The sequence below is a fragment of the Allokutzneria sp. A3M-2-11 16 genome (assembly GCF_024213555.1).
Lineage (GTDB): Bacteria > Actinomycetota > Actinomycetes > Mycobacteriales > Pseudonocardiaceae > Allokutzneria.
This window is the reverse complement of record NZ_JANAVO010000001.1, coordinates 1809268-2039317: the sequence shown is the minus strand read 5'-3', so window position 1 is coordinate 2039317 and position 230050 is coordinate 1809268. Positions and strand designations below refer to the sequence as shown.

Sequence of the window (230050 nt, the reverse complement as noted above, 5' to 3'; positions counted from 1 at the left end):
ATCAAACAGGGCGTCTACCTGGCGGCGCCGATGCACGACTGGCGCTTCTACATCCCCGGTCACACGATCTCGTTCATGCCCGCGGACTACGAGCAGGGCGCGGGCGTGCCGCCGGGCGATCGACCGGTGTTCCGCAACACCGCCGCGCACCCCGAGGGTTTCTGGCTCCAGCCGCGGCTGCCGAGGGACCGGGCCGATCCGCTGTACAACGGCGGCGACAGCGGCCTGCGCTTCTACTACCTGCGGGTCGAGGAGTACTCCTCGGGCGCGATCTCGATCTACGGGGACTCCGAGCGCGACATCAGCGACGAGAGCCACAACCCGCCGATCCGCGTGCGCGGCAGCCAGGGGCTGAACGGGAACCTGCTGTTCGGGATGGTGCTGCGCAACCTCGGCAGCAAGCACGCGCCCGGCGCCGAGTTCGGCTACGGCGCGGTGGTGCTCACCAACTCCTCCGGCAACCGGATCGAGAACAACTCGGTCGAACACGTGGAGAACGCCGAACCGAACGGCGGGTACATCCACGGCATGTACGTGACGAATTTCAGTTCGTCGAACGTGATCGTCCGGAACAAGTTCGAGTGGATCACCGGGGACCCGATCAAGGTCCGCAACGTGAGCAGCTACAACGTTATCGAGCACAACAACTTCGACCGCACCGGCCGCGCCGCGCACTACGAGGACGAATTCTGCGACCTTGGTTGTGCACGCAATAACAAGATCAACCGAGAGTGCGCCTCGTTCCACAACCGGTTCTTCCACAACAAGCTCGGCCGCACCTACGCCGGTGACGCCGCGCTGCCCACGTGGCTGCTGACCCCGGCCGGGCTGACCAACGCCGGTGGTGCGCCGTGCTCGATCCCGGCGGGCGACGTGCGGCTGCGGACGGGGTCCAACACCAGCTGAAGTAGCGTGCGCTGGTGACCAACCGCCTGCGCTCCTGGCTGACACCGGCCCGGCCGGACGGCATCGAGACGATCACCGATCCGGCTCGGCGGCGAGCCGTCGGCATCGAGGTCCTGCTGGTCTTCTCGATCACCTTCGGGCTCTCCGGCGCGCGCAGCCTGCTGTCCCTGCTGAACTCGCTGATGCAGCCGGTGCCGCTGAGCCAGCAGTCGGTCGCGCTCAACGTCTCGCGCTCCCAGCTGGGCCTGATCGACCTGCTCTACCAGCTGCTCGGGGTGGTGCAGTTGCTGGCGTGGGGCGCGCTCGGGGTGTACCTGCTCTACCGCGCCGGTGTTCGACTGAGCAGCATCGGACTCGATCGCACGCGCCGTGGCCGCGACCTCGCCTCCGGGGTTGGCCTCGCCGCGCTGATCGGCGTACCGGGGCTGGTGTTCTACCTGGTGGTGCGGGCGATCGGGCTGAACCTCACGGTCATGCCGAGCACGCTGAACGACGTGTGGTGGCGGGCCCCGGTGCTCATCCTGTCCGCGATCGCGAACTCGTGGGCCGAGGAGGTGCTGGTCGTCGGCTACCTGATCACCCGGCTGCGCCAGCTCGGCTGGAGCGAGAACCGATCGTTGCTGCTGTCCTCGGTGCTGCGCGGCTCCTACCACCTCTACCAGGGCTTCGGCGGGTTCGTCGGCAACATCGTGATGGGCCTGGTCTACGGCCGGTTCTGGCAGCGCTCGCAGCGGCTGTGGGCGCTGGTGGCGGCGCACGCGCTGATCGACACGGTGGCGTTCGTCGGCTACGCGCTGCTCAAAGGGGTCGTTCCCTGGCTGCCGTAGGTATACGGCGGGCGGAGCGGTCTCTTGGGTGGGGGGCAAGGAGTAACCGCTCCGCCCGCCGGAAGCCGAAGGGGCAGGCAGCTAGCCCGATCGGCTTTGAGTGATCTGACTGGGCGGAGCCAGACCACTTGGCGAGGGAAGTCCCAATACGTCGTAGTAACGCATTCTTTCCGACCGGTATTCAGCTCCGGGCTGAATACCGGTCGCAAAAAACAGTTCATCAATTCGCCCGACGAGTTCGTCAGCGCTCCACCGCAGGGAGCCCGCGGTGATTTCTGCGGCCGCGACACAGGACTGGTAGATCTCGACATTGCTTTCCTGGACGCCGAACACCTTTCCGCTGATGTAAGCGGAAGCTTCCGACACCAAGAATGCCACCAGTGCGGCGCAGTTGTCGAGGGTAAAAAGTTCGAAGTCACGGGCGGCAGCGGCGGGCCCGCCCGCCCCATCACCGGAACGGGGCAACGCGGCAAAATTTCGTGTTCTGCGCACCGGGGCGATGACATTACTGGTGACGCCGAACGGCGCCATTTCCATGGACACGATGGCCGAGAGCGAACTCAGCGCGAGTTTGGCCGCGCCGTAGCCCAGGTAGCCGTCCCGCCCGCCGAAGCCCAGCGCCGAGGTGGTGTGCGCCATCCGGCCCGGCCTGCGGGCGTCCTTCCAGTACCGGCAGACCGCCCGCGACGGCTCGCAGCCGCCGTTGACGTAGCCGCGGACCACCTCGTCCCACTCGGTGTCCGCGGCGCGCGGACCGTTGCCCGCCCGCAGGTTGTCCGCGTTGTTGACCAGCGCGTCGAGCCCGCCGAAGCGGTCGGTGGCCACCCGCACCAGGCGTTCGGCCACCCGGGAGTCGGTGACGTCGCCGTAGACGGGGGCCGACTGGCCGCCCTCGGCGCAGATCTGCTCGGCGACCGACGTCGCGGACTCGCGCGTCATGTCGGCGACCACGACCGCGGCGCCTTCCCTGGCGCATTCCAGCGCGATCGCCCTGCCGAGGCCCTGACCGGCTCCGGTCACGACCACGACGTTGCGCTCGAGAACGCCCCTGCCGGTCATGTGTCGAAGAGTAGCGGCGAAAGAGCCCTCGTTCACCCGTCAGTGGGTTACTTTCACGCTCTGGTCGGAGAGTAGTCAAACCCTGGGTTGACCAGGAGTACATCTGGCGTGGGTAGCCAAAGGCGCAGGCGGAAATGCCGCGGGGCCGTCGTCAGGGCTTCTCGGCCACCTGGGGTGGTTCAGGAATCTTGTATCCGGATTTGCCGACGCTGTCCGAGACGATGCGATTCCAGCTGCCATCGGAGATCATCTTCCGCAAAGCCGCGGTGATCTTCTGCAGACGCTCGTCACCCTTGCGGACGCCCACTCCGTAGCGTTCGGTGGAGAAGGGCTTGCCGACCAGCTTGAACTTGTCCGGCTGCTGCGCGGCGTACCCGGCCAGGATCACGTCGTCGGTGGTCAGCGCGTCGATGTCGCCGCGCTCCAGCGCGCTGACGCACTCGCTGTAGGAGGAGAACTCCTGGAGGGTGACGCTGCGCGCGTAGGACTCCTTGACCTTCTGCGCCGGGGTGGACCCGGTCACCGAGCACAGCTTCCAGTCGCTGTAGTCCAGCGACTCCGGCCCGGTGATGTCGCTGTTGGCCCTGCGCACCAGCAGCGACTGCCCGGCGACGAAGTACGGCCCGGCGAAGTCGACCTTCTGCTTGCGGGCGTCGGTGATCGAGTAGCTGGCCGCGATCAGGTCGACCTTGCCCTGCTCCAGCATGGCCTCGCGGTCCCCGGAGCGGGCCTCGACGAAGGTGATGTTGCCGGGGTGCACGCCCAGCTCGCGGGCGAGGTAGCGGGCCACCTCGACGTCGAGTCCCTCGAACGTCCCGGAGGGCGTGCGCAGGCCGACGCCGGGCTGGTCGAACTTGATGCCCACGGTCAGCTTGGGCCCGTCGGCGGGCGGGGGATCTTCCGCGGGGGCCGAGGAGCCGAACATGCCGCAGCCGGCAACCGCCAACATCGTCACCGCGACCGACAGCGCACGGAACTGACGCATCTGTGCAGACCCCTCCGCATGGTTGCGCGGGCGGCCCTGCCCACACCGGTCGGAGGCTACCCGAACGAATGAATGTTGCACTTCGCGGCCGCCGCGCCGGGCGTTGGTTAGTCTCCGCCACGTGACAGCTCCTTCCAGCGCGACGGCGCTCGGCGTCGACAGCGAGGTCGGTCCGCTGCGGACCGTCCTGCTGCACCGGCCGGGTGACGAGCTCAAGCGCCTCACCCCGCGCAACAACGACCAGCTGCTCTTCGACGGCATCCCGTGGGTGGACCGGGCCCAGGCCGAGCACGACGCCTTCGCCGAGACCCTCGCGGGCCGGGGCGTCGAGGTGCTGCTGCTGGCCGACCTGCTCGGCGAGGCACTCGCCGACGGCCGGGCCCGCGCGGCGGGCGTGCACTCCGCCGTCGACGAGCGGCGCCTCGGCCTCGACCTGGCCGACGCGCTGCGCTCGCACCTCTCCGGGGTCGACGCGCGCACCCTGGCCTCGGTGCTGATGTCCGGGATGACCTTCGAGGAGCTGCCTTCCGCCGAGGGCTCCTCGCTGGTGCGCCGGATGCACCACCCGAACGACTTCGCCGTGGACCCGCTGCCGAACCTGTTGTTCACCAGGGACTCGTCGGTGTGGGTCGGCGACCGGGTGGCGATCACCTCGCTGGCGCTGCCCGCGCGGCGGCGGGAGACGGCGCTGACCGACCTGATCTACGCCTACCACCCGAGGTTCAGCCACAGCGGCCGCGCGTACGGGGCGCACTCCGCTCCCCTTGAGGGCGGCGACGTGCTGCTGCTGTCCCCCGGCGTGCTGGCGGTCGGGGTCGGCGAGCGCACGACGCCTGCGGGCGCGGAGTCCTTCGCGCGGTCGGTGTTCGCGGACGGGCTGGTGCACACGGTGCTGGCGGTGCCGATCGCGCAGGAGCGGGCGACCATGCACCTGGACACGGTGTGCACGATGGTCGACCGGGACGCGGTGGTGATGTACCCGGCGGTGCGGGACACGTTGTCGGCGTACTCGATCCGGCCGGACGGATCGGACGGGGTCAAGGTGACCGGTCCGGAGCCGTTCCTGGAGGCGGCGGCCGAGGCGATGGGCATCTCGCGGCTGCGGGTGATCGACACCGGTCTGGACCCGGTCACCGCGGAGCGCGAGCAGTGGGACGACGGCAACAACACGCTGGCCGTCGCGCCGGGCGTGGTGGTCGCCTACGAACGCAACGTCGAGACCAACGAACGCCTTGAGCACGCGGGCATCGAGGTGCTGCGGATCTCCGGTTCTGAGCTGGGTTCCGGACGGGGCGGACCGCGCTGCATGTCCTGCCCGATGCTGCGAGCGCCTTTGAAGTAGTTGCCGCACAACGCAAAGCGGGCCCGGAACGTCTGTGACGTTCCGGGCCCGCCCGGTGTGCAAGTGCCCGTCTGAGGAGGAAAACCGGATTAGGAGCGCCCGCCCCTGGTTGCACCCACAGTGGGGCGGGCGTCCCGATTGGAGTTGGTCAGCCTCAGCCCTTGAACATGCGCAGCATGTCGATCATGCCGAGCGCCGGGGCGCCCCCGACCTCGGGCAGCTTGGGCAGCGCGGGCAGCTTGGGCAGCTGCACCAGGTCCGCCGGCAGCGGGAGGGCGTTGGCGGTGCGCGGCTGCGGCATGGTGGGCAGCTCGGTGGCGGCCAGCAGCTTCGGGTCGGTGACCGGGATCAGAGCCTGAGCGGGCTCCTCGCCGACGACCACGGAGGTCGCGTGGGCACCGGTGGCCAGCGCCTGGCCCAGCACCCGCACCGGGATGTCGAAGACCTGGACGCCCGCGCCGACCGGCACGACCGCGTCGACACCGGAGAGGCCGTGGCCGCTCGTGGTGGTGGCGCCGCCGACGACCGAGTCCAGCGTGCTGTCCGCGACACCGGTGGCGTTGCCCGCCGGGGCACCGACCGCGTTGCCGAAGACCTGGCCCACCGGGCCCAGCGGCAGGTGGACGATGTTGCCGGCCACCGCGCCGTTGTCACCGGCCGAGGTGCTCTCGCCACCGGCGCTGACCGCGGTGACGTTCGAGCCGAGGCCGTCGTTGACCGCGGCGGCCGCGACGGCGTTGCCGAAGACCTGGCCCACCGGGCCCAGCGCCGGGTTCACCACGTTGCCCGCGAGGGCGCCGCCGGTGCCGTCGGTGGCGGTGGCGGAGCCGGTCTCGGAGACCACGTCGTTGGTGGCGGCGGCGGAGTTGTTGGTGGCGGCGCCGACGGCGTTGCCGAACAGCTGCACCGCACCGGCCAGCGGCACCCACGCCACGTTGCCGGAGACGGCCGCGTTGCTGCCGTCAGTGGTGTTGGTGCCACCGGACATCGAGGTGATCGCGTTCGCGGCCTCGGCGTCCAGCTTCGACGCCACGCCAGCGGCGGTGCCGAAGACCTGGACCGGCGGGGCCAGCGACGGGTCGACGATGTTGCCGGCGAGGGCGCCGTCCGAGCCGGAGGTGGTGTGGTCGCCACCGGCCTTGGTGTCGGTCAGGTTGCTGGCCGTGGTGCCCGCGTTGCTGGCGACACCGGGGGCGATGCCGAACAGCTGGGTCGCGCCGGACAGCGAAGGCGCGACGGTGTTGCCCGTCAGCGCGCCTTCCTCGCCACCGGTGATGGTGTCGCCACCGGAGGTGGAGACGACCTCGTTGGAGGACAGCGAGTCGGCGTGGGTCAGAACGCCACCCGCCAGGCCGAAGACCTGGGTCGGGCGAGCCACGGCCGGGTGCACGACGGTGCCGGCCAGCAGGCCGTCCTTGCCGTACGCCTTGACCTCGCCACCGGCCTTCACGTCGGCCGAGTTCTCCACCGTGGCGTCGGTGTGCGAGGCCACGCCGCCCGAGATGGCGAACACGTCGAACGGACCGGCCACGGTCGGGGCGACCGCGTTGCCGGAGACGACACCGGCGTCGTCGTCGGCGTTGGTGTTGCCACCGCTGTTGCTGGTGCGGTCGTTGGTCACGTGGGTCTCGACGTTGGTGAGCACGCCACCGGCGTTGCCGAAGACCTGGGGCAGCGCGGCGACCGACGGCTGCAGCACGTTGCCGCTGACGAGGGCCTCGTTGCCGGTGCTGCCGGTGTAGCCACCCGCCTGCACGTCGACCGTGTTGTTCTGCTGGGCGTCACCGTTGAGCAGCACACCCGCGACGTTGCCGAGCGCGCCGGCCGGGCCGGTCACGTTCGGGGCGGCCACGGTGCCGGAGACAACACCGTTGTCACCGTTGGAGAAGCGGTCGCCACCGGCGACCGAGGAGATGACCTGCTCGTCCGCGGCGTCCACGTTGGACACGGCGCCGAGGGCGTTGCCCGCGAGCTCGACGGGCAGCGCGGCGGCCGGGGAGACCAGCGTGCCGGCGATGACGCCCTCTTCACCGCTGGTGCGGGTGGTGCCGGTGGCCGAGACGTCGGTCGAGGACGAGTTGTCCGCGTCCGCGTTGACGAGCACGCCGCCGCCGTTGCCGGAGGCCACGACCGGGCCCGCGACGAACGGAGCGATCAGGTTGCCCGCGAGGATGGCGTCCTCACCGGTGGTGGTGCGGTCGCCACCGGCCTCGGCGCACAGCTCGGTCTTGGAGTTCGAGTCGGGCAGGCTCAGCACCGCGCCCAGCGCGTTGCCGTTGACCTCGATGGGCAGCGCGGCGGTGGGGGCCACGATGTTGCCAGCGCCCGCGCCGTCCTCACCGGTGGTGGTGATGTCGCCGCCGGAGGCCGCGCCGACCTTCGACTCGGAGTTGGTCTCCGCGCCGGAGAGCACCGCGGCGATCGCGTTGCCGGTCACCTGCACGGGGATGGCCGCCTGCGGCGAGATGACGTTGCCCGCGAGCGGGGACTCCTCGCCCGAGGTGGAGATCGGGCCACCGGTGCTGGCGTTGACCTCGGAGGAGCTGTGGGTCTCGGCGCGGCCGGCGATCGCGGCGATCGCGTTGCCGGAGATGTCGACCGGCAGGGCGATCTGCGGGGCGACGACGTTGCCCGCGACCGGGTGCTCGGAGCCGTCGGTCTCCACGCCGCCGCCGCTGCTGGCGGAGGTGACGGAGCTGCTCTGGGCCTCAGCCTTGCCGCCCAGGATGGCGACCGCGTTGCCGGTCACGTTGACCGGGACGACGACCTCGGGCTGCACGGTGTTGCCGCGGAGGAGCTTGGCGCCCTCCTTGCCGACCAGGCCCTCGACCACGGCGGTCGGGTTGATCGAGATGTCGCGCTGGACCTTGGGCAGGTCGATCTTGGTCAGACCGAGCGGAGCGCCGATCTGGTTGCCGTCGATGTTCACCTTCACGGTGATCGTGCCGTCGACGGTGTTGATGGGGCGATCGGGGTTGTCGGCCTCGTGGGCCTGAGCAACACCGGCACCTAGCATGAACATCCCACCGGTAACAATCGCGGCGCGGATTCCACGCTTCGCCCAGGTGTTCATTATTGTTCCTTTCGTAGTCCCTTGCGGGAAGAAAACAGGCGCCATCGCATGGCAGTGCGGAAAGTGGTCGCCTGGACCTGAGGAGTGGTTCTTCAACGCGACACGGCGAGCGGTCTGGTGCGCTGTTGGCAGACAGCGTCAGACGGCTCGCCGTGCGGGGTTTCAGTCAGGAGTGGTGCCGGGCTGCCGGTGGTCGTCGCCAGCCATCCGCGCCAGCGCATCGGCGCTGATGGACAGCTCGCTCACCACACGCACACCGGGGGCGTCGAAGCCCACCGCGTGGCTCGGCAGCTGGTCCGCCCGTGCGTCCTCGTCAGAGGAGGCACTCGTGCTCGAAGGCGCGATGATCGCGAGCTTCGGCAGGGGCGAACCGGGGAGCCGGACCGGGTCGGCAGGACGCGGTCCGGACTGCGCGGCGTTGGCCGCGGAGGACGTCGCAGCGGGCTGCTGGACGCCGACCGGCGTGCGCTTGAGCGCGGACGCCGGAATCTGAGAGGTGTCCACCGGCGCGTTCTCGTCGGTGGAACCATCGCCGACCAGGGAGTCTCCTGATACGGCTGGGAAGGAACGGGCGGAACCCTCCGCCGTCGGCGCGCCGAGCCCGACCAGTCCGGCGAGGCCGGAGACCAGGGGCGCGCTCTGCCGGGGCCGCTCCAGCTCGCGGCCGGTGACGACGCCGAAGACGTGGCGCACGACCCCGTGCACGGTGCCTTCGACGGCCTTGCCTGCCTCGACCACCGGGGCGGTGACCTGCTCGACGACGGGGGTGGCGACGTCCTCGACGGTGTGCACGATCTGCAGCACCGGCTCGAAGGCGGCGGCGACGGGCTCGGCCTGGGCACTCGCGGTGCCCGAGGAGAGCAGCACGCCGGCCGCGATCCCGCCCAGGACCAGCGCGGAGCGGGTGAGCGCCCGGCGGACAACGCCGCCCTGGCCCACTCGTCGCGTCTGGTTCCCGAACAAGGATTTCACCCTTCGAAAGAAGATTGTGGTTGTCGGGCCAAGTTCTCCAAGGAACTTCCGTCCGACATGAGAGAAGGTGCCACAGAAATGGATCTAGGTAAACCTCGGAGAGTCAAGGTCGCCTCATCGAGTTAACCCCAAGCCTTCCCTATACGGGGAGTGAGCACAACCCCAAGTTACCGACGGTAATATGAAAGCCCTCCGGTTATCACTATCGAACCTGCTCAGCGCCGGTGGATAGCCGGATCGCGGGGTAGCGTCTGCGGTCATGGCCCCGAACACCACCACCACGAAGTTCCACGAGTTGCTGCGGGCGCAGGTACGCAACGAGTTCACCGCCTCGCAGCAGTACATCGCCGTCGCGGTCTGGCTGGACGCGCAGGACCTGCCCCGGATGGCCGCGCACTTCTACCGGCAGGCGCTCGAAGAGCGCAACCACGCCATGATGGTCGTCCAGTTCCTGCTGGACAACGGCCTGCACGTGGCGATCCCCGGCGTCGACGAGGTCCGCAACGACTTCACCACCGTGCGCGAGCCGGTCGAACTGGCGCTGCAGCAGGAGCGCAAGGTCACCGAGGACATCACCGCGCTGGCGCGGGCCGCCCGCGACGAGGGCGACTACCTCGGCGAGCAGTTCATGCAGTGGTTCCTCAAGGAGCAGGTCGAGGAGGTCTCCTCGATGACGACGCTGCTCACCATCGTCGACCGCGCCGGGGACAACCTCTTCCACATCGAGGACTTCCTGGTGCGGGAGAAGGTCGGCGCCGAGGGCGACGACCCGACCGCTCCCCCGGCGGCCGGCGGCGCCGTCTAGTCCCGAGCACCACGGCGCCCGGTCAGTCCACTGTGGACTGACCGGGCGTCGTCGTTCCGGCTCAGCCCGAACAGTCGCCGTCGCTGTCGTTGAAGCGCAGGCTGATCGCGGTGACCTTGGAGTTGTTGAAGTCCACGGTGTAGACCGCCCTGCTGTTGCCGGGCACCGCCGTCTGGGCGCTGCCGGACCCGGACCGCAGCACGACCCGGCCGACGTCGGGGTAGATGCTCCCGGCCTGCTCGACCGTGGTCCCCGCGCGCAGGCCCTCGGGAGTGCGGGGCGCGTTGCGCGGCAGGATCTCGGCGAGCCCGTTCGTGCGCGAGAAGACCACCGTCCCGTAGCTGGCGCCCGAGGAGTCCAGCAGTTCGTGCACCGTGCACCTGTGCTCGGTGGCCTGCTGCTGGTCCACCACGTCCTGCTCCACCATGCCGGTGTCGTACACCTGCTTGCGCGTCATGCCCAGCCGAAGCGCGCCGAACCCGTTGGGCCCCAGCACGGTCGGCAGCGGCTGCTTCGCCGCGGTCGTCGACGTGGACACGGCCGGGGGCAGGTGGTCGACGCCGAACCCCGACGCGGTCATGCCACCGACGACGCCCAGCACCGCCACCAAGACCCCACTGCCGACGGCGAGGCCGCGGCGGTTGCGGCGGCGCCTGCGCGCTCCCGCGACGATGGTTCGTTCGGCGGCGGGCGCGGGGTCCAGGTCTATCCGCTGGTCGCGGAACATCCGCCGGAGCTCGTCGTCGAGGTTCACCGGTCACCTCCGTCCTCGACCAGGTTGCCCAGCCGCAACCGCAGCGACGCCATCGCCTTGCTGGTCTGGCTCTTCACCGTCCCCTTGGTCACCCCGAGCGACTCGGCGATCTCGGCCTCGGACAGCCCGTCGTAGTACCGGAGCACGATCACCGCGCGCTGCTTCGGCGGCAGCGCCCGCAGCGCCTGCCACAGCGGCTCGTCCTCCAGCCGGTCGTGGTCGTGGTGGATCGAGACGTCGGGCAGGTCGGCGACCAGGTTCTCCCTGCGCGTCCGCCGCCAGCGGCTGACGTGCGCGTTGGCCATCGACCTGCGCACGTACGCCCGCGGCTCCTGGCCCTTGCGCAGCAGCGCCGACCAGCGCGAGCCCACCTTCTCCAGCACCGACTGCACGAGGTCGGCGGCATCGTGCGGGTTCCCTGTCAGCGCGTGGCCGTACCGCAAAAGGCCGGGTAGCGCCGCCCGCACGAACTCGCCGAAGTCCTCTTCCATCGTCCCGTCCCCATGAAACTCCACCCCGTTGTCAGCGAGTACACGCTCGACACCCCCTCCGGGTTGCCCCGAGTCCGAGAACTCGTCAGCGGTAGCAGTCCTGTTCCTTCAGCTCCAGCCGAACCTCGGTGAGGACGTCGTCGCGCACGATCAGCCAGTAGTTGGCGTCCGGGTTGCCCGGGACGTCGGTGATTCTCTCGCCGACTGCGCCGTGCCACATCTTGCTCGCGGTGTAGACCCGCTCCACGTCACGGACGGACGAGCCGATCCGGATGCCCTCCGGGGTCTTCGTCCCGCGCCTGGCCTCCAGCCGCACCAGGCCGTGCTTGTCGGAGAACAGCAGGGAGTAGTAGCCGTGCCGGACGGTCTCGTCGGCGTAGTTGTAGCCGCGGCACCCGTCCTCGGACTTCTCCTTGGAGTTGGCCTTGATCAGCCCGGTGGCGACGGCGTCGGCCTCCGTCATGCCCAGGCTCAGCCTGCCGAGGCCGTGCGGGCCGATGACGTCGTGCGGGACGGTGTCGATCCGGCCGGGAGCGGGGGTGGGCACGGGATCGCTCCGGTCGGTGGCGGGCGGCGCGGACGCGGTCCGCCCGAGGTCGGTGAGCACGATCCCGCCCGCCAGCGCGGCGACCACGGCGACGGCGGCACCCCCGGCGGCGAGGGCGCGCCTGCGCGTGCGCCGCCGTTTCGCGCCGCGCAGCACGGCGTGCTCCGCGTCGGGACGGACCGGCAGCTCCAAGCGCTCGTCGTCGAACAACCGGCGCAGTTCCTGGTCGAGGCTCATCCCTCACCGCCCTCCATCCATCCCGCCATGCGCGCCGTCAGGGGGAACACGCGGCGAAGTCCGCGAAGGTTGCCTCCGGATACCAAAAAGATGCCGGGCGCGCTCCGCGAGCGCGCCCGGCATCGGTTGCCGCGCGGTCAGCGCAGGGTGACCTGCCTGCCCCGCAGACCGTCCCGGGAACGGCGCTCCGCCTCGGTGAGCGGCTCGCTGTCGACCGTGGCCAGCGCGGCGTCCAGCCGCTTGCCCAGCTCGACGACGGGCTGCTCCCACTCCTTGGCGTGCATCTCCCTGTCGATGTCCCACACCGGGACGAGCAGCCCGTGCGCGCGGAAACAGCCCGCGTAGCGGGTGTTCTCGCCCAGGTCCAGCTCGCCCTTGGCGGAGAGCCGGGCCATGGCGGCGAGCAGCTTCTCCTCCGGCTCCGGGCGCACCCAGCGGATGTGCGCCTTGTCGCCCGCGTCCACCCAGTAGGCGGCGGTCACGCCGGTGACCCGCTCGGTCGGCATGATCGCCTCGTTGGCCCGCTGGAGGGACAGCGCGACCTCGCCGGTCGGCTCGTCCTCACCCGGGATCCACCAGGCGAAGTCGGCGTGCACGGTGACGTCCAGGCCCGCGTCGGCGGTCAGCACGTCCTGCAGCCGGGCCTCCTCGCCCGAGTCGGCCGCCACGGTGAGCACGTCGCCGGGCTTCGCGGTCAGCGCCCAGCGGATCGAGCGGCCCAGGTCGGCGCTGATGTCGCCGGACCGGGTCTGCACCTGCATGCCGACGAACGCCTCGCCGTCGCTGCGCACCAGCGCGGCCGCCGCCATCGGCAGCACGGTGGCCAGCGTGACCTTGCGCTCGCCCTCCTTCAGCGTCAGCGGCGCGGTCGCGGACGGCACGAACTCGCGCAGCGCGATCAGCTCGCACTCGGCCGCGAGGCCGTCGAACGGGCGGGTGACGATCACGTCGGCCGGCCCGTAGGACGAGCCGTGACAGGCCTTGTAGCGCTTGCCGGAGCCACAGGGGCACGGTTGACGGGCGTTGACCGCACCCTCGACGGCGTCGCTTCCGCGACCCTTGCGCTTGGCCGCTGCGCGCTTTGCCACCGGTCCTCCTCGACCTCGACTCACTTCGGTTTCGCGACCGTAGTCGACCCCGGCCCGGCCAGGAGCGACCGGGTGGTCGAGGGCGAATCCGTGGCCAGGTACCGAACCCCGAGCTCGGCGCACAGCCGCACGTCCTCGGGTTCGTTCACCGTCCAGCAGTAGGTCGGGCGGCCCCGCGCGGCGGCCCGCGCGACGAAGCCGGGATCGGCGCGCAGCTTGCGGATACCGGGGCCGAGGATGTCCGCCCACGGCGGCAGCTTCCTCGGCGGGCCCGCGGTCAGCAGCACCGTCGGCACCGCGGGCGCCAACCGCTTCACCCGGCGCATCGCCGCCGAGGAGAACGACATCACCACCACCCCGGCGGTGTCGAGGCTGAGCGGGCTCGCCTTGCCGTAGCGGCCCAGCAGCCGGACCAGCTCGCGCTCCACCTGCCCGCCGTAGCGGATCGGGTGCTTGGTCTCGACGAACAGCCGCACCGGCCGGTCGTGGTCGGCGAGCAGGGCGAGCAACGCGTCCAGGCTCAGCACGCCGATCTCCGGCTCCGCCCCGGACCAGCTCGCGAAGTCCAGCTCGGCCAGTTCGTCGAGGGTGCGCGCGCTGACCGGGCCGGTGCCGTCCGACGTGCGGTCCAGCAGGCGGTCGTGCACGCAGACCAGGTGCCCGTCCTTGGTCAGCCGGACATCGCACTCCAGCCCGTCCGCGCCGTCCGCGATGGCCAGTTCGTACGCGGCGAGGGTGTGCTCGGCGCGGTGGGCTGACGCTCCCCTGTGGGCTACGACTTCGAGGTGCACACGGTCGATGGTGCCAGTGCTCCGAGCGGTCGCGAGGCGGTCGGCAGCAGGGGAAACGGCGAGCGGGGTGAGGGCGCTCACCCATAGGTACCGCACCGTTGGACTATCGCAACCTTTGCGTCTTACCGTCGGTAATCATGAGCCAGGCCTACTCACGCGACTGGTCGACCGGATCGAGTGAACCGCCCTTCGACCCGAGGGAGGAGCGGTTCATCCTCAACCCGTACCCGGCGTTCGCGGATCTTCGCGCTCGCGGTGAGCTGCACTGGCACGGCGGACTCGGCATGACGGTCGCGGTCTCGCACGCGGCCTGCTCCGCGGTGCTGCGGCACCGTTCCCTCGGCCGGATCTGGGCGGACGCGCTGCCAGCGGACCGGTTCACCGCGTTCAACCTGCTGCACCGGAACTCCCTGCTGGAGAACGAGCCGCCGACGCACGGCAGGCTGCGCAAGCTGATCTCCGCCGCGTTCGGCCGCGGGCACGTGGAACGGCTCCGGCCGTGGGTCCGGCGGCTGGCCGACGACCTGGTCGCGGACCTGGCGGGGAGCATCTCCGCCGATGGCGCCGGTGACCTGCTCGCGCACGTGGCCGCGCCGCTGCCGATCCAGGTGATCGCCGAGCTGCTCGGGGTGCCCGACGCCGACCGCGGGCTGCTCCAGCCCTGGTCGAACTCGATCGTGAAGATGTACGAGTACGGCCTGCCCGACGATCAGCGCGATATCGCCGAGCACGCCGCGGCCGAGTTCGTCGCCTACCTCCGCGAGCTGATCGCGCTGCGCCGCCGCCGTGCCGGGGACGACCTGGTCAGCGACCTCGTCGCGGTGACCGACTCCGACGGCGCGCGGCTGACCGAGGACGAGCTCGTCGCCACCGCGGTGCTGCTGTTGATGGCGGGGCACGAGGCGACCGTGAACGTGGTCGGCAACGGCGTGCTCGCACTGATGCGGCACCGCGACCAGTGGGACCGCCTGGTCGCCGATCCCGGGTTGCTGGACACCGCCGCCGAGGAGCTGATCCGCTTCGACTCGCCGCTGCAGCTGTTCGAGCGGACCGCCATCGAGGAGGTCGAGGTCGCCGGGCACGTGCTGCGACCGGGCGAGAAGATCGCCGCGCTGCTCGGCGCCGCCGCCAGGGACCCGCTGGTCTTCGCCGAACCGGACCGCCTCGACATCGGCCGATCGCCCAACCCGCACCTGGGCTTCGGCATGGGCATCCACTACTGCCTCGGCGCCCCGCTGGCCCGGATCGAGATCGTCGCCGCCCTGGAAGCCCTCACCACCCGCCTGCCCGACCTGGAGCTGGCGGGCGAACCCCTCCGCCGCGCCGAGTTCGTCATCCGCGGCCTCCGCGCCCTCCCCGTCACCACCTGACCCCCCGGTAGTTACGCAGTCTTCAAGTCCTACGAACCCCACCCCCAGCGGTCTTTAACCGCACCCAACCTGCGGCCGCGCGCGGGAGGTTGGGTGCGGTTAAAGACGTCTGGGGTGGGGGTAGGGCGTACTTGAAGACCGGCGAACCCGGCTGGGAGTCAGCGGCGGTGGGTCGCGGCGCGGGGGCGGCGCTCGGGGGTGGGCGCGCCGTCGACGCGGACCACGAGCATGCGGTGCGCCGCGGCGTTCTCCAGCGGTGAGAGGAGCGCGGTGATGCTCGCGATCACCCTCAGGCTGAGCACGGCGACGGCCACCGCGACGGAGTCGGTGAGGATGCGCAGCACCACACCGTCCGCCTGGGCCTGGACACCGGAGCGCAGGCCCCAGAGCAGCGTGACCGCGCCGAGCACCAGACCGGCCACCCAGGTGACCCACCAGATCCGCAGCAGCTTCGACGGGTACGGCCTGCGGTCCGCGGGCTCACCGGCCGCGGCGTGTTCGAGCTCGGTCAGCGTGGAGCCGAGAACGCTCAGGTTGGGCCCGGGGAGCAGGCCGAGCAGCACCTGCCAGTCCGGCCGCGCCGGGGCCCGGTCGGTCGCCACCGTCGCCGCCTGCCTCGCGCGCAGCAGCCACAGCACGGCGGCGGTGCCCGCGACGAGCGCGGTGACCGGCGCGAGCACGCCCGCCGTGATCACCAGGGCGTCGGAGGCCTTGAGCCAGCCGTAGGACAGCACGGCGGAGCGGCTGATCAGCAGCATCACGTAACGCCACAGCTCGGCGACGGCGGCGAGGCCGCACGCGAAGGCGGTCACCCACAGCAGCGTGATCGCGGTTCCGGAGAGCACGCGCATCCGCTCGGCGGGGCTGACCCGCGGCACGGTCCCGGGGACGGACATCTGCCAGCGCCACGGCAGCGCGGGAAGGCCCCACCTCGGCGGCGCCGGGTAGGACGGCGGCCCGGTGTAGCGGGGCTGCCGCTGGCGGCGCTGCCGGTACGGGCGCACGGGAACGGGTGGACTGGCCACCCAGTCCACCGCCATCGGACGGCCCGGCCGCATGGTGCTCAGATCACCTCGGGTTCGGTGCCGGCGTCGGCCGCGACGAGCGGTTTGCCCACCGCCTGCCAGCTCTGCATCCCACCGGCCACGTTGATCGCGTCCCAGCCGTTCTGGTTGAGGAAGGCGACGGCCCGCGCGGACCGGCCACCCATGCGGCACACCACGTGCAGTTCGCCGTCCTCCGGCAGCTCGGCCAGGCGCTCGGCCAGCTCGCCGAGCGGGATGTGCAGCGCGCCGGGGGCGTGGCCCGCGTTCCACTCGTCGTGCTCCCGGACGTCGAGCAGCTTCACGTCCGCGCCGAGCTCGGTGACGTCCACGGTGGGCACCTGCATGGGGTTCACACCGGAGATGCTGCCATGCCCCCGCGTATCGCCGCAGTGAACCGCGGTGAACCGCCTATCCGAGGGCCGCGAGCCTGGTGAGGAGGTCGACGATGACGTTCTCCGGCAGCGCCGCCGGGCCGGACTTGCCGTCGTCCTTCGGGCCGCCCCGGTAGGCGAGCGGCACCTCGTAGCCGGTGATCTGGTACCACCGGCCGGACCGGGTGAACGCGCGGATGCCGTCCGGGGTGGCCTGGAGGATCGCGCCGCCGGGCAGGTTCAGCCAGTGCATCTTCTGCGCGCAGCCGCCTGAGTTGACCGACGCGTAGTACTCGGCGGCCTGTTCCAGTGGTCCGCCGTACCGCCCCGCCATCATCGAGAAGGTGCGCTGGACCTGCTTGTCCTTGCTGTACACGGCGACGTCGGCGAGACCGCGGTTGACGTTGACCCACGTCTTGTTCTGGATGTGCACCGCATCGCCCGGGTAGTGCTTGGCGAGCTCGTCGAGCAGCACCGGGAGGTACTTCTCCTCCGGCAGCACCTCGCGCCCGCTCGCCGGGGGCAGGGTGATCGGCGCGCACATGCCGGGGCCGCGCACCCCGGGCTCTTCCGGGGAAGGCGGAGCGGGCACGTAGGTCGGCTCGTGCGTCACCCAGCCCGGGCGCGGCGACTCGGGCAGCGGCACCGGCGGGGTGCTGACGGCCGGGCCCGCGGGGGGCAGCCGGTCCGCGCCGACGCCGAGGTTGCCCAGCGCCGACGCGCCGACGCCGATGCCGACCACCGCGACGATCGCTCCGGCGACCGTGCCGATCCTGGTGATCAGCACGCGCCTGCGGCCCCTGCGGATCACGTCCTCCACCCGGGTGGTGCCCGGCGGCGGTACGTCCACGTCCACGACGCGCTGCAGCGCCGCACGCAGGTCCTGTTCGTCATCCCACATGTCGATCACCTCCTCAGCAGCCCGCCCGCGTCGCCGGGTGCAACGCAGGTGTGTTTCCGTCGCCGGGACCGTACGCCTGGCGAAGGGCTTGCAGCCCTCGTGATGTCTGGCTCTTGACGGTGCCCGTCGTACAGCCGAGCACGTCCGCAACCTGCTCAACGGACAGATCCTGGATGAATCGGAGCACGATGACCGCACGTTGGCGTGGCGGCACCTTCTGCAACGCGGCGAGCAGCGCGGGCCGGTCCTCGATCGCGCCGGTGTCCTGGACCACCGGGCGGTCCGGTGGTGACTCGGTGGGCTCTTCGCGCGCCCGGCCCCTCCGCTTGGTGTCGAGGAAGGTCCTGGTCAGCACGGTTCGCAGGTAGGCGTCGGCTGTCTCGGACCGAACCCGGCGCCAGTGCGCGTAGATCTTGACGAAGGCGTTCTGGGCCAGCTCCTCGGCCTCGTTCCAGTTACCGCACAGCGCGAACGCGATGCGTCTGGCGAAGTCGAACCTCGCCGAGAAGTACTCGGCGAACTCGTCGTCGCGCCGCGTCAACCCGCTCCTCCTCCGACGTCCCTCACGGGGTAATACGCGGTGGGCGCGCACGAGGTTGCACAACGCGAGGACGGCCCCGCCAGCGAGTGCTGGCGGGGCCGCTGCCGTTGAGCCGAACTCAGTGGTCGATGGCCTTCTCGGCGCCCGCTCCGGTCAGCGCGCGCACCTCCATCTCCGCGTACTTGGCCTCGTTCGCCTTCTCCTTGCTCAGCACCGTGCCGAGGTAGCCGAGCAGGAAGGACAGCGGGATCGAGACCAGGCCGGGGTTGTCCAGCGGGAACCAGTGGAAGTCGACGCCGTTGAGCATCGAGTCGCTCTTGCCGGTGGCCGGGTTGACCGGCTTGCCGGAGACCACCGGCGAGAACACGATCAGCACCACGGTGATCGTCAGACCGCCGTAGATGCTCCACAGCGCGCCGCTGGTGTTGAAGCGCTTCCAGAACAGCGAGTACAGGATCGTCGGCAGGTTGGCCGAGGCCGCGACCGCGAAGGCCAGCGCGACCAGGAAGGCGATGTTCTGCCCGTTGGCCAGGATGCCGCCGAGGATGGACAGGATGCCGATGACCACCGCGGTCCTCCGGGCGACCCTGACCTCGGCGTCCTTGTCCTCGACCTCGCCCTTCTTGATCACGTTGGCGTAGATGTCGTGCGCGAAGGAGGCCGCCGCCGTGATCGTCAGGCCCGCGACGACCGCGAGGATCGTGGCGAAGGCGACCGCGGCGATCAGGCCGAGCAGCAGCGTTCCGCCCAGCTCGAAGGCCAGCAGCGGTGCGGCCGAGTTCGCCTTGCCCGGCGCGGCCAGGATCTTGTCGGGGCCGACGAGGGCCGCCGCGCCGTAGCCGAGGACCAGGGTGAACAGGTAGAAGATGCCGATCAGCCAGATCGCCCAGACCACCGAGCGGCGGGCCTCCTTGGCCGTGGGCACGGTGTAGAAGCGCATCAGGATGTGCGGCAGGCCCGCGGTGCCGAGCACCAGCGCGAGGCCGAGCGAGAGGAAGTCCAGCTGGGTCAGCCCGGTCTTGCCGTACTGCAGGCCCGGGTTGAGCAGCTTCTCCCCCACCTTCGGGCTGTTCTCCACCGCGGCGCCCAGCAGCGAGGACAGGTTCACCCCGTACTGCGCGAGCACCCACAGCGTCATCACGGCCGCGCCGGTGATCAGCAGGACCGCCTTGATGATCTGCACCCACGTGGTGCCCTTCATCCCGCCGATCAGCACGTAGACGATCATCAGAACGCCCACGATCGCGATCACGCCCGCCTGCGCCCAGCTGTCGGTGACGCCGAGCAGCAGCGCGATCAGGCCGCCCGCCCCCGCCATCTGCGCGAGCAGGTAGAAGAAGGACACCGCGAGGGTGGAGATCGCCGCGGCGGTGCGCACCGGGCGCTGGCGCATCCGGAAGCTGAGCACGTCGGCCATCGTGTACTTGCCGGTGTTCCGCAGCAGCTCCGCGACCAGCAGCAGGGCCACCAGCCAGGCCACCAGGAAGCCGATGGAGTACATGAAGCCGTCGTAGCCGTTGATCGCGATGGCGCCCGCGATGCCGAGGAACGACGCCGCCGAGAGGTAGTCACCGGCGATGGCGATGCCGTTCTGCGGCCCGGTGAACGCGCGCCCCGCCGCGTAGTAGTCGGCGGCGGACTTCGTGTTCTTGCTCGCCCGGAACACCACGACCAGCGTGATCACCACGAACGCGGCGAAGATGCCGATGTTCAGCAGCGGCGAGCCCGCCACCGTCTGAGTCTGGGCCAGGTTCACGCGTCCTCCTTCTCGACCCTGCGCCGCAGGTCCTCGGCCAGCGGGTCGAGGTTCTTGTTCGCGTGCCGCACGTACAGCGTGGTGATCAGGAACGTGGAGACGAACTGGAGCAGGCCGAGCACCAGGCCGACGTTGATGTTGCCGACCACCTTGATGCTCATGAAGCCGTGCGCGTAGTCCGCCAGGATCACGTAGAGCAGGTACCAACCCAGGAACAGCACGGTCATCGGGAAGACGAACCGACGCAGCCGGCGACGCAGGTCGCCGAACTCGGGGCTGGCCTGCATGGTGGCCCAGACCTCCTGGTCGGGCGCACCGCCGCTCACAGGCCGCTCGGTGGAACTCACGGAACCTCCCTGTTCGGGTGGGATGTTCATGTTCCGGGGGACGGTAGCCGAGACCAAGGTCACCCATAAACGGGACGTGCCCAATCGTTGGGACAGATGAATCGATCCATCGCCGAATGACGCCGTGATTAGCCCGAACGGACCACGATGGGCGCGCTGAACAGCATGAACGCGCTCTACTTGCGCTGCCGCCGATTGGCCCAGCCGCTCAGCGTCGTCGAGGTCCGCTTGGAGACGTCGACCGGGGGCTGGGACTGGTTGCCGAACCGCTGGACATCGCGGTCCTTGGTGAACCCCAGCCGATCGGGGGCGTGCATCCGGAGCATCACCTGGGCGACGTCCCTCGGCACGCTCCTCGGCGTGAGCTTGCTGAAGAACCACATCGCCAGGAACGAGAGCGGCACGCTGATCATGCCGGGCTGCGCCACCAGCGAGTTGACCCAGCCGCTGGTCGAGGTGGTCAGCAGGACGTAGGCGGTCGAGCCGAGCACCACGCCGCCGCCGGTGAGGATGCCCATCGTGGCGCCGAACGGGGTGAGCCGGCGGTACCAGATGCCCAGGATCAGCAGCGGGCAGAAGGTGGACGCGGCCAGGCACAGCGCGAGGCCGACCGCCTGCGCCGCGCCGAGGTTGGGGAACAGCAGCGCGCACACGATCGGCACGGTCGAGGCGAAGATCGTGGCCAGCCGGAAGTCCCGCACCCGGCCGGGCAGCACGTCGGTGGAGAGCACGCCCGCCACGCTGACCACCAGGCCGGAGGAGGTGGACAGGAACGCCGCGAACGCCCCGGCCGCGGTCAGCGCCGCCAGCAGCTGGCCGAACCAGTTGTTCAGCATCGCGGTCGGCAACAGCAGCACCGCGGCGTTGTCCTGGCCGGTGACCAGCAGCTCCGGCACGTACAACCGGGACAGCCCGGCGAAGATCAGCGAGAACAGGTAGAAGCCGCCGACCAGGACCAGCACGTACAGCGTGGTCGTGCGCGCGGAGGAGCCGTCCGGGTTGGTGTAGAAGCGGACCAGGACGTGCGGCAGCCCCATCGTGCCGAAGAACGTCGCGAACATCAGCGACCAGATCTCCATCGCCTGCGGCCAGCCGCCGGACATCGGCCGCAGCCAGCTGGCGTTGTCGGCGGCGGCGGTGGTGACCGAGGGGACCGGGGCCCCGGCGGGGAAGATCAGCTTGGTGCCCTTGTCGACCGACTTGACCGTGCCCGTCGCCCAGAACGCGCCGCCGTCGACCGGGGCCCCGTCGATCGTGCCCTTCGCCCGCAGCGACACCGCCTGCGACACCTGGAGCCGCACCGCGGTCTTCACGTCGATCGTGGTCTCGCGGGCGAACGCGGGGGGCAGCGGCTCGGACAGCGACCGGTACTCGGCCCTGTCGTCGTTGAGGAAGACGAAGAACAGCAGGAACGCCGGGAACGCCAGCGCGAACAGCTTCAGGTAGTACTGGAACGCCTGGACCAGGGTGATCGCCCGCATGCCGCCGCCGACCACGTTGATGGTGACGGTGATCGCGACCGCGAGCCCGCCCAGCCACGGGGGCACTCCGGTGAACGTGGCCAGGGTCAGCCCGGCGCCCTGGAACTGCGGCACCAGGTACCACCAGCCGAGCAGCACCACGACCGCCGTGCACAGCCTCCGCAGCCCGACCGAGCCGAGCCGGGCCTCCGCGAAGTCCGGCACCGTGTACGCACCCGAGCGGCGCAGCGGGGCGGCGACGAACAGCAGCAGCATCAGGTACCCGCCCGCGTACCCGATGGGGTACCAGAGCCCGGTGGCGCCCTTGGTGAACACGAGCCCGGCGACGCCGAGGAACGACGCCGCGGACAGGTACTCGCCCGCGATGGCCGCCGCGTTGGCGTGCGGTTTGATCGTCCTGGAGGCGACGAGGAAGTCCGGCGTGGTCTTGGACCGGCGACCGCCGTAGACACCGACGCCGATGGTGAGCGCCATCGCGAGGATGACCCCGCCGAGCGCCCAGTTGTTCTGCACCATCGCGTCTACCCGGTCCTCAGTCCTCGACCATGCCGGTGTACTGGTTGGCGAACTTCGCCTCGTTGCGGTCGACCGCGCGGTTGTAGATCGCGCCGATGCCGACCATGAACGGGTAGGCCAGGCCGCCGACCAGCAGCCACGGCAGCCGGATGCCGAAGACCACGTACTCGCCGATCTCCGGGACCAGCACGAACAGCACGGGCAGGCCCGCGTACAGCGCCAGCACCAGCGCCGCCAGCGCCAGCGCGATCTTGAGCTGCCTGCGGACCAGCTCCTTGACCACGTTCTCGGCGATCCCGGTGTCCTGGCCCTCCAGCTGGGCCATCGGCCGCAGGATGCGCCGCGCCCCGCGCCGTTCGGCGAGCACGACCTTCACCCGGCGCTTGCCGCGCAGCGGGTAGGTCGGCTCCTCCTCGGCGGAGTGGCCGGGCCCGCCGTGCCCGTTGCGCGTGTGTTCCTGCCCGCCAGGCCCGGTTCCCTCCAGGGGGTCCTGGCCGTGCGGGAAACTCACCGCTGACCCCAGTTGTTCTTGGGCGCGCGCACCAGGCGGTCCTTCAGCTCCCTGGTGTGCCTGCGGCTGACCGGCAGCTCGGGGGCGTTCGCCTCGTTGCCCAGCCGCACCGTGTAGCCGGAGGAGACCATCTTCAGCTCGGTGATCAACGGCAGCGCCACCAGGTACGAGCGGTGGATGCGGACGAAGCCCGCGTCCGCCCACTTCTCCTCCAGCTGCGCCAACGGGATGCGCACCAGGTGGCTGCTGCCGTCCGAGGTGTGCAGCCGCGCGTAGTCGCCCTGCGCCTCCACCCACCGCACGGAGGAGCGCGGGATGAGCTTGGTCGTTCCGGCCAGCTCGACCGGGATGACCTCCTCCTCGACCGGCTCCGCGACGGCGGCGGCCGCGCTCTCCAGCTGGGCGGTCAGCTGCGTGCGCTCGACCAGGCCGAGCACCCGCTCGATCCGGTCCTCGCGCGGCGGCTTCACGATGTAGTCCAGCGCGCCGAGCTCGTAGGCGCCCAGCGCGTACTCCTCGAAGCCGGTGATGAACACCAGCGCGGGAGCGGGCTGCACGCCGACCATCAGCCTGGCCAGCTCCATCCCGGACAGGCCGGGCATCTGGATGTCCGCGAAGACGGCGTCGACCGGCGCGATGTTGTTGCGCAGCCGGTGGTGCACCTCGGGATCGGCGCCGCGGAGGATGCTCAGCGCCTCGGTGGCGTCGCCGGCCAACAGCACCCGTCGCACCCGCGGGTTGGAGTCCAGCAGGTAGCCGATTTCGTCCAGGTTGTTGGGCTCATCGTCGATGGCCAAGACGATGAGTCCCGCTGGCTTTCCGTTCGTACTCACAGTGACGCCATATCCTGCCGATCGCCCAGGCCCGCTGTCCACGACCAGTGTCGGGTCAACAGGGTGACAGATCGCAGACGTTAGCCCAACACACGGTCATCCCGCGCCACCCGCTACAGCCCCAGGCGGGACCACCAGACGCGGTGCTCCACGGCCTCCACGGCGGCCAGGACCTTGTCCGCGGGCGAGCCGAACAGCGCGCTCGCACCGATGCCGAGCTTGGCGAGCAGCGGTTTCTTCGGTTCGGTCACCGTGATCTCCGCGCCCTTCCAGCGCTTGGTGACCACCTGGCGCAGGGTGCCGACCCCGTCGGTCAGCCCGAGCTCCGCCGCCTTCGCGCCGAGCCAGACCTCGCCGTTGAACAGCTCCTCGTCCGTACCGCGCAGCCGGTCCCCGCGCCGCTGCTTCACCCAGTCGGTGAACTGCACGTGCAGCTGGTCGAGGATGCCGCGCACCCACTCGACGTCCTCGGGCTTCTCCGGGCTGAACGGGTCGAGCCGGGACTTGTTGGTGCCCGCGGTGTGCAACCGCCGCTGCACGCCGAACCGCTCGATCACCTTGTCCAGGCCGAAACCGGAGTTGATCACGCCGATCGAGCCGACCATCGAGGTGCCGTGCGCGTAGATCTCGTCGGCGGCGCAGGCCAGCCAGTACCCACCGGAGGCGGCCGCGTCCTCGCAGAAGGCCAGCACCGGGACCTTCTTCCGGTCGGCCAGCTCGCGGATGCGCGTGGCGATCAGCGCGGACTGCGTCGGCGAACCGCCGGGCGAGTTGATCAGCAGCGCCACCGCGGCCAGCCGGTCGTGCTCGAACGCCTTGGTCAGCGCCGATTCCAGGCTCTGCAGGTTGAGCGCTCCCCTGGCGACCGGTGACGGGTTGGGGGTGATCACCCCGTGCAGCCGGACGACGGCGACGACGGGGGCGCGCTCGGCCTGGTTGCCGAGGATGGGCAGACGGGCGGCCAGCTTCTCGGTCACGCTCATGCCACCGACCCTACGGAAGGATCACCCGACGGGCGCGGGCGGCGGCGCGTGCACGCCGACGGCGAACTTCGGCACCCGGAGCACGACCTTGGTGCCCGCGTTGAGGTTGGTCTCCACGACGAGGCCGTAGTCGTTGCCGAAAGCCCTGCGCAGCCGGTCGTCGACGTTGCCGAGACCGACGTGGGCGCCGGTCATGTGCGCGTTGTCGGTGGCCTCGCGCAGCCGCTGCGGGTCCATGCCGACGCCGTCGTCCTCGACGCTGATCACGGCCTCCGCGCCGTCGTCGATCGCGGCCACGGTGACCGTGCCACCGCCCGGCTTGCTGGCCAGGCCGTGCCGGACCGCGTTCTCCACCAGCGGTTGCAGCGTCAGGAAGGGCACGACGACGGGCAGCACCTCGGGCGCGATCTGCAGCTTCACGTTGAGCCGGTCGTTGCCGTAGCGGGCGCGCTCCAGCGTCAGGTAGCGGTCGATGTTGCGCAGCTCGTCGGCGAGCGTCACGTACGGCCCGGCGTTGCGGAAGGAGTAGCGGGTGAACTCGGCGAACTCCTGCAACAGGTCGCGTGCCTGCGAGGGATCGGTGCGCACCAGCGAGGAGATCGTGGTCAGCGCGTTGTAGATGAAGTGCGGCGAGATCTGCGCCCGCAGCGCGCGCACCTCGGCGATGGCCAGCCGCTCGCGGGACTCCTGCAGTTCGGAGAGTTCGAGCTGGGTGACGACGTAGCGCGCGCCCTCCTCGGCCGCGCGCAGCAGACGTTTGCCACCGATGCCCGCGACCACGACCATCGCGCCGACGATGGAGCCGTCGACCTCCAGCGGGTAGGCGACCGCGTGCCGCATCGGGCACTTGTTGATCTCGCAGTCCATCGTGCCGTGGTTGGCCAGCGCGGGCTTCCGGTCGTTGACCGCGATGGCGACGATGTCGCGCAGGTCCTCGAAGTGGTAGTTCGCCTCGCCCGCCCAGGACAGCGGCTCGCCGTCGGGGTCGACCAGCGCGACCGCGACGCACGCCAACAGCTCGCGCAGGTGCGGGGTGGCCTGGTCGGCCGAGCGCACCGAGAGCCCTTCGCGGAGCGCGGGCGCGGCCTGGGTGACGCGGTGCAGCGCGGTCAGCGTCGCGTCCTCGACGGAGGTGCTGACGCGGCGGGCGCGGCAGAGCATGACGAAGAGCGCGAGCACGGCTATGCCCGCGATACTCCCCATGATTGCTCTGTCGGTGAGCAGCTCACTCACTCGCTCATGCTCCGCTGTGACGGCCCCGCGAGGCAACTGTCCCGGCACAGGAAAATGTGCCGAATGGATGAACCCGGCCCGTGCGCGATGTAGTCGGTGCTTCCTGTTGAACATTACGGTACCGCCGGGGGAGGGTGTCCGGTGTGCGAACACTCGATGGAACAGCCGTTCGAGTCGCGCTCTTCGCGACCTGCCTCGCCGACACGCTTTTCCCGGAGACAGCCAAGGCCACGGTTCGCCTGCTGGAGCGGCTCGGCTGCGTCGTCGAGTTCCCCGAGGCCCAGACCTGTTGCGGCCAGATGCACTTCAACACCGGCTACCGCGACCAGGCGCGGCCGCTTGCGGACAACTTCACCCGGATCTTCGCTGGTTACGACGCGATCGTCATACCATCCGGTTCATGTACGGGAATGGTTCGCGAGGTCTATCCCGACCTGACGGGCTCCGGAGATTCCCCAGTCTCCCCGGCGATCGCCCGCACCTACGAGCTGTCGGAGTTCCTGGTCGACGTGCTGGGGATCACCGATGTCGGCGCGTATTTCCCGCACCGCGTGACCTACCACCCGACGTGCCACTCGCTGCGCATGCTCGGGGTCGGTGAGAAACCGTTGCGCCTGTTGAAGAACGTGCGCGGGCTGGATCTGGTCGAACTCCCCGACGCCGATTCCTGTTGCGGTTTCGGCGGTACGTTCGCGATGAAGAACGCCGAAACCTCCACGGCGATGCTCGGCGACAAGATGAGCTGCGTGCTGACCACGCGCGCGGAGGTCGTGACGGCGGGCGACAGTTCCTGTCTGATGCACATCGGCGGCGGGTTGTCCCGGCTGCGCACCGGAGTGCGGCCCGTCCACCTCGCCGAGATCCTGGCCAGCACGGAGGAGGACCCGTGGCGCGCAACCCGGTGACCTGGCTCGGCACCCCGGCTTTCCCGGTGGCGGCCAAGAAAGCGCTCACGGACACGCAGCTGCGCCGCAACCTCCGCAAGGCCACCACGACGATCCGCGGCAAGCGCAGCCTCGCGGTCGGCGAACTCCCGGACTGGGAGGACCTGCGCCGCGCGGGCGAGGCGGTCAAGAACGAGGTTCTGTCCAATTTGGACAGTTACCTGGAACGCCTCGAACGCTCGGTGACCGCGCGCGGCGGGATCGTGCACTGGGCGCGGGACGCCGCCGAGGCCAACGAGATCGTGCTGCGGCTGACGAAGGCCGCGGGCGCCGACGAGGTCGTGAAGGTCAAGTCCATGGCCACCGCGGAGATCGGCCTCAACGAGGCTCTGGAAGCCGGTGGGGTCACGGCGATCGAGACCGACCTCGCCGAGCTGATCGTCCAGCTCGGCAAGGACCGGCCGTCGCACATCCTGGTCCCGGCGATCCACCGGAACCGCTCGGAGATCAAGGAGATCTTCCGCAGGGAGATGCCCGACGCCCCGGCGACGCTGTCCGACGAGCCCCGCGAACTGGCCGAGGCCGCCCGCGCGCACCTGCGGCGCAAGTTCCTCACCGCCAAGGTCGCGGTGTCCGGGGCGAACTTCGCGGTCGCCGACACCGGCTCCGTCGTCGTGGTGGAGTCCGAGGGCAACGGCCGCATGTGCCTGACGCTCCCGCAGACGCTGATCACCGTGATGGGCATCGAGAAGCTCGTCCCGTCGTGGCGCGACCTGGAGGTCTTCTTCCAGCTGCTCCCCCGGTCCTCGACGGCGGAGCGGATGAACCCGTACACCTCGGTGTGGACCGGCGTCACGCCCGGCGACGGCCCGCAGGAGTTCCACCTGGTGCTGCTGGACAACGGCAGGACCGCGACGCTCGCCGACGAGGTCGGTCGCGCGGCGCTGCGCTGCATCCGGTGCTCCGCGTGCCTCAACGTGTGCCCGGTCTACGAGCGCACGGGCGGCGGCGCCTACGGTTCGGTCTACCCCGGCCCGATCGGCGCGATCCTCACGCCGCAGCTCATGGGGAACTTGCAGGACAAGCAAACCGCGTCGCTGCCGTTCGCGTCGTCCTTGTGCGGAGCGTGTTTCGACGCGTGTCCGGTGCGCATCGACATCCCGAAGATCCTCGTGCACCTGCGCGGGAAAGTGGTGTCGGCGAAGGGAAAACGCGGTCCGGAGGCGATCGCGATGTCGGCGCTGGCATGGGTGATGCGCGATCCGAAGCGCTTCGCTGCCGCCCAGCGCGCCGGCTCGCTCGGCCGTTTCGTCGCGAAGGGCGGGCGCATCGGCAGGCTGCCGTGGCCGGGCTCGAAGTGGACGGACTCGCGCGATCTCCCTGTCCCGCCTGCTGAATCCTTCCGCGCGTGGTGGAGGCGAACCCGTGGCTAGTTCCGCTTCTCGCGCAGAGGTGTTGCGCCGCATCAGGATCGCGCTGCGCGACAACCCGCAACCCGCGCCGATCCCCCGCGACTACGACGTTTCGCGGGACCTCGGCGACCTCATCGACGTGTTCGCCGAGCGGGTCGCCGACTACCGGGCGATCGTGCACCGCGTCCGCGCGGAACGACTGACCGTGTGGATCGACGGCCTGCTCGAAGCCCGTGGCGCGCAACGGATGATCGCGCCGACCGACCTGCCGGAGGACTGGCTCAGCCCCGACGTGGAGTGGCAGCGGGACTCGCCGCCGCTGTCGATCGATGCGATGGACTCCAGTGATGGCGTGCTGACGGCGTGCGCGGTGGGTATCGCGGAGACGGGCACGATCGTGCTCGACGCCGGGGTCGGCCAGGGCAGGCGCGCGCTGACCCTGCTGCCGGACTACCACCTGTGCGTGGTGCGGGCGGAGCAGGTCGTCGGCACGGTGCCCGAGGCGCTGGCGAGGCTGGACCCGGTCCGCCCGCTGACGTTCATCAGCGGCCCGTCCGCGACCAGCGACATCGAGCTGGACCGTGTTGAAGGCGTGCACGGCCCGCGCACCCTCGAAGTGATCATCGTGCAGGACTGAGCTACTTCAGCAGCCGGTCCATCCGCCGGTCGGACAGCGGCTTGCCGCCGGTCTGGCAGGTCGGGCAGTACTGGAAGGACTTGGTGGCGAAGGAGACCTCGCGGACGGTGTCGGAGCACACCGGGCACGGCATCCCCGCCCGCCCGTGCACCCGCAGCCCCGAGCGCTTCTCGCCCTTGAGCCGCGCCGCGGACTGCCCGACCGACCGCTCGACGGCGTCGGTCAGCACCTGCCGCATCACCGAGAACAGCTCGTCGATCGCGTCGTCCTTGAGCTTCCCGCTGGTCGCGTAGGGCGAGAGCCGCGCGGTGTGCAGGATCTCGTCGGAGTACGCGTTGCCGACGCCCGCCAGCGTGGACTGCTCGACCAGGAGGGTCTTCAACCGCTCGGACCGGTTCTTCAGCAGCTCGGCGAACTCGTCCCTGGTGATCGCGAGCGCGTCCGGCCCGAGCCGCGCGATGCCGGGCACCTCGGTCGCCGGGTCCTCGACGATGTAGACCGCCAGCCGCTTCTGCGTCCCGGCCTCGGTGAGGTCGAACCCGGGCCCTTCGCCGGGCGGGCCGAGGTGCACGCGCAGCGCGAGCGGCCCCTTGCCCGGGCGGGGCGGCGCCGCGGCGAGCGTGTCCGCCCACCTCAGCCAACCGGCCCGGGACAGGTGCGTGACCAGGTGCAGCCCGTCGCAGTCCAGGTCCAGGAACTTGCCGTGCCGCCCGGCGCCCGTGACGGTGCGCCCGTGCAGCGCCGTCCACGGCGGGCTGACGGTCTTGAGCACGGTCAACGACGCGACGTCGACCCTGCCCACGGTGCGTCCGGTGGCGTGCTCGCGCAGGTGGTGCGCGAGTGCCTCGACCTCGGGAAGTTCAGGCACCCACCCAGTCTGACCCAGGCACTCCGCCCGCGCACCCAGTCCGTGTAACCGGTCCGTGGAACCACCAACCGCCCGACACCGGCGCAGTTGTGTACCCAATGTGGCATTTGTTTCGCTGAGCGAAACCAACGTCACATTGGGTACGAAGAACGCGGAGGGCTAGTCGATGGGTTGGAGGGGGCCGTCCACGGCGGGGGTCGAGTAGACCTCGATGTCCCTGGCGATCTTGGTGGTCTCCTGGTGGGCGGCCATCATGCCGCGCACGGCGCCGACCCATCGCTCGGGACCGTGTTCCTCCAGGTCACCGGGGGTCTCAGCGACCACGGTCCACTGCCTGCGCAGCGCCCACCGGGCCGGGAAGAAGAGCACGAGCATGGCCAGCGCCAGCAGCAGCCAGAACGGGACGACCACGTCGCTCGGGGTCCACGCCACCAGCACCGCGACCAGGCCGAGCACGATCACGCCCATGACGATCCCGGAGGTGCGCCCGGCGTTGACGTCGTGCTCGAACTCGTCGACCCCGGCGGGGTTCGACCACTCGATATGGGTGCGCACGGTCCACATCCGACCGTCCGCTCCTCGAACCAACCGCGTCATCAGCGCCTCCTCAGCCGTCGGCACCGGTCACGCTGGTGCCACGATTCACCGAGCGCTCTGTGTCTGTAACGGTACCGCGACGCGGGTAGGCCCCGCGGGTGAAACTGGCGAGCACCGAACCTCCGGGCAAACGGCTGCGAGCGGTGAGCATCACCCGGGGATTGTGCCGCGAGTAGCACCCGGTTGGCACGTGCGGGTGAGGCAAAAACCCAATGACGATCACTGACCAGCAACATCCCCGCGCCGCAACTCGCCGCCGCTCCCGCCCCACCCCCGGGTGGAATCTCGCTTCCGGCATCGGTTAGAGTTCTCGACATGCGGATGTAGCGCAGCTGGTAGCGCATCACCTTGCCAAGGTGAGGGTCGCGGGTTCGAATCCCGTCATCCGCTCGCAGGCCGAGGGGCTCCGGTGAACTTCACCGGAGCCCCTCGGCTTTTATCATCGCGTCATGGACCTCGAAATGGCCTTGGGCGTTGTCCGGGAGCAGCACCGGGCGGTGCTGGCGACGTTGCGGCGGGACGGAACGCCGCAGATGTCCCCGGTTCTCGCCGGTGTGGACTCGGACGGGCGCGTGGTGGTGAGCACCCGCACCGCGGCGGCGAAGACCCAGAACCTGCGACGTGATCCGCGGGCTTGGCTGTGCGTGCTGCCGGACGGGTTCTTCGGGCGCTGGGTCCAGGTCAGCGGCACCGTCGAGATCGTCGAGCTGCCCGAGGCCATGGACGGGCTCGTCGACTACTACCGCTCCGTGAACGGCGAGCACTCCGACTGGGACGAGTACCGGGCCGCGATGGCCGCCGAAGAGCGCGTGCTGCTGCGGATCGCGCTGGAGAAGGCGGGCCCCTCGCTCAGCGGCCGGTGAAGTCGGCCTTGCGGCGCTCGACGAAGGAGAGCACACCCTCCTTGGCGTCTTCCGTGCCCATGAGCTTCATCAGTCCTGGCACCAGGTTCGCCACCGCGGCCGCTTCGCCCTCGGTGACGGCGGTGCGGGCCGAGCTGATGGTCGCCCGCACGCCGAGCGGGGCCTGTTCGCAGATGCGCTCGGCCAGGTCGATCGCGCGGTCGAGCTGCTCGCCCGGCGGGACCACCTCCTGGACCAGGCCGATGCGCAGGGCCTCGGCCGCGTCGAACTCGTCGCCGGTCAGCAGCCAGCGCATGGCGTTGCCCCAGCCCGCCACCTGCGGGAAGCGGATCGTCGCGCCGCCGAACGGGTAGATGCCGCGCTTGATCTCGATCTGCGCGAAGCGCGAGTTGTCGGCGGCCACCCGGATGTCGGATGCCAGCAGCAGCTCGATGCCCAGCGTCAGCACCCAGCCCTGCACGGCGACCACGATCGGCTTGGTCCGCGGCCGCCCCTGCGTCCCCCACGGGTCGATCGAGCCCTCGGGCAGCGGGAACCCGGCATCGACGATCTTGGGCGCCACCTCGGCCAGGTCGAGACCGGCCGTGAAGTGCTCGCCGTGCGCGAAGACGACACCCGCCCACAGTTCGGGGTCGCGCTCCAGCTCGGTGTAGGCGGTGGCGAGTTCGGCGAGCATCGCCGAGGTGAAGGCGTTGCGCTTGTCCGCGCGGTTGAAGCCGATGAGCAGGATTCGGCCCCTGCGCTCGGTGGTGACCAGTGCCGTCCCGGACATCCCTACCTCCAAGCTACCCGTGAGTAACTCACGTTATCCGGCTCAGTCCAGTAGAGCAACTGACGCCCGCCGAATTAATCCGGGTGACCTTCGTCGAGGTCGCCGTCATCCTGATCTCGACGCTTCCGGTCAAACGACTGGTACGAAACGGAAAGGTTGTGTTCGCGATGACGAGTCGCACGCGCCGTGGATCGGCGCTCGGTGCCGTTTCGGTGCTGTTCGGCTGGTACGCCTCGGTTGTTTTCGCTTTCCTCGCATGGGCTTTGAGCCTTCCCGCGATGCCGAAGGACAGCGCGCTGTTCACCGCGGCGATGTACGGACCGCCGATAGCGGTGGTCGCGCTGTTCATCGGCGCGCTGGTCGCCAAGGTGCTGACCGACCGGCGCGGGTCGGACTCGCTCAAGCACGGTTCGCTCGCGGCGTTCGTCGGTTTGCTGAGCGCGAGTGCGGCGGGACTGGTGTGGGCGGTCTGATCGAGAACACGGCCTGATCAAAGGGAACCCCCGTCGGATTCGGCGGGGGTTTCCTTGTGCTCGGGTGTCAGCGGTTGAGGTACGCGTAGTGCTGCTTCGAGAACTCGCCGCCGTTGAACCGGTCCCAGTTGATCGACCAGCTCATCAGCCCGCGTAGGCCGGGATAGGTGCCACGAGGCTTGTACGACTCGCAGTTCTGGCCCTTCATCAGGCAGTCGAGGACCTTGTGCACCGCGGCGACCGGCGTGTGCCCGTTGCCCGCGTTGACGCTCGCGGGCAGGCCGAGCGCGACCTGGTCCTGGCGCAGCCCTTGGAAGACGTTGTTCGCGTCGCCGCGCACCGGGAACCCGCCGAGCACCATGTCCCCCATGGCCACGTGGAAGTCCACGCTCGGCATCTGCTTGTACTGGTTGTCCGGGGCCATGATCGGGCCGGAGTTGTACTGCTGGACGTGCAACAGCGTCAGGTCGGCGCGGAGCGCGTGGATCACCGGCAGGTAGGAGCCCGCGCGGTTGTCCGCTCCGCCCTGGCCGCCGTAGTGCTGGTAGCCGAGCTGCACGAAGAAGGTCTCCGGGGCCATGGTGAGCGTGAAACCGCTGCCGTACTTGGCTTTCAGCGTCTTCAGCGCGGAGATCAGGTTGACGATCACCGGCGTCTTCGGGTTCTTGAAGTCGGTGTCGCCCGCGTCAAGGTAGAGCGAGTGCCCTTCGAAGTCGATGTCCAGCCCGTTCAGGCCGTACCTGTCGATGATCGCGCTGACCGAGCGCACGAACGCGTCGCGCCCGGCCGTCGTGGTCAGCTGGACCTGGCCGTTCTGACCGCCGATGGAGATGAGCACCTTCTTGCCCTGCGCCTGCTTCTCCTTGATACCGGCGATGAACTCCGCCTCGCTCTCCACGTTCGGGCACTCGGCGGCCGGGCACAACGAGAAGCGCAGCTCGCCGGAGGTGACCGAGGTGGGCTCGGCGAAGGCGAGCTGGATGACGCCCCACTCGTTGGGCACGTCCTTCATCCGCACGTAGCCGGACCCGTTGGCGAAGCTCGTGTGCAGGTAGCCGACCAGCAGCTTGTCGCCCGCGGGCGGCTGCACGACCGAAGTCGTGGTCGTGGTCGTCGTGGTCGGCGTTGTGCTGCCCTCACAGGAGTTGCCGTTGATCCGGCAGTTGGCGGGCGTGCCGGTTCCGGTGGCGTTGAAGCCAAAGGTGACGCTGCCGCCGACCGGCACGGCGCCGTTGTACTCGCGGTTGGTGAACGTGTAGCGCCCGTCCTGGTTGGTCTGCAAGGCATCCCAGTACGCGCCGACGCTGCCCTGCGGCAGGTCGAACTCGACCTTCCAGCCGTTCACCGCGCCGCCGGAGTCGTTGCGCACGGTGATCTGCGCGGTGTAGCCGCCGTCCCAGCTGCTCTGCTTGGCGAAGGTCGCGGTCACCGATCCCGCGTACGCCGGGACCACGGCGAGGAACGCCGCGCCCAGCAGCAGGGTTGCCAGCGCGGCAACCCGAGCGAACAGGACTCTCCGAGCCACTTTTCCTCCCACCGACGCACGGGTGCGCACCCTCTGCGGCGGCGGAGTGTTCACATGAGTGGACTAGACCACACCGGGACCTGTCAAGGTCTAGACCACACCAGTCCCTCGGCCAGCATCCGGTCCAGGATCAGGCCGTCTGCCACGGAGAGCTGGTCGCGCTGCGCCGGGCCGATCCAGCGAAGCTCCGCGATCTCCCCGCACGGCGACGGCTCACCGGTGAATCCGGCCGTGTAGCAAGCGGTTCGCACGAGCACCCCTGCCGGGAAGCCGTGCGCCTGCGCCTCGAACACCCCGAAGCACTCCGCGCCCTCGGCCAGCACCGTGACCCCCAGCTCCTCGCGCACCTCGCGCCGCAGAGTGTCCACATCGGACTCTCCGGGCTCGCGCTTGCCGCCGGGGAGGTAGAACACGTCGTTGCCGGAGGAGCGCGCGCCGAGCACCTTCCCTGCGCGGACGTTCAGCCAGGCCACCCGGTCGATGAATCGCACGCGGACCACTGTGCCAGGCTGCGGCATGCCTTTCGCGGAGATCAACGGGCAGCGGGTGCACTACGAGGACAGCGGTGGTGAGGGCCTCGCGCTGGTGTTCTCGCACGGAATCCTCATGGACCACGAGATGTTCGCCGCCCAGCAGGAGTTGGCCCGCGAGTACCGGGTGATCACGTGGGACGCGCGCGGGCACGGGCTGACCGAGTCGGACCGTCTCCCCTTCACCTACTGGGACCTGGCGCGGGACTGCCTCGGTCTGCTCGACCACCTGGAGATCGAGCAGGCGGCGCTGGTCGGCGTCGCGGAGGGCGGGTTCGCGGCGATGCGCACGGCGCTGCTCGCCCCGGACCGGATCGTCGCGCTCGCACTGATCAGCACGCTCGCCGGTGAGGAATCCCCGCGGGCACAGGACTTCTACGGCCGGATGTTCGGCAGGTGGCTCGCCGAGGGCCCGGTCGACGAGCTGACCACGGTCTTCGCCGCGTTGACCATCAACTCCCCCGCCGAGAACGCCCGGTGGGCCGCGAAGTGGCGCGAGCGCGATCGCGAGTTGATCGCCGAGCCCGCCACCTGCCTGTTGGAACGCGACGACATCAGCGAGCGGCTGCGCCAGATCCGTTGTCCCGCAGTCGTCATGTACGGCACCGCCGATCCGCTGTTCGGCGCGCAGGAGGCCGAGGAGCTGAGCGAAGCCCTGCGGTACTGCGTCGGCGTCGTGCCGATCGAGGGCGGCGCGCACGCCTCCCCGCTGACGTGCCCGGACCAGGTCAACGCGGCACTGAGCTACTTCCTCGGCGAGATCTAGGCGAGCGCGGGTTCTCCCGGTCCGATCGGACTGGGCCAGCCGGCCCGAGGTCTAGACCAAAGTGGGCCCCGGACGGCGGACCAGGTTCCCCCGCCCGGCGCTGTCCGCCCCGTCCGGCCGAATGTAACCATCGAATTGCTCCGCCGCCGGAGAGGGGCAGAAATGCTCAGCAAACACTTCAAGCGGGCAGTCGGGGTCGCCCTGTTCGGCCTTATCCCGGTCTCCCTCAGCCTGGTCACCGCAGGCACGGCAAATGCGCACGGATACACCCAGAGCCCGGCGAGCCGCAGTTACAACTGCAAGCTCGGCGTGGTCCAGAACTGCGGCCCGATCCAATGGGAGCCGCAGAGCGTCGAAGGCCCGAAGGGATTCCCGGGCGCTGGTCCCGCGAACGGGAGCCTGTGCAGCGCGGGCAACGCGAGCTTCAAGCAGCTCGACGACCCGCGCGGCGGGAGCTGGCCGGCCCCGACGCTGTCCGGCGGCTCGAACTACCAGTTCACCTGGACGTTCACCGCTCCGCACCGCACGACCAAGTTCCACTACTACATCACCAAGAACGGCTACAACCCGTCGCAGCCGCTGACGAGGGACCAGCTCGAACTGACCCCGTTCGCGACCGTCGACTACGGCGGAAAGCAACCGCCGACGACGTACTCGCACACCGCGCAACTGCCTTCCGGCAAGACCGGCAAGCATTTGATCTACGCGGTGTGGGACGTCCACGACACGGCGAATGCGTTCTACTCCTGCGCCGATGTCAATTTCGGCTGACGGTAATTCGCTTGGCCGGGGTGACGGGCGTGCCGCAGACTTCGCGGCGTGACTGAAACCCGTATGCCTCGCGCGCAGACCTCCGCTCCGGCGGAAGGTGTGCGGCGACAGCAGGCGTCCGCGGGCCTCGGTCACGACCATCCGCGAAGGTCGTGACCGAGGTCCTGGTCGCGGGCCTGCTCGCCGGGTACGGCATCGCCGTCCCGGTGGGCGCCATCGCGGCCTTGATCATGAGTCTGAGCGCCCGGACCTCGTTCCGCGTCGGCGCCGCCGCAGCCCTCGGCGTCGCGGCGGCCGACGGCCTGTTCGCCCTGGTGGCGGTGTTGGGCGGGGCCGCGCTCGCCGGAGTCATCCACCCCGTCGCCGTCCCACTCCGCTGGCTGGCCGTCACTGTCCTCATTGGACTCGCGGTGCGCACGGCGGTGGTGGCGCTGCGCCACTACCGGGCACCGCCCGGCCAGGTCGACGCGCGGCCGACGACGTCCCTGCGGACGTTCTTCGGCTTTCTCGGGCTGACGCTGCTCAACCCGTTGACGATCGTCTACTTCGGGGCACTGGTGCTCGGTCGCCAGGGTGCGGCGGGCCTGGGAGCCTTGGGGGACATGGTGTTCGTGCTGGCGGCGTTCGCCGCGTCCGCCAGCTGGCAGCTGGTCCTCGCCGGGGGCGGAACCGTGCTCGGCCGCCTGCTCACCGGTCAACGCGGCAGGCTGGTCACGGCGCTGGTGTCCAGTGCGGTGATCGCGGGCCTGGCCGTGGACCTGCTGCTCTCCGGCTGACTCAGACAGGAAGGTCGTCCGCCCGGACCTGGGCGAGGCCGATCAGGAACGAGCGCTGGCGCGGAACGTGCCACTCGGAACTGTCGGCCATCGCCCAGGTCCCGAACTCCCACAGCATGTAGTCGATCGCGTCCGGCCACGCCGCCACCTCGGCACCGGTCAGCTCCACGTGTGCCAGGTAGGCGTCGCGGAAGGTGATCCACTCCTCGCTGGTGAAGGGCCTGCCCGGGATGTCCTCCATGTGGAACATCAACGCGGCCAGTGCGAGATCCAGCACGCGCGGCAGGCACTCACCGTTGTCCGGGTCGATGAGCACCGGCCCGTCATCGGTGAAGACGAGGTTGTTGGCCTTGTAGTCCATCGTCGCGTCGACCACCGGCAGCCCGGCGTCGCGGATCGCGGGCAGCGTCGTCCGCTCGAAGCCCTCCCCCAGCGGCCCAAGACGCGCCATGATCGCGTCCAGGTGCTCCGGCGCGTGCTCACCGAACTTCTCGCGCAGTCCGGGCAGGTCCTTCGCCGGCTCGCCGGGCTTGTAGACCGGCCACATGAACGGCCTGAGCTCCGTCCCTCCGACCGCGTGAATGCGTCCGAGCAGATCTCCCGCCGCGGCGATGTCGGCAAGACTTCCGTCGTACCGGCGTCCGTCGATCCACGGGTAGATCACCCAGTTCTTACCGCCCACCACGGCCGCGTCCACCGGCACGACCACCGGAATGCCTTGTGCGTCAAGGCGATGGCACCAGTCGGCAATGCGGTCCGCCGTGCGCTTGAGCACCACCGCCTCGCCATCGCGCTCCGCCCGGAAGACCGGCGACCACTGGTAGCAGGAGTGGGTGCCTTTCGGCCGCACTCCAAGGCGCTCGAACACCTCAGCGACATCGGCAACGGCCGCGAACTCGGTCACCCGGCGAATCCTCAGCGGCCCCGGCGGCGGTCGCAACCCGATTTGCGCTCACCGCGAACCCGGCGCTTTCTGTGATCCGAACGTGCGACGTTGGCCGCATGAGACTGGTTTTCGTGCACGGCGCGTTGGTGACGGACGGCCCATGGTGGTGGAGCCGCATGACGCCACTGCTTTCGCGCCACGGCATCACCAGCGAGGCGGTCGACCTCCCGAGCTGTTCGGCCGCGCTCGGCGACCTCCACGCCGATGTCGCCGCGGTGCGCGCCGTGCTCGCTTCCACCGATGAGCCCGTGCTCCTGTGCGGACATTCCTACGGCGGCATGGTGATCACTTCGGCTGCCGCTGGCCTGCCCCACGTGCGGCACCTGATCTACATCGACTCCTTCCTCCCCGAGGCACACGAGGCGCTGAGCGATTTCGGCAGCTCTCCACATGTGCAGCCCAACGGTGACGGGACCGTGAGCCTTCGGACCTCGTCGCTGCGCGAACTGTTCGCGCACGACTGCGACGACGCCGCTTTCGAGGGCGCGCGGGCGCGGCTGACCCCGCAGTCCGCTGTCGTCTTCGGCCAGACACCCACCGCCGTCGCCTGGCATGACGTGCCGTCGACCTACGTCGTGTGCGCCGAGGACCGCGCCACTTCTCCCGACCTCCAACGCTCGGCAGCTCGCCGCGCCGGGCATGTCGTGGAGCTGCCCGCCGGACACCACCCGTTCCTCTCCCACCCCGAGCTGCTGACCGAGGTGATCGTGTCAATCGCCGAAAAAGTTCAGAACTAGCTGTGTGGGAGCCTCGATGACTTCGGGCCAGCGCGGAGTCCTGGTTACTGAGGGAGCAGTAGGCGGGCGCGGCGGTGGCGCCAGGCGACGCGGGCGTCCAGTTCTCGCAGGAGCGTTGCGTCGGAAACAGCGTGGCGGAGGTTGAAAGCCGCGTCGATGAGGTTCTTGTTCCTGTAGGTCAGCTCGGCGGTGTAGCTGCGAGGCAGCGCGTTCAGGCAATCCGCGACGAGGGATTCGGCGGAGGGCAGTAGGTCGCGAAGTTCGTCGTAGCGCTCGGGTCTCCAGTCGTCGAGCAGGTGCACCACGTCGGCCTTTTCGATTGCGGCAAGAGCGGGATCGACGGTGCCGGTCCGCACACCGTGCTCCCACGCCCACAACGCGAACCGGACCCATTCCCGCCGATCGGGCAGATCCTGCTCGCGAAAAGCGTGGGTGTTCGCCATCAGGCAACGGGACAACCACCAGTCCGGATCGTCGCTGACACGGCTGGCCCGGTCGTCGTCGGAGAGCGGCAACAGCTCCTCCAGCGATCGCATGACCGATTCCCGGCTGTACTTCGCATTGCACCGGTGCCGCTCGGCGGAATGGCGCCAGTACGGCGAGGCGATCTTCTGGACACTGCCGACCACGTCGAACCCGTCTTCGGCGATCAGAACCATGACCTCGACGCCGGACTCGGGCTGGACGTAGGTCTGGTACTCGAACTCCGGCTCGCCGACCGGAACGAGCGTGACACCGCGACGGTCCAGTTCGGCCTTGAGATCGACGAAGAGCAGCGGATGCTTGAACGGGGTCAGCCCGTGGCGGGCCCAAATGGTCCTGCTGACCACACGTGCTGGGACGAAGCCGAGTCGGTGCGTCTGGAAGGTGAAGTGGTGGCCCGAATAGCCACGGCCGTGTGGGCGCTTCGTCCAGAAGATCTCCAGGAAGCCGTAATCGCGCCAGAAGTTCGGATCGAAGAAATTCTCGCCGCAGTTCGAACCGAACACCTCGGAGGCGAGGTCGGGGCCGAGGTGCTCGTCAACGCCGAGCACGGTGCGCGTCTCGACGATGTCGGCGAAGAAGTCAACCTTGGCCATGCGAACGATTCTCATGCGTGCCGGTCAGACAGCCAACTCACTTCCAGGGATGGCGAAGCGGCAGCCCAGTCACTACCGGGGGTTGCTGATGAACGCCGTCCAGAGATCCACCGCTTGTTCGAGGCTGAGCGCAGCGACTTTCTCCGGAGGTACGCCTGCGGTGTGGACCAGGCGCTGAGCAAGCCAGTCCGGCACGGGCTCACCTTGCGGCTCAGGTGCGACAACCACGTCTCCGGCCAGTCGGCCGAGCTTGGCGATCACATCGGCGAGCCGTTGCAGGGCGGGGCTTCGCTCGGCCACGCGGGCAACTCGCGAGGTGGCTTCGGCGTACACCTCGGAATCCGACCTGGCACCGATGCACCAGATCTCACAGATCTCGATCGAGCCGTCATCAGCGAGGCGGTACACGATGCGCCAATGGTTGCGGCCGACCACCAGCTTGCGAAAACCCGTGAGCTTTCCACCGAGGGGATGACCTGCTTCGGGATCGTCCAGCAGGATCAGGATCTTCTTGAGGACCTTGGGCACCACATCCGGACCCAGCCGACGCAGATCGTCAATGGCGGCATCAGTGAAGGCGACTTCGACCATCTACTGCTCGTCGTCCTCCACCGCAGCGAGCGATTCCCGGGTGTGCCCGAAGGCGGCCAGCACGTCGTCCAGCGAAGTGCGGCGTCCTGAGTCGGTCGCGGAGCGGGCGAGGACGAGCGCCAGATCTCGAAGATCAGCCGCAGCTTCCTCCAGTTCAGCCAAGCGCCGAACGCTGACCACGGCGGCCACTGGACGATGGCGGCGCGTCACCACGAGGGCATCGCCGTGCTCGGCATCGGCAACCAGACCGGCTACGCCACGCTTGGTCGCCTCGGTGACCGTGAGCTCATGAGCGTCCTTCAAAGCACCCATGCCCCATCTATACAGAAACCTGTACAGGTTGTCTACCGGCTTGCGCCAAGAGGTTGCCGCGCCACCGACCAGGAGCCGGTCCGAGGTCGCGCTGGAACTCATTGCGGCCTGTCGGCGAGACGAAGCGCTCGTGCCCGAGCTGACCGCGCGCGTCTCGACGATGTCGGCGAAGAAGTCGACCTGGCCATGCGAACGATTCTCACGCGCGCCCGTCAGACAGCCAACTCACTTCCACGGATGCCCACAGGCCATGTCCGATGTACAGCATTCTGTACGTCGAAGGGAGAATGCTGGTGAAGGCTATGAGCTACGCCGAGTCTCACGCGAAGTACGCCGAGACGCTCGACGCCGTGGTCAACGATCGCGAAGAGGTCGTGATCACCCGTGCTGGGCACGAACCAGTCGTGATTGTGTCCCTTGACGACTACCAGTCGCTCAAAGAAGCCGCCTACCTGCTGCGCAGCCTGGAGAACGCGCGTCGTTTGATCACTGCCATCGAGCGCCTGGAGTCCGGTGGCGGAACACGGCACGAGCTTGCGGAATGAAGCTGATTGGGACGATCAATACGGCAGGTGACAGTTGCAGGTCCTACTCGCTGACGCCGAGGCCGACCGGGCAGGAGACGCCGGTGCCGCCGAGGCCGCAGTAGCCGTTCGGGTTCTTGGCCTCGGAGAGGTACTGCTGGTGGTAGCCCTCCGCGTAGTGGAACTCCCGCAGCGGCGCGATCTCGGTGGTGATCGGGCCGTAGCCCGCGGAGGTCAACGACTTCTGGTACTCGTCGCGGCTGGCCTCGACGAGAGCGCGCTGGTCGTCAGACGCGTAGTAGACGGCGGAGCGGTACTGAGAGCCGATGTCGTTGCCCTGGCGCATGCCCTGGGTGGGGTCGTGGCCCTCCCAGAAGACGCGGAGCAGCGCCTCGTAAGAGACCTTGGCGGGGTCGAACACGACGAGCACGACCTCGGCGTGGCCGGTGATACCTGCGCAGACCTGCTCGTAGGTCGGTGAGTCGGTGCGACCGCCCGCGTAACCGACGGCGGTGGACCAGACACCGGGGGTCTGCCAGAACAGCCGCTCGGCGCCCCAGAAACAGCCCATCCCGAAGACGGCGGTGTGCAGCCCTGCGGGGAAGGGCGGCTGGATGGTCCGGTCCGGCCAGACAGCATGAGTCGCAGTCACCCTTCCAGGGTACGCGCGCCGGGACTGCGGTTAACGTGCAGAATCCTCCGCGTGCCGACCCTGTCCGTCCTCGTCCCCGCCAAGGATGAACAGGACACCATCACCGAACTCGTCCGCCAGCTGCACGAGAGCCTCGATCCCCGGTTCGACTGGGAGGTCGTGTTCGTCGACGACGGCAGCGCGGACCGGAGCTGGCAGGTCATGTCGGAGCTGGCCGCGGCGGACGACCGGGTCCGTGCGCTGCGCCTGCGCTGCAACATGGGCAAGGCGGCGGCGCTCGCGGTCGCGATCCGGGAAGCCCGGGGCGATCTGCTGGTGACGATGGACGCGGACCTCCAGGACGACCCGGCGGAGGTGCCGCGGCTCCTCGCGCGCCTTGAGGACGGGACGGACCTGGTCAGCGGGCACAAGAAGGACCGGAAGGACCCGTTGTCGAAGCGGCTGCCGTCCAAGTTCTTCAACACGGTCACGGGGTGGGTGACGGGGCTGCGGCTGCGGGACCACAACTGCGGGCTGAAGGCCGGGCGCCGCGAGGTGTTCACGACGATCCCGATCCACGGTGAGCTGCACCGGTACGTGCCCGCGCTGGCGCACGCGATGGGGTTCCGGGTCGGTGAGGAGCCGGTGCACCACCGGGCGCGCGAGCACGGGCGCTCCAAGTACGGCTTCGAGCGCTACCTGCGCGGTGCGCTGGACCTGCTCACGGTGGTGGCGCTGACCAGGTACGGCCGCAGGCCGGGCCACCTGTTCGGTGGGCTGGGCGCGCTGTCCGGGCTGGTGGGGACCATGATCCTGCTGTACCTGACCGGGGTCTGGGCCTTCACCGACCAGTCGATCGGGACCCGTCCGCTGCTCACCCTCGGCGTGCTGCTGGAGATCCTGGCCGTTCAGCTGGTCGGGCTCGGGCTGATCGCGGAGCTGGTGCTGGCGCGGACCCTGCAGAGCGAGGAAGTAGAGCGATATGTCGTCGATCGCACCACCCCGGGGCCGGACCGCTAGCGCGCTGCTGTTGGTCCTGGCCGCGGTCCCGATCGCGGCGATGCTCTTCGAAGTGCTCCGCGCGCCCCGGCTGCACTTCCTGGACTACTGGTCGGTGTTCGGGCGGATCACCGAGCCGGACGGCGACCTGAACCCGCGCGGCGTGCTGACCTACCAGAACGAGCACCCGATGTTCCTGCCCGGACTCCTGTTCTGGGCGGAGGCGAAGCTCCTCGGCGGCTTCAACCAGGTCCTCGGGTTCATCGATGTCGTGGTGGCCGGGGCGACGGTGTTCCTGATGCGCCGACTGCTGCCTCCGGAGCTCGGCGACACCCGGCGCGCAGCCCTCACTGCCGCGTTCTCGTTCCTGCTGTTCAGCACCAGCGGACTGCACAACTTCGCGTTCGGGTTCAGCGGCACTGGGTGGTTGTCGGCGAACCTCGCGGCCGTGGGGGCGATCCTGCTGACCTTGCGCGGCAAGCACGTCTGGGCGCTCGTCGTCGGGCTTGTCGGTTGTGCCTGTTACGGCACCGCCTTCGCGTTGTGGCCCGCCCTCGCGGTGATCAACTGGCTGCGGCGGCAGCGCGTGCGGTGGGTGGTCACACCGCTCGTCGCGTGCCTGGCGATCGTGGTCGTGTGGGCGTTCACATACGGGCCGAAACCGAGTCTGAACAGGGGAAATCCGCTCGGCCTCGACAGCTACCTGGCCACCGTGGCGGCGACGCTGGGGCAGCTGTGGTCCACCAACATCGACATCGCGACGGGCACGGGAACGGTCACTGCGCTCCTGGTGGCCGGATTCGCGTGGCTGGCGGTGCGGCGACGGCTGGCCACCTCCGAGAACCACCCGCAGACACCGTGGGTCGGAGTCGCCGTCTACGCGGCCGGAGCCGCGACGATGATCAGCGTGGCGCGCGCCGGAGCTGGCCTGACGCCCACGGACACCGGTCGCTACGCGTCCATTCCTGCGCTGGCGTTGTGCGCGGTGCTCGCACTCGTGGTGATCAGCTGGCCGGTGCTGTCGACGGTGCGCGTGGTCGCGCTCGCGATGACGATCGGTTTGACCACCTACGCAATCGGTAGCGCGCAGGCCGCCAACGTGCGGAGCCAGTTCGGCTCGCAACCCCTCTTGGCGGTCGCCATGCGCACGGGAGCCGACGCGGTCGTCACCGAGTTCCGCGCCAAGCCCGACACGGTGCCCGCCGTCAAAGGCATCGGCGCCTATCCCTTCAACGGCGGCTTCACGCTCGGCTGCAAGGGGTTGGAGCTGGGCGGGCGCGTGGACCTCGCCTCCATTCCTGACCTGCCGGAACGCCCAGATGACGCGGGCAACGCGGGCTTTGTCGAGACCCCGGTGCGCGGCGACGCGGTGATCGGCGGGTGGGCGTTCGCCGGGGACAAGCGCGCGGACTGCGTGCTCGTCACCGACCGCCACGGGATGATCAAGGGCGGTGGCCTCGTCGGCATTCCGCGCCCGGAGCTGATGACGGTGCTCGGCGTGGCCGAGTCCCGAGGTGGTTGGCGCGCGGTCGCATCACCGGACCTGGACGGCGGCGTGATCATTGTGTCCACAAAGGACGGTCTGCGGCGGGTGTCGGCCGGAGTGCCCCGCTGATGCGCAAGGCCCTGCCGCAGATCCTGTTCGTGGTGCTCGCCGTGGTTGTCGCGGCGGTCGGTTTCCGTGACCGGATTCCCGAAGTCCTCGCGGGTTTCGAGCGGATCGGCTGGGCGCGCGGGCTGATCGCGACGGTGCTCGCCGGGCTCGGGTTGCTGGCGACCTCGCGGATGTGGGCGGCGGGGCTGACCTCGTTCGGCCATCGACTGACCACTGTGGACACTTGCCGGGTGTTCTTCCCGGCGCAGGTCGGCAAGTACCTGCCGGGCCTGGTGTGGCCGTACGTCGCCCAGGTCCGCTTCGCCGCACGGCACGGGGTCCCCGCGGCGGTCACGCTCGGCGTCGGAGCGCGGTTCCTCGCCGTGCACCTGGTGAGCGGTGTGGTGGTCGGCGCGGCACTGCTGCCCCGCTACAGCGACCTGAGCCTGCTGATCGCGGTGCCTGCGGTGGCGCTGCTGCACCCCAAGGTCCTGACGAGGCTCGTCGCCGCCATGCCCGCCAAGCTCGGGGCCCCGGAGCGGCTGCCGATGACGTGGTCGAGCGTGGGGGCTGCGCTGGCGTGGATGGCGCCCGCGTGGGCCGCCTACGGGCTGAGCGCGTTCGTGCTGGTAACGCCGTTGGCACCGGCGAACGACATGCTCGGCGTGGCGGTGACCTGCACGGGCGCCTTCGCGATCGCGTGGGTCGTCGGGCTCGTGGTGATCATCGCTCCGGCCGGGCTCGGCGCCAGGGAAGCGGTGCTGGTCGCGGCCCTGGCTCCGGTGATCGGTGGGCCCGGAGCCGCCTCGGTGGCGTTGCTGCTGCGGCTGTGCCATACGGTCGCCGATGTCGCGCTGGCCGTGGGATTCACGAGGGGGAACCGAGGTGGGTGACAAGCGTGTCGCGCGCGTGCTGACCGCGGTCGCCGCACTGCCCGTGCTGGTGACGATCTTCGAGGTGCTGCGGTCACCTCGGCTGAACTTCGCTGACTACTGGTGGTTCGTCGAGGGTGCGACGCATCCCGACGGCAGTTTTGACCCGGCGGGCCTGCTGAAGCAGCACAACGGGCATCCGACCTTCATCCCGCGCCTGTTGTTCTGGGCGGAGGCGCGGTACCTGGGCGGCAACAACCACACGCTTGGCCTGCTCACCGTGGTGTTGTCGCTGGTCGTGCTCGTTGTGCTGCACCGAATGCTGCCGAAGGACCTCTCCACCACAAGCCGTTTCGCGCTGACGGCGGCGTTCTCGTTCCTGCTCTTCGGTTCGCGTGAACTGGAGCTGTACGGCGTCGGAGTCACCGGAGCCACCTGGCTGCTGATGGCGGTGCCCGGAGTCCTGGCGCTGCTCTACGCACAACGCGGCCGCACAGTGCTGGCGATGATCGCGGTCGCGGTCGCCTGCGCGTGCTTCGGAGCCGGGTTCGCGTTGTGGCCGGTGATCGCGCTCATCGCGTGGCTGCGCCGGGACGCGCTGTGGCAGATCGTCGCGCCCTTGGTGGTGTTGGTGATCACGGGCGGCGCGTGGGCGCTGACCTTCGAGACCGATTCGTTGCAATCGCCGTATCCGCTCGGCCCGGAGAACTACCTGTCGGTGCTCGCGGGGACGCTCGGGCAGCAGTGGGCGTATCGGTACGCCGACTTCGCGGTCCTGGCCGGAGCGGTGATCGGGGTGCTGCTGTTCTGGCTGATCGCGGTGGTGCTCAAGCGCCGTGACGCCGAGAACGCGGCGTGGGTCGGGCTCGGCCTCTGGGGCGTGCTGATCGGCGCGATGATCGCGATCACCCGCGTCGGGTCCGGTGTGGACGTGGCGCTGGCCGGGCGGTTCGCCCTCGCGCCGATGCTGGCCACGGCGGCGCTCCTCGTGCTCCTCGCGGTGCACCGGCCGGGTCTGCCCGTGCTCGCGGGCTCGCTCGTGGTGTGCGTGGCGACCTACGCGCTCGGCACCCACCTGGCGACGGCGGTCCGCAACCTGTACTTCGACCAGCGCGTCCTTGAGGTCGCCATGCGTGTCGGCGCCGACAGGACGATCGCGGAGCTCCAGTCCACTCCGGACGTGGTGAGCCGCCTCAAGGGCATGCGCAGCTACCCGTTCACCGACGCGTTCGGCATCGGTTGCGGCACGGAGCTCGGCGCGAAGGTCGGTGCGCTGCGCGAACTCACCACGGGGGCGGTCGATTCGGGGCCGATCACCGGGGATGCCAAGATCTCTGGCTGGGCCATGGTGGACGGCAAGCCGGTCGACTGTGTTCTTGTGGTGGACGGAGCCGGAATCGTGCAGGGTGGTGGCGCCGTCGGCATGCCGCGCCCCGACCTGCAGGGCGCGCTCCAGACCAGACAGGCCCGGCTCGGCTGGCGGGCGGTGGCGATCCCGGGGATCGCGGGCGCCTCGGTCGTCGTCGGATCGGGTGGCGTGCTGTACCGGTTGCCCACGGTGCGGGACGCCTGACGGAGCCGGATGAGGGATCCAGTCCCCTTTCGGCAGAATTAGCCCAACTTAGGGACGACACCACTAGGGGGTGCCTGTGAGCTGGCAGGAAGAGCTGCGCAGCCTTGACGCCGAACTGGCGGCCGGCAACATCTCGGCCGACCAGTACCGCCAGCGCCGGGACCACCTGCTCGCCCAGGCATCTGCGGCGGGTCCGACGCCGAAGCAGCCGGAGCCGAGCAGCGGCGACGGCCCGTTCCCTCCCCCGTTCCGGTGGGAGAACTCCGCTCCGGCGGAGACCGAGACGACGCAGATCATCCAGCCGGTCAAGGATGAACCCGCCGCGGAGCCCAAGGCCGAAGAGGCTCCGGCGGCGGAGGAGGCCCCCAAGGCCGAGGAGCCGCCCGCGGACGCGACCCAGGTCGTGGCCCCGAGCAGCGACGCCACCCAGGTCGTGTCGCCGGTCGGGGACAACGCCGACCGCACTCAGGTGGTGTCCACCCAGCACAACGCGGGCGACGCGGACCGGACCCAGGTCGTTCCCGGCGCCGGTCAGCCGCTCTACCAGCCGCAGCAGCAGCCCTTCCCCGGGCAACAGCAGCAGCAGATGGGCAGCCCGTGGCCCGCTCACCCGCAGCACCAGCCCTACCCGCAGCAGCAGCCGCACGGCTCCACCCCGCCGTGGGCGAGCAACGACCTGCCGCCGGACTTCGGCTCCACCTCGGCCTGGCCGCGGCAGGGCCCCGAGGTCTTCGAGAGCAACAGCGGCTCCAAGGTCGGCAAGATCGTGGCGATCGTGGCCGTGGTGCTGCTGCTGGTCGGTGGTGGCCTCGCGATCTGGTACTTCACCAGCAACAACGGCGGCGAGACCCCGCCCGTCGCGTCGTCCTCCGCACCCCCGCCCGCGCCGACCACGACGACTCCCCCGCCCAAGCCGAAGCCGAAGGGCGGCCAGTTCGTCGACCTCGACGGCACGCTGCGGGCGAACATGGCGCACGGGATCGACTCCGCCGTGGCCGCGAACGTGCCGACCCCCGACGAGGTCAAGGTCCTCAAGGAGGCGGGCGCGACCGAGGTGCTGGGCTACGGCACCGAGGACAAGAACGTGAAGCTCGGCCTCTGGGAGTTCAAGGCGTCCGGTGACGCGCTCCAGAAGGTCTTCGACGAGATCGACAAGATGTACGCGAACGCCGGGTTCCAGCCCTACACCGGCGCGGGCACCCCGGAGTCGGTCAAGGCGCGGGTCAAGACCGACGCGAGTGGCGGGGCCACCTACCGCGCGCACTACAAGACCGCCACCTCGGTCGTCCGCGTCGAGGCGTTCGGCCCGGACGGCCCGGCCGCGGAGACCGCGTTCAAGGCGCTGATGGAGCGCCAGCTCAAGCAGTACCCGCCGGCGTAATGGCGGAGCGCGACGACGAGGTTCGCTACGCCGACGGCGCCGAGGACTCGGTGCTGTCGGCGTTGCGCGCCGCCAAGGACGTCTCCTCCGGCTCCGACGAACTGGCCGCGCAGGCCGTCGGGTGGGAGCTGAGCTACCACTTCTCCCCGCAGCGCCAGGGGTTGCTGGCCCCGTTGCGGCTGCGCGAGGGCATGCGCGCGGCGGACCTCGGGTGCGGCAGCGGTGTGCTGGCCAGGGGGCTGGCGGAGGCCGGGGCGGACGTGCTCGGCGTCGAGGGCGTGCCGAGCCGGGCCGAGGCGGCGCGGGTGCGCTGCCGCGACCTGGCCAACGTGGAGATCGTCACCGGCCGGGTCGAGCAGGGCCTCGCCGGGCGCGACCCGTTCGACCTGGTGCTGCTGTGCGGGCTGCTCGAACACACCGCGGGCGATCCGGACGGCCCGGCGAACACCCTGCGCAGCGCGGTCGGCGCGCTCGCCGACGACGGCGTGCTGGTGCTGGCGATCGAGAACCAGCTGGGGCTGGGCTACCTCGCCGGGCGGCACGAGGACCACCACAGCACCCCGTGGGTGGGTCTGGCGGACTACCCCAGTCCCCGGCGCAGCCCGCGCACGTGGGGCGCCAAGAAGCTGGCCGAGATGCTCGCCGAACACGGCTTGAGCGCTCAGCGCTGGCTGGTCCCCTACCCCGACTACAAGCTTCCCAAGGTCGTGCTGGACGGCCGGATCTTCAACCGCCCGGACGCGCCGGAGCTGATCGACAAGCTCGTGCGCGATCCCCTCCATGGGGCGTTCGGTGGCAACGACGCGGTGGTCTCCGGCCGTGCGCTGCAACGGGTTCTCGTCGGTGAGGGGCTCGGTCTGAGCACCGCGCCGTGTTTCCTGATCGTCGCCGCGCGGTCGGGGGACGCGATCCGCGCGCACACGCAGGACCAGATCGGCTGGATGGTCAACAACTCGCGGCGCACGGCCTTCCGGCGTTCGCGAGTGCTCTCCCCGCAGTTCCGGCTGGAAACCCTTGGTGGCGCGAGGGAAGCGGCTGACGGCTGGCTCCGCCACCAGGTCGTGGCCGAGGAGCCGCTGGTTCCCGGGCGCCCGTTGGACGCGCACCTGCTGGACGCGCTGCACGCCGGTGACCGGCAAGAACTTGAGCGGCTCCTGCGGTTGTGGCGCGAGGTCTGCCACGCGGGCGCGCGTCCGCTGGCCGAGGACGACCTGCTGCACCCGTTCCTCCCCGGGCGACCCGGTGTTCCGGTGCTGCCGCCCGACCACCTGGACATCCACCCGGGCAACGTCGTGGTGCTGCCGGACGGTTCGACCGTGCGGGTGGACCGCGAGTGGCTGGCGGGTTCCGGTGTCGACGCCGAGCTGGCGGAGCTGCGCGCGCTGCTGGAGTTCTGCCGCGAGGTGGTCACCAGCCGCGCCGCGCACCCCTGGCAGGACGCGATCACGCTGCGCGGCCTGTTGTTGCGGCTCTGCGAGCCGATCGGGCTGCGCGCGGCGGCGGAGAGCCGCTGGGACGAGCTGGTCGAGGCGGAGTCGGGCTTCCAGGAGCTGGTGACCGGCAAGGCCGCTTCCGCCACCGCGGACGCGATCCGCAGCGAGGCCGAGGCCCTGGTGCTGCCGCCGCTCTGGGACGCGCTCGGCGGGCTCACCGCGCTGCGCGAGCGGGCCGCCTGGCTGGAGAACCAGATCGGCGCGCACCTGGCCGCGATCGAGGCGGAGCGCGGCGAGTTCGAGCAGCTGCTGCACAACACCCGCGTCGAGGCGCAGCGCGCCCAGGAGGACCTCGCGGTGCGGACCGAGGAGGTCGAGCAGCTGCGGCACGGCCTCGAAGTCGCGAAGGCCGAGGTCGTCAAGCTCGACCGCCGGATGGGGATGGCCATGCGCGAGCTGGCCGCCTCCGCGCAGCAGGAGACCCGCGCGCGGGCCGAGGCGCAGCAGGCGCGCCAGGCGGAGGCCGTGCTGCGGGCGGAGCTCGACGGTATGGCCGCGCGGCTCAACCGGACGCGCGCCCGGCTGGACCGCCTTGAGGCTTCGAGGCTGGTCAAGCTCGGGCACCGGCGGTTCTGGCCGACCGCGCGAGCCCTGCGCGGCGCCCGCGACCTCGTGCTGGGCCGGGCGGGCGAGGAGCCGGACGCGGTGCTCCGCAAGGTCGCCAAGCACGCTCCCGGCCTGGCCGCGGTGGTCGGCGCGGTCGCGAGGCACCGCTCCGGCGCGGCCCGCGAGGGAGCGCTCCGGTTCCACGTGGAACTACCCGACAAGCCCGTGCACGTCGGCCTCGGCCAGGTCGTGGAGTTCACCGGCTGGGTGTTCCACGCCGACCTGCCGCTGCGCGCCGCGTGGATGATCTCGCAGGGCCGCGAGCACCCGGTGAGCCTCGGCTACCCGCGCCCCGACGTGGTGGCCGCCTTGTCCCCCTTGGGTTTGCGCGTACCGGACGGCAGTGGCATGCGGGTGCGCGTCCCGGTCCGCGCGGTCGCGGCGGAGCAGCGCGTCGACCTCGCGCTCCGGGTGGAACTGGTCGACGGCACGATCCTGGAGCGCCAGCTGCCCGAGTTCACCGTGCTGCCCGGCACCGGTGCGAAGCCGCTGGGCGTGACGTGGCCGGGCTCCGGCCCGAAGGTCGCGATCTGCATGGCGACCTACGCGCCCAGCCGGGAGTACCTGGAGCAGCAGCTCGAGTCGATCCGCGCGCAGACGCACAAGAACTGGGTGTGCGTGCTGTGCGACGACGCCTCTCCGGAACCCGCCCGCAAGCTCATCCGCCAGCTGGTCGGCGGCGACAAGCGCTTCGTGTTCGTGGAGAACGAGGACAACGTCGGCTTCTACCGCAACTTCGAGCGGGCGCTGCGGCTCGTGCCCGCCGACGCGGACGCGGTGGCGCTGAGCGACCAGGACGACGTGTGGGACCGCGACAAGATCGCCACCCTGCTCGCCGAGCTGGCCGATCCGCAGGTGCGGCTCGCGTACTCCGACATGCGCCTGGTCGACCAGGACGGCAGGCACCTCGCGGACTCGTTCTGGCACCGCAGGCGCAACCAGTGCGAGGACCTGCTCGCGCTCACCCAGCTGAACACGGTGACCGGGGGCGCGTGCCTGGCGCGCGGGGACTTCGTGCGGGAGCAGGTGCTGCCGTTCCCGCCGGGGACGATCTCGGTGTTCCACGACCACTGGATGGCCGTGATGGCGCTCGGCACCGGGCGGATCGCGTTCGTGGACCGGCCGCTGTACTCCTACCGCCAGCACGGCGACGCGATCACCGGCCACCGCGAGGACGATCTCGACGAGGGCCTGCCGCCGTTGTCGAAGCTGGCGATGTCCGCCGTGGGACTGGGCGATCCGCTCACCGACGAGCAGCGCGCGCGGCTGGACGCGGTCGCCGAGTACGAGCTGACCCGGCTCGCGCAGTTCGCGACGGTGTTGCTGCTGCGCGACTCCGGCCGGATCACCGGTGAGGTGCGGGCACGCCTGCTGGACCTGGCGATGGCCGACCGCAGGGTGAAGCCGCTGTTCGAGCTGACCCGGCTGCCGGAGTCCACCCGTGCGGTGACCGCGGGCGCGGAGAACCTGTTCCTGGCCGCCGCGCTCCGCCACCGCGCCGAGACCACGCGCCGCCTCGACCTGCCCCCCCCCCCCCCCCGCGCCCCGACCCCCCGCTGGAGTGATCCCCCTGGCTGAGGCGGTTGACCGGTCTTCAAGTACCCCCAACCCCACCCCCAGCGGTCTTTAACTACAGCGCACCCTCCGAAGGTGTGCCGCAGTTAAAGACCGCTGGGAGGTAGGTGCGCGGGACTTGAAGACTGCCCAACCCACGCTGGGAGTGGAGTGATCAGCCGCCGTTGACCGGGCGGTAGGCACGCATGCGGTAGCTGCGCGCGGAACCGCTGTGCAGCTTGGAGACCGCGTCGAGCATGGCGCGGCCCAGGCGGGCGCGGGCTTCGAGCGCCGGGTGCGTGCCGCCGAAGTTCGCGTCGTTGGTCGCCGCGTCGCCGGTGAACGCGCCGCCCGCGAACACCGCGTAGGTCAGCATCGGCTTGGCGGCGCTGTCGAAGATCACGCCCGCCTCGTGCCGGTCGGAGTTGTACCAACCGGCCTTGGTGGCGATGCTCTCGCGCTCGGCGGTGGACATGTTCCTGCGGATGCCGTCGATGTAGCCGTCCTTGGACCGCAGCACGTCCAGGATGAACGTGGTGGAGGACGCCGACACGAGCTTCCCGGCGACGAGCTGGTCCAGCAGCGAGTGCGTCTCCCGCGCGGTGGTCTTGCCGAGGAAGAACCGGTTCGGGTTGGCCACCGGGGTGACCTGGGTGTGCACGAAACCCTTGGCGCGCAGGATCTCGTTGAGCTCCAGGGCCAGGCAGACCAGCCCGCACAGCCGGACCGCGGTGTCGTCGGAGACCAGCAGCAGCGCGCTGAGGACCGCGCCGACGGTGATCTGGTCGCCGTAGACCTTGTGCAGCCGGAAGATCCCGTCGCCGTCCTTGATGATGATCTCCGGCGTGAGCGTGACCTTCTGGTCCAGCTTGATCAGCCCGCGGTCGACCTTGTCCAGCACGGCCACCGCGACGGCGATCTTGTTGACGCTCTGCGCCTCGACGACGGCGTCCGGGTTGTCCTCGACGGCGGAGATCACCCGGCCGTCCGGGTCGACGATGCTGACGAACGCCGACCAGGTGCCGCGCGCCCGGCGCGTCTCCCTGCGGTAGACCGAGGCGATCCTGGCGCGGGCCCGGATCGCGGTCGGCGGAGTCACGTCCTCGGGCGCCTCAACGGGTTCGGCCGGTTCGGCCGAGGCCGAAGCGACGGTGGGGCCGAGCATGGCGGCAGCGGCGAGCCCGAAGGCGGCTCGACGGCGGATGGTGGCCATTCGCGGAGTTACCTTCCAGGACGACTCCGTCCACACGGAGCATGCGGACGCATACATCTACCATTTCCGCAGGTGGTTCGCCTACCACCTCGGCCTGACCCGAATCCTGAAATACGCGAACAGGGCGACTCAGACGCCCGGGGTGAGCATGCGGTTGGGTTGTTTTCGAGAATTCATCAAATAGGCTTTCGCGAGCCTAACCAGCGCATATGCCGGGTAGAACCGAGAGGGAGACATTCGCCGCCAGCACGAGGAGAGATTCGGCATGAATCGCAACACCGTTGTCCGTGGAATCACCGCAGCCGCTGTCGCTTTCGGTGGCCTCGCCGTCGCCACCACCGGTGTCGCCCACGCCGGAGGCGTCACGCCGTGCACCGCGTCCGAGCTGAACGTGACCACGGGGGACGGCCAGCAGGGCCAGGACCCGCTCTTCCGGCAGCTGGTCGTCGAGTTCGAGGCCAAGGACGGGGCGCACTGCCTCCTCAAGGGCCTTCCCGGCGAGCTGACCTTCTACAAGGACGGGAAGCCGATCCCGGTGACCCCCAAGGTCAAGGACGCCGACCGGGCGAAGGACATCGAGGTCAGGGGCACCGAGACCGCGACGCTCATCCTGGACATCCCGAAGAACGGCGCGCCGGTCACGCCGACCGACGAGGTGTCCTTCACGCTGCCGTCGGAGAACATCGACGTGATCCGCCTGCCCTACACCGCGGGGCTCGCCGAGCCCCCGACGATCTCGCCGGTCATCGGCCCGACCGGCTGAGTTCCGAGGTTCGCGGTCCCGCCCGCACCGCGCGGGCGGGGCCGCCTCAGGCGATTCCGCAATCGAGAAGAACTTTCGCCATACTGCGGCGGAATCCGTCGGCGGAAAAGTGTTCCCGGCAGATCCGCAGCATTTCCTGCTGCACATCCGACCACAACGCGTCGTCGCGGAGCATGCGGTCGCACAGCTCCACCATTTCCGCGGGTGATTCGCCAACCAGATGGCGCGCGTACGCACCGAGGTGCAGGCCCTCCGCCCCCACCGGCGTGGTGACGAACGGCAGCCCCGCAGACATCGAGTCGACGAACTTGATCTTCACTCCGGCGCCGAACCGCATCGGCACCACGTGCAGCCGCGCGGCGCTGAGCCACGGCCGCGGATCGGGCACCCGGCCGACGACCTCGTTCAGCCCACCGTGCAGGGCCAGCACGTTCGGCGAGGGGTCCGCGCCGACCACGCGCAGCGTCAGCCCGGGGTGCCGCTCGCGCAGGCCCGGCAGCACCTCGTTGGCCAACTCCAGCACCGCGAACTCGTTGGGCGTGCGCGGGGTGTTGTCGAAGCCGCCGAAGAACACGATCCCTTCGCGCCCCTCGACCCCGGGCACCTCGTCGGGCGTGACGATCGGGTAGCAGGCGACGTGCGCGGGCGTCTCCGGAGCGACCCGGCGCGCCCACTCCGCCTCCTCCTCGCTCACGCACACCGCGACGTCGGCCCAGCGGAAGGCGCTCTGCTCCTCCTCGCGCAGCCGCGCCGCCTCGATGGCGTGGTGGCGGCGCTCGGCCGAGTCGACCGAGTGCTCGAAGTGCTGCTCGGGGCGGCGGTGGAACAGGGCCTCGGAGTCGTAGACGCGGATCGCCTGCGGCTGACTGCGCGCGATCGGCACGCCGTAGTTCGCGTAGTTGTGCGGGCGGAACGCCACGATCACGTCGTAGAGCCCCGCGCGGGACCGCGACCAGGCTTCGAGGTCGGTGACGCCGTGCACGACCTCGACGCCCTTGGCCTGCCAACGCGGCGCGTACTCCTCGAGCCGCTCCGCCGAGACCGCGAAGAACGTGACGCGGGCGTTGGGGTGCGCCTCGATCCACGAGTCCACCACCGCGGCCGTGCGCGGGTCCCCGCGACCACGGTCCGCTTGCGGGACACGGTCGTCGATGAGCAGCACGCGGTAGGGCGCATTGCGGTCGCGGAGCCAGAGCGCGCGGTGCGGCCACTCGTCCAGCGAGGTGACGGCCGGGCGTTTGGCCAGCTCATCGGCCCAACGGCGCTGGAAAACCCCGTGGTTGAGCCGCATCAGCTCGGTGGCGCGCTCCGAGGAGCTGCTGCCGTGCCGCGCGTGCTCCACTGTGGACTGGGGGATGACCCAGGTCTGCCACCCGCGCTGACGCAGCGCCAACTGGAGGTCGACGTCCTCGAAGTACGCGATCTCGTATTCCGGGGAGAAGCCGCCTGCCTGGTGGAAAGCCTTGCGGCGCACGATGAGGCAGGCCGCCGACGCGTAGTCCACCTCGCGCGGGAACGAGGCGTCCTCCCAGGCGCGGCACCAGCCGTCGCCGCCGATGAGGCTGCCGGACTCCTGGACCGAGCCGTCCGAGTTGAGCATGACCGGAGCGACCGCGCCCACCTCAGAATGATCGTCCAAAAAGGACAGAAGAGGGTCCAGCCAGCCGTCGCGCACCTCGACGTCGGCGTTGAGGAAACAGACCAGCTCGGTGCGCGCGTGCTGCACGCCGAGGTTGCACCCTGCCCCGAAGCCCAGGTTTTTCTCCATGCGAAGGACCGTGGCGTCGGACAGATTCTGCTCCAGCCATTCCCCCGTGCCATCAGGAGAAGCGCTGTCCACCACGATCACGTCGTAGGGCGCGGGCGTGTGCTCGGCGAGCGTCTTGAGGCACGTGACGACCAGATCGCGCCTGCCGTAGGAGACGAGGACGAAGGTGAGCCGGGGGGTCACGAGCCTTTGATCTTTCCGTAGACCTCGCGCACCGGCTGCGACCAGCGCAGCAGCTTGGTGTTGCGCAACGCGTCCAGCTCCCGGCTGTCCAGCGCGAGCCGGTCGATCTCGTTGCGCAGCTCGCGGAACTGGGTCTGTGCCATGGCGAGTTCGTTGCGGGCGCGTTCGGCGTCGGCCTTCGCGGCGGCGACCTCGCGCCACGCCTCTCCGAGCGTGTCGGCCAGCTTCTGGCGCTCCACGAGCATCCGGTCCCGCAGCCGCCACTGGGCGTGCCGCAGCGCGTTGTTCTCCTCGGCGAGGTCGGCGAGGCGTCGGGTCAGATCACCGCCGCGCGCGGCGAACGCCTGCTCGATGGCGGCGGCGACGCGGTCGAAGTGCGTGGCGACCGCGCGCTTGGCGTGCTCGGAAGACGCGGAGAAGCGCAGGCCCGCGCTGATCGCGTCGGTGATCCGATCCGCCCGCTCGACGATCTGCTTCGGCGAACCGAACTCCAGTGCGGGCCAGCGCTCTTCGCCGGTCGGGTCGTACAGCGCCCACGGCGTGCCGAGCGCGGCGCAGGCGGCGGCCACGTGCTCGTCGGTGGCGATCACGGCGCTCGCGGCCTGGAGGACGGCGAGGCGGTCCTCCAGCACGAGCCCGCCCGGCATCTCGACGACGTGGTCCGCGGCGAGGAAGTCCCGCACGGCGTCCAGCGGCAGCTCCGTGCTCTGCACGACGACGACGCTGCCGTCCTCGGGCAGCACGCCGAGCTGGCGCAGGTGCTGGGTGCGCGTCCGCAGGGCCTCCGCGTCGACCAGGCCGTCGAGCAGCAGCGCCGGGTGCGGCACCACCGGGATGTCGCCGGAGAGCCCGGCCGCGGCGAGGCGGTCGCAGGAGCGGCGGTCGCGCACCGTGAGGTACGGCTGCCGGGCGAGGGCGGTGACCAGCTCCACCGGCGGTTCGTCGGCGATCCGCACGCAGCTGCTGATCAGCGGGTGGGTCCGCTCCGCCTCCGGGTCCAGGCCCTCGGCGAAGTAGGAGTGGGCCGCCCCGTCCGGGTAGAGCCAGTCCGCGCGGGCCGCGCCGAGCGGGAAGGTCGGGGTGAGCACCGAGGCGTCGGCGGACGCGGCGATCTGCTCGATCCGCTCCGAGCCGTGGTCGCCGAGCGGGGCCGCGACGTAGCCCCCGTCCTCGGGGATCGGCCGGGTCCAGCCGAGCGGCGCGTACCAGGTGGCCCGCCAGCCGGGCAGCCTGCGCAGCAGTTCGCGTTCGGTGAGCCGACTGATGAGCTGGTCGCCGAACCCCGGCAGGTCGGAACTGGTCCAGAGGGCGAAGGCCCCGATGGTTCTCGACGTGGGTTCCCGCACCCGCCGAGCCTAGCGCTCCGCCCTCCGGTGGGGTTCCGCTCCGCGGCTATCCCGGTGCGGCAGGACCCGCAACCGGAGGTGGGGAAGATCAACGATCTCGGTCACCGACCGCCCGTCGAGGCGTGGATATCTGGGGAACTTATCAACAGGCTGTCGCCGAACGGCCCCTCAGCGGCGACGAGCGGCACCCCGAGCCGGGTCACGCCGACGCATCCCGGCGAACAAATCTCACTCTCCGACATAACCCCAGTTCAGAGCCCCGCAGTCCCGCCCGGCCCGACATGCGAACACCGGGGTCCCCTTCGCGCCGGGGACCCCCTAACACTCATTTTCTCACTTCGTGCCCACAGGTGCGCGGAGTTATCCACAGGAATGCGGAGTTGTCCACAGGTCGTTGAAGCCCGGTCAGTCGACCAGGTCGTGGGCCGCCGCGCGGATCGCGGAGGCGTCGATCCCGTGCAGCCGGTGGGCGTCGCCGAGCGAGGACGACTGCCCGAAATCGGTGACGCCGAGCGTGGTCGTCGGGACCCCGCGCACCGTGCCGAGGAAGGCGAGCGTGTGCGGGTGCCCGTCGAGCACCGTCACCAGGGGCACGTCCTCCGCGAACAGCGCATCCAGGATCGACTCGTCGACCAGCGAGGAAGGCCCACCGGTCGACAGACCCGAACGGGACCGCGTGGCCCGGAACAACAGGTCAGCGCTCGTGACAACGACGACCGCCGCCGAGACGCCCTCCGAAGACAAAGCCGAAGCGGCCGCGAGCGCCTCCGGCACCATCGCGCCCATCGCCGCGATCACCACGTCCGGCGAAGCCGGGGACACCAGGCGGTAGCCGCCAGCGACCGCGTGCAGGCGGCGCTGTTCCCGCTCCGAGGCCGACGTGGGCACCGCGGCGAGCGACTGGTCGACCGGGCGCGTGGACAGCCGGAAGTACGCCGAGCACCCGCCGGGCCTGCCGACGAAGCTCATCGCGTGCAGCAGCGTCCACTCCAGGTCGGCGGCGAACGCGGGCTCGTAAGCGATCACACCCGGGTGCTCCAACCCGACCGACGGCGTGGTGATGCTCTGGTGCGCGCCGCCCTCCGGGGCCAGGGTCACGCCGGACGGGGTGCCGAGCAGGATCGACTGACCGCCCGCGTAGATGCCGAAGGTCCACGGCTCCAGGGCGCGGTTGACGAACGGGTCGTAGATCGTGCCGATCGGGATCAGCGACTCGCCCCACCGACTCCACGTCGCGCCGAACTCGCCGAGCGCGCCGACCAGGTTCACCTCGGCGATGCCCAGCTCCACGTGCTGGCCGACCGCGGCCTCGTCCCAGTGGATGCGGGTCTCCGGATCGTCGGAGAACCAGTTCTTCGGCACGCCGGCAGTGCCATTGATGGCGAACACGCCGACCTTGTTCAGCCAAGCCGCGAGGTTGGTCGAGGAGGCCACGTCCGGGGAGATCGTCACGACCCGCCCGGCCACCTCGGGGGCCTTGCGCCGCAGGTCCATCAGCACGCGGCCGAACGCGGCCTGGCTGGACGAGGTGCCCTTGTGCGCCGGGGAGACCTCGGCGGGCACGGAGAGCGGGCTGACCGCGCGGACCTCCGGGCGCTTCAGCCGGGAAGCCACGGCGGACAGCAGTCCGGCCTCAGGGCTGCCCACGTCGAACAGGCGCCACGGGTCGTCGACCGACGTGCCCAGCGAAGAAGCGAGCGAGGCGTACTGGTCCGGCTTGAGCAGCGCGGAGTGGTTGGCCGGGTGCCCCTCGACGGGCAGGCCGCGGCCCTTCACCGTGTAGGCGAAGACGACGGTCGGCCGGGTCGTGTCGGCTCCGGCGAAGGTGTTCATCAGGCCGCCGAGGTCGTGCCCGCCGAGATCGCGCAGCGCGGCGGTCAGCCCCGCATCGTCCACAGTGGACAGAAGACGGGTGAAGGCGGGATCGGGGCGCTCACCGACGAGGCGGGCGCGCAGCTCGCCGCCGCTGGTGCGCAGCATCCGCTGGTACTCGGCGTTGGGCATGCCGTCGATCCGGGCGCGCAGCAGCTCGCCGCCGTCCGACTCGAACAGCGACGTCAGCAGCGGACCGTACTTGCAGGTCAGGACCTCCCACCCGGCCGCTGCGAACATCCCGGACATCCGGTCGTAGGCGATGCCGGGGATGACGCGGTCCAGCGACTGGCGGTTCAGGTCGACCACCCACAGCAGCTCGCCGAGCTGGGCGACCTGCGGGTCGTGCACGGCCTCCCAGACCGCGCCCTCGTCCAGCTCCGCGTCGCCGACCAGGGCGATCATCCGGCCGCGCGGGCTGGTCGAACGGCCGCCGCCGAAGTGCGCGTCGCAGTACCGGCGGGCCAGCGCCGCCCAGATGGTCGCGGTCGCGCCGATGCCCACTGAGCCGGTGGAGAAGTCGACGGTGTCCGGGTCCTTGGTGCGCGACGGGTAGGACTGCAAGCCGCCCAGCTCGCGCAGGCGCGGCAGGTACGAGGCGTCCAGGTCGCCGAGCAGGTAGTTGACGGCGTGCAGCACCGGCGAGGCGTGCGGCTTCACGCTGACGCGGTCCTCGCTGGTCAGCGAGCCGAACCAGAGCGCGGTCATCAGCGAGACCATCGACGCCGACGACGCCTGGTGACCACCGACCTTGAGGCCGGAGGCGTCCCCGCGGACGTGGTTGGCGTGGTGCACGATCGAGGTGGCCAGCCACAACACCCGCCGCTCCACCGAGCGCAGGACGTCGAGGTCAGGGCGGGGTTCCGTGGCGACGCTGCTCACAGGCGGGACGGTAACCCACCGCACCGGCGTTCGGGCAGCGACGAAACTCACCCGGCGCAGATGAGGAGATCCTCATCCGGGACTCACGGAGGCTTCGAAGTCGGAGCCCAGAGTGGTCGCCATGACCTCAGGAAGCCGAACCGGCATCGTGTCCTTGATCGCCGCCGGAGTGATCGGCGTCACCGCCGGGGTGTACGCCTTCGCCGGGCAGGCCGCCCCGCCGCAGATCTCCGGCGACGCGCCGTTGATGACCATCCCCGGCCTCGTGAACCACGTCCAGCAGCCCGGCGCGCCGATCGCCCCGGTGCTCTGCGCCGACGATGATGACCCGGACGACCTCGACGACCTGCACGACGATGACGACGACAGCAACGACCCGGACGACGACCTCTATGACGACGACTGCGACTGATGAGTAGACCGGGCCGCATCCCCGCGCGGGTCCGGATCATGGGCTGGCTGCTCGGCCTGATGGTCCTGGTGCTGGCCGCCGTGGTGCTGATGGTCTGGCGGCTCTCGCTCACCGACGTGGACAACCGGGTCAACCGCGGCCTGGAGCAGGAGGTCCGCGAGTTCGCCGACTTCGTCTCGGCGGGCCGGGACCCGCGCACCGGGGAGCCGATCACCGATCCGACCAGGCTGCTCGCCGCGCACCTGTCCACGCAGTACCCGGAGAACAACGAGGTGCACGCCGGGGTCGTGGTGCAGCCGGACCGGATGACCATCCGGGTCGAGGGCAATCCCGCCTACGACATGCGCTCCGACGAGGCGCTGTTCCGCCGGATCATCGACGCGCCCGCGGGCTACGGCGACATCGACACCGCGGGCGGGACGATCCGCTGGGCGAAGTCCCGCCTCACCGGCGAGGGGATCGCGCCGTCCTACTTCGTCACCGCGTACTTCGTCGGCGGGATGCGCGCCGCCGCGCTGTCCACCGTGCGCATCCTGTTGCTGGTCAGCGGTTTCGGCCTGGTGCTGGCGGCCGGGGTGGCGTGGGTGGTCGCCGGTCGCGTCCTGGCGCCGGTGCGGACCGTGCGGCAGGCCGCCGCGGAGATCACCGAGCACGACCTCTCCCGCCGCATCCCGGTGCACGGCAAGGACGACATCGCCGCGCTGGCCGAGCAGTTCAACGCGATGCTGGACCGCCTCGACCAGGCTTTCGCCACGCAGCGCAGCTTCCTCGACGACGCCGGGCACGAGCTGCGGACGCCGATCACGATCGTCCAGGGACACCTGGAGCTGATGGGCGACGATCCGGCGGAGCGCGCCGAGGTGGTGCGGCTGTGCACCGACGAGCTGGACCGGATGAACCGCATCGTCGGCGACCTGCTGCTGCTGGCCAAGGCGGAGCGGCCGGACTTCGTGAACCGGCACGAGGTGTCGCTGCACGAGCTGACCAGCGACATCGACGCCAAGGTCCGCGCGCTCGGCGACCGCAGGTGGGTGTTGGAGGCGATGGGCGAGGGCACCGTGCGGCTGGACGAACAGCGCGTCACGCAGGCCGTCGTGCAGCTCGCGCAGAACGCCGTGCAGCACACCGAGCCGGGCTCGGAGATCCGCATCGGCTCGGCGCTGATCGACGGGCGGGTGTCCTTCTGGGTGGCCGATTCCGGGCCCGGGGTGCGGCCGGAGGAGCACGAGAAGATCTTCCAGCGCTTCGGCAGGGCGGACACCGGCAGGCGCGACCGCACCGGCGCGGGCCTCGGGCTGGCGATCGTGCTGGCCATCGCCGAGGCGCACCACGGCGTGGCGAAGGTGGTCTCCGAACCCGGGCGGGGCGCGACCTTCGGCATCGACCTGCCCGCGACGGAGGAAGAACAGTGAGCCGCATCCTGATCGTCGAGGACGAGCAGCGCATCGCGTCGTTCGTGGAGAAGGGCCTGCGCGCCAACGGGTTCAGCACCACCGTGGTCGGTGACGGGGAGACCGCGGTCGACTACGCGGTGACCGGCGGCTTCGACCTGGTGGTGCTCGACCTCGGCCTGCCGGACCGGGACGGGTTCTCCGTGCTGCGCTCGCTGCGCGAGGCGAAGGTGACCGTGCCGGTGATCATCCTGACCGCGCGGGACTCGGTGCACGACACGGTGGCGGGCCTTGAGGGCGGCGCGGACGACTACATGACCAAGCCGTTCCGCTTCGAGGAGCTGCTGGCGCGGGTCCGGCTGCGGCTGCGCGGTCCGGAGCGGGCGCCGGAGGTGACGGTGCTGCGGCACGAGGACCTGTCGCTGGACCTGCGGACCCGGCGCGCCCAGCTGCCCGGCCAGGTGGTCGACCTGACCGCGCGGGAGTTCGCGCTGCTGGAGCTGTTCCTCCGGCACCCTGGCCAGGTGCTGGCGCGCGAGCAGATCCTGTCGCACGTGTGGGGTTACGACTTCGACCCGGGATCGAACGTGGTGGACGTGTACGTGCGGGCGCTGCGGAAGAAGGTCGGGGCCGAACGGATCGACACGGTGCGCGGGATGGGCTACCGCATGGGCCGCTAATCATTGAAAATATTTGCGGACCCTGTCCTGGAGTCGCCAACCCCTGCATGATCGAGCGCATCGCCCCCTCCCAGTGCTGCGAGGTCCCGATGCGAAAGCTCGTTCTGGCCGCTTCTTCCCTGCTTGTGGCCACCCTGTTAGCGCCGGTCACGGCATCGGCCGCCCCGCCCGGCGGCAAGGACGTGATAGTCCGGCTGTTCCAGTGGAACTGGCCGTCCGTGGCCAAGGAGTGCAAAGAATTTCTGGGTCCGCGCGGTGTCGGCGGGGTGCACGTGTCCCCGCCGCAGGAGCACATCGTGCGCAAGGACCTGGGCAGCCCGTGGTGGCAGGACTACCAGCCGGTCAGCTACAAGATCGACAGCCGCCGGGGTGACCGGGCCGCGTTCGCCGCGATGGTCACCGCCTGCAAGTCGGCGGGCGTGAAGGTCTACGTCGACACGGTGATCAACCACATGGCGGGGCAGGACGTGCCCGGCACCGGGTGGGCGGGCAGCCGCTACGACCACTACTCCTACCCCGGCATCTACGCCGACCAGGACTTCCACCACTGCGGCCGCAACGGCAACGACGACATCAAGAACTACTTCGACCGCTTCGAGGTGCAGAACTGCGAGCTGGTGAACCTCGCGGACCTGAAGACCGAGAGCGAGCCGGTGCGCAACCGCATCGCGGGCTACCTCAACGACCTGCTGTCCCTCGGGGTCGACGGGTTCCGCATCGACGCGGCCAAGCACATGCCGACCGCCGACATCGGCGCGATCAGGGCGAAGCTCTCCCGCCCGGCCTACCTCTTCCAGGAGACCACCTTCGCCGCCGGTGAGCCGATCGTGCCGGACGAGTACCTGCCCAACGGCGACGTGAAGGTCTTCGCGTACGGCTACGACATCGCGCGGATCTTCAACCACGAGAAGCTCTCCTACCTGCGCACCTTCGGCGCCTCGCTGCCGAGCGACAAGGCCGTGGTGTTCACCGACAACCACGACACGCAGCGCGGACACCCGGTGCTGACGCACAAGGACGGCGGTCGCTACGCGCTGGCCAACGCCTTCCTGCTGGCCTGGCCGTACGGCACCCCGCAGGTGATGAGCTCCTACGAGTTCGGCAACACCGACCAGGGTCCGCCGAGCGACGCCGAGGGCCGCACCAAGAACTCGACGTGCTTCGCCGACGGCTGGCGCTGCGAGCACCGGTGGCAGGTGATCGGCAACATGATCGGCTTCCGCAACGCGGTGCGCGGCACCAACGTGAACAGCTGGTGGGACAACGGGAACGACCTGATCAGCTTCGGTCGCGGCGACAAGGGCTACCTCGTGCTCAACGACGAGGGCTCCGCCGTCACCGGCCGGTCCTTCCGCACCCCGCTGCCCGCTGGCAAGTACTGCGACGTGATCCACGGTGACTTCTCCGGCGGCAAGTGCTCCGGGCCTGTGTACACAGTGGACGGTGGCGGCTGGTTCCGCGCCGACGTCGCCGCGCACGACGCGATCGCGTTGCACGCCAACGCCCGCGTGGGCTGATTCCCCCGACCGGCTCGTTCAACGTCCCTGGGGGTGCGTTGAACGAGCCGGTTACGTGAAAGCAGTTTCATCAAGTCGTCACGGATGCCTCACCACCGGGCACGACCGTGGTCCCCATGCACACCACGGTGACGAAAGCTCCGGTGTTGCGCCTGCTGACGGGCGTGCTCTGCCTCGGCACCGTGGCCTTCCTGCTCGTCGAGCACGCCCCGGGCCTGTCCGTTCCCGGCCGCGTCACCCTCGGGGTCTTCGCGGTCGCGATCGCGGGCTGGACCCTGACGAAGATCGACGACACCTACATCGGACTCGCTGCAGCCGTCGCCCTCGTCGCGATCGGCGTGGTGAGCCAACAGGAGTTGTTCGCCACCCTCGGCGACGACACGATCTGGCTGCTGGTCGCGGCGTTCGTGCTGGCGGCGGGTGTCGCGGCGACCGGATTGCCGACGCGGGTGGCGACCGCCATGGCCTCCCGGGCGCGCAGCGTCCGCGGTCTGGCGCACCTGACCACCGCCGCCCTTCTGGCCAGCGCGTTCGTCATCCCGTCGACCTCCGGCCGGGCCGCGTTGGCACTGCCGGTATTCCTCGCGCTCGCCAGCGCCCTCGCCGATCGACCGCGTGTGGTGCGTGCCCTCGCGATCCTCTTCCCCACGGTGATCCTGTTGTCAGCGATCGCCTCGCTCCCCGGCGCGGGCGCGCACCTGATCACCAGCCAGCTCCTCGCGAACACCAGCGGGCACGAGATCGGCTTCGCGCACTGGATGCTGCTCGGCCTGCCCTTCGCCCTGGTCAGTTCGCACTCCGCGACCGAGCTCGTGTTGTTCCTGTTCACCAGCCGAGCGGATCGGCGACAGGGCTTGGCGTTGGAGCTGCCCACCTCGAAGTTCTCCTCCGCGGAGCGCCGGTGCGCCGTGTTGATGCTGGCGGTCGGCGTCGCCTGGGCGGCCGGGGCCCCGGCCACGATCGTCGCGGTGCTCGCCGCCCTCATCGTGACCGCGCCGAAGTTCGGCACTGTCTCGCTGAACAAGGCGCTGACCGAAGTTCCGTGGCCGTTGCTGGTTTTCATGGCGTCGGTGACCGCGCTCGGCACCGGGCTGAGCAACTCCGGCGCCGCGAAGTGGCTGGCCGAACGCCTGCTCACCGGCGTCTCCCCCAACGCGCTGCTCGTCGTCGCCGTCGCGGTCAGCACCGCGGCACACCTGCTCGTGCAGTCGAGGTCTGCGCGGTCCTCCGTGCTGATCCCGCTGCTCATCCCCGCCGCAACTGCGGTGGGCCTCAACCCCGCCGCGGTGGCTTTCGCCTCGACGGCTGCCGCGGGCTTCTGCCACACCCTGCCGTCCTCGGCCAAGGCGACCGCGATGTTCGAGGGCTACCGCACTGCCGACCTCGTGCGGCTCGCGGTGTTCCTCGGCCCGCTCACCGCCCTGCTCGTGCTCGCCTTCGCCACCGGAGTCTGGCCGCACCTCGGCCTCCCGCTCCGCTGACCGTCCACTGTGGAGGAACAATGCCCGTCCCGAACCGATTCGTGGTCGCCCCCAGCGGGTTCAAGGAGTGCCTGGAGGCGGACGCCGTCGCCGCCGCGATCACCGCGGGCATCCGCCGGGTCGTCCCCGGCGCCGTGGTCGACCAGGTTCCGCTGGTCGACGGCGGGGAGGGCTCGGCCCGCGCCCTGGCCGCGGCGACGGGTGGCAGCCTGATCCCGGCGCGCGTGACGGGCCCGGTCGGCGAGCCGGTCGACGCGCACTTCGCGCTGCTCGGCGGCCCGGGTCCGCGAACTGCGGTCGTCGAGATGGCCGCTGCGGCAGGATTACGCCTGGTACCAAGCGATCTGCGTGATCCAGGAGCGACGACGACGCGCGGGGTCGGCGAGCTGATCATCGCCGCGCTGGACCACGGCTGTGAGCGGATCATCGTCGGCTGCGGCGACTCCGGCACCTGCGACGGCGGCGCCGGAGCGCTCCAGGCCCTCGGCGTGCGACTGCTCGACGCCAGCGGTGACGAACTGGGGCCGGGCGGGGCGAAGCTGGAGAAGCTGGCCGAGATCGATCCGTCCGAAGTGGACGGACGTCTGCGCGAAGCCGAGGTCGTCCTCGCGTGCAACCCGCACAACGTGCTCACCGGACCGCGCGGGGTCGCGCGGGTGTTCGGCCCGCAGAAGGGCGCGACCGGCGAGCAGGTCGAAGCGCTGGCGTGGGCGATGGAGCGCTGGGGTGCCGCGTTGCTGGAGACCTTCGGCGTCGACCTGCGCACGGTCGCGGGCGGCGGGGCCTCCGGCGGGCTCGGCGCGGGCCTGGCGGCACTGGGCGCGAAGCTGCTCCCGCGCTTCGAGGTGGTGCTCGCGCACTCCGACCTCGACGCCCGGTTGGCCACCGCGGACCTGGTGATCACCGCCGAGGGCGCCATCGACTCGCAGACCGTGCGCGGCAAGGTCCCCGCCGAGGTGGCCCGCCGGGCGAAGCGCCACGGCAAGCCCGTGATCGCCCTCGCGGGCACCATCGGCGCGGGCGCGCGGACGAACTACGACATCGGCATCGACGCGTTCACCGGCATCCTCGACGCGCCGGTGCTCCTGCCGGAGGCGATGGACCGCGCGGCCGAGCTGATCACCGACGCGACCGAGCGGACGCTCCGGCTGGTGCTGGTCGGAGCGGCGCTCGGCGCTTCGGCGGCGTGAGCTGGATCAGCAGCGCTCAAGACGGTCGACGCGCGAGCTGATGCTGTAGTGGTCGTGGCGCTGGCCGGGCGCGTAGACCTTGCAGTCCCCGTCCCCCGCGAACTTGATCACCAGCTTGACGCGCTGGGTGGTGCTGCAGTTGTTGGTCACCTCGATGCGCGACTTCCAGTAGTCGGTCTTCCAGGTGACACAGGTCGGCGCGTAGTCGGTCGCCGACGCGGTGGTCGCGCACAGCAGCGGGGCGACGACGGCCAGTCCGGCTCCGAGCAGCGCGATCCGCATTCCCCGACGAGACTTCTTCACGAATGCTCCAAGGTGAGAGAGGTAAGCCATAGGAGTGACGCGCGGCACGCCCGTGGGTTCCCGTCCACAATGGATTTCGCGATCAGCGACCGGCCGCGTAGCCCTGGGCACCACGTGGATTGGCCGCGCCGTAAAGCAATCCCGTCTCCGGATCACGTGCGACGGCGGACATCCTGCCCAACGACCACGCCCCGCCGTCCACGACGCGGTGCCCTCGCCGCTCAAGCGAGGCGATGGTCGAAGCTCCCAGCCGGGACTCCACGACCAGCTCGCCGGGCGTCCAGTTGCGCGGGTAGAACGAGCTGGGCACGGCGTTCGAGTGCCAGGTCGGTGAGTCGATCGCGGCCTGCAGGTTGAGCCCGCCGACCGTGTGCGCCAGCCAGAAGCACAGCTGCCACTGGTCCTGCTGGTCCCCGCCGGGCGTGCCGAACGCGAGCACCGGACGGCCGTTCCGGCTGGCCATGGACGGGCTGAGGGTGATGCGCGGGCGCTTGCCGGGAGCCAGGGAGTTCGGCAGTCCCTCGTCCAGCCAGAACATCTGCGCGCGGGTGCCGAGGCAGAACCCGAGCGCGGGGATCGTCGGCGAGGACTGGAGCCAGCCACCGGACGGCGTCGCGGACACGATGTTGCCCCAGCGGTCCACCACGTCGATGTGCACGGTGTCGCCGCGCGTGGTGCCGGTGCGGGACACCGTCGGCTCGCCGACACCCGCGGCAGCGCTGACCGGAGCCGCCGCGCGACCGGAGTCCACATAGGATGGAAGCGCGGCGGTTCGCCCGTCCGGCGTTCCCGGGCGCAGCTCCGAGGACGCGTCGGAGCCGATCAGTGCCGCGCGGGACGCGGCGTACGACCGCGACACCAACGCGTCGATCGGCACGTCCGGATCGTCGCCGTACCAAGCCTCCCGGTCGGCGAAGGCGAGCTTCGTCGCCTCGACCGCCTGGTGCACGGTGTCCGCAGTGGCCACTCCGTCCACATAGGACAGATCGCGGTCTTCGAGCAACCGCAGCTGTTGGACCAGCGTCGGTCCCTGGCTCCACCGCCCGATCTTGTGCAGCGCCCACCCGTCCGCGAGGTCGACCGTCAGCGGCGCCTCGTAGGACGCCTGCCAGGTCGCGATGTCCTGCGCCGTCAGCACTCCGGCGTGATCACGGCCGGAGTCGTCGCGCACGGGAGTCCGGCAGAACGCCGCGATCTCCTCCGCCACGAAGCCCTGCGACCACGCCCGCCGCGCGGCGTCGATCTGCGCTTCCCGGCCGCTGACCGCCTCCGCCTCGGCGAGCAGGCGCTCCCACGTGTCGGCCAGCACCGGGTTGGTGAAGCGACTGCCCGCCGCCGGGGCCCTGCCCTCGCGCAGCCACATCGCCGCCGAAGTGGGCCAGTGCTCGGTGAACAGCCCGGCGACGGTGTTGATCGTCATCGGGATGCGGTCGACCAGGGGGAAGCCGTCGCGCGCGTAGCCGATCGCGTACCCGAGGACCTGGCGCAGCGACCGCGTGCCGTGATCCCGCAACAGCGTCAGCCAGCCGTCCCACGCGCCGGGAACCGTGGCCGCGAGCAGCCCGGTCCCCGGGATGAGGTCGAGCCCCTGGTCGCGGTAGTGGCCGATGCTCGCGCCCGCGGGGGCGACGCCCTGGCCGCACAGGACCTCGACGCGGTCGGAGCCCGCGGTGGCGAACAGCGCGGGCACCTCGCCGCCGGGGCCGTTGAGGTGCGGCTCCACGACCTGGAGCACGAAGCCCGCCGCCACCGCGGCGTCGAACGCGTTGCCGCCGTCCTCCAGCACCGCCATGCCCGTTGCCGAGGCCAGCCAGTGCGTGGAGGCCACCATGCCGTACGTCCCGACGAGCTCGGGCCTGGTCGTGAACACGCTCCCAACCTAGGCGAACTCGTTAACTTCGCTAAATACCGTATCGGTTCAGAGCGCGGCCCCGACGCAGGCGGCCAGGAAAACCACCTGCTCGACGGTCCGCGGGACGAGCGGCGTCGCGGGTCGCCCGCCGAAGCTGAGCCGCCGCACCGCCGCGTAGACGTTCGCCGGGAACATCGCCAGCAGCAGCAGTCCCAGGCAGATCGCGGCGGCGCGGGCGGTGGCCGGGACGAGCAGCCCGACCGCGCCGACGATCTCCAGCACTCCGGTCACGGTGACCAGCAGCGCGGGGTTCGGCAGCCGGGGCGGCACCATCGCGATCATGTCCGCCCGCAGCCTCGACCAGTGCGCGAAACCGGTGAGCAGGAACATCAGCGCGAGTCCGACCCGCAACGCGGGCTGCCACCCGTCCAGGACGTCGACGCCGAGCAACCCGGCGACCCGAGCAAGACCCCAACCAGCGAAAAGTGCGATGAACGGTGCCATGCCGCAAAGCATAACACTGTTTTAGAACGGCGTTACGGTTAGTCCACGGGCTGTATGCCGACCCCGCGCCAGCTCAGCCCCGCGCGCCGGAGCACGTCCGGGTCCAGGTGGTTGCGGGTGTCCACGACGACCCGGCCCTCCAGCAGCGAGGCCACCCGCGCCCAGTCCAGCGTGCGGAACTCCGGCCACTCGGTCAGCAGCACCAGGCCCGCGGCCCCCTTGGCCACCTCGTACGCGTCGTCGACCACGCGCACGGTGTCGGTCGTGCCCGGAACCGCACCGGCGACACCGGGGTCGTAGGCGGTCAGCTCGGCACCTTCCTCGCGCAGCAGCTCAGCGACGGCCAGAGCGGGCGAGTCCCGCAGATCGTCCGTGCCCGCCTTGAACGTCAGGCCGAGCAGCCCGAGCCGCACCCCGGTGAGCGAGCCGCCGCAGGCTTCGCGGATCTTGGTCACGATGCGCTGCCGCTGGCGGGTGTTTGTGTCGATCGTGGCGCGCAGCAGCATGAAGTCGAAGTCGACCGCGTCGGCGGCCTGGATCAGCGCGTGCGTGTCCTTCGGCAGGCAGGAACCGCCCCAGCCCGGCCCCGGCTGGAGGAACGCCTGGCCGATCCGGCGGTCGTAGCCGATGCCCTCGGTGACGTCGGCGACGTTCGCGCCCAGCCGCTCGGACAGCTCGGCGATCGCGTTGACGTAGGACAGCTTCATCGCCAGGAAGCAGTTCGCCGCGTACTTGACCAGCTCCGCGCTGGGCGCGTCGGTCAGCACCGTCGGCGCCCCGAGGCGGGCGTAGAGGGCCGCGACCCGCTCGGCCGCGTCCTGGGCGCTGGAGCCGACCACGATCCGGTCCGGGTTGAGGAAGTCATGCACCGCGCTGCCCTCGCGGAGGAACTCCGGGTTGCTCACCACGGCGATGTCCGGCCGGTTCAGCAGCTGGTGCATGCGCTCGGCCGTGCCGACCGGAACGGTCGACTTGTTGACCACGACGCAGCCCGCCGGCAGCAGGTCGCGCACCTCGGAGATCACCGACTCGACGGCCATCAGGTCGGCGGCGCCGCCGACGCCCATCGGGGTCGGCACGCACATGAACACGACCTCGGCGTCCAGCACGGCCTTGCTCGCGCCGAGCACGAACTCCAGCCGCCCCGCGGCCAGGCCCTCGGCGACCAGTTCGCTCAGCCCCGGTTCCAGGATGGAGACCCGGCCCGCGGACAGCCGATCCACCTTCTCCGGGTCGACGTCCGCGCAGATCACGCGATGCCCGAGCGAGGCAAGGCACGCGCCCGTGGTCAGTCCGACATAGCCGGACCCGACCACGGCGATACGACGGGCGAACACGACACCACCCCCGATGGCGGCCAGGGAAGAGGGAACCTTCAGCCAAGGCATCCTGGCATCGCGCCCGGGCGCATCGCCAACCGGCCAATTCTCGGCAACTGGGAGTGACTGGGCGGTAACGGGGGCATTAGTGTCTTCGGCTTGTGGAGCAGCGTCGTCTAGGTAAGTCGGGCCTCGTCGTGAGCGCCGTCGGCCTCGGGTGCAACAACCTGGGCCGGCCCGGCACGGCAACCGAGTCCCTCGCGGGCACCCGTGAGGTGGTCAACGCCGCACTGGAGTCCGGCGTGACCTTCTTCGACGTCGCCGATGTCTACGGAGCCCCGCGCGGGCGCAGCGAGGACCTGCTCGGCCAGGCGCTGACCGGGGTCCGCGAGCACGCGGTGATCGCCACCAAGTTCGGCATGGACATGCAGGGCACCAACGGCCCCGACTTCGGCGCACGGGCCTCCCGGCGCTACATCACCAGGGCGGTGGAGTCCTCGCTGCGCAGGCTCAACACCGACTGGATCGACCTCTACCAGCTGCACCGGCCGGACCCCGCCACCCCGCTCGAGGAGACGCTGGCCGCGGCCGACGACCTGGTCAGCTCCGGCAAGGTGCGTTACGTCGGTCACTGCAACCTGGCGGGCTGGCAGATCGCCGACGCCGCGTGGACGGCGAAGACCGCCAACCACGTCGCGCCGATCTCCGCGCAGAACCACTACTCGCTGTTGGAGCGGGAGGCCGAGCGCGACGTGATCCCCGCCTGCACCCGGTTCGGCCTCGGCCTGCTGCCGTACTTCCCGCTGGCCAACGGCCTGCTCACGGGCAAGTACCAGCGGGAGACCGAGCCCCCGGTCGGCAGCCGCCTCGTCGGCAGGGACCGGCTGCTCGCGGACGCGCCGTGGGACCGCATCGACGCGCTGCGCGAGTTCGCCGGGGAGCACGGGATCTCCATGATCGACCTCGCCGTCGGCTGGCTGGCGCACCAGCCGGGGGTCGCCTCGGTGATGGCCGGCGCGACCAGTGCCGAGCAGATCAAGGGCAACGCCGAAGCCTCGCGGTGGCGGCCGACCGTCGACGACCTCCAGGAGATCGACCGGATCTGCCCGCCCGGCCGCCGCTGAGGTCACGAGCCGGGCTCACCGACGGTAGCGGCGCGGGTCGCCCGATCGCTGATCACGACTGGCCACATGGCCGATGCTCACGGAGGGTGCGGCCGCCAGGCTTCTTCCATGGAGCTTCTCGGAATCCTCGCCCTCCTCGGCGGGCTCGCGCTGCTGGCGGCCGTGCCCCTGGTCGCCGTGCTGCACACCGTGGAAGCCCGCAGACGGTAAGCCATCTCACCTCCCAAGCGCTCGCTTGGACCCCGTAGCCTCACAGCGCGGGCGGCAGCTCGGGCCGCCTTCTCAACGCTGAGAGGACAGGCATGCAGATCACCGACACCGCTGCGATCGTCACCGGTGGTGCTTCCGGCCTCGGTGCGGCCACGAGCCGCGCCCTCGCCGCCAAGGGAGCGCGCGTGTTCGCGCTTGACCTGGAGAACTCCATCAAGACCGCGGACGCCGTGGACCGCGTGACCTACGTCGAGGCCGACGTCACCAACCCCGAGCAGGTCCAGGCCGCCATCGAGCAGGCCACCGCCGCGGGCCCGCTGCGCGTCGTGGTCAACTGCGCGGGCGTGGGCTGGGCCGGTCGCATCCTCAACAAGGCGGGCGAGGCCCACGACTACGACCTGTTCCGCAAGGTCGTGGAGATCAACCTGGTCGGCACGTTCAACGTGATGCGCCTGACCGCCGCCGCGATCGCCACCACCGAGGAGCTGGACGGCGGCCACCGCGGAGTGATCATCAACACCGCCTCGGTCGCGGCCTTCGAGGGCCAGATCGGCCAGATCGCGTACTCCGCGTCCAAGGGCGGCGTCGTCGGCATGACCGTGCCCGCCGCGCGCGACCTGTCGAACAAGGGCATCCGGGTCATGACGATCGCCCCCGGCCTGGTCAACACCCCCATGCTGGCCGGTGTCGACGAGAAGTTCCGCGAGGGCCTCGCCGCGGGCGTCCCCTTCCCCAAGCGCCTCGCGGAGCCGCAGGAGTACGCCCAGCTGGCCACCATGATCGTCGAGCACGACTACCTCAACGGCGAGGTCATCCGAATGGACGGCGCCCTCCGCATGGCCCCGCGCTAACCCCGACTCCCAGCCGGGTACGGGCGTCTTCAAGTACAGCGCACCCCGCAAACGATCACCTTTAACCGCCCCCAACCCCGCGGAGGGTTGGGGGCGGTTAAAGACTGCTGGGGCGGGGGTCGGTGGTACTTGAAGACGCCACAACCGCGCTGGGGCTAGAGATCGCCGGAGAACGGGAGTTCGTGGGCGCCCTCGGAGCTCATCCAGCGGCGCAGCGTCCACGTGGCCATGACGTCGTCCTCGTTGTATTCGAGGAGGCGGCGGCGTTGGTCGGGCTGGGGCGTCTCGCCGTCCATCCCGACCGCGTCCCGGTACCAGCGCATCGAGTTCTCGCCGCCCGCCTCGGGGTCCCGCCAGTGGAAGCCCGCTGCGGGCGCGATCGTCTTGAGGCCCTTGCCGTTGGCGCACAGGAACTGGTCCCGCACGATGCCGAACAGGTCGACCCACTGGCCGGAGTGGATGAACGCCTTGACCTCGGCGACCGTCGGCACGCCCGACTGCCCGGCGAAGCGCTCCGCGCTGGAGAGCATCCACCGGTTCTCCGCCAGCTCGTTGTAGCAGTACGCGCGGAAGCTCAGCCCGCGCGCCCGCGCCCGCACCCGGACGCCGGTCAGCCACGTCCAGAACTCGCCGAACGAACGGCCCTCGTCCTCGGTGGGCAACGGCTCCCAGGTCGCGAAGGCGCGGTAGCCCTGCTCCTCGTCGACGTCGGCGCCCGAGAGCCAGCAGCCCCACAGGTACGCGCCCGCGTCACCGAAGCTCTCCATGTCCACGTCGACCTCGATGTCGGCGCGCGGCACCTCGATCCGCTCGACGCGCCGCACCAGGTTCATCCCCCGCAGCCACGCGCGGGCGAGCAGCACGGAGTCCTCGAACGGCATGCCGACCAACGGCACCGGCGGCTCCGCCGCGCGCGGGTCGAGCTCGGCCAGTTTGTCCACAGTGGACACTCCGACCGCGCGCAGCGCCGTCGCGTCCTCGCCGCGCACCACCAGGCTCACGTCGCGGCTGTCGCGCAGCTCCGACTCGCAGGTCGGCCACCACGGGCAGGTCCGGCACTCCACGATCCGCGAGGGCCGGGCCAGCGGGTCCACCTCCGCCCGCGCGGCCCTGGCCACGGCGAGCCGGTCGGCGAAGCGCGCGTCGTACTCCGACAGCGCGGTGCGGCCGTTGGGCCAGGTCGGCGCTTCGAGGTCGTGCCAGAGCACCACGTCGGCGTCCATGCCGATCACGCCGCCGGTCGCCCTTCCGGCCGCGGCGAACCCGCTGGCCTGCAACAACCGCGTGGCGTGCGCCAACCTCAGCTGATCACGCGGCTGCGGGCGGACCTTGCGCAGCGGATCGGAGCGCGCACCACCCGGGTACGGCAGGCTCAGCGGAGAGGTCCGCGCGCCCGAACCGGGGTCGGAGACCTTGTGCCGCACCACGATCAGCGGCACGTACCCGCCGTAGGGACTGCGCACCAGCAGCTCGACGCCGCCGCGACGGCCGCCCAGCGGATCGGCGGGCAGCAGCCCACCCCACACGTACGGCACCCCGGCGGTGAGCAGCGCCAGCGTGACGCGCTCCCGATTGGCGGCGGACTCCGTCGTCGGAACCTCGGCCCACTGCGCGCCGAGGCCGCGGGCCAGCCGGTCCGCGACGGTCCTGCGGTGCGCCTGGGCGTCGGCCATCCGTTGTGCGCCCGCCGGGTCCGGTGGCGCCTTCGGCACGTCCGCCATGTTCGGGTCGTGTTCCAGGTGCACGCGACGCCGGCAGCGGTTCACCACCCCCGCGTCCAGCAACACCTGAGAACTCACAAGGTCCAGCGTAAGTGCCCTGCCAAAGATCAGTGGCAGGTACTCCGCGATCGATCGCCAAACCTTGACCAGCGCGCCGCACTGCCCCGCGCGGCGCTGCGCCATAGTGTTGCTCCCAGACCCGCGGAGGTGACGGCAGGATGGCGCGCAAGCGGCGAGTTCCCAAGCTCACGGCCAGCAACACGAAGAACCTGATCGGCGTAGGCAAGGTGCTGATCCCGGTGCTCGCGCCGATCGCGCTGAAGGCCGCCTCGGTGGCCCGCGACCGCTACGACCAGATGCGGGCGCGCAGGCTCGGCGTCCCGGTGGACAGCCTCGCGCAGTTCTCCGGCAGGGGCGGCGCCCTGCACGCCCGGCTCGTCGGCGTCGGCAACGCCATCGGCGATCTCCGCACCAGCGGCCGGTCCACCCCCGAGGCGGACCAGTTCGCCGCCGACAGCGAGCAGCGGCTGGTCCAGCTCGCCGCCGCGGTGCGGGCCGCCGAGCGCATGCCGTCGACCCGGCGCAAGGCGGCCCACCGCAGCGTGGCCGCGGCGCTGGACCAGATGGAGGCGGAGCTGCTCCGCCGCTTCGACGTCGGCTAGCCGCGCGTCACCACGGGGCCGGTCAGGGTCACGAACCCCTGCTCGACCAGCCAGTTCCGCGCCACGTCCGCCGGGTCCTTGCCGTTGACGTCCACCTGGGCGTTGAGCTTGATCATCACCTCGTTGGTGAGCCGGTCCGCGATCGGCTTGAGCACGTCGGCGATCTCGGGGTGCCGCTCGTACAGCTCCTTGCGGAGGTTCAGCGCGGCGTTGTAGCGCGGGAAGAACTTCTTGTCGTCCTCGGCAAGCACCAGGTCCTGCGCCAGGATGCGCCCGTCGGTGGTGAACACCTCGCCGAAGTTGCAGATCTTGCTGTCGGTCATCGCCGGGTAGATCGCCCCGGTGGCCAGCGTCCGGACGTTCCCCTTCGGCGCGGTGAAGCCGTAGGTCTTCTGCACGCCGGGGAAGCCGTCGTTGCGGTTGGCGTACTCGGTCTCAACGCAGAACGTGGCCTCTGCCGGGTTCTCCCTGGCCAGCCTGCCGATGTCGGACATCGTCCTGATGCCGAGGCGTTGCGCGGTCTTCTTGGTCATCGCGAACGCGTAGGTGTTGTCCAGCGGCGCCATGTTCACCCAGATGACCTTGTTCTTGGCCAGGTCGGCCTTGCGCACGGCCTCGAACTGCTCAGCCGCGTCCGGGATCGGGTCGGTGTTGCCCAGGTAGCTGATCCACGAGGTGCCGGTGTACTCCCAGACCAGGTCGATCTGCCCGCTGGTCAACGCGTCCCGCTGCGAGTTGGAGCCGGAGATGTTGGTCAGGTCGCGAACCTTGGCCCCCGCGGCGGTCAACGCGAACTCGGCGAGGTAGCCCAGCACGATCTGCTCGCTGAAGTCCTTGGAGCCCACCGTGATCTCCACGTTCCGCAACTGCGGGACGGGCCGGATGCTGCCGGGCTTCACGTCCAACGGCACCGAAGATCCCGCCGACAGACCACAACCGGCCAGGAGAGCGGCAGTCGTCATCACGGCAGCGATCTTGTTCAGGGAAGCCTTCTTCATCGCAGCCCCTTCGGTCCGAGCAGTTGTTCGGCCAACGCGCCGAGCCAGTCGACCAGCAGCGCCAACGCGACCGCGAGCACCGCGCCGACGACCAGGACCGACGTGCGGCGCAGCTTGTAGCCGGTGTCGATCATCACGCCGAGCCCGCCGCCGTCGACGAGCATCGCCAGCGTCGCCACGCCCACCGCGAGCACGAGCGCGGTGCGCAGACCGGCCAGCACGAACGGCACGGCGAGCGGGAACTCGATGCGCCGCAACACGGAGAAGCCCGACATGCCGATCCCCCTGCCCGCCTCGACGAGCGCGGGGTCGACCTGCTGCAGGCCGACCATCGTGTTGCGCAGCACGGGCAACAGCGCGTAGAGCGCGGTCGGCAGCACCACCACCCAGAACCCCGTCCAGCCGGTGGCCAGGAAGAACAGCACCAGCAGACCGACCGCCGGAGCCGCCTGCCCGATGTTGGCCAGGCCGAGCACCAGGGGCGCGAGCGGCTTCGCCCACCGCCGGGTCAGCACGACCCCGAGCGGCACCGCCACCACCAGCACGAGCGCGGTCACCACGGCGGTGATCTCCACGTGCTGCCAGGTGAGCGTGAGGATCGTGGAGGCGTTGATGCTGCGCTGCTCGATCGCGTCGAGGTCGCTGCCGAACGCCCACGCGAGCACGATCGCGACGATGCCGAACACGATCAACGGCTGGGCGTAGAGCCTGATCCGCTCGGCCCGGCGCGACCCGCGCTCCGCGGTCGGTGTCGTCATGATGTCGCCTCCGCGTGGAAGATCGCGTCGCCGGTCACGCCCGTGCCTCTTCGCGGAGCTGCCGGATCGTGGTCATCACCGTGTCGATGTCCACGACGCCGATGTACTCGCCGCGAGTGCCGACCACGACGGCGAAACCCTCGTCGTCGGTGAGGATCGCTTCGAGCGCGTCCTGCAAGGTCGAGGCTTCGGACACGCTGTCCTCGACCACCCGCCCCGCGGTGCGCAACGACTTCCCCGGAGCCAGGTCGCGGGCGGAGACCCACCGCAGCGGCCTGCGGCGCGCGTCGAGCACGAGCCCGCTGCCCTTGCCGACGCGCTCCCGCAACTGCTCCGGCGAGTCGTCCTCGGTCGCCGTCGGCACGTCACCGTGCTCGACATCGCGCACCCGCAACAGCGTGAGCTGCTTGAGCGAGGCGCCCGCGCCGACGAACCCGGCCACCGTGTCATCGGCCGGGTTGGCCAGGATCGCGTCGGGGGTGTCGTACTGGAGGATCTTCGAACGGTCCCCCAGCACGGCGATCCGGTCGCCGAGCTTCACCGCCTCGTCGAAGTCGTGGGTGACGAACACGATCGTCTTGCCCAGCTCCGACTGCAGCCGCAGCAGCTGGTCCTGGAGGTTGCCGCGGGTGATCGGGTCGACCGCGCCGAACGGCTCGTCCATCAGCAGCACCGGCGGGTCGGCCGCGAGCGCGCGGGCCACGCCGACCCGCTGCTGCTGACCGCCGGAGAGCTGGCGCGGGTAGCGGTCCCGGAACTCGCTCGGTTCCAGTCCCACCAGGTCCAGCATCTCCTCCACCCGGTCGGTGATCTTGTTCTTGTCCCAGCCGACCAGGCCCGGCACCACGCCGACGTTCTGCCCGACGGTCATGTGCGGGAACAGGCCCGCCTGCTGGATCGCGTAGCCGATCCGCCTGCGCAGCTGGTCCGGGTCCAGCTTCAGCGCGTCCTCGCCGCCGATGGTGATCCGCCCGGCGCTCGGCTCGATCAGCCGGTTGATCATCTTCATCGTGGTGGTCTTGCCGCACCCGGAGGGGCCGACGAAGACCACCGTCTCCCCCGCCGGGATGGTCATGGTGACCTCGTCCACCGCCGCGGCCTTCTGGCCGGGGTAGCGCTTGCTGACGTTGTCGAGGTGGATCTCCACACCGGTCTTGCCGTTCACCGAATCCCCCTCGGGGTGGTCAGTCGGCCGACGAGCACCCACAGCCCGTCGACCACCAGGGCCAGCACGATCACACCGAGGGTCCCGGCGACCGCCATGTTCACCGCGTTCGCGCCGCCGACCCGTTGCAGGCCGGAGAAGATGAGGTTGCCGAGCCCGGGGCCCTTGGCGTACGCGGCGATCGCCGCGATCCCCATCAGCATCTGCGTGCTCACCCGCATGCCCGCGAGGATCGACGGCCAGGCCAGCCGCAGCTCGATCCGGGTCAGCACGCCGGTGCGGCTCATCCCGATGCCCCGCGCGGCATCCGTCACCGATTTGTCCACAGTGGACAGACCGACGATGGTGTTGCGCACGATCGGCAGCAGCGCGTAGAGCACGAGCGCGGTCACCGTCGGCGCCACCCCGAGCCCGAGCACCGGGATCAGCAAGCCCAGCAACGCGAACGACGGAATGGTCAGCACCGCGCTGGCCAGCGCCGTCGCGACAGCCGAGCCGCCGGGACTGCGGTACACCCCGATGCCGACGAAGATCCCGATCACCGCCGCGATCACCGTGCACTGGAGCACGGCACTGGCGTGCAGGTAGGAGTCCACGAGCACCTGCTCCCACCGGGAAGCCAGGAACTCCCAGAAGCTCACCGCAGCGCCTCGGGCTCGGACACGACGACCTTGCCGTTGGAGCCGTTGCCGTCGCAGACCTCCAGCGCGAACTCCTCGCCGTACTGCTGGGTGCCCTGGATGACCGCGGCCTCGACCACCTCGAGGCCCTTGTTCTCCCGGCGCACCAACGGATCGCTGCGCAGGTCCTTGGCAAGCGAGATGCACATGGCGACCATCACGGCGGCGAAGGGCACCGCGGCGATGATGGTCAGCTTCTGCAGGCCGTCCAGCGCCGTCGCCCCGCCGACCATCAGCATCACCGCGGCGACCGCGCCGGTCAGCGCGCCCCAGAACACGACGATGGACTTCTTCGGCTCGATCGACCCGCGCTGCGACAGCGTCCCCATCACGATCGACGCCGCGTCCGCCCCGGACACGAAGAAGATCGCCACCAGGACCATCACCACGACGCTGGCGATGCCCGTCCAGCCGGGGAACTGCTGGAGCACGCCGAACAGCTTGGCCTCGGCGCCGGAAGCACCCGCCAGGTCGACGCCGTCGCGCTGGAAGTTCAGCGCGGTACCGCCGAGGATCGCGAACCAGAGCAGGCTGACCAGGCTGGGCACCAGGATCACGCCGCTGACGAACTGGCGGATGGTGCGGCCGCGGCTGATCCGCGCGACGAACATGCCGACGAACGGCGTCCAGGAGATCCACCACGCCCAGTAGAAGATCGTCCAGTCGCCGAGCCAGCTGGCCATCGCGTCCCCACCGCTGGCGGCGGTGCGGGCGGCCATCTCCGCCGCGTCGGCGAAGTAGTGGCCGATCGAGGCGGGCAGCAGGTTGAGGATCAGCACCGTCGGGCCGATCACGAACAGGAAGAGCGCGAGCAGCCCGGCCAGCACCATGTTGATGTTGGAGAGCCACTGGATGCCCTTGGCGACGCCGGAGACCGCGGAGGCGATGAAGGCGATGGTCAGCACCACGATGATCAGCACGAGCACGGTGGTGCCCGCCGACTCCATCCAGCCGACCTCCTTCAGCCCGCGCCCGATCTGCAGGGCGCCGAGGCCCAGCGAGGCGGCCGAGCCGAAGAGCGTCGCGAAGATCGCCATCACGTCGATGGCCTTGCCGATCGGGCCGTTGGCCTGCTTCTTGCCGATCAGCGGCTCGAACACGGCGCTGATCAGCTGGCGCCTGCCGCGGCGGAAGCTGCCGTAGGCGATGGCCAGCCCGACGACGGCGTAGATCGCCCAGGGGTGCAGCGTCCAGTGGAAGAGCGTGGTGGCCATCGCCGTTTCCAGCGCCTCGTCCGTCATCGGCGGGACGGTGCCGGGCGGCGGGTTGGTGAAGTGCGAGAGCGGTTCGCTGACGCCGTAGAACATCAGCCCGATGCCCATGCCCGCGCTGAACATCATCGCCACCCAGGACACGGTGCGGAACTCCGGTTCCTCCCCGTCCTGGCCGAGCGGGATCTTGCCGTAGCGGCTCATCGCCAGCCACAGCGCGAAGACCACGAAACCCGAGGCGGCGAGCACGAAGGCCCAGCCCGCGTTGGCGATGATCCAGGACAGCACCGCCCCGGACACCGTGCTCAGGCTCTGGGTGCCGAAGACACCCCAGGCGATGAAGGCGAGCGCCACGACGCCCGCGACGCCGAAGACCACGGGGTCCAGCCGGGCCGGGCGCTCGGCCAGCGAAGAGTCCGCCTGCGGCTCGCCGGGCAGTGTCGTGGCCCCCTCAGGCTCCAGGGGACGGTGCTTTTCCGGTCGCTGGTGTTCTGGGTTCTCGGTAGCCACGGTGCAGTGCGCCGCTAGGCGCGTCCTCCTTCACAAAAGCGAACAGAAGCGCCACGCGGCCGGTATCCCAAGCCCCAGGCGAACCCGTCTCGCAGACCGGCCCCGACCGCCTTTCAGCGACCCAACCTGACCCATTCGGCGTAGCGAGGTCAACCGGGCGCACCGACGGCGTGGCCTAACCGACACCCTCTCTGCTCCATCAGTCGCATCCAGTTCCGCAGTGCGCAACAACTGCGGCGCGTACCGCCGAGCCGCTTAGCCCGTCCGTGTGACGCCGCAGAGAACGGCGCAGGGATTACCCGATCCGCTTCCGCCCAAACCAGCGATCAACTCTGTCGATCACGTGAGGTGAGCCCGCTGGTCACCCGCGCGATGGGTAGAGGACTTACCCTCACTGTTCGTGGCGGTACGGCTGGATCCGGTCCGCGGCGCGCTGCGGGCGCTCCGCGGTTGCCTGCTCGCCACCACCTCGGCCGCGCTGGCCACCCTGGGCCACGCCCTCGCGGGTGGTTCCGTCCCGGACACGGCGCTGACCGTCCTGCTCACCGTGCTGATCGCGACCGTGGCGATCTCCTTCGCCGACCGGCGGCGCGGCCCGCTGGCGATCCTCGCCACGCTCGGCACCGCCCAGCTCACGACGCACCTGCTGCTCAGCGCGCTGACGCTGCACGACCACGGAGCCGTGACCGACACCTGGGCGATGTTCGCGGCGCACGCCGCGGCCACCCTCGCCACCGCGCTCCTCCTCGGCGGGGCCGAATCGGCGATCTTCGGCATGGCCGCCGCGCTCGGTGCCGTGCTGCCCCGCCGCTGCCCGCGGCCGCCGGTCTTCGCGCCGCTGCTCGCGGTGCTCCCGGCCAGGTCCGGCCTGATCACCTCGCTCGACGTGCTGCTGCGCCGCGCCCACGCCCGCCGCGGCCCACCGCTGACCTCCTGAACAGCGCTTACACCTCACCCCATCGCATCAGGAGTGCACAGAGCCATGTCTCCCACCATGTCATCGAACCGACGCGTCCTCGGCGTGCTCGCCGCCACCGGTGTGGCCACACTGCTCACCGCGGCCCCGGCCCTCGCCCACGTCACCGCGCAGCCCGGCACCGCCGAGCAGGGCGGCTACACCAAGGTCGCCTTCCGCGTGCCGAACGAGTCGTCCACCGCGGGCACCGTGAAGATCGAGGTCACCCTGCCCGCCGAGCACCCGCTCACCTCCGTGCGCACCAAGGCCGTGCCCGGCTGGAAGGCCGAGGCCACCTTGGCGCCGCTGGCCACGCCGGTGGAATCGCACGGCACCAAGATCACCGAGGCGGTCCGCACCATCACGTGGACCGCCGACACCGGCGTCAAGATCGGCAACAACGAGTTCGCCGAGTTCGAGGTCTCCCTCGGCAAGCTGCCGGAGAACACCGACAAGCTGGTCATGCCCACCACCCAGACCTACGACGACGGCAAGGTCGTGAAGTGGGAGCAGCAGCCGGCGAACGGCACCGAGCCCGAGCGCCCCGCCCCGGTGCTCAAGCTGACCCCGAAGGCCGCGGCGGGCTCCGGCTCGCACTCGCACGGCGGTGAGTCCTCCGCCGCGGTCGAGACCGCTGACAACACCGCGCGGATGCTCGGCGGCGCGGGCCTGGTGGTCGGCGCGCTCGGCGTCGGCTTCGGCATCGGCGCGATCGCGCGCAGCCGCAAGGCGACCTCGGCATGAGGCGCGCGCTGGGCGTACTGCTGGCCACCGGGCTGGCGCTGGTCGTCAGCGCCGGCCCCGCCCTGGCCCACAACGTCCTCGTGGACAGCAGCCCGAAGAAGGACTCCCAGGTCGAGAACAGCCCGACCGAGCTGAAGCTGGTGTTCGACCAGCCGGTCCAGGCGGCCGAGCTGGTCAACTCGGTGACCCTGACCGGCCCCGGATCGACCCGGTGGCCGGTCGGGAAGCCGGCCGTGGAGAACACCGCGGTGACCGTCCCGGTGCAGGGCCCGCTCGGCGCGGCGGGCGAGTACACGGTCGCCTTCCGCATCCTCTCCGCCGACGGGCACCCGGTCGGCGACAAGCTGTCCTTCCACCTCACCAAGGACGGCTCCGGCACCGCGGCCACCACCGGCGCCGCCAGCCCGGCCCCGGCCGCGCCGACGATGACCCAGGTCAGCGAGCGGCCGGGCCAGGACGAGGGCACGCCGGTGTGGCCGTGGTTCGCCGGAGCCGCCGTCCTGCTCGGCGCGGGCGTGGTGATCGCACTCCGGTTCGCCCGGACGCCGACCCGGGACTAGCGGCATGCGGGACCGAGCGGGACGGGCGGCCCTGCTGCTGCCCGGCATGGTGGTGGCGGCGATCGCGAGCGTGCTCGTCGCCACCCCGCCCGCCGCGTTGCCCGGCCTGCCCGACAGCGACGCCGTCCGGATCGGGCTACCCGTGGTGCGCGTGCTGCTGGACGCGGTGGGCATCGGCGCCGTGGGCATCGGGGTCCTCGGCTGGCTCCTCCGCGGCGAGCGCCGGGCGGCGGCGATCACGGCGACCGCCCAGCGCGCCGGGGTGGTCCTCGGTGCCGCCTGGGTGCTCACCGCGCTCGCACTGATCTGGTGGCAGGCCGCCGAGCTCTCGCCGAACGGGCTCGGCCTGCGGATCGACGAGCTGGCGGAGTACTCCGCGCAGGTCAGCAGTGGTCGGGCACTCCTGGTGACCGCGGCCTGCGGGCTGGCCTTCGCGGTGCTCAGCCTGGTCACCACGCGTAGCCGGACCGTGCCGGTGGAACTGCCCGCCGTTGTCGGCCTGCTCGGCGTGGTCGCGCTGCCGCTGACCGGCCACGCCGCGGCTTCGGCGGGCCACACCCCGGCGATGCTGGCCACGGCGGTGCACGTGCTCGCCGCGACGGCCTGGGTCGGCGGTCTGCTGTCGGTGTTCGTGCTGGTGGCGCCGCACCGCGCGCTGCTGGCGAGCGTGCTGCCGAAGTTCTCCCGGCTGGCCGCGTGCTGCCTGGCCGCGGTCGCGGTGAGCGGTGTGGTGAGCGCGGTCGTCCAGCTCGCGGTGCGGGTCGACCGGCCGCTGCTCGACGCGCTGACCGGTACCGGCTACGGCTGGCTGGTGATCGTGAAGGCGGTGCTGCTCACCGGGCTCGGCGGCATCGGCGCCTGGCTTCGCTTCCGGTTGCTGCCCGGGCTCTCGCCCGGCGCGTCGGCGCGCTCACGGCTGGTCCTCGCGGGCTGGATCACGGCAGAACTGCTGGTCATGGCCCTGGCGGTGGGCCTGGGCGCGGCGCTCGGCCGGGTGGCACCCGGATAACGAGGGGTGGGGCGTCGCGGAGGTCCCCACCCGGTCGAAGTCGACGACGGCTGTTCGTCAGCGCCCCCACGTCGGACGAACAGCGGTTGCGGTCTCAGTCCTGCTCGGTCAACCGGGCAGGGAGGCGGTGCTTGCTGAGCACTTCGAGCCGCGCAACGGTGGCGTTGCCGCGCCGCTCCAGCTCAGCCTGGTCGATCCACCCGGCGGCGAAGTGCCGGTAGTCCTGCGCGAGCATGACCAGTTCGGACAGGTACTCGGCGGAGCGCCGCCTGCTCTCCTCCGACAACTCGGTCACCAGCGGCAGCTGGCTGTCAACGACCTCGTCCAGCATTTCCGCTGCCTGCAGCGCGCGGCGACTGTGCCACTTCCTGCCTGTGAGCCCACCGATGCCCAACACCATCTCCACCCCTCCGCTGTGCACACACCGTGACTCGCCGAGAGAAACCACCCATTACGGACGGTAACCAGAGCGCGGGTCTTGACATTCCCTTGACGTCCGCTATGTCGTCCTACAGAAGGATTGCGTTACGGACAAACTCATTCTGGGGAACGATTGTCATGCTTGGCATCGTCCACAAGGTGGTGAGCATAGCCGCCGGGCAGCTCACTGGTAGGGCGTCCATTTGGCGGACATGTCACCCGAACGAAAGGTTTTCAACCTACGCGCCAACTCGGTGCGTACGTCCGGGTTACTCCGCAGGATGGGCAGCACCCCTGTGGTCAGCTTCAGCTCCCGGACCTGCCGCAACACCCGGAAACCGGGCCAGCGCGTCACGTCGAAGCCGTACCCGCGGGCCAGCGCCCGGTACCGCTCGGTGCCGTGCCCGAACCGCAGCATGCCGACCGCCAGCGGCGTCAGGTCCCACTCCCGGGGGCCAACGCAGACCGAGTCCAGATCGCACAGCAGCATCCCGGCGCTGCCGGAGATCAGGTTGCCCAGGTGCGCGTCCCCGTGGATCGCGCCCTGGCGCAGCGGGAAGCGCAGCGAGGCGAGCCGGGCCTCCACCTCGTCCACCCGCGATTCCAGGAAGTCCCGGTCGCCGCAGTCCAGTTCCTCGGCGTCGGCGATCCGGCGCCGGACGTCCAGCAGCGGCTCCCACCGGTCGAAGGAGAACGGGGCGTGCGGCAGCTCGTGCATCCGGCGGAGCAGCCGCGCCAGGTCGAAGCCGGTGGGCCGGGGACCGTTCTCCGGGACCGACTGCCAGAGCGTGGCGAGGTGCCCGTCGGCCTCGACCGGCTGGGCCACGCCGGGCAGCAGCCGGACCGCGGGCACATCGTGCTCGGCGAGCCAGGTCGCGGCCTTGACAACGTTGTCAGCTCTATGCCGAAGGGACGGTGAGAGGACGATGCGAACCACCACGGGCTGTGCCGACAGCTGGAACACCGCGTTGTTGACGAACCGCAGCAGCCGCGCGCCTCTCGGGTCCAGCCCCACCGCGTCGCAGATCGCCCGCAGCGCCGTGGCGAGCTTCGCGCGGGTGTAGCGCCCGCTCGTTCCCGCCTGCACGTTGACCGTCACGTACTGGGGTTCCCGGGCGCGAGCTTGCCCCGGAAGTGCGGGGAGCCGGTGCGCAGCCGGAACTGCTGGACGTCGTCGGCGAGCTCCTTGGCGTCCCCGATGTGGTGGTACTTGACCGCCTCTTCCTGCATGTGGTTCATCCGGTCGGCGACCCGCACCGAGTTGACGCCCTCGCCCATGTCGAAGGCCACCCGGCCCACGCGCAGGCCCTGGTCCACATCGCCGGCGCGGATGTGGTCGGCGGCGAGCATGCTCAGGCCGAACACGTGGGTCCGCTTCATATCGGACTCGTAGCCCTGCGTGCACTTGATCAGCTCGGCGACGGCCAGCGGCGCGTGCTTGGCGCGGAACTCCTCGATGCCCGCCAGCGAGTGGTGCACCGAGCCGATCATCCCGTGCAGGTCGTTGACGGTGAAGAACTTGACCCAGTCCGGCGCGGTGGCGAAGTCGGCGCGGGCGAACTCGTCCTTGGTCCGGCCGACCATCTTCATGGCCTGGTCCCGCTTGCCCATCATCGCGTAGGCCCACGCCTCGTTGGCGCAGAGCACGGCCACCGTCAGCGCGGAACCGGAGTCCTGCGCGGCGAGCTGGCCGAGCTGGAAGAGCTTGAGCGCGTCGTTGGGGGCCTCGTAGTGCAGGTACACCCGGCCCATCCGGTAGAGGATGTTCGCGACCAGCTCGTTGTGCTCACTGTGCTTGGCGAACTGCAGCGCCTTGCCGAAGTGGTTGCGGGCCGGGTCGAGCATGCCGGTGTCGAACGAGGTCCAGCCCGCGAGGCTGTGCAGGTCGGCGAGGGCCAGCTGGAGCCTGCGCCGCACCGAGTCCGCCGCGTCGGCGCGCAGCAGCTGCTCCGCCCAGGAGAGCTGGGCGACCACGGCGTCGCGGCAGGTGCCGCCGCCGTACTGGTAGTCCAGCGCGCGCAGCGCCTTGGTCGCGGCCTCGACCTGCTGGACGTCGGTCTTGCCGATCCGCTCGCGGGCGGGGGTCTGCGTCGGGTTGGTCACCCAGTGGCCCTGCTTGTCGCCGAACACCGACGCGCCCATGGTGATCGCGGCGGCGTGGGCGAGGAACATGCGCCGTTTCACCGACTCTTCCTCCTCGGCCTGGGGGTCGTCGGGAGGACCGACCACCCTCATGGCCGTGCCCCCGTCGTACGCGAGGCCCATGTAGCCCCTCGGCACGTCGAGGCCGTCGGCGATCCTGGCCAGCACGTCATAGGCCATGACCTGGCGACCCTTGAGGATCTCCGAGACCTCGGACTGCGACTGACCCGTCAGTGCCGCGATCTGGCGCTGGGAAACCCCATGCCTGCGCAGCAGCCGGTACACCGAGGAGATGTCCCGTGCTGCCAGCGCGTCCCGCATCTCCTGCTGCTCCCAGACTTCGGGGGTAACAGGAGAGCCTTGGGAACCGATGGTGTTCATTAAGCGCCCCCTTTTACGGTCCGACGGGCGTCATTCGAAGAGTAAGGGCATCCTCGCGCGCCGGTGAAGTGCCGATCGCCCGGGTTGATCGGTCCGACCGCTCTCCTGATCGGTCCGACCGAAGTTGAGATGCCGCTCACCGTGGAACTGACGCCGATCGGCGCTGAAAGTCCCCGTTCAGGTTCGACTCCCCCCAACCTTAGTTCCTGTAAGTGAACGAACACGGAGGGACACCGGAACCGTGGAACTGGCCGAGCAGACGGGAACCGCCACCGGCGGCAGCAAGCCCGTCACGCCCGCCTCGGCCGGCCAGAGCGGATCCCGTCGCGAGTGGCTGATCGGCTGCCGCGACGTGGCCAACCGGCACCGGAGCCTCACCGTGGTCGTCGAGCAGAACCGAGTTCTCCTCGTCGGACCTCCCGGCGAGACCGCGGTGCTGTGCCAGGGCGAGGTTTCCCAGCTCAGGTCAGCTCTGCGCGAGGCCGCCGAGCAGGCGGAAAGGTGACGGTGGAGCTGTGGACGAGATTCTGGGTCAGGTGCTGCGCAACGCGGTTTGGGAGCGGCTCGACATGCTCACCGAGCTGGCCGACCGCGCGGACGCCCCGTCCCTGTTGTCCGTAGCCCGCTCCGAACTGCCAAGGCTCACCGAGGGATGGCGCGCCATGCTCGCCGCCCACGAGCCCGACGAGCGGGGCAACTGCCCCGAGTGCTCGACCCGTTGGCGCCAGCAGAAGGCACCGTGTTCGGTGTGGCGCGCGGCATACGAGCACCTCGTCGCCGGCGGCCTCGCGCCACGTCCTGCCAGGCACCTGCGCACGGCTCAGCCCGTCGCGAAGGTCTCCTAGGCGAGGACAACCGGCGGTCCTCGCGCCGCGCCCCCCGAGCGCAGGCGCAAGGAGACCGCCCCGTGGCTGGTGGTCCGGGTCCGGGCGAACCCCCGACCGCTTTCGGACCTGGACCGCCGGGCCACGCAGCAGGACACAACTGAACACAACTACACAGACTTCCGCGGGCCGGTGCCGAATAGCACTCCCCTCCCCCCGACCGGCACCGGTTCGCGGAATTCCAACTCCCGTCCCCCGCAGTAAGGGAAGAAACCCGGCGCTCACCTCCCGCGAGCGCCGGGTTTTTCTCTGTCACGACTGTTGGTCAGATGACCAGTTGAATTCTGTACCCCGTTCGACTGGAGTTCCCCGGAGTTCGCCAAAGGTCGCCGGAGCCGGATGGTCGTCAATTCGCGCCGAACAACGCCTTGCCACCCCCGCAACCGCTCACCGAGAGCACTCGGCCGGAGACGCGGCGTTGCACGTTTCGGGTGGGGCCGGAGGGGCGCATCCGTGCCAGGTCCGCCACCCATTCGGCCCCACCGGCGACCCCTCTGTCCTCCGTTCGAGTGAACCTTGCCGCTTTTACGGGGGATAATCGTCATCCGGTCATCTTGTACGACCGTTTAGTTGCGCCACGCCGTGTAACCGATTCACGAGTTGGACCGGCCCCGAACGGCCACCCCGCAGCCGACCGGTCGGTCAGGTAGTTCGGCGGGTACCGGAAAGTAACAGCGGGTATAGCAGCCCGTATCTGAAACTCGTTGCGATCTTGATCGTAAAAGTCGAGGCAGCGGACCTTAAGGAAACCCTGTTTCCCTTCGAACGCCGTCGATCAGAAGATGGACTCTGGGTAACCGGCGGAGGTCTTGACATGCTTAGGAAAGATGACATCCAGGTAACGGTGTTGGTGATCACAGGGGCTGTCCCTGTGGTTTCCTCGTGCGTCTGACCCCTTGTGAGAACAGAGGTTCCCCCAACCCGTACCGCTCGGACCGGTTCCTCCGCCTGATCGGCGGGAGGACCGAGCTCGGAGAAGGAAGACGCCGGGAAACTAGTGGGACGACTGGACCGGCCACCGCACACATATCCATACGGTGGCGTGCCCGGAGCAGACGAGCAGAGATCATGTTCGCCGCTCGCTCCGGCCGCCCGAGCCCCCAAGTGAGGAGTAGCCGTGCCCGCCGACGTCACACCGCTGCGTCGCCGTCCAGTGCAGCAGCGCAGTGCGCGCAGGGTGGAACGAATGCTGGATGCCTGCGCCGACCTGATCGCCGAGGTCGGTTACGACGGGGTCACCACGACCCTGATCGCGGAACGCGCAGGCGTCGCGGTCGGCTCGCTGTACCAGTTCTTCCCGGACAAGCGCGCGGTCGTGCAGGCGCTCACCCTGCGCAACCTGGACCGCTTCATGAACGAGGTCGGTCAGCGTTTCGCCGAGCAGCAGCTCAACGACTGGTGGCAGGTTGTCGACTCGGTCTTCGACATCTACGTGTCGATGCACCGGGATCTGCCGGCCTTCCGCAAGGTGCACTTCGGTGACGTCATCGACCCGCACCTGATGGACGAGCAGCGGGACAGCAACACCGTGATCGCCGAACGGTTGTCCACGCTCATCACCGAGCGCTTCGGCTTCCCGGAGAGCCAGGTGGCCACGCCGATGGCCGTGGCGATCGAGGCGGCCGACAGCGTGCTGAAGCTGGCCTTCCGCCGGGATCCGGACGGCGACGCCGTGCTGATCTCCGAGGCCAAGGAACTGATCAGGGACTACCTCTCCAAGCGCATCGGCTGAACCGCCACCTCAGCCGAAGCAGCGTTGCTCACCGCGGTACGTGGGGACCGTGGTGAGCCCGCCGGAGTCGAGTAGATGGAACTGGGCGAACCGCTCGGCGAGCTCCCCCGCCTTGGCGTGCCGGAACCACACCCGGTCGCCGACAGCGAGCTCGTCCGCCACCGCGCCCAGCAACGGGGTCTGCACCTCACCGGCCGCTTCCGCGCCGGTGAGTCGCAGGCCCTGCGGCAGATAAGGGGTCGGCAACCGGTCGCTGCCGACCGGCCCGGACGCGAGGTACCCGCCGCCGAAGACGGTGGCGACGCCCTCCGCGGGCCTGCGCACCACCGGCAGCGCGAACAGCGCGGCCGGGCGCAGCCGGAACGCCTGGTAGGTGTCGAACAGCGTCGGTGCCAGCAGCCCGGACCCCGCGGCCAGCTCGGTCACCGCCTCCTCGGTGGAGGTCCGCTCCAGGCTGCCGGTGCCACCACCGTTGACGAACTCCAGCGGGGCGAGCGCACGGATCGCGGCGACCGCGGCCGCGCGGCGCTCGGCCAGCTCGGCGAAGGAGCGTCGTTGCATCATCCGGACCGCGGTGGCCCGCACCGGCCTGCCCCGCGGGGCGTCCCCGAGACCGGCGATCTGCGCCTCGTAGGCCATCACGCCGACGAGCGAGAAACCCGGGCGCCGCAACACTTCCCTGGCCAGTGCGGCCGCCTCCAGCGGGGTGTGCACCGGCGAGCGGCGGACGCCGACGTGCAACCAGTCCTGCCGGAACCTGGCCAGCGGGCGCCAGGACGCGTCCAGCTCGATGCAGACCCGGATCTCCGGGTGCCCGGCGCCGAGCGCGTCGCTGACGAAGTCCAGCTGCGCCACGTCGTCGACCATGATCGTGACCGCCGCCCGCGCGGCGTCGTCCTTGGCGAGGGCGCGCAGCGCGCCCCGGTCCGCGGTCGGGTAGCCCACCAGCACGTCGTCGGTCAGTCCGGTCTCGACCTGCCAGAGCGCCTCGGCCAGCGAGTACGCCATCACGCCCGCGAAGCCGGGCAACGCCAGCACCTGGCCGAGCAGCTCGCGGCAGCGGACCGACTTGCTGGCCACCCGGATCGGCCTGCCGTTGGCCCGCCGGAGCAGCTCCTGGGCGTTCGAGCGGAACGCTTCGAGGTCAACCAGCGCGAACGGCGGGTCGAGCTCGACGGTTGCCGAGTCATAACGCGCACGCAGTCCGTTGGTAAGCACGTTATGCACGGTAGGGCCAGGACCTTGATAAGCGAAAGTCATTCACGTAATTTCGGCCTCACCCGAGATCTGCGCGACGGAGGGTAGTGATGCAGGCACGCTCCGCCTCTACTACGTGGACGAACTGGGCGGGCACCGCCACGGCTCGGCCCCGGCACACCGCCCACCCCCGCGACGCCGAGGAGATCGCCGACGCCATCCGGACCGCGGAGCGCGAAGGTCTGCCCGTGCGGGCGATCGGCAGCGGGCACTCCTTCAGCGCCATCGCGGCCACCGACGGCATGGCCATCGACCTGACCGGGTGCTCGGGCGTGATCTCCGCGGACCCGGCGACCGGCCTGGTGACCGTGCACGCCGGGACGACGCTGAACCGGCTCAACGCGGAGCTCGACCGGCTCGGGCTCGCCATGACCAACCTCGGCGACATCGACAAGCAGACCGTCGCGGGCGCGATCTCCACGGGCACCCACGGCACCGGGGCGCGCTTCGGCGGACTGGCCACCCAGGTCGAGGCGCTGGAACTGGTGCTGGCGGACGGCTCGCTGCTGCGCTGCTCGACCGAGGAGAACCCGGAGGAGTTCGCGGCGGCACGGCTCGGGCTCGGCGCGCTCGGCGTGCTGAGTTCGGTGACCCTGCGCTGCGAACCGGCCTACGCGTTGGAGGCCAACGAGTACCCGGCTCCGCTGGAGGAGGTGCTGGAGCGCTTCGACGAGTTCGCCGAGGGCAACGACCACTTCGAGTTCTACTGGTTCCCCTACGGCAGCAAGGCGCTCGTCAAACGGAACAACCGGCTGCCCGCGGGGAGCGAGTGCTCGCCGCTGAGCCCGGCGCGGAAGTTCTGGGAGTACCAGGTGATGGAGAACCTGGCCTTCGGCACGGTCTGCAGGCTGGGCCGGGCGGTGCCGAGCCTGGTGCGCCCGTTGAACTGGCTGTCCTCGGAGCTGCTGTCCCCGCGGTCCTACAGCGACCGGTCGCACCGGGTCTTCGTCACCGACCGCCAGGTGCGCTTCGTGGAGTCCGAGTACGCGATCCCGCGCGACGCCGTCTGCGACGTGCTGCGGGAACTGCGTGCGGCGCTACCAGACCTGGAGCACCCGGTGATGTTCCCGGTCGAGGTCCGGGTGGCCGCCGCCGACGACGTGTGGCTGTCCACCGCGTACGGCAGGGACAGCGCCTACATCGCGGCCCACCAGTTCGTCGGCATGCCGCACCGGCATTGGTTCGACGTGTTCGAGTCCGTTGTCGGGGCGGTCGGGGGCCGCCCGCACTGGGGCAAAATGCACCGGTGCAACTTTGAAATACTTACCGGTCGGTATCCGAAGCTCGCGGAGTTCCGCTGCGTGCGGGCGAAGCTCGACCCCACGGGCCGATTCCGCAACGCGTACCTCGATCGGGTTCTCGGGGAAATCTGAGCGGGACGTGGGGAGAAAGAATTCAGGCGGGCACGGTGGCGAGCAGCTGCTCGTAGACCATTTCGTGCATCCAGCGGATCATGGATTCCTGCAGGTCCATTGTGGGCTGCTCGGCGCGGGCGGGCATGGCCAGCTCGACCCCGTCGCGCTCCTCGGCGGTGGCGACGGCGACGCCGTACTGCCGGGCCCGCATCAGGCAGTTGAGCAGGAAGTCGTCCGCACCCGCGACGGTGGAGGGGACCACGACCGCGGCGTTGGTGAACCTGGCGAACGGCACCACGGAGGTCAACGCGCTGCGCCAGTGCCTGGAGACCGCGAGCACGCCGACGATGCGGACGGCGGTGGGCGGCACCCGACCGGCCATCTCCGGCCAGACCCAGGTGGAGACGGTGGTGCGGTCGGTGACCGGCGGCGCGCCGAGGCACACGCGCTCGGCGTGCTCCGCGGTCAGCAGCTCGGCGACGACGATGACCTTGCGACCGAGCAGCGTCATCGGCGGCAGCATGGTGCCGCGCCAGCCGAGCAGCTCGGCGGCCTGCGCCGCGAGGTGCTCGGACGGAGCTGGTAATTCGACCGGGGGGACCGCCCGGGTGGGCAGGACGTGAAAACCTCCATCGACCGCCGTCTGCCCAGTAGTGCGGCTCACGCGCTTCGCCTCCCCTCGGCTTTCCACCGCTGGATTCCGCATTCTCACCCTGCGCCGGAATCAGCGGCGGCATTTGTTTGCAGTAACTGGAGTACCAGGACCGCGGGTGTGACGTATCTACGAAACCGGGGGTGCTGCGACCGGCGGCCCGACGCGAGCGGTGACCGGTCGGTGAACGGCATTTCGACTTCGGCCCGGCTGTGCGGCCGTTCGTGTGAGCAGCGGGAGCGCTCGTCCGCCCGCCGCCGAAAAGTCAGGTCAGGGCAACCACTGCGCATTCATGCGGTGATTGGTCCACGCGGAGCAAGGCGTGCTCCAGTGCCGCCGGAGGTCGGTACCACCGTTGATGGCCGTTCAACCGCTCACCGGCCGTGACGAACCGGTCGTCGTGGCCCGGGTCACCTGGGCAGCGGAATCCCCTGGTGGATGTCGGTAGGAGCGCCCAGCACGGGCAGCCCCGCCGCGTCGAAGGACATCGGCTGGATGCGAACGCTGCGGCCCGGCCAGCCCGTCCCCGGGTCCATGTTCGCGTGGTAGACGAGCCACGGGCTGCCGTTGATCGTCACGAACCCGTTGTGCCCCGGCGAGGTCGCGGTGTGCCGCCCGGCGAAGACGGGGCCGCTGGACTTGGTCCAGGCGGCGGGGTTCATCGGGTCCCCGTCGAGGGTGAGCCTGCCGAGGCAGTAGTCGTTGGTGAAGCTGCCGTTGGCCGAGTAGACCACCGACAGCCTGCCGTTCGGCGCGACGATCGGCTGCGGCCCCTCGTTGATCAGGATGTTGAGCCCGTTGGGCACCGTCTCCCACGGCTGCGTCGGCGAGGAGATCCGCACCCGGTCACCGATCGGCGTCATCGGGTCGGCCATCCGCGCGATGTAGAGGTGCTGGACCCGGTTCGCGCTCTGGCTCTCCCAGCCGGACCAGAGGTAGTAGTTCTGCCCCTGGTGGGTCAGGTAGACGCCGTCGATGGCCCAGGTGTCGCCGGGCAGCCGCTGTTCGCCGAGGAACTCGTAGCGGCTGGTGATCGCCGGCCCGGTCGAGCGCAGCGCGTACATCCGGTGCGTGTGCCCGCCCGTCCCGTTCTGCCCGGTGAAGAAGATCCACCAGCGGTCACCGATCCGCTGCACCTCCGGCGCCCAGATCTCCGTGCACGCGACCGCGTTGCACTCGGGGTTGGTCCACACCACGTGCGGCTGCGCCGTCCGCAGGCCCTCCACAGTGGACGCACTGCGGATGACGATGTCGTAGTTGTTGTAGGTATCGCCCTGCACCAGGTGGTACTGGCCGTTGTCGATCACCATGCTCGGGTCGGCGCCCGCGTTGAGGATCGGGTTGTAGAACCGCCCGGTGATCCACGGCGCCGCGGTGTGGAAGGTCGCGTCCTGCCGGAAGAGCTCACCGCCGTCGTAGTCGTTGAGCTTCAGCAGCCCGAAGGCGTGCCGCAGGTAGGCGTTGGGGAACTGGAGGGCGCGCAACGAGAACCCGCTGGAGCTGGCCAGGCCCGGGACCTTGCAGAAGGTGGCGTCCTGCCGGAAGCCGAAGTCCTCGGAGTACCGCTCCAGCACCACCTCGCCGTTGCGGTGCCGCAGGTAGTGGTTCTTGTAGTTGCGGGCCTCCAGCGACAGGCAGCTGCCCGCCAGGCCGGGCCGCAGCTCCCAGGTCGAGTCCTCCTTGAGGAGGTCGTCGCTGGTCGGGAAGACATCGGCGATGCGGCCGAGCCAGTGCGAATGCCTGAAGTGGGCATTCGGAAAGTTGTGCGACCGGATCGACACGACCTCACCGGCGGCCGCCTGGGCGGGCGGAGCGGCGGGAGCGCCCGCGACGCTGAGCGCCAGGGCGGAAACCAGGACGGCGAGACGAGATCCCCAACCACGCATCGTTCCCCCAGGTGCGCGCAGTGACCCAACCCCTCCAGGGTAGTGACCTGCCTCACCCGCCGACCACATTGAAAAGTCACGATTGCCCCGCGTGTCTCCCGCCGCCAGCCGAACTCTCGAACGGCATCCCCGAATCCCCAGGTGGCCCAAAGCAACCCAACGCGACCACGACAGATGGGGGTCCGGGGGCGCAGCCCTCCGGCCGGGGTCTGGGGGTTGGACCCCCAGGAGGAAAAACGACGAAGGCGACGCCGCCTGCGTTCTCCGCAGGCACACGTCGCCTTCGTCTTCTCGGGTGGGCAAGGGGGGAGTTGAACCCCCACGTCCTTTCGGACACACGGACCTGAACCGTGCGCGTCTGCCATTCCGCCACTTGCCCCGGAAGTGCTGTTCATTTGTGGTGTTCTGTGGTGCGGCGGAAGCCTAGCACGGGGCCCCGGTCGGGTTGCAAAACGCCCCCTGTGCCCTCGCGGGGACCCGGATACGATCGAAGGGAAGAAGCGCTCGGCCGAGGAACGGAGGACCATGGTCAGACGTCCTAGGACCGATGCTTCGAGGAACACATCACGTGGAGGGTTGCCGTGGGCCTGCAGCGCTTCGAGCGCCGCTTGGAAGGTGTGATCGGCAATACGTTCGCGCGTGTGTTCGGAGGCAAAGTCGTACCGCAGGAGGTGGCGCAGGCCCTAGAGCGACAGGCCGACGACAACATCAAGGAACTCGCCGGAGGGCGTCTCCTCGCTCCCAACCACTACGTCGTCAGACTGGGCCCAGCCGACTTCGACCGCCTTGCCGCTGATGAACAGCGAGTGAGCCAACTGCTCGCGGACTGCATCAACGAGCATCTGGCCGAGCACGGGTGGGATACATACGGTGACGTCGTAGTCTCCATGGAGCGTTCTGAGACGCTGCACACCGGACAGTTCCGTACCAGCTCGTCAGTCGACCCAGACGCAGCGCCGACCCGACGGCCGGCACCACCTCGTACCGCAGGAGACCGACCCATGAGCCAGCCACCCGGCCAGTACCCCGAGGGCGACCGGTACGCCCAGCAGCCCCCGCCGCAGCAGGGTCAGTACGGCTACGACCAGGGCTACGGCCAGCAGCAGCAGGGCCAGTACGGACAGGACCCCAACTACGGTCAGCAGCAGCCCCAGCAGGGCGGCTACGACCCGAACTACGGCGGCCAGTACGGCTACGACCAGCAGCAGGGCTATGGCCAGCAGCCGCAGCCCGGCTACGACCAGCAGCCCCAGCAGGGCGGCTACGACCAGGGCTATGGCCAGCAGCCCCAGCAGGGCTATGACCAGGGCTACGGTCAGCAGCCCCAGCAAGGCGGGTATGACCAGGGCTATGGCCAGCAGCCCCAGCAGGGCGGCTACGGTCAGCCGGGCTACGACCAGGGTTACGGCCAGCAGCAGGGCGGCTATGACCAGGGCTACGGTCAGCAGCCCCAGCAGGGCGGCTACGACCAGGGTTACGGCCAGCAGCAGGGCGGGTACGACCAGGGCTACGGCGGCCAGCAGGGTTATGCCCCGCCCGCCGTCGGTGGCGCCCCGCGCCAGCTGACCGCGACGCTGCAGCTGGACGACGGGTCGAACCGCAACTACACGCTGAAGCAGGGCTCCAACGTGATCGGTCGCGGCCAGGACGCGGATTTCCGCCTTCCGGACACCGGCGTGTCGCGCCGTCATTTGGAAATCACCTGGGACGGTCAGAACGCCATGCTGGCGGACCTCGGTTCCACCAACGGCTCCACGGTGAACTCCAACCCGGCCCAGGCGTGGCAGCTGGCCGACGGCGACGTGATCCGCATCGGCCACTCCTCCCTGGTGTTCCGCGCCCAGGGCTGATCCCCACTCAACGACGACGCGGTCGCACGAGGCAGGAGCGAACACAACAGGTGCCAGATCTGGTGATGCAGCTGACCAGAGCAGGGTTCCTTGCCCTGCTCTGGTTGTTCGTGTTGGCTGCGCTGCGTGTCGTCCGCTCCGACCTGTACGCCGCATCCGGCATCCGGGTCTCCATGCCAGGGTTCCGCCGCTCCTCCGGGAAGCAGCAGGCCCGTGGCAAACAACCACGTCAGCTCGTCGTCACGCACGGAGCGCTGGCGGGGACCAGGATCTCCCTCGACGGGCGGCCGATCTTGATCGGCCGCGCGGACGACTCCACCGTCGTGCTCGACGACGACTACGCCTCGACGCGGCACGCCCGGTTGTCCCTCCGGGGAACGGACTGGTACGTCGAGGATCTAGGCTCCACCAACGGCACATATCTAGACCGGGCGAAGGTCACGGCACCCGTCCGGGTCCCGCTCGGCGTACCGATCCGTATCGGTAAGACGGTGATCGAGCTGCGTTCATGACCCTCGTCCTTCGTTATGCGGCCCGGAGCGACCGGGGCTTGGTGCGTTCCAACAACCAAGACTCCGTGTACGCGGGCCCCCGTGTGCTCGCACTCGCCGACGGCATGGGTGGCCATGCCGCCGGTGAAGTCGCGAGCAAGGTCGTCATCGCCGCGATGGCCCCCCTCGACGACGACGAGCCGGGCGACGACCTGATCAGCCAACTCCGGGATGCGGTGATCGCGGGAAACGCGGCCATCTCGGAACTCGTGCAGACCGACCCCGAACTGGAGGGCATGGGCACAACGCTCACCGCCGTCCTGTTCGCCGGGAACAAACTCGGCCTGGTGCACGTCGGTGACTCGCGCGCGTACCTGTTGCGCGACGGCGTCTTCTCCCAGATCACCCACGACGACACCTTCGTCCAGTCGTTGATCGACGAGGGCCGGATCACCGAGGAGGAGGCGACCACCCATCCGCAGCGCTCACTGCTGCTGCGGGCCCTGACCGGGCACGAGGTGGAGCCGAGCTTCGCGATCCGGGAGGCGCGCGCGGGTGACCGGTTCCTGCTCTGCTCGGACGGCCTGTCCGGGCCGGTGAGCCAGGAGACCCTCGACGACGCGATGCGCATCCCCGATCCGCAGGCGTGCGCCGACCGGCTCATCGAGCTGGCGCTGCGCAGCGGCGGACCGGACAACGTCACGTGCATCGTCGCGGACGTGGTCGACGTCGACTACGGCGAGAACGACCCGATCGTCGGCGGTGCCGCGGGAGACGGCAGCGAGGACCCGCCGCCGCCGGACACCCCGGCCGCGCGGGCCAGCGCCATCAACCCGCAGCGCAACAACGCGCCGCAGCGGGTGGCCATGGAGACTCCCCCGCCGCCGAAGCGCAGGAGCAAGCTGCGCGGTTTCCTGATCACGCTGCTGGTGCTCGCGCTGCTCGCGGGCGGTGGCTTCGTGCTCAGGTGGTGGGTGCTCCAGCAGTACTACGTCGGGGTGAACGAGCAGGAGAAGGTCGCGATCTTCCAGGGCCTCCGCGGCGACGTGCTCGGCTTCAAGCTGCAGCGCGAGGTCGAGGGCTCCTGCGCTCCGGACGCGGCCCAGCCGTGCGAGGAGGTCTCGCTCAAGGACCTCAAGAACCTCGGCAAGGACCTGGTGCGCAACGGCATCACCAACGACAACGTCGACGGCATCGAGGGCGCCAGGATGGCGGTCCGCAGGCTGCGGTTGGACTGGCTGCTGCCCGTGTGCCCGGCAGGCGGCCTCGGCCAGCTGCCGAATCCGACGAACCCGACGAACCCGAGCGGATCGCAGCCCCCGCCGACCACCACGACGACGCCGGTCGACCCGAACAACCCCGACCCGAACAATCCGCAGCCGTCGCTGACGCCCAAGCCGACGCCGGGTGTGGACTGCCGGACGGTGGGCTGATGGGGCGTCCGGCAGCCGGGACCAACCCCAGCCTGGGGCCGGTCAGCACGCCCCAGGCACCGCAGGTGCAGACGCGGCGCGGTACCGAGCTGGCCATGCTCGGCTTCGCCGCCGGGCTGGTGACCCTCGCGCTGGCGATCGCCGACGGCAACCAGGAGCAGGAGCTCACCCGCCAGATCCTGTACTACGGCGTGGCGTTCATGGCCCTGTTCGGCCTGGCCCACCTCGCGGTGCGCAAGTGGGCGCCGTACGCGGACCCGCTGATCCTGCCGTGCGTCGCGCTGGTCAACGGGCTCGGGCTCGTCATGATCAACCGGCTCGACCCGGCGGTGATCCAGCGGGCCAAGGACCTGCAGCGGTTCGTCCCGAGCGAGTCCGCGCCGAAGCAGGTGGTGTGGACCGCGGCGGGCCTCGTGGTCTTCGCCGTGGTGATGTGGCTGGTCAAGGACCACCGGATGCTGGCGAAGTACGGCTACACCGCCGGGCTCGTCGGCCTGATCGCGCTCGCGCTGCCCGGTCTGCTGCCGTCCAGCCTCTCCGAGGTCAACGGCGCGAAGATCTGGCTGCGGCTGCCCGGCCTCGGGTCGATCCAGCCCGGTGAGTTCGCCAAGATCCTGTTGCTGATCTTCTTCGCGGCGTTCCTGGTGTCCAAGCGCGACCTGTTCATGGCCGCCGGGCGCCGCTTCGCCGGGATGGAGCTGCCGAGGGCCCGCGACCTCGCCCCGCTGCTCGTGGCCTGGGCGCTCTCAGTCGGCGTGCTGGTGCTGGAGAAGGACCTGGGCACCTCGCTGCTGTTCTTCGGCATCGTGCTGGTGATGCTCTACATCGCCACCGAGCGGGTCGCCTGGCTGGTCATCGGTCTGACCTTCTTCATCGGCGGCTGCCTGATCGCCTACCAGCTCTTCGGCCACGTGCAGGTCCGCGTGCAGACCTGGCTCGACCCGTTCGCCGACTACTTCGGCAAGGGCAACCAGATCAGCCAGTCCCTGTTCAGCCTCGGCACCGGCGGGCTCGGCGGCACCGGCCTCGGCGCCGGGCGGCCGGAGCTGGTCACCTTCTCGCAGAGCGACTTCATCATCGCCGCGATCGGCGAGGAGTTCGGCTTCATCGGCCTGGCCGCGCTGCTGATCATCTACCTGTTGCTGGTGATGCGCGGCCTGCGCAGCGCGCTCGCGGTACGCGACACCTTCGGCAAGCTCCTCGCGGGCGGCCTGGCATTCGCGGTGTGCTGGCAGGTGTTCATCGTCGTCGGCGGTGTCACCAAGCTGATCCCGCTGACCGGTCTGACCGCCCCGTTCCTCTCCCACGGCGGCTCCTCGCTGATCGCCAACTACGCGGCGATCGCGTTGCTGCTGCGGATCTCCGACGCCGCCCGGCGTCCCGCACCGCAAACCCCGAAGGGGCCCAAGCCCCAGCAGGCACCGATCGCGGAGGCCAGCACCGTGCTCGTGGAGCGTCCGACATGAACACTCCCCTGCGCCGGGTCGCGCTCGCGATGATGGGCATGATCGTCCTGCTGCTGGCCAACACCACCTACGTGCAGGTGATCAAGAGCGACGACTACCGCAACGACCCGCGCAACCAGCGGGTGCTCTACGAGGAGTACTCCAGGGAGCGCGGGAAGATCATCGTCGCCGGTGGCGGGGTGATCGCCACCTCCGAGGAAACCAACAACACCAAGCTGCGCTTCCTCCGCAAGTACCCGAACGGCCCGGCCTACGCGCCGGTCACCGGCTTCTACTCGGTGAGCTACTCGCCCACCCAGCTGGAGAAGGCGGAGAACCCGATCCTCAACGGCACGGACAGCGCGCTGTTCGTGCGCAGGCTCTCCGACCTGATCACCGGCCGAGACCCCAAGGGCGCCAACGTCGAGACGACGGTCAACCCGAAGGTCCAGGAAGCCGCGTACAAGCAGATGACGGACAAGGGCTTCACCGGCTCCGTCGTGGCGCTGCGGCCGGACACCGGCGAGATCCTCGGCATGGTCAGCACGCCGTCCTACGACCCGAACCGGATCGCGACGCACGACTCCAGCGCCCGGCAGAAGGCCTGGGTCGAGCTCAACGACGACAAAGACAAGCCGATGCTGAACCGGACGATCTCGGAGAACTACCCGCCGGGGTCGACGTTCAAGCTGGTGCTCGCCGCCGCGGCGCTGGAGAACGGGATGGGCAAGGACCACCAGCTCACCGCCGCGCCGAACATCCAGCTGCCGGGCACCAGGACGCGGCTGGAGAACTTCGACGGCAACAAGTGCGGGTCCGCCGCCACCGCCTCGCTGGAGGAGGCGCTGGCCCGCTCCTGCAACACCGCCTTCGCCGAGCTGGCGGGTCAGCTGGGCGAGACCAAGCTGCGCAACCAGGCCAAGAAGTTCGGCATCGGCGAGCAGGACCTGAAGATCCCGATGAGCGTGGTGCCGTCCTCGCTCGGGGACATCCCGGACGACGCCGCGCTGTTCCAGACCGGCATCGGCCAGCGCGACGTGAAGCTGACCCCGCTGCAGGACGTCATGATCGCCGCGACCATCGCCAACGGCGGCATGCGGATGGAACCGCAGCTGAAGAAGCGGATCGTCACCCACGACGTGAGCGTGCTCGACGAGATCGAGCCCAAGCAGGCCGAGCGCGCGATGTCGGCGAGCTCCGCCGAGACGCTCAAGCAGATGATGATCAAGTCCGAGGAGCGCACCACCGGCCCCGGCAAGATCTCCGGCGTCACCATCGCCTCCAAGACCGGGACGGCGGAGCACGGGGCCAACCCGAAGCTGACCAAGCCGCATGCCTGGTACGTGGCCTTCGCCCCGGCCGACAAGCCGAAGATCGCGGTCGTGGTGATGGTCGAGGACGGCGGCGACCGCGGCCTGGAGGCGACCGGCGGTTCCGTCGCGGCACCGATCGGCCGCGCGGTCATCCGCGCCGGGCTGGAAGGTGGCTGAGTCGTGCTCACCTCCGGCCAGTTGCTCGCCGACCGCTACCGGCTCGGCAGGCGCATCGCCGTGGGCGGGATGGGCGAGGTCTGGGAGGCGGCGGACACGCGGCTGGACCGCAGGGTCGCGGTGAAGGTGCTCAAGGCGGAGCTCTGCGGGGACGCGGAGTTCCTGCACCGCTTCCGCAGCGAGGCCCGGATGACGGCCTCGCTGAACCACCCCGGCATCGCCTCGGTGCACGACTACGGCGAGACGGCCGCGGTGCCGGACGGCCCCGAGGACACCGCCTACCTGGTGATGGAGCTGGTCGAGGGCGAGCCGTTGGCCACCATCCTGGCCAGGGAGGGCAGGCTGGCCGCCGACCGCGCGCTGGACGTGCTGGAGCAGGCGGGCGAGGCGCTGCAGGCCGCGCACGAGCGCGGGTTCGTGCACCGCGACGTGAAGCCGGGCAACATCCTGGTGACCCCGTCCGGGAAGGTGAAGCTGACCGACTTCGGCATCGCCAAGGCCGCCGACGCCGCGCCGGTGACCCGCTCCGGCATGGTCATGGGCACCGCCCACTACATCGCCCCGGAGCAGGCGCTCGGCAGCGAGGCCGAGCCGGCGAGCGACGTGTACTCGCTGGCCGTGGTCGGCTACGAGTGCCTCGCCGGGCACCGGCCGTTCCTGTCCGACAACGCGGTGACCGTCGCGATGATGCACATCCGGGACGTGCCGCCGCCGCTGCCGCCGGACGTACCGCACCACGCCCGCGCGCTGGTCGAGGCGACCCTGGTGAAGGACCCGTGGCAGCGCTACCGCAGCGGCGGGGAGTTCGCGAGCGCGGTCGCCGCGATCCGGGCCGGGCTGCCGCTGCCGCCGCCGTCCGGACTGAGCATGTCCAGCGCGGCGGTGACCCCGGTGACGGGCGTTCCGCTGATGGCGGCACCGGTGATCCCGCCGCAGCTCCCCCAGCCGTCGCCGCAGCACGGGCTCCAGCAGCCGCCGCACCACGGCGGCACCCCGATGGGCGGCCAGGCGATGATCTCGCTCGGCCCGGCGCCCGGCGGCTACCCGCCGCACGGTATGCCCTTGCCGCCTGGCGGGAAACCCCGTCGGATCGGGCTCTGGGTGGTGATCATCCTGCTCGTGGTCGTGCTGATCGGGTTGAGCGTGTGGTTGCTGCGCGAACCGTCCTACCCGCGCATGACGCTGGACAGCGCTGCCCAGGGCGGTCATCCGTCACCCACCGCCCACCCCACGCGCGACAACGGATCGCGACCGGGCACTCTGGTACCGATCGACGACAACGAGTTCGTGAACCGGCCGGCAAGTGAGGCAGTTGCCAAGCTGACCCGGTTGGGCATTGACTCTGTCACCCGAAACGAGTCCGGTAACCAGCCAACCGATCTGAGCCGGTGCACCGTCACTGAGATGGTGCCATCCGGACAGGTGCGGGTCGGTGACCGAATCACACTCCGTTGTGAATCTGAACCGGGTGGCTAACGCGTGTCGGGTCGAGGACAGACAGTAAGCATGATGAGAAGTTTCTTGACGAGGAGTGGGACGACGCACCGATGAGCACTCCGCGACTGCTCTCCAACCGCTACGAGCTGGGTGAGACGCTCGGCTACGGCGGCATGTCGGAAGTCCACAAGGGCAAGGACGTCCGCCTCGGCCGCGACGTCGCGATCAAGGTGCTGCGCGCCGACCTCGCCCGCGATCCGCAGTTCCAGATCCGCTTCCGGCGTGAGGCCCAGAACGCCGCGTCCTTGAACCACCCGGCGATCGTGGCCGTGTACGACACCGGCGAGACACAGACCGAGCACGGGCCGCTGCCGTACATCGTCATGGAGTTCGTCGACGGCAAGACGCTCCGCGACATCGTGAAGACCGAGGGGCCGCTGCACGGCAGGCGGGCCATGGAGGTCATGGCCGACGTCTGCGCGGCCCTGGACTTCAGCCACCGGCACGGCATCGTGCACCGCGACGTCAAGCCCGCCAACGTGATGATCACCCGTGGCGGCGCGGTCAAGGTGATGGACTTCGGCATCGCTCGGGCCGTCGCGGACGGCCAGGCGGCGGTGACCCAGACCGCGGCGGTGATAGGTACGGCGCAGTACCTCTCGCCGGAGCAGGCCCGTGGTGAGGCCGTGGACGCCCGCAGCGATGTCTACGCAGCGGGGTGCGTGCTCTTCGAGTTGCTCACCGGGGAGCCGCCGTTCACCGGTGACTCGCCCGTCGCCGTGGCCTACCAGCACGTGCGCGAGGAGCCCAAGCCGCCGTCCTCGCTGAACCCGCAGGTGCCGCAGGTGCTCGACGCCATCGTGCTGAAGGCGATGAGCAAGAACCCGGCCAACCGCTACCAGTCCTCCGGCGAGATGCGCGGCGACCTGGTGCGCGTGCTCTCCGGCCAGCGGCCGATGGCGCCCATGGTGATGAGCGAGGACGAGCGCACCGCCATGATGGGCAGGGGCTCGTCGGCCACCGAGGTGCTCAGCAGCGGACGGCACCGGCCCAGCTCCCTCGCGGACGACGATGACGACGACCGCGACGCCAAGCGGAAGCGGGCGACCAGGATCGCGCTGCTCGTCGGTCTGTTCGTCGCGGTGCTCGCGCTCACCGTGTGGATCTCCAGCCTGATGTTCGGCCCGCAGAGCGCCGACGAGGTCACCATTCCCAGTGACCTCAAGGCCATGGCGCAGGGGCCCGCCGAGACGAAGCTGCGGGATCTCGGGCTGAAACCGATCATCGAGCAGACCTCGTCCTCGGCGAACGAGCTCGGCAAGGTCGTCGACAGCTCGCCCACTCCTGGCTCGAAGGTCAAGAAGGGCTCCGAGGTCCGCCTGAAGATCGGCAGCGGGCCGGACCGGATCACCGTTCCCTCGCTGCTCGGCAAGTCCAGCGCGGATGCGGAGAAGCTCCTCAAGGAGGCCGGGCTCGTCCTCAACCCGACCCAGGACTCCCAGGCGACCGAGGACAGCTCCCAGATCGACAAGGTGGTCAAGCAGACGCCGGAGCCGGGCACGTTCGCGGCCAAGGGCGACTCGGTGAAGATCACCCTCGGCAAGGTCCAGGAGAAGTCGTCGGTCGTCGACGTGCGCGGACAGGACATCGCGACCGCGCGCAAGACCCTCGAAGACCTGAAGTTCGTCGTCGACGTGAAGAACGAGAGCTCGGCCGAGGACAAGGACAAGGTCATCGACCAGTCCCCGCGCAGCGGCAAGCTCGCGCAGGGCACGAAGATCACGCTCACCGTGTCCAAGGGCGACCAGTTCAAGATGCCGAACCTGGAGGGCAAGAAGCCCAGCGACGCGGAGAGCCTGCTGCGCACGACCTACGGCTGGACCGGGACGTTCAAGCAGACCCCGGTCTCCCCGGACAACCCCTGGGACCTCGGCAAGATCCAGGACCAGACTCCGGCGAGCGGTCAGTCGGTCAGCAAGACCGCCACGATCGACGTCCAGGTCGGCACGATAGGCACGTCCAGCTCACGCTGACCCCCGACAGGAGAGGGCCCGGTCCACATCGTGGATCGGGCCCTCTTTTCGTGCCGGATTGCTCGTAGTCTCTGGGGCCATGACCGACCATGCCGTGCTGCGCGCCAGGGCGACCGTGGAGCGCTACCTGGAACTGCTCGCCGCCGCGGACGTCGACGGGGTGATCGCCCTGTTCACCGGCAACGGCACCGTGGTCTCCCCGCTGTACGGCACGCTGCCCGCCACGCGGTTCTACCCGAAGCTGGTCGCCGACACCCAGCGCTCGGAGATCGTGCAGGAGGACCTGTTCGTCTCCGTGCACGACCCGCGCCGCGTCGCCGTGCAGTTCCGCTACGGCTGGACGATGAGCGACGGCACGAAGACGAGCTTCGACTGCATCGACACGATCGAGCTCGACGACGTCGGCCGGATCGTGCAGCTGCGGATCATCTACGACACGCACCCGCTGCGGTCGGCGTGGGCGGCGATCCGCAGCACGACGTGAACCGCGCTGGGTTCACGTGAAACATGATCAGACCGGCGCCGCCGACGCGGCGAGCGCGCGCATGCCCGCCTCCAGCTCACGAACCCTGGTCTCCTCGACGGGGTGACCGCCGACGGCCATCCAGTTCGCCAGCATCCGGTGGCCGCCCTCGGTGAGCACCGACTCCGGGTGGAACTGCACGCCGTGCAGCGGCAGCTCGCGGTGGCGCATGGACATCACGATGCCGGACTCCGTGCGGCCGGTGACCTCGAACTCGTCCGGGATGGTGTCCTCGCGCACAGTCAGCGAGTGGTACCGGGTCGCGGTGAACGGGCTGGGCAGCCCTTCGAGCACGCCCACGTTGCCGTGCAGCACCTGGCTGGTCTTGCCGTGCAGCAGTTCCGGGGCGCGCTCCACCGTGGCGCCCCACGCCGCGCCGAGCGCCTGGTGGCCGAGGCAGACGCCGAGCATCGGCAGCCGCTCGTCGGCGCAGCGCCGGATCACGTCCATGCTGGAGCCCGCCCGCTCCGGGGTGCCCGGGCCGGGGCTGACCAGGACCCCGTCGAAGTCGGTGATCCGGTCCAGCTCGACCGCGTCATTGCGTTGCACGACGCAGTCGGCGCCGAGCTGGGCCAGGTACTGCACCAGGTTGTAGACGAAGCTGTCGTAGTTGTCGACGACGAGAACGCGCACAGGGAACCACCCTCATCCAGTGGTGACTTGGTTGAACGGAAGCCTCGGTTCGATCCACGGGAACACCACGAACAGCAGCAGCGCGACCACTCCGGAGATCAGCAACAGCGCCTCGAAGACCCGCACCGGGAGCGGTCCGGGCAGGTGGCGCCAGATCCAGCCGTACATCAGCTCTCCTGCAACTCGGCCGGCAGCTCACCGGGCTTGGCGGAGTCCTTCTTGTACTGGTGGGTCAGCACGCCGTGCACGATCAGCCGCTGCCGCGCGGAGAACCGCGGGTGGCAGGTGGTGAGGGTGATCAGCGAGGCCTGCTGGCCCGCGGGAACCTGGGCGTCCGGGCGGTTCGGCACGGCCGCGATGACGGCGCTCTGGCTGGGCAGCACGATCTCCTGGCCCACCGTCTTGCCGTAGCCGCCACCGTCGGCGGCGTTGGTGCGCAACGTCCCGACCCGCTGGCACTTCGGGTCGGCCGCCTTGGTCTTGTCCCAGTCCTTGACCTGGCTGGACTTCGGCAGCATCCGGTAGACGAACCAGCTGTCCGAGGTCTCCACCACGATGGCGTCGCACGGGTCGAGCAGGTCGAGGTCGTTGAACGGGGCGCCCTTGCCGACCCGGTGCCCGGCGACCGCGAAGTTGCCCGGCTGCCCGGGGAAGGCCGTGTTCTTGTAGTGGCCGGGACCGACCTCGAGGATCTTGTCGGTGGTGCCCTCGAGCACGGTGTAAACGTAGTCCGAGCCGAACTTGGGAATCCGGATCTTGGCGAAGCCCTCGCCGTCGCCGACCTGGAACTGGGTCTTCCGCTGCGGGTCCTCCTGCCCCTTCCACCGGTCGTCCAGCGCGACGGTGGCATCGGACTGCTTGCCCGCGGAGAGCCAGTCGGTCACGTAGACCTCGTAGAAGACGAACAGCAGCACCACCAGGCCCGCGGTGATCAACAGTTCGCCGATGGACCGGACGACGACGCGGCCGGTCTCCTTCGGCGGGTCCTCGGACGCCTTGGCCGGGGGCTCGTCGGCCTCCGCGGCCGCGATGACGTCCTCCGGGGGCTGTTCGACCTCAGCGGTCTCCTCGTCGACCACGCGCGGGATGTGCTGCGTCGGCAGGTCGTCCGGACGCGGGCGCGCGGGACGTGGCGGGGGTGGCGGCGGTGTCGCGCGCACGCGCGGAATCGGCTGGGTCGGCGGATCGTCCGGCTGCGGGGCGCGCACCGGCTGGGGCGGGCGCGGCGGGTTCTGCCGCGGTGGCGGGCCCGGCGGCCTGCCAACCGGCGGTGGGCCCTGCGGCCGCGCGGGCGGCGGACCCTGGGGAATGGGCGTGCCCGGCGGCGGGGTCGGGGGCTGGCCCGGGTCGCGCTGGTAGCGCGGGACCGGTCGCTGCCCCGGGGGCGGGTTCGAACTCACCGCGGCACCTCCTGCGCCTTGTCCAGTCGCAACGGCCCGCTGTATCCGGGCATCCTGATCGCCTCACTCGCCGATACGCGGTAGCCAAGGCCGTAGACCTGGGCGTACTGCCGGAAGAGTCGCACCCCCGGTTCGGCGTCCAGTGCCGCGCTCATCCGTTCCGTGTCCCCGATCGCTTGTATGACGTAAGGCGGAGAGTACGTGCGTCCGTGCAGGAGCAGTGTGTTGCCGATGCACCTCACAGCGGACGTGCTGACCAATCGCTGGTCGGCGACGGAGATCGCCTCGGCTCCGCCCGCCCACAGCGCGTTGAGCACGCTCTGCACGTCCACCTGGTGCACGACGAGCGAGTCCGGGTCGACGTCCTTCGGGTAGCGCCCGTCCGGTCCGCGCGGGGCATCGGTCAGCCGCACCGCGACACCGGGGCCGGTCACCGGGGTGAGGCCGACCCGGGCGCCGAGCCGGTCCGCTCGCCTGCGGGCCTCGGAGACGCGTTGGTCCGAGCCCTCCTGGGCGATGCCGAGGCGATCCAGTTCCGCCCTCAGCCCGGCCAGCCGTTGCTGCGCCTCGCCCACCTGGGACTCGGCCTCCCGGACCACACCGGAAAGTTCCGTCGTTCGGCCGCCGCGCAGGTCGTAGCCATCGGCCGAGTTCCGGCTGACCGCGAACAACAGGCCGGTGACCAGGCACACCGCGGGCACGGCGAACCGCCAGCCGTCGAGCCTGCGCACCCGGCCCTCCCGTTCCTTCGGCTGCGGTGACCACAGAGGTAGTTCGCGAACCCAGGCGGTTACGTTAACGTGTTCACCGGGTCGGGGCCGGATTTTGCGGACCCCGGAAACGCCCGGTAACCGGCCGGTCCAGGAGCACGCGAGGACGAGCATGCCTAAGTCCAAGGTCCGCAAGAAGGACGTCTACACCGCACCACCGGACCGGCGCACGCCGGTCAAGGTGCGGGGCGCAGGCCCGTCACACCCGATCTACATCGTGGTGATGCTGGGCATGATGCTGCTCGGCCTTGCCTGGCTGGTGGTGAACTACCTCGCCGGGCAGGAGATCCCGGTGATGCAGGACCTCGGCCCGTGGAACTTCGCCATCGGGTTCGCCCTGATGATCACCGGCCTGCTGATGACGATGCGCTGGCGCTGACCACCCGGCCCGCAGGCCGAGAAGTGGCTGTCGAACGGCCCGGACGCCCTGGTGTCCGGGCCGTTCGCGTGCCCGCCGCAGAACGACACAGCTGTAAGTTCATCCCCACTGGGGACAACTGCTGTGGATAACTCGCCGGGCTGTCCACTGGATAGCCGGTCTCGGTCGGCCCCGAGGCACTAGATGATGTGGTTGCCAGGGCCGCAACACGAACTCTGGGAGACGGTCGGATGAACGACGGAAGCCCCGCCGGAGCCCGGTGCTGGTCCCCACCGGCCGCCGTGGTCGGCGGCGGGTGGCTACTCGCCGCAGGCGCGCTGACCTGGGTTTTCCTCGCGCGCGATACCCCGACGCAGGTCTTCGCGACGGTCGCGGCGGTCCTGCTCGGCTTCGCCGCCCTGTACGGCACGGTGGCCCGGCCGAGGCTGACCGCGGACGCCGGGGGCATCACCGTGCGCGGCCTGACCGGCACCCGTTCCTGGAGCTGGGCCGAGCTCACCCCGCGGCTGCACAGCGCGCGGAGGTTCGGCCGGACCAACGCGGTCCTGGAGATCGACGTCCTGGCGCGGGACGGCGCCGAGACCCTGCTGGTGTTCACCAGGCTGGACCTCGGCGCCGATCCGGTCGACGTCGCGGCGGTTCTGACCGGGCTAGCCGCCCAGTAGCAGCGCCTGCAGTTCGTTGTAGCGGTAGAACGTGAGCCCGGCGAGGACCACGGCGCTCGCCACGAACGCCCCGGCCTGCCACGAGCCCCGCTGCTTCGCGGGCGCGTAGAGCATCGCCGCCATCAGCGCGGCCCCGACCACGAAGCCGCCCGCGTGGGCCAGGAAGGAAATGTTCGGCACGCTGAAGGTGATCACCACGTTCAGCGCGATGACGCCGAGCACCGGCCCGATGTTGAGCTTGAGCTTGAGCACGGCCACCAGCAGCCCGCCGAGCAGGCCGTAGATCGCCCCGGACGCACCGACCGCGGCGGTCATCGGGTCGTCGAAGAGCATGATCGCCACCGAACCGCCCAGCAGCGACAGCACGTAGCTCGCGATGAAGCGGCCCCGGCCGAGCAGCAGTTCGAGGTCCCGGCCGAGGAACCACAGCGCGAGCATGTTCACGCCGAGGTGGGCGATGCCGTCGTGCAGGAACCCGTTCGTGACCAGCCGCCACCACTCACCGGTGGCGACCAGGATCGGCCGCATGAACCAGTCGGTGAACAGGTCGGAGCCGTCGTAGTTGGTCATGACGCTGCGCGACTGCACCGCGGTGATCACGAAGACCAGCACGTTCAGCGCGATCAGCACGGGGGCCACGATCGGCTTGCTGACCAGTTCGGCTCCGGCGACCGTCACCGCACGGCGCACGCCCCGGTTGCCTTCGCGGACGCAGTCCACGCACTGGTAGCCGACCGCGGCCTCGCGCAGGCACTCCGGGCAGGCGGGTCGCTCGCACCGGGTGCAGCGGAGACCGGTCGGCCGGTCGGGGTGTCGCGCGCAGCCGGGCAGCACCGGCTGGCCGGCGTCCGGTGGTGGGGACGGCGGGAGCGTCATGCCGGTCCGCTCAGCCCTCGGTGATCTCGACGGTGACGCTGTCGAGGGTCACGTCGGTCAGCGGCTTGTCACCCTGGTCGGTCGGCACCTTGGCGATCGCGTCGACCACGGCGCGCGAGTCGCCGTCGGCCACCTCGCCGAAGATGGTGTGCTTGAAGTTCAACCAGGTGGTCGGGCCGACGGTGATGAAGAACTGCGAGCCGTTGGTGTTCGGCCCGGCGTTCGCCATCGCCAGCAGGTAGGGCTTGCTGAACGCCAGCTCCGGGTGGAACTCGTCGGCGAAGCGGTAGCCGGGTCCGCCGCGGCCGGTGCCGGTCGGGTCGCCCGCCTGCAGCATGAAACCGTCGATCACGCGGTGGAAGATCGAGCCGTCGTAGAACGGTCCGGTCCGCTCACCCTTGGCGTTGTTCTCCTTGTAGTCCTTCGTGCCCTGCGCGAGCCCGACGAAGTTGCTGACCGTCTTCGGCGCGTGGTTCGAGAAGAGGTTCAGCCGGATCTCGCCGTGCGAGGTGTGCAGGGTGACCTTCACGGTCTTCCCCACGAGGGATTCGTTGCTCTCAGCCACCACGCCATCGTGCCATCCACGGCGGGTTCGCGTGAGAAGGGGCAGGATTGGGTATGGCTGTCCACAGGCGTGTCTTGGAGGAGTGCCATGGACGAGGTGAAGACCATGTCCCAGGCCGGCGAGAAGGTCGGCAGGGCGATGGGGACCGGCCTGAAGGCGGCGCGCGTGCGCACGGAGAAGGCCGCTGAGCAGGGAATAAAGGCATCGAAACGTGCGTTGGCGAAGGCGGAGAAGAAGTTGGCTAAGCGCGGACTGACCCCCGAGAAGATCCAGGCCGGCGTTACGGACACCGCGGAGGAGCTGGGCAAGCGCGGCCGCAAGGCCCGCAAGCTGCTCGCCAAACGGGGTAAGGCGGCGCGCAAGGAGTTCAAGCAGGCCCGCAGGGAGCTGCACAAGAACACCAAGGCGGCCTACAAGGACCTCGCGGCCACGTTCGCGAAGGAACAGCCGAAGAAGCGCCGCCGGTGGCCGGTGGTGCTGATCCTGCTCGGCGGGATCGGCGCGGCGGTGGCGACGGTGTTGTCGAAGCGCCCGGAGCAGGTCTCCCTCCAGGAGGTCGACGAGCAGCCCCAGACGCCGCAGCAGCGCACGTCCAGCGACAACGGCAAGCACACGGCTCAGCCGACCCGCAGCAAGACCTCCGCGAACAACACCAGCAACAAGAGCTGACCGATCGCCAGCCCACCACACACCGATACACCAGCAGCCCAGGAGTCACCGCGTCACGCGCCCGGCGACTCCTGGGCTGCTGCTATTTCACCGCTTCGATGGCCTTCTCAACGGCCCGCTTGGGCGCGATGGTCCGCTTCTGGTTGGACACCGCCGCAACGGCAGTCCCCCCCTTGGCGACCGCGAACACCGCCCCCTTCTCCGTGGGCTGGGCCCCGCCCTTCCACCCGCCGTCCAGCGTCACCGGCGAGGAGGTCGCCACCGGCGCCACCGAGTCCACCAGTGCCTTCGCCTCGGCCTCGGTCCCCGTGAAGATCCGCACCCGCAACTGCTCTTCCCCGTTGGGCCTGAAGAAGAAGCAGGCCGGTCGCTCCCCTTCGCCCCCGAGCTTGACCTTCCCCACCTGCTGCCCGTTGAACTGAGCCACATCCGCACTCCCCAGGTACGGACATTTCCCTTCCCCACCCACCCCCGGCCACCCCGGCGCCCCCACCCCAACCGAAGAAGGAGAAGCAGCAGAAGAAGCCGCTGCCGCAGAGGTGCTCGGGTCACCAGCAGGCCCCTGTTCACCCCCACATCCAGCAACAACCGTCACCAAGAGGGCCACACCCAAGATCCGCCTCATGCCCCGCAGTCAACCAGACCAGAAATCCAGCAAAGCGAAGGCGAAGCCAAGCGAAACCAGGCTGGTTCAGAAGAGCCCGCACCGTGGGGGGCGTGGGGGGCTCGGCCCCCCAACATGATGACGAGCGCCCCGGCGAACGTGCGCAGCACGTGAGCAGGGTTGCCCAAAGCGAGTGGAGACAAGGGGAATCGAACCCCTAACCCCCGCCTTGCAAAGGCGGTGCTCTGCCAATTGAGCTATGTCCCCGAGCGGACATGTGCCCCGGTGGCCAGAAGGCCACCGGGGCTACAGGTCCTCAGCGAGCGGCTGGCGCTCGCTTCGAGATCAGTTCTCGGTCGGCGCGGTGGCCTCGCGCCACAGGTCCGCCTCGGCCTTCGCCGAGCGGTTGCGCTTCACGAAGAACAGCACGGCGCCTGCCACGGCAGCAAGTGCGAGCAGCTTCTTCACGTTCGTTCGCCTCCTTAGCGGCGCAATGATCCCGGGTGCCCCCAAGACAGGAACTTGCAGTGGGCCTAGGAGGACTTGAACCTCCGACCTCTTCATTATCAGTGAAGCGCTCTAACCGAGCTGAGCTATAGGCCCTTGCGATGAAACAGACACTACCCGATGTGCTGGCCCCGGCCCAAACCGGGGCCAGCCTCGGAGCGAAGTCCCTAGTCACGCTCGGAAAGCGTGACCTCGACGCCGCCGGCGAGCTCGGCGGAGACGTTGTAGACGAACGCGCTGACCGTGGCCATCGCGGTGAACAGGATGATGTTGATGGCGCCCACGATCGCCGAGACGCCGAACACGCGGCCGACGCTGATCAACGGTTCCGCGTTGGCCCCGTCGGCGGTCTGCACCAGGTCCTTGTAGGTGCCGTTGAGCTTGTCCCACACGCTCATGCCGTGCAGCACGCCGTAGAGCACGCCCACGGCGACCATCCAGACGAAGAACAGCGCGACGGACAGCACCAGGGCCAGCTTCAGCACCGACCACGGGTCGATCCGCTTGACCTGGAGGCTCGCCCGTCGCGGGCCACGGCCGGTGCGGCGCGCACTGGGCGCGGCCGCCGTGGCAGCGGAGGCCGCCGCGGACGCGGCCGGGCGACCACCCGCTGTGGGGAAGGTCACCGTGGTGCGGCCGCCGATCGAGTCGTCGCTCAGTCCGGCGAACATCGGCTGCTCGGTGTGCTGGGTGGGCTCGTCCTGGAGCTCCTGCGCGCCGCCGAACTCCCTCGGCTGCTCCGGCGGCCGCCCGAGACCCGGGGGCTGCTGGGTCGGCGGGGTCGGCTGCGCCGGAGTCGGTGGCGGCGGGGCCGTGCCCTGTCCGGACACGGTGACCCGCTGCCACGGCGGCGGGGCCGATCCGAGCGCGATGTGCTCGGTCTTGGCGTCGATCTGGGGACCACCACCGTCGCCCTTGGCGGGCTTGGCCACCTTCTGGGTGGCCTCGACGGCCCCGCTGTCCTCAGCCCGTGCGGTCTCCTGCGGAGCCTGCTGCTCGCCGTCGCCCGCTTCGGCCTGCTCGCCGCGCTCCGCGGGTTCGGCGCCCCCGTCCGCTCCAGGCTTGGTGATCAGCGAGGTCCGGTCCTCGGACTTCGCTGCCTGGTCGTCGGAGCGGTCGGGGTTCTCGGGTGAAGTCATCACGGTCCTTTGCCGATGGTGCGGTCCATCCAGCTAGACGCGTACTGCCGCCTAGTTGTTGCCTTCCTCGGTGTGATCGCTCACGTCGGTGTCGACGACGGCCTCAGCCTCGGTGCCGACGACGGGATCGACCACGGCCTCGACGCCGGGACCGTCAGCGGCCTCGGTGCCGGGCTCGGGTTCATTGTCATCAGCATTGCGCGCGACCGCGACCAGAGTGGTCTTCTCGCCCAGGTTCATCAGGCGCACCCCCTTGGTCTGCCTGCCCGCCTTGCGGACCTCGGCCGCGCTCGTCCGGATGACCCCGCCGCTGGAGGTGATCGCGTAGAGCTCGTCGTCGACGTCAACGATCAACGCACCGACCAGCCTGCCACGCCGCCGGTCGTGCTGGATGGTCAGCACGCCCTTCCCGCCGCGTCCCTGGATCGGGTAGTCCCCGAGCGGCGTCCGCTTCGCGTAGCCGCCGTCGGTAGCGACGAGCACGAACTTGTCGTCGGCCACCACGCCCATCGCCAGCAGTTCGTCGCCGTCGTTGAAGCGCATGCCGAGCACGCCGGAGGTGGCCCGGCCCATCGGCCGCAGCGCCTCGTCGCTGGCGTGGAAGCGGATGGACTGGCCGTCCGCGGAGACCAGGAGCAGGTCGTCGTCGGAGGAGCACAGCACCGCGCCGACCAGCTCGTCGCCCTCGCGCAGGTTGATGCCGATGAGGCCGCCGCTGCGGTTGGAGTCGAAATCGGCCAGCTTGGACTTCTTGACCAGGCCGCCCTTCGTGGCGAGCACGAGGTACGGAGCGGCGTTGTAGTCCTTGATGTGGATGACCTGGGCGATGTGCTCGTCCGGTTGGAAGGCCAGCAGGTTGGCCACGTGCTGGCCGCGGGCGGTGCGGTTGGCCTCCGGCAGCTCGTAGGCCTTCGCCCGGTAGACCCGGCCCTGGTTGGTGAAGAACAGGATCCAGTCGTGGGTGGAGCACACGAAGAAGTGCGCCACGATGTCGTCCTGCTTGAGCTGCGCGCCCTGGACGCCCTTGCCGCCGCGCTTCTGGGCGCGGTACAGGTCGGTCTTGGTGCGCTTGGCGTAGCCGGTCCTGGTGATCGTGGTGACGACGTCCTCCTCCGCGATCAGGTCCTCCATCGACATGTCACCGTCGAAGGGGATGATCTTGGTGCGGCGGTCGTCGCCGTGCTTGTCCACGATCGCCATCAGCTCGTCGCGGACGATCTGCCGCTGCCGCTCCGGCTTGGCGAGGATGTCCTTGAGGTCGGCGATCTCGATCTCGATCTCGGCCAGCTGGTCGACGATCTTCTGCCGCTCCAGGGCCGCGAGTCGGCGCAGCTGCATCTCCAGGATCGCGTTGGCCTGGACCTCGTCGACGCCGAGCAGGTCGATCAGGCCGGAACGCGCGGTGTCCGGGGTGTCGGAGCGGCGGATCAGCGCGATGACCTCGTCGAGCATGTCCAGCGCCTTGACCAGGCCGCGCCAGATGTGCGCGCGCTCCTCGGCCTTGCGCAGGCGGTACTGGGTCCGCCGGTTGATGACCTCGACCTGGTGCTTCACGTAGTGCCGGATCATCTGGTCCAGCCGCAGCGTGCGCGGCACGCCGTCGACCAGAGCCAGCATGTTCACGCCGAACGAGTACTGCAGCTGGGTGTGCTTGTAGAGGTTGTTCAGCACCACCTTGGCGACGGCGTCGCGCTTGATGGTGATGACGATCCTCATGCCCCGGCGGCTGTTGGACTCGTCGGCGATGTTGGCGATGCCGGTGAGCTTGCCGTCGCGCACCAGGTTGGCGATGTTCTCGACCAGGTTGTCCGGGTTGACCTGGTACGGCAGCTCGGTGACGACGAGGATCGTGCGGCCCTTGGCGTCCTCGTCGACGTCGACGACGGAGCGCATCCGGACCGAGCCGCGTCCGGTGCGGTAGGCCTCCTCGATGCCGGAGGTGCCCAGGATCTGCGCGTGCGTCGGGAAGTCCGGCCCCTTGATCCGCATCATCATCGCGGCCAGCGTCTCGTCCTCGCCGGCTTCCCAGTTCTCCAGCGCCCAGACCACGCCCTCGGCGACCTCGCGCAGGTTGTGCGGGGGGATGTTGGTCGCCATGCCGACCGCGATGCCCGCGGAACCGTTGATCAGCAGGTTCGGGATGCGGGAGGGCAGGACGTCGGGTTCCTGGGTGCGACCGTCGTAGTTCGGCCGGAAGTCGACGGTGTCCTCGTCGATGTCGGCGAGCATGTGCATCGCCAGCGGCGCGAGCCGGGACTCGGTGTACCGCATGGCGGCCGCGGGGTCATTGCCCGAGGAGCCGAAGTTGCCCTGGCCGTCGACCAGCGGGTAGCGCAGCGCCCACGGCTGGGCCAGCCGCACCAGGGTGTCGTAGATCGAGGAGTCACCGTGCGGGTGGTAGTTGCCCATGACGTCGCCGACGACGCGCGAGCACTTGTTGTAGCCGCGGTCCGGGCGGAAACCCGAGTCGAACATCGAGTAGAGCACGCGGCGGTGCACCGGCTTGAGGCCGTCCCGCACGTCCGGCAGCGCCCGGCCGACGATGACGCTCATCGCGTAGTTGATGTAGGAGTTCTGCATCTCCTGCTGGATGTCGACCGGCTCGGTCCGGTCGTGCTCCGGCGGCAGAGTTTCAGTCATTGCAGTCCTTCTCGTGCGTCAGCGTTCGGGCCGGGCGGGTCGGGCGGAGCCGATCAGACGTCGAGGAACCGGACGTCCTTGGCGTTGCGGGTGATGAAGGACCGCCGGGCCTCGACGTCCTCCCCCATCAGCACGCTGAACAGCTCGTCGGCCGTCGCGGCGTCGTCCATCGTCACCTGGAGCAGCACCCGCTGCGCCGGATCCATGGTGGTCTCCCACAGCTCGTCGGCGTTCATCTCGCCGAGACCCTTGTAGCGCTGGATGTTGTCGTCCTTGCCGAGCTTCTTGCCCGCGGCCAGGCCCTGCTCGATCAGCCCGTCGCGCTCGCGGTCGGAGTAGGCGAACTCGGGCTCGGTGCGCAGCCACTTGATCTTGTAGAGCGGCGGCTGCGCCAGGTAGACGTAACCGTGCTCGATCAGCGGGCGCATGAAGCGGAACAGCAGCGTCAACAGCAGCGTGCGGATGTGCTGGCCGTCGACGTCGGCGTCGGCCATCAGCACGATCTTGTGATACCGCAGCTTCTCTAGGTCGAACTCCTCGTGGATGCCGGTGCCGAGCGCGGTGATCATGCTCTGCACCTCGTTGTTCTTCAGCACGCGGTCGATGCGCGCCTTCTCAACGTTGATGATCTTGCCGCGGATCGGCAGGATCGCCTGGTACATCGAGTCCCGGCCTTCCTTGGCCGAGCCGCCCGCCGAGTCGCCCTCGACGACGTAGATCTCGCACTCCTCCGGATTGGTGGAGCGGCAGTCCTTGAGCTTGCCGGGCAGGCCGCCGATGTCCAGCGCGCCCTTGCGGCGGACCAGTTCGCGGGCCTTGCGCGCGGCCATCCGGGCCTGCGACGAGGAGATCGCCTTGGTGATGATCGTCTTCGCGTCGGCGGGGTTGCGGTCCATCCAGTCGGCCAGGTGCTCGTTGCACGCCTTCTGCACGAAGGACTTCGCCTCGGTGTTGCCGAGCTTGGTCTTGGTCTGCCCCTCGAACTGGGGCTCCTTGAGCTTCACCGAGATGATCGCGGCGAGGCCCTCGCGGACGTCGTCGCCGGAGAGGTTGGTGTCCTTCTCCTTGAGGAACTTCTTGTCGCGCGCGTACTCGTTGATGACGCGGGTCAGCGCGGCGCGGAAGCCCTCCTCGTGGGTACCGCCCTCGTGGGTGTTGATCGTGTTCGCGAAGGTGTAGACCGACTCGGAGTAGCCGGTGTTCCACTGCATCGCGATCTCGACCTCAAGGGTGTCGCCCTTGGCCTCGAAGCCGATGACGCTCTTGTGGATCTCGTCGCGGGTGGCGTTGATGTGCCGGACGAAGTCCTCGAGGCCACCGGGGTAGTGGAAGGTGCGCTCGCGGAGCTTGCCGACCTCCGCGTCCTCCTCGCCCTCGGCCAGCCGCTCGTCGCGCAGGATGATCGTCAGGCCCTTGTTGAGGAAGGCCATCTCCTGCAGCCTGCGGGCGATCGTCTCGATGTTGTAGACGGTGGTCTCGAAGATCCCCGGGTCGGCCCAGTAGGTGATCGAGGTCCCGGTGCGGTCGGTGTCCTCTTCCCGGCGCAGGTCGTGCACGGGCTTGGAGCCCTCGTAGCGCTGCCGGTAGACCGAGCCGTTCTGGTGGATCTCCACGTCGACCGCGGTGGCCAGCGCGTTCACCACCGAGATGCCGACGCCGTGCAGACCGCCGGAGACCGCGTAGCTCTCACCGTCGAACTTGCCGCCCGCGTGCAGCTTGGTCATGACGACCTCGACGGCGGGCCGTCCCTCGCCCGCCATGATGCCGGTGGGGATGCCGCGGCCGTCGTCGATGACGCGCACGCCGCCGTCGGCGAGCAGGGTCACGTCGACCTTGGTGGCGAAACCCGCCATCGCCTCGTCGACCGCGTTGTCGACCACCTCCCAGATGAGGTGGTGCAGTCCCCGCTCACCGGTCGAGCCGATGTACATACCCGGCCGCTTGCGGACGGCTTCCAGGCCCTCGAGGACGGTGATCGATGACGCGTCGTACTCGTTCTTGTTCTCAGCCACGGGCCTGGTGTCTCCTCGCAGACAAGGTGCACGCGATGTTGGCGGGACCACCCCGCAGGGAGAGCGGGCCCAACCTTCTCAATCTTACCGGGCGGCGCCGACAGAACGGGCACTAGGACACCCCTGAGAACGTCACAGGGCGATTTGCGCGAACTTCACCACGTCCTGAGTGCTGCGACACTGGTTCGACACGCCTGCGGCGCTCTCCTTGGCGGCTGATTTCAACCGTACGTGTCGCGCGGGCCGCGGCCGGGTGCATGGCGCGGGCCGTACCGCCAGCTCGGCGCAGCCGGTCCCTGGACCTTCAGCCTGCGCACGACGTTGTTTCCGACGCCTGCGGCGATCTTCGTGAGCAACTGGCGCTGCAGCAACCGCAACTGTGTCGCCCATGCGGTCGAACTGGCCTGGACGGTGAGCTCACCGTCCTGCAGCGTGATCGGTTTGGCGTGCTCGGCGACCTCGTCCCCGACCAGGGCGGCCCAGCGGCTGAACACGTGTCCCCCGGCGAGCTGCCCCTGCCAGCCGCGGTCGGCGACGATCCGCGACGCGAGCCTGCCGAGCGGCTGTGGATCGCGGTCGTCGGCCCCGGGCCCGGACCAGCGGCGGCGCCTGCGCGAGCCGCCCGACCGGGCCGTGCTCTTCGAGCCCGACCGGCCCTTGGGGACACCTCGCGCCTTCGCCTGGGCCTTCGCGGCCTCCAGGGCGGCCTTGGCGAGGTCGGATCCTCGCAGTGCGTGCTCGGTTCCGGCCGTGTCACCACCCTGCCGGGTAGAACCACCCGGGTTTATCCCTGGGTCCGGTGCCGTCCCGCCTCGACGCGTGACCGAGTTGTCCACACTGTCCACAGGGTTATCCCCAGATGTGCGACGGCCGTCCCCCTGCTCATCGGACACGGTGGATCTCTCCTTCCCCCACGTCGTAGCGGACCGCGTCGAGCTCGGCCGGCACGTCCTCGGCGACCGCGGCGGTCACCAGCACCTGCTCCGCCGCCGCCGCGACCGTAGCCAGCCGCTGCCGTCGCCGCCGGTCCAGCTCGGCGAAGACGTCGTCCAGCACGAGCACCGGCTCGACCCCGTCCCCGCGCAGCACCTCGTAGGCGCCCAGCCGCAGGGCCAGCGCGAACGACCACGACTCGCCGTGACTGGCGTAGCCCTTCGCAGGCGCGTCACCGAGGATCAGCTCGACGTCGTCGCGGTGCGGCCCGACCAGGCACACCCCGCGGTCCAGCTCCTGGGAGCGGACCTTGGCCATCGACTCCAGCAGCAGCGTCTCCAGCTGCTCGGCGTCGGCCCTCGGCCCGCCGGGCACACCGTAGCCCTCCGGCAGGTCCGCGCCCAGGGTGCTGCGGTAGCGGATCTGCGCGGGCCGCGATTCCGGCGCCACCCCCGCGTAGGCGGCCGCGACCAGCGGTTCCAGGTCGGCGACCAGGTTCAGCCGGTAGGCCAGCAGCTGGGCGCCGTGCCGGGCCAGGTGCCCGTCCCAGACCTCCAGCGTGCTGATGTCGCCGCCCCGCCCGGCCCGGCGCGCGGCACCCGAGCTCTTCAGCAGCGCGCCGCGCTGCTTGAGCACCCGCTCGTAGTCGGAGCGCAACCCCGCCAGCCGAGGTGTGCGCGCCACCAGCAGGTCATCGGCGAAGCGCCTGCGCTCCCCGGGATCGCCCCGGACGAGCGCCAGGTCCTCCGGCGCGAAGAGCACCGTCCGGAGGATGCCCAGCACATCGCGCGGTTTGCCCGCGGGGGCGCGGTTGATCCGGGCGCGGTTGGCCTTGCCCGGCGTGATCTCCAGCTCGACCAGCAGTTCCCGCCCGCTGTGCACGACGGCGGTGCGGACGACGGCGCGCGGTGCGCCGATCCGGACGAGCGGGGCATCGGTGGCCACCCGGTGCGAGGACAGGGTGGCCACGTAGCCGATGGCCTCGACCAGGTTGGTCTTGCCCTGGCCGTTCGCCCCGATCAGCACGCTGGGGCCCGGTTCGAGGGGCACGTCGGCGTGCGCCCAGGAGCGGAAGTCGGTGACCTGGAGGTGTCTGACGTACACGCGGGTCGGGGGTCAGCTTCCGGCCTTGTGCACGGCGTGCCCGCCGAACTGGTTGCGCAGCGCGGCCACCGCGCGCATCGCGGGCGAGTCGTCCTGCCGGGAGGCGAACCGCGCGAACAGCGCCGCGGAGATCACCGGGGCGGGCACCGCGAGGTTGATCGCCTCCTCGATGGTCCACCGGCCCTCGCCGGAGTCCTCGACGTAGCCGCGCAGGTCGTCCAGCTCCGGGTCCGAGTCCAGCGCCCGCACCAGCAGGTCGAGCAGCCAGGACCGGACGACCGTTCCGCGCTGCCACGCCTTGATCACCGAGGGCACGTCGGTGACGACCTTCGAGGCGTCCAGCAGCTCGAAGCCCTCGGCGTAGGCCTGCATCAGGCCGTACTCGATGCCGTTGTGCACCATCTTCGAGAAGTGCCCGGCACCGACGGCACCCGCGTGCGCGAAGCCCTCCTCGCGGGGCCCGTCCGGACGGAGCGCGTCGAAGATCGGCATCGCTTTGTCCACATTGGACTTGTCGCCGCCGACCATCAGGCCGTAGCCGTTGTCCAGTCCCCACACGCCACCGGAGACCCCGCAGTCGAGGTAACCGATCCCCTTGTCCGCCAGGAACTTCGCGTGCTCCTGGTCATCGGTGAAGCGGGAGTTGCCGCCCTCGACGACCAGGTCGCCCTCGCTGAGCAGCTCGCCGAGCTCCTCCACGGTCTGCCGGGTCGGCCCCCCGGCCGGAACCATGATCCAGACGACCCGCGGGCCGTCCAGCCTCGCGACCAGATCGGCGAGCGAGGAGGCGTCGCTGACGTCCGGGTTGCGGTCGTAGCCGACCACGTCGTGCCCGGCGCGGCGCAGCCGCTCGCGCATGTTGAAGCCCATCTTGCCGAGACCGACGAGTCCGAGCTGCACCGATGCCATCCTTTTCGAACGGGGGCTGAAAGCGTTGCGGGTAAGGGGTATCCGTCAGTCCGGCAGCCGAACCGGCATCAGCAGGTACACGTAGCCGGGCAGCAGGTTGCCGTCCTCGCCGACCGGCTTGATCAGCGCGGGGCGCTTGGAGCTGGTGAACTCCAGCTGGGCGCGGTCGGTGTGCAGCGCGCCGAGGCCGTCCAGCAGGTAGCCGGGGTTGAACGCGATGGTCAGCGGCTCGCCGGTGAGCTCGACGGCGAGCTCCTCCTCCGCGCTGCCCTCGTCGTCGCCGCCCGCGGTCAACCGCAGGCCGGACTCGCTGAACTCCAGCCGCACCTGGGTGCCGCGCTCGGCGACCAGCGAGACGCGCTTGATCGCCTCGACCAGCTTCGCCACCTCGATGACGGCCGCGGCGCTGTGCTCGCTCGGCAGCAGCTGGCGGTACTTCGGGAACTCCGCGTCCAGCAGCCGGGTGGTGGTGCGGCGGCCGGAACCGGCGAGGCCGAGCAGTCCGTCGGTCGAGCCGAGGGACAGCTCGATCTTGTTGCCGGACCCGCCGAGGGTCTTGGCCGCGTCGGCCATGGTGCGCGCCGGGACCAGCACCGCGGTCTCCACCGCGCCCGACGGCTCCCACTCGAACTCGCGCATGGCCAGCCGGAAGCGGTCGGTGGCGACGAGGGTGAGCTTGGAGTCGGCGATCTCCAGGCGGACGCCGGTCAGCATCGGCAGCGTGTCGTCCTTGCCCGCGGCGACCGCGACCTGGCTGACCGCCCCGGCGAACACCTCGGCCTGGAGCAGACCGGCCAGCTGCGGCATGTTCGGCAGCGACGGGTAGTCCTCGACCGGCATGGTCGGCAGGCTGAACTTCGAGCTGCCGCAGGTGATGCTCACCCGGCTGCCGTCGACGGCGATCTCGACGGGCTGGTTCGGCAACGATTTGGTGATGTCGGCCAGCAACCGCCCGGAGACCAGCGTCTTGCCGCCGGTCGCGACCATCGCGGGGACGCCGACCTGGGCGGAGACCTCGTAGTCGAAGCCGGAGATGGTCAGGGTCTCGCTGGAGTCCTCGCCCGAGCCCGCGTCCAGCAGCACACCGCCGAGGACCGGCACCGGCGGCCGCGAGGGCAGGCTGCGAGCGACCCAGGCGACGGCGTCGGCAAGGCCGTCGCGCTCGACGCGGATCTTCATGGGGCTTCCTTTCGGGTTCGGCACGCGCCGCCGACGCGGCGACGGGGCAACCACGCGTTTTCCGCGCACCTGACCGGCTTCGACGCTCCACATCGCCAATAAACCTCTGGTGGCGAGCGAGCGGCCGATGCCGGCTGAGGACCGGGACCGACCGGCGGCTGGTGTGCGGTGGCACCACGGTAGAGCGTCGACGGCGGATGCGTCATCTCGGCCTGGACGTCCCCGACCCCCTCGGTGGGCGAGCCATCCCCAGATCCCCAGCCCCCTGCTTTTTCTTTGTTCTTCTTCTTCAAGGGAAAACCAACAGCAGTAATAGGGGCTGTGGATTGTGTGGACAGCCGTCGTCTTCGCAGGTCCGAGTCGGTTCTCCAGTGTGGATTGATCGTGGCGTGGACCGGTGGATAACTCGGGCCGGGTGTGGATGGATTTTCTTGCCACCCCCGCAATCCACATCTGTCCCCAGCTGTCCACAGAACGCTCCCCAGATGTGGGTGGGGTTGCCCCCAGGTTCCACACAGCCCGAGCGTGGCCCGGATCTCCCTGGATGGGGGACAAAATCGGCGACTTTTCTGGGGCCGCTGGTCCGTTCGGCAGCCCACAGGGCCAATAAAGAACGCCGCCCCTGACCGTGGGACGGCTGTCGCCGAGGCGCGTCGGCGGAGGGTTTCTCCGGGTGTGGGTTACGGGACGAGGGCGCGCGTCGGCCCGGCTTCAACCGCCAGGGGACAGGGGATCACACCCCCGGAGAACGCCGGGAGGCCGGTCTCGGCCACCCCCGGCGCCGCGCTCCCCATCCTGAATAAAGAAGGTGGGCCGAGCGCGAGGACGAGCTGGGGCGACCCCGGCACGCGCGCGTGCGTCAGCGAGCCCGTACGGGCGGTGCGGGGGTGGGAGTGCGCGCCGGGGTCAGCCCTTGGCGCGCATCTTGATGCGCGAGGTCAGCTCCTGCACCTGGTCGTAGGTGCGCCGCCGCTCCGCCATCTCCTTGCGGATCTTCTTGTCCGCGTGCATCACGGTGGTGTGGTCGCGGCCGCCGAAGGTCTGCCCGATCTTCGGCAGCGACAGGTCGGTGAGCTCGCGGCACAGGTACATCGCGATCTGCCGGGCACCGGCGAGCGCCTTGGTCTTCCCGGGGCCGCAGAGGTCGTCGATGGTCAGCGTGAAGAATTCCGCGGTGACCGCCATGATCGTCGGCGCGGTGATCTCCGGCGCGTGCGAGTCGGGGATCAGGTCGCGCAGCACGATCTCGGCGAGCTGGGTGTCCACCTGCTGCCGGTTGAGCGAGGCGAAGGCCGTCACCCGGATCAGCGCGCCCTCCAGCTCGCGGATGTTGCGCTCGACCCGGGCCGCGATGAACTCCAGCACCTCGGCGGGCACGTTCAGCCGGTCCTGGGCGGCCTTCTTGCGGAGGATCGCGATCCGCGTCTCCAGCTCGGGCGGCTGGACGTCGGTGATCAGGCCCCACTCGAAGCGCGTGCGCAGCCGGTCCTCCAGCGTCTCCAGCCGCTTGGGCGGCCGGTCCGAGGAGACCACGATCTGCTTGTTCGCGTTGTGCAGCGTGTTGAAGGTGTGGAAGAACTCCTCCTGCGTGCCTTCCTTGCCCTCCAGGAACTGGATGTCGTCGACGAGCAGGATGTCGACGTCCCGGTAGCGGCGCTGGAAGGCGACCTTGCGGTCGTCGCGCAGGGAGTTGATGAAGTCGTTGGTGAACTCCTCCGTGGACACGTAGCGCACGCGCATCCCGGGGAACAGCCGCTGCGCGTAGTGCCCGACCGCGTGCAGCAGGTGGGTCTTGCCCAGCCCGGACTCCCCCCAGACGAACAGGGGGTTGTAGGCGCGCGCGGGTGCCTCGGCCACCGCGACCGCCGCCGCGTGGGCGAAGCGGTTGGAGGCGCCGATGACGAACGTGTCGAAGGTGTACTTCTCGTTGAGCTTGGTCTGCGAGGTCGGCGGGCCGTGCCGGGGCGCGGTGAACGGCTGGCCCGCGAGCCCGCCCTCGGGTGCCTGGCCGTTGAACGTCGGCCAAATCTCGTTGACCGTGGCCAGCGCCTCGCGCTCCTCGTCGACCTCCTCCTCGCCGTCCTCGGTGATGACCGGGAGCGGGCGGGTGATCTCGGAGGCGGTCTCCGGCGGCACCGCGATGCCGGGCGGCGGGCTGACCACCGGCGCGGTCGGCTGGGCGGTGTCCACCTTCACCGCGAGCGAGACGGTCCCGCCGAGGTGGCGGGACAGCGCCGCGGTGATCGGGCCGCGCAGGCTGCGCTCGATGGCGTCCTTGGCGAAATCGCTCGGGGCGGCGAGCAGGGCGGTGCCGTCCAGCAGGCCGATCGGCCTGGTGATCTGCATCCACGCGCGCTGCTGCCGGGTCAGGGTTCCCGCGGACAGTTCCTGGACGACCCGGTCCCAGATCAGAGCCAGATCATGGTTGTCGGACACTGCTGCGCTCCCCTCCCCTCGCTCGCACACGACCCGTCGGGCCGGCGGGATCCACCCGCCTGCCCGTACCCGAGTCGCGACGCGGAGTCGGTGAGGATAAGGGCGTCCACAGGATTATCCACAACTGTGCATGAAGGTACGGCGGGATGCCCCGCTACCTCGAACGGCCCCCGGCCCATGTGTGGTGCCCGAATGCCTGTACAGGGTGTTCGGCGAACTCCGTGGAGCCTGGCTCCCCGAGCGCGGACAGGCACGCTAGCAACGCCCGGGACGAGCCACAAGGGCACGCCCGCGATCGGTTGCGGCGAAGTCAACCGACCGTGTGCAGTCCGTAGCTCGGTGGTGGTGGACGCCCCCGGATTTGATGTGCGGATGTCCGGTGCGTACCCTCGAACGGTCTCCCGCGCGCAGCGGGAGCGTTGCGCTGCGCCCCGACATTTGGCTTCACGAGTCAACGGCGTCGCGGGGCAGCACCTTCCTTACCTCGGTAGGCGTGGGACGACCACAGACCTGCCAGTAATGAGCAACCGGGAGATCCGTCCGTGAGCAAGCGCACCTTCCAGCCCAACAACCGTCGTCGCGCCAAGACCCACGGGTTCCGGCTGCGCATGCGCACCCGCGCCGGCCGCGCCATCCTGGCTGCTCGCCGCCGCAAGGGACGCGCTGAGCTGTCGGCCTGACCGCCGCCTACGCCGTGCTCCCCGCGGTCTCCCGGCTCAGGCGTCGCCAGGACTTCGGTCTGGTGATGCGCCGGGGACGGCGCAGTGGACGTTCCCGGCTCGTGGTGCACGCTCTGCTGCCCGAGCGGGAGGTAGGCATGGCCGAAGCGGTTGACGCGACGCAGCCCACTCCAGACGGGGGTCTCCCGTCGCGAGTGGGCTTTGTCGTGAGCAAGGCGGTCGGCAACTCCGTCGTGCGGCACCGCGTCAGCCGCAGGCTCCGGCACCTGCTGGGGCCGCGGCTGGCCGAGCTGCCGACCGGTTCCCAGCTCGTCGTCCGCGCGCTCGCGCCCGCGGCCACGGCCACGAGCACCGAGCTGGCCGCCGATCTCGACGCGGCGCTGCGCAAGCTGCGCCGGATGTCACGCGGACCGTCGTCATGACCGAGCACCAGCCACCCGAGGCCGACTCGGGCCGACCTGGTCTCGCCGGACGCGTGCTGCTGCTCCCCGTCCGCGGGTACCGCAGATGGATCTCCCCCCTGCTCCCCCCGTCCTGTCGCTTCTACCCAAGCTGCAGCACGTACGCCGTCGAGGCGATCACCGTGCACGGCGCGCTCCGGGGCTCCTGGCTCGCCGCGCGCCGACTGCTCCGCTGCGGCCCCTGGCACCCTGGAGGCATGGACCCCGTTCCACCGCGCCGAGGGTCACGTGGCGAGTCCACTGACCAGGAGCGGGTTCACCACATCCCCGCCGAGGAGTAGCTTCGTGCTGGATTTCATCAACTACCCGGTGTCAGGCATCATGTGGGTCTGGCACAAGGTCTTCGGGGCTTTGTTCGGAGCCTCCAGCGGCATCGCCTGGGCGCTGTCCATCATGTTCCTGGTCTTCACCCTGCGGGCCATCCTCTTCAAGCCGTTCGTCAAGTACGTGCGCTCCATGAAGCAGATGCAGGAGTTCGCTCCGCAGATGCAGAAGCTGCGGGAGAAGTACGGCAACGACCGGCAGCGCCTCGCGGCGGAGATGCAGAAGCTCCAGTCCGAGCACGGCTTCAACCCGCTCGGCGGCTGCCTGCCGATGCTGGTGCAGATCCCGGTCTTCTTCGGTCTGACCAACGTGCTCCAGGGCTTCCAGGCCAACGCGACGAAGAACTTCTTCTTCGGTGCCGAGGAGGTCAAGTCCTACCTCGCCGCCAAGCTGTTCGGCGCGAACTTCTCGTCCTCGCTGACCGCGGCCGCCGAGACGCTGGGCCAGTACGGCACGGTCCGCGCGGACCAGGTCGCCGTGACGATCCCGATCATGATCGTGGCGAGCGCGCTGACCCACCTCACCTCGCGGCACTCGGTCGCCCGGCAGAACCCCGCCGCGGCCAACCAGCAGACCGCGATCATGAACAAGCTGGCGCTCTACGTCTTCCCGCTGGGCGTGCTCGTCGCCGGTCTCTTCCTGCCCATGGGCATGCTGCTCTACTGGCTGAGCAACAACCTCTGGACGCTGATGCAGCAGTACGTGGTCTACCACCGCATCGACCGCGAGGAAGAGCAGAAGAAGCAGGACGCGATCTCGAAGCGGCAGAACCTCGCCCCGAAGCCGGGCCAGAAGCCGAGCCGCAAGCGCCCCGCCGCGGACACCACCGCGGACACCACCGCGAAGGCCGAGGGCGACGACACCGACGCCGAGACGGAGAAGCCCGCCGCGAACGGCTCTGCTCCCAAGAAGGACTCCACCCGGCCGAAGCCGGGCACGGTCCCTGGGATCATCGACGACCGTTCCCGCGGCAAGAAGCAGAGTCGCAAGCGCCGCTGAGGCGGCTGCCAGTTGAGAGGAGAAACCGTGTCGGAGACCTTGCAGGCCGCGGATGCGGACGTGCGAACCGACGCCACCGGTTCAGCCGCTGAGGCCGAGGGCGGCGAGTCGCTGCTCGTGCGCGAGGGCGACGTCGCCGGGGACTACCTGGAGCGGTTGCTCGACCTGCTCGACTACGACGGGGACATCGACCTCGACGTCGAGGCCGGTCGCGCCGTGGTGAGCATCGACGGTGGTGAGGATCTGGAGAAGCTGGTCGGTCGCCGCGGCGAGGGACTGGAATCCCTCCAGGAGCTGACCCGCCTCGCGGTGCAGCAGGCCACCGGGGTGCGCAGCCGGCTGATGCTCGACGTCGCGGGCTGGCGGGCCAAGCGCCGGGAGGAGCTGAGCGAGCTCGGCCGGTCCACCGCGGAGAAGGTCCTGGAGACCGAGAAGTCCATCCGCATGCGCCCGATGACCCCGTTCGAGCGCAAGGTCGTGCACGACGCGGTCGCGAGCGTGACCGGCGTGCACAGCGAGAGCGAGGGCGAGGAGCCCAACCGCCGCGTGGTCGTGTTCCGCACTTCCTGACGCAGCACCCCGAAGGGCCCCGTGGTCGCCGACCGCGGGGCCCTTTCGTATGCCAGGCTGCCCCGGACGAAGGAACTGGCGAGCGAATCTCCGCCCAAGCCCCCGCTCAGCTTGACCGCCTCACCCGCCGCAGAGGACCCTTGTTTTCGGGGGAACCCGCACCGGGCGAAAGCCACCCTCGCTACGCGGCGCGTAACGAGGTTCACCTCGCCCGCCATCCGCTTCCCTTCTCGCTTCGGACCCGTGATGCTTGGCCGGTGGCGCGTTCGCCGCGCCCGTTGGCGCATGAGCGGCGAGCCGGAGCGGGTGGCCCCGGGCGGACCCCCGATACTCGTTTCACGTGAAACACGGCGATGCGTTCGCCACGCGGAGCGCCATGTTTCACGTGAAACGCAACCGCGAGCTGGAGAGAGATGAACGAAACCGAACAGCGTCCGTCCGCGCCGACACCCACAGGCCCCCCGTCCGGAGCGGATCAGGTGTTCGGGTCGCGCCTGGAGCTCGCGGTACGGTTCCACGACCTGCTGGCGCAGCGCGGCGTCGAGCTCGGACTCATCGGTCCCCGCGAGGTGGACCGGCTGTGGGATCGGCACCTGATGAACTCGGCGGTGATCAGCGATCTCTTCCCGGAGGGCGCGCGCGTGGTTGACGTCGGCTCCGGAGCCGGACTGCCGGGCATCCCGCTGGCGATCGTCCGGCCGGATCTGCGGCTGACGCTGCTGGAGCCGATGGCTCGCCGGGTGGGCTGGCTGGAGGACGTGACGGACGACCTGGGACTGTCCTCGGTCACCGTCGTCCGTGGCCGCGCCGAGGAGAAGGCGGTGCGGACGGCCCACGGGGGCGCCGATGTGGTGACTGCCCGGGCGGTCGCACCGCTGGCCAAGCTCGCGGCGTGGTGCCTGCCGCTGGCGCGGACCGGTGGTCTGCTGGTGGCACTCAAGGGCGCCAGCGCGGCCGAGGAGATCGAGCGGGACGCCCGCGAGGTGAAGGCGGCCGGTGGTGGCGACCCGGAGGTTGTCACCCGGGGCGACGGGGTGTTGGAGGTGCCGACCACGGTGGTGCTCGTACCGCGGGTCGAGGTCGACCGCGGCCGTGATGCCCGGCGGCGCAGGAGGAAGGATCGGTGAGCGTGAGTCGCAGAACGGAGCGGTGGATGTTCCACGTGAAACAGTGGGTTCGTACGGGGCGCACAGCGCGCCGAATGCCGGAGAGGGGCAACACGCGGTGACGACCTCCGACCAGTTCTCCGGGTGGACCCCGATCGCCGAGGAGGCCGCCAGGGCCACCAAGGTGCTCCACCCCGACGCGCAGCAACTCCCCCAGCCCGCCCGGCGCCGGATCCTCACCGTCGCCAACCAGAAGGGCGGCGTCGGTAAGACCACGAGCACCGTCAACCTGGCCGCGGCCTTGGCCATACACGGCCTGAAGGTCCTCGTGATCGACCTCGACCCGCAGGGCAACGCCAGCACCGCCCTGGGCGTCGAGCACCGCTCCGGCACCCCGTCCATCTACGAGGTGTTGATCGGCGAGATCTCGGTGTCCGACGCGGCCGCGGTCAGCAGCCAGTCCGACAACCTCTACTGCGTCCCGGCCACCATCGACCTGGCCGGCGCGGAGATCGAACTGGTCTCCATGCCGAACCGGGAGGGGCGGCTCAAGGAGGCCCTCTCCCCCGAGGCGCTGGACGAGCTCCGCCCGGACTACGTCTTCATCGACTGCCCGCCGTCGCTCGGCCTGCTCACGGTGAACGCGCTCGTGGCGGCCCGCGAGGTGCTCATCCCGATCCAGTGCGAGTACTACGCCCTGGAGGGACTCGGCCAGCTGCTGCGCAACATCGAGCTGGTGCAGGCGCACCTGAACCCGACGCTGGACGTCTCCACGATCCTGCTGACGATGTACGACGGGCGCACCAAGCTGGCCGACCAGGTCACCGCCGAGGTCCGGTCGCACTTCGGGGACCACGTGCTGAAGACGGTCATCCCCAGAAGCGTGAAGGTCTCGGAGGCGCCGGGCTTCGGACAGACGGTGCTCGCTTACGATCCGGGTTCACGTGGAGCGATGAGCTACCTCGACGCCGGTCGCGAGCTGGCCATCCGGGGCACGCAGATGGAGCGGACATGAGCGAACGGAAAGGCGGCCTCGGACGGGGGCTCGCCGCCCTGATCCCCCAGGGCCCCCCGGGCGGTGCCGGAGCGGCGGCGGGCGGCGGACTCGCCGTGGCCAACCGCGAGGGCGGGAAGCCGGAGGAGTTCACCGGGAAGGTCGCGGGCGCGGTCTACCGCGAGGTGCCGATCCCGGAGATCAAGACCAACGCGAAGCAGCCGCGCCAGGTCTTCGACGACGAGGCGCTGGCCGAGCTGGAGCACTCGATCCGCGAGTTCGGCCTCATGCAGCCGATCGTCGTGCGCGAGCTCTCCCGCAACTCCTACGAGCTCGTCATGGGCGAGCGGCGGCTGCGTGCGTCCAAGCAGGCCGGGCTGACCAAGATCCCGGCCATCGTCCGGCAGACCGCCGACGACGCGATGCTCCGGGACGCGCTGCTGGAGAACATCCACCGCGTCCAGCTGAACCCGCTCGAAGAGGCGGCGGCCTACCAGCAGCTGCTGGAGGAGTTCGAGGTCACCCACGAGGAACTGGCCTCGCGGATCGGCCGCAGCCGCCCGGTCATCACCAACATGATCCGGTTGCTGAAGCTCCCCCTCCCCGTGCAGCGGCGGGTGGCGGCCGGGGTGCTCTCCGCCGGGCACGCCCGCGCCCTGCTCGGCCTGGAGGATTCCGGCGGCCAGGAGGAGCTGGCGGCGCGCATCGTCGCCGAGGGCATGTCGGTGCGGGCCACCGAGGAGGCGGTCACCCTCGCGAAGAGCGAGCTGCCCGCCAAGCCGAAGCCCGCTGCCCGCAAGCCGATGCACGCGCCCGGTCTCCAGGATCTGGCCGAGCGACTGTCGGACAGTTTCGAGACCCGGGTGAAGGTCGAACTCGGCAAGCGCAAGGGCCGGATCGTGGTCGAGTTCGGCTCGGTGGACGACCTCGAACGCATCGTGGCGATGATGCAGCCGAATGGGGCAAATCGGACACAAAACGGGGCCTAGCCGTCACACTGGGTCGTTTTGTCACGGTGACGAAATGAAAATGGGGCCTCCGAGACGCGATGAGCGTCCGGAGGCCCCTTTGCCGTGTCAGCCGCGAGCGATGGCCTTCTCGACGAGTCCGGCGAAGACCTCGCCGAGCGAACGCCCGGACGCCTCGACCGCCATTGGCAGCAGCGAGGTCTCGGTCAGTCCGGGCGAGACATTCACTTCGAGGAAGTGCACGGTGCCGTCCGCGGCCACGATCGCGTCCGTCCGCGACACGTCCCGCAGACCGAGCAGCCGGTGCGCCGCGACGGCCAGCTCCCCCACCGACTTCGCCTCGGCCTCGGCGAGCCGCGCGGGCGCGTGGTAGTGGGTGAGCCCGGCGGTGTAGCGCGCCGCGTAGTCGTAGAGGCCGCTCTCCGGGACGATCTCCACCGCGGGCAGGGCCACCGGTCCGTCCAGGCTGTCGACGACGCTCACCGCGACCTCGACGCCCTCGATGTAGCGCTCGGCCATGACGGTGTCGCCGTAGGCCAGGCAGCCGACCATCGCCGCGGGCAGTTCCGTCGCGTCGCGCACCACGCGGGCCCCCAGGGCCGAGCCGCCCTGGTCCGGCTTGAGGATCAGCGGCAGGCCGAGCCGGTCGACCAGCGAGTCGAGCACCGACTGTGCCCCGAGCACCCGGAAGGTGCTGTGCGGCAGCACCACCCAGTCCGGCGTTGCCAGCCCGGAGCGGGCGAGCTCGGCCTTGGCGGTCGGCTTGTCCCAGGCCCGGCGGCACGCCTTCGAGTCGGTTCCGACGAACGGGACGCCGGTCAGCTCCAGCACCGACTGCACGGCGCCGTTCTCGCCCTCGCCGCCGTGCAGCGCGACCACCACCGCGTCGGGCCGAGAGCCCCGCAGACGGCTCAGCAGCGTGCCGTCGGCGTCCCACTCCTCGACGACCAGACCGGTGCCGCGTAGGGCCGCTGAGAGCCTCCGTCCCGACCGCAGGGAGACCTCGCGCTCGTGCGAGAGCCCGCCGGACAACACGGCGATCCAGCGATCCGACACCCTTACTCCTCGTGATGACCTGGCAGTGGACAACCCTGTGGACAACTCGGCCCCATTCTGGGGACAACTAGCCACTATCGGTGGACAGCTGTGGACAACTCCGTGTCAGGCAGTATCCGGCGCGGGCGACTGCGGGCCGCTGAGCTGCCGCGTCGTCACCGTTCCGAACGTGCGCAGCAGTTCGAGCTCGCCTTCGAGCACCGTCGCCAGCCGCCGCACCCCCTCCCGGATCCGCTCCGGGGTCGGGTAGCAGAACGACAACCGCATCTTCCTGCTGCCGAACCCGTCGCCGTAGAACGCCGTGCCCGGCACGTAGGCCACGCGCTGGGTCACCGCCCTCGGCAGCATCGCCTTCGTGTCGATGCCTTCCGGCACGGTCAGCCACACGTAGAAGCCGCCGTCCGGCCTGGTCCAGGTGCAGCCAGCGGGCAGGTGCTGTTCGAGCGCGGTGAGCATCGCGTCCCGGCGCTCGCGGTAGGCCTGCTGGTAGACCTTGATCTGGCCCTTCCAGTCGTGCTTGGCCAGGTACTTCGCCACCACGGCCTGGGTGATCGTCGGCGGGCACAGCGTCGCGGACTCGGCGGCCAGCACCAGCTTCTCCCGCACGGCGTGCGGCGCGAGCGCCCAGCCCACCCGGAGCCCGGGCGCGAACGTCTTGGAGAACGAGCCGAGGTACACCACGTTGTCCGGCTCGCTCGCGCGCAGCGCCGGGTAGGTCTGCCCGTCGAACCCGAGCAGCCCGTACGGGTTGTCCTCGATGATCAGCACGTTGTGCTCGGCGCAGATGCGCAGGATCTCCGGGCGGCGCTCCACCGAGAGGGTCACGCCGCCGGGGTTGTGGAAGTTGGGGATCGTGTAGAGGAACTTCACCCGCCTGCCGCCGGCCCGCACGGCGTCCAGCGCGGCGCTGAGCGCGGACGGGATCAGGCCGTTGTCGTCGATCTCGACGTGCACGACCTCGGCCTGGTAGGCGGTGAAGGTGCCGAGCGCGCCGACGTAGGACGGGGCCTCGGCGAGCACCACGTCGCCCGGATCGCAGAAGATCCTGGTCACCATGTCCAGCGCGCTCTGCGAGCCGACGGTCACCACGACGTCGTCCGGGTGGGCCGAGATGCCCTCCAACGCCATGACCTCGCAGATCTGCTCGCGCAGCTGCGGAATGCCCTGGGCGGAGCCGTACTGGAGGGCCTGCTGGCCCTCGGTCGCGATCAGCTCGGCCACGTCGGTGGCCAGCGAGTCCATCGGCAGCGCGGCCAGGTACGGCATCCCGCCCGCCAGCGAGACCACCTCGGGGCGGCTGGCGACGGCGAACAGGGCGCGGATCTCCGACGCGGTCATGCCCGCGGTCCTGGCCGCGTAGCGCTGAACGTGCGGGTCGAGGCTGCGACCCGCAGCTGCCACAACCGAAGGGTTGCTTTGCTGCTCAGGTCCCTGTCCCGGTAGGTTCATGCGGCGCTCCCTGGGGCCGTGCACACCGACAACGTCGGTCTAGTCTAGAAAGACGCCGGTCGGGGCGGCCCCACCATGCTGGCTATGTCACTTTCGGCCGTGGGCCCGGCGCGCCTATGCTGGTTAGCGTTCTCGTCGGAGAAGGCGAGTGACGTCCTTCTGCGGGGAGGTCAGGTGTCGCGACGCGTCGACAGCGTCACGCTGGACAACCTGGACCATCTGCCTCGGCACTGCCGGGGCTGTGTGTTCTGGGAGCTGGCCCCGCATATCAAGGAGCAGGCCGAGGAGTTCGGCCAGACCGAGCTCGAGAAGGAAGCCTGGGTCTCCAGCGTCCTGCTGGAATGGGGTTCCTGCGGCCGGATCGCCTACAGCGACAACGTGCCAGCGGGTTTCGTGCTCTACGCGCCGCCCAACGCCGTCCCCCGCGCCGCCGCCTTCCCCACCGCCCCGGTCAGCCCGGACGCGGTCATGCTCACCTCGCTGAAGGTGCTGCCGGAGTTCGAGGGCACCGGGCTGGGCCGGATGCTCATCCAGGCCGTGGCCAAGGACCTCACCCGCCGCGGCGTGAGGGCGATCGAGGCGTTCGGCAGCGCCCAGGAGAAGGACAGGGACAGCTGTGTGATCCCGTCCGGCTTCCTGGTCAGCGTCGGGTTCAAGACGGTGCGGGAGCACCCGCGCTGGCCGCGGCTGCGCCTGGAGCTGCGCACCGGCCTGACCTGGAAGGAAGACGTCGAGGCCGCGTTGGAGCGGCTGCTCGGCGAGGTCAGCATCACCAGCACCGCTTCGCTCTCCGAGTCCAGCCTGCGCTGAGGCCCACCAACGACGAGAAGCCCCGGCCTCGTGGCCGGGGCTTCTTCGCGTCGTGGGCTCAGTCCGCCTTGGCCAACTCGTACTGGAGCAGGTCCTTGAAGGTGAACGTGCCGGTCGGCTGGTCGTTCTCACCGAGCAGGTAGAGCCGCTTCACCGCGACGAGGATGCCCTCGGCCACGATGTCGCGGAACGCCGGGTCGAGCAGGCGGCGGCGGTCGTTCTCGTTGGTCAGGTAACCCACCTCGACCCGCACCGCGGGGCAGCGGGTCAGCCGCAGCGTCTCCCAGGTCTTGGGGTGGGTGTTGCAGTCCAGCAGGCCGGTCCGCGCGGTGAGCTCGCGCTGGATGAAACCGGCCAGCGCCTCCCCCACGGTGGACGACGTGGTGCCCTGGCCGGTGCCAAAGTGGTAGGTCGACACGCCCTCGGCCAGCGGGGACCGGTTCGCGTCGGTGTGCAGCGACAGGAACAGGTCGGCGCCGGCCTTGTTGGCGAACTGGGCGCGGTCGGCCTCGGCGGGGCACACCTGCTCACCGCGGGAGAGCAGCGCCTCCATGCCGGTGGCGACCATGCGGCCCTCGAGCCTGCGGGCGAGGTCCCAGACCAGGTCGGCCTCGGCGACACCGGCGACGAACACGCCGCGGTCCTGGCCGCCGTGGCCCGGGTCGATCACGATGCGCTTGCCGCTCAGCCGGGGGCCGGAGTTGCGCAGGTTCTCCTGTTCGCGCAGGAAGACCTGGCGGCCGCCGCGGGCGCGCGGGGACAGCTGGCGCAGGGCGCGCAGCGTGCCAGGACCGCACATGCCGTCCACGACCAGGCCGTAGTCGCGCTGGAAGTTGCGCAGCGCGTGCTCGGTCTGGCTGCCGAAGACCCCGTCGGCCCGACCGGCGTTGTAGCCGAGCTCCAGCATCCGTTCCTGGAGCGCGTAGACGTCGTCCCCGCACATCGGGTTGGACACCAGGTAGGCCAGGTTGCGGTCGCCGAGGCGCCACCGGGCGTCGCAGAGGCTGCGGTAGGTGGCGGGACCGACGATGCCGTCGGTGATCAGCCCGCGCTGCTGCTGGAAGGTGCGCACCGCGTGCTCGACGGCGTCGTCGAAGACGTCCGGGCGGCCGGAGCCGGTCGCGGGAGGCAGCAGCTTCAGCGTGACGAGGGTGGCTCGGATCTCGGCAACGGCTGGACCATCGTCACCGCGGCGGAGCAGCAGCATGCACCCCTCGCTTGTATTTCAGGCGCCGAGAGACGCGGCGCGGATCGTGAAAGCCATATTGTGCCCTGCTACTCCACGCGGCCTTCTTCGGGCTACAGGGAGTGGCCGGACGCCCACAACAGGCGAACCCCGGCCCACCCATCTAAGACGGATCTGGGTGGACCGGGGTTGCATGGCGACGATCGGCGAGCGACCTCAGATGTGGTCGGTGATCTCCTTGAGCAGCGCGGCCTTCGGCTTGGCGCCGACGATCTTCTGCACCGGCTGGCCGTCCTTGAACAGGATCAGCGTCGGCACGGACATGATCTGGTAGTCCCGCGCGATGCCCGCGTTGGCGTCGATGTCCAGCTTGGCGATGGTGAGCTGGTCCGCCTTTTCCGCGGCGATCTCCTCCAGCACCGGCGCGACCATCTTGCACGGTCCGCACCAGGTCGCCCAGAAGTCCACCAGCACGGGCTTGCTGCTCTTCAGGACCTCGTCGGCGAAGGTCGCCTCGGTGACGGTCACGGTGTTCGCCATGTTCTCTCCTGGGTAGTCGCTGCGGGTCTGCTGATCAGTTGGCGGCCGCGGGGACGGCTTCGGCGGCGGGGGCGTGCTCAGCCAGCCAGCGCTCGGCGTCGATCGCGGCCGAGCAGCCGGACCCGGCCGCGGTGATCGCCTGCCGGTAGGTGTGGTCGACCAGGTCGCCGCAGGCGAAGACGCCGTCGATCTTGGTGGCGGTGCTCGGGTGCCGCACGTCCACGTAGCCGTCGGAGTCGGTGTCCACCTGGCCGCGGACCAGCTCGCTGCGCGGGTCGTGCCCGATCGCCACGAACAGGCCGGTCACCGGCAGCAGGGACTCCGCGCCGGTCACCGTGTCGGTGACCCGGACGCCGGTGACGCTGGTCTCCCCGAGCACCTCGGTGACGGCCGCGTTGGTGAGCCACTTGATCTTCTCGTTGGCCCGCGCGCGCTCCAGCATGATCCGCGAGGAACGGAACTCCTCCCGCCGGTGGATGATCGTCACCGACTTGGCGAAGCGGGTCAGGAAGGTGGCCTCCTCCATCGCCGAGTCACCGCCGCCGACGACCGCGATGTCCTGGTCGCGGAAGAAGAACCCGTCGCAGGTGGCGCACGCGGACACGCCGTGCCCGAGCAGCGCCTGCTCCCCGGGAACGTGCAGGTAGCGGGCTGCCGCGCCCATCGCCAGGACCACCGAGCGGGCCTGGTAGCGGACGCCGTTTGCCAGGACCGTCTTGATCTCGCCGGTCAGGTCCAGCTCTTCGACGTCCTCGGCCCGCAGCTCCGCCCCGAAGCGCTCGGCCTGGGCGCGCATCTGCTCCATCAGGTCCGGGCCCATGATGCCGTCGCGGAAGCCGGGGTAGTTCTCCACCTCGGTGGTGGTCATCAGCGCGCCGCCGAACTGGCTGCCCTCGAACACCAGCGGGTCCAGCTGGGCGCGTGCCGCGTAGACGGCCGCGGTGTATCCGGCCGGGCCGGAACCCACGATGATCAGGTTTCGGACGTCTGCACTCACCTAGGGCCTCCGCGTCTGGCTGATCTCCCGGTACCGGGCTCAACGCGATCCTAGGTGGGGCTGTTCCCGCCGCCGTTCACGTCACAGTGAACGGCGGCGGAACTAGCGTCCGACGGTCTTCTCGGCGAGCTTGTCCGGGTTGCCAGCCGAGCAGTTCGGCCCCACGACGAGCAGCCGCTGCCTGCCCACCATGGCGGGATCGCCCAGGATCAGCAGCACGCCCTGTTTGCCGTCCAGCGTCACCTGACGGGCGCCGAGCGGGACCGTGGTGGCCGGGTAGCCGTTGGCCTGCAGGCAGGCGGAGAGCTTCGCCTTGTCGCTGAGCGGGCCGAGGTCGCTGGCACCGGTGACGCCGGGCGGGACCGTGGCGAGGTCGGAGTCCTTGAGCGTCAAGGGCCCGTCCCCTGGCCCCGGCGCGGAAGAACTCGGAGTGACGCCGGGCTGCGCCTGGGGCGTGCCCGCGGTCGTGTTGCCGGGAAGCGTCATCACCACGATGCCGAAGACGGCCGCGGCCGCGGCGAGCACGCCGCCGCCCCAGCCGAGCTGTTTCCTGCGCCTGCGCCGGGCGTGGTCGAGCGAGACCACGTTGCCCCGCGGAGCCGGTCCGGGTGCGGACACCTGGAGGCCGACGTTCGCCATGGCGGCGCGGACCTCCTGCTGGATCGCCGCCTCGATGCGCGCGGAGACCTCCGGCGGCATGGTCACCGGCGGCAGCGCCGCGAGGTCGGCGGTGGTCGCGTCCAGCGCGGCGAGCACCGCCCTGGCCTCCGGGTCCCGTTCCACCCGCGGCCGCAGTTCGGCCGCGACGTCGACGTCGAGAACACCCGCGTGCAGGTCAGCAAGGAGGTCAACGGACCACGGCGGTCCATCAGGCGTCCGTGAACGCCGCTCGTTGCCGGTCATCTTCCCTCCCCATGGCGCCGTGCCTGCCTGGCCCCAGCATCATGTGAGACGTTGTCACCCGCGTCGGGGTTCCGCAGATGCCCCAGCACTTTGGCCAGTTTCCCCCGGCCCCTGGCGCAGCGGCTCTTCACCGTGCCCTCCGCGATGCCCAGGATCTTCGCCGTCTCGGCCACGGAGTAGCCCTCGACGTCCACCAGGACGATGGCGGATCGCTGTTCGGCCGGGAGCTCCGCCAGCGCCGACTGGACGGCGAGCGAGGTCTCCCGGTCGGCCATCGCGTCCCTGGTGACCGCGGGTTCTCCCGGGCCCGCCTCGGGCAACGGCACCGTGGGTCTGGCCTGGCGGCGGCGGATCCGGTCGAGGCAGGCGTTCACGACGATCCGATGCAGCCAGGTGGTCACCTGGGACTCGGCGCGGAACGAGCCGGCGGCGCGGAAGGCGGAGATGAACGCCTCCTGGAGCGCGTCGGCCGCCTCTTCCGGATCGCGGAGGGTGCGCAGGGCAACCGCCCACAACCGATCCCGATGCCTGCGCACCAACTCGGTGAACGCGTGGGGATCGCCCGCGGCGTGTGCCGCTATGAGAGCACCGTCCGAACTGGCAGCGGCTGTCACGCGGCGAGAATAACGTTCCACGTGAAACGGCGTTCACCCTGCCGGGTGTTACTCCGCTCGAAGGAAGGTCAGCTCGGAGAGTTCGGAGACGTTGCGGCCCTCGCTGCCGGCCAGCCCGGTGATCCAGAGCAGCACGTACCTGGTGCTGCCGTCGGGGTTCAGCTGGATCTCGGTGTCCCCGGAGGCGAGCGTTCCGGAGCCGATCACCTTGGTGTCCTCGAGCCTGGCGTCGTCGGAGTTCGCGCTGCGCACCTCGACCGTGGTGCCGTCGCTCGGCGAGTCCACGACGACCTTGGCCAGCTTCACAGCCTCGTCGAGGGTGACCATCACGCCGACGCCCGGCTTCGGCGCCGGGAACGGCTGCCGGTAGGTCATCGTCTTCCAGCTCGACCGCGGGTCACCGTCGATCACCCGCTTGATCCGGTTCACGTTGTCGGGCTCGCCGGAGACGTTGTAGACGCTCACCGAAGCGACCGACGCGGGGCCGCCCGCCTTCGGCGGATTGACCGGGGGCGGCGGGTTGCCCGGCTGCGGGTTCGGCGTCGGCGACTGGCTGAACGCCACCGTGGGGCCCGAGTGGCTCGGCTGCTGCTGGAACATCCCGATCACCTGGAACGCCAGGTAGGCGAAGACTCCGACCGTCGCGGCGGCCAGCGCGGTGAAGCTCAGCGCGAGCCTGCGCTTGCGGAGGCGCTTGTCCTTGGCGATGTCGTCGGCGGACTCCGCCCGCTCCGCGGCCAGCCGCTCGTCCTCCGCCTTGATAGCGGCGAGCTCGGCCTCGTCGGCCGCGGTCTGCTCCAGCACGCGCAGGATCGCCGCGCCGGTGCGCAGGCCGCCGATGCTGGTGTCCACCAGGCTCCGGACGGCGACCGTGGAGATCTCGTGCGGCAGCGTGGGGCGCAGGGCCTGCGGCGAGACCACGGTGCCGTCAGGGCCCGTGGGGGCGACTGGGAGGCCGTTGGTGCCCTCGTGCAGCGCCCAGCGGCCGGTGAGCAGGAGGTAGAGCGCGGCGCCGAGGCCGCGGACGTCCTGGCGGGCGTCGGCCTCGGGGTGCGGGCCGGGGAAGGCCAGCCGGAGCTTGCCGTCCGCCGTCACGCGCAGCCGCAGCGGGTGGTCGGTGCCGAGCACGAGCCCGATGTGGTGCGCGGCCTCGACCGCGCCCGCCAGCGGTTCGAGCAGCTTCGACGCGGTGCCCGCGGGCAGCGGCCCCTCGGCGACGAGGTCGATCAGGTCGGTGCCCAGGGTCCACTCGGCGACGACGATGCCGTAGAGGCCCTCCGCCGGGTCAAGGCCGTTGCCCTGCCACAGCACGTCGATCACCCTGGCGACGCCGGGGTGGGTGAAACCGGCCTGGTGCATGGAGCGTTCGAGGGTGCGCCGGGCGCGGGAGGCGCTGTCCGGGTCGCGGGGATCACCGACGAGCAGCGTGAGCGCGACGTCCCGGCCGAGCGAGTTGTCCCGGCCGCGCCAGAACTGCGCGGGCACCCGGGTGTCGGAGCCGATGTGCGTGAGCAACCGGTACCGGCCGCCCGCGATCGCGACACCGGGAACCAGGGCCCCTGCCGCCTCCCGACGCGGTGCCTTGTGCTCGGACGGCGTGCCAGTCACCCCGCACTCTCCCTCTTGCCGCGCGCCGTCAAGGACGGCCGTCGCCCCTGCGTGCGCGGCCCGCTCAGTCGTCACTCAGGGTACGGGAAAAGCGCGGTTCACTTGCGGCGAACGATTCGGCCGATCCGGTTGAGCGCGGGCCGCAGCTCCTTGATGTCCAGTGCCGCAAGGACTGCGAAGGTGGCGATCAGACCGAGTGGTCCGGCTGTGATGAGGGACACGAAGGAGTACCAGTAGTCGGACGAGCCGACCGGAACGATCCAGTCGACGAGCACCGACGCGCTGAACATGATCGCGCCGCCGATCGTCGTCGCGAACACCGCGAGCCCGACGCTGCGCAGCGTCTTGCCCGTCTCCAGCCTGCCGATCCGGATGCGCAGCCAGATGTCGCCGATGATCCAGCCGAGCAGGAAGGTCGCCGAGTTGATCACCGCGAGGCCGAGCACCACGTCTTCCGGGGCGAGCAGCCTGGGGCACAGCAGGATGGCGGGGATTTTGAACACCATCATGATCAGCATGATCAGCGCGGGCGTGCGGGCGTCCTTCATCGACTGGAAGACGCGCATCTGCAACAGGTTCACCGCGTACGGCAGCAGGCCGAAGGCGGACACGGCGAGCGTCGAGCCCAGGCTGTACGCCTGCTCGTAGGAGGTCTTGCCGAGGTTGAAGATCGAGACGCCGATATCGCTGCCGATGACGGTGAGCGCACCGCTGACCGGGACCAGCATCAGCGCCATCAGCCGGGTGCCGAGTCCGAGGTCGTTCTTGACCGCCTTGATGTTGCCGTCCGCCGCGTTGCGGCTCATCCTCGGCATGATCGCGGTCAGCAGCGAGACGCCGAGGATGCCGTAGGGCAGCTGGAACAGCTGCCACGCCAGGCTGTAGTTGGTGAGCGAGCCCTCGGCGGCGGCCGTGGCCACGCGGGTGTTCACCACGATGCCCGCGATCCCGAAGGCCGCGTACAGCGAGGTCCAGCCGGCCAGTCCGGCGAACTCGGTGAGGCGCTTGTCCCAGCCCCAGCGCCAGCGGAACCGCACACCGGCCTTGCGCATCGCCGGGAGCATGACGAACGCCTGCACCGCGATGCCGAGCGTCGTTCCCGCACCGAGCACGAGCACGTGCGCGTCCGTCATCCGCACCGGGTCGAGGGTCAGCTCCCCCGGCAGCAGCGCGTAGACACCGAGCGTGATCACGACGACCACGTTGTTCATCACCGGCGCCCACGCGGTCGGGCCGAACACCCCGCGCGCGTTGAGCACCGCCATGAACAGCGCGCCGATCGCGAAGAACACGATCTCCGGCAGCAGCAGGTAGGCGAACGCGGTCGCCAGCTCCGGGTTGGCGCGGTTGGTCGAGCCGTCGACGTAGATGCTGGTCAGCAGCGGCGCACAGGCGACGGCCACGATCGCCGCGCCGGCCGCCAGCACCGGGCCCATGGTCAGCAGCCGCTGCGTGTACGCGAGGCCGCCGTCCGCGTCGTCCTTCTGCGCCCGCACCAGCAGCGGCACCAGGACGCTGGTCAGCACGCCGCCGAGCAGCAGCTCGTAGATCTGCATCGGGACGGTCAGCGCCGCGTTGTAGGAGTCGGTGATGACGCCGGAACCGATGATCCACAGCAGCAGGGCCCGCGAGCCGAACCCGGTGATCCGGCTGACCAGGGTGGCGATCGCCATCGAACCGCTGGCCTTGGCCAGGGACGGTTCGGCCTTCGCCGGGACGGGTGCCGGACCGTTCGCGCCGGTCGTGCTGGCGGTCATCAGGTGCCTTCCGATTGCGGGAGTCGCTCGTTCATGTCCTCGACCGGCTTCTTCATGGTCGGGCCGTAGCGCAGCCGCTTGTAGACGCGCATGCCCATCATCCCGACCATCAGCAGCCCGGCGGTGAGGGTGATGCCGAGGGTGACGCTGCCGTAGGCGGCCGACCGCAGGGTGAGCCGCTTGGGCTGGCCCAGCTGCAGGCCCCCCTTCGGCGTGGTCAGCCAGGCGGTGACGGTGAACTGCCCGGACCGGTTCACCTCGGCGTTGACCTTGATCTGGCGGCCGCCGCCGGGGGCCAGCTTCTCTTCGAGGGGCTCGGTGCGCAGGCCCGGGGTGTCGGAGAAGTTCAGCCGGACCTTCATCGCCACCGGCAGGTTGTTCAGCAGCGTCAGCGGCAGCGGGCTCGACGAGGACGCCAGCGCGTAGGACGTCGGCGGCTCCACCACGTCGACCTGGCTGGTGAGCGCGGTGACCTGCTCCGTGACCTCGGCGTTGGCCGCCTCGCCGCCGACCGGGTCGGTGCGCCAGGCGGAGGACATCGCGCGCAGCAGGCCCAGCTGGAGCGGGTCGGTGAGCGCGCTCGGCCGGATCTTCCGCGCCGGGTCCTCCTCCATGTAGTTCAGCATGTCGCGGACGGTGTTCCGGGCTTCCAGCACCCGGTTGGTCAGCTCCGGCGAGATCTCCCGCGCCCCGCCCGGCGGCGGGTAGTTCAGCGGCACCGTGCGGCCCGGGTTGAACACCGCGGCCAGGTCGGTCAGCCGCTTCGGCTTCGCCAGCCGTTCGCCGTCGACCAGCTGAGCGGTCGCGCGCAACAGCGCGGTCAGCTCCTCGGCGGACTCCGTCCACTGCCTCGGCGGCGTCACCAGCACGCTGCCACCGGTCTTGCCGACCGCGCCGGCCCGGTAGGCGATCGCGGCCAGCGCGTTCTGCATGCGCAGCGACCCGCTCTGGCCCGCCCGCTCGAACGCGGTGTTCACGATGGGATCGGCGATCAGCACGCTCGGGCCGGTCTGCACGCCCTGCTTGGCCGCGGTCACCCGGACCGGCTGGCTGGCGGGCGGGTTCTGCTGGAGTCCGCGCTGGTCCATCACCACGACGGTCTCGTCCAGGTCGGCGAGCGCCCTGGCGTCGAGCACACCGTCCGCGGGCCAGGCCACGTGCTGCACCGGCACGGCGTTGAGCGCCTCGGTGACGAGCGAGTCCTTCTCCCTGGCCAGCTTCTCCAGGTCGGTCAGCCCGGCCCTGGACAGCGCGACCAGGTCGACGTCGGCGAAGGGCAGCGTGAGCACGCACCGGCCCTGCACCACGTCCTTGAGCCGGTCCAGCCACTGCTTCGCGGCGGCCGACGGTGAGCGGTCGACGATCCGCGTGCCGCTGCGGACGGCGTAGTTCTCCGTCATCGCGGACACGGTGTCGATCAGGTCGGGATCGATGGCGAAGCACAGCGAGTTGCCGACCGGGGAGCTCTTCGGCGCGGCCTCCTCGACCGCCTCGACCAGGTTGGACAGCCGCCCGCCGGGCTGCAGCGCCTTGGCCAGCTCGTCGTCGCGCAGAACCCTGCGCTTGTCCCGGAGGGCGTCGAACACCGGCAGCAGGTGCGGCCGGTCCATGATCGGCCAGATCATGGTGATCGTCGCGGGCGCGGCGGGGGTCGCGGCTCCGCCGGGAGTGCCCAGCACCGGCAGCAGCATCCGGTTCTCCGCGATCCGGGCCTGGCCGCCGTACTCCGGGTAGCCGTTGAGGTTGACCAGCAACGGGTACACGCCGGGCGCGGTGATCCGCAGCACGTCCAGCGGCACGACGAAGTCCACCCGCGCGCTCTGCCCGGGATCGAGCACGTCGGCGACCCTGGACCAGCGCGAGGACTGGTCGGTGGCGACCGTGCCGGTGAGCGCGGCGTGCGCCTTGTCGTCGCTGGCCAGCGCCTGGCCCACCTGGACGCGCGCCTCGATCCGGCTCACCTTGCGGTCGCTGATGTTGGTCAGCTTCCCGGTGACCCTGATCTCGGTCGTCTCCGCGGTCACCACCCTCGGCGTGATCGCGTCGAGGTCGAGCCTGCCGTGCTTGGGCACGTCGGCACCGTTGTCACCGGTCCCGCGCTGCGCATGCGCCAGCGGCGTCGTACCGAGTAGGAAAACAGCCACTCCCAGGGCCGCCAACAGGCGTTTCACGCCGACTCCTGACCATCACCCAGCAGCTCGGCCGCCCGGCGCACCAGTCGGCGCTCGTCGACGTACGCGAGCTGCGCGTCCAGCTCACCCAGCGGCACCCACGCCACCTCGGTGACCTCCACGTCCTCATCGGAAAGCTCTCCGCCCACCGCTTCCAGCAGGAAGTGGTGCACGGTCTTGTGCACTCGCCGGTCCTCGGCGACGAACCAGTAGTCGATGGTGCCCAGTGGCATCAGGATCCTGCCCCGGATACCGGTCTCCTCGGCGACCTCGCGCACCGCGGCCTGCTCGGCCGTCTCACCGGCCTCGATGTGGCCCTTGGGCAGCGACCAGAGCAGCCGCCCCCTGCGGTCGAGCCTGCCGATGAGCGCGGCGCTCGTCCGATGCGCGTCCAGCACCAGCCCGCCCGCCGAGACCTCGTCGACGGTCCGCAGGGGCCGCTTCGGAGTCCGTCGGTTCCGACGACCCGGCTTGGTACCGCCGGAACGGCCGGAAGGGGAAGGCATACCGGCGATGGTAGTGGCGGGGCGTTCCGGCCATGACGAGCCGCGAAGCGAGCGGGCCCACTGCCATATGCTCGCTTCTCGTGTCCGGACCAGCAGCCCCCTCCGCAGCCACCGAGCAGGACGTTCCCGTGCAACCGCTTCGGATAGCCCCCGTCGCCGACGAGCTCGCCGAGCGCTTCGCCGCGGCGGGCCACCGGCTGTTCCTCGTCGGCGGCAGCGTGCGCGACCTGCTGCTCGGCCGGGCGGGCAACGACCTGGACTTCACCACCGACGCGCGCCCCGAGCAGGTGCAGCGGCTCGTCGAGGGCTGGGCGGACGCGGTGTGGGACACCGGCATCGCCTTCGGCACCCTCGGGGTGGTCAAGAACGGCAGCACGCTGGAGATCACCACCTTCCGCGCCGATACCTACGATCGGGTGAGCCGCAATCCCGAGGTGGTGTTCGGCGACACCATCGACGGCGACCTGCTGCGGCGGGACTTCACCGTCAACGCGATGGCCGTTGAGCTGCCCGAGCACCGCTTCGTCGACCTGCACGGCGGCCGGGAAGCCCTGGCCGGGAAGGTGCTCGACACCCCGGCGCCGCCGGAGGAGTCCTTCGCCGACGACCCGCTGCGCATGCTGCGCGCCGCCCGGTTCGTCGCCCAGCTCGGCTTTGACGTCGCGCCGAGGGTGGTCGAGGCGATGCGCGGGATGGCCGAGGAGATCAACCGCATCACCGCTGAGCGCGTGCAGGCGGAGCTGTCGAAGCTGCTCTGCGGGGAGCACGCGCGCAGGGGCGTGGAACTGCTGGTGGACACGGGTCTCGCCGACCACGTGTTGCCAGAGGTCCCCGCTATGCGGCTGGAAATCGATGAACACCATCAGCACAAGGACGTCTACCACCACTCGCTGGTTGTTCTTGATCAAGCGATTGACCTCGAAGAGGACGGCCCGGACCTGGTGCTGCGCCTCGCCGCGCTGCTCCACGACATCGGCAAGCCCGCTACCAGGCGTTTCGAGTCCGGCGGTGGGGTGAGCTTCCACCACCACGAGGTGGTCGGCGCGAAAATGGCGCGCAAGCGGCTGCGCGCGCTGAAGTACTCCAAAGAAATCGTCGAGGACGTCGCGCAGCTGGTCTATCTGCATTTGCGCTTCCACGGCTACGGCCGGGGTGAGTGGACCGATTCCGCGGTTCGCCGCTATGTCACCGACGCGGGTGATCTGCTTTCCCGCCTGCACAAGCTCGTGCGCGCGGACTGCACCACCCGCAACCGCCGCAAGGCGGGCGCGCTGCAGCGGACCTACGACGGTCTTGAGGAGCGGATCGCCAGGATCGCCGAGGCGGAGGACCTGAACCGGGTCCGGCCGGACCTCGACGGCAACGAGATCATGCGCGTGTTGGGGCTGTCCCCCGGTCCGCTGGTGGGCCAGGCTTGGAAGCACCTCAAGGAGCTGCGCCTCGACCGGGGGCCGCTCAGCCGGGACGAGGCCGAGGCCGAACTGAAGGCGTGGGCCCGCGACAAGGGGCTGGGCGACGGGGGCTCCTGAGGTACGACCGAGGGGGTCGCGTGATCAGGACGACCGTTGTCGTGGCGCTGGCCGTTGTCGCCTTGTCCGGCTGCAAGCCGACGAGCGCGCCACCGGCCTCCGTCGCTCCCACCACCACGACCGCGACGAAGACGGCGGTGGCGGCGGGCGACGTGACCGTGCCGAACGTGGTCGGCATGGAGCACCAGAAGGCGCAGGACACGATGCAGGCCGCCGGGCTGCGCAACCTCACCGAGGAGGACGCGACCGGGCGGAAGCGGCTGCTGGTCAACGACAGGAACTGGGTCGTCGTCACGCAGGAGCCCGCGGCGGGCGCCGTCGTGCCGAAGACGACGAAGGTCCTGCTGAAGTCCAAGAAGAAGGACGACTAGCGCACCCAGGTTCGCCGGTCTTCAAGTACACCCGACCCCCGATCCAGCGATCGCTAACGACGGCGAACCTCCGCGTCCGCGTGGGTTTGCTGCGGTTGAAGACGCGTTGGGCGGGGGTTCGGTGTACTTGAAGACGCCCCAACCAGGGGGCGAGTTCGGGGCGGGCGTCAGGCGGCGCGGCGGGCCATGCGGCGGTCGATGACCAGGTAGGCGCCGAGGCCGATGAGGTACGCGCAGGCTCCGGCGGACATCAGCTCGGGGGACCTGCCGTCGGGCGCCACGAGCAGCGCGGTCACCGTGATGGCGCTGACGAAGGTCAGGTTGAACAGCGCGTCGTAGAGCGCGAACACCCGGCCCCGCGCCTCGTCGCCGACGTCGTGCTGCACGGCGGAGTCGACGCAGAGCTTGATCACCTGGCTGCAGCACGCGACGACCAGCACCGCGCCGAGGATGCTCGGCAGCGTCATCGGCAGGCCGAGGCCGAGCTGCGCGGCGGCGGAAACGAACAGCGCGCCGCAGACGGTGGCCTTGCGGCCGAAGCGGTGCACGGCGGGCGCGGTGATGAACGCGGCCAGCACGAGGCCGATCGCGCCCGCGGCCAACGCCTCGCCGACCCCGGCGATCCCGGCCTTGAGCCAGCCCACGTCGGTGAAGGCGAAGCGCATCAGCAGCAGGCCGAGCAGCATCGAGGTGCCGAAACCGATCCGGTGCGCGATCAGCGCGCTGAACCCGGTGGCCACACTGCGGGTGCGGGCGGCGACCTTGCCGCTGTCGATCAGGCCGTGCGCGATCGCGGTGACGGCCTTCGCGGGCTCATCGCGCTCGTCGGGGCCGAGCGACCCCTTGGCGAAGCCGGACGCGGCCAGCGCGGCGAGCACCGAGCCGACGACCGCGCACGCGGTCACCCACGCCGAGCCGAAGTCGTCGCCGCCGAAGATCGCCCGAAGGGCGAACGCGCAGCCACCGCCGACGGCGGCCATCGCGGCACCGCCGGTCGCCAGGATCGCGTTCGCCTCGACGAGGTGCTCCTCGTCCATGGTGTGCGGCAGCGACGCGGACAGCCCGGCCCCGACGAACCGGCTCACGCCCATCACCAGCAGCGCGCTCGCGTACAGCGGCAGCCCGGCGACCCCGGTGCCCACCGCGACCGCGACCAGCAGGATCAGCGCGCCGCGGACGAGGTTCGCCACCAGCAGCACCTGCCGCCGGTCCCACCGGTCCAGCAGCGCGCCCGCGAACGGCCCGACCAGCGAGTACGGCAGCAGGATCACGGCGAAGCCCGCGGCGATGGCCAGCGGATCGGCCTCGCGCTCCGGGTTGAACAGCACGGCGCCGCCGATCCCGGCCTGGAACACGCCGTCGCCCCAGTGGGCGAGGAAGCGGGTGATCAACAGCCGGGCGTAGCCGGGGGTGCTGAGAAGCCGGCGCAGGCCGAGCCGGGGCGGCTTCATGGAGGCTTCCGCGGCGGCCGGGTCCCCCGTGGCGGTCGTCACGGAACGAGGGTACGGGGCCGGGGACGCCGAACACGAGCCTCCGGCCCGTTCAGGGGAACGCGGTTGTCGGGGGCGGGGACGGCGGGTGGGATCATGTCCGGCGTGCAAGCCGAGGTAGAGGTCGAGCCGGGCACGCTTCTCGTCGCGACACCCAGCCTGGTCGATCCCAATTTCCGCCGGACGGTCGTCTACGTCATAGACCACCGCGACGAGGGCACCCTCGGTGTCGTGCTGAACCGGCCGAGCGAGATCGCCGTGCACGACGTGCTGCCCACCTGGGGCGAGCACGCCAGCAAACCGCAGGCGATCTTCGTCGGCGGGCCGGTCGAGCAGAAGACGGCCCTGTGCCTCGCGGCGTTACGGGCGGGCGAGGACGTGGCCGCGCTGGACGGGCTGATCAAGGTGAGCGGGCCGGTGGCGCTGGTGGACCTGGACACCGAGCCCGAGGAGCTGGTGCCGAGGGTGCGCGGCCTGCGGGTGTTCGCCGGGTACTCCGGCTGGAGCTCCGGCCAGCTGGAGGAGGAGATCGAGCGGGACGACTGGTTCGTGGTGCCCGCGCTCCCCGATGACGTGCTCAATCCGCCCGGGGCGGATCTGTGGGGCCGGGTGCTGCGTCGACAGGGCATGCCGTTGTCGCTGCTGGCCACCTATCCGGAGGACGTCAAGTGCAACTGACCAAGGACCGGCTGCTGGGCTGCCTGCTCGGCGGGGCCGTCGGCGACGCGCTCGGCGCGCCGGTGGAGTTCATGTCGTTGCGCGACATCCGCGCCCGCTACGGCGACCAGGGCTCGCGGGACTTCGACGCCTGCTACGGCATCGACGGCGGCGCGATCACCGACGACACCCAGATGACGCTGTTCACGCTGGAAGGGCTGCTGCTCTCGGACCGCGCGACCAACCCGGTCCCGGCCGTGCTGCGCGCCTATCTGCGGTGGCTGCACACCCAGGGCATTCCGTGGGAGGAAGCCGGCAGGTCCATCAAGGACGTCGAGGCGACGCCGCAGGGCGGCCTGGTGCGGGTGGAGGCCCTGCACAGCCAACGGGCGCCCGGCAACACCTGCCTGACCGCGCTCCGCGCCAGCGCCTACGGCAAGGTCGGGACCACCACGGACCCGATCAACGACTCCAAGGGCTGCGGCGGGGTCATGCGCGCGGCGCCCGCCGGGATCTTCAGCTCCTACGTCAGCGACTCGTTCTGGTTGGGGGCCGCGATCGCCGCGCTCACCCACGGACATCCTTCCGGCTACCTGTCCGCGGGCGTGCTCTCCGCCATGACGAGCCTGCTGCTGCGCGGGGCGGACCTGGAGACCGCGCTCGGCAGCGCCACGGCGGAGCTGCGCAAGCACCCCAGGCACGAGGAGACGCTGAACGCGCTGACCAGGGCCCGCGAGCTCGCGGCGCGGGGCAGGCCGACGCCGGAGGCGCTGGAGTCCCTCGGCGGTGGCTGGGTCGGTGAGGAGGCGCTGGCGATCTCGGTGTGCTGCGCGCTCGTCGGCGAGGACTTCGAGGACGCGCTGCTGCTGTCGGTCAACCACTCCGGCGACTCGGACTCCACCGGGGCGATCTGCGGGAACCTGCTCGGCGCCCGCGACGGCGTCGGGGTGATCCCGCCGCGCTGGCAGGCCGGAGTGGAGCTCGGCGAGGTCGTCCGCGGTCTCGCCGACGAGGCGTACCGGCTGCTCAGCCGCCCAGCAGCGCCTTAGCGCAGCCGCCGCCGCAGCACCCGCCGCAACCGCCCGCGGGCTTCTCCGGCACCGAGGCCGCTGCCTGGGTGCCGATGGCGCCACCGGCCATCATCATCCCGAACAGCCCGACGACGCCGATCACCATGATGATCACCGTGGCCAGCGCGTCCGGGGTGATCATCGCGATCCCACCGGCGGCGGCCGCGACGACACCGGCGGCGAGGAAGGGCAGCCCGGCGACCCGGTTCGCGGCGCGGAACGTGTCGTCGTCCCGCATGCTCGCCTCGGTGCGGACCCCGGCGAAGCGGTTGCGCGGCAGCCTGCCGAGCAGCCCGAGCGCGCCGATCACCGCGACGGCCAGCCCCGCCACGACGAGCACCGCGCCCAGCGCGGTCTGCACGATGAAGGGGGCGGGTGCGTCGATCCCAGCAGCGTTCGTCACGCCACGAGAGTAGGTGTCCTCTACGCTCCACCGCTCAGCAACCTTGCCGTCATCCGAATGGGGTGTGCTACGCGTCATGCTGCGACGTCTTCTCCCGGTGGCTGTCACCGCGCTCCTGGTCGCCTCGGCGGCACCGGCCACCGCCCGCCCCGCCGGGGTGCGGCTGCTCGGTGAGCACATCGTCCCGTTCGCCCAGGACTACCAGGGCACCACGGTGGGCGGGCTCTCCGGCATCGACTACGACCCGAAGACCGGCTCGTACGTCCTGATCTGCGACGACAGGTCCGACCGGCAGCCCGCGCGGTTCTACACCGCCAAGATCGACATCACCAAGGACGGGCTGCGCGGGTTCGAGCTGACCGGGACCAAGCCGTTCCTCCGCCCGGACGGTTCGACCTACCCGGCCTACGGCAAGGACCCCGCCGGGGCGACCGACCCCGAGGACATCCGGATCGACCCGTGGACCGGGAACTACCTGTGGACCAGTGAGGGAGATCGCATCACCGGCGAGAAGCCGGTGCTCGTCGACCCGACCGTGCTCGCCGCGCACAAGGACGGCCGGTTCGCCCGGGCGCTGCCGCTGGCCCCGAACCTGAAGATGTCCGCGCAGGAGGTGGGCCCGCGCCGCAACGCCGTGCTGGAGGGCCTGACCTTCGCCGCGGGTGGTGCGCTGGTGGTCAGCTCGATGGAGGGGCCGCTGTTCCAGGACGGCCCGGAGGCGACGCTGACCGACGGCGCGCTGAGCAGGATCACCGTCCAGGACCGGTTCGCCGGGCGGGTGCTGTCGCAGTACGCCTACCCGCTGGACAAGGTGCACGCCGCGCCGAACCCGGCGGGCGGCTTCTTCGTCAACGGCGTCGACGCGATCCTCGCCGTGAACCAGTACGACCCGACGAAGTTCCTGGTCATGGAGCGCTCGTTCTCCACCGGCGCCGCACCGGCGAACAGCATCCGCATCTACGAGGTGGACACCTCCGGCGCCACCGACGTGAAGCAGGTCGGCTCGCTGAAGGGCGACAAGCAGGTCAAGCCGGTGCGCAAGAAGCTGCTGGTCGATCTCGCCTCGCTGAAGCTGTCCGCCGTGGACAACGTCGAGGGGATGAGCTGGGGTCCGCGGCTGCCGACCGGTGAGCGGACGCTCGTGCTGGTCAGCGACGACAACTTCGCGAAGAACCAGGTGACTCAGGTGATTGCCCTGGCAGTTCGCTGAACCGGGTAACTGCGCCGCGACGCGGCGGTCAGTTCGGTCGAGATCATGAGAACTCGATCACTGGCCGCCGCGTTCGCGTTGCTGGCCTCGCTGCTCACCCCCGCGGTCGCCACGGCCGCGCCCGGTGTGCGGTTCCTCGGCGAGCAGATCGTCCCGTTCAAGCTCGACTTCCAGGGCACCTCGGTCGGCGGGCTCTCCGGCGTCGACTACGACCCCAGGTCCGGCGAGTACGTGCTGATCAGCGATGATCGGTCCTACCTGCAGCCCGCGCGGTTCTACCGGGCGCGGATCGAGATGGACCGGACCGCGCTGCGCTCGGTGCGCTTCACCGGTACCCAGCCGCTGCGGCGCCCGGACGGCTCGACCTACCCGCTGAACGCGATCGATCCCGAGGAGATCCGGGTCGACCCGTGGACCGGGCAGTACTGGCTCAGCCAGGAGGGCAACCGCGCCAACCCGACGATCCAGCCGGCCATCCAGCGTGCGGAGCGGAGCGGGGCGCACGCGGGCGAACTGCCGCTTCCGTCGAACTACCAGGTCAAGCCGGAGCGCGGACCGCAGCAGAACCTGGTGCTCGAAGCGATCACGTTCAGCCGCCGCGGCGCGGTGCTGACCAGCGCGATGGAGGGGCCGCTGCTGGAGGACGGCCCGGTGCCGACGACGAAGGCGGGCGCGCTGTCCCGGATCACCCTGCACTCGCGCGGCGGTGGGGTGCTCGCGCAGTTCGCCTACAAGCAGGAGCCGCTGTACGCGGAGTCCGATCCGAGCAGCCCGTGGCACGCGGACACCGGTATCGCGTCGATCCTGGCTGACCCCGTTGACCCCAGCCGCTACCTGGTGCTGGAGCGGACCTACGTGCCGGGGCCGGGCTACAAGGCGCGGGTGTACGAGATCTCCACGCTCGGCGCGACCGACGTGAAGAACGTGGACTCCCTGGCGAAAGCGCAGGTCAGGCCGGTGAGCAAACGACTCCTGCTGGACCTGGCCGAGCTGCCGCTGAAGGCGGTGTTCAACATCGAGGGCCTCACCTGGGGTCCGCCGCTGGCCACGGGTGAACGGTCGTTGGTGCTGGTGGGGGACGACAACTTCACGCGGGAGGAGGCCACTCAGGTGATCGCGCTCGCGCTGCGCTGGCCGTAGCGTCCACTCCCGGAGTTGTCAGCAACTCACCGGGAGAGTCTCCATGGCGAAAAGACTTCACCTGATCGGCCTCGTCGCCGCGCTCTCGGCCGCCGTCGCCAGCCCGGCGCCGGCGGCCGGGGCGCCGCGGATGAGCCTCGAAGAGAAGGTCGGCCAGCTCTTCGTCACCTACGCCTACGGCGCGACGGCCGACACGACCGATCCGGCGCACGTGGCCGCGAACCGCAAGGAACTCGGCGTCGACAACGCCAAGCAGCTGATCGAGAAGTACCACCTCGGCGGCGTCATCTACTTCTCGTGGGCGGGCAACACCGCCAACCCCGCGCAGACCGCCGGGCTGTCCAACGGGCTCCAGGCCGCGTCCCGGCTGCCGTTGCTGATCAGCACCGACCAGGAGCACGGCGTGGTCTACCGCGTCGGCGAACCCGCGACGCAGTTCCCCGGCAGCATGGCGCTCGGCGCCTCCCGCTCCCCTGTGCTCGCCCGCGACGCCGGGCTGATCGCCGGGCGCGAGCTGCGGGCGATGGGCATCAACCAGAACTACGCCCCGGACGCCGACGTCAACGTCAACCCGCTCAACCCGGTGATCGGCGCGCGGTCCTTCGCCGAGGACCCGACGCTCGCCGCGCGGCTGACCGCCGCCCAGGTCGAGGGCTACCAGCAGGGCGGCGTGGTCGCGACCGCCAAGCACTTCCCCGGGCACGGCGACACCAACGTGGACAGCCACACCGGCATCCCGGTGATCAACCACAGCCGGGAGCAGTGGGAACGGCTGGACGCTCCCCCGTTCCGCGCGGCCATCGACAGCGGGATCGACTCGATCATGACCGGTCACCTGGTGGTGCCCGCGCTCGATCCCTCCCGTGATCCGGCGACGCTGTCCAAGCCGATCATCACCGGCCTGCTCCGCGAGAAGCTCGGTTTCCAGGGCGTGGTGGTCACCGACTCCCTGGGCATGGCAGGCGTGCGGCAGAAGTACGGCGACGCCCGGGTTCCGGTGCTCGCGCTGAAGGCGGGCGTCGACCAGCTGCTCAAGCCGCCGAACATCGACCTCGCCTACAACGCCGTGCTCAAGGCGGTGCGCGACGGGGAGCTGACGGAGGCGCGGATCGACGAGTCCGTGCGCCGCATCCTGGACCTCAAGCGCAAGCGCGGTCTGTACGCGAACCGCTTCGTCGACCCGAACCCGGTGGTCGGGGTGCCCGCGAGCCTCCGCGTCGCGCAGGAGGTCGCCGACCGCGGCACGACGGTGCTGCGCAACTCCGTGCTGCCCTTGCCAGACAAGCCCGGGAAGGTCCTGGTCACCGGATGGGGCACGACGGCGGAGCCCGCTCCGGCCAAGCTCGCGCGGTCTTTGGCGGGCAGAGGCGCGGCCACGACCGTGCTGCCGACCGGGGCGAAGCCCACTCAGGCGCAGATCGAAGCTGCTGTCGCGGCGGCGACCGAGCTCAACGTGGTGATCACCAACAACGCGTCCGCCGAACAGCAACGGCTGGTCAAGGCCTTGCAGGGCACCGGGAAGCGCGTCGTGGTGATCGGCGTCCGCGAACCCTATGAAGCCGCTTCGCTGTTGGGGACGTACGTGGCGACGTACTCGTACGCGCGTCCGGCGCTGGAGTCGGCGGTGCGCGTCATCTACGGCGAGGTCAGCCCGAGCGGCAAGCTCCCCGTGACCGTGCCCGGCCACTTCCCGTTCGGCCACGGGTTGACCTGGAGGATCTGATGCGGCGCCTCGTTCTCCTTGTCATCGCGGCGCTGCTGCTCACGGGAACGCCCGCAGTCGCCTCCCCGGCTGCGTTGCGCGTGCTGTCGTTCAACATCCACACCGGCATCGGCGTGGACAACCGGCTCGACCTCACCCGGGTCGCGCAGACCATCCGCGCCACCAAGGCCGATGTCGTCGGCCTGCAGGAGGTCGACGTGCACTGGTCGGCGCGGAGCAACTGGGCCGACCAGGCTTCGTCGCTCGCGTCCGAGCTGGGGATGCACAAGTTCTTCGCGCCGATCTACGACCTCGACCCCTTGGAGCCGGGCAAGCCGCGCAGGCAGTTCGGTGTCATGCTGCTGAGCCGCTTCCCGATCCTGTCGGCGGAGAACCACAAGATCACGCGGCTGTCCACGCAGAGCGGCAATCCGGTTCCCGAGCTGATGCCGGGCTTCCCGGAGATCGTGCTCGACGTCCGCGGCGTGCGGACGCACGTCTACACGACCCACCTGGACTACCGCGGCGATCCCGCCGTGCGCCGGATGCAGGTCGCGGACACGCTGAAGGTGCTCGGCCAGGACCGTGGCGCGCCGAGGATTCTCGTCGGTGACTTCAACGCGGGCCCGGACGCGCCGGAGCTCAGTCCACTGTGGACAGAGCTGAGCGACGGGTGGCTCGCGGTGCACGGTCGCTCCGGCGGGCTCACGTATCCCGTCGATCCGCCGGAGAAGCGCATTGACTACATCACCGCGTCCTCCGCGCGGTTCCGGTCGATGGACGTGCTGGTCAGTCCCGTCTCCGATCACCTTCCCGTGCTCGGCGAACTGGTGCTGCCAAGGCCGCGTTCGCCTTGGGGCAGCGCGAACCAGGTCCTGCGCAGGGGCACCGCCGCCGTGCCGCCGCTCGCTCCGATCGCGCAGGGCGGGCCCTATCCCGGCGCGGTTGTGCTCGGCGCGCGGAACGGAGTGGTCTTCGAGCACTCGGCGTTCGGGGACGCGTTGCGGCACAACGAGAACGGTGAGCTGCCACCGGCTTCGCGGCTTCCGATGCGGCCGGACACGATCTTCGACGTCGCGTCGATCTCGAAGCTGTTCACCAGCGTCGTCGCGCTCCAGTTCGCCGAGCGCGGTCGCGTCGACCTGGACGCGCCGGTCGCCCGCTACCTGCCGGAGTTCGCCGTCAACGGCAAGGAGACCGTGACGCTGCGGCACGTGCTGACGCACACCTCCGGCCTGCCCGCCGGGCTCGCGGTCGGCTCGTACCCGACGATCCCGGAGCGGCTCGCGGCGATCTACCGCGTCGGTCTGCGCGCGACGCCCGGGACCCGTTACGAGTACTCCGACCTGAGCCTGATCATCGTCGGCAAGGTGCTGGAGCGGGTGTCCGGCCGCGCGCTGCCGGAACTCGTGTCGGAGGGGATCACCGAGCCGCTTCGCCTGCGCGACACCATGTTCACCCCGCCATCGTCCTTGCGCGGCCGTATCGCGCCGACCCAGGTGACGGCGGCGCGCGGGTTGATCTGGGGCGTCGTGCACGACTCGACGTCCTGGTACCTCGGCGGAACTGCCGGTCACGCGGGCGTTTTCAGCACCGCCGCCGATCTCGCCGTGTTCGCGCAGATGCTGCTCAACGGCGGGCGCTACGGCTCCGCGCGCGTTCTCTCCGAGGAGAGCGTGCGCGCGATGACCACGAACTGGAACGCCGCGTTCGCGGGTGCTGACCGAGGGCTCGGGCTCGACATCTACAAGCACTCGTTCATGGGCGCGATGGCGGCGCCGTCCACCGTGGGGCACACCGGTTTCACGGGAACCTCGCTGGTCATCGATCCGGATACGCGCTCGATCCTGATCTTGATGACCAATCGCGTGCACCCCACGTCCTCCGGCCCGTCCGTGAACCCCCGTCGTCAGGCCGTCGCGGACGCCGTGGCTCGATCCGTGCCGGTCCGGCCGCTCTCCGGGCCCACCTCGTGGTTCGCCGCCTCGCCGACCTCCACCTTGACGGCAGCCGTCAAGGGCTCCTCGGCTGTGGAGTTCGGCCTGTGGGTCGACACCGAGCCCGGGGACACGTTCACGTTGGAGACGTCCGCGGACGGCGTTTCCTGGCAACCGCTGCCGTTCTCCTTGCGCGACGGAGATGGTGCGTGGTCCTCGTCGGGCACCGTTTCGGGATTCCTGGGACGCTCGTGGGCGCGGGCGTCGACCACCCTGCCCGCAACCGCCGTGCATTTGCGGTGGTGGCAAAAGAACAACGCGGAAATGCAGGGTCGAGGTGTGTACGTGGACGCGATCCGGATCGACGGGAAGCCCGTTGACGAGGCAAAACTCGTCGCATCCGGATTTGTTCCGAGCGCTACCTAGAGAGTGTTTGACTTCCCATTTTGGCAAACGGGAGAATTGACGTGGACGAAGAAGACCAGCGAGAGGCGGTGAATGAGATGTCCAGCGCCGTGGAGTTGGGTCCCTACACCCTGGACGACTGGCTGAACCTCGAGCCGGTGGAGGGTTACCGCGTTGAGCTTGTCGACGGGCACTACGTCATGAGCCCAGCTCCGGCCATGCTGCACAACTACGTCGCGGACGAGCTGAGGGTCGTTCTGCAGAACGCGGTCAAGTGGCTCGGGCTCGTCGCGGTCACCGGCATCAACGTCCGCGTCGGTGACCGTGGCTACATTCCCGATGTCGCGGTCTGCGGATTGACCGACTCCGTGGTGACGCCTGCCGAGGAGATCCTGCTCGCCGTGGAAGTGGTGTCACCGTCGACGGTCAGGACCGATCGACTGGAGAAACCGACCGCGTACGCCGCTGCCGGCATCCCCCGCTACTGGCGGGTCGAATTCTCTGCGGCACGGACTCCGACGATCTTCTGCTACGAGTTGGACGGCGGTGGCTACCGGCAGGTGGCCTTCGCCGATGGCGCCGCCACCGCTGAGGTGTCGGTGACCGACGAGGTCGTGGTCAAGCTGAACGTGCACGACATCCTCCCTCCGGAGCGGCGGAGCCGCTGACCGGCGCGGCAGCCCGGGCGGTAAGGGGGTTGAGGCCGGGAGTACTCTGTATGCGTGAGCACTGGTTTTCTGCTCCTTAGCCAGCCGCGCTGACCGTCGGAACGGTTCGCGCGGCAACCCCTCATGCCCTCCCTGGGCTGGGGGGTTTGTTGTTGCTAGGGCCAGAAAGTGTTCGCGCGGGGACGCCCGCACCCGGGAAGGAAAGGGAACGACGATGAGCACCGAGGCAGCCGCCGAGAGCGGCACCCAGGACGCGGTACCGGCGCAGCGGTACACCGCGGCGCTGGCTGGCCGGATCGAGCGGCGCTGGCAGGACCACTGGGAGGACAACGGGACCTTCCACGCGCCGAACCCCTCCGGTTCCCTGGCCGACCCGGACGCCGCGGCGGGCCGCGAGAAGCTGTTCGTCCAGGACATGTTCCCCTACCCCTCCGGGGCCGGGCTGCACGTCGGCCACCCGCTGGGCTTCATCGGCACCGACGTGTTCGCCCGCTTCCACCGGATGAACGGCCGCAACGTCCTGCACACCATGGGCTTCGACGCGTTCGGCCTGCCCGCGGAGCAGTACGCGGTGCAGACCGGGCAGCACCCGCGCAAGACCACCGAGGCCAACATCGAGACCTACCTGCGGCAGATCCGCAGGCTGGGCCTGGGCCACGACGACCGGCGGCGGATCTCCACGATCGACCCCGGCTACTACAGGTGGACCCAGTGGATCTTCCTGCAGATCTACAACTCCTGGTTCGACACCCGGGTGAACCGGGCCCGGCCGATCGCCGAGCTGGAGGCGGAGTTCGCCGCGGGTGAGCGCGCCACCGCGGACGGCCGAGCGTGGGCCGAGCTGAGCGCGTCGGACCGGCAGCGCGAGCTGAACTCCTTCCGGCTGGCCTACCTGTCCGAGGCGCCGGTGAACTGGTGCCCCGGCCTGGGAACGGTGCTGGCCAACGAGGAGGTCACCGCGGACGGCCGCAGCGAGCGCGGCAACTTCCCGGTGTTCCGCCGCAACCTGCGCCAGTGGATGATGCGGATCACCGCCTACTCCGACCGCCTGGTGGACGACCTGGACCGGCTGGACTGGCCGGACAAGGTCAAGGCCATGCAGCGCAACTGGATCGGCCGCTCCCAGGGCGCGCGGGTCAGCTTCACCGCGGGCGAGCACGCGATCGAGGTCTTCACCACCCGCCCGGACACCCTGTTCGGCGCGACCTACATGGTGCTGGCGCCCGAGCACCCGCTGGTGGACTCGCTGCTGCCGGACGCGTGGCCGTCCGATGTGGACAGCCGGTGGACCGGAGGGGCCGCGACCCCGGCCGAGGCGATCGCCGCCTACCGCCGCGCCGCCTCGATGAAGTCCGAGCTGGAGCGGCAGGAGAACAAGGACAAGACCGGTGTCTTCGTCGGCGCCTACGCGGAGAACCCGGCCAACGGGGCCAAGGTCCCGGTCTTCGTGGCCGACTACGTGCTGAGCGGCTACGGCACCGGCGCGATCATGGCGGTGCCCGGTCAGGACACCCGCGACTGGGACTTCGCCGAGGCGTTCGGGCTGCCCATCATCCGCACCGTCCAGCCCACCGAGGGCTTCGAGGGCAAGGCGTTCACCGGAGACGGACCCGCGATCAACTCCGGCTTCCTGGACGGCATGGAGGTCGACGAGGCCAAGTCGCGGATGATCGCGTGGCTGGAGGAGCGCGGGGTCGGCGAGGGCACCGTCCAGTACAAGCTGCGCGACTGGCTGTTCTCGCGGCAGCGCTACTGGGGCGAGCCGTTCCCGATCGTCTACGGCGCGGACGGGGTTCCGCGCGCGCTGCCGGAGAGCATGCTGCCGATCGAGCTGCCCGAGGTCGACGACTACTCGCCGAAGACCTTCGATCCCGAGGACGCGCAGAGCGAGCCGTTCGCGCCGCTGGGCCGCGCGACCGAGTGGGCCGAGGTCGAACTGGACCTGGGTGAGGGCAAGCAGACCTACCGCCGCGACATCAACACGATGCCCAACTGGGCCGGTTCGTGCTGGTACCAGCTGCGCTACATCGACCCGTACAACGCGGAAACGCTGTGCGACCCGGGTGCCGAGCAGTACTGGGTCGGCAAGGACGAGGCCAGGCACGGCGCGGGCGACCCCGGTGGCGTCGACCTGTACATCGGCGGCGTCGAGCACGCGGTGCTGCACCTGCTGTACTCGCGGTTCTGGCAGAAGGTGCTGTTCGACCTGGGGCACGTCACGGCCGAGGAGCCCTACCGGAAGCTGTTCAACCAGGGCTACATCCAGGCCTACGCCTACACCGACGCGCGCGGCTCGTACGTGCCCGCCGAGGACGTTGTCGAGCGCGACGGCAAGTACTTCCTGGGAGACCAGGAGGTCAACCGCGAGTACGGCAAGATGGGCAAGAGCCTGAAGAACGTCGTCACGCCGGACGAGATGTGCGACAACTACGGCGCCGACACCTTCCGGCTGTACGAGATGTCGATGGGTCCGCTGGAGCTGTCGCGCCCGTGGGCGACGAAGGACGTCGTTGGCGCGCAACGGTTCCTGCAGCGGCTGTGGCGCAACCTGGTCGACGAGGAGTCGGGCGCGCTGCGCGTCACCGACGCGGCGCCGGACGAGGAGACGCTGCGCGCGCTGCACAAGGCGATCGCCGGGGTCCGCGAGGACTACCAGAACATGCGCAACAACACCGCCGCGGCGAAGCTGATCGAGCTGAACAACCACGTCACCAAGCGCTACTCCGCCGAGGCGGGCACGCCGCGCCAGGTGGCCGAGGCGATGGTGCTGATGCTGGCGCCGCTGTGCCCGCACGTCGCCGAGGAGCTGTGGAACCGCCTGGGGGTCAAGGAGTCCCTGGCGCACGGGCCGTTCCCGGTCGCCGAGGAGCGGTACCTGGTCGAGGACTCCGTCGAGTACCCGATCCAGGTCAACGGCAAGGTCCGCTCGCGCGTGGTCGTCCCGGCCGACGCCGGGGTGGACCAGGTCAAGGCGGCCGCGCTGGCCGAGGAGAAGATCGTCGCCGCGCTGGCGGGCGGCGAGCCCCGCAAGGTGATCGTGGTCCCCGGCCGCCTGGTGAACGTCGTGCTGTAACCCTGCGTTCTTTACGGAACCAATGCGGCATTGGTTACGCGAGACGTAACCAATGCCGCATTGGTTCGGTACGGTCGGGAGCATGATCGGGGGGCGGTACCGCGCGTTCGCGGTGGTGGGCCTGGCGGTTTCGGCGTTGTTGTCCGGGGTCGCGCCCGCGCAGGCGAACTCGTTGTCCTGGAAGGACTGTGCGGGCAACGCCGATCTCAAGTGCGCGTCGCTTGAGGTGCCCATGGACCACGCCGATCCCAACGGTCCACGCGTCGCGCTCGCGCTCGTCAAGGCACCCGCGCGCAAGCCCGCGGAGCGGCTGGGCTCGTTGGTGGTCAACCGCGGCGGTCCGGGCTTCTCCACCATCCAGTACCTCGAACTGATCAAGGCCAAGCAGCTGGCGGCGCCGTGGGACGACCGGGTATGGGACCGGTACGACGTGATCGCGCTCGACCAACGCGGTGTCGGCAAGGCGGTCCCCGCCGTGAAGTGCTTCGCGACTCCGGAGGCGGCGGCCGCGTTCGGCGCCGGAGTGCCCACCATTCCGGTGAGCCCGTCCGAGGTGATGAAGCGCGCCGCCAAGGACGCCGAGTTCGCCGCGGAGTGCCGCGAGCACACCGGAAAGCTGCTCGATCACCTCTCGACCGCTGTCGTGGCAAGGGATCTCGACCTGGTGCGCGCGGCGCTCGGCGAGCTGCGGCTGAACTTCCTCGGCCAGTCCTACGGCGTCGCGCTCGGCACCGTCTACGCGAACCTGTTCCCCGCGCGCGTCGGCTCGTTCGTGCTGGACAGCGTCCTGAACCCGGCGAGCACCACCAAGGGGCCGATCGGTTCCGTGCCGTCCGAGCGGATCGGTTCGGACACCTCGACCCGCGACACCATGCGCGAGTTCCTGCGGTTGTGCGCGCAGGGCAAGGCTTGCCAGTTCGCCAAGCACGGGCCGCGCGCCTACGACGAGCTGCTCGCCAAGCTGCGGGCGAAGCCGCTGGCGTTGACCACGCCGGAGGGCAAGAAGGTCTCGCTGACGTACTCCAAGCTCGTCGTCTACGTCGGTGGTCGGCTGTACCAAACGAACGCGTGGTCCACGATCGACTACATGCTCGACCTGACGCATCGTGCGCTCGCTGGCGAGGCCGGTGCCGACCTCGCTCAGGTCGTGTCCTATTTGGACGAATACGAGCCGGACAACCCGTACAACGAGCTGACTCCCGCCTACAGCGCCTTCACCTGCAACGACGATGACACGTCGAAGTTCGCGTTGGCGTGGTGGGCGGCGGCCGAGCGCCGGGAGCGGATCGCACCTCACTTCGCGACGCTGCGCGCCTACGAGACCAGCCAGTGCGCGTCGTGGCAGGCGAAGCCGAAGGAGCGCTACACCGGCCCGTGGACGGCGAAGACCGAGAAGCCCGCGCTGATCATCAACAACCGCTTCGACCCCGCGACGCCGCTCGCCGGGGCCGTCGAGCTGAGCCGGACCCTGAACAGCCGCCTGCTGATCTCGGAGGGCTGGGGGCACATCACCGCGCAGCAGTCCACGTGCGCGATCGCCGCCACCTCCGACTACCTCACGACGGGCGCGCTGCCCAAGCCCGGCACCACCTGCAAGCCGAACGCCGTTCCGTTCAGCTAGAGAAGCCGACGACCGAGGCGAGTTCGGTGAGCATGGACTCGAAGAGCGGTTCGGCGTCGTTGACCGCGAACGGGAAGCGGCCGAAGACCTCCAGTGCCACGTGGCCGTACATCCGCGCCCACCACTGCAGGATCAGGTAGATCGTGCCGAGCTGGAGCTTCTCCCCCGCCACCTGGTGACCGGCCGCGGCCAGGCTGGCGGCGAGGTCGTCGCGGTAGGCAGTCAGCTCGCCGCGCAGCCGCTCCGGCACATCCAGCGACCCAGACGGGTAGATCTTGTGCTCGCTCAGCAGCGGGCCCGCCACCTCCAGGAACACCCGGCCGAAGTGGTCCTGGGCGGGGCGGTTGGCGGGGGTTCCGGTCTCCTCGGGGCTGGTGGCGAAGACGAGGGTGAACTCCCGGGGATGGGCCAGCGCCCACTGCCGGAAGCCTCGGCACACCGCGAACACCCGCTCGGTCGGCTGGGAGATGGGGATCGCGCTGAGCTGTGGGTTGAGCGTCGCGGCGAGGTCGGCGGAGATGTCGTCGCAGACGTGCCGCAGCAGGTCGGCCCGCGAGTCGTAGTAGCGGTACAGCGCGGGCGCGGTGATGCCGAGTTCGCGGGCGATGGCGCGCAGGGTGACGGCGTGGCTGCCGTCCTCCACGAGCAGGCGACGGGCGCAGGCCAGGATCTCCCGTTCGGTGTCCGCCCGAAGCTTTTCGCGCCGAGTGCTCTCGGTCATACCTCACTCCATCGGGTTGTAAACGGTGTTCACCGTCGCGTACGGTGACGAACTGGTGGGTGAACACCGTTTACTGACTGCGCCGGCTCTCGCACGGTAGCCGCAGCGCTCGCTGGACCACCAGTTTCCTGGAGGGCTCGATCGTGTTCGTCTCGTGGGGTTCCGTCGTCCACCGCCGCCGCTGGCTGGTGGCCATCGCGATCGTGCTGTTCACGGTCATCGGCGGGGCCTGGGGAGCCGGGGTCTTCGGCCAGCTCTCGCAGGGCGGCTACGAGGACCCGGGCAGCGAGGCGGCGCGGGCGAGCGCCACCGCCAAGGAGGCCCTCGGCCGCCAGGGCGGCGACCTCGCGGTCGTCTACACCGTGCCGACCGGCACCGTGGACGACGCGGCGGTCGCCACCAAGATCACCGAGCGGCTGCGCGCGCTGCCCACCGACAAGGTGGAGCGCGTGCTGTCCTACTGGGACACCAGGGCGCCGCAGTTCGCCGACGCGGAGAAGAAGCGCGGGATCGCCGTGGTCACGCTCCGCTCCGGCGACGAGAACGAGAAGATCAGCCAGTACCCCGAGCTGCGGGACAAGCTCCAGGTCGAGGGCGTGCGCGCGGAGATCTCCGGGTTCGTGCCGATGGCCGCAGCGATCAACGAGACCACCCAGACCGACCTGATCAAGGCCGAGCTCGTCTCCGTCCCGCTCACCCTGATCCTGCTCGTGGTGATCTTCGGCGGCCTGGTCGCGGCCTCGCTGCCGGTGGCCGTCGGCGGCCTGGCGATCCTCGGTTCGCTCGGCGTCATCCGGGTCATCTCCTCCTTCGCCGAGGTCAGCACGTTCGCGGTGAACGTCGCCTCGCTGCTCGGGCTCGGCCTCGCGATCGACTATGGGCTGTTCATGGTCGGGCGCTTCCGCGAGGAGATCGCGGCGGGCCGCGCGACCCCGGACGCCGTGCGCCGCACCGTGGCCACCGCGGGCCGCACCGTCGCGTTCTCGGCGACGCTGCTGATCATCGCGCTGGCCGGGCTCCTGCTGTTCCCGCAGGGCTTCCTCAAGTCCGTCGCGTACGGCGGCATGGCGGCGGTGGGCATCGCGGCGCTGGTCTCGCTGACCCTGCTGCCCGCGCTGCTGGCCGTGCTCGGCAAGAAGGTGGACGCGCTCGGCCTGCCGTGGCGGAAGAACAAGCGCGCCGCCGCGGAGGAGGGTCGCGGCTGGCACCGGCTGGCCACCGGGGTGATGCGTCGCCCCGCCCTGGTCGCGGTGCCGATCGTGGCCGTTCTGCTGCTGCTCGGCGCGCCGTTCCTCGGCGCGAGCTTCGGCGCGGTCACCGAGAAGGTGCTGCCCGCCTCCAACGCCACCCGCCAGGCCACCGAGACGCTGAACACGAACTTCCCCGGCCTGGCCAACGACGGCGCGCAGCTGGTGATCAAGAGCCGTGACGGCTCCGCGCCCGACCAGCGTGCGGTGGCGAGCTTCGCCGCCTCCGTGGACAACGTGCCCGGGGTCAGCGCCGTCCAGGTGACCGGGGCGGCCAAGGACGTCGTCACGCTGAGCGCGAAGCTGCCCGGCGACTCGATGGGCAGCGCCGCCAAGGACGCGGTCACCGCGATCCGCTCCGTGTCACCGCCGCCGAATACCGACCTCCTGGTCGGCGGGATCACCGCGCAGGTGACCGACTCGCTGGACGCGATCATCGAGCAGCTGCCGCTGATGGCCGTCGTGGTGATCGGCGCGACGCTGCTGCTGATGTTCCTCGCGTTCGGTTCGGTGCTGCTGCCGGTCAAGGCCGTGGTGATGAGCGCGCTGAGCCTGTCGGCGACCTTCGGCGTGCTGGTGTGGGTGTTCCAGGACGGCCACCTCGCCGACCTGATCGGGGTGACCCCCGGGCCGCTGGAGGCCGGGATCGTGGTGCTGATGGCGGCCGTCGTGTTCGGCCTGTCCACCGACTACGAGGTCTTCCTGATGTCCCGGATGGTCGAGGCGAGGGCGAAGGGCGCGAGCAATGCCGAAGCGGTCGCCACCGGCATCGCCAAGACCGGGCGGGTGATCAGCGCGGCCGCCGTCCTGCTGATCGTGGTCACCGGCGCGTTCGCCTTCTCCGACGTGGCGATGATGCGGTTCGTCGGCGTCGGCATGATCCTCGCGCTGGTGCTGGACGCGACCGTCGTGCGGATGCTGCTGGTCCCCGCCGTCATGCGGCTGCTCGGCAACGCGGCGTGGTGGGCGCCGGGGCCGCTTCGGAGGCTTCAGCAGCGAGTCGGCCTCCAGGAGTCCGACGACCTTCCGGAGGACACCGCAACGTCCAGGACTCCCCAGCCTGTGGCCTGACAAGCAAGATCCACAGAGGCTTCACCCAACCGTGTTTGCCTGCACCTGGAAAAGGCTACTTTCAACATCAGACTTCTTTCTGTGACGCTATCGTTAGCGGATACCCCCGAGTAGCTTCTGTCGCGTTCCACCGTTTGGCGTAAAAAGTTCGGGATCTCCTACTGAGAGTGATTGATCTGCTGCTCAGAGGCCGGACTGGCCGGACGGTTGTGGTTGCCGGACTGCTGCCATCCGGAGGGGCTCGTGTTCGCTGCTTGGGGTTCGATCGTTCACCGCCAACGCTGGCTGGTCGTCGCGGCCGTGCTGCTGATCGCGCTGCTGGGCGGTGCGTGGGGCAGCGGGGTCTTCGACCGGCTCTCCCAGGGCGGCTACGAGGACCCGACCAGCGAGGCCGTGCAGGCGACCAAGGCGGTGGAGAGCTCGCTCGGCAAGCCGGGTGGTGACTTCGTCGCGATCTACACCGTGCCGCAGGGCTCGACCGTGGACGACCCGAACCTGGGCCAGCGGATCAACAGCAGGCTGAGCACCCTGCCGAAGGACAAGGTCGCCAAGGTCGTCTCCTACTGGCAGCTGCCGAACCCGCAGTTCGCCACCCCGGACAAGCGTCGCGGCGTCGCGGTGTTCACCCTCGCGGGCGCCAACGAGGACGAGAAGCTGGCCGCGTTCGACGAGGTCCGCGAGATGATCTCGGTCGACGGCGCGCAGAGCACCGTGACCGGCTACTACGCGCTCGGCAAGGAGATCAACGAGACCTCGCACAGCGACCTGGTGCGGGCCGAGCTGATCTCGCTGCCGGTGACGCTGGTGCTGCTGGTGCTGTTCTTCGGCGGCCTGGTCGCGGCCTCGCTGCCGGTGGCCATCGGCGGCCTGACCATCCTCGGCGCGCTCGGTGTGCTCCGGCTGCTCACCGTCTTCGGCGACGTGAACACCTTCGCGGTGAACGTGGCCACGCTGCTCGGGCTCGGGCTCGCGATCGACTACGGGCTGTTCATGGTCGGCCGGTTCCGCGAGGAGCTGGCGGGCGGTCGTTCCACCGAGGACGCCGTGCAGCGCACCGTCGCGACGGCGGGCCGCACCGTCGCCTTCTCCTCCACCCTGCTGGTGATCGCGCTCGGCGGTCTGCTGCTCTTCCCGCAGGCGTTCCTCAAGTCCGTCGGCTACGGCGGCATGGCCGCGGTGGGCATCGCCGCCGTGCTCTCGCTGACCCTGCTGCCCGCGGTGTTCGCGGTGCTCGGCCGCCGGGTGGACTCGCTGTCCATGCCGTGGCGGCGCGGCAAGGGCGCCGTGCAGCACCGCGAGTGGCCGGGCTGGCGCAAGCTCGCCGACTGGGTGATGAAGCGCCCGGTCTTCGTCGCCGCGCCGATCCTGGCGCTGCTGTTCGTGCTCGGCGCCCCGTTCCTCGGCGTCAACTTCGGCGCGGTCACCGAGAAGGTGCTGCCCCAGGAGAACTCCGCCCGCCAGTCCGCCGAGCAGCTGATGCGGGAGTTCCCGCAGCTCGGCGCGGACGGCGCGCAGATCGTGCTGCGCGGCTACCAGGGCAAGGCGCCGACGCCGGAGACCGTGCAGAAGTTCATCGGCGAGGTCGGCAAGGTCCCCGGCGTCACCGAGGTGCGGCCCGGCCAGGCCGCCGGTGACGTCGCCACGATCAGCGCGAAGCTGCCCGGTGGCTCGCTCAGCTCCGAGGCCAAGACCGCCGTCGCGGACCTGCGCAACCTCTCCGAGCCGCAGAACACCGAGGTCATGGTGGGTGGCCGCACCGCGGAGGTGGTGGACAGCCTCGCCGCCACCGCCGCCCAGCTGCCGTGGATGATCGGCCTGGTGGTCGGCGCGACCATGGTGCTGATGTTCCTGGCCTTCGGCTCGGTGATGATGCCGATCAAGGCCGTTGTAATGAGCGCGGTGAGCCTGACCGCGACCTTCGGCGCGCTGGTCTGGGTGTTCCAGGACGGCCACGGCGCCGATCTGCTCGGCGTGGAGCCGGGGCCGCTGGAGGCGGGCGTCGTCGTGCTGATGGCGGCCGTGGTCTTCGGCCTGTCCACCGACTACGAGGTCTTCCTGATGTCCCGGATGGTCGAGGCCCGCGAACGCGGCGCGACCACCGAGGAGGCCGTGAGCATCGGCCTCGGCAAGACCGGCAAGGTGATCAGCGCGGCCGCCGTGCTGCTGATCGTGGTCACCGGCGCGTTCTCGTTCTCCGACATGGCGCTGATGCGCTTCATCGGGATCGGCATGATCCTCGCGCTCGCGCTGGACGCCACCATCGTGCGGATGCTGCTGGTCCCGGCCCTGGTGAAGCTCCAGGGCGAGTTCACCTGGTGGGCGCCCGCCTCGCTGCGGCGGTTGCAGCAGCGGATCGGCCTCCAGGAGCGCGACGAGCTGGACGAGCTGGTGCCCGCGGCGGCCAAGGCGCTGGAGACCACCTCCACCACCCGGATGCCCCGGTTCGCCGAGCGCGCCATCGCGGTGGCCTCGGTGGTGCTGGAGCCGGAGCTGATCCACACGGTGCGCAACGCCAAGCGCGACTTCCTGCACCGCCTGGAGCCGCTGCGGCCGGAGCTGTTCCAGTACTGCCTGCGCCTGGCGGGCGACATCAACCACGCCGAGCGGCTGGTGCAGGAGACCATGGCCCGCGCGTTCGTCGCCTGTACCGAGATTGCGAACCCCGGGATCGACCGGCCGCTGCCCTGGCTGATGCGGATCGCGACCAAGACCCACGTGGACTCGTGGCTGAAGCGGGTGCCGCCCGCCACCGGGCGCCTGGTGATGCACCGGACGACGGCGCAGCTCATCGGGTGAGCCCGCGGAGGGGATGACGCGTCCGGCTACGGAGCCGGACCGCGTCATCTCGTTCCGTCGCGTGGGTGTCATCCGCTGGGCTGAATGTCGGCCTTTCGGTCGACACAGAAGTCATCTGTTTCGATTCAGTCCGGAATCCTTCTTGTGTATTCGATTAACCGGGTCGTGTAATCGAATACACGCACGGCTTGTGTCACGGTGAAAACGCCCGTGATCACAATGGGAGGAGCGCCAACGGTGGCCACGATGAAGGACGTCGCGCGTCGCGCGGGCGTCTCCACCGCCACCGTCTCCCGGGTGCTCAACGGCCACTCCGCCCCCACCCCGGAAACCCGCGCCAGGGTGCTCGCCGCCGTCGACGCGCTGGAGTACCGGCCGAACGTGCTGGCCCGCTCCCTGCGGGTGCACTCGACGCAGACCCTCGGCCTGGTCATCAGCGACCTGCTCAACCCGTTCTTCGCCGAGATCGCCCGCGCGGTCGAGGACGAGGCGCGCAAGCACGGCTACGTGGTGATCTTCGGCAACGCCGACGAGAACGTGGAGCAGCAGGAGCGCTACGTGCGCACGCTGCTCGACCGCAGGGTGGACGGCCTGCTGGTGTGCCCGGCGACCGACGACGACGGCTGGGTCAGCGAGGTCAGCGCGCGCAACGTGCCGCTGGTGCTGCTCGACCGGCGGATCGACGTCGGCGGCGCCCCGGTCGTCTACGCCGACGGCGCGGCGGCGCTGCGCGAGCTGGCGGCGCACCTGGTCGGGCTCGGCCACCGCCGCATCGGGGTGATCTCTGGCCCCGAGGACACCAGCACCGGCCGCGAGCGGCTGCACGCGTTCAACGACGCACTGCGGACACTCGGTCATCCGCTGTCACCCGACCTGGTCACGCACGGGGACTTCCGCCGCCGCAGTGGCGCGAACGCCGCGTCGTGGCTGCTCGGCCAGCCGGAACCGCCTACGGTGCTGGTCGCGATGGACAACCTGATGGGGCTCGGCGCGCTGGAGGAGCTGCGCAGGCTGGGCAGGCGCATCCCGGACGAGGTCGGCCTGGCGATCTACGACGACCAGCCGTGGTTCCCGCTGTTCGAGCCCGCGATCACCGTGGTCGCCCAGCCCACCGAGGAGATGGGCGGGGCCGCCGTGCGCAGCCTGCTCGCGCTGATCAACGGCGAGCAGCCGGGAGAAGTGCACCTCGACGCGCGCCTCATCGTCCGGGCGTCCTGCGGGGAGAGGCTGTGATGAGCCCCCAGGCGATGAGCACCGAGCTCCTTCGAGCCGAAGGAATCACCAAGCGCTTCACCGGGGCGCTCGCCCTCTCCGACGTGGACTTCGACCTGCGCTCCGGCGAGGTGCACGTGCTGCTCGGGGAGAACGGCGCGGGCAAGTCCACGCTGGTCAAGGTGCTCGCGGGGGCGCACAGCCCGGACGCGGGCCGGATCGTGGTCGGTGGCAGGGAGGTCCGGCTCGGCTCGCCGCAGCAGGCCGCGAAGCTCGGCATCGCCGTGATCCACCAGGAGCTGACGCTCGTCCCTGACCTCTCCGTCGCGGAGAACCTGTTCCTCGGCCGGATGCCCCGGCGCTTCGGCTTCGTCGACCGCGCGCTCATCCGCCGCCGCGCCCGGGGGATGCTGGAGCGGGTCGGCCTGCCGGTCGATCCGGGCACCCCGGTGCGCGAGCTGGGCATCGCCCAGCAACAGATGGTGGAGATCGCCAGAGCGCTGGACACCGACGCGAAGGTGCTGGTGCTCGACGAGCCGACCGCGGCGCTCACCGAGACCGAGACCGACCGGCTGCTGGAGATCATGGCCGAGCTGCGGGAACAGGGCGTCGGCCTGGTCTTCATCACCCACCACCTCGAAGAGATCCGGCGGATCGCCGACCGGATCACCGTGCTCCGCGACGGCGAGAGCGTGGGCGTGCTGCCCGCGGGCTCCAGCGTGGACGAGATGGTCCGGGTGATGGTCGGCCGCACGATCTCCGAGCAGTACCCGCGCCGGGCCCAGGAGCCGGGCGAGATCCTGCTCAGCGTCTCCGGGCTGACCAGGAGCGGCGCGTTCGAGGACGTATCCTTCGAGGTCAGGGCCGGTGAGGTGCTCGGAGTCGCCGGACTTGTCGGCTCCGGGCGGACCGAGGTGGCCAGGGCGGTCTTCGGTGTGGACCGTTACGACTCCGGTGAGGTCGTGGTCGCGGACCGCCGCCCCAGGCCGGGTGACGTGCGCGCGGTGATGCGGGCCGGGCTCGGCCTGGTGCCGGAGGACCGCAAGGGCCAGGGCCTGGTGCTCACGTCCAGCGTCGGCGAGAACCTCGGGCTGGTCACGATGCGCGCGGCGACCAGGGGCGGTTTCGTCGACCGGAAGGCGCAGCGGGTGCGGACCGCCGCGATGGCGGGCAGGCTCCGGGTGAAGTCCTCCGGACAGGACCAGCCGGTGCGCGAACTGTCCGGCGGCAACCAGCAGAAGGTCGTGATCGGCAAGTGGCTGCTGGCCGACGTGCGGGTGCTCGTGCTGGACGAGCCGACGCGCGGGGTCGACGTCGGCGCCAAGGTGGAGATCTACGAGCTGATCAACGAGCTGACCGACGCCGGGCACGCGGTGGTGCTGATCTCCAGCGACCTGCCCGAGGTGATCGGGATGAGCGATCGCGTGCTGGTCATGTCGGCGGGCCGGGTGGCCGGTGAGCTGCCCGCTTCCGAGGCGACCCAGGACGCGGTGATGGCCCTCGCGGTCTCCGGCAGTGCGGTCACGCCGAGCCGGTGGTCGCACACGGAGGGCTTCTCCGACTCGTGGCGGGAGGCGGAGCGCGACACCCGGCGCCCGCGGCCCGCCGAGGAGAGCATCGCGGAAACGACGTGGGAGCAGGCGACATGACGACGACCCTGGTCGAGCGGGACGACGACCGCATCGACCTGCGCAGGCTGCTGTCCGACAACGGGGCGCTCGGCGGGCTGATCGTGCTCGTGCTGGCCCTGGCGGTCATGGCGCCGAACTTCCTCACCGCGCAGAACCTGCTCAACGTCGGCGTGCAGGCCGCCGTGGTGGCGGTGCTCGCGTTCGGGCAGACCTTCGTGATCGTTTCGGGCGGGATCGACCTGTCGGTCGGCAGCGTCGCCGCGCTCTCCGGGATGGTCGCTGCGTGGTCGTTCACCGAGGCGGGCCTGCCCGGCTGGCTGGCGCTGGTCGCGGGCCTGGTGACCGGGCTGGCCGCCGGTCTGGTCAACGGCGTCATGGTCAGCTACGGCAGGCTGCCCGCCTTCATCGCGACCCTGGCGATGCTCAGCGTGGCCCGCGGTCTGACCCTGGTCGTCTCCGACGGCACCCCGAAGTCCACCCCGGACGAGATCACCGCGCTCGGCAGCACGATCGGCGACTACCTGCCGGTTCCGCTGCTGGTCATGCTCCTGGTGTTTGGTTTGACCGGAATCATCCTGACCCGGACCTACGCGGGGCGCACCATGTACGCGGTCGGCGGCAACGCCGACGCCGCGCGGCTGTCCGGGATCAACGTGCGCCGTTCCACCCTGGTGGTCTACGGCCTCGCCGGAGTCTTCGCCGCGGTGGCCGGGCTGTTGCTGGCCGGTCGCCTGGCGTCGGCGGGGCCGCAGGCAGCGGTGGGCTACGAACTGGACGCCATCGCCGCGGTCGTCATCGGCGGGGCTTCGCTGTCCGGCGGTGTCGGCAGGGCCACGGGCACCTTCGTCGGTGCCCTGGTGCTCGCGGTGCTGCGCAACGGGCTCAACCAGCTCCAGGTGACGCCCTTCTGGCAGCAGGTGGTCATCGGAGTGGTGATCGCCCTCGCCGTCCTGTTCGACACGCTCCGCCGCCGGAACAAGTGATCTCCACAGGAAGGGTCAGTCTTTCGATGAAGAACTTCGGTCGCCATCGGAGCGTCGCAGCGGCGGTCCTGGCAGCCTCCGCGCTGGTGCTCACCGCGGCGTGCGACTCAGGCTCGACCGGCGACGACGGCGCGCCCGCCATCTCCATCGCGTTCTCGGTGTCGACGCTGAACAACCCGTTCTTCGTCCAGCTCAGGGACGGCGCGGAGCAGGCGGCCAAGGACATGGGCGTCAAGCTGATCGTGCAGGACGCGCAGAACGACGCCACCAAGCAGATCAACGACGTGCAGTCCTTCGTCACGCAGAAGGTGCAGGCGATCCTGGTCAACGCGGTGGAGACCGACCAGTCCGCCCCGATCGCCACCGCCGCGAGGAACGCGATGATCCCGCTGGTCGCGGTGGACCGCTCGATCGACGGGCCGGTCGTCTCCGAGGTGACCTCGGACAACGTGCAGGGCGGCCAGCTCGCCGCGGAGGCGCTGGCCAAGGCAGTCGGTCCCGGTGACGTGGTGACCCTCCAGGGCATCTCCGGCACCTCGGCCAGCCGCGACCGCGACGAGGGCTTCACCCAGGGCATGGCCCTGCGCAGCAGCATCCGCGTGGTCACCAAGAAGGGCGCCGAGTTCGACCGCGCCAAGGGCATGGACGTGATGACCGCGCTGATGCAGTCGCAGCCCAAGCTCAAGGGCGTGTTCGCGGAGAACGACGAGATGGCGCTCGGCGCGGCCAAGGCCCTCGGCGCGCGGGCGGGCAAGGACGTGATGATCGTCGGCTTCGACGGCACGCCCGACGCGCTGGCCGCCGTGCAGGGCGGCAGCCTCGCGGCGACGATCGCCCAGCAGCCGCGCGAACTGGGGCGCCTGGCTGTGGAGCAGGCGGTGAAGACCGTCCGCAAGGAGAAGGTCCGGCAGTTGATCGAGGTCCCGGTCAAGGTCGTGACCAAGGACAACGTCGCGGGTTTCCGCAACTAGTTGATCAGGTGAAAGGGACAACCCAGATGAAGCTCACCCGCCGGGCCGCGTTCGCGGCCGTCGCCGTGGCCACACTCGCGCTGACCGCCGCGTGCGGTGGTGCCGCGGGCTCCGGTGGCTCCGGTGGCGAGATCACCGTCGCGCTCTCCGTCTCCACGCTGAACAACCCGTTCTTCGTGCAGCTGCGCGACGGCGCCCAGGAAGCGGCCAAGGCCCTCGGCGTGAAGCTCGTCGTCCAGGACGCGCAGAACGACCCGGCCACCCAGGTCAACCAGGTGCAGACGTTCACGACCCAGGGCGTGAAGGCGATCATCGTCAACGCCGTCGAGTCCGACCAGGCCACCCCGGCGGCCAAGGCGGCGGAGAACGCGAAGATCCCGGTGGTCGCCGTGGACCGCGCGGTGAACAACGCCAAGATCGCCTCGCAGATCGCCTCCGACAACGTCGCGGGCGGCAAGCTGGCCGCCGAGGCGCTGGCCAAGGCGATCGGCGGCGCCGGTGACGTGGTGGTGCTCCAGGGCACCCCGGGCACCTCCGCCGCGCGCGACCGCGGCCAGGGCTTCACCGAAGGCATCAAGGCGAGCGCGGGCGTGAAGGTCGCCGCGCAGCAGGCCGCGGACTTCGACCGCAGCAAGGGCCTGGAGGTCACCACGAGCCTGCTGCCGACGCAGGCCGCGCTGAAGGGCCTGTTCGCGCAGAACGACGAGATGGCCCTCGGCGCGATCAAGGCGCTGGCCGGTCGCGACGTGAAGGTCGTCGGCTTCGACGCCACCGAGGACGGCCTGGCCGCGATCCAGGCGGGCACCATGGCGGCCACCATCGCCCAGCAGCCCCGTGAGCTGGGCAAGCTCGCCGTCGAGCAGGCCGTGAAGGCGGCGAAGGGCGAGCCGGTCACCGCCAAGGTCGACGTCCCGGTCAAGGTCGTCACCAAGGAGAACCTGGCCGAGTTCAAGAAGTGAGCTCTTCTGGGCGGGTCGTGGTCATCGGGTCGGCGAACGCCGACCTGGTGGTCGCGCTGAACCGGCGGCCGGGTCCTGGCGAGACCGTCATGGGCTCGGACCTGGTCGTCTCCCCCGGCGGCAAGGGCGCCAACCAGGCGGTCGCGGCGGGCAGGCTCGGCGCGGACGTCGTCTTCCTCGGCGCGGTCGGCGAGGACGAGCACGGGGCGCTGCTGCTGGACTCGTTGCGCGGAGCGGGCGTCGACGTCTCCCACGTGGCGCGGCCCGATCGGCCGACCGGCAACGCCTACATCATGGTGACCCCGGACGGCGAGAACTCGATCGTCGTTTCCCCCGGCGCGAACTCCGCGGTGTCGGAGTCCGACGTGGACGCCGCCCGTGCGGTGCTTGCCGATGCCGCGGTCATGGTGCTGTCACTGGAAATCCCACTGTCCACAGTGGACTACGCGGTCGCAAGAGCGGTGGAGCTGGGCGTCCGGCCGGTGCTCAACCTGTCGCCGACCGCTGAGCTGTCCGCCGAGGTGCTGGCGGCGCTGAACCCCTTGGTGGTCAACGAACACGAGGCCGCGTGGCTGCTCGGATCCGATGGTGCGCCAGAGGATCTGGCCGCCCGGCTGCTGGACGTCGGGCCGCGCTCGGTCGTGGTGACCATCGGCGCCAAGGGCGCTGTGGTGGCAGATCGCGACGGGGTCCAGACGGTTCCGTCGCCGCGGGTGACCCCGGTGGACACCACCGGAGCCGGTGACGCGTTCACCGGAGCGCTCGCGGGGAGGCTCGCCGCGGGTGAGGACATGGTCGAAGCCGCGCGCTTCGCGGTCCGCGTCGCGGCGACGTCGGTGACGCGGCACGGGGCGCAGCCCTCCTACCCGCGTGCCGACGAGGTGCTCGGGTGAGGCGCAGGGGAATCCTGCACGGGGAGCTGAGCGCGGCCCTGGCCCGGCTCGGGCACACCGACCGCGTGGTGGTCGCCGACTGCGGGCTGCCGATCCCGGCCGGGCCGCAGGTGATCGACCTGGCCTTCTCGTTCGGCGTGCCCACGTTCCTCCAGGTGCTCGACGGGCTGCTGGCCGAGCTCGTGGTGGAGTCCGCCGTGGTCGCCACCGAGATCGACGGGAGCAATCCGTCCTGCGCGTCGGCGCTCGCCGACCGCCTGCCGCAGGCGCGGCGCATTCCCCACGAGGAGCTGAAGTGGCTGCTCGTGGGCGCCAAGCTGGTGGTGCGGACCGGTGAGGCCAGCCCCTACGCGAACGTGGTCCTGCGCTGCGGCGTGCCGTTCTAGCCGTTCTAGGCGAGCAGGAACGCCAGCGGGGACAGCACCATGGCCAGCAGGACGAGTCCGGCGATGATGCGGATGCGGCGGGATCGGGTCTCGGCGTTCATATCGCCGGAGCCTAGGCTGCCGATGACGCTCAGCTGCACGGTGGTCGCCCTCGGTGACTCGAACGGGTGACCAGCTGCGGTGATCAGTCGCTGCGATCCCGGTATTGACGCTGGTCCGAGGTTCGATATGGTCTAGACCATGGCAGCGTTGCAGCTCACAGGTGTCGGTGTCAGCCCCGGCCGGGCCTCGGGCCCCGTCGTCCGCGTCGCCGACCCGCTCGGTGAGCCATCGGCCGTTCCCGCGCCCACCGACCCCGAGGCCGAGGCGGGCCGCATCGCTCCCGCCGCCGCGATCGTCGCCGACCGGCTCAACGCCAAGGCCGCGACCGTTGAAGGCGACTCCCGCGCGGTACTGGAGACCACCGCGGCGATGGCCATGGACCCGGCGCTCGCCAAGCAGGCCGCCAAGCTCGTGCGCGACCGCGCTCTGCCCGCCCCGCGCGCCGTCTTCGAGGCGGCCAACGTCTTCGCCGCCGGACTGGAGGCGGCAGGCGGCTACCTCGCCGAGCGCGCCCAGGACGTCCGCGACGTGCGGGACCGGATCGTCGCCGAGCTGCTGGGCATCGACCCGCCCGGCGTCCCCGAGCTGTCCGGCCCGAGCGTGCTGGTGGCGCGGGACCTGGCGCCCGCCGACACCGCCGGGCTGGACCCGGCCATGGTGCTCGCCCTGGTCACCGAGGAGGGCGGGCCGACCAGCCACACCGCGATCCTCGCCCGCTCGCTCGGCATCCCCGCCGTCGTCGCCGTGCGCGGAGTGCTGGCGCTGGACGCGGTCGGACTGGTCGTCGACGGGAGCACCGGAGCCGTCGAGGTCCCGGACGGGCCGGTCGAGGTCGTCGCCGCGACGGTGCAGGCCGAACCGGAGTGGGACGGCACCGGGCGCACCGCGGACGGCCAGCGCGTCAAGATCATCGCGAACGTGGGTTCCGCCGACGACGCCACGACGTCGGTCGCCGCGGGGGCCGAGGGCGTCGGCCTGTTCCGCACGGAGTTCTGCTACCTCTCCGCGACCACCGAGCCCTCCGTCGCAGCGCAGCGCACCGCCTACGCCAAGGTGCTGACGCCGTTCCGGGGGAAGCCGGTCGTCGTGCGCACCCTGGACGCGGGCGCGGACAAGCCGCTGCCGTTCCTCACGCCGGAGGACGAGCCGAACCCCGCGCTCGGCGTCCGTGGCCTGCGCATCGGCCGCGAACAGCAGGGCGTGCTCGACCGCCAGCTCGAAGCCATCGCGGGCGCGGCGGCCGACTCCGGGGCCGAGGTCTCGGTGATGGCGCCGATGGTGGCCACCGCGGAGGAGGCCGCCTGGTTCGCCGAGCGGGTCCGCGCCGCCGGGCTGCCGAGGGCGGGCGTGATGATCGAGGTCCCGGCGGCGGCCCTGTCCGCCAAGGAGATCCTGGCCGAGGTGGACTTCGTCAGCCTCGGCACCAACGACCTCGCGCAGTACGTCTTCGCGGCCGACCGCATGCTCGGCGCGCTGGCCGCGCTCAACGACCCGTGGCAGCCCGCGCTGCTGCGGCTGATCGCCCTGGTCGGCGACGCGGGCGCGGAGCTGGGCAAGCCGGTCGGCGTGTGCGGTGAGGCCGCGGCCGATCCCGCGCTGGGCTGCGTCCTGGTCGGCCTCGGCGTGACGAGCCTGTCGATGAACGCCGCCGCCCTGGCCCGCGTGGGCTCCACGCTCGCCGGGGTGACCGCGGACGCGTGCCGCCACGCCGCCCGCGCGGTGCTCTCCGCCAAGGACCCCGCACACGCGCGCGCCGTCGCCCGAGCAGCCCTCCACCTCTCCTGACCGCTCGCCGAGTTCCGGCGTCTTCAAGTACCCCCGACCCGGCCCCCAGCGATCGCAAACCGCCCCCAACCCCGGGGACCACCGAGCTAGGCTCGCGCCGTGGACAGCGGCAGCGAGCAGCAGATGCGGGCGAACCAGGCCAACTGGGACGCCCGCACTCCGATCCACGCGGAAAGCCGGTTCTACCAACGTGATCCGGAGACGTGGTTCGCCGACTGGGAGTGGGCCGACCTCGGCGAGCTGACCGGCCGGGACGTGCTGACCCTCCAGTGCCACCTCGGCACGGACGTGGTCGCGTTCGCCCGCCACGGCGCTCGCGCGGTCGGACTCGACCTCTCCGGAGCCGCGATCGAGGAGGCCCGCGCCCGCGCGCAGCGGTCGGGCGACGACGTGGAGTTCGTGCACGCCAACGTCTACGACGCGGTGGAAGCCCTTGGCGGACGGCGGTTCGACGTCGTCTACACCGCGAAGGGCTCGCTCTGCTACCTCCCGGACCTGCCCGCGTGGGCAGCCGTGGTGGCCGACCTGCTCAAACCCGGTGGGCTGGCGTACATCGTCGACTTCCACCCGCTGTTCAACGCGCTCGGACCGCGCCAGCACGCCGACGACGGCCCGGACCTGTTGCTGCGCAACGACTACCTCGAAGGCCGTGGCGCGATCGAGAAGAACTCGACGCACACCTACACCGACGGTCCGGCGTTGTCGGGCTCGACGCGGGCCTACGAGTGGCGGCACGGCATCGGCACGCTGATCACCGCGTTGGCCGGAGCCGGACTGCGGATCGAAGGGCTGCGCGAGACCGAAGAACTCCAGTGGCCGCGTTGGTCGAACATGGTTCAGGTGGAGCCGGGGTGGTGGCGACTGCCGGAGGACGAGCCGCGCATCCCACTGCTGTTCGCCTTGCGCGCCACCCGAGATCTGTGAGAACGCGGCCTAGCTGAAGAACCTCCGCAGACCGCGCTTCTTCTTCGGCGGCGGCAGGATGTTCAGCGAGCCCATCCGCAGCGTTCCGGTGAGCACGAAGTGCGGGACGCCGCGGTGATCACCGGGCCCCACCTTGTCGGTCACCGTGGACATCACCGGGACGAGCTCGTCGGTGTTCACCGTCGCACCGCGCGGCAGCACCAGGGTCGTCGAGCCCGCGGTGCTGTCCATCTCCACGGTGACCAGCGGCTCCGCGATCACCGCCTCGGTGAAGTCCAGCCGGCTCGTGCCCAGGTTTCCGCGCAGCACCACCGTTCTCGGCACCACCCACCGCCCGGTCCGCTGCATCGTGGAGCCGGTGTGCCGCAGCTCCAACGAGCCCTTGGCGGCCGCGGTGTCCAGCACCATCCCCGGGATGTCCATCAGCACCGAGTTCAGCTCCGCGCGGACCACGGCGGACGCCGCGCGGGTGGAGCGCTCCGAGAAGTCCGACAGCGACAGCCTGCCCTGGCCGACCGCGCGTTGCAGCAGGCCGAGCACGTGCTCCCGCTCGGCGTCGGAGACGCGGAGGTCGCGGTCACTCATCCGGGTCCCCGTCCAGTCCGTGCTCGATGGCGTAGCGGGCCAGCTCCACCCGGTTGTGCAGCTGGAGCTTGCGCAGCGTCGACTGCACGTGGTTCTCGACGGTGCGGTGCGAGATCACCAGCCGGTCGGCGATCTGCCGCGCGGTCAGCCCCTTGGCCACCAGGCGCAGCACCTCGGTCTCCCGCTCGCTCAGCCGCGGCGTGCCCGGGTCGGCATCCGGGCCGGTCGCGGCCATCCGCCGGTACTCCCCCAGCACCAGCCCGGCCAGGCCCGCGGTGAACACGGCGTCCCCGGCCGCGGTCCGCCGCACGGCGTCGACCAGCTCCTCCACCGACGCGGACTTGAGCAGGTAGCCGGACGCGCCCGCCTTGACCGCCTCCAGCACGTCGCTGTGCTCGCCGCTGGCCGAGAGCACCAGCACCCTGGTCCCCGGCAGCTCGGTGGTGATCCGCCCGGTGGCCTCGACCCCGGTGCTCGCCCCCATGTTCAGGTCCATCAGCACGACCGCGGGCCGCACCGTGCGGGCGATCCGCACCGCGGCCTCGCCGTCGCTGGCCGTGGCCAGCACCTCGAACCCGCGCTCGGCCAGGTCCCTCGCGACGCCGTTGCGCCAGATCGGGTGGTCGTCGACGACCATCACCGACACGGTCGCTGTTGTCTCGGTCATTCCGTTCCCCCTCGCCGCACCTTGATCTCCCACTCGACCCCGTCCCCAGGAGCGGTCAGCAGTGCCAGGCTGCCACCGAGGTCGGCGACCCGTCCCCGGATCGACCGGGACACGCCCATCCGGCCCTCCGCCTCCGCCTCGGCGAGCCGCCCTTCCGGGATGCCGGGGCCGTTGTCCCGGACGCTGAGCACCACGTCGTCCCCGAGGTCCTCCAGCAGCACCCAGGCCCGCGCGTCCGGCCCGGCGTGCTTGTCCGCGTTGGCCAGCGCCTCCCGCGCGATCGCGACCAGCTCCGTCGCGGTGCTGGTGGGCAGCCGCACCGGAGTGGCCGGCACCGACACCTGAACCTGTGGCGTGGCAAGCACTTGCAGCTGCGGGCCGAGGTCGACCTCGCCGTCGACGCTGGAGTCCGGCGGCGCCGCCGAGATCAGCGACCTGAGCGCGACCTCCTGTTCCCCGGCCAGCTTCGCCAGCTCCGCGGCCTCCCCGCCGACCTCCGACCCGCGCCTGCGCACCCGCGACAGGACCTGGAGCACCCCGTCGTGGATCGACCGCGCGAGCCGTTCCCGCTCCGCGGTCGCGGCCTGCGCCCGCAGCGCCTGGTCCAGCTGCATGGCCGAGCGCCGCGCGGTCGTCGACGCCATCCCGATCACGAAGCCGACCGCGATCAACATCACCGTGTCCCGGACGATGTCGATGGTGAAGTAGCCCCTGACGAGGAAGCTGACCAGCGCGTTCGTCCCGCCCGCGAGGAGCCCGCCCACCTGGCCGCCGTGGATCGCGGCCACCACGATGCAGCTCGCGCCCCACACCGTGGTGATCGTCGGGCGCGGCGTCTCCAGATATCCCCTATCCAGAACGAGCGCCGACAAGCCGATGAGAACGAGGGTGAGCAGGACGTCGACGACGACGATCGGGGCCCGGCGGCCGGACTCCCTGCTGTAGGCGTACGCGGTGAAGACGGTCCAGCCCGCCATCACCCCGAGGACCAGCCAGCCCAGCCATTGCCGCTGGTACTCGCTTTGGTGAAGGAGCAACCCCATGGTGGCGAAGACAAAGGTGCCGACCCGGAACAGCACCGCGCCGCGCCACAACGGGGCCATCGTCGAAGCCAGGGTGTCCTCGGCCGTTGACGTCGACACGGCGTTCCCCCTTCCGGAAGCGGCACCGGCCATCCTGCCGGGTCGCCGCGGCGAATCTCATCTCTGGGTGAAGTTCGGCGTGCGCCATCCCTCGTTGTGCCACCCTGGACGCGTTCTGCTGCATGTGCCTTGGGGGAGGGCCGCGTGCGCGACTGGCCGTTGCTGAGCTTGCGAAAGCCGGCATTGCTCTACTGGTGCCTGATCTACGCCGCAGCCGTCGGCGTCTTCCTGACCAGCTCGCTCGGCGGGCCGCCGCCGACCGAGGACGAGATCCGCGACTTCGGCGTGCTGGCCGGGGTGTCCGTGCTGGTGGTCGTGCTGACCTCGGCGTGCGACCCGTTCCGCGCGGAGTCGCCGCAGAACCTGTGGGCGGTGCACGTCGCCTACCTGCTGGCGGGCGCGCTGACCCTGCCGACGAACCTCGTCGTGCTGCTGATGATCGGCCCGGTGCTGCAAGGGGTGCTCGAGCAGCGCCCTGGGCCGCACCGCTGGCTGTTCACCACCGCGGCGACGACGGTCGCCACCTTCGTCGCCTGTCTGGTGGCAGGCACGTGCCCGAACCACTACGAGAACAATCTCTTCGGTTCGCTGATGGTCGGCGGGACGTTGCTCAGCGCGCGGGCGTTATTGGTGGGCATCGGGTTCTGGCTCCGCAAACCGGAAGCCAGGCCGAACGAGGTCTTCGGCGAGCCCTTGGACGTCGGCGTCGGCATCGTCGCCGTGTGCACGGGCGTGCTGAGCGCGATGGTGCTGCTGGCCGATCCGCTGGCGGTGATCCTGCTCGTGCCGCCGTTCGTGCTGCTGGGCCGGGCGACGCAGCTCGCGCAGTGGCGTCGTTCCGCGCAGCGCGATCCGAAGACCGGTCTCACCAACGCGACGCACTGGAACCGGTTGGCGCGCGCCGAGTTGGTCCGCACGCGGGTGCGCCGGACCACGGCCGCGGTGCTGCTGCTGGACCTCGACCACTTCAAGCGGGTCAACGACGAGGTCGGCCACCTCGCGGGGGACTCGGCGCTCGCCGCGGTCGCCGAGCTGTTGCAGAACGAGGTGCAGCGCAGGGACCTGGTCGGCCGTTTCGGCGGCGAGGAGTTCGTGATCCTGCTGCCGAACACCGACCCCGTCGCCGCGGAACGGCAGGCGGAACGAATCCGGCTCGCGGTGTCCGGTCTCGCCGTGCCGACCACGGCCGCGGACGGGCGCCCGCGCCTGCTGACCGGCTTGACCATCAGCATCGGCGTCGCCACGTCGTCCCGCTTCGGCTACGAGATCGACGCGTTGATGGTCGCGGCCGACTCGGCACTGCTCAGTGCCAAGAACGCCGGCCGCAACCTCGTCACCCTCGCCTAGTCCGGCTCGGCCTCCGCCTCGACGGGGGCCGGGGGTGCCTCGCGTGAACCGGACAGCGAACGGATCGCGGCGCTGATCACGGCGAGCACCGGGACCGACAGCAGCGCGCCGACCAGCCCGGCGAGCGCCAGGCCACCGACGATCGCGACCACGACGGCGAGCGGGTGCAGCTGCACGGCCTTGCCCAGCAGCAGCGGCTGGAGCACGTGGCTCTCCAGCTGCATCACCGCGATGACGATCACGAGCACGATCAGCGCGGACACGAAACCGTTGGCCACCAAGGCGACCAGGACCGCGACCGTGCCCGCGAGCAGGCCACCGACGATCGGGATGAACGCGCCGAGGAAGACCAGTGCGGCCAGTGGGATCGCGAGCGGGACACCGACCGCGATCAGGCCGATGCCGATGCCCACCGCGTCGACGACCGCGACCAGCACGGTGGCCTTGACGTAGCTGGACAGCGAGTCGAAGCCCCTGGAGCCCGCGACGTCCACGCGGTCCCGGATGCGGCTCGGCACGGCGCGGAGCATGCCGCGCCAGATGCCCTGCCCGTCGTGCAGGAAGAAGATCAGCGTGAACAGCACCAGCAGGAAGCCGGTGAGGATCTCCCCGACCGTCGCCGCGGTGGACAGCGCGCCCGAGGTGATCACCGAGGTGTTCGCCTTCAACGCCTCGATCGCCTGGTTGATGTAGCCGGTGATGTCCTCCTGCTTCAGGTGCAGCGGCCCGTTGATCAGCCAGTCCCTGATCGTTTCGAGGCTCTGCGTCACCTGCTTCTGCAGATCGGGCACGCCCTCGATGAACGCGGTCACCACCGAGGTGAGCACGCCGATGACCAGTGCGAGCCCGCCGACCAGCACCACGGTCGTCGCGGCCCAGCGCGGCACCCGCCAGCGGACCAGCGCGGTCACCGCGGGCCCCATCAGTGCCGACAGCAGCAGTGCGATGGCGATGGGGATGACCACGGTGGCGAAGTACGCGGCGACGTAGCCGAGCACGACGAGCGCGCCCGCGATCACCAGCAGCCGCCACGCCAGGGCGGCACTCACCCGAAGTCCGTAGGGGATGGGTTCGTCGGCGTCCCGACGGATCGGAGTCGGTTCAATCTGCCTGGGTGCGCTCACGTACCAAGACGGTAGTGCCAATCACGCCGCCGCGTCCGCTCATCACGGGTTGGAACCCACCCTTCACACAAGGTCGTCGAACGGGTGAGATCGGGACTGACCAGCAGGGGGCGGAGGAACGCGTGGGCGAGTACGTCAAACCCTCGGATCTCACCGAGGCCGAACGCGAGGTGTGCAGGGCTTTCGGGACCGGGGACCGGCTCGCGCTTCCCTTGCCGGGCAAGACCGATCGCCAGGTCAGGGCCGCGGTGCTGATCGCGCTGCTGACCGATCTCTACCGCGTCAAGGTCACCGGTGTGCCCGCGCTGCGGCTCTCCGGCGCCCGGGTCACCGGCTCGCTGAACCTGGAGTCGGTCAAGGTCGCCTACCTGGTCGAGCTGGCCGACTGCGTGTTCACCAACCAGCTCGACGTGCGGATGGCGCAGCTGGCCGGGCTGCGGCTGCCGGGTTCGCGGATGCCGGGGCTCAAGGGCAAGAACCTCCGGGTGGACAGCGATCTGGTGCTGGAGGCCGGGTTCACCTGCGACGGCTGCCTCGACCTCACCGACGGCACGGTGCAGGGCACCCTGCGGCTGGCGGGCGCGGTGCTGCGCGGCCCGCAGGGGCACGCGCTGCTCGGCGCCCGGCTGAACATCTCCGGTTCGTTGCAGGCCACCGCGATGCGCGCGACCGGCGAGGTGCGCTTACGCGGGGCCAACATCGGCGGCAGCATCCACCTCGGTGGTGCCTACCTGGCCCATCCGGACGGCGACGCCCTGGAGGCTTCCGGTGTCGTCGTCGCCGGGAACCTGTTCTGCGACAGCGACGGTGGGCGGTTCACCACCGAGGGCCGTGTCGTGCTCGCGGGAGCGCGGGTCGGCGGCGACGCGGTGTTCTCCGGCGCCCGGCTGCGCATCCCGCAGGCACTCGACCACCAGGTCCTGGTGATGCCGCGCGGCATGGCCGATACGACGGCTTCCCTTGTCGCGGACCGCATCCAGGTCGACGGCAACGTGGAGATGGACAGCGGCTTCACCGCGTCCGGCTCCGTCCGCCTGCCGAACGCCACGCTCGGCGGCTACCTCAGGCTCTCCGGCTCCTGCCTCGGCGAGGAGGAGTCGGTCGCCGGGCTCGCCGAGCAGGGCATCAAACCGGTGCAGCGCGTTCCGCTCGCCTTCATCGCCGATGGCATCGAGGTCGGCGGCGACCTGGAGGCCCGTGGCGTCGGCGGGGAGGACGAGGCCGCGGCCGGCGAGCGCAACGGCCCGATGTGCGCCTACGGGCAGGTCCGGCTCGTCGACGCGAAGGTGCGCGGCAGCGCCAGCCTCTCCGGGGTCCACCTGCACGGCCCCGGCATCGACTCGCTGTTCGCCGACCGGCTGGACATCGGCGGCACCCTGTTCCTCCGGCACATCCGCGCGACGGGCTCGATCCGGCTGCAGAACGCCAACATCGGCTCGACCCTGGACTGCACCGGCGCGCACCTGACCAAGCCCCGCCTGCGACCGGACGGTTCGCTCAAGCCGTCGCTGGACGCGCGCGTGGCCATGGTCGGCAAGGACCTGTTGTGCACGCACGGGTTCGTGGCCAGCGGCGGAGTCCGCGTGCGCCTGGTCGAGGTGCACAAGATGGCCAGCTTCACCGGCTCCGTGCTGGGCAGCGAGGAGGCCCGCATCGCGTTGAACGCCTACGGCCTGTCCGCGCAGCAGCTCGTGGTGCGCTTCGCCGAGCCGCCCGCCGGGAAGGTGGTCCTGACCAGGGCGACGGCGGTCTCGGTGACCGACGGGGAGTTCCTGTGGGCGTCCACCGGCGGCGTGGAGCTGGAGGACTTCCGGTTCGAGGCGATCACCGCGACGCCCGAGGTCAGCGTCCGGACCAGGGTGAAGTGGCTGCGGCGGGTCATCCCGGACTTCGCGCCCGGCCCCTACGACCTGTTCGCCACCTTCTACCGGCGCTCCGGGCACGAGGAGCGCGCGGTGCGGGTGCTGCTGGAGAAGCAGCGCAGGCGGCACTGGGAGCTGGGCCTGGCGGGCAAGCTCTGGGGGCTGATCCAGGAGTGCACGGTCGGCTACGGGTACCGGCCCTGGCTGGCGATGATCTGGATCGCGCTGTTCTGGCTGGGCGGCGGCCTGTGGTTCGACGACCACCCGATGAAGAAGCTGGACGACGGGCAGAACCCCGAGTGGAACCCGTGGCTGGTCTCGGCCGACCTGCTGCTGCCGATCGTCAACCTGGGCCAGGACAACATGTGGGCCTTCACCGGCCAGTCCCAGTGGGTTTCCGGTGGTCTGGTGGCCCTGGGCTGGGTGCTGGCGACCACGGTGGCGGCGGGCGCGACGCGGGTGTTGAAACGGAGCTAGAAATGTGTCTGGAGAAATTAACCTAGACAACCTTTGTTCGGCGCCTCGAAATACCTGCTTCGAGCAATGTTGATCACCTGCGAATTCCAAATGGGGTTGCGCGATGAGTTCGAGAAATCGCGTGACGTGGACCACAAGTGCCTATTAACCCGATGGTGGCATAAAGCGCTGCGCTACTCGCTTTCGGCGTTGTCGGCCTGACAGAGTTCAGCTCGTCAACAACGACACACAGTCTTAAACCGGCGGAGGCAGAACGTGACCAGCAACCAGAGCGCGAACACGGGGGGTGGCCGAGTGCGTCGGCTGCTGACCCGTGCGCTCCTGGTCGCCGGTACCGCTGCCACCGGCTGGCTGGTCGCCTCGGGCACCGCCGCCGCTGCCGACGCTCCGCTGCTCCCCGCGCCCCTGGACGGCGTCGTCGACTCGATCGCCGACACCGCCAAGCCGGTCGCGGACGCCACCGAGTCCACCGTCGCCACCGTGGTCGAGCAGATCGTCTCCGCGCCCAGCAAGGCTCGCAGCCTCGCCGTGCAGGATGACGACAACGCGCTCAACGGTGCCGTCGAGGGACTGGCCGGGCTGCTCAAGCCCAAGCAGCACAACCTGATCGACGTTCCCACCGCCGTGCTGGAGTCGGTGCTGACCGGTTCGGGCTCCGCCCGCTCCGCCGCCACCGCCCAGGACGCCGGGACGCCCCAGGGCGACCCGGCCGCTCCGCCCAAGACCGGCGGACCGGCGAAGAACGACGCCGGGCACCCGGTGGACCTGCCCCCGGCCGTGGTCAACCACGGTCCCGCGGCGGGCGACACCGAGCGCCCCCAGCCGGGCGAGGACGAGGGGCCGCGTTACCCGCTGCCCTCCGCGCCCGTGCAGATTCCCGGCGGTTCCTGCTCGTGCCCGCACGACGGACCCGGTACCGGTGGCTTCAACGTGGGTGGTTTCCTTTCGGCCGCCCACAACCTCGTCGTGCGTGGACAGGCGCTGAGCGCCGCTGCTCTCCACCGCATGGCCGCCGCGACTGCCAAGCAGCCCGGCACCACTCCTGACTGAATTCCCCGCGCGGCCAGCGACAGGTTGAACGCCTGCGCCGCCGGGTCAGTCTTCTGACGCCCTCGTGTGCGCTCGTCTTCTCCTTCGCCAGTGGCCGCGCCAACAGCCCGGTGGGCATCCGCCCATCACCCCCAAGACATGGGTGGCTGTTTGCCCCGACGCGACAGCGTCCAGCCACCCGCCTCATAACCCCCGAATTCAGGGGACAACCAGAAGGAGATCCACATGCATTCCTGGGCGAAGCGTGGCATGAAGGCTGCGCTGCTGACCGGTGGGATGTTCATCCTGGGTGCCGGTATCGCGCAGGCCGGTGAGGCGCAGGTCAACCCCGACGCCCCCACCACCCCGCTCGGCGGCAAGTTCACGATCGACTTCAAGGCGCAGAACAACGCGGTCGGCCTCCCGCTCTTCGGCCAGACCGATCTGCCCGACGTCGTCAAGCCGATCACGGTGGACCTGTCCGGCCTCATGGGCGGCGCGACCGCCGGCATGAGCGCCGACGCGGACGCCAAGAAGGCCGACCGCAAGTCCTACGGGCCGAACAAGAAGGCCTCGAAGGCCGACGGCGGCACCGACCCGCTGCGGTCGAACAAGGTCGACGCCGATGTGATCATCCCGGTCGACATCTCCGGCAACGCGATCGCCCTCGGTGACAACGTCGAGGTCGAGAACGAGTCGTCCTACAGCCACAACAACACCGAGGTGATGGTCACCGACGGGACCCACCAGGGCCTCGCGGGCAACGTCGTCGACGCCGACGCCGTCGTTCCGGTGCAGCTGACCGGCAACGCGCTCGCCGCGGTCGGCTCGGCCACCACCTGGAACACCTCCAGCACCGACGTGCAGTCGGGCAGCTCCGTCACCACCAGTGGCGAAGAGGGCTCGCTCTCGGGCAACGTCGTCAAGCCCGCCCTCGCGCTGCCGATCCAGGGCTCGGGCAACGCGGTCGGCGTCCTCGCCGGCGTTGCCGAGGCCAACAACCAGTCCGACATCTCGGCCGACGTGAGCGGCGACGCCGCCACCACCGGCGAGGACGGCACCGTCTCGGGCAACATCGGGCACGCCCCGATCGCCCTGCCGGTCGAGCTGAACAACAACGCGCTGGGTGGCCTGGTCGGGACCTCCGACACCAACGGCACCACCTCGGCGACCGCCGTGGCCAACGGCGACCGCGACACCAACGGTCTCGACTCGCTGCTGGGCGGCAACGTCATCCAGGCGCCGATCGCCGCCGACGCGGTGGCCTCGGGCAACTCGGGTGGCGCGCTCGGCGCCAACACCGACTCCGACAGCGCGACCGAGTCCTTCTCGGAGGCCGCGGGCACCACGCACACCAACGGCTCCGAGAGCATGGGCTCCGGCTCGGTCGTCGACGTGCCGCTGGCCCCGTCCGCGCAGCTCATCGGCAACGCGGCCGGCTGGGTCGTGAACGCCGACTCGTACCACGAGCAGAACACCACCACCGGTGCCGGTGGCAACAGCTACACCCTGGGCGACGACTCGCTGCTCTCCGGCCTGCTGCCCAGCGTCCCGGTCGCGCTGCCCGCCTCGGTGGCCGGCAACTCCGGTGGCTGGATCGCCAACACCGACGCTCAGGTCGCTGACCAGGGCACCCACGGTGCCGGTGGCTTCGTCGGCACCCGCGGCAACGACTCGCTGGTCTCCGGCGACGCCGTGCAGGGCTCCCTCGCGCTGCCGATCGACCTCGACGGCAACGCCCCCGGCTGGATCGTCAACTCCGACGCGGTCAGCACCGACAGCACCACCACGCACGCCGGTGGCGAGGTCTCCGCTGACGACGACGACGCGCTGGGCAGCGGCAACGCCGTGTCCGTGCCCGTCGCGGGCCCGATCGGCCTGTTCGGCAACTCCGGTGGCTGGATCGCGCACACCGAGGCCGTCGCGGAGAACTGCGACAAGGTCATCGCCGGTGACGACGTCAAGGCCAACGGCGTTGACGGCGGCATCTCGGGCAACGCGGTGCACACCCCGGTCGCGCTGCCCGTCCAGGGCTTCGGCAACTCGCTCGGCTGGATCGTCGTCGGTGAGGCCGACGCCACCAACGACACCGCCTCCACCGCTGGTGGCGACGTCACCACCGACGGCACCGACGGTGTCATCACCGGCGTCATCGGCGCGGGCCGCGTCTCCGGCCCGGTGCAGCTGTTCGGCACCGGCCTCGGCCTGACCAACAACGTCGAGGGCACCGCGGACAACACCACCGAGGTGAGCACCGCGGGCGACAACACCACCGTTGGTGACAACGGCGGTATCGCTGGCGACATCGTCGACGGCGCGGTGGCCCTGCCGGTCCAGGCGTTCGGTGACGGCATCGGCGTCGGCGGCAACTACGACGGCACCGCCACCAACACCACCTCCTCGGTGGCCGGCGGCGACAACGTGACCAGCGGCGTGCACGGCACCCTCAACGGCACCGTCGCGTCCCTCCCGATCGCGGGCACCGGCCAGGTGTTCGGCGACGGCGTGGGCTTCATCGCCAACACCTCGGGCGTCGCGGACAACGTGACCTCCTCGGCGGCCGGTGGCTCCACCGCCACCAACGGCGTGACCAGCTTCCTCGGTGGCGACATCATCACCGCGCCGCTGGCGCCGATCGTGCAGGCTGACGGCGTTGCCGGCTCGGTCGGGGGCACCTCCGACGCGCTGGCCGTCGGCGACGCCGCGGCCGTCTCCGGTGGCGACTACGTCACCGCGGGCGACAACGGCTCGTTCTCGGGCATCATCGCCCAGGTTCCGGCCGCCGTTGCCGGTGAGGTCGTCGGCGACGCCGTGTCCGGCCTGGCCGTGACCGACGGCACCGGCAGCAACGCGGTCACCACGGTGGCCGGTGGCACCGGTGTGACCAGCGGTGCCGAGGGCGGCGGCTTGTCGGGCGTCAACGCCCTGCTGCCGGTCGCGGGCGAGGCCGCGATCTTCGACCTGCCCATCGAGGTGTTCGGTGAGGCTCTGGCCGAGGGCACTCGCGCCACCGCCGTCTCCGCTGGCGAGCAGGGCGCTGCCTTCTCGCTGCCGGTGACCGACGAGGCGCTGGGCGGGGGCCTGCTGAAGGCCGCCGAGCTGCCCAGCCTCTCCTCGCTGCCGAAGCTGCCCACCGCCGGTGCCGCGCGTAGCGCCACCCCCGGCCTGGGTGACCTGGGCAGCCTGACCAAGCTGCTGCCCACCGGTCAGCTCGGCAAGCTGCCGAAGCTGCCCGCCGCGCAGCTGCCCACCCCGGGTGCCGCTCAGGGCCGCGCGTTCGACGCTCCGGCGCTGAACACCATCGACACCTCGATGGTGACCGGCCTGGTCAACGGCGGTGGCCTGGTCGGTGGCCTGGGTGGCCTGAAGGGCTGACCCACCTCCCGGGTGTTCCTTGAACATGTGGGTGCATCGAGGAACACCTGAGCACTTCCGATTCCAATAGACGAAGCCGGGAAGCGAAATCGCTTCCCGGCTTCGTCGTGTTCTTTATTCGGAGTGTTTTCCCAGGGCGTGACCCGGAAGTGGAGAAAAGCGTCAGTGGTGGAGGCGCTTTTCGACGCAGTCGAGAACCGAGAGAAGCGGTGCCTTGCCGTCGCTGGTCACCCAGGAAACGCGCAGTTCCGGTCGCAGTGCGCGGCCCTTGCCCATGCGAACCGGGCGTTCCGCCAGTTCGCGGATGCGGTCGGCGATGGCCGCGCCGTCGCCGTTCGGGTGCTCGGCGACCACCGCGAACTCGTCCCCGCCGTAGCGGGCGACGGTGTGGTCGGCGCGCACGCCCGCCCTGAGCCTGCCGCCGAGCACCGCCAGCAGCTCGTCGCCCTTGTCGAAGCCGTACTCCGCGTTGACCTTGGCCAGGTGGTGCACGTCCACCAGCACCAGCGTGGCCAGCGTGCCGAGGGTGCGCGCCCTGGTCAGGGCCTGCTGGAGGCGGTCGAGCAGCAGCGCGCGGCCGGGCAGCCCGGTCAGCGAGTCCAGCAGTCCCCTGCTGTGCGGCATGTCGTCGTGCACCGGGTTGAGCTGGATCAGCACGCAGCCGCGGCCGCGATGCCGGACCGGGGTGAACTCCACCCACAGCCGGGTGTGCGGCAGCCCGGCGTGCTCGACCAGCACGGCGAGCGAGAGCTGGGCGCCGGTCCGCAGCACCTGTGCGCTGAGTTCGCTGGGCTTGGGCAGCGGGGCGCCGGAGTCGTCGAAGGTCCGCCAGCCGTCCGGGCGCTTGCCGGAGAGCAACTCCGCCCGGCTCAGTCCGAGCAGGGAGCCAGCCAGCCGATTCGCCGCGAGCACGTCGCCCCGCTCGTCCTGCAACACCAGCCCCACGGGCAGCTCCGAGACGAGTTCGTCCCACACTGCGGGGGTGGTCGGTGCCGCCGCGGAATCCATCTGCACGGTCATGGCTGCGCACCTTCCGCCGATCGAAGGCTGTGGCTAAGCCCCTCTGTCGTAAATCGGCTCGGGCAAGCGCTCTAGATACCACCCGAATGGGGGATATCTGTGGGCGGGGTCACCTGGATTGGCGCGGCAGGCCCGTCCGGACCTCGTCGCGGGCCAGCGGCCGCAGCACCAGTTCGTACCGGTAGTCGCGGTCGGCGACCACTCTGTACTGCGGTAACAGCGCGTTCGGGGTGTCGCCGACCCCGCTCGCGGCGTGCCCGGCGTGCAGCGTGGTCCAGCCCGCGTTGCGCTGCCGCTGGAACGGGTACTCCGCCCGCTCGGTGTCGTCGTAGCTGCTCACGGCCACGTCGTTGGTCCCGGTCACCAGCAGGCCCCCGGTGCGGCCGTCGGTCAGCAGCGCCCAGCGCGTGTCGGTGTGGTTGCCGTGCTCCTGCGGCTTGTCGTAGCCCCGCTGTTCGTCCTTGACGGTTCCCGTCCAGACCCCGATCGGCGTGCCGTCCTTGCGGTCGCTGTAGCTCTCCTTGTGGCGCCCGTACCAGGAGAAACGTTCGAAGTGGTCGGGCACTCCGAGCGCGGTGCCGATCCGTGGCAGGTAGGGCAGCTTCCGCATCCGCCCCTGCGGCACCACGTCGGTGGCGAGCCGGATCGTGCCCGCGGAGTCCACCTCGTAGCGCACGGTCTGCGCGAACGAGGCGTCGGTGACCCCGGGCGCGGCGACGGTGCTGCGGACGATCACCTTGCCGCCGTCGACCTGCACGGACTCCACGGTCGTGGCGAGCCGGTCCAGTCCGACAGCGCGCCAGTCCCTCTCCTCGGAGTAGCCCCAGACGCGCTCGTTGTCGATCGGCGCGCGCCACGCGTCCAGGCGCGGTCCCTGCTTCAGCAACTCGGTGCCTTCGGCGTTCATCGAGGTCAAGGTGCCAGTGTGCTTGTCGACGGTGTAGCGGAACCGGTCGCCGCTGAGCACCACGGAGTCGCCGGTCTGGGTCACCTTCGCCGGACCTCCCGCTGGCGGAGGAGCAGCACCGGGCACGACCTTCCCGCCCGCGGCGAACTGGTCATGGGCGAAGATCCGGCCGCCCGGCTCGACCACCTCGACCGTCAGCTTGCGTTCGACGTCGGCCGGGTTGGCGATCACGGGCACACCGACGCGCACGGTCTGACCCGGCTCGACCCGGAGGGCCTGCCCGCCTTCGCGCACGACGCGAGCGCCTTCGGTGATCCGCCAGCGGAGTTCCTTGCCGTGCACGGCCGCGAACAGCTGCTCGTTGGTGATCGCCACCTGGTTGTCGGCGAAGGCGAAGCGCAGCGGTTGGTGCACCCACGCCAGCTGCGCGGTCTCCGGCTGGAGCGTCCGATCAGTGTTGATCAAGCCGTCCGCGCCGGACTGGTGCGCGCCGTAGGAGGAGTAGCGGCCCCGCTCCTCCAGCCGGTCGAAGTCCAGCGCGAGCACCGCCTTGTCGATCGGGTCCGCGGCCAGTTGCTCCGGGCTCAGCGCGCGGTCGTAGATCCGGACGTCGTCGAGGACCCCGTGCGACATGCGGCCGTTGAAGTCCTGGTGCAGCTCCGGGTTGCGGCCGATGTTCACCGGGAACGCGGTGTTGTCGATCCGACCGGCCCAAGCCGTCTCGCCGACCTGCTTGCCGTTGAGGAACAGCCGCAGCACCGAGCCGTCGTAGGTGCCGCTCACCCGATGCCAGTTGCCGTAGAAATCCGCGGGTACGGGGGCGTAGACGGTGTGCCAGGCGCCGCCGCCGTGAACGTGGAACTCCAGCGTTTTCTCGTTCTTGAGCTTCAGCGCGTACTGGTGGTCACCCTTGGCGATCATGGTCATGGTGCCGCGCCACGCGGCGGGCTTGACCCACGCGTCCAGGGTCAGCAGCCCGGTGATGTCCAGCCTGCGATCGCGGTAGACCTCGACGAAGTCGTCCAGCCCGGACATGCTCAACGCCTTGCCGCGCCTGCCGTCGACCAGCTCCGGCATCCCGCTCAGGTGCGCCATGATCCTGCTCGGCGAGGAGTCCGGCGCGATCCGCAGCGGCAGCATCAGGTTCTGCTCCGCCCAGTCCCAGATGAACCCGCCCTGCAACGCCGGGTTCGCCCGGATCGCCTCCCAGAACTCGCGGAAGTTGCCGAGGCTGTTGCCCTGCGCGTGCGCGTACTCCCCCATGATCACCGGCTTGGTGGTCTTGCGCCCCTGCTCGGCGTGCCTGGCCGGATCGGGGTAGCGCGGCCCCCACACGTCGGCGAACGGCGCGTCCCCGTCCGGCGAGTTGGACTGGTGGTACAGCGGCCTGCCGGGCGCGTTGCGCTTGGCCCACTCCGCCATCTTGAAGTGCGCCGCACCGAGCCCGGCCTCGTTGCCGGTGTCCCACATGAAGACGCTCGGGCGGTTCTTGTCCCGTTCGACCATCGCGACGAAGCGCTCCAGGAAGGCGTCCTGCCACTCCGGTTTGTCGGCGAGGCACTTGCTCGGGCAGTCCTCCCGCGAGTGCGTCTCGATGTCCACCTCGTCGTCGATCCACAGCCCGTGCTTGTCGGCCAGGTCGTAGAAGTGCGGATCGGAGGGGTAGTGCGAGGTGCGCACCGCGTTGACGTGCAGGTCCTTCAACAGCTTCACGTCGCGGAGCTGCTTGTCCCGGGGTTGGTGCCTGCCGTGGTCGGGATCGGTCTCGGCCCGGTTGACGCCCTTGAACAGCACGCGCTTGCCGTTCACCAGGAGCTGCTTGTCGGCGATGGTGATCTCGCGGAAGCCGACCGTCTCGCTGGTGATGTGCCCGGCGTACTCCAGCACGAGCGTGTACAGGTTCGGCGTCTCGTCGGTCCACTTCGCCGGGTTGGCAACGGGCATGCTCAGCGTTAGTTCGGCCTGGTCAGCGCGCGCGGAGGTCTTCGCGACCTCGCGTCCGGAGGCGTCGTGCAGGCTCGCGGCGACGACATGCCCGCCGAGCTTGCCCGCGAGTTCGACCTTCGCGTCGAGCCGGGCGTCGCGGTAGTTCGCGTCGAGGTCGGTGTGCACGGTGACGTCGCGGATGGCAGTGGTCGGCGTCGCGTAGAGCCACACCGACCGGAAGATCCCGGCGAAGCGCCACTGGTCCACGTCTTCGAGGTAGGCGCCCGCCGCCCACCGGTGCACCTGGACGGCGAGGCGGTTGCGGCCGGGCTTGAGCGCGTCGGTGATGTCGAACTCCGCCGGGGTGTACCCGCCCTGGTCGTAGCCGACGCGGCGGCCGTTGACCCAGACGAAGTAGCTCGACGTGGTGCCCTCGAACCGCAGGAACGTCCGCTTGCCCGCCCAGTCCGCTGGCAGGTCGAAGTCCTTGGCGTAGGCGGCGGTCGGGTTCACGTCGCGGGGCACCTTCGGCGGGGTGTCCGGCACGATCTCCTCGGCGATGTTGCGGAAGATCGGGTGGTCCAGCCCGTCGGTCTGCCAGGTGTGCGGCACCCGCACGGTCCGCCAGTCCCGGACGTCGTAGCCCGCGGCGTGGAACCCGGCGGGCACGCGCTCGGGCAGGTCGGCCATCTTGATCTTCCAGTCGCCGTCCAGGCTCCGGGTGAACGGCGTCCGCTCGTCGCCGCGCACCGCCGCCGCCCGGTCCGCGTACGGCAGCAGCTCCGCGTGGTGCGGCTCCTGGCCCTCGCCGGTGATCTTGGGATTCTCCAGGTAGGAGTACACGTCGAGGTCCGGTGCGGCGCTGACCGATGGCGTCGCTCCGGCCGCGATGAGGGCCGACGAGAGCACGGTCAGGAAGACGGAACGCATGCGAACCTCCACGCTGGCGCACAAAGACGCTCACAGTTCTTCCAGAACGATCAGGAACGCTCAATAGGCCACAGGTGTTGTCAGGGCGCTCAGGTAGACAGAAACCATGACACCCGACGATCTGCGCGCTGCCCTCGCAGCGTGCGTGACCGGCCTGAACTCCGTCGCCGACCAGGACTGGTCGCGCCCGGCCGCAGGGCTCGACTGGACCTGCCTGCACACCGCGGAGCACTTGGCCGACGACCTGCTCTACTACGCCACCTCGCTGGCGGCGCGAGCGACGGAGCAGCTCAAGATCTGGGGCAAGGTCGAGGAAGGCGCGACGAACGCCCAGGTCATCGAGGTGATCAGGGCGACGGGCGAGCTGTTCGCGGTCATCGGTGACGCCGCCCCGCCCAGCGCGCGGGCCTTCCACCCGGCCGGTCCCACCGATCCGGCCGGGTACCTGGCGATCGGCGTCGGCGAGGCGCTGCTGCACAGCCACGACATCTGCGCCGCTTTCGGTGCCCGGCTGGAGCCGCCCGCCGACGTCTGCCGCGCGATGCTGGCCCGGCTGATGCCGCACGTGACCGAGGGCGGTGACCCGTGGCAGGTGCTCCTGTTGGCGACCGGACGAGGTGATCTACCTGGGAAGGAGCGGGTGTTCGAGTGGCGCTGGCGCATTCCGATCGAGGGCTGATACAGGTTGGTATCACGCGGTATCATTCCCGCATGGCGATGACTCTGCGGCTCACCGACGAAGAGACCGAGGCCCTGCGCCTGGCCGCCGAACGCGAACGCCGGTCGATGCAGGACATCGCGCGCCGGGCGATCCGCGAGTACGTCAACCGTCGCAACGCGACCAGGGACGCGGCGCTGGCGCGCATCGTGACCGAGGACGCCGAGCTGCTCAAGCGCCTGGCCCAGTGATCGGTTCGACCCGGATCGGATCAGTCATGATCGGAACGGCGCCGTGATCGAGGACGCCGCGGCGGAGCCGATCGACTACCTCGACCTGGACGACCTGCTGGCCGCCGCCCACGCCGCGCTCGGGCACGCCCCCGACGTGCGGGACTGGGGGCTGCTCGAAGCCGCGCTCGCCAGGCCGAAGGCGGTCGTCTTCGGCGAGGACGCCTATCCGACGCTGCACGAGAAGGCCGCGTCGCTGCTGCACTCGCTCGCCCGCAACCACGCGCTCATCGACGGCAACAAGCGGCTGGCCTGGGTCTCCACCAGGCTGTTCTACGTGCTCAACCAGCACGATCTCCGCGCGCCCTCCGTTGACGAGGGTGAGCGGCTGGTGGTCGACGCCGCCACGGGGGATCGCGATCTGCCGCAGATCGCCCAGGTGCTCGCGGAGTGGACTCAGTCCCTGGGCTGAGTCGTCAGCACCTTCGAACAGCGGCCGAGCAACGCGCGCAACTGGTCCCGCTCCCGCTCGGTGAACTCCGCCGCGAGGCTGCGCTCCACCGCGGACGCGCGCTGGTCGGCCAGCTCGAACGCCTGCCTGCCCGCGTCGGTCAGCCGCGTCTCCAGCACGTTGCGGTGCAGCTCGTGCGGCTCGCGCATGATCAGCTCCGCCGCCTCCAGGTTGCGCAGGATCGTGGTCATCGTCTGCGGCGTGACCCGGCAGCGCCTGGCCAGCTCGGCCGCGGAGATCCCCGGCTGCCCGGCGAGCACCAGCAGGGCGGAGTACTGGGCGACGGTCAGCCCGGCCGGGCGCACCGCCGCCTGCTTCGCGCCCATCAGCTCGTGCTCGACGCGCTTGATGTCCGCGCCGAGGCGCTCGTCCAGCGGCATGCCCATGCGCCGATCGTACGAGGCCAGCGTTGAGGACGAGTATTGACGAACATCAGTACCCTGATTACTTTGTGAGTCCTTACTCAACTACGAGGACGGATTGTGATGAGTAAACTGATCATGGGGCGGCGTTCGCTGCTCGCGCTCGCCGTCGCGGCCACGGCGGCGGTCACCCTCGCGCCGGTGGCCGCCGCGGGCTCGTTACCGGAGGTCGTCACCGCGAAGGCGCAGAACCTGTTCCCCGAAGGCATCACCTGGGACCCGCTGCGCAGGTCGTTCCTGGTGACGTCGATCAGCGAGGGCACGATCTCGGTGGTCCGGCCGGACGGCCGCGTGCGACCCTTCGCCGCGCACCCGAGGATGGTGCAGACCTTCGGCGTGCACGTGGACGAGGCGCGGAACCGGGTGCTCGTGGCCTTCGGCGATATGGGCAGCGGCCGCCGTTCGACCCCAGAAACGACCTGGAAGTCTTCTGGCGTAGGCATTTTCAGCCTCACCACCGGCAGGCTGCTGCACCTCGTCGACCTGGTGATCGGACCCGGCAGGCACGCCGCGAACGACCTCGCCATCGACCGCGCTGGCAACGCCTACGTCACCGATCCGGCGTCGGACACGCTCTACCGGGTGGACCCGCAGGGGCGGCCCTCGGTACTGGTGCGCGATCCGAAACTGGGCAGCTCGGGCATCGGGATGAACGGAATCGTCTGGCACCCCAACGGTTTCCTGCTCTCGACCCGGTACGACACCGGCGCGCTGTTGCGCATCCCGCTCGACGACCCGCGGCGCATCACGGAGGTGCGCCTGGACCGACCGCTCGCCGGTGGCGACGGGCTCGACCTGCGTCCGGACGGCACCCTCGCGGTGGTCACCAATGCCTTTGGCGGCAATGGAAAGGTCGCTGTGAGCGTGCTCCGCGCGGACCGCGACTGGACGGATGCCCGTGCCGTGCGGCGGGTCGAACCGTGGGCGGACTCGCAGCCGTCGACCATCGCGCGCACGCCGCACGGGAGCTACGTGCTCGACGGCCGCATGGGCGTTTGGCTTGAGGGACAAGGAAAAGCGGACCGCTTCACCCTGCGCAGGCTGTGATCAGGGCGCGTCGAACAAGGCGCTGACCGACTCACCGTTGTGGATCCGCCGCATCGCCTCGGCCAGCGCGGGCGCGATCGAGAGGATCTTCAGCTTCGGCCCGCGCTCGTCGGCGGCGATCGGCACGGTGTTGGTGCAGACGATCTCCAGCACGTCCGGCTGGTCGCCGATCCGCTTGAGCGCCCCGCTGGCGAACAGGCCGTGCGTGCAGGCGACCCGGATGGACCTGGCGCCCAGCTCGCGCAGCCGGTCGAGCAGTTCCAGCACCGTGCTGCCCTTGGCGATCTCGTCGTCCAGCACGATCACGTCGCGCCCGGCCACCTCGCCGATCACCGAGCTGATCTGCACCTTGTCGTCGGCGAACCGCTGCTTCGCCCCCGCGGCAACGGCAACACCGAGCAGGCGGGCGAAGTGCGCGGCCTCCTTGGCGTTGCCCAGGTCCGGCGACACGACGGTGGCGTTGGACAGGTCGTACTGCCGGAAGTGCGCGGCCAGCTCGCGCAGCGCGTGCAGGTGGTCGACCGGAATGCTGAAGAACCCGTGCACCTGCGGCGAGTGCAGGGTCATCGCCAGCACCCGGTCGGCCCCCGCCGCGACCATCAGGTCCGCGACGAGGCGTCCGCCGATGGAGATCCGGGGCGCGTCCTTCTTGTCCGAGCGGGCGTAGGAGTAGTGCGGCATGACCACGGTGATCCGCCCGGCCGAAGCGCCCCGCGCGGCATCGGTCATCAGCAGCAGCTCGACCAGGTTCTCCTGCACGGGGCGGACCAGCGGCTGGATCAGGAACACGTCCCGCTCGCGGCAGTTGGCCTGGAGCTGGACCTCAAGGCAGTCGTTGGCGAAGCGCTGCGTCTTCACCGGGTGCAGCGGGACTTCGAGGTGCGAACAGATCTCGGCTGCCAACTGCTGGTGTGCACTACCGCTGAAGACCGCGATGTCCCGCACGGACCGCTCCCTGTTCGACGACTGGGCAGGCGGTTCGATCCTAGCGGTGATCAGCCCGCTTTCCGGCTGGTCATGCGCTCGGCAGTGGGGTCGACACCCCAGCTGATGATCTTCTCCGGGTGAACCCTGATCAGCTCGGCGCTCATCCCGGCGGGCGTGTTCTCCTGATCGGACAAGGCTTCCGCGCGGCCCCGGATCTCGATCCCGCGCACCTTCCACGGCTTGAACGAGGCGACGTCGTCGACCACCAGCGCGGCCCGGCCGGTCGCCAGCACGTTGCGGAACTTGCGGGTGGCGCCCATGTTGTAGCCGCCGATGTCGATCGTGCCGGTCCCGGCGTTGTACTGGAAACCGACCGGGTTGTTCTGCACCGCCCCGTGCGCGTCGACGGTCGCGAGCCTGCCGAGGACCTGCTCGGCGAGGTAGCGGAGTTCGTGCTCGGTGAACGTCATGACTTCAGCCAACAACCTGAACTGGGGTTGAGGTCAAGTTAGAGTGGGGCCGTGAACCAAGTGCCGCTCCGAACACCCGAGCTCACCGTCGGCCAGCTCGCCGAGCGCAGCGGGGTCGCCGTCTCGGCCCTGCACTTCTACGAGCGCAAAGGGCTCATCCACAGTCGCCGCACGTCCGGGAACCAGCGCCGGTACAGCCGCGACACCCTGCGCCGGGTCGCGTTCATCCGGGTCTCGCAGCGCGTCGGGATGCCGTTGGAGGTCATCCGCGAGGCGCTCGCGTCGCTGCCGGACGAGCGCACCCCGACGCCGGAGGACTGGGCGCACCTGTCCGCCGAGTGGCGTTCCGAGCTGGACACGCGGATCGAGCAGCTCGTGCAGCTGCGCGACAACCTCAGCGACTGCATTGGCTGCGGCTGCCTCTCGCTGAAGACCTGCCACCTGTCCAACCCGCGCGACGTGCTCGGCGAGCAGGGCCCCGGACCGCGCAGGTTGCTCCCGGAAACGTTGCGCAGCAGGGAAAAACAAGTGTCCACAATGGACTCATGCGCGGCGGTCTGCGAGTAGCAGCGTCGCGACCGTCAGCAACGCCAGCACGCCGCCGAGGGCCATGACGGTGGCGGTGGACGTGGCGTCCACGACAAGGCCGCCGAGCAGTGCCCCGGCGGAGAGCGTCGCCTGGAACGACGACGTGAACAGCACGGTGGCGGCTTCCGGCGCATTCGGCGCGGCCGCCGCGAACCACTTCTGGGAACACGCCGGAACGGCTCCGTAGCCGAGTCCCCAAATGATGAGCAGTGCGAGCGCGCCGATTTCCGAGTTTCCGGCGACAGGCAGGACCAACGTCGCGAGCGCGATCATGAAACCGCTGATCGCGAACATGTGGCGAGAAGCTCCGGAGAGGAAGTTACCTACAACTCCGGCCATGCCGTACACGAGCAGGAAGAGCGTGACCGAATCCGTCCTCGTCACTTCCTGAAGAAACGGCGTGATGTAGGTGTAGGTCGCGAAGTGCGCGGTCACGATCAACGCCGTCACCACGAGCCCGATTCGAATGTCCCGCCGACGCAGGAGTTCGCGGAGCACGCCGAGGCGGGTCACCTGGATCGCGGGCAACGGCGGCATCCACCACATCAATGCGGCGAGCACGGCGATCGTCAGCAGGCCCATCACGACGAAGGCGCTCCGCCAGCCCGCGACCTGGCCGACGAACGTACCTGCGGGAACGCCAAGGACCGAGCCGAGCGGAACGGCGGAGAAGATCACCGAGGTCGCCCGGCCCACCGCATTCTCCTGCACCAACCGCGCGGCCAGTCCGGAACCGATCGACCAGAAGCCGCCGATCACCAACCCCACCAGAACCCGGGAGAACAGCATCACCCAGTAGTTCGGCGCAACCGCAGCCAGGAAATCCGCGATCGCGAGCACGAACATCAGCGCGCACAACATCGTTCGCCGATCGAGGCGCCCCGTAGCCGCGGTCAGAACCGGAGCGGAAACCGCGGCGAGAATCCCCGGCATGGTCATCATCAGGCCCGCGACACCTTCGGAGATCTCGAAACTCGAACCGATCGACGTGAGCAGTCCGATCGGCAGGATCTCGGTGGTGACAATGGAGAAGATCCCCATCATCACAGAGAAGACAGCAGGCCAGTTCCGGGTGAGCGTTGCGGTGGGCATGGAATACACCCCATCAGCCGCGCTCTCCTGTGTCTGGCGGCTTTGCGACAGCTTCGCGAATCAGGTCACCGCGTCGGCGATGTGCTTGGCCAGCAACACGGGCGCCTCCACGTGCGCGAGGTGCCCCTGCCCGACCAGTTCGATGAGCCGAGCGCCCGGGATCGCCGCGGCCACCGCCGCCGTCGCCGTTCCGAACGGACGCCTGCCGCGCGACCGCTCACCGACGAAAACCGTTGTGGGAACGGAAAGAGAGCCGTACTTCGGATAGTCCGGCACGTGCGCGTCGATCACGCCCAGCTCCTCGGCCGCAGCCGGGACGAGCGCGAGCTGGCTGCGCCACATCTCCGTTGCCCGGTACGCCGCGACACCGCCCTGCCCCTCGTACGGTGACACCTCCGTGACGAGAATCGTCATCGCTTCGTCGAGGTCACCGCGTTCCACGGCCGCGCGAACCTTCGGCAGCGCCGCTCCGCCGAACTTGCCCTCCCCCGGCGGGGGCTCGTAGAGAACCAAGGAGCGCAGGTCATCGCGCTCGGCGGCGACGTGCAACGCGGGCCAGGCGCCATAGCTGTGCCCGAACAACGCCGCTCCTTGACCGACGTCGTCAAGTAGTAGGTGCAGATCGGAGATCTCCGTCGCCAGGCTGTAGTCCGCCCCGAGCGCTCCACTTGGCTCCCGCCCCCTGCGGTTGCCGACCACAACGCGGAAACCCTGCTCCGCCAACGGTTTCGCGACCGAGTCCCAGTGCTCCGCCGTCGCCAGGAGCCCGTGCGCGATCACCACGACCGGCCCTTCGCCGACCTCCCGGTAGGTGAGCGTGGTCCCGTCCGCCGCCGTGAAGATCCCCATGACAGCGGCAACTTCGCACCGCGCGGAGCTATTCCCCCGAGATCAGCTCGAGCACCTCGTCGGTGGGGCGCACGTCGCCGAACGTCCGGTAGACGGTGTGCAGCGAGGCGTTGTGGTCCTGGTCCCGCCGCGCCGCGTTCGCGTCAGCCACCATGATCACCCGATACCCGAGGGTCCTCGCATCCCGCGCCGACGACTCGCAACACACGTTGGTGACCGTTCCGGTGATCAGCACCGTGTCGATTCCGCGCTGCCCCAACAACTCCGGCAACACACAACGCCCCGGGAAGAACGCGCTCGCGGCCGACTTCTCCACGAACAGGTCATCGCCGTGCGGCGCGAAGTCCGACCACAAGCGCTCCGGCAGCGGCCCTGTCCCACCGGAGGTCCGGAACATCTCCGCGACCGCCGGGCCGTAGAACTCGTCGTCCAGCGCGGTCCGCTCGGTCACCGCCGGGAGCACCCACGCCACCGCGCCACCCGCGTCGCGAAGGGCGTCGGCGATGCGGTTGATATTGGGCACGATGCTTTGGCAGTAAGGGTTCTGCGCCACGAAGAACGGCACCATGTCGATCACCACCAACGCGGTGCGCGTCGGTGTGAGGTGGGTGAAGGCGAACCTCCTGCCCCGGCGCTCCTCGTGACGCGCGTACTCACGCGGCTCGATGAACCACTCGTGCGGCACGTCAGCTCTGGGCGAGGTCGGTGAAACGGCTGTAGTGCAGCTGGTGCGCCACGGTGATCGTGCTGGTGGGACCGGCACGGTGCTTGGCCAGGATCAGGTCCGCCTCACCCGCGCGCGGATCGTCGCGCTCCCACGCGTCGGGACGGTTGATCAGGATGACCATGTCCGCATCCTGTTCCAGGGAACCGGATTCACGCAGGTCAGAGAGCATGGGGCGCTTGTCGGTGCGCTGTTCCGGACCACGGTTCAGCTGGCTGATCGCGACCACCGGGACTTCGATCTCCTTCGCCAGCAGCTTGAGCTGCCGGGAGAACTCACTGACCTCCTGCTGCCGGGACTCGACGCGCTTGCCCGAGGACATCAGCTGCATGTAGTCCAGCACCACGAGCTTGAGGTCGTTGCGCTGCTTGAGCCGCCGCGCCTTCGCCCGGATCTCCATCATGGTCATGTTCGGCGAGTCGTCGATGAACAGCGGGGCCTCGCTGATCTCGCTCATCCGCCTGGCCAGCCGCGTCCAGTCGTCGTCGGTCATCCGGCCGCCGCGCATGTCGCCGAGCCGGATGCGGGCCTCGGCGGAGAGCATGCGCATGACGATCTCGGTGCGGCTCATCTCCAGCGAGAAGATGACGCTGGTCATGCCGTGCTTGACCGAGCACGAGCGGGCGAAGTCCAGCCCGAGCGTGGAGTTGTGCGTCGGGATCATCGCCGCGCTCGCCAGGTACAGGTGGTCGGCCGCGTCGACCTCGACGCAGCGGACCGGCACGCTCGCGATCGGGCGCACGTCCACGATCGCCCGAACCCCGCGCTTCGCGGGCCGGAGTTCCTTGTGCACCAAATGTTTCCGCTCGACGCGGAACACGTCGTCGTCGGTGCTGAACACGACGTCCTCGCCCGGAGCGCAGTCGTAGCCGAGGCTCTGCACGAGTTCGCGGGCGTCCTCGCCCAACGGCAGACGGACGGAACCGTTGTCGTCGACCGAACCCGCGACGTCGAGCATGCCCGCGAGCACCGCCCGGCGCTGAGCCTCCGAAGAGCGCAGGTAGGGCACGGAGATGTCGGGATCGGCCTCCGCGTACATGGTGATCTCGGGATCGGAGCTGCCCCCGGCGAGCGCGACGCCCAACGCGTACGGGGCGCGCAGCTCGGCCGACTCCGGCAGCTCCAACGCGGCCGTGTTGACCACGGAACTGACCACACCGCGGCGCATCGAGGCCGCGATCTCCGCAGTGGTCCGCACTTCGGCACCGATCGCCCACTGGTGCTCGGCGTCGGCGACGATCACCGTGCCGTCGCCGAACTCGACCTCGAAGCACGGGCGCCCGGTCAGCACCTCGGTCGCCGCGACCACCCTGGTCGGCCTGCCATCGGCGCCGATCAGCGCATCGCCGACGGCGACACCGCCCATCGTGGTCCAGCCGGAGGGCGTGGGCAGCGGGGTGTCCAGCGCGAGCGCCTTGCCGACACCGGGCCGCGCCGCGACGATGATCATCTGGCCCGCGTGCAGGCCGTTGGTCACCGCGTCCAGGTCGACGAAGCCGGTGGGGATGCCCAGCGCGACACCGCCGCGCGAGGCGATCGCGTCGATCTCGTCCATGGTCGGCTGGAGCAGTTCCTCCAGCGCCACGTAGTCCTCGGTGGTGTTGCGGTCGGTGACCTCGTAGATCGCCTGCTGCGCGCGGTCGACGACCTCGTCCAGCTCACCGCCCTCGGCACCGTGGTAGCCCAGGTGCACGATGCGCGTGCCCGCCTCGATCAGCCTGCGCAGGACCGCCTTCTCCGAGACGATCTCCGCGTAGTAGCTGGCGTTCGCCGCGGTCGGCACGGTGGCGATCAGGGTGTGCAGGTACGGCGCGCCGCCCACCCGCATCAGCTCGCCGCGCTTCTCCAGCTCGGCGGAGACGGTGATCGCGTCGGCGGGCTCGCCCCGCCCGTACAGGTCGAGGATGACGTCGTAGATCGACTGGTGCGCGGGCCGGTAGAAGTCGTCCGGGCGGACCACCTCGACCACGTCGGCGACGGCGTCCTTGGACAGCAACATGCCGCCGAGCACGGACTGTTCGGCGGCGAGGTCCTGGGGAGGTTGACGTTCGAAGGGACTGCCGGACGGCGGTCCTCCGCGGTCGTCGGCCAGTGCCACCGGACGCCTCCTCCTGTGGACAGAGCTGTGGACAAGCTGGGGATTGCCTGTGCGCACCCGGCCACAGCCGCGGTCGCCCCTTGGGGATTACTTGGGGACAACCCCTCCACCGGTCGTGAAACACCCAGGTCAGACCCTGTGGAGCAAATGTGAAAAACGGAACGTCGGCCCTGCGACGCCGGTCACACATACCCATGCACGTTGTCCACGGGCGCAGTGCGAAAGTGCCGCCCACCGGTGATCACTCGTGGCGGGCGGCACTCGCGGTGTTACTCGCCCGCGGTCACCTGGAGGTTGACCGAGGCGGTGACGTTCGGGTGCAGCCGGACGGCAACCGCGTGCTTACCGGTCGTCTTGATGTGACCGGAGAGCTCGACGGCGCGCTTGTCCAGCAGCGGGCCACCGGCGGCCTTGACCGCGGCGACCACGTCGGTCGCGGTGACCGAGCCGAACAGCTTCTTCGAGCCGGCCGCGGCGCGACCCTTGTACTCGACGGCGCCGAGGCCCTCGAGCTTGGCCTTGACCTCCTTGGCGTGGTCCAGGTCGCGGATGCGGCGACCCTCCTGAGCACGCTGGATGGTCTTGACCTGACGCTCCGCACCCTTGGTGGCCAGGATGGCCAGCCCGCGCGGGAGCAGGTAGTTGCGGCCGTAGCCGTCCTTGACCTCGACGATGTCGCCGGGACCGCCGAGGCCACTCACGTCAGCGGTGAGGATGAGCTTCATCTGACTCTCTCCTTGGCCGGATCAGCGGGCGGTCGAGGTGTACGGCAGCAGCGCCATCTCGCGGGCGTTCTTCACCGCGGTGGCGACGTCGCGCTGGTGCTGGCTGCAGTTACCGGTGACGCGACGGGCACGGATCTTGCCGCGGTCGGAGATGAACTTCCGCAGCAGCGTCGTGTCCTTGTAGTCGATGAGGGCGAGGTTGCCCTTCTTCTTGTCCTTGCAGAAGGCGCAGACCTTCTTCTTCGGCTTGCGCACAGGCGGCTTGGCCATGTGTGGTCCTCACAAGATGTGGTTCAGGTTTCAGTCTGGAAATGCGGTGCCGGACCCGAGGTCAGCGAGGTCAGAACGGGGGCTCATCGCTGTAGCCACCGCTCGCGGCGGGTGCGGCGGGCGCGGAGCCCCACGGGTCGTCGGCCGGAGCGCCGCCGCCTCCCTGGCCACCACCACCGCCGCCGCTTCCGCGGCTCACCCGGTTGACCTTCGCCGTGGCGTAGCGCAGCGAGGGGCCGACTTCCTCGACCTCAAGCTCGTAGACCGTGCGCTTCTCGCCCTCGCGCGTGTCGTAAGACCGCTGCTTGAGGCGTCCCTGCACGACAACGCGCATGCCACGGGTCAGCGACTCGGCCACGTTCTCGGCGGCCTGTCGCCAGATGCTGCACCGCAGGAACAGCGCTTCCCCGTCTTTCCATTCCCCCGACTGCTTGTCGAAGGTTCGCGGGGTCGATGCCACGGTGAAGCTGGCAACGGCCGCGCCGGACTGGGTGAAGCGGAGTTCGGGGTCGGCGGTCAGGTTTCCGACCACCGTGATCGTCGTCTCGCCAGCCATGGTGTCGAGATCTCCGTCCTAGGACTACTTCTTCGCGGACTCGCGGCGCAGGACCTTGGTCCGCAGGACCGAGTCCTGCAGCGACAGCTGGCGGTCGAGCTCCTTGACCGCAGCGGTCTCGCAGTTGATGTCGAGGACGGCGTAGATGCCCTCGGCCTGCTTCTTGATCTCGAAGGAGAGACGACGACGGCCCCAGACGTCGACCTTCTCCACGTTGCCGCCAGAGGTGCGGATCACGTTGAGGAAGGTGTCAAGGGTCGGAGCGACGGTGCGCTCGTCGAGGTTCGGGTCGAGAATGACCATCATCTCGTAGTGACGCATGAAGACCACTCACCTCCTGTGGGCTTGGTGGCCACGGCGGTTCCGTGGCAGGAGGGTCGTCGCGTCAGCAACCCGAGGAGCCTAACAAGCACCCCCGACAGAGTTGTAACCGGCCGGGTGTGCCGCTGCGCACCCCGGTCAGGCCGGGAGCCTGCGCAGGGCCCAGGTGCGGACCAGGGCCGCCGTCACGCAGGACAGCGCCAGCGCCGCGAGCAGCACCGGACCCGCCACGCGGCCGGACTGGCCGGACGGCAGCGCCGAAGCCTGCCCGGCCGAGCGCACGCCGTCCTCGTCCGGCTCGCCGAGCCTGCCGAAGACGGGGTCGTAGCCGGGGACGTTCTGGCCGTAGCGCAGTCCCGGCGCGAGCGCGCCGAGCCCGCCGGGCATCGCCACCGGCAGGTTCGAGTAGTCGTAGAGCGGCACCCTGCCGAAGTCGAAGTAGCCGGTCGGCGGCCACAGGGGCAGCTGGAAGTCCGGCAGCCCACCGGCCCCGGGGTGCGCGCCGGGCTGGAGCTGCGGGGGCGGGGTCTGGTGGCCCGGACCGGGCTGACCCGGCTGCTGGCCGGGGTTCGGCTTGGGCGGCTGCTCCGGGGCCGGGGTCGGTCCCCCGCCGGTGAGCCGCTGCGAGGCGTCGGCGATGGCGCCGGTGCCGTCCTGGGCGGGCTTGCTCGCGGCGTTGACCAGCTGGGTGGTCACGCCGCAGCCCGCGGTCAGTGTCCGCCGCACGCCGTCGAGGACCGCGCCGAGCACGGGGCCGAGCAGCGGGATGTCGTCGATCTTGTCGATGACGGCGCTCGCGATCTGCCCGCCGCCGATGTAGCCGCCGGAAGCGTTCGGCACGGCACCGATCGGGATCGGCGGCAGCCGCCGGATCGCCTTGTCCGCCTCGCCCGCGATCGGCGGGCCGAGCAGCGGCACCGCGCGGACCAGGTTCACGACGGGAGCGGCGATCGCGCCGGGGTTCAGCGAGACCGGCTGACCCGGGGTGCCCATGACGGTGGCCTTGCAGTCGCCGACCACGATCGGCTCGGCGGCAGCGGCTGCGGCGAGCCCGGTGCTCATGGCGCCGCCGAGGACGACGGCCACCACGGAGATCCGCAGAGCCTGCTGCAGGCGCATGGCCACCCCTCCGGTGCGTACCGATCGGTAACGTCACCAAGTCCAACGACGGAGGACGGCGAAGGTGACGCCGTCACTGAGACATGTCACTGGGGAGATCTTCCCGGCTTCCCGCTTGTTACCCGGCCACGGCCCGGACTACCCGTTCGGCCTACTACCCTCGTGTTCATGCGCATTGGGGCCCATGTCGGCGCCGAGGACCCGTTGTCCACCGCACAGCGGCTCGGTGCAGAGGTCGTCCAGTTCTTCCTGTCCGACCCGCAGAGCTGGGCCGCTCCGGTCCCGCACCCGCAGGGCGAACAGCTGCGGGAGGCCGGTGTCGAGGTCTTCGTCCACTCGCCGTACGTCATCAACGTGGCGTCGCTGAACAACCGCATCCGGATCCCGTCCCGCAAGTCGGTGGCGCAGCAGGCCAAGGCGGCGGCCGAGATCGGCGCCTCCGGGCTCGTGGTGCACGGCGGCCACGTGACCAAGGGCGAGGACCCGGCGGCCGGACTGGCCAACTGGCGCAAGCTCTTCGAGCGCCAGGCCGAGGCCGGCGGCTTCGCGGTGCCGATCCTGATCGAGAACACCGCGGGCGGCGACAACGCCATGGCCCGCCGCTTCGACATGCTGGCGCGGCTGTGGGAGGCCGTCGGCGAGTTCGGCGCGGGCTTCTGCCTGGACACCTGCCACGCGTTCGCCGCGGGCGAGGAGCTGCCCGGCATCGTGGAGCGGGTGAAGGGCATTACCGGGCGAATCGACCTGGTGCACCTGAACAACTCGCGGGACGCTTTCAACTCGGCGCGGGACCGGCACGCCAACATCGGTTCCGGAACGATCGAGCCGGAAGTGCTCGTCGCGGTCTGCGACACCGCCGGTGCGCCGATCGTGTTGGAGACGCCCGGTGACGGCCAAGCGGCGGACATCGAATTCCTCCGGACGCACGTGAAGCGCTGAGGCGAAAAGCACAAAGAAAGGCCCCGAACCCGGCAAAGCGGATTCGGGGCCTTTCTTCGAATTGGTCTAGCCCAATCGCTGCTTCAGCGCGGCCAGTTCGTCGCGGAGCAGGCTCGGCACCTTGTCGCCGATCTTGGCGAACCACTCCTCGATCAGCGGGATCTCCGCGCGCCACTCGTCGGCGTGCACCGCGAGGGCCTTGTCCACGTCCGCGGCGTCGATGTCCAGACCGGTCAGGTCGAGCGCCTCGGCGGTGGGCACGTGGCCGATCGCGGTCTCGTTCGCCGCGGCCTTGCCCTCGATGCGCTCGATGACCCACTTCAGCACGCGCGAGTTCTCGCCGAACCCGGGCCACAGGAAGCCGCCGTCCTCATCGCGGCGGAACCAGTTCACGTAGAAGACCTTGGGCATCTTCGCCGCGTCGGCGCGCTTGCCCATGTCGATCCAGTGCTGGAAGTAGTCACCGGCGTGGTAGCCGATGAACGGCAGCATGGCCATCGGGTCGCGGCGAACGACACCGACCTGGCCGGTCGCGGCCGCGGTGGTCTCGCTGGAGAGGGTGGCGCCCATGAACACGCCGTGCTGCCAGTCGCGCGACTCGGTGACCAGCGGGATCGTCGTCTTGCGGCGTCCCCCGAAGAGGATCGCCGAGATCGGCACGCCCTGCGGGTCGTCCCACTCCGGGGCGGTGATCGGGCACTGGTCGATCGGCGTGCAGTAGCGGGAGTTCGGGTGCGAGGTCAGCTCCTCGTCGCCCGGCGCCCAGTCCTTCTTCTTCCAGGTGGTCAGGTGCGCGGGCGGCTCGCCCATGCCCTCCCACCAGATGTCGCCGTCGTCGGTCAGCGCGACGTTGGTGAACAGGCTGTTGCCCTTGGCGATGGTGCGCATCGCGTTCGGGTTGGTCTTCCAGTCGGTGCCGGGCGCGACGCCGAAGAAGCCGTTCTCCGGGTTCACCGCGTACAGGCGGCCGTCCTCGCCGAAGCGCATCCAGGCGATGTCGTCGCCGAGGGTCTCGACCTTCCAGCCCGGGATGGTCGGCTCCAGCATCGCCAGGTTGGTCTTGCCGCAGGCCGAGGGGAACGCGGCGGCGACGTAGTGGACCTTGTCCTCCGGCGAGGTCAGCTTGAGCACCAGCATGTGCTCGGCCATCCAGCCCTCGTTGCGGCCGATCGAGGAGGCGATGCGCAGCGAGTAGCACTTCTTGCCGAGCAGGGCGTTGCCGCCGTAGCCGGAGCCGAAGCTCCAGATGGCCCGCTCCTCGGGGAAGTGGCTGATGTACTTGGTCTCGTTGCACGGCCACGGCACGTCCTGCTGGCCCGGCTCCAGCGGGGCGCCGATGGAGTGCAGGCAGGGCACGAAGTCCGCGTCCTCGCCGAAGCGGGCCAGCGCCTTGTCGCCCATCCTGGTCATGATCTTCATCGACACCACGACGTACTCGGAGTCGGTGATCTCCACGCCCAGCATCGGCTTCTCCGCGGTCAGCGGGCCCATGCAGAACGGGATGACGTACATGGTGCGACCGCGCATGCAACCCCGGTACAGCTCCGTCATCAGGGACTTCATCTCCGACGGCGGCATCCAGTTGTTCGTCGGCCCCGAGTCGGCCTCGTCGACCGAGCAGATGAACGTGCGCTCCTCGACCCTGGCCACGTCGGAGGGGTCCGAGGCGCACCAGAAGGAGTTCTGCTTCTGCTTCAGCGGCACGAAGGTGCCCGCGCGGACCAGCTGCTCGGTCATGCGCTGCCATTCCTCGTCCGAACCGTCGCACCAGACGACCCGCTCGGGCGTGGTGAGCTCGGCGACTTCCCGCACCCAGGACAGCAGGCGCGGGTGGTTGGTCGGGGCCTGGTCGAGACCGGGAACAGCCAGTGCGGTCATCGCGCTCGTCTCCTAGCTGGGCGGGTGCCCGTTCCTTCAACGCCGGGGCCGGGGTAGCCGGGCGAATTGAGAAAAAGCTGCGCCACGCCCTGAGGAGGGGCGTGGAAGAAAAAGGGATGCCTGTGAGGCTAGCGGTACCCACCAACGGCTAGCCCCATGCCTGTTGTCGGTTCCCTCACATAACCGATCAGGGAATCGATTCAGCCCCGAATGGGCGCCGGTAAACGGGTGACAGGCAAATGTGGTCGGTCACATTGGGCGCGATGTTGGTCACGTGTGATCCGCGACGAAAGGACTTCTCGTTGCGGCTGCCAACAAAAAGCCCCGCCCTCCCTGATCGGGACGGCGGGGCCGGTGTCGCGGAGCACTACTTCCAGCGCGGCTCCTGCGGGGTGGGCGCGTTCGGCGGGAGGCCGGTGTCGCCGACCCACTGGCCGCTCTTCGGGTCCACCTTGATGGTCTTGTTCTCCGACGGCCGCTCGACCGGCTCGGCCTCCTCGTTCAGGCCCCAGCCGTTGTCGAAGGACTCGGACTCCTCGGTGCTGGTCGCCGCCTGCACCTCGCCGTCGCCGACCGCGCCGAGCTTCTCCTCGTTGACCACGACCCAGTCGTTGCCCTTGGTGTTCTCCTTCACGATCACCTGGCCGTCCTTGGTGATCGTGGTGGACAGCTCCGCGTCGCCGTCGCCGTCGGTGTCGGCGTAGATCACGGTGTTGCCCTGGGAGTCGGTCACCGTGACGGTGTCGCCCTTGCCGTCGTTGTTGGTGTCGACGAGCTGGCCCTCCACCCGGTGGTCACCGTCCGGGCCGTGCACGACCATGCCCGAGCCCGCGCCGTAGAGGCCCTGCCGCTCGTCGGGTCCGCGGCCGCCGCCCTTCTGCTCCGAGACCCACTCGCCGGTGGCACCGTCGAACTTCGCGCTGCTGACGACGTCGCCCTTCTCGTTCAGGGTTCGCATCATGTCGGCACGGCCGTCGTTGTTGGTGTCGGTGAAGCTGAGGTAGCCGTCGTCCGTGGACACCATCGCGGTGTCCTCGATGCCGTCGTTGTTCAGGTCGCTGGTGGCTTCGGCGGTGTACTCGTCGCCGTCGACGCTGACCTTGATGTCACCGTCGGTCCCACCGGTCTCCTCGATGTACACCGGGAATCCCCCCATCCAAGCTCGCATGTTGACTGCAGGTGAGACTCAAGGTAGGCCGCCTCGGTTCCCACGAAAAGCGCGGGACCTTCCGCTCACCCTGATGGGAGGCTTCGCCGGTGACCGCAGGACCCAAGCGCAGCAGGTTGCAGGTGGTGCTCCCGCGCCCGACGCGGCCGATCGATCCCGCGTTCCGGCACCCGCGCCCCGAGGACGCCCCGGAGCTCGGCGACCTCGCGTTGCGCGCCTACCGGGGCACCCCCGACGACGGTGACGTCGGGACCTCCCCTCAGGAGGCGGCCGAGGAGATGGGCCGGGTCTTCGACGGGACCTACGGACCGCCGCTGCTGGACGCCTCGTACGTCCTGGCGCACGAGGACCGGCTCATCGCGGGCGCGCTGGTGACCCTGTGGAAGGACGGGCCGCTGCTGGCCTACCTGTTCACCGCGCCGGAGCACGTCGGCAAGGGGCTGGGCAGCCGGTTGGTCAACGCGGTGATGGCGGCGCTCGGCGACCTCGGGCACACCTCGCTGAACCTGGCCGTCACCGAGGACAACCGAGCCGCCCGCCGGTTGTACGAGCGGCTCGGATTCGTTGTGGTCCAAGGCAGATCTGTCTAAGGAAGATCTGTCTAGGCCGACTGCCGGTGGTGCTGGCGGATCAGGCCGAGCAGCTGCTCGCACCGCTGCAACGCCCCGTTGGCGTCGGCGAGGCGGCGGTTGACGACCTGGAGCTGGCGCCCGCGCTCGGCGGCGTCCATCCGCAGCGCCTTGTCCACCTCGCGCAGTTCCTCGTCGATCGAGTTGACCCGCTTGAGCAGGGCGTCGTCCAGCGCGAGGGTGAGCTGCTGCTCGGCCTCGATGAGCTGTTCGGAGACGAGCTGGTCCATGGTGGAGCGCCCGTCGGCGATGGCCTCGGTGATCCACTGCTTGAAGTACTGCTTGTCCGCGGCGTGCTTGCGGGTGCGCGCCATCCACCAGCCCGCGCCGAGGCCGATCGCGATGGTCGCGGGCAGCACGATGGCGCTGCTGAGCGCGACGCCCACCCCGGCGAGCGGCATCATCGCGACGGCCCGGCCGAGGCCGAGGCCGCCGGAGACGCCCATGAACACCAGCAGCTTGTCCTCGGCGGTCGGGGGGCGGCGCTCCGGCGGGCGCAGCACCACCGGCGGCTGACCGGCGCGGGCGAACTGGGCGCGGATGACGGCCAGCTCCTCCGGCGAGAACAGCTCGCTGAGCGCCGTGGTCGCCACCCGGTCCAGCCGCTGGCTGAGCATCAGGCTGATCCGGCCCGAGACCATCTGCAGCGCCGCGTCCACCTGGGCGGGGAGGTTGGCAAGCGCCTCGCGGTCGGCGACGTCGGTCTGGCGGCGGAACCACGACGAGACGTCGCGCATCTGCCTGCTGACCTCGTGGCCGCACTCGACCCTGGTGCGCTGGATGTCGCCGCGCAGCTTCAGCTGCCAGCCGCGGGTGGACGACCGGCGTTCGGTGTTCAGCTCGTCGCGCCGCGCCCGCAGCGAGTCCGCCTCGTCCTCGCCGGTGCTCAGCGCGCGCTGTTCGGCCTGGAGCTTGGACTGCGACTCGGCGAGCGCGGTGACCGAGGCCCGCAGCGCGTTGGCCTCGCCGAGCATCGCGGCGCTGCCGACGACGACGCGCTGGAGCGCGCTTTGCAGGGTGGCGATCCCGGACTGCTCGCGCAGCATGGTCGCGGCCTGCTCGTTCGGCGCGTTGCCCGCGAACTCGAACAGCCGCGAGGACACCGGGTAGAAGTCGGTGTCGGCGAACCGGGGCGCGTGTTCGAGCAGCAGCTGGCGGTTGGCTTCGAGCACCTGGCGCCAGCCGCGGTGCTGGTCGGTCTTGGTCAGCGCGAACAGAACGGTCTCGACGCGTTCGCCGACCTCTTGCAGGAAGCGGAGTTCGCCCGCGGTCAACGGCGCGGAGGCGTCGACGACGAAGAGCAGCGCGGTGGCGTTGGACGCGGCCTCGGCCGCCAGCTCGCCGTGCATCGAGTCCAGCCCGCCGACGCCCGGAGTGTCCACAATGGACATGAAGCGGAGCACCGGGATCGGCGCCTCGATCTCCACGTAGCGCGGCGGCAGCTGGCCCTCGGGCAGTTCCGCCTGCGCCGAGACCCAGTAGTGCAGTTCGTCGATGGGGAACGACACCGGCGGGACCTGGCCGGCGTAGCAGGCGCGCCCGGCCCACTCCGGTCCCTGCTTGATCACCAGGTAGGTCGCGGTCGCCACGTCGGCGTCCACCGGCGACACGCTCCGCATCGCCAGTAGCGCGTTGACCAGCGAGCTCTTCCCGCGGTTGGTCTCGCCGACGACCACGACGGAGGGAACCTCCTGCGCGGCCTCGCGGGTGGAGCGCACCCAGTCGGCGGCGTCCGCGTCGGACTCGCGGAGCAGGTCGACGACTCGTTCCAGGGTCTGCCCGACGAGCTTGGGCAGGGGCACGCCGGTGGTGCTCACGCTTCGCTGGCTCCGCTTCGCCTGGTGTAGACGGTGACGATCGGGGCGCGCAGCCACCGGCCGTTGTCGGTGAAGCCGACGACCTCGGTCTCGGCGACGAGGCCGTCGAGGTCGGGGTCGTCGGTCGGCAGGGTGCCGCCCGCCTCGTGGTGCGCGGGGTCGAAGCGTTCGCCGTCGGGTCTGACCGCGACGACGCCGACCTCGGCCAGTCCCTCCTCGATCCGGTCCGCGACGCCCGCGCTGCGCGCGCGGTCGAGTGCGTACAGACAGAGCTGGACCAGCTTGCGGCGCTCGACGTCCTCGGTGGTGTCGAGAACGGCGTTGTCCGGGTTCACCACAGACCCCATGTCGGTCTCTGACGAGCCGGTGCCGCTTTCGGTTCCTTCCGGACCGGACATTCTTCTCAGCCTCCCTCGCGGACCTGCTGCCAGAGCAGGAAGTACGCGCGGTGCACCACGTGCGCGACCCGGCTCTGCCCCGGTGTGGCGCCGAAGGACGCGAACGAGCGCCACCAGCCCGCCCGCTCCAGCGCGTACGCCTCCAGCTCGTGCTTCGGCCGTCCCCGCAACCCCAGCTGCGCGTCCACCCCGCCGCCGCTGCCGACCCTGATGACCTCCTCGGTCAGGTCCACCGGCATGTCGACGGCGCCGGAGGCGACCAGCGTGAGCGCTTCGAGCAGCCGCAGCTGGTGCGCCTCGGGCTTGGCCAGCAGCACCTCGATCGCGTCGTGCACGCGTTGCCGCTCGCCGGTGTCCCCGCTGGCCTGCGCGAGCGCGGTCACGGATGCGAGCGCGGCGGCGGCCTTGATCCCGTCCGAGCGGGCGCGGAACACCGCGTCGAGCCGCCCGCGCACGCCCGCGAGGCCGGAGGAGTCCAGCAGCGTGCGGCGCAGCGCGCCCGCGGTGATCGCCGGTTCCGCGTCGATGGCGTGCAGGGCGACCGCGATCCCGTGCAGGTCGAGGTGCTCGAGCAGCCGGGTGCGCACGGACGGCGAGACCGGGCAGTCCCAGGCGGTGAACAGGTCGGCCGACATCAGCATGGTCATCCTGCTGGCCTCGTCCAGCGCGGCGAGCTGGCGCAGCGCGTCGGCGTCGGCCGAGGTGAACCCGCCCGTCTCGGCGGTCTCGGCGAGCAGGCCGATCACCGGGAGCACGTCGGCGACCCGCGGCTTGAGGCTCTGCGCCTGCTTCTCCGCGAGCAGCGTCGCCGCCTTCCACACGTCGCCGCCCGCCCCGTCCACGGAGTCGGCGACGATCGTGTCCGCCTTGTTCAGCAGGGCGATCGCGTTGACCGGCCCCGCTTCGCGGCTCGCGGTCGCGGCGGTGAAGGCGGCCAGCGCCTGCTGGTCGTCGGCCCGCACGCCCTGGGTCACCACGTAGAGCACCGCCTCGGCGCCCGCGACGGCGTTGCGCGAGACCGGGTCCAGGTCGTCGGAGTCCGCCGCGGACTCCGGCTCGGCCTCGGCCGCGGCGCCCAGCAGCTGTTCGGTGCGGGCCACCGACGCGGCGTCCAGCGAGCCGAGCCCCGGGGTGTCGATCACGGTCAGGTCCCGGAGCACCGCGTTGGTCAGGTAGGCCTCCAGGTGCGAGACCGTGCTGATGTCCACGCCCAGCTCGGACGGGATGGTGCCGCCGCTGTCGAAGGGCAGCACCTGTTTGCGGCCGTCGGTGAAGACCACCTCGACGCGGTCCACCGTCCCGTACTGGAACCGGGTCACCAGCCGCGTGCACTCGCCGACGTCGGTCGGTGCGACGCGGCGCCCGATCAGCGCGTTGACCAGCGTGGACTTACCCGACTTGATCCGTCCGGCCACCGCGACCTGCAGTGGCGCGTTCAGCCTGCGCAGCACCTCGCGGAACCCGGCCGCGGTGCGCGGCCCGACCTGCGGCTGCAACCGCTGGCAGAGGTTGGCCACGGCCGCGGACAGCGGTCCTGGCCAGTGCGGCTCGCTCCCGGTCACCAGTTCACCCCCACTACGAGCGAACTGCATCGTGTCATGATCGCCGACCCGGCGAACTCCGGGCGAATCACTAGAAGGTCACGGCGAGCTGTGAATCCGGCCAGGTCGACGCAGCTGGCGCAAATGTCAGACCTCGGGCGGACGCAGCGCCGAACCCGACTACCTAACCTCACGGACGTGCGGCGGCTCAGTCTGTGGTTGCGTACCCACCCCCTGGTGGGCGACACGATCATGGTCGCGTTCCTGATCCTGCTCGACGTCCTGTCCTGGGGGCTGTTCAACGTCCCGCCGGAGAACTACTATTCCGTGGGCGCGCTGCTGCTCTGCCCGCTGATCATCCGCCGCCGCCAGCCGGTGTTCGCCGCGGGGATCATCGCCTTCGGCGCGCTGCTGCGGATCTTCACCCACCCCGACGACCTCTCGCTGCCGCGGGTGGCCGAGTTCGGCATCTTCATCGCGCTCTACACGCTCGTGCTCCTGGGCAACCGCCGGGTCGCCATCGGCTACCTGCTGTTCTCGCTGGCGCAGAGCGCGCTGTTGATCACCCGCGCCTACTACGAGAACCCGGGCGATGAGAACCGGGTGGAATGGCTGCTGATCAACATCTTCTGGTCGGTGGCGCTGCCCGCGTTCTGCTGGCTGCTCGGCGAGTTCGTCGCGGCCCGGCGGGCCTACCACGCCGAGGTGGAACAGCGGCTGCGCATGCTAGAGCTGGAGCGCGACCAGCAGACCAAGATCGCCGTGGCCCAGGAGCGCACCCGGATCGCCCGCGAGCTGCACGACGTGGTCGCCCACGCGGTGAGCGTGATCATCGTGCAGGCCGACGGCGCCAGTTTCGTGATCAAGGAACAGCCGGTCATCGCCGAGCGCTCGCTGCGCACCATCGCCAGCACCGGCAGGCAGGCGCTGAACGAGCTGCGCAGGCTGCTGGGCGTGCTGCGGGCCGAGGACGAGAACCCGGAGATGGTGCCGCAGCCCAACGCCGGGCAGCTGGCCGAGCTGGTGGACAAGGTGCGCTCGGTCGGGCTGCCGATCGAGCTGGAGCTCACCGGTGACCTGGACGAGCTGCCGACCGGGGTGGGCCTTGGCATCTACCGGATCGTCCAGGAGGCGCTGACCAACATCCTCAAGCACGCCGGGCCCGGGGCGATGGCCACGGTGCGGGTGGACCGGCGCGAGGACTCGGTGACCGTGCAGGTGCTCGACGACGGTTTCGGCACCCCCGGTGACCTGGTCACCGGCGGCAACGGGCTGATCGGCATGCGCGAGCGCGCCGCGGTCTACGGCGGGACGCTGGACGCGGGCCCGCGCGAGGGCGGCGGGTGGCAGGTCAACGCGCTGTTGCCGCTCAGCGTTCGGCCAACCGGACCGAATCCGGTCCGCTGATCGCGTTTGCCTGAATTGTCGTTCTCAAAGTCCTACTCTCTGGCCTGCCACGAAGGGCCCCGGCGCTCTAAGCTCGCGTTCGTGATTCGCGTGATGCTGGTGGACGACCAAGAGCTCATGCGCATGGGATTCCGCATGGTGCTCGACGCGCAGGAGGACCTGGAGGTCATCGGCGAGGCTGGCGACGGCGACGCCGCCGTCCGGCTGGCCGCCAAGCTCCAGCCGGACGTGGTGCTGATGGACGTCCGGATGCCCCTGCTCGACGGGGTCGAGGCGACGAAGCGGATCACCGGGGACGGCAGCTCCAAGGTGCTCGTGATGACCACCTTCGACCTGGACGAGTACGTGCTCGCCGCGCTGCGCAACGGCGCGAGCGGCTTCCTGCTCAAGGACACCCCGCCCGCCGACCTCGTCTCGGCGCTGCGCGCGGTGGCCAGCGGGGACGCGGTCGTCTCGCCCAGCGTCACCCGCCGCCTGCTCGAACGCTTCCTCGGTTCGCCGGAGTCCGGCCAGCTGCGCGACGCCGCCGTGCTGGAGGTGCTGACCGAGCGCGAGCGCGAGGTCTTGGTCCTGGTGGCCAAGGGCATGTCCAACGCGGAGATCGCCAAGACGCTGTTCCTGTCCGAGGCGACGGTGAAGACCCACGTCGGGCGCATCCTGTCGAAGCTGGACCTGCGGGACCGCGTGCAGGCCGTGGTGCTCGCCTACGAGACCGGCCTCGTCCGCCCCGGCGACGCTTAGCGCCAGGCGTCGATCACCGCGCCGATGTCCTTGCGCAGCAAGGTGATCAGCTTTCCGCGCGGACGGACCGACCATTGGATCGCGGTGCCGTTGCCCAGCGCGTGGAGAATGCGCCCCGCGGCTTCGGGCAGTTCCGCGGCGGTGGCGAGCACGGTCAGTTCGGCCTGGACGGTGCCGAAGTGCTTGTCCAGCGCCACCCGCAGCGCGGGGTCTGCCAGGTCCGACGCGAGCTGGGCCAGGTCGTTGGCCGCGGTCTCCGGATCGTCGAGGTCGGCGAACGCGGCGACCGCCCCGGCACGAAGCGCTTCGACGGGATCGGTGTGCTTCGCGGCCGCGGTGCGGATCGCCAGCACGGCCTGCTCGGTGCCCGGGGTGAACAGCGCCAGCAACAGGCCGTGCTTGGAGCCGAACCGCTGCGCGAAGGTGCCGACCGAGACGCCCGCCTCCTTGGCCACGTCGGCCAGCGTGAAGCCCGGACCCATCCGCTTGATGACGCGCCCGGTGGCGTCCAGCAACTGCTCATCGGTGATCGTCCGTGGTCGGGGCACGGAGTTATTGAATCACCATTCACTCATCGTGTAGTTGTGTACCCAATGTGGCATTTGTTTCGTCAGACGTAACCAATGCCACATTGGGTACGTCAGTCCGCGCTGAGGAGGTTGAGAAGGGGGGCGAGAAGGAGGGGCGGAGTGATCAGTCGGCGACGTTGCGGGCGCCGATGACCTTGTCGACGCGTACGCGGACGAGGAGTTCGCCGGGCACCGCGTTGCGCTTGCCGTACTGCTCGGCGAGGTCCTCTCCCATGTACCGCCCGGCGATGCGGGTTCCCCAGTGCAGCAAGGCGTCCAGGTCCTCGCTGGCGCTCGCGGTTCCGAAGATCGTGACGAAGTCGAACGGTGGCCGCTCGTCGTCGAAGCAGATCGCGATCCGGCCGTCCCTGGTGATCGCCTTGCCCTTCACGGTGTCCCTGCCGGTCATGAAGACCAGCTCGTCCCCGTCCACGTCGACCCACACCGGGACGACGTGCGGGGAGCCGTCCTTGCGCACCACGGCGAGCTTGCCGGTCCGCGCGGGCAGCGCACCGACGAACTCCTTCCACCAGCCCTCATCCGGTTTCGTGTATCCCATGCCCCGACACTAAGCCGTCCGCCGTACTCCTTCGAGCTGAGGCAAATGCCAGACCCCAGGCGGACGCGGTGGGCGGGAACAGCCGCGATGGTGGAGCCTGACGCACGCGGTGGGCCGTTCGGCGGGCACACCGCTGCCGAGGTCCGGGCTGCCTTCGGGGGCCGGCCCGGCCCTCGGCCGGCGGCGCCGTCACGGATCGGGCCGCACCACCAGCACCGGGCACTTCGCGCAGCGGACGCACTGGTCGGCGACCGGGCCGGGCGAGCGTCCGCCGCTGTGGCTGATCACCAGCAGCTCCGCCTTCTCCGACATCGCGATCAGCGCCTCCGGTGAGCGCACGTGCACCACGTGCACGTTGATGTCCAGGTTCTGGTTCTCTCCCAGCTGCTCCCGCGCGAGCTTGTCAGTGACCTCGGCGAGCCACTTCTCGTACTCCTCTATGGCGGGCACCGCCCCTGGCGGGCAGTCGGGTGGTCGCGGCGCGGTGCGCAACGACCACTCGCGGACCACGTGCAGCGCGCAGTCCCGTCGGTTGGCTTCCTCGATGGCCGTGCGCAGTGCACGGGCGGACTTCAGCCCGTCGACTCCGACCACGACGCCACCGATGATCTCCGGTAGTTCCACCGTGCGAGTTCCCATCGACCAAGAAAAGACCAACCCCGAAGTGTTGTCGAGACCACACGCGGGTTGCGCTGAACGTGTAGATCGCGTCAAGACCTCGTGAATCGACGCACAAGCTCGTGACATCGCTTCGAAACCGGATTCTTATGGAGCTGAGCTGCACAAACGACTCCTCCGACGCTATGGCGGCGCGGTGTTTGCCGGTCGGGATACGCCGGATGAGCGAAGGCGAAAGTGATCGTTCCACGGTAGTTTCGAGAACACAGCGCGGTCGTCAGCGACGGGTTGTCACGCAGTCGCCGATTGCGCCGACCCGATGCGCAATCCGCACCGGGACACCCCACGAGCGGCACCACGACGGCCGGCAACGGCGCCGCGTCGAGGTCACGCAGAAGAACCGGTGCACCCATGACCGAACCGCTTCTGAACGCGCACGACGCAGCCCGCACCTCGCGCCCCGGCCTGCCGGAGCAGCGGCGCATGGTGATCGGCAGACAGCCGCCGTCCGGCCTCTCCGGTATGCGGGTCTCGTCGGTGCTGAGCCTCGAATGGTCCATGTCGCTGTCCCGCAGCGGCGCAGCCGAACTCTCCCGCAGCCCCGCGGACAGCCGCCGGACCTGGATCCACCGCGCCCCCGAGCGCCAGGTGCTCACCCTCTACCGCGAGGTGATCGCGGTGTGCCCGGACTCCCCCGCCCCGTGGTGGCTGCGCGCGGTGCACCGCGGTGACCTGCTGCACCGCGAGGCCGGGTTCACCCTGGAGGACGGGGTGCACGAGCTGCTCTCCGCTCGCCCGGGGTGGGCCTACGTGCCGTGGGTGAACGAGGGCGAGGACGGCTACTGGGAGTACGAGCCCTCCGACACCGGCGTCTACCAGCCGATCACCGTGCGGCTCACCGACCGGCACCGCGGCTGGGTGGACGTGCTGCCCGCGCAGCCGCAGGCCAACGACAGCGTCCAGCCGGTCCCGCTCGCCGGGCCGTTCGACCTGCGCGCGCGGATCTCGGAGTTCGAGAGCTGGACGGCCTAGTACGGTCTTGCCCGTGCGCGAGCTCTCGGTCGACTTCGGCACCTCCAACACGGTCGCCGCGGTGCGGACCGCGCCCGGCCTCCCGCCCCGGCTGCTCTCGGTCGACGGCTGGCCGGTGCTGCCGTCCGCGGTCTGGCTCGCCCCGAACGGGGAGCTGGTGGTCGGCCGCGACGCCGAGCGGCAGGCCCGGCTGGACCCCAGCCGCTACGAGCCGAACCCGAAGCGCCGCATCGACGACGTCGAGGTGCTGCTCGGCGACCGGGTCATCCCCGTCGTCGAGCTGATCGCCGCGGTGCTGCGCCGGGTCGCCGACGAGGCGCGCAGGCAGCTCGGCGGGGAGCCGGACCGGGTCGTGCTGACCCATCCCGCGGACTGGCGGCTGATCCGCTGCAACACGCTGCGCGCCGCGGCGCGGGCGGCGGGCTGGTCCGTCCCGGTGCAGCTGCTGGCCGAGCCGGTCGCGGCGGCCGCGCACTTCGCCGAGAACGGGGCGGTCGTCGATCCGGGGCAGGCGCTGGTGGTCTACGACCTCGGCGGCGGCACCACCGACACCGCCGTGGTGCAGCGGATCGGCCAGAACGACTGGCAGGTGCTCGCCGAGGCCGGGCTCTCCGACGTCGGCGGGACCGACTTCGACCAGGCGCTGGCCGAGCACGTGCGCGCGGTGGTGGACCGCGACCATCCACTGTGGACGGAGATCCGGCGGCCGGGGACCGCGGCGGCCCGCCGCGCGGCGCGCACCCTCGCCGACGACGTCCGCGCGGGCAAGGAGGCGCTGTCCCGCTACCCGCAGACCGACATCCCGCTGCCCGATCCGCTGCCGGACGCGCACGTCACCCGCGCCGAGCTGGAGGCGCTGGTCCGGCCAGGGATCGAGCGCACGGTGTCGATGCTCAGCGGCACCATCGCCTCCTCCGGCCTGGACCGCTCCCGGTTCGCCGGGATCTACCTGGTTGGCGGCGGGACGCGGATGCCGTTGGTGGCACAGGTGATCAGCGAACGGCTCGGCGTGCTGCCGGTGGCGGTGGAGTCGCCGGAGAGCACCGTCGTCGTCGGCGCGCTGTCCATCCCGCCGATGCAGGACGCGACCGACCCGCAGGAGCGCTACCCGCACCAGCTCGGGCACCCCGGCTACCAGGGGCACCAGCCGCAGCCACACGCGCTGCCGCCGACGCACCCGCAGACCCCGCCGGCCCCGGCCCCGGCGATGAGCATGAGCATGCCGCCGCCCGGCCAGTCCACGGTGTCCCGGCACAACCGGGGCAAGCTGATCGGCATCGGGATGGGCGTGCTCGGCTTGGGCGCGCTCGCCGTCGTGGCCGTGCTGATGATCGTCAACGGCAGCCGGGGCAACCTGCCCAGCGATGCCGCGGGCTCCAGCACACCCAGCGCACCGGCCCCCTCGTCCTCACCCTCGTCCTCGTCGGAGGTCGTGCCCGCCGGGGACAAGAACGCCCCGTTCGGCAGCGACGCGGAGCTGCGCGGGTTCGCGGGCAAGGCCGTCGACCGCGCGCAGAGCTGCAAGAAGTACTCGTCCCCCGCCGTCGACCTGGTGTTGCGGGCGCGCACCCAGGTGCAGTGCGAGTACAGGGTGGACGGGCAGAGCGAGCCGATGACGGCGAGCTTCTTCGCCACCGACAGCGCGGGCTCCTGCGCGACGTTCGCCACCAGCTTCGCGATCGCGGCCCAGTCGGGTGGCCAGGGGCAGTGGACCGGCGGCGGGCGCTCCGGGACCTGGCACGACTACACCGTGGCGGCCGTGCGGGCGTCGACCACGATCTACCAGGACTCCGGCGGGAAGCTGTGCGGTGTCGTGGAGTCCAAGGAGGGCGCCGGCGTGCCCGCCGACGTCGTGCACCGGTTCTGGGAGACGCAGGTCAAACCCGGCGTCTGAGCTGCGCAGGGGGAATGACAGCATCGTCGCGTGACCTCCAGCGAGCAGCGGCCGTCGCACTGGCGGACGATCGTGAGTTACGTCCAGCGCGGCGAACGGCAGACCGTCGGCCAGGACCGGGCGTGGAACCAGTACTGGGCCGACCTCGGCAAGCACGTCGAGGAGCTGCCCGAGGGACCGCTGGACTTCGGCTCCTGGTTCGGCCGCGGCGCCCCGGTGCTGCTGGAGATCGGCTCCGGGATGGGCGAGGCCACCTCGCTGCTCGCCAGGGACGCGCCGGAGATCAACTACGTCGCGGTCGAGGTCTACAAGCCCGGCCTGTCCCAGCTGCTGCTGCGGGCCGAGGAGCACGACCTGAAGAACCTGCGGCTGCTGCGCGGTGACGCGGTCCGCCTGCTGCACGACCACGTCGCCCCCGCGTCCCTGCACGGGGTCCGGCTGTTCTTCCCCGACCCGTGGCCGAAGACGAAGCACCACAAGCGGCGGATCGTGCAGCCCGAGTTCGTCGCGCTCGTCGCCTCGCGGCTCGCGCCGGGCGGGGTGTTCCACATGGCCACCGACTGGGAGCACTACGCGGAGCAGATGCTGGCGGTGTGCTCGGCCGAGCCCGCGCTGCGCAACCTGCACGACGGCTGGGCGCCGCGACCGGACTTCCGGCCGGTGACCAAGTTCGAGCAGCGCGCCCGGGTCGAGGGGCGGATCGCGCGGGACCTGATGTTCGAACGCGTCTCCGAAGAGGCATGAAGTGCCATCGCATATCACCCTGACGGGTAGTCAAGACTGCTGTTGATCATGCCGAATGCGCACGCTGAGTTGCGCTGGCCACGATCGAGTGGGAAGCCTTGACCTGCGACTTTGCCCCATCTGGTAGTGACGAGTCACCGGTGTTTCCGAGTACGGTTCCCGCCCGTGACCGCACTCCGTGACGAGCTGATCACCCTCTCGACGGGTTCGCGGAACCCTTCTGGGCGGATCACCGACCTCGCCGCCGCCGAAGAGTTCCTCCGCATGTTCCACGACTCGCACTCCGACGCGGGTCCACTGGGGAAGCGGCTGACACAGGTCCGCACGGAGATCGAGAAGACCGGCACATACCGGCACACACCCGCCGAGCTCGCCTACGGCGCGCGGGTGGCGCTGCGCGACAGCGGCTGGTGCACCAGCGGGCTGCCGTGGCGCCGTCTCAAGATCAGGGACCTGCGCGGGGTGCGCAAGACCGCCGCGGTCGCCTCGGAGTGCTTCGAGCACCTCCGCCTGGCCAGCGCCAACGGCAAGGTGCACCCCTTAATCACCATCTTCGCGCCGGACTCCCCGGACCGGCCGGGCCCGTGCATCTGGAACGAGCAGCTGGTCCGCTACGCGGGCTACCGCGACGAGTCCGGGCGCGTCGTCGGCGACCCGCGCTACGCCGAGTTCACCGAGGCGGTCATGCGGATGGGCTGGCGGCCGCCGAAGACGCGCGGGCGGTTCGACCCGCTGCCGCTGGTGGTGGAGACCTACGACGAGGGGCCGCACTGCTTCTCGGTGCCCGCCGACGTCGTGCGCGAGGTGGAGCTGACCCATCCCGAGCTGCCGTGGTTCGGCGAGCTGGGGCTGCGCTGGCACGCCGTCCCGGTGATCGCCAACATGCGGCTGAACATCGGCGGCGTCGACTACCCGGCCGCGCCCGTCAACAGCTGGTTCGTCGGCGCCGAGATCGGCACCAGGAGCCTGGCCGACGAGGGTGGCTACGGCGTGGCGCGCGAGGTGGCCGAACGCCTCGGGCTGGACACCTCCAGCGAGCGGACGCTGTGGCGGGACCGGGCGGTGGTCGAGCTCAACCGCGCGGTGCTGCACTCCTTCGACAGCGAGGGCATGACCATCACCGACCACCACGCGGAGGCCCAGCACCGGCTGGCGTGGCTGCGCAACCGGCAGAAGACGCGGGGCAACCGGCCCGCCTTCCGGGTCGATCCGGAGACCGTGCAGCGGGCCAGGCAGGGCGCGCCGGAGCGGTTCCCGGCCGGGTCGATGGAGGCGACGGAACCGCAGCACGGCAGCAGGCTCGCGGCGCTGCTGCGGCAGCGGCTGGGCGGTTCCTGACCCCCGACAGGTGATTCCTGGCCGAAAGTCGGGGCGCGCCAGCCATCCGGATGATGAAGCTCGTTCGGACGGGGCCCAGAATATGCAGCCGTGTCCCCTGTGTACCTGCAGAACATCCAGACCGGGTTGCTGTACTTCCTGGTCGCGGGTGTGGCCCTGCTGATCCCGATCGTCACCTTCCACTACTTCCGGTTCGGCAGGGTCGAGCCGCGCCGCTCGTTCGTGCTCTACGCGGCGCTGCTCTACGCCCTGGTCGTGCTCGTACTGGTGTTCATGCCCTTCCCGCCGATCGCCAGCGTGTGCAAGCAGGGGTTGCAGTCCACGCAGTGGGTTCCGTTCCAGTTCGTCGCCGACATCCAGGCGGAGATGACCAAACGGCACCTGAGCGGCTTCGGCTCGGCGATCACCAGCAAGTCGATGCTGTCCTTCGCGTTCAACGTCGCGCTGTTCCTGCCGCTGGGTGTGTTGCTGCGCAAGGCCTACGGGCTCCAGCTGCGCTGGGTGCTCCTGGCCGGGTTCCTCGCCTCACTGGTCGTGGAGATCATCCAGGTCACCGGCAACCTCGGCATCTACCCCTGCCCCTACCGGCTCTTCGACGTCGACGACCTGATGGCCAACACGCTGGGCGCCACCCTCGGCGGACTGATCGCCCCGGCCGCGGTGATCGTGCCGAAGGTGTTGCCCGCCAAGGAGGTCCTGGCCCAGCTCGACGCGGTCGGGTTGCCAAGGCAGATCGTGGCCTACGGGCTGGACATGTTCCTGTTCGGCTTCGCGCTGGCCTTCGCGCGGCTCGGCCTCGACCGTTCCGAGGCCAACTCGGTCTGGGCGATGCTGGCGATCTTCGCGCTGATCCGGCTGGTGTGCCCGCTGCTCACCCAGGGCTACACGCCCGCGGGCAGGCTGCTGAAGTTCAAGGTGCGCAAGGTCGACGGCACCCCGCCCAAGCTCGGCGCGCTGATCGTGCGCGAGGTGTTCGGGCCGTTCGGCATGCTCGTGGTACTGATCTGGGTGATGCTCGCTTTCGGACCGGCGGTGCTGGAACTGCTCGACCGGTTCGCCGTCGCGCAGACCTACGGCCTCACCCGCAACGAGCTGGTGCTCAGCGTGGCGCTGGCCGGGACCGCCGGGTTCGTCTTCTTCCTGCTGACGCCGGTGTTCCGCCGGGACCAGCGGGCCTGGCACGACCAGATCGCCGGGGTGCGCTGCGTGCTGGACAACCCGCGCCCGGACCCGACGACGCAGGTCGAGATCGAGGAGGCCATCGACGAGCTGACCGCGGTGCATCCGGTGGAGGGGCCGAAGGCGGAGTAGGCGGGGGCGGCCTGGCAGTATCCGTTCATGTTGGTATCGCTGCGCCTGAAGGCCCCCGTCGTCCTGCCCTGTGACCCCGCCTGCTCGGTGCTGCGGGACGCCGTCGTCGACATCGACGCAGACGGCCGGATCGTCCACTGTGGACCGTCTGCGGACGCGCCGGAGCTGCCCTCCGGTGCTCAGGTGCGCGAGCTGACCGGAATCCTGGTGCCGGGCCTGGTGAACACGCACGCGCACACGCCGATGATCCCGTTGCGCGGGCTCGGCGGGGACCTGCCGCTGATGCGCTGGCTGACCGAGGCGATCTGGCCCGCCGAGGCCAAGATGATCGACCGCGACTCCTACGACGGCATGCTGCTCGGCTCGGTGGAGATGCTGCGCGCGGGCGTGACCACGAGCGTGGAGATGTTCTTCCACGGCGAGCACATGGCGCAGGCCGTGCTCGACACCGGCGGCCGCGTGGTGCTCACCCCGGGCATCATCTCCGCGCCCGGCCTGGAGCGGCTGGGTACCTGGCAGCAGCTCGCCGAGCACACGACGCGGTGGATCGACACCGATGGTCTGCGCTTCGGCCCGGCCGACCGGATCGAGCTGGGCTACGGCCCGCACTCCGCGTACACGCTGCCGCCGGAGGCCATCGCGGAGATCTCGCAAATGGCCCGTGATCGTGGTGCGCTGATGCACATCCACGTGGCCGAAACGCTTGCGGAGGACGGGAAGCAGCGCGAGGAGCACGGTTCTGTGCCGCAGCTGCTCGAGAAGATCGGCGCGCTCGGCGGACGGGTGCTCGCCGCGCACGCGGTGCACCTTTCCGACGCCGACATCGAGATCTTCCAGCGCCACGACGTCGCCGTCGCGCACTGCCCGAACTCCAACGCGAAGCTCGCGTCGGGCACCGCGCGGCTGCTGGACCTGTTGGGCGGCAACGTTCGCGTCGGCCTCGGCACGGACGGCCCGGCGAGCAACGACGACCTCGACGTGTGGGACGAGGTCCGGCTCGCGGCGCTGCTCGCCCGCCTGGAGCGGGGGGACGCCGCCGCGCTGACCGCGCCGCGCGCCCTGCTGCTGGCCACGCGCGACGGTGCGGCGGCGGTCGGTCGCGACGACATCGGCGCCCTGGAACCCGGGCGGTGGGCCGACGTCGTGCACGTGGACGTGGACAGCCCGGCTTTCCCGCGCGGCACCGAAGCTCCGGACGTGCAGCTGCTGTCGAACCTCGTCTGGTCCGCCGCGGCGAGCCAGGTCACCGACGTGTGGGTCGCCGGACAGCACGTGATCGGCGACCACGAGCCGACCCGCGTCGACCGCGCCAAGGCCCAGGCCGAAGTCCGCCGCATCGCCGAACGCATCGCCCACTGACACCGCCACTGACCCCCACGCTTATGCCCTGAATGAGTCATTCGGGTACTTGAACTCCCCCAATGACTCATTCAGGGCACTCGGAGCGCCCTCAATGACTCGTTCGGTCCGTTTGGGGAGAACGTGAATGACTCGTTTGGTGCGCTAGGAGGTTGCCCTGAACGGGTCGTTCGGGGCGTTGGAGGACCTGAATGACTCGTTCAGGGAGTTGGCGGCCCTCAATGACTCATTCAGGGCAAAAACGCGGGGTTAGAGGCGGCTGTCGGGGCGGACGACGAGTTCGGTGAGGTGGGCGTCGCGGGGGGCGGTGATGGCCATGAAGACGGCGCCGGCGACGGACTGCGGCTGGAGGTACTTCTCGGGCTCGTAGGCGCCGCCCTCCGCCTCGCGCACGCCGCGTTGCATGTCGGTGGCGGTGCGGCCGGGGTGGACGGAGGTCACGCGCAGCGAAGGCTCCTCGCCGCGCAGGCCGTCTGCGAACGCGCGGAGAGCGAACTTGCTTGCGGCGTAAGCGGTCCAGCCGGGGTTGACCCGCAGGCCGGTGCCGGAGTTGATCAGGATCACGTGGCCCTGCGCGGTGCGGAGGGCGGGGAGCAGGAGCCGGGTCAGCTCCGCGACGGCGACGACGTTGACCTCCATGGTCCGGCGCCAGGTGGCCACGTTCGTCTCGGCGACGGTGCCCAGGGAGGACACACCGGCGCTGTGCACCAGCACGTCGAGCCGGGGGATGCCGGAGGTGGCCGCGGCGAGCGCCGCCGAGTCGGTCAGCTCCACCGGCCACGGCCGCGCGTCGGGCAACGAGCGGGCGAACTTGTGCAGCGCTTCCAGGTCCCGTCCGCCGAGCAGCAGGTGGTGGCTGGGCGCGAGCAGCTCGGCGACGGAACGGCCGATCCCCTTGGTCGCCCCGGTCACCAGCGCAACAGGTCGTGAGTCCATGCCCCGACCTTAAGCTCTGGCCCGGGGCTTGACGGATCGGCGGTGCTGACCTGGGATGTCGCGATGGACACCGACGTTCTCCGGTCCCGGGTGATGCGCAAGGTCGCGCTGCGGCTGGTGCCCTTCCTCGGGCTGCTCTACTTCATCAACTACCTGGACCGGGTGAACATCGGGTTCGCCGGGCCGAACGGGATGACCAAGGAACTCGGGCTCACCGCCACCGCGTTCGGGCTGGCGTCCGGGGTGTTCTTCATCGGCTACCTGCTGCTGGAGGTGCCGAGCAACCTGGCGCTGCACCGGTTCGGCGCGCGCAAGTGGATCGCCCGGATCATGGCCAGCTGGGGCGTGATCGCCACCGTGATGGCCTTCATCCCCAACGAGACCACGCTGCTGGTGCTGCGGTTCCTGCTCGGCGTCGCCGAGGCGGGCTTCTTCCCCGGCATCATCCTGTACCTCACCTACTGGTTCCCCGCGTCGGAACGGGCCAGGGTGGTCGCGCTGTTCATGGCCGCGGTGCCGATCTCCAGCGCGATCGGGGCCACCGTGTCCAGCCTGCTGATCAGCTACGGCGACGGGATCTTCGGGCTGACCGGCTGGCGGTTCATGTTCCTTGCCGAGGGACTGCCCGCGCTGCTGCTCGCGGTGGTCACCTGGTTCTACCTCACCGATCGGCCCGGGCAGGCGAAGTGGCTGACGGAGCAGGAGCGCGTCTGGCTGTCCTCGACGCTGGCCGAGGAGGAGAAGCAGACCCAGGACAAGCACGGCGGCTGGACGCTGCGGAAGGCGTTGACCAGTCCGCGCATCCTCGCGCTCGCCGTGGTGTACGGCGGAATCGTCTACGGCCTGTACGCGCTGAGCTTCTTCCTGCCGACGATCATCGCGGGCTTCGAGCAGCAGTTCGGCACGACCTACGGCGTCATCGAGCGCGGCCTGATCAACAGCGTTCCGTACGCGGTCGCCGCCGTGGTGATGGTGTTCTGGGCCAAGCACGGTGACCGCACCGGCGAGCGGACCTGGCACGTGGCGCTGCCCGCGCTGGTCGGCGGACTGGCCATCCCGGTCGCGCTCTACCTCGGCAACCCGGTGGCGGCGATGGTCGCGGTGACGGTCTGCGCGGTCGGGGTGTGCTCGGCGATGCCCACGTTCTGGGCGCTGCCGACGACGTTCCTCTCCGGGGTCGCGGCGGCGGGCGCGATCGGGTTGATCAACTCGCTCGGCAACCTGTCCGGGTTCGCGGCGCCCTACATCACCGGAGCGCTCGCCGATCTCACCGGCACGCAGCGCGCGGGCATGTGGGTGGTCGGCGGGGCGATGGTGCTCTCCGCGGTGGTCGTGCTCGCGCTGAGACGACGACACAGCTAGAGGTGACCGCTGCCGCCGCCACCTTGACCACGATGGCCGCCGCTCCCGCGTCCGCCGCGGAAGAGATGCGTTCGCACTGCGGCCACGGGGTCTGCGTCGCGGTCAAGATCGACTACCGGTGGTCGCGCTACGCCAGGGTGGTGGACATGACGGTGTCCACGCGCAATGGCCATCCGGCGAAGCTGCACGGTTTCATCGCGGACTGGAGCCGCTGGGCGGGGTCGGCCCCCACATGATCGACCGGCCCTGCGTGCGGATCTGAGGCCCCGCAAGAAGAAACGGGGCACCCTCCACAGTGGAGGGTGCCCCGTTCGCGTGCTCGGGGTCAGCGACCGATGCGGCCGCCGTCCTTCTTGAACACGGCGACGACGGACGGGCGCGGCTGGCTGGAGCCGCCGTCCGGCCAGTGCGACGCGGGCTTCTCGACGCTGGCGCCGTCCAGCTCGCCGGGGTGCTGGACCGAGACGAGCACGTGCCGCTCGGTGATGACCGGGCCGCAGCACTCGCCGCCGATCGGCACCGTCAGGAACTGCTTGACGTGGCCGCGCTCCTTGCCTTCCAGCGGCAGCGCGAACAGGCCGTCGTTCTTGTCCAGCGCGTTGCCGTCGGTGGAGATCCAGAGGTTGCCGTACGGGTCGAACGCGACGTTGTCCGGACAGGAGATCGGGCTGACCTTGGACTTGTCGAAGCCGCCGTAGTAGGTGTCGGCCGCCTTCGGGTCACCGCAGACCAGCAGCAGGTTCCAGGAGAAGCGCGTCGCGGTGTTGTCGCGGCGGTCCTCCTCGATCTCCAGCACCTGGCCGTTCTTGTTGCCGTTGCGCGGGTTCATCTCGGTGGCGGCTTCCTTGCCCGCCGGGCCGCGCTCGCTGTTGTTGGTCAGCGCGGCGTAGATGCGGCCGGTCTTCAGGCTCGGCTCGACGTCCTCGGGCCGGTCCATCTTGGTGGCGCCGACCTTGTCCGCCGCGATCCGCGCGAAGACGTAGACCTCCTCGGCGGTCATCCCGGGCACGAAGGACTTGTCGTTGTGCGCCAACGGAATCCACTCGCCGCGGCCGTCGAACTTGCCGTCCGAGGGCAGCTTGCCGGAGCCGTCGATCTCGGCGGCCGGGCTGTCGCCGGTGAACTTCGCGACGTAGAGGACGCCGGAGTCCAGCAGCGTCTTGTTGTGCGCGCGGGCCCGCTTGCTGTGGCCCCGCTTGAACTTGCCGTCCGAGACGAACTTGTACATGTACTCGAAGCGCTCGTCGTCGCCCATGTACGCGACGACGCGGCCGTCGCGGTTGACGATCACGTTGGCGCCCTCGTGCTTGAACCGGCCGAGCGCGGTGCGCTTGATCGGCGGCTGGTCCGGCTCGAACGGGTCGATCTCCACGATCCAGCCGAACCGGTTCGGCTCGTTGACCTGCTTGGCCAGGTCGAACCGCGAGTCGAAGCGCTCCCACTTGCGGGTGGTGACCTTGCTGGTCACGCCGTAGCGCTTGAGCTGCTCCAGCGTCTTGGGGTCGGTCACCTTGTCGGCGTTGCCGAAGTAGCCGTGGATGTTCTCCTCGCCGGAGAGGATCGTCCCCCACGGGGTGAGGCCGCCGGAGCAGTTGTTCATGGTGCCGAAGACCTTGCGGCCGGTCGGGTCGGCGGGCGTCTTGAGGTACTTCGAGCCCGCGGCCGGGCCGCGCACCTCGAACGCCGTGGTCATGGTGATCCGGCGGTTGTACTTCGGGTCGAGCTTGACCTCGAGCCGGTTGGTGCGGCGGTCGCGCTCGACGAGCACCACCGAGTGCCCGTGCGCCTCCCAGGCGGTCCGGGTCTGCTGCTCGGTGGGGTTGTTCGGGTCCCAGCCGCGGAACATGTACTGCTCGCTGGAGTACTCGTGGCTGCTGACCATGAACCAGCGGTCGTTCTCGCCGGGGATCGGCACCAGCGCGCAGTAGTCGTTGTTGAAGCCCCACTGCTTGGCCTGGG

The 230050-nt window shown here is 70.2% G+C and carries 210 protein-coding genes and 4 tRNA genes (2 of these 214 running past the window's edge); 103 read left to right on the top strand and 111 right to left on the bottom strand.

Translation table 11 applies throughout. The annotated features are described in order from the left end of the window. A protein-coding gene (locus NLX83_RS10175; RefSeq protein ID WP_254234577.1) for a hypothetical protein crosses the window boundary here: on the top strand, positions 1-906 show its 3' portion. Its footprint begins 210 nt before the window's first position; the window shows 906 of its 1116 coding nt (coding positions 211-1116); its start codon lies off the left edge, out of view; it ends in the stop codon at positions 904-906. Positions 907-920: 14 nt separating this feature from the next. Further along, a complete protein-coding gene (locus NLX83_RS10170; RefSeq protein ID WP_254234576.1) occupies positions 921-1733 on the top strand; it encodes a CPBP family intramembrane glutamic endopeptidase in 813 nt (270 codons plus the stop codon). 81 nt (positions 1734-1814) lie between these two features. On the opposite strand, the gene NLX83_RS10165 is transcribed toward NLX83_RS10170, so the two are convergent. After that, positions 1815-2792 (bottom strand): SDR family NAD(P)-dependent oxidoreductase, encoded by a 978-nt coding sequence (locus NLX83_RS10165; RefSeq protein WP_254234575.1) that lies wholly within the window; start codon positions 2790-2792, stop codon positions 1815-1817. Between the two features lie 151 nt (positions 2793-2943). Further along, positions 2944-3777 carry a glutamate ABC transporter substrate-binding protein gene (locus tag NLX83_RS10160; RefSeq protein WP_254234574.1) on the bottom strand — a complete coding sequence of 278 codons (834 nt, stop codon included), beginning with the start codon at positions 3775-3777 and terminating at the stop codon, positions 2944-2946. Between the two features lie 121 nt (positions 3778-3898). Between NLX83_RS10160 and arcA the strand changes: the two genes are divergently transcribed. Then, the gene (arcA, locus tag NLX83_RS10155) at positions 3899-5119 is read left to right on the top strand and encodes an arginine deiminase (protein ID WP_254234573.1); all 1221 of its coding nucleotides are present in this window, start codon (positions 3899-3901) and stop codon (positions 5117-5119) included. Between the two features lie 154 nt (positions 5120-5273). On the opposite strand, the gene NLX83_RS10150 is transcribed toward arcA, so the two are convergent. Next, positions 5274-8192 carry a beta strand repeat-containing protein gene (locus NLX83_RS10150; protein ID WP_254234572.1) on the bottom strand — a complete coding sequence of 973 codons (2919 nt, stop codon included), beginning with the start codon at positions 8190-8192 and terminating at the stop codon, positions 5274-5276. A gap of 162 nt (positions 8193-8354) precedes the next feature. Next, positions 8355-9155: a hypothetical protein gene (locus tag NLX83_RS10145; protein ID WP_254234571.1), complete on the bottom strand. Its 801-nt coding sequence runs from the start codon at positions 9153-9155 to the stop codon at positions 8355-8357. Between the two features lie 268 nt (positions 9156-9423). On the opposite strand from NLX83_RS10145, the gene NLX83_RS10140 reads away from it, so the two are divergent. After that, the gene (locus NLX83_RS10140; RefSeq protein ID WP_254234570.1) at positions 9424-9969 is read left to right on the top strand and encodes a ferritin; all 546 of its coding nucleotides are present in this window, start codon (positions 9424-9426) and stop codon (positions 9967-9969) included. Between the two features lie 61 nt (positions 9970-10030). On the opposite strand, the gene NLX83_RS10135 is transcribed toward NLX83_RS10140, so the two are convergent. The 5 genes from NLX83_RS10135 to NLX83_RS10115 all read right to left on the bottom strand — a co-directional run bounded on the left by NLX83_RS10135 (position 10031) and on the right by NLX83_RS10115 (position 13958). Next, complete coding sequence (locus NLX83_RS10135) at positions 10031-10723, bottom strand: hypothetical protein (RefSeq protein WP_254234569.1); 693 nt, start codon at positions 10721-10723, stop codon at positions 10031-10033. Continuing rightward, complete coding sequence (locus tag NLX83_RS10130; RefSeq protein WP_254234568.1) at positions 10720-11214, bottom strand: SigE family RNA polymerase sigma factor; 495 nt, start codon at positions 11212-11214, stop codon at positions 10720-10722. The genes NLX83_RS10135 and NLX83_RS10130 overlap by 4 nt, the downstream gene beginning before the upstream one ends. An 85-nt stretch (positions 11215-11299) precedes the next feature. Beyond that, the gene (locus tag NLX83_RS10125; RefSeq protein ID WP_254234567.1) at positions 11300-11998 is read right to left on the bottom strand and encodes a hypothetical protein; all 699 of its coding nucleotides are present in this window, start codon (positions 11996-11998) and stop codon (positions 11300-11302) included. 137 nt (positions 11999-12135) lie between these two features. Continuing rightward, the gene (locus tag NLX83_RS10120; RefSeq protein WP_254234566.1) at positions 12136-13086 is read right to left on the bottom strand and encodes a DUF5926 family protein; all 951 of its coding nucleotides are present in this window, start codon (positions 13084-13086) and stop codon (positions 12136-12138) included. A gap of 20 nt (positions 13087-13106) precedes the next feature. Then, positions 13107-13958, bottom strand: coding sequence for a glycerophosphodiester phosphodiesterase family protein (locus NLX83_RS10115; RefSeq protein WP_308209290.1), 852 nt, complete (start codon positions 13956-13958; stop codon positions 13107-13109). A gap of 56 nt (positions 13959-14014) precedes the next feature. Here NLX83_RS10115 and NLX83_RS10110 point away from each other — a divergent pair, with 56 nt between their 5' ends. Beyond that, entirely contained in the window at positions 14015-15247 is a 1233-nt protein-coding gene (locus NLX83_RS10110; protein ID WP_254234565.1) for a cytochrome P450, read from the top strand. Positions 15248-15405: 158 nt separating this feature from the next. Here the strand turns inward: NLX83_RS10110 and NLX83_RS10105 are convergent, their stop codons facing one another. The 11 genes from NLX83_RS10105 to NLX83_RS10055 all read right to left on the bottom strand — a co-directional run bounded on the left by NLX83_RS10105 (position 15406) and on the right by NLX83_RS10055 (position 25766). Then, positions 15406-16305 carry a DUF4328 domain-containing protein gene (locus tag NLX83_RS10105; protein WP_254234564.1) on the bottom strand — a complete coding sequence of 300 codons (900 nt, stop codon included), beginning with the start codon at positions 16303-16305 and terminating at the stop codon, positions 15406-15408. 5 nt (positions 16306-16310) lie between these two features. Next, positions 16311-16637, bottom strand: coding sequence for a rhodanese-like domain-containing protein (locus tag NLX83_RS10100; RefSeq protein WP_254236160.1), 327 nt, complete (start codon positions 16635-16637; stop codon positions 16311-16313). 64 nt (positions 16638-16701) lie between these two features. Further along, positions 16702-17565 carry a hypothetical protein gene (locus NLX83_RS10095; RefSeq protein WP_254234563.1) on the bottom strand — a complete coding sequence of 288 codons (864 nt, stop codon included), beginning with the start codon at positions 17563-17565 and terminating at the stop codon, positions 16702-16704. 13 nt (positions 17566-17578) lie between these two features. Next, positions 17579-18106, bottom strand: a complete 528-nt coding sequence (locus NLX83_RS10090) for a SigE family RNA polymerase sigma factor (RefSeq protein WP_254234562.1) — start codon at positions 18104-18106, stop codon at positions 17579-17581. A gap of 118 nt (positions 18107-18224) precedes the next feature. Continuing rightward, positions 18225-19862 carry a solute symporter family protein gene (locus tag NLX83_RS10085; RefSeq protein WP_254234561.1) on the bottom strand — a complete coding sequence of 546 codons (1638 nt, stop codon included), beginning with the start codon at positions 19860-19862 and terminating at the stop codon, positions 18225-18227. Continuing rightward, the gene (locus NLX83_RS10080; RefSeq protein ID WP_374118714.1) at positions 19859-20209 is read right to left on the bottom strand and encodes a DUF485 domain-containing protein; all 351 of its coding nucleotides are present in this window, start codon (positions 20207-20209) and stop codon (positions 19859-19861) included. Before NLX83_RS10080 ends, NLX83_RS10085 begins: the two co-directional genes overlap by 4 nt. 176 nt (positions 20210-20385) lie before the next feature. Beyond that, positions 20386-22206 carry a sodium/solute symporter gene (locus NLX83_RS10075; protein WP_254234560.1) on the bottom strand — a complete coding sequence of 607 codons (1821 nt, stop codon included), beginning with the start codon at positions 22204-22206 and terminating at the stop codon, positions 20386-20388. A gap of 16 nt (positions 22207-22222) precedes the next feature. Continuing rightward, positions 22223-22717 (bottom strand): hypothetical protein, encoded by a 495-nt coding sequence (locus NLX83_RS10070; RefSeq protein ID WP_254234559.1) that lies wholly within the window; start codon positions 22715-22717, stop codon positions 22223-22225. Then, positions 22714-23520, bottom strand: coding sequence for a LytR/AlgR family response regulator transcription factor (locus NLX83_RS10065; RefSeq protein WP_254236158.1), 807 nt, complete (start codon positions 23518-23520; stop codon positions 22714-22716). Before NLX83_RS10065 ends, NLX83_RS10070 begins: the two co-directional genes overlap by 4 nt. Before the next feature lie 143 nt (positions 23521-23663). After that, positions 23664-24533 carry a S49 family peptidase gene (locus tag NLX83_RS10060; RefSeq protein WP_254234558.1) on the bottom strand — a complete coding sequence of 290 codons (870 nt, stop codon included), beginning with the start codon at positions 24531-24533 and terminating at the stop codon, positions 23664-23666. A 21-nt stretch (positions 24534-24554) separates the two neighbouring features. Then, entirely contained in the window at positions 24555-25766 is a 1212-nt protein-coding gene (locus tag NLX83_RS10055) for a sensor histidine kinase (protein WP_030427975.1), read from the bottom strand. A 143-nt stretch (positions 25767-25909) separates the two neighbouring features. On the opposite strand from NLX83_RS10055, the gene NLX83_RS10050 reads away from it, so the two are divergent. The 3 genes from NLX83_RS10050 to NLX83_RS10040 are packed head-to-tail and all read left to right on the top strand — an operon-like array spanning position 25910 to position 28699. Continuing rightward, positions 25910-26671 (top strand): (Fe-S)-binding protein, encoded by a 762-nt coding sequence (locus NLX83_RS10050; RefSeq protein ID WP_254234557.1) that lies wholly within the window; start codon positions 25910-25912, stop codon positions 26669-26671. Next, positions 26653-28083 (top strand): LutB/LldF family L-lactate oxidation iron-sulfur protein, encoded by a 1431-nt coding sequence (locus NLX83_RS10045; RefSeq protein WP_254234556.1) that lies wholly within the window; start codon positions 26653-26655, stop codon positions 28081-28083. Before NLX83_RS10050 ends, NLX83_RS10045 begins: the two co-directional genes overlap by 19 nt. 22 nt (positions 28084-28105) lie before the next feature. Beyond that, positions 28106-28699: a LutC/YkgG family protein gene (locus NLX83_RS10040; protein WP_254234555.1), complete on the top strand. Its 594-nt coding sequence runs from the start codon at positions 28106-28108 to the stop codon at positions 28697-28699. Position 28700: 1 nt separating this feature from the next. Here the strand turns inward: NLX83_RS10040 and NLX83_RS10035 are convergent, their stop codons facing one another. Beyond that, complete coding sequence (locus NLX83_RS10035) at positions 28701-29567, bottom strand: Fpg/Nei family DNA glycosylase (RefSeq protein WP_254234554.1); 867 nt, start codon at positions 29565-29567, stop codon at positions 28701-28703. A gap of 159 nt (positions 29568-29726) precedes the next feature. Continuing rightward, on the bottom strand, positions 29727-30164 hold the full coding sequence (locus NLX83_RS10030) for a DUF983 domain-containing protein (RefSeq protein WP_254234553.1): 438 nt from the start codon (positions 30162-30164) through the stop codon (positions 29727-29729). A gap of 317 nt (positions 30165-30481) precedes the next feature. Between NLX83_RS10030 and NLX83_RS10025 the strand changes: the two genes are divergently transcribed. Both NLX83_RS10025 and NLX83_RS10020 read left to right on the top strand, forming a co-directional pair. Then, positions 30482-30554: transfer RNA gene (locus tag NLX83_RS10025), tRNA-Gly, on the top strand. A 59-nt stretch (positions 30555-30613) separates the two neighbouring features. Continuing rightward, positions 30614-31027 (top strand): PPOX class F420-dependent oxidoreductase, encoded by a 414-nt coding sequence (locus NLX83_RS10020; RefSeq protein ID WP_254234552.1) that lies wholly within the window; start codon positions 30614-30616, stop codon positions 31025-31027. Here the strand turns inward: NLX83_RS10020 and NLX83_RS10015 are convergent. Next, positions 31014-31799, bottom strand: coding sequence for a crotonase/enoyl-CoA hydratase family protein (locus NLX83_RS10015; RefSeq protein ID WP_254234551.1), 786 nt, complete (start codon positions 31797-31799; stop codon positions 31014-31016). The genes NLX83_RS10020 and NLX83_RS10015 overlap by 14 nt on opposite strands. A 167-nt stretch (positions 31800-31966) precedes the next feature. On the opposite strand from NLX83_RS10015, the gene NLX83_RS10010 reads away from it, so the two are divergent. Next, complete coding sequence (locus NLX83_RS10010) at positions 31967-32272, top strand: hypothetical protein (RefSeq protein WP_254234550.1); 306 nt, start codon at positions 31967-31969, stop codon at positions 32270-32272. Positions 32273-32339: 67 nt separating this feature from the next. Here NLX83_RS10010 and NLX83_RS10005 read toward each other — a convergent pair whose 3' ends face one another. Together NLX83_RS10005 and NLX83_RS10000 are read right to left on the bottom strand one after the other, a co-directional pair. Then, positions 32340-33797, bottom strand: a complete 1458-nt coding sequence (locus NLX83_RS10005) for a chitinase (protein WP_254234549.1) — start codon at positions 33795-33797, stop codon at positions 32340-32342. Positions 33798-33880: 83 nt separating this feature from the next. Beyond that, complete coding sequence (locus NLX83_RS10000) at positions 33881-34288, bottom strand: NUDIX hydrolase (protein WP_254234548.1); 408 nt, start codon at positions 34286-34288, stop codon at positions 33881-33883. A 25-nt stretch (positions 34289-34313) separates the two neighbouring features. Between NLX83_RS10000 and NLX83_RS09995 the strand changes: the two genes are divergently transcribed. The 3 genes from NLX83_RS09995 (at position 34314) to NLX83_RS09985 (ending at position 36640) form a co-directional block, all read left to right on the top strand. Continuing rightward, entirely contained in the window at positions 34314-35093 is a 780-nt protein-coding gene (locus NLX83_RS09995; RefSeq protein WP_254234547.1) for an alpha/beta fold hydrolase, read from the top strand. Between the two features lie 162 nt (positions 35094-35255). Continuing rightward, on the top strand, positions 35256-35864 hold the full coding sequence (locus tag NLX83_RS09990; protein WP_254234546.1) for a lytic polysaccharide monooxygenase auxiliary activity family 9 protein: 609 nt from the start codon (positions 35256-35258) through the stop codon (positions 35862-35864). Between the two features lie 152 nt (positions 35865-36016). Further along, positions 36017-36640, top strand: a complete 624-nt coding sequence (locus tag NLX83_RS09985) for a LysE family transporter (RefSeq protein WP_254234545.1) — start codon at positions 36017-36019, stop codon at positions 36638-36640. Between the two features lies 1 nt (position 36641). Here the strand turns inward: NLX83_RS09985 and NLX83_RS09980 are convergent, their stop codons facing one another. Continuing rightward, on the bottom strand, positions 36642-37544 hold the full coding sequence (locus NLX83_RS09980; RefSeq protein ID WP_254234544.1) for a phosphotransferase: 903 nt from the start codon (positions 37542-37544) through the stop codon (positions 36642-36644). Between the two features lie 98 nt (positions 37545-37642). Here NLX83_RS09980 and NLX83_RS09975 point away from each other — a divergent pair, with 98 nt between their 5' ends. Then, positions 37643-38323, top strand: a complete 681-nt coding sequence (locus NLX83_RS09975; protein ID WP_254234543.1) for an alpha/beta fold hydrolase — start codon at positions 37643-37645, stop codon at positions 38321-38323. Positions 38324-38367: 44 nt separating this feature from the next. Here NLX83_RS09975 and NLX83_RS09970 read toward each other — a convergent pair whose 3' ends face one another. The 3 genes from NLX83_RS09970 to NLX83_RS09960 form a co-directional block, all read right to left on the bottom strand. Then, positions 38368-39402 carry a hypothetical protein gene (locus NLX83_RS09970; protein ID WP_254234542.1) on the bottom strand — a complete coding sequence of 345 codons (1035 nt, stop codon included), beginning with the start codon at positions 39400-39402 and terminating at the stop codon, positions 38368-38370. 72 nt (positions 39403-39474) lie between these two features. Further along, a complete protein-coding gene (locus NLX83_RS09965) occupies positions 39475-39993 on the bottom strand; it encodes a type II toxin-antitoxin system RelE family toxin (protein WP_254234541.1) in 519 nt (172 codons plus the stop codon). Then, entirely contained in the window at positions 39994-40305 is a 312-nt protein-coding gene (locus NLX83_RS09960) for a type II toxin-antitoxin system prevent-host-death family antitoxin (protein ID WP_254234540.1), read from the bottom strand. A gap of 257 nt (positions 40306-40562) precedes the next feature. Between NLX83_RS09960 and NLX83_RS09955 the strand changes: the two genes are divergently transcribed. Next, a complete protein-coding gene (locus tag NLX83_RS09955; protein WP_254234539.1) occupies positions 40563-40850 on the top strand; it encodes a type II toxin-antitoxin system Phd/YefM family antitoxin in 288 nt (95 codons plus the stop codon). Between the two features lie 43 nt (positions 40851-40893). Here NLX83_RS09955 and msrA read toward each other — a convergent pair whose 3' ends face one another. Continuing rightward, positions 40894-41481 (bottom strand): peptide-methionine (S)-S-oxide reductase MsrA, encoded by a 588-nt coding sequence (msrA, locus tag NLX83_RS09950; protein WP_254234538.1) that lies wholly within the window; start codon positions 41479-41481, stop codon positions 40894-40896. Positions 41482-41532: 51 nt separating this feature from the next. Here msrA and NLX83_RS09945 point away from each other — a divergent pair, with 51 nt between their 5' ends. From NLX83_RS09945 to NLX83_RS09920, 6 genes are all read left to right on the top strand, one after another. Then, a complete protein-coding gene (locus NLX83_RS09945) occupies positions 41533-42480 on the top strand; it encodes a glycosyltransferase family 2 protein (protein WP_254234537.1) in 948 nt (315 codons plus the stop codon). Beyond that, positions 42443-44074 carry a hypothetical protein gene (locus tag NLX83_RS09940; protein WP_254234536.1) on the top strand — a complete coding sequence of 544 codons (1632 nt, stop codon included), beginning with the start codon at positions 42443-42445 and terminating at the stop codon, positions 44072-44074. Before NLX83_RS09945 ends, NLX83_RS09940 begins: the two co-directional genes overlap by 38 nt. Next, the gene (locus NLX83_RS09935) at positions 44074-44946 is read left to right on the top strand and encodes a hypothetical protein (protein ID WP_254234535.1); all 873 of its coding nucleotides are present in this window, start codon (positions 44074-44076) and stop codon (positions 44944-44946) included. Before NLX83_RS09940 ends, NLX83_RS09935 begins: the two co-directional genes overlap by 1 nt. Beyond that, positions 44939-46498 carry a hypothetical protein gene (locus NLX83_RS09930; RefSeq protein ID WP_254234534.1) on the top strand — a complete coding sequence of 520 codons (1560 nt, stop codon included), beginning with the start codon at positions 44939-44941 and terminating at the stop codon, positions 46496-46498. Before NLX83_RS09935 ends, NLX83_RS09930 begins: the two co-directional genes overlap by 8 nt. Positions 46499-46574: 76 nt before the next feature. Further along, the gene (locus tag NLX83_RS09925) at positions 46575-47879 is read left to right on the top strand and encodes a hypothetical protein (protein WP_254234533.1); all 1305 of its coding nucleotides are present in this window, start codon (positions 46575-46577) and stop codon (positions 47877-47879) included. Next, on the top strand, positions 47879-51556 hold the full coding sequence (locus tag NLX83_RS09920; protein WP_254234532.1) for a glycosyltransferase: 3678 nt from the start codon (positions 47879-47881) through the stop codon (positions 51554-51556). The genes NLX83_RS09925 and NLX83_RS09920 overlap by 1 nt, the downstream gene beginning before the upstream one ends. Positions 51557-51707: 151 nt before the next feature. Here the strand turns inward: NLX83_RS09920 and NLX83_RS09915 are convergent, their stop codons facing one another. Further along, positions 51708-52745 carry a serine hydrolase gene (locus NLX83_RS09915; RefSeq protein ID WP_254234531.1) on the bottom strand — a complete coding sequence of 346 codons (1038 nt, stop codon included), beginning with the start codon at positions 52743-52745 and terminating at the stop codon, positions 51708-51710. A 265-nt stretch (positions 52746-53010) separates the two neighbouring features. On the opposite strand from NLX83_RS09915, the gene NLX83_RS09910 reads away from it, so the two are divergent. Continuing rightward, a complete protein-coding gene (locus NLX83_RS09910; RefSeq protein WP_254234530.1) occupies positions 53011-53508 on the top strand; it encodes a hypothetical protein in 498 nt (165 codons plus the stop codon). 46 nt (positions 53509-53554) lie between these two features. Here the strand turns inward: NLX83_RS09910 and NLX83_RS09905 are convergent, their stop codons facing one another. The 3 genes from NLX83_RS09905 to NLX83_RS09895 form a co-directional block, all read right to left on the bottom strand. After that, positions 53555-55459, bottom strand: coding sequence for a glycosyltransferase (locus NLX83_RS09905; protein ID WP_254234529.1), 1905 nt, complete (start codon positions 55457-55459; stop codon positions 53555-53557). After that, positions 55456-56805 carry a polysaccharide pyruvyl transferase family protein gene (locus NLX83_RS09900; protein WP_254234528.1) on the bottom strand — a complete coding sequence of 450 codons (1350 nt, stop codon included), beginning with the start codon at positions 56803-56805 and terminating at the stop codon, positions 55456-55458. Before NLX83_RS09900 ends, NLX83_RS09905 begins: the two co-directional genes overlap by 4 nt. Before the next feature lie 405 nt (positions 56806-57210). After that, a complete protein-coding gene (locus NLX83_RS09895) occupies positions 57211-59559 on the bottom strand; it encodes a transketolase-like TK C-terminal-containing protein (protein WP_254234527.1) in 2349 nt (782 codons plus the stop codon). 121 nt (positions 59560-59680) lie between these two features. Between NLX83_RS09895 and NLX83_RS09890 the strand changes: the two genes are divergently transcribed. The 6 genes from NLX83_RS09890 to NLX83_RS09865 all read left to right on the top strand — a co-directional run bounded on the left by NLX83_RS09890 (position 59681) and on the right by NLX83_RS09865 (position 66230). Next, positions 59681-59971, top strand: a complete 291-nt coding sequence (locus NLX83_RS09890) for a hypothetical protein (protein ID WP_254234526.1) — start codon at positions 59681-59683, stop codon at positions 59969-59971. Further along, entirely contained in the window at positions 59971-61383 is a 1413-nt protein-coding gene (locus NLX83_RS09885) for a sensor histidine kinase (protein WP_254234525.1), read from the top strand. Before NLX83_RS09890 ends, NLX83_RS09885 begins: the two co-directional genes overlap by 1 nt. Beyond that, the gene (locus NLX83_RS09880; protein WP_254234524.1) at positions 61380-62042 is read left to right on the top strand and encodes a response regulator transcription factor; all 663 of its coding nucleotides are present in this window, start codon (positions 61380-61382) and stop codon (positions 62040-62042) included. The genes NLX83_RS09885 and NLX83_RS09880 overlap by 4 nt, the downstream gene beginning before the upstream one ends. Positions 62043-62131: 89 nt before the next feature. Beyond that, a complete protein-coding gene (locus tag NLX83_RS09875) occupies positions 62132-63559 on the top strand; it encodes an alpha-amylase (protein WP_254234523.1) in 1428 nt (475 codons plus the stop codon). A gap of 116 nt (positions 63560-63675) precedes the next feature. After that, complete coding sequence (locus tag NLX83_RS09870) at positions 63676-65040, top strand: SLC13 family permease (protein WP_254234522.1); 1365 nt, start codon at positions 63676-63678, stop codon at positions 65038-65040. 20 nt (positions 65041-65060) lie between these two features. Continuing rightward, complete coding sequence (locus tag NLX83_RS09865; RefSeq protein ID WP_254234521.1) at positions 65061-66230, top strand: glycerate kinase family protein; 1170 nt, start codon at positions 65061-65063, stop codon at positions 66228-66230. A gap of 6 nt (positions 66231-66236) precedes the next feature. Here NLX83_RS09865 and NLX83_RS09860 read toward each other — a convergent pair whose 3' ends face one another. The 4 genes from NLX83_RS09860 to NLX83_RS09845 form a co-directional block, all read right to left on the bottom strand. Next, positions 66237-66533 (bottom strand): hypothetical protein, encoded by a 297-nt coding sequence (locus NLX83_RS09860; RefSeq protein ID WP_254234520.1) that lies wholly within the window; start codon positions 66531-66533, stop codon positions 66237-66239. Positions 66534-66615: 82 nt separating this feature from the next. Continuing rightward, positions 66616-68403 (bottom strand): gamma-glutamyltransferase family protein, encoded by a 1788-nt coding sequence (locus NLX83_RS09855; protein WP_254234519.1) that lies wholly within the window; start codon positions 68401-68403, stop codon positions 66616-66618. A 48-nt stretch (positions 68404-68451) separates the two neighbouring features. Next, complete coding sequence (locus NLX83_RS09850) at positions 68452-68889, bottom strand: DoxX family protein (RefSeq protein ID WP_254234518.1); 438 nt, start codon at positions 68887-68889, stop codon at positions 68452-68454. A 38-nt stretch (positions 68890-68927) separates the two neighbouring features. Further along, positions 68928-70226, bottom strand: a complete 1299-nt coding sequence (locus tag NLX83_RS09845) for a UDP-glucose dehydrogenase family protein (protein WP_254234517.1) — start codon at positions 70224-70226, stop codon at positions 68928-68930. A 179-nt stretch (positions 70227-70405) separates the two neighbouring features. Here NLX83_RS09845 and NLX83_RS09840 point away from each other — a divergent pair, with 179 nt between their 5' ends. Beyond that, complete coding sequence (locus NLX83_RS09840; RefSeq protein ID WP_308209289.1) at positions 70406-71332, top strand: aldo/keto reductase; 927 nt, start codon at positions 70406-70408, stop codon at positions 71330-71332. Between the two features lie 302 nt (positions 71333-71634). After that, positions 71635-72393 (top strand): SDR family NAD(P)-dependent oxidoreductase, encoded by a 759-nt coding sequence (locus NLX83_RS09835; RefSeq protein WP_254234515.1) that lies wholly within the window; start codon positions 71635-71637, stop codon positions 72391-72393. A 155-nt stretch (positions 72394-72548) separates the two neighbouring features. Here NLX83_RS09835 and NLX83_RS09830 read toward each other — a convergent pair whose 3' ends face one another. Next, the gene (locus NLX83_RS09830; protein ID WP_254234514.1) at positions 72549-74192 is read right to left on the bottom strand and encodes a TM0106 family RecB-like putative nuclease; all 1644 of its coding nucleotides are present in this window, start codon (positions 74190-74192) and stop codon (positions 72549-72551) included. Positions 74193-74332: 140 nt separating this feature from the next. Between NLX83_RS09830 and NLX83_RS09825 the strand changes: the two genes are divergently transcribed. Continuing rightward, the gene (locus tag NLX83_RS09825) at positions 74333-74776 is read left to right on the top strand and encodes a DUF6474 family protein (protein WP_254234513.1); all 444 of its coding nucleotides are present in this window, start codon (positions 74333-74335) and stop codon (positions 74774-74776) included. On the opposite strand, the gene NLX83_RS09820 is transcribed toward NLX83_RS09825, so the two are convergent. Genes NLX83_RS09820 through NLX83_RS09800 form a run of 5 tightly spaced genes read right to left on the bottom strand, consistent with a single transcriptional unit; the run spans position 74773 to position 79996 of the window. Continuing rightward, positions 74773-75774 (bottom strand): glycine betaine ABC transporter substrate-binding protein, encoded by a 1002-nt coding sequence (locus NLX83_RS09820; RefSeq protein WP_254234512.1) that lies wholly within the window; start codon positions 75772-75774, stop codon positions 74773-74775. The genes NLX83_RS09825 and NLX83_RS09820 overlap by 4 nt on opposite strands. Next, a complete protein-coding gene (locus tag NLX83_RS09815; protein WP_254234511.1) occupies positions 75771-76532 on the bottom strand; it encodes an ABC transporter permease in 762 nt (253 codons plus the stop codon). Before NLX83_RS09815 ends, NLX83_RS09820 begins: the two co-directional genes overlap by 4 nt. A gap of 34 nt (positions 76533-76566) precedes the next feature. Beyond that, entirely contained in the window at positions 76567-77697 is a 1131-nt protein-coding gene (locus NLX83_RS09810; RefSeq protein WP_254234510.1) for an ATP-binding cassette domain-containing protein, read from the bottom strand. Continuing rightward, on the bottom strand, positions 77694-78338 hold the full coding sequence (locus tag NLX83_RS09805; RefSeq protein ID WP_254234509.1) for an ABC transporter permease: 645 nt from the start codon (positions 78336-78338) through the stop codon (positions 77694-77696). Before NLX83_RS09805 ends, NLX83_RS09810 begins: the two co-directional genes overlap by 4 nt. After that, the gene (locus NLX83_RS09800) at positions 78335-79996 is read right to left on the bottom strand and encodes a BCCT family transporter (RefSeq protein WP_254236157.1); all 1662 of its coding nucleotides are present in this window, start codon (positions 79994-79996) and stop codon (positions 78335-78337) included. The genes NLX83_RS09805 and NLX83_RS09800 overlap by 4 nt, the downstream gene beginning before the upstream one ends. 502 nt (positions 79997-80498) lie before the next feature. On the opposite strand from NLX83_RS09800, the gene NLX83_RS09795 reads away from it, so the two are divergent. The 4 genes from NLX83_RS09795 to NLX83_RS09780 are packed head-to-tail and all read left to right on the top strand — an operon-like array spanning position 80499 to position 83366. Next, complete coding sequence (locus tag NLX83_RS09795; protein WP_254234508.1) at positions 80499-81035, top strand: hypothetical protein; 537 nt, start codon at positions 80499-80501, stop codon at positions 81033-81035. Positions 81036-81092: 57 nt separating this feature from the next. Beyond that, positions 81093-81797 (top strand): YcnI family copper-binding membrane protein, encoded by a 705-nt coding sequence (locus NLX83_RS09790; protein WP_254234507.1) that lies wholly within the window; start codon positions 81093-81095, stop codon positions 81795-81797. After that, entirely contained in the window at positions 81794-82357 is a 564-nt protein-coding gene (locus NLX83_RS09785; RefSeq protein WP_254234506.1) for a copper resistance CopC family protein, read from the top strand. Before NLX83_RS09790 ends, NLX83_RS09785 begins: the two co-directional genes overlap by 4 nt. A 4-nt stretch (positions 82358-82361) precedes the next feature. Continuing rightward, on the top strand, positions 82362-83366 hold the full coding sequence (locus tag NLX83_RS09780; RefSeq protein ID WP_254234505.1) for a copper resistance D family protein: 1005 nt from the start codon (positions 82362-82364) through the stop codon (positions 83364-83366). Positions 83367-83460: 94 nt separating this feature from the next. Here NLX83_RS09780 and NLX83_RS09775 read toward each other — a convergent pair whose 3' ends face one another. The 3 genes from NLX83_RS09775 to NLX83_RS09765 all read right to left on the bottom strand — a co-directional run bounded on the left by NLX83_RS09775 (position 83461) and on the right by NLX83_RS09765 (position 86309). Further along, positions 83461-83766: a hypothetical protein gene (locus NLX83_RS09775; RefSeq protein ID WP_086823420.1), complete on the bottom strand. Its 306-nt coding sequence runs from the start codon at positions 83764-83766 to the stop codon at positions 83461-83463. Positions 83767-83970: 204 nt separating this feature from the next. Continuing rightward, a complete protein-coding gene (locus NLX83_RS09770; protein WP_254234504.1) occupies positions 83971-84885 on the bottom strand; it encodes a phosphotransferase enzyme family protein in 915 nt (304 codons plus the stop codon). Further along, positions 84882-86309 carry a helix-turn-helix domain-containing protein gene (locus NLX83_RS09765; RefSeq protein WP_254234503.1) on the bottom strand — a complete coding sequence of 476 codons (1428 nt, stop codon included), beginning with the start codon at positions 86307-86309 and terminating at the stop codon, positions 84882-84884. The genes NLX83_RS09770 and NLX83_RS09765 overlap by 4 nt, the downstream gene beginning before the upstream one ends. Positions 86310-86550: 241 nt before the next feature. Here NLX83_RS09765 and NLX83_RS09760 point away from each other — a divergent pair, with 241 nt between their 5' ends. From NLX83_RS09760 to NLX83_RS09750, 3 genes are all read left to right on the top strand, one after another. Further along, positions 86551-86814, top strand: a complete 264-nt coding sequence (locus NLX83_RS09760; protein ID WP_254234502.1) for a hypothetical protein — start codon at positions 86551-86553, stop codon at positions 86812-86814. A 10-nt stretch (positions 86815-86824) separates the two neighbouring features. Continuing rightward, complete coding sequence (locus tag NLX83_RS09755) at positions 86825-87154, top strand: hypothetical protein (RefSeq protein WP_030427917.1); 330 nt, start codon at positions 86825-86827, stop codon at positions 87152-87154. A 1156-nt stretch (positions 87155-88310) separates the two neighbouring features. Continuing rightward, positions 88311-88925 (top strand): TetR family transcriptional regulator, encoded by a 615-nt coding sequence (locus tag NLX83_RS09750; RefSeq protein ID WP_254234501.1) that lies wholly within the window; start codon positions 88311-88313, stop codon positions 88923-88925. Between the two features lie 9 nt (positions 88926-88934). Here the strand turns inward: NLX83_RS09750 and NLX83_RS09745 are convergent, their stop codons facing one another. Beyond that, positions 88935-90143, bottom strand: a complete 1209-nt coding sequence (locus tag NLX83_RS09745) for an amino acid deaminase/aldolase (protein WP_254234500.1) — start codon at positions 90141-90143, stop codon at positions 88935-88937. Positions 90144-90232: 89 nt separating this feature from the next. On the opposite strand from NLX83_RS09745, the gene NLX83_RS09740 reads away from it, so the two are divergent. Continuing rightward, on the top strand, positions 90233-91555 hold the full coding sequence (locus NLX83_RS09740) for a D-arabinono-1,4-lactone oxidase (protein ID WP_254234499.1): 1323 nt from the start codon (positions 90233-90235) through the stop codon (positions 91553-91555). A gap of 22 nt (positions 91556-91577) precedes the next feature. Here the strand turns inward: NLX83_RS09740 and NLX83_RS09735 are convergent, their stop codons facing one another. The 3 genes from NLX83_RS09735 to NLX83_RS09725 all read right to left on the bottom strand — a co-directional run bounded on the left by NLX83_RS09735 (position 91578) and on the right by NLX83_RS09725 (position 94454). Beyond that, entirely contained in the window at positions 91578-92201 is a 624-nt protein-coding gene (locus NLX83_RS09735; protein WP_254234498.1) for a hypothetical protein, read from the bottom strand. Positions 92202-92599: 398 nt separating this feature from the next. Beyond that, a complete protein-coding gene (locus tag NLX83_RS09730) occupies positions 92600-94075 on the bottom strand; it encodes a family 43 glycosylhydrolase (protein WP_254234497.1) in 1476 nt (491 codons plus the stop codon). Between the two features lie 296 nt (positions 94076-94371). Beyond that, positions 94372-94454: transfer RNA gene (locus tag NLX83_RS09725), tRNA-Leu, on the bottom strand. Positions 94455-94656: 202 nt separating this feature from the next. Here NLX83_RS09725 and NLX83_RS09720 point away from each other — a divergent pair. From NLX83_RS09720 to NLX83_RS09685, 8 genes are all read left to right on the top strand, one after another. Then, a complete protein-coding gene (locus tag NLX83_RS09720) occupies positions 94657-95925 on the top strand; it encodes a DUF3662 and FHA domain-containing protein (RefSeq protein WP_254234496.1) in 1269 nt (422 codons plus the stop codon). Positions 95926-95975: 50 nt separating this feature from the next. After that, positions 95976-96437: an FHA domain-containing protein FhaB/FipA gene (locus tag NLX83_RS09715; RefSeq protein WP_030427910.1), complete on the top strand. Its 462-nt coding sequence runs from the start codon at positions 95976-95978 to the stop codon at positions 96435-96437. Then, entirely contained in the window at positions 96434-97849 is a 1416-nt protein-coding gene (locus NLX83_RS09710; RefSeq protein WP_254234495.1) for a PP2C family protein-serine/threonine phosphatase, read from the top strand. Before NLX83_RS09715 ends, NLX83_RS09710 begins: the two co-directional genes overlap by 4 nt. Continuing rightward, entirely contained in the window at positions 97849-99315 is a 1467-nt protein-coding gene (locus NLX83_RS09705; protein WP_254234494.1) for an FtsW/RodA/SpoVE family cell cycle protein, read from the top strand. The genes NLX83_RS09710 and NLX83_RS09705 overlap by 1 nt, the downstream gene beginning before the upstream one ends. Beyond that, positions 99312-100784, top strand: a complete 1473-nt coding sequence (locus NLX83_RS09700) for a peptidoglycan D,D-transpeptidase FtsI family protein (protein ID WP_254234493.1) — start codon at positions 99312-99314, stop codon at positions 100782-100784. Before NLX83_RS09705 ends, NLX83_RS09700 begins: the two co-directional genes overlap by 4 nt. Before the next feature lie 3 nt (positions 100785-100787). After that, positions 100788-102260 carry a serine/threonine-protein kinase gene (locus tag NLX83_RS09695; protein ID WP_254234492.1) on the top strand — a complete coding sequence of 491 codons (1473 nt, stop codon included), beginning with the start codon at positions 100788-100790 and terminating at the stop codon, positions 102258-102260. Between the two features lie 71 nt (positions 102261-102331). Continuing rightward, positions 102332-104254, top strand: coding sequence for a Stk1 family PASTA domain-containing Ser/Thr kinase (gene pknB / locus NLX83_RS09690; protein WP_254234491.1), 1923 nt, complete (start codon positions 102332-102334; stop codon positions 104252-104254). A 79-nt stretch (positions 104255-104333) separates the two neighbouring features. Next, on the top strand, positions 104334-104738 hold the full coding sequence (locus NLX83_RS09685) for a nuclear transport factor 2 family protein (protein ID WP_254234490.1): 405 nt from the start codon (positions 104334-104336) through the stop codon (positions 104736-104738). A 27-nt stretch (positions 104739-104765) separates the two neighbouring features. Here the strand turns inward: NLX83_RS09685 and NLX83_RS09680 are convergent, their stop codons facing one another. The 4 genes from NLX83_RS09680 to NLX83_RS09665 are packed head-to-tail and all read right to left on the bottom strand — an operon-like array spanning position 104766 to position 107541. After that, positions 104766-105410 (bottom strand): aminodeoxychorismate/anthranilate synthase component II, encoded by a 645-nt coding sequence (locus NLX83_RS09680; RefSeq protein WP_254234489.1) that lies wholly within the window; start codon positions 105408-105410, stop codon positions 104766-104768. Positions 105411-105422: 12 nt separating this feature from the next. Beyond that, complete coding sequence (locus NLX83_RS09675; RefSeq protein ID WP_254234488.1) at positions 105423-105578, bottom strand: hypothetical protein; 156 nt, start codon at positions 105576-105578, stop codon at positions 105423-105425. Then, positions 105578-106810, bottom strand: a complete 1233-nt coding sequence (locus NLX83_RS09670) for a class E sortase (RefSeq protein WP_308209288.1) — start codon at positions 106808-106810, stop codon at positions 105578-105580. Before NLX83_RS09670 ends, NLX83_RS09675 begins: the two co-directional genes overlap by 1 nt. Further along, positions 106807-107541 (bottom strand): DUF881 domain-containing protein, encoded by a 735-nt coding sequence (locus NLX83_RS09665; RefSeq protein ID WP_254234487.1) that lies wholly within the window; start codon positions 107539-107541, stop codon positions 106807-106809. Before NLX83_RS09665 ends, NLX83_RS09670 begins: the two co-directional genes overlap by 4 nt. A gap of 151 nt (positions 107542-107692) precedes the next feature. Here NLX83_RS09665 and crgA point away from each other — a divergent pair, with 151 nt between their 5' ends. Both crgA and NLX83_RS09655 read left to right on the top strand, forming a co-directional pair. Further along, positions 107693-107959, top strand: coding sequence for a cell division protein CrgA (gene crgA / locus NLX83_RS09660; protein WP_254234486.1), 267 nt, complete (start codon positions 107693-107695; stop codon positions 107957-107959). 230 nt (positions 107960-108189) lie between these two features. Next, positions 108190-108624, top strand: a complete 435-nt coding sequence (locus NLX83_RS09655) for a PH domain-containing protein (RefSeq protein ID WP_254234485.1) — start codon at positions 108190-108192, stop codon at positions 108622-108624. On the opposite strand, the gene NLX83_RS09650 is transcribed toward NLX83_RS09655, so the two are convergent. Both NLX83_RS09650 and NLX83_RS09645 read right to left on the bottom strand, forming a co-directional pair. Next, positions 108610-109500 carry a rhomboid family intramembrane serine protease gene (locus NLX83_RS09650; protein WP_254234484.1) on the bottom strand — a complete coding sequence of 297 codons (891 nt, stop codon included), beginning with the start codon at positions 109498-109500 and terminating at the stop codon, positions 108610-108612. The genes NLX83_RS09655 and NLX83_RS09650 overlap by 15 nt on opposite strands. A 10-nt stretch (positions 109501-109510) precedes the next feature. Next, positions 109511-110065 (bottom strand): peptidylprolyl isomerase, encoded by a 555-nt coding sequence (locus NLX83_RS09645; protein ID WP_254234483.1) that lies wholly within the window; start codon positions 110063-110065, stop codon positions 109511-109513. A gap of 87 nt (positions 110066-110152) precedes the next feature. On the opposite strand from NLX83_RS09645, the gene NLX83_RS09640 reads away from it, so the two are divergent. Beyond that, positions 110153-110734: a hypothetical protein gene (locus tag NLX83_RS09640; RefSeq protein ID WP_254234482.1), complete on the top strand. Its 582-nt coding sequence runs from the start codon at positions 110153-110155 to the stop codon at positions 110732-110734. An 82-nt stretch (positions 110735-110816) separates the two neighbouring features. On the opposite strand, the gene NLX83_RS40885 is transcribed toward NLX83_RS09640, so the two are convergent. The 12 genes from NLX83_RS40885 to dnaA all read right to left on the bottom strand — a co-directional run bounded on the left by NLX83_RS40885 (position 110817) and on the right by dnaA (position 124197). Beyond that, on the bottom strand, positions 110817-111359 hold the full coding sequence (locus NLX83_RS40885) for a DUF2020 domain-containing protein (protein WP_256563034.1): 543 nt from the start codon (positions 111357-111359) through the stop codon (positions 110817-110819). A 173-nt stretch (positions 111360-111532) separates the two neighbouring features. Next, positions 111533-111605 (bottom strand) — tRNA-Ala (locus tag NLX83_RS09630). A 78-nt stretch (positions 111606-111683) separates the two neighbouring features. Beyond that, positions 111684-111806: a DLW-39 family protein gene (locus NLX83_RS09625; RefSeq protein ID WP_210407818.1), complete on the bottom strand. Its 123-nt coding sequence runs from the start codon at positions 111804-111806 to the stop codon at positions 111684-111686. Between the two features lie 60 nt (positions 111807-111866). Beyond that, a tRNA-Ile gene (locus tag NLX83_RS09620) sits at positions 111867-111941 on the bottom strand. Between the two features lie 71 nt (positions 111942-112012). Then, complete coding sequence (locus NLX83_RS09615; protein ID WP_441296809.1) at positions 112013-112915, bottom strand: DUF3566 domain-containing protein; 903 nt, start codon at positions 112913-112915, stop codon at positions 112013-112015. A gap of 120 nt (positions 112916-113035) precedes the next feature. Continuing rightward, a complete protein-coding gene (gene gyrA, locus NLX83_RS09610) occupies positions 113036-115624 on the bottom strand; it encodes a DNA gyrase subunit A (protein WP_254234479.1) in 2589 nt (862 codons plus the stop codon). 53 nt (positions 115625-115677) lie between these two features. Beyond that, entirely contained in the window at positions 115678-117636 is a 1959-nt protein-coding gene (gene gyrB / locus NLX83_RS09605) for a DNA topoisomerase (ATP-hydrolyzing) subunit B (RefSeq protein WP_254234478.1), read from the bottom strand. A gap of 221 nt (positions 117637-117857) precedes the next feature. After that, a complete protein-coding gene (locus NLX83_RS09600) occupies positions 117858-118367 on the bottom strand; it encodes a DUF721 domain-containing protein (protein WP_254236155.1) in 510 nt (169 codons plus the stop codon). A gap of 151 nt (positions 118368-118518) precedes the next feature. Continuing rightward, complete coding sequence (gene recF, locus NLX83_RS09595) at positions 118519-119673, bottom strand: DNA replication/repair protein RecF (protein ID WP_254234477.1); 1155 nt, start codon at positions 119671-119673, stop codon at positions 118519-118521. A gap of 12 nt (positions 119674-119685) precedes the next feature. After that, positions 119686-120582, bottom strand: coding sequence for a phosphogluconate dehydrogenase (NAD(+)-dependent, decarboxylating) (gene gnd, locus NLX83_RS09590; RefSeq protein ID WP_254234476.1), 897 nt, complete (start codon positions 120580-120582; stop codon positions 119686-119688). Between the two features lie 45 nt (positions 120583-120627). Beyond that, a complete protein-coding gene (dnaN, locus tag NLX83_RS09585; protein ID WP_254234475.1) occupies positions 120628-121761 on the bottom strand; it encodes a DNA polymerase III subunit beta in 1134 nt (377 codons plus the stop codon). 906 nt (positions 121762-122667) lie between these two features. Then, on the bottom strand, positions 122668-124197 hold the full coding sequence (dnaA, locus tag NLX83_RS09580; protein ID WP_254234474.1) for a chromosomal replication initiator protein DnaA: 1530 nt from the start codon (positions 124195-124197) through the stop codon (positions 122668-122670). Positions 124198-124739: 542 nt separating this feature from the next. Between dnaA and rpmH the strand changes: the two genes are divergently transcribed. The 8 genes from rpmH (at position 124740) to NLX83_RS09540 (ending at position 130320) form a co-directional block, all read left to right on the top strand. Beyond that, on the top strand, positions 124740-124877 hold the full coding sequence (gene rpmH, locus NLX83_RS09575) for a 50S ribosomal protein L34 (protein WP_010849920.1): 138 nt from the start codon (positions 124740-124742) through the stop codon (positions 124875-124877). A 14-nt stretch (positions 124878-124891) separates the two neighbouring features. Further along, positions 124892-125299 carry a ribonuclease P protein component gene (rnpA, locus tag NLX83_RS09570; RefSeq protein ID WP_254234473.1) on the top strand — a complete coding sequence of 136 codons (408 nt, stop codon included), beginning with the start codon at positions 124892-124894 and terminating at the stop codon, positions 125297-125299. Further along, entirely contained in the window at positions 125296-125619 is a 324-nt protein-coding gene (gene yidD / locus NLX83_RS09565; RefSeq protein WP_254234472.1) for a membrane protein insertion efficiency factor YidD, read from the top strand. Before rnpA ends, yidD begins: the two co-directional genes overlap by 4 nt. A gap of 4 nt (positions 125620-125623) precedes the next feature. Beyond that, positions 125624-126661, top strand: coding sequence for a membrane protein insertase YidC (yidC, locus tag NLX83_RS09560; protein WP_254234471.1), 1038 nt, complete (start codon positions 125624-125626; stop codon positions 126659-126661). Between the two features lie 27 nt (positions 126662-126688). Then, positions 126689-127231: a Jag family protein gene (locus NLX83_RS09555; RefSeq protein ID WP_254234470.1), complete on the top strand. Its 543-nt coding sequence runs from the start codon at positions 126689-126691 to the stop codon at positions 127229-127231. 413 nt (positions 127232-127644) lie between these two features. Then, positions 127645-128358 carry a 16S rRNA (guanine(527)-N(7))-methyltransferase RsmG gene (rsmG, locus tag NLX83_RS09550; protein ID WP_254234469.1) on the top strand — a complete coding sequence of 238 codons (714 nt, stop codon included), beginning with the start codon at positions 127645-127647 and terminating at the stop codon, positions 128356-128358. Between the two features lie 97 nt (positions 128359-128455). Next, positions 128456-129352 (top strand): ParA family protein, encoded by an 897-nt coding sequence (locus NLX83_RS09545; protein WP_254234468.1) that lies wholly within the window; start codon positions 128456-128458, stop codon positions 129350-129352. After that, positions 129349-130320, top strand: coding sequence for a ParB/RepB/Spo0J family partition protein (locus NLX83_RS09540; protein ID WP_254234467.1), 972 nt, complete (start codon positions 129349-129351; stop codon positions 130318-130320). Before NLX83_RS09545 ends, NLX83_RS09540 begins: the two co-directional genes overlap by 4 nt. Positions 130321-130407: 87 nt before the next feature. Here the strand turns inward: NLX83_RS09540 and NLX83_RS09535 are convergent, their stop codons facing one another. Both NLX83_RS09535 and NLX83_RS09530 read right to left on the bottom strand, forming a co-directional pair. Then, positions 130408-131355 carry a D-alanine--D-alanine ligase family protein gene (locus NLX83_RS09535; protein WP_254234466.1) on the bottom strand — a complete coding sequence of 316 codons (948 nt, stop codon included), beginning with the start codon at positions 131353-131355 and terminating at the stop codon, positions 130408-130410. A gap of 105 nt (positions 131356-131460) precedes the next feature. Then, on the bottom strand, positions 131461-132804 hold the full coding sequence (locus NLX83_RS09530) for an aminotransferase-like domain-containing protein (RefSeq protein WP_374118709.1): 1344 nt from the start codon (positions 132802-132804) through the stop codon (positions 131461-131463). A 174-nt stretch (positions 132805-132978) separates the two neighbouring features. Between NLX83_RS09530 and NLX83_RS09525 the strand changes: the two genes are divergently transcribed. Further along, on the top strand, positions 132979-133614 hold the full coding sequence (locus tag NLX83_RS09525; protein WP_254234464.1) for a GNAT family N-acetyltransferase: 636 nt from the start codon (positions 132979-132981) through the stop codon (positions 133612-133614). 58 nt (positions 133615-133672) lie between these two features. Here the strand turns inward: NLX83_RS09525 and NLX83_RS09520 are convergent, their stop codons facing one another. The 9 genes from NLX83_RS09520 to NLX83_RS09480 all read right to left on the bottom strand — a co-directional run bounded on the left by NLX83_RS09520 (position 133673) and on the right by NLX83_RS09480 (position 143896). Next, positions 133673-134821, bottom strand: coding sequence for an N-acetylmuramoyl-L-alanine amidase (locus NLX83_RS09520; protein ID WP_254234463.1), 1149 nt, complete (start codon positions 134819-134821; stop codon positions 133673-133675). A 195-nt stretch (positions 134822-135016) separates the two neighbouring features. Next, entirely contained in the window at positions 135017-135340 is a 324-nt protein-coding gene (gene trxA / locus NLX83_RS09515; protein WP_254234462.1) for a thioredoxin, read from the bottom strand. A gap of 34 nt (positions 135341-135374) precedes the next feature. Further along, a complete protein-coding gene (trxB, locus tag NLX83_RS09510) occupies positions 135375-136337 on the bottom strand; it encodes a thioredoxin-disulfide reductase (protein ID WP_254234461.1) in 963 nt (320 codons plus the stop codon). Positions 136338-136439: 102 nt separating this feature from the next. After that, a complete protein-coding gene (locus NLX83_RS09505; protein ID WP_254234460.1) occupies positions 136440-137240 on the bottom strand; it encodes a hypothetical protein in 801 nt (266 codons plus the stop codon). Next, the gene (sigM, locus tag NLX83_RS09500; RefSeq protein WP_254234459.1) at positions 137237-137854 is read right to left on the bottom strand and encodes an RNA polymerase sigma factor SigM; all 618 of its coding nucleotides are present in this window, start codon (positions 137852-137854) and stop codon (positions 137237-137239) included. The genes NLX83_RS09505 and sigM overlap by 4 nt, the downstream gene beginning before the upstream one ends. 48 nt (positions 137855-137902) lie before the next feature. Next, entirely contained in the window at positions 137903-139462 is a 1560-nt protein-coding gene (locus NLX83_RS09495; protein WP_254234458.1) for a hypothetical protein, read from the bottom strand. Positions 139463-139560: 98 nt separating this feature from the next. Further along, entirely contained in the window at positions 139561-141219 is a 1659-nt protein-coding gene (gene murJ, locus NLX83_RS09490) for a murein biosynthesis integral membrane protein MurJ (protein WP_254234457.1), read from the bottom strand. Continuing rightward, positions 141219-143390, bottom strand: a complete 2172-nt coding sequence (locus tag NLX83_RS09485) for a DUF6049 family protein (RefSeq protein WP_254234456.1) — start codon at positions 143388-143390, stop codon at positions 141219-141221. Before NLX83_RS09485 ends, murJ begins: the two co-directional genes overlap by 1 nt. Then, positions 143387-143896 carry an NUDIX hydrolase gene (locus NLX83_RS09480; RefSeq protein WP_254234455.1) on the bottom strand — a complete coding sequence of 170 codons (510 nt, stop codon included), beginning with the start codon at positions 143894-143896 and terminating at the stop codon, positions 143387-143389. Before NLX83_RS09480 ends, NLX83_RS09485 begins: the two co-directional genes overlap by 4 nt. A gap of 32 nt (positions 143897-143928) precedes the next feature. On the opposite strand from NLX83_RS09480, the gene NLX83_RS09475 reads away from it, so the two are divergent. After that, positions 143929-145425 (top strand): CCA tRNA nucleotidyltransferase, encoded by a 1497-nt coding sequence (locus NLX83_RS09475; protein WP_254234454.1) that lies wholly within the window; start codon positions 143929-143931, stop codon positions 145423-145425. Between the two features lie 20 nt (positions 145426-145445). After that, entirely contained in the window at positions 145446-145796 is a 351-nt protein-coding gene (locus tag NLX83_RS09470; RefSeq protein WP_254234453.1) for a PASTA domain-containing protein, read from the top strand. 167 nt (positions 145797-145963) lie between these two features. Here NLX83_RS09470 and NLX83_RS09465 read toward each other — a convergent pair whose 3' ends face one another. Continuing rightward, a complete protein-coding gene (locus NLX83_RS09465; protein WP_308209287.1) occupies positions 145964-147289 on the bottom strand; it encodes an MFS transporter in 1326 nt (441 codons plus the stop codon). 93 nt (positions 147290-147382) lie between these two features. On the opposite strand from NLX83_RS09465, the gene NLX83_RS09460 reads away from it, so the two are divergent. Together NLX83_RS09460 and NLX83_RS09455 are read left to right on the top strand one after the other, a co-directional pair. Continuing rightward, entirely contained in the window at positions 147383-147964 is a 582-nt protein-coding gene (locus NLX83_RS09460) for a YqgE/AlgH family protein (RefSeq protein WP_254234452.1), read from the top strand. Next, positions 147955-148992, top strand: a complete 1038-nt coding sequence (locus NLX83_RS09455) for an ADP-ribosylglycohydrolase family protein (RefSeq protein WP_254234451.1) — start codon at positions 147955-147957, stop codon at positions 148990-148992. The genes NLX83_RS09460 and NLX83_RS09455 overlap by 10 nt, the downstream gene beginning before the upstream one ends. Here NLX83_RS09455 and NLX83_RS09450 read toward each other — a convergent pair. Next, positions 148970-149416 carry an SdpI family protein gene (locus NLX83_RS09450; RefSeq protein WP_254234450.1) on the bottom strand — a complete coding sequence of 149 codons (447 nt, stop codon included), beginning with the start codon at positions 149414-149416 and terminating at the stop codon, positions 148970-148972. The genes NLX83_RS09455 and NLX83_RS09450 overlap by 23 nt on opposite strands. Before the next feature lie 76 nt (positions 149417-149492). On the opposite strand from NLX83_RS09450, the gene NLX83_RS09445 reads away from it, so the two are divergent. From NLX83_RS09445 to NLX83_RS09415, 7 genes are all read left to right on the top strand, one after another. After that, on the top strand, positions 149493-150626 hold the full coding sequence (locus NLX83_RS09445) for an esterase-like activity of phytase family protein (protein WP_254234449.1): 1134 nt from the start codon (positions 149493-149495) through the stop codon (positions 150624-150626). A gap of 45 nt (positions 150627-150671) precedes the next feature. Further along, positions 150672-151766: an esterase-like activity of phytase family protein gene (locus tag NLX83_RS09440; RefSeq protein ID WP_254234448.1), complete on the top strand. Its 1095-nt coding sequence runs from the start codon at positions 150672-150674 to the stop codon at positions 151764-151766. Positions 151767-151809: 43 nt separating this feature from the next. Beyond that, a complete protein-coding gene (locus NLX83_RS09435) occupies positions 151810-153489 on the top strand; it encodes a glycoside hydrolase family 3 protein (RefSeq protein WP_254234447.1) in 1680 nt (559 codons plus the stop codon). Further along, positions 153489-155831, top strand: a complete 2343-nt coding sequence (locus NLX83_RS09430) for a serine hydrolase (protein ID WP_254234446.1) — start codon at positions 153489-153491, stop codon at positions 155829-155831. The genes NLX83_RS09435 and NLX83_RS09430 overlap by 1 nt, the downstream gene beginning before the upstream one ends. Positions 155832-155908: 77 nt before the next feature. Further along, positions 155909-156478 carry a Uma2 family endonuclease gene (locus NLX83_RS09425; RefSeq protein WP_254234445.1) on the top strand — a complete coding sequence of 190 codons (570 nt, stop codon included), beginning with the start codon at positions 155909-155911 and terminating at the stop codon, positions 156476-156478. Between the two features lie 214 nt (positions 156479-156692). Further along, complete coding sequence (gene leuS, locus NLX83_RS09420; protein WP_254234444.1) at positions 156693-159551, top strand: leucine--tRNA ligase; 2859 nt, start codon at positions 156693-156695, stop codon at positions 159549-159551. An 82-nt stretch (positions 159552-159633) separates the two neighbouring features. Next, complete coding sequence (locus tag NLX83_RS09415; protein WP_254234443.1) at positions 159634-161172, top strand: alpha/beta hydrolase; 1539 nt, start codon at positions 159634-159636, stop codon at positions 161170-161172. Here NLX83_RS09415 and NLX83_RS09410 read toward each other — a convergent pair. Next, a complete protein-coding gene (locus tag NLX83_RS09410) occupies positions 161165-161893 on the bottom strand; it encodes a TetR/AcrR family transcriptional regulator (RefSeq protein WP_254234442.1) in 729 nt (242 codons plus the stop codon). The genes NLX83_RS09415 and NLX83_RS09410 overlap by 8 nt on opposite strands. A gap of 143 nt (positions 161894-162036) precedes the next feature. Here NLX83_RS09410 and NLX83_RS09405 point away from each other — a divergent pair, with 143 nt between their 5' ends. The 11 genes from NLX83_RS09405 to NLX83_RS09355 all read left to right on the top strand — a co-directional run bounded on the left by NLX83_RS09405 (position 162037) and on the right by NLX83_RS09355 (position 176853). Continuing rightward, positions 162037-164211, top strand: coding sequence for an MMPL family transporter (locus NLX83_RS09405; protein WP_254234441.1), 2175 nt, complete (start codon positions 162037-162039; stop codon positions 164209-164211). A gap of 171 nt (positions 164212-164382) precedes the next feature. Then, entirely contained in the window at positions 164383-167007 is a 2625-nt protein-coding gene (locus NLX83_RS09400; protein WP_254234440.1) for an MMPL family transporter, read from the top strand. 246 nt (positions 167008-167253) lie between these two features. After that, on the top strand, positions 167254-168240 hold the full coding sequence (locus NLX83_RS09395; RefSeq protein WP_254236153.1) for a LacI family DNA-binding transcriptional regulator: 987 nt from the start codon (positions 167254-167256) through the stop codon (positions 168238-168240). After that, positions 168240-169868, top strand: a complete 1629-nt coding sequence (locus NLX83_RS09390) for a sugar ABC transporter ATP-binding protein (RefSeq protein WP_254234439.1) — start codon at positions 168240-168242, stop codon at positions 169866-169868. Before NLX83_RS09395 ends, NLX83_RS09390 begins: the two co-directional genes overlap by 1 nt. Beyond that, positions 169865-170833, top strand: coding sequence for an ABC transporter permease (locus tag NLX83_RS09385; RefSeq protein WP_254234438.1), 969 nt, complete (start codon positions 169865-169867; stop codon positions 170831-170833). The genes NLX83_RS09390 and NLX83_RS09385 overlap by 4 nt, the downstream gene beginning before the upstream one ends. 26 nt (positions 170834-170859) lie before the next feature. Beyond that, positions 170860-171804, top strand: a complete 945-nt coding sequence (locus NLX83_RS09380) for a substrate-binding domain-containing protein (RefSeq protein WP_254234437.1) — start codon at positions 170860-170862, stop codon at positions 171802-171804. 26 nt (positions 171805-171830) lie between these two features. After that, positions 171831-172763 (top strand): substrate-binding domain-containing protein, encoded by a 933-nt coding sequence (locus NLX83_RS09375; protein WP_254234436.1) that lies wholly within the window; start codon positions 171831-171833, stop codon positions 172761-172763. Continuing rightward, entirely contained in the window at positions 172760-173656 is an 897-nt protein-coding gene (locus tag NLX83_RS09370) for a ribokinase (RefSeq protein ID WP_254234435.1), read from the top strand. Before NLX83_RS09375 ends, NLX83_RS09370 begins: the two co-directional genes overlap by 4 nt. Then, positions 173653-174042, top strand: coding sequence for a D-ribose pyranase (rbsD, locus tag NLX83_RS09365; RefSeq protein WP_254234434.1), 390 nt, complete (start codon positions 173653-173655; stop codon positions 174040-174042). Before NLX83_RS09370 ends, rbsD begins: the two co-directional genes overlap by 4 nt. 240 nt (positions 174043-174282) lie before the next feature. Further along, positions 174283-175929 (top strand): phosphoenolpyruvate--protein phosphotransferase, encoded by a 1647-nt coding sequence (gene ptsP / locus NLX83_RS09360; RefSeq protein ID WP_254234433.1) that lies wholly within the window; start codon positions 174283-174285, stop codon positions 175927-175929. Between the two features lie 99 nt (positions 175930-176028). After that, positions 176029-176853: a class I SAM-dependent methyltransferase gene (locus tag NLX83_RS09355; RefSeq protein ID WP_254234432.1), complete on the top strand. Its 825-nt coding sequence runs from the start codon at positions 176029-176031 to the stop codon at positions 176851-176853. Positions 176854-176862: 9 nt separating this feature from the next. On the opposite strand, the gene NLX83_RS09350 is transcribed toward NLX83_RS09355, so the two are convergent. Genes NLX83_RS09350 through macS form a run of 3 tightly spaced genes read right to left on the bottom strand, consistent with a single transcriptional unit; the run spans position 176863 to position 179208 of the window. Further along, entirely contained in the window at positions 176863-177438 is a 576-nt protein-coding gene (locus tag NLX83_RS09350; protein ID WP_254234431.1) for a DUF1707 SHOCT-like domain-containing protein, read from the bottom strand. Further along, complete coding sequence (locus tag NLX83_RS09345) at positions 177431-178105, bottom strand: response regulator (RefSeq protein ID WP_254234430.1); 675 nt, start codon at positions 178103-178105, stop codon at positions 177431-177433. Before NLX83_RS09345 ends, NLX83_RS09350 begins: the two co-directional genes overlap by 8 nt. Further along, complete coding sequence (gene macS / locus NLX83_RS09340; RefSeq protein WP_254236152.1) at positions 178102-179208, bottom strand: MacS family sensor histidine kinase; 1107 nt, start codon at positions 179206-179208, stop codon at positions 178102-178104. Before macS ends, NLX83_RS09345 begins: the two co-directional genes overlap by 4 nt. 183 nt (positions 179209-179391) lie before the next feature. Here macS and NLX83_RS09335 point away from each other — a divergent pair, with 183 nt between their 5' ends. Continuing rightward, the gene (locus tag NLX83_RS09335) at positions 179392-180594 is read left to right on the top strand and encodes a GGDEF domain-containing protein (RefSeq protein WP_254234429.1); all 1203 of its coding nucleotides are present in this window, start codon (positions 179392-179394) and stop codon (positions 180592-180594) included. Here the strand turns inward: NLX83_RS09335 and NLX83_RS09330 are convergent. Further along, positions 180591-181718, bottom strand: coding sequence for an AI-2E family transporter (locus tag NLX83_RS09330; RefSeq protein WP_374118706.1), 1128 nt, complete (start codon positions 181716-181718; stop codon positions 180591-180593). The two genes, NLX83_RS09335 and NLX83_RS09330, sit on opposite strands and share 4 nt — an antisense overlap. A 122-nt stretch (positions 181719-181840) precedes the next feature. Here NLX83_RS09330 and NLX83_RS09325 point away from each other — a divergent pair, with 122 nt between their 5' ends. The 3 genes from NLX83_RS09325 to NLX83_RS09315 all read left to right on the top strand — a co-directional run bounded on the left by NLX83_RS09325 (position 181841) and on the right by NLX83_RS09315 (position 188461). Then, a complete protein-coding gene (locus tag NLX83_RS09325) occupies positions 181841-184057 on the top strand; it encodes a hypothetical protein (protein ID WP_254234428.1) in 2217 nt (738 codons plus the stop codon). A 255-nt stretch (positions 184058-184312) separates the two neighbouring features. Continuing rightward, positions 184313-185107: a hypothetical protein gene (locus NLX83_RS09320; protein WP_254234427.1), complete on the top strand. Its 795-nt coding sequence runs from the start codon at positions 184313-184315 to the stop codon at positions 185105-185107. A 225-nt stretch (positions 185108-185332) separates the two neighbouring features. Then, positions 185333-188461 carry a beta strand repeat-containing protein gene (locus NLX83_RS09315; protein ID WP_254234426.1) on the top strand — a complete coding sequence of 1043 codons (3129 nt, stop codon included), beginning with the start codon at positions 185333-185335 and terminating at the stop codon, positions 188459-188461. A 162-nt stretch (positions 188462-188623) separates the two neighbouring features. On the opposite strand, the gene NLX83_RS09310 is transcribed toward NLX83_RS09315, so the two are convergent. Then, positions 188624-189481 carry a sensor domain-containing diguanylate cyclase gene (locus NLX83_RS09310; RefSeq protein WP_254234425.1) on the bottom strand — a complete coding sequence of 286 codons (858 nt, stop codon included), beginning with the start codon at positions 189479-189481 and terminating at the stop codon, positions 188624-188626. Positions 189482-189590: 109 nt separating this feature from the next. Beyond that, entirely contained in the window at positions 189591-193244 is a 3654-nt protein-coding gene (locus NLX83_RS09305) for a glycoside hydrolase family 2 TIM barrel-domain containing protein (RefSeq protein WP_254234424.1), read from the bottom strand. Between the two features lie 106 nt (positions 193245-193350). Here NLX83_RS09305 and NLX83_RS09300 point away from each other — a divergent pair, with 106 nt between their 5' ends. Genes NLX83_RS09300 through NLX83_RS09290 form a run of 3 tightly spaced genes read left to right on the top strand, consistent with a single transcriptional unit; the run spans position 193351 to position 194604 of the window. Beyond that, entirely contained in the window at positions 193351-193923 is a 573-nt protein-coding gene (locus NLX83_RS09300; RefSeq protein ID WP_254234423.1) for a maleylpyruvate isomerase N-terminal domain-containing protein, read from the top strand. 32 nt (positions 193924-193955) lie between these two features. Next, positions 193956-194153: a ribbon-helix-helix protein, CopG family gene (locus NLX83_RS09295; RefSeq protein WP_210407816.1), complete on the top strand. Its 198-nt coding sequence runs from the start codon at positions 193956-193958 to the stop codon at positions 194151-194153. Positions 194154-194196: 43 nt separating this feature from the next. After that, the gene (locus NLX83_RS09290) at positions 194197-194604 is read left to right on the top strand and encodes a type II toxin-antitoxin system death-on-curing family toxin (protein ID WP_254234422.1); all 408 of its coding nucleotides are present in this window, start codon (positions 194197-194199) and stop codon (positions 194602-194604) included. Here NLX83_RS09290 and NLX83_RS09285 read toward each other — a convergent pair. Then, positions 194589-195029, bottom strand: coding sequence for a MarR family winged helix-turn-helix transcriptional regulator (locus NLX83_RS09285; RefSeq protein ID WP_254234421.1), 441 nt, complete (start codon positions 195027-195029; stop codon positions 194589-194591). The two genes, NLX83_RS09290 and NLX83_RS09285, sit on opposite strands and share 16 nt — an antisense overlap. Before the next feature lie 99 nt (positions 195030-195128). On the opposite strand from NLX83_RS09285, the gene NLX83_RS09280 reads away from it, so the two are divergent. Continuing rightward, the gene (locus NLX83_RS09280) at positions 195129-196112 is read left to right on the top strand and encodes an SMP-30/gluconolactonase/LRE family protein (protein ID WP_254234420.1); all 984 of its coding nucleotides are present in this window, start codon (positions 195129-195131) and stop codon (positions 196110-196112) included. Here the strand turns inward: NLX83_RS09280 and NLX83_RS09275 are convergent, their stop codons facing one another. Continuing rightward, positions 196113-197057, bottom strand: coding sequence for a ribose-phosphate diphosphokinase (locus NLX83_RS09275; protein WP_254234419.1), 945 nt, complete (start codon positions 197055-197057; stop codon positions 196113-196115). It lies immediately after the preceding gene. 50 nt (positions 197058-197107) lie between these two features. Continuing rightward, entirely contained in the window at positions 197108-197509 is a 402-nt protein-coding gene (locus NLX83_RS09270; protein WP_254234418.1) for a PPOX class F420-dependent oxidoreductase, read from the bottom strand. Positions 197510-197560: 51 nt separating this feature from the next. Here NLX83_RS09270 and soxR point away from each other — a divergent pair, with 51 nt between their 5' ends. Further along, the gene (gene soxR / locus NLX83_RS09265; RefSeq protein ID WP_254234417.1) at positions 197561-198076 is read left to right on the top strand and encodes a redox-sensitive transcriptional activator SoxR; all 516 of its coding nucleotides are present in this window, start codon (positions 197561-197563) and stop codon (positions 198074-198076) included. On the opposite strand, the gene NLX83_RS09260 is transcribed toward soxR, so the two are convergent. From NLX83_RS09260 to NLX83_RS09220, 9 genes are all read right to left on the bottom strand, one after another. Next, positions 198053-199189 carry an MFS transporter gene (locus NLX83_RS09260; protein ID WP_254234416.1) on the bottom strand — a complete coding sequence of 379 codons (1137 nt, stop codon included), beginning with the start codon at positions 199187-199189 and terminating at the stop codon, positions 198053-198055. The genes soxR and NLX83_RS09260 overlap by 24 nt on opposite strands. 60 nt (positions 199190-199249) lie before the next feature. After that, complete coding sequence (locus NLX83_RS09255; RefSeq protein ID WP_254234415.1) at positions 199250-200038, bottom strand: alpha/beta fold hydrolase; 789 nt, start codon at positions 200036-200038, stop codon at positions 199250-199252. 28 nt (positions 200039-200066) lie between these two features. Then, a complete protein-coding gene (locus NLX83_RS09250; protein WP_254234414.1) occupies positions 200067-200723 on the bottom strand; it encodes an isochorismatase family cysteine hydrolase in 657 nt (218 codons plus the stop codon). 1 nt (position 200724) lies between these two features. After that, on the bottom strand, positions 200725-202761 hold the full coding sequence (dnaB, locus tag NLX83_RS09245) for a replicative DNA helicase (RefSeq protein ID WP_441296808.1): 2037 nt from the start codon (positions 202759-202761) through the stop codon (positions 200725-200727). A gap of 368 nt (positions 202762-203129) precedes the next feature. After that, positions 203130-203585, bottom strand: coding sequence for a 50S ribosomal protein L9 (gene rplI, locus NLX83_RS09240; protein ID WP_254234412.1), 456 nt, complete (start codon positions 203583-203585; stop codon positions 203130-203132). Positions 203586-203606: 21 nt separating this feature from the next. Then, a complete protein-coding gene (rpsR, locus tag NLX83_RS09235; RefSeq protein ID WP_086818670.1) occupies positions 203607-203855 on the bottom strand; it encodes a 30S ribosomal protein S18 in 249 nt (82 codons plus the stop codon). 70 nt (positions 203856-203925) lie between these two features. Next, complete coding sequence (locus tag NLX83_RS09230) at positions 203926-204411, bottom strand: single-stranded DNA-binding protein (protein ID WP_254234411.1); 486 nt, start codon at positions 204409-204411, stop codon at positions 203926-203928. A gap of 24 nt (positions 204412-204435) precedes the next feature. After that, positions 204436-204732, bottom strand: a complete 297-nt coding sequence (rpsF, locus tag NLX83_RS09225; RefSeq protein WP_254234410.1) for a 30S ribosomal protein S6 — start codon at positions 204730-204732, stop codon at positions 204436-204438. A gap of 138 nt (positions 204733-204870) precedes the next feature. Then, entirely contained in the window at positions 204871-205851 is a 981-nt protein-coding gene (locus tag NLX83_RS09220; RefSeq protein ID WP_254234409.1) for a hypothetical protein, read from the bottom strand. A 168-nt stretch (positions 205852-206019) separates the two neighbouring features. Here NLX83_RS09220 and NLX83_RS09215 point away from each other — a divergent pair, with 168 nt between their 5' ends. Continuing rightward, positions 206020-206790, top strand: coding sequence for a deoxyribonuclease IV (locus NLX83_RS09215; protein ID WP_254234408.1), 771 nt, complete (start codon positions 206020-206022; stop codon positions 206788-206790). A 66-nt stretch (positions 206791-206856) separates the two neighbouring features. On the opposite strand, the gene NLX83_RS09210 is transcribed toward NLX83_RS09215, so the two are convergent. After that, positions 206857-208668, bottom strand: coding sequence for a phosphoenolpyruvate carboxykinase (GTP) (locus tag NLX83_RS09210; RefSeq protein ID WP_254234407.1), 1812 nt, complete (start codon positions 208666-208668; stop codon positions 206857-206859). A 367-nt stretch (positions 208669-209035) separates the two neighbouring features. Continuing rightward, positions 209036-209836 carry a hypothetical protein gene (locus NLX83_RS09205; protein ID WP_254234406.1) on the bottom strand — a complete coding sequence of 267 codons (801 nt, stop codon included), beginning with the start codon at positions 209834-209836 and terminating at the stop codon, positions 209036-209038. An 89-nt stretch (positions 209837-209925) separates the two neighbouring features. On the opposite strand from NLX83_RS09205, the gene NLX83_RS09200 reads away from it, so the two are divergent. Further along, positions 209926-210426 (top strand): GNAT family N-acetyltransferase, encoded by a 501-nt coding sequence (locus NLX83_RS09200; protein ID WP_254234405.1) that lies wholly within the window; start codon positions 209926-209928, stop codon positions 210424-210426. 11 nt (positions 210427-210437) lie between these two features. Here NLX83_RS09200 and NLX83_RS09195 read toward each other — a convergent pair whose 3' ends face one another. The 3 genes from NLX83_RS09195 to NLX83_RS09185 are packed head-to-tail and all read right to left on the bottom strand — an operon-like array spanning position 210438 to position 214272. Next, on the bottom strand, positions 210438-212282 hold the full coding sequence (locus NLX83_RS09195; RefSeq protein WP_254234404.1) for a dynamin family protein: 1845 nt from the start codon (positions 212280-212282) through the stop codon (positions 210438-210440). After that, positions 212279-212680 (bottom strand): nucleotide exchange factor GrpE, encoded by a 402-nt coding sequence (gene grpE / locus NLX83_RS09190; protein WP_254234403.1) that lies wholly within the window; start codon positions 212678-212680, stop codon positions 212279-212281. Before grpE ends, NLX83_RS09195 begins: the two co-directional genes overlap by 4 nt. A 5-nt stretch (positions 212681-212685) precedes the next feature. Beyond that, on the bottom strand, positions 212686-214272 hold the full coding sequence (locus NLX83_RS09185; RefSeq protein WP_254234402.1) for a dynamin family protein: 1587 nt from the start codon (positions 214270-214272) through the stop codon (positions 212686-212688). A 93-nt stretch (positions 214273-214365) separates the two neighbouring features. Between NLX83_RS09185 and NLX83_RS09180 the strand changes: the two genes are divergently transcribed. Both NLX83_RS09180 and NLX83_RS09175 read left to right on the top strand, forming a co-directional pair. Next, positions 214366-215628 carry a sensor histidine kinase gene (locus NLX83_RS09180; RefSeq protein ID WP_441296805.1) on the top strand — a complete coding sequence of 421 codons (1263 nt, stop codon included), beginning with the start codon at positions 214366-214368 and terminating at the stop codon, positions 215626-215628. 81 nt (positions 215629-215709) lie between these two features. Next, positions 215710-216369: a response regulator gene (locus NLX83_RS09175; protein WP_030427805.1), complete on the top strand. Its 660-nt coding sequence runs from the start codon at positions 215710-215712 to the stop codon at positions 216367-216369. Here the strand turns inward: NLX83_RS09175 and NLX83_RS09170 are convergent. From NLX83_RS09170 to NLX83_RS09160, 3 genes are all read right to left on the bottom strand, one after another. Then, positions 216366-216917 carry a TetR/AcrR family transcriptional regulator gene (locus tag NLX83_RS09170; RefSeq protein WP_254234401.1) on the bottom strand — a complete coding sequence of 184 codons (552 nt, stop codon included), beginning with the start codon at positions 216915-216917 and terminating at the stop codon, positions 216366-216368. The two genes, NLX83_RS09175 and NLX83_RS09170, sit on opposite strands and share 4 nt — an antisense overlap. A 145-nt stretch (positions 216918-217062) precedes the next feature. Then, on the bottom strand, positions 217063-217497 hold the full coding sequence (locus NLX83_RS09165) for a PPOX class F420-dependent oxidoreductase (RefSeq protein ID WP_254234400.1): 435 nt from the start codon (positions 217495-217497) through the stop codon (positions 217063-217065). 189 nt (positions 217498-217686) lie between these two features. Further along, positions 217687-218136, bottom strand: a complete 450-nt coding sequence (locus NLX83_RS09160; protein WP_254234399.1) for a universal stress protein — start codon at positions 218134-218136, stop codon at positions 217687-217689. A gap of 390 nt (positions 218137-218526) precedes the next feature. Between NLX83_RS09160 and NLX83_RS09155 the strand changes: the two genes are divergently transcribed. The 6 genes from NLX83_RS09155 to NLX83_RS09130 all read left to right on the top strand — a co-directional run bounded on the left by NLX83_RS09155 (position 218527) and on the right by NLX83_RS09130 (position 225793). Beyond that, the gene (locus NLX83_RS09155) at positions 218527-219147 is read left to right on the top strand and encodes a hypothetical protein (protein ID WP_254234398.1); all 621 of its coding nucleotides are present in this window, start codon (positions 218527-218529) and stop codon (positions 219145-219147) included. A 13-nt stretch (positions 219148-219160) separates the two neighbouring features. Continuing rightward, positions 219161-221041, top strand: a complete 1881-nt coding sequence (locus NLX83_RS09150) for an Hsp70 family protein (RefSeq protein ID WP_254234397.1) — start codon at positions 219161-219163, stop codon at positions 221039-221041. A 30-nt stretch (positions 221042-221071) separates the two neighbouring features. Continuing rightward, positions 221072-221785: a tRNA (guanosine(46)-N7)-methyltransferase TrmB gene (trmB, locus tag NLX83_RS09145; protein ID WP_254234396.1), complete on the top strand. Its 714-nt coding sequence runs from the start codon at positions 221072-221074 to the stop codon at positions 221783-221785. 165 nt (positions 221786-221950) lie between these two features. Continuing rightward, entirely contained in the window at positions 221951-223123 is a 1173-nt protein-coding gene (locus tag NLX83_RS09140) for a nitric oxide synthase oxygenase (RefSeq protein ID WP_254234395.1), read from the top strand. Between the two features lie 90 nt (positions 223124-223213). Then, on the top strand, positions 223214-224434 hold the full coding sequence (locus NLX83_RS09135) for a VanZ family protein (protein WP_254234394.1): 1221 nt from the start codon (positions 223214-223216) through the stop codon (positions 224432-224434). A 27-nt stretch (positions 224435-224461) separates the two neighbouring features. Next, positions 224462-225793, top strand: a complete 1332-nt coding sequence (locus NLX83_RS09130) for an amidohydrolase family protein (protein WP_254234393.1) — start codon at positions 224462-224464, stop codon at positions 225791-225793. Positions 225794-226042: 249 nt separating this feature from the next. Here NLX83_RS09130 and NLX83_RS09125 read toward each other — a convergent pair whose 3' ends face one another. Next, complete coding sequence (locus NLX83_RS09125; RefSeq protein WP_254234392.1) at positions 226043-226729, bottom strand: SDR family oxidoreductase; 687 nt, start codon at positions 226727-226729, stop codon at positions 226043-226045. Between the two features lie 63 nt (positions 226730-226792). Here NLX83_RS09125 and NLX83_RS09120 point away from each other — a divergent pair, with 63 nt between their 5' ends. Together NLX83_RS09120 and NLX83_RS09115 are read left to right on the top strand one after the other, a co-directional pair. After that, positions 226793-228091, top strand: a complete 1299-nt coding sequence (locus tag NLX83_RS09120) for an MFS transporter (protein ID WP_254236149.1) — start codon at positions 226793-226795, stop codon at positions 228089-228091. Between the two features lie 2 nt (positions 228092-228093). Next, complete coding sequence (locus tag NLX83_RS09115) at positions 228094-228327, top strand: hypothetical protein (RefSeq protein ID WP_254234391.1); 234 nt, start codon at positions 228094-228096, stop codon at positions 228325-228327. Between the two features lie 89 nt (positions 228328-228416). Here NLX83_RS09115 and NLX83_RS09110 read toward each other — a convergent pair whose 3' ends face one another. Next, on the bottom strand, positions 228417-230050 hold the 3' portion of the coding sequence (locus tag NLX83_RS09110) for a PhoX family protein (RefSeq protein ID WP_254234390.1). The gene runs 421 nt beyond the window's last position; 1634 of the gene's 2055 nt are visible here — the last part of the coding sequence; its start codon lies beyond the right edge, outside the window — the gene reads right to left on this strand; it ends in the stop codon at positions 228417-228419.

Excerpts from the sequence above, each read along its gene's own strand:
- NLX83_RS10165 (WP_254234575.1), bottom strand. The coding sequence starts at position 2,792 with ATGACCGGCAGGGGCGTTCTCGAGCGCAACGTCGTGGTCGTGACCGGA.
- NLX83_RS10160 (WP_254234574.1), bottom strand. The coding sequence starts at position 3,777 with ATGCGTCAGTTCCGTGCGCTGTCGGTCGCGGTGACGATGTTGGCGGTT.
- NLX83_RS10150 (WP_254234572.1), bottom strand. The coding sequence starts at position 8,192 with ATGAACACCTGGGCGAAGCGTGGAATCCGCGCCGCGATTGTTACCGGT.
- NLX83_RS10140 (WP_254234570.1), top strand. The coding sequence starts at position 9,424 with ATGGCCCCGAACACCACCACCACGAAGTTCCACGAGTTGCTGCGGGCG.
- NLX83_RS10130 (WP_254234568.1), bottom strand. The coding sequence starts at position 11,214 with ATGGAAGAGGACTTCGGCGAGTTCGTGCGGGCGGCGCTACCCGGCCTT.
- NLX83_RS10125 (WP_254234567.1), bottom strand. The coding sequence starts at position 11,998 with ATGAGCCTCGACCAGGAACTGCGCCGGTTGTTCGACGACGAGCGCTTG.
- NLX83_RS10110 (WP_254234565.1), top strand. The coding sequence starts at position 14,015 with ATGAGCCAGGCCTACTCACGCGACTGGTCGACCGGATCGAGTGAACCG.
- NLX83_RS10105 (WP_254234564.1), bottom strand. The coding sequence starts at position 16,305 with ATGCGGCCGGGCCGTCCGATGGCGGTGGACTGGGTGGCCAGTCCACCC.
- NLX83_RS10100 (WP_254236160.1), bottom strand. The coding sequence starts at position 16,637 with ATGCAGGTGCCCACCGTGGACGTCACCGAGCTCGGCGCGGACGTGAAG.
- NLX83_RS10095 (WP_254234563.1), bottom strand. The coding sequence starts at position 17,565 with ATGTGGGATGACGAACAGGACCTGCGTGCGGCGCTGCAGCGCGTCGTG.
- NLX83_RS10075 (WP_254234560.1), bottom strand. The coding sequence starts at position 22,206 with ATGGTGCAGAACAACTGGGCGCTCGGCGGGGTCATCCTCGCGATGGCG.
- NLX83_RS10060 (WP_254234558.1), bottom strand. The coding sequence starts at position 24,533 with ATGAGCGTGACCGAGAAGCTGGCCGCCCGTCTGCCCATCCTCGGCAAC.
- NLX83_RS10030 (WP_254234553.1), bottom strand. The coding sequence starts at position 30,164 with ATGACGCGGTTGGTTCGAGGAGCGGACGGTCGGATGTGGACCGTGCGC.
- NLX83_RS10020 (WP_254234552.1), top strand. The coding sequence starts at position 30,614 with ATGGACCTCGAAATGGCCTTGGGCGTTGTCCGGGAGCAGCACCGGGCG.
- NLX83_RS10015 (WP_254234551.1), bottom strand. The coding sequence starts at position 31,799 with ATGTCCGGGACGGCACTGGTCACCACCGAGCGCAGGGGCCGAATCCTG.
- NLX83_RS10010 (WP_254234550.1), top strand. The coding sequence starts at position 31,967 with ATGACGAGTCGCACGCGCCGTGGATCGGCGCTCGGTGCCGTTTCGGTG.
- NLX83_RS09995 (WP_254234547.1), top strand. The coding sequence starts at position 34,314 with ATGCCTTTCGCGGAGATCAACGGGCAGCGGGTGCACTACGAGGACAGC.
- NLX83_RS09990 (WP_254234546.1), top strand. The coding sequence starts at position 35,256 with ATGCTCAGCAAACACTTCAAGCGGGCAGTCGGGGTCGCCCTGTTCGGC.
- NLX83_RS09975 (WP_254234543.1), top strand. The coding sequence starts at position 37,643 with ATGAGACTGGTTTTCGTGCACGGCGCGTTGGTGACGGACGGCCCATGG.
- NLX83_RS09970 (WP_254234542.1), bottom strand. The coding sequence starts at position 39,402 with ATGGCCAAGGTTGACTTCTTCGCCGACATCGTCGAGACGCGCACCGTG.
- NLX83_RS09965 (WP_254234541.1), bottom strand. The coding sequence starts at position 39,993 with ATGGTCGAAGTCGCCTTCACTGATGCCGCCATTGACGATCTGCGTCGG.
- NLX83_RS09960 (WP_254234540.1), bottom strand. The coding sequence starts at position 40,305 with ATGGGTGCTTTGAAGGACGCTCATGAGCTCACGGTCACCGAGGCGACC.
- NLX83_RS09955 (WP_254234539.1), top strand. The coding sequence starts at position 40,563 with ATGTACAGCATTCTGTACGTCGAAGGGAGAATGCTGGTGAAGGCTATG.
- NLX83_RS09940 (WP_254234536.1), top strand. The coding sequence starts at position 42,443 with ATGTCGTCGATCGCACCACCCCGGGGCCGGACCGCTAGCGCGCTGCTG.
- NLX83_RS09935 (WP_254234535.1), top strand. The coding sequence starts at position 44,074 with ATGCGCAAGGCCCTGCCGCAGATCCTGTTCGTGGTGCTCGCCGTGGTT.
- NLX83_RS09920 (WP_254234532.1), top strand. The coding sequence starts at position 47,879 with ATGGCGGAGCGCGACGACGAGGTTCGCTACGCCGACGGCGCCGAGGAC.
- NLX83_RS09915 (WP_254234531.1), bottom strand. The coding sequence starts at position 52,745 with ATGGCCACCATCCGCCGTCGAGCCGCCTTCGGGCTCGCCGCTGCCGCC.
- NLX83_RS09910 (WP_254234530.1), top strand. The coding sequence starts at position 53,011 with ATGAATCGCAACACCGTTGTCCGTGGAATCACCGCAGCCGCTGTCGCT.
- NLX83_RS09890 (WP_254234526.1), top strand. The coding sequence starts at position 59,681 with ATGACCTCAGGAAGCCGAACCGGCATCGTGTCCTTGATCGCCGCCGGA.
- NLX83_RS09885 (WP_254234525.1), top strand. The coding sequence starts at position 59,971 with ATGAGTAGACCGGGCCGCATCCCCGCGCGGGTCCGGATCATGGGCTGG.
- NLX83_RS09875 (WP_254234523.1), top strand. The coding sequence starts at position 62,132 with ATGCGAAAGCTCGTTCTGGCCGCTTCTTCCCTGCTTGTGGCCACCCTG.
- NLX83_RS09870 (WP_254234522.1), top strand. The coding sequence starts at position 63,676 with ATGCACACCACGGTGACGAAAGCTCCGGTGTTGCGCCTGCTGACGGGC.
- NLX83_RS09865 (WP_254234521.1), top strand. The coding sequence starts at position 65,061 with ATGCCCGTCCCGAACCGATTCGTGGTCGCCCCCAGCGGGTTCAAGGAG.
- NLX83_RS09850 (WP_254234518.1), bottom strand. The coding sequence starts at position 68,889 with ATGGCACCGTTCATCGCACTTTTCGCTGGTTGGGGTCTTGCTCGGGTC.
- NLX83_RS09835 (WP_254234515.1), top strand. The coding sequence starts at position 71,635 with ATGCAGATCACCGACACCGCTGCGATCGTCACCGGTGGTGCTTCCGGC.
- NLX83_RS09825 (WP_254234513.1), top strand. The coding sequence starts at position 74,333 with ATGGCGCGCAAGCGGCGAGTTCCCAAGCTCACGGCCAGCAACACGAAG.
- NLX83_RS09820 (WP_254234512.1), bottom strand. The coding sequence starts at position 75,774 with ATGAAGAAGGCTTCCCTGAACAAGATCGCTGCCGTGATGACGACTGCC.
- NLX83_RS09815 (WP_254234511.1), bottom strand. The coding sequence starts at position 76,532 with ATGACGACACCGACCGCGGAGCGCGGGTCGCGCCGGGCCGAGCGGATC.
- NLX83_RS09790 (WP_254234507.1), top strand. The coding sequence starts at position 81,093 with ATGTCATCGAACCGACGCGTCCTCGGCGTGCTCGCCGCCACCGGTGTG.
- NLX83_RS09785 (WP_254234506.1), top strand. The coding sequence starts at position 81,794 with ATGAGGCGCGCGCTGGGCGTACTGCTGGCCACCGGGCTGGCGCTGGTC.
- NLX83_RS09780 (WP_254234505.1), top strand. The coding sequence starts at position 82,362 with ATGCGGGACCGAGCGGGACGGGCGGCCCTGCTGCTGCCCGGCATGGTG.
- NLX83_RS09775 (WP_086823420.1), bottom strand. The coding sequence starts at position 83,766 with ATGGTGTTGGGCATCGGTGGGCTCACAGGCAGGAAGTGGCACAGTCGC.
- NLX83_RS09765 (WP_254234503.1), bottom strand. The coding sequence starts at position 86,309 with ATGAACACCATCGGTTCCCAAGGCTCTCCTGTTACCCCCGAAGTCTGG.
- NLX83_RS09740 (WP_254234499.1), top strand. The coding sequence starts at position 90,233 with ATGCAGGCACGCTCCGCCTCTACTACGTGGACGAACTGGGCGGGCACC.
- NLX83_RS09730 (WP_254234497.1), bottom strand. The coding sequence starts at position 94,075 with ATGCGTGGTTGGGGATCTCGTCTCGCCGTCCTGGTTTCCGCCCTGGCG.
- NLX83_RS09710 (WP_254234495.1), top strand. The coding sequence starts at position 96,434 with ATGACCCTCGTCCTTCGTTATGCGGCCCGGAGCGACCGGGGCTTGGTG.
- NLX83_RS09705 (WP_254234494.1), top strand. The coding sequence starts at position 97,849 with ATGGGGCGTCCGGCAGCCGGGACCAACCCCAGCCTGGGGCCGGTCAGC.
- NLX83_RS09700 (WP_254234493.1), top strand. The coding sequence starts at position 99,312 with ATGAACACTCCCCTGCGCCGGGTCGCGCTCGCGATGATGGGCATGATC.
- pknB (WP_254234491.1), top strand. The coding sequence starts at position 102,332 with ATGAGCACTCCGCGACTGCTCTCCAACCGCTACGAGCTGGGTGAGACG.
- NLX83_RS09685 (WP_254234490.1), top strand. The coding sequence starts at position 104,334 with ATGACCGACCATGCCGTGCTGCGCGCCAGGGCGACCGTGGAGCGCTAC.
- NLX83_RS09675 (WP_254234488.1), bottom strand. The coding sequence starts at position 105,578 with ATGTACGGCTGGATCTGGCGCCACCTGCCCGGACCGCTCCCGGTGCGG.
- crgA (WP_254234486.1), top strand. The coding sequence starts at position 107,693 with ATGCCTAAGTCCAAGGTCCGCAAGAAGGACGTCTACACCGCACCACCG.
- NLX83_RS09655 (WP_254234485.1), top strand. The coding sequence starts at position 108,190 with ATGAACGACGGAAGCCCCGCCGGAGCCCGGTGCTGGTCCCCACCGGCC.
- NLX83_RS09650 (WP_254234484.1), bottom strand. The coding sequence starts at position 109,500 with ATGACGCTCCCGCCGTCCCCACCACCGGACGCCGGCCAGCCGGTGCTG.
- NLX83_RS09640 (WP_254234482.1), top strand. The coding sequence starts at position 110,153 with ATGGACGAGGTGAAGACCATGTCCCAGGCCGGCGAGAAGGTCGGCAGG.
- NLX83_RS40885 (WP_256563034.1), bottom strand. The coding sequence starts at position 111,359 with ATGAGGCGGATCTTGGGTGTGGCCCTCTTGGTGACGGTTGTTGCTGGA.
- gyrA (WP_254234479.1), bottom strand. The coding sequence starts at position 115,624 with ATGACTGAAACTCTGCCGCCGGAGCACGACCGGACCGAGCCGGTCGAC.
- gnd (WP_254234476.1), bottom strand. The coding sequence starts at position 120,582 with ATGGCATCGGTGCAGCTCGGACTCGTCGGTCTCGGCAAGATGGGCTTC.
- dnaN (WP_254234475.1), bottom strand. The coding sequence starts at position 121,761 with ATGAAGATCCGCGTCGAGCGCGACGGCCTTGCCGACGCCGTCGCCTGG.
- yidD (WP_254234472.1), top strand. The coding sequence starts at position 125,296 with ATGACCGAGCACCAGCCACCCGAGGCCGACTCGGGCCGACCTGGTCTC.
- rsmG (WP_254234469.1), top strand. The coding sequence starts at position 127,645 with ATGAACGAAACCGAACAGCGTCCGTCCGCGCCGACACCCACAGGCCCC.
- NLX83_RS09540 (WP_254234467.1), top strand. The coding sequence starts at position 129,349 with ATGAGCGAACGGAAAGGCGGCCTCGGACGGGGGCTCGCCGCCCTGATC.
- NLX83_RS09530 (WP_374118709.1), bottom strand. The coding sequence starts at position 132,804 with ATGAACCTACCGGGACAGGGACCTGAGCAGCAAAGCAACCCTTCGGTT.
- NLX83_RS09520 (WP_254234463.1), bottom strand. The coding sequence starts at position 134,821 with ATGCTGCTGCTCCGCCGCGGTGACGATGGTCCAGCCGTTGCCGAGATC.
- trxA (WP_254234462.1), bottom strand. The coding sequence starts at position 135,340 with ATGGCGAACACCGTGACCGTCACCGAGGCGACCTTCGCCGACGAGGTC.
- NLX83_RS09505 (WP_254234460.1), bottom strand. The coding sequence starts at position 137,240 with ATGACCGGCAACGAGCGGCGTTCACGGACGCCTGATGGACCGCCGTGG.
- murJ (WP_254234457.1), bottom strand. The coding sequence starts at position 141,219 with ATGACCGCCAGCACGACCGGCGCGAACGGTCCGGCACCCGTCCCGGCG.
- NLX83_RS09480 (WP_254234455.1), bottom strand. The coding sequence starts at position 143,896 with ATGCCTTCCCCTTCCGGCCGTTCCGGCGGTACCAAGCCGGGTCGTCGG.
- NLX83_RS09475 (WP_254234454.1), top strand. The coding sequence starts at position 143,929 with ATGACGAGCCGCGAAGCGAGCGGGCCCACTGCCATATGCTCGCTTCTC.
- NLX83_RS09460 (WP_254234452.1), top strand. The coding sequence starts at position 147,383 with ATGTCCGGCGTGCAAGCCGAGGTAGAGGTCGAGCCGGGCACGCTTCTC.
- NLX83_RS09445 (WP_254234449.1), top strand. The coding sequence starts at position 149,493 with ATGCTGCGACGTCTTCTCCCGGTGGCTGTCACCGCGCTCCTGGTCGCC.
- NLX83_RS09440 (WP_254234448.1), top strand. The coding sequence starts at position 150,672 with ATGAGAACTCGATCACTGGCCGCCGCGTTCGCGTTGCTGGCCTCGCTG.
- NLX83_RS09435 (WP_254234447.1), top strand. The coding sequence starts at position 151,810 with ATGGCGAAAAGACTTCACCTGATCGGCCTCGTCGCCGCGCTCTCGGCC.
- NLX83_RS09430 (WP_254234446.1), top strand. The coding sequence starts at position 153,489 with ATGCGGCGCCTCGTTCTCCTTGTCATCGCGGCGCTGCTGCTCACGGGA.
- NLX83_RS09425 (WP_254234445.1), top strand. The coding sequence starts at position 155,909 with ATGTCCAGCGCCGTGGAGTTGGGTCCCTACACCCTGGACGACTGGCTG.
- leuS (WP_254234444.1), top strand. The coding sequence starts at position 156,693 with ATGAGCACCGAGGCAGCCGCCGAGAGCGGCACCCAGGACGCGGTACCG.
- NLX83_RS09415 (WP_254234443.1), top strand. The coding sequence starts at position 159,634 with ATGATCGGGGGGCGGTACCGCGCGTTCGCGGTGGTGGGCCTGGCGGTT.
- NLX83_RS09410 (WP_254234442.1), bottom strand. The coding sequence starts at position 161,893 with ATGACCGAGAGCACTCGGCGCGAAAAGCTTCGGGCGGACACCGAACGG.
- NLX83_RS09395 (WP_254236153.1), top strand. The coding sequence starts at position 167,254 with ATGAAGGACGTCGCGCGTCGCGCGGGCGTCTCCACCGCCACCGTCTCC.
- NLX83_RS09390 (WP_254234439.1), top strand. The coding sequence starts at position 168,240 with ATGAGCCCCCAGGCGATGAGCACCGAGCTCCTTCGAGCCGAAGGAATC.
- NLX83_RS09385 (WP_254234438.1), top strand. The coding sequence starts at position 169,865 with ATGACGACGACCCTGGTCGAGCGGGACGACGACCGCATCGACCTGCGC.
- NLX83_RS09380 (WP_254234437.1), top strand. The coding sequence starts at position 170,860 with ATGAAGAACTTCGGTCGCCATCGGAGCGTCGCAGCGGCGGTCCTGGCA.
- NLX83_RS09375 (WP_254234436.1), top strand. The coding sequence starts at position 171,831 with ATGAAGCTCACCCGCCGGGCCGCGTTCGCGGCCGTCGCCGTGGCCACA.
- ptsP (WP_254234433.1), top strand. The coding sequence starts at position 174,283 with ATGGCAGCGTTGCAGCTCACAGGTGTCGGTGTCAGCCCCGGCCGGGCC.
- NLX83_RS09350 (WP_254234431.1), bottom strand. The coding sequence starts at position 177,438 with ATGAGTGACCGCGACCTCCGCGTCTCCGACGCCGAGCGGGAGCACGTG.
- NLX83_RS09345 (WP_254234430.1), bottom strand. The coding sequence starts at position 178,105 with ATGACCGAGACAACAGCGACCGTGTCGGTGATGGTCGTCGACGACCAC.
- macS (WP_254236152.1), bottom strand. The coding sequence starts at position 179,208 with ATGGCCCCGTTGTGGCGCGGCGCGGTGCTGTTCCGGGTCGGCACCTTT.
- NLX83_RS09315 (WP_254234426.1), top strand. The coding sequence starts at position 185,333 with ATGCATTCCTGGGCGAAGCGTGGCATGAAGGCTGCGCTGCTGACCGGT.
- NLX83_RS09310 (WP_254234425.1), bottom strand. The coding sequence starts at position 189,481 with ATGACCGTGCAGATGGATTCCGCGGCGGCACCGACCACCCCCGCAGTG.
- NLX83_RS09305 (WP_254234424.1), bottom strand. The coding sequence starts at position 193,244 with ATGCGTTCCGTCTTCCTGACCGTGCTCTCGTCGGCCCTCATCGCGGCC.
- NLX83_RS09300 (WP_254234423.1), top strand. The coding sequence starts at position 193,351 with ATGACACCCGACGATCTGCGCGCTGCCCTCGCAGCGTGCGTGACCGGC.
- NLX83_RS09295 (WP_210407816.1), top strand. The coding sequence starts at position 193,956 with ATGGCGATGACTCTGCGGCTCACCGACGAAGAGACCGAGGCCCTGCGC.
- NLX83_RS09285 (WP_254234421.1), bottom strand. The coding sequence starts at position 195,029 with ATGGGCATGCCGCTGGACGAGCGCCTCGGCGCGGACATCAAGCGCGTC.
- NLX83_RS09280 (WP_254234420.1), top strand. The coding sequence starts at position 195,129 with ATGAGTAAACTGATCATGGGGCGGCGTTCGCTGCTCGCGCTCGCCGTC.
- NLX83_RS09270 (WP_254234418.1), bottom strand. The coding sequence starts at position 197,509 with ATGACGTTCACCGAGCACGAACTCCGCTACCTCGCCGAGCAGGTCCTC.
- NLX83_RS09260 (WP_254234416.1), bottom strand. The coding sequence starts at position 199,189 with ATGCCCACCGCAACGCTCACCCGGAACTGGCCTGCTGTCTTCTCTGTG.
- NLX83_RS09255 (WP_254234415.1), bottom strand. The coding sequence starts at position 200,038 with ATGGGGATCTTCACGGCGGCGGACGGGACCACGCTCACCTACCGGGAG.
- dnaB (WP_441296808.1), bottom strand. The coding sequence starts at position 202,761 with ATGTTGCTGTCCAAGGACGCCGTCGCCGACGTGGTCGAGGTGGTCCGC.
- rplI (WP_254234412.1), bottom strand. The coding sequence starts at position 203,585 with ATGAAGCTCATCCTCACCGCTGACGTGAGTGGCCTCGGCGGTCCCGGC.
- rpsR (WP_086818670.1), bottom strand. The coding sequence starts at position 203,855 with ATGGCCAAGCCGCCTGTGCGCAAGCCGAAGAAGAAGGTCTGCGCCTTC.
- NLX83_RS09230 (WP_254234411.1), bottom strand. The coding sequence starts at position 204,411 with ATGGCTGGCGAGACGACGATCACGGTGGTCGGAAACCTGACCGCCGAC.
- rpsF (WP_254234410.1), bottom strand. The coding sequence starts at position 204,732 with ATGCGTCACTACGAGATGATGGTCATTCTCGACCCGAACCTCGACGAG.
- NLX83_RS09220 (WP_254234409.1), bottom strand. The coding sequence starts at position 205,851 with ATGCGCCTGCAGCAGGCTCTGCGGATCTCCGTGGTGGCCGTCGTCCTC.
- NLX83_RS09215 (WP_254234408.1), top strand. The coding sequence starts at position 206,020 with ATGCGCATTGGGGCCCATGTCGGCGCCGAGGACCCGTTGTCCACCGCA.
- NLX83_RS09210 (WP_254234407.1), bottom strand. The coding sequence starts at position 208,668 with ATGACCGCACTGGCTGTTCCCGGTCTCGACCAGGCCCCGACCAACCAC.
- NLX83_RS09205 (WP_254234406.1), bottom strand. The coding sequence starts at position 209,836 with ATGCGAGCTTGGATGGGGGGATTCCCGGTGTACATCGAGGAGACCGGT.
- grpE (WP_254234403.1), bottom strand. The coding sequence starts at position 212,680 with ATGTCCGGTCCGGAAGGAACCGAAAGCGGCACCGGCTCGTCAGAGACC.
- NLX83_RS09185 (WP_254234402.1), bottom strand. The coding sequence starts at position 214,272 with ATGCAGTTCGCTCGTAGTGGGGGTGAACTGGTGACCGGGAGCGAGCCG.
- NLX83_RS09180 (WP_441296805.1), top strand. The coding sequence starts at position 214,366 with ATGTCAGACCTCGGGCGGACGCAGCGCCGAACCCGACTACCTAACCTC.
- NLX83_RS09165 (WP_254234400.1), bottom strand. The coding sequence starts at position 217,497 with ATGGGATACACGAAACCGGATGAGGGCTGGTGGAAGGAGTTCGTCGGT.
- NLX83_RS09160 (WP_254234399.1), bottom strand. The coding sequence starts at position 218,136 with ATGGGAACTCGCACGGTGGAACTACCGGAGATCATCGGTGGCGTCGTG.
- NLX83_RS09155 (WP_254234398.1), top strand. The coding sequence starts at position 218,527 with ATGACCGAACCGCTTCTGAACGCGCACGACGCAGCCCGCACCTCGCGC.
- NLX83_RS09130 (WP_254234393.1), top strand. The coding sequence starts at position 224,462 with ATGTTGGTATCGCTGCGCCTGAAGGCCCCCGTCGTCCTGCCCTGTGAC.
- NLX83_RS09125 (WP_254234392.1), bottom strand. The coding sequence starts at position 226,729 with ATGGACTCACGACCTGTTGCGCTGGTGACCGGGGCGACCAAGGGGATC.
- NLX83_RS09120 (WP_254236149.1), top strand. The coding sequence starts at position 226,793 with ATGGACACCGACGTTCTCCGGTCCCGGGTGATGCGCAAGGTCGCGCTG.